Origin of the sequence: Paenibacillus sp. FSL F4-0100 (assembly GCF_037993005.1) — a bacterium.
GTDB lineage: Bacteria > Bacillota > Bacilli > Paenibacillales > Paenibacillaceae > Paenibacillus_AQ.
Map to the genome: position 1 here is coordinate 6,640,001 of NZ_CP150303.1, position 230,686 is coordinate 6,870,686.

Sequence of the window (230,686 nt, forward strand, 5' to 3'; positions counted from 1 at the left end):
TCCCCCGCTCGATCAGCTCCAGTTGCCCCCAATGATGTAGACCTTCTAATAGAGTATGGTAAGCATCCAGAACCCGCTCTTCCTTCAAGTGCATCTTGGCATCCATATACTTTTGTAGAAAGTGGGCAAAACCAATAAACAATTTTTGCTCCCGGAACGGTTCAGCAAACCTAAGGAAATCACGGCGCAGATTGGACAGGCGATCTTGATCGTCTTTTATGATATCTCCTTCTAGGAAGCATTTGATCAATACTTTGTGCGTGCCGCTCAGGAGTTCCCGATGCAATCCGTCCAATCCGATACTTATAACCTGGCAGCGTTCCCCGCCTACAATAGAATGCTGGATGGGAGGCTCATCAGGTGTTCCGTCATACACGACAACAATATTAACCTCAAAATCATAAACAAGTAATCCTTGCTGCCTTTTGTCCGAATTACGGTATGCTATCGCCCCTACAGCTTCCTCATCAACCGTATTTCCATAATAAAAAGAAAAGTTGGTTAATTCCACGTTTCCCTCCATACATTCCTTGGCGAATTTCAGCCATTTCAGTTATAATGTAATTCTACATGTCCATGTAAGTTCCTTCTTTTAGGAGATAAGATCTTATGAAGACGACAAACGAAAGTACAAGATTTCATTTCTCGGTTCACGTTATTTCATAAACAACTATTTGAATGACAGGAGTTTTCGAGCCATGATCTTTAAGAACGCAAAAATCAACGCCTTCCGCACTTGGGGATTGCTGCTGACGATGCTGGGTATGGGCCTTATGGTGCTGGGTACAGCCGGAATCGTATTCTTCGGCCAAGCAGGCAAAATATTTGCCGGAATCGGATTGGTGTTTGGCCTGATTATGATGCTGGGGAGTCTCGGCATTTACTTCTGGGCAGGTATGTTATCCACGAGTGCCGTCCAAATTCAGTGCCCGGAATGCAATAAATTGACCAAGATGTTAGGAAAAACCGACCGCTGCATGTTCTGCCATACGATTTTGACACTGGATCCAGGTCAGGCCAACATCACAGCAGAAGAGCTTGAAGCCCAGCAGACCAAATCCTAAAGGGATTTGCAGAGCCTGCATATTCAATAGGATTCGCAACTCGTAAGACGATTAAACACAAAGAACCCGGTTATCCTCGCGATAACCGGGTTCTTTATTATGATATGAAGATAAGTTCTGTTCATCCTTAATCATGTATCGTCTTCAGAACATGCCAGGTTTCCGGAATGGCAAAGCTTCGATTCCATGAAGCAACGCCGCCGAGCTTCAGCTTTTTGGCCATATTCACTCGGGACTGCAGAGAAGTGCCGTCCTCCATCCATATTTTCTTGATGGATTCTCCCTCTGTGAATTGAACATAGTTCTGCCCTGTACTGGCATCAAGTGTACCTTTCACTTTTTGTTCCTTAAGCAGGGTCTGCAGCTTCTCCATTCCAATCGCTTTCGAGGATACCTTCGTCTCTCCCGCTTCGCTTGTTTCCGTCCACACCCGTGTATATAACGGTATGCCCAACACCAGCTTGGACGACGGTACCGCGTCCTCCTCCATGATTCGCCTTACCGACTGCTCGGCCCATGGCAGCGAAGATACGGATCCCGCTTTCGGACTCGCGGCCCAGTGCTCGTCATAAGCCATCACCATCATGTAATCAACCGTCTCTCCGAGTCGCTTCCGATCGAGAAAGAGCGACCACATCTCGCTGTTCGATTTTGGCGTAACATCAATAGAAACGATCAGCCCTCTGGCTTTGGCCAGCGGCTTCATTTCCCTCACGAACTGAACGACATGATCTTTATCCTTGGTGTGGACATTTTCAAAGTCGATATTGATTCCGTCGAGTTTATATTGCTTGGCATAAGTCAGCATCTGCTTGATAATATGTGATCTTCTATCAAAAGTAGACAGCGCCTCGGTTGTCATATCAGGATCGAAGCTGTTGTCCATCAGACCCCATACCTCCATGTTCCTGTTATGGGCCCAGCTTACATACTGCTTATCAGCTTTGGATTTGACCGTGCCCTCACTATCCACAATGTTGAACCAGGTCGGACTGACCACGTTGACACCGGGCAGTTCGCCAATGCGATCCGTGCTGGGATTTTTGGTATAAACAGCTTCCCATGCCAGATTGACTGACTTATCCTTCCATTCCAGCTCTGCCCGCGAAGGAGCCTGCGCAAGCAGCGGAAGTTCCTTCACGTCCCCAAGTTTAATCTGCTCTTTAAGAGCATATCCCGTATACCCGTTATCTGCCTGGACGAATAACCATCCCTCTTCTTCACGCCATACGCGAAGCCGCTCACCGGCTGGCATGTCCAGTACTATCGGAGATCTTTTCTCCCCACTCTCGCGCAGAGCCACGGTGTCCTCAGGGTTACCGGGTGCTGCCTCGGCAAGCTGAATCGAATCCCCCGCACGCATCAGAATGATGGCGCCTGTCGCCTTGTCCTCGTGAATGGCCACACCATAATACTGTTTGAGCGGCTTAATCGGAACATAGGCAATGCCGTCAATCAGCTTAGGTGCGTAGGGAATAGTGACCGCCTTGCCGTTCAGCTCGCCCTTCGTGCTGTCCATCTTCATGCGGAATACCGATTCCGAAGTCGTTACAATGACGGATTCCGTTTTCTGCTCATAACGGATGTTGGCATCCACGCTCTCCTGAATCACCGTTATCGGCAGCAGCAGCTCTTCCCCGGAGCCCCGTGCAGGCTGTTCCTTCAGTTCCCCCTGAACAAAAATCGGCTTGTCCATTCCACGCCAGTCCGGCACGGTATAGGTCTGGTTCGGAAATAATGTAGTAACAACCCACCAGACCCCCGCCGCAATCAACAACAACCCCAGAAAGAAAGAGCCTCCTCTCGTACGCCTCTTCTTCCCCCGATATCTTCTTCTTGCCAACCTACTCCCCCATTTCACTCTTGCTCATGACTAATCCCTTGATACAGAATAACGCCCTTAAAAATAAAAACGTGTGGAATGGTTCATTCCGCACGTTCATTTATAATAACCGGCGTCTATTGGCAGGACTTGCAGAGCCCATACAGCTCCATTCGTAGTCCCTTTACTTCAAACCCGGTGCTTTTCTCAGCTTGTATTCCAACATCTTCAAGGGACGGATAGCTGAAATCTTCGATTTTACCGCAACTCTGACATATAACATGATGATGATCCGATACGTTGGCGTCAAAACGACTCGAGTTATCCCCGTACGTCAGCTCACGCACCATGCCGGCTTCAATAAACATTTTTAAATTGTTGTATACTGTGGCTACGCTCATACTAGGAAAATTAGGCTCCAGAGCCCGATAAATATCATCCGCTGTCGGATGGCCCATAGATTCTACCAGATACGTTAAAATCGCATGACGTTGCGGCGTGATACGGACACCGGTCGTTTTCAGTTGTTCCAGCGCATGCTGTACGGACGTTCCCATGGTTGCCCACCGCCTTCAAGTTTAACTGGTTTTTACAAAACCTATACCGTTCTTAGACTTCATTGTACGGCGTTTCTTGGATTGTTGTCAATCCGGCAGAGGCGTCCAGCCCCCGCTGTTCCGGCCTTCCTCCTGCTCCGGATAGCTTCGGTAGATGTTCAGATTACTGTTTCCCTCAATACGAATGGAATGTTCGCCTGTACCGGATCCACCGGAGATGGTTTTCTGTTCGATCAGGAGATTGGGCAGCGTCGTCAGAATTCTGCCGTAACTAATCGTCCCTTCTAGCTTGTAATCGCCCTCGAGCGGAATGTGAAGATTCATCTCTCCAACGGCACTGTATATATTCCAATCGCCACCAATGCGGGATGAACGTATAGCCACTCCACCATTGAGAGATTCAGCGTTTAATTGCGACTCTGCCCCGCTGATCAGAATATTGCCGTTCCTCGTCTGAGCCCGAATAAGATCGGTCGTTCGCTTTACCGTCATATTTCCCACTTGCGTGGTTAAATCCGTTTCGCCCGTAACGTCGACGGCCAGCATATTCCCGCGATTAGTGGACATTTTAATATTACCGGTAACGCCGCGCGCCGTAATTTCGCCATTTAAGGTCTTGCCCGTAACATTTCCGTATATCCGATCCATCGTAATAGGCCCATTACCGCTCTCCAGCAAAATATTCTCAATCGCTTCCACGCGGTTTAACGTAATGGCTCCGTTCATCGTTCGTATCTCAAAATTGAATCGTCGATCATCCGGAACCGCGATGTTCAAGTTCATACGGGGCTGCCGCTTACCCGATTCTCCATAGGCCTTCCCCTTGGAACGAATCGTGATCGTCTTGCCTTCCCCCACTTCGATCGTCGACTGCTCGGCGATCGCTTCAGCTAAACCGGGCTGCTCATGATCGACCCATACTTCCGTCTCCACCTTGATATCGTCGACATCCTGCCGTGTGATGGAGATATCCCCGTTTAAGTGATCAACGATGACTTTCTCGGTTTCAAGCTCCACTGGAATCTCCAATGTCGGCTTCTGGAACCGGTTATCTTCAGCTTCGCTGTAATCCACTCCCGCTGCCGTCAAGTTCAGGCTCACCCGGTTCCAGAGATGGAGAAAATGCTCCTGCTGGGAAATGACGAATACGGAGGCCGTAACAGCCACTGCCAGCAAAATCCCTCTCATGTCCGGCCGAAACCGAAATTCTTTGCTTTTGCCTAAGAGACGCGATAGCGTGTACCTGACTAAATATTCAACGCCGAGCAGGATAAATAACAGCGGCCACCAACGCTGGAGCGTAAATATATAATCCGTGCCTCTCCACTCGTCCAGCAGCAATAAAAAGCCTGTACATACAAGCAGCAAAGCGGCTGTATATCGTCCCACTCTAATTTTATGTTTCATCCGTCTCCTCCCTCATCTGTTGGGCAGCTATCACCGTACACTGTGTGCGTTATAGGAACTTGCCATTGTCTCTTCGGTGCCGGAGAGCTTCCCGGATGCCTGCCCATATCCCGATAACGATCAGCATGATGGCAGAGGCTTCCGCACCATAGTCGCGTATTCCTGTCTGCAGCCAAGGCGGCTTCTGATGAAACAAAATAAGCAGGGTCCCGGTAACAACCAACATGATGCCAAAAGCGATTCCCCGTTCACCCCGGAACGGATGGTTCCGTCCTCTTCCGTCCTCGGAAGCAGCGGCTACCTCACCACGTTTTTTCCGGGAAATAATATATTCTGCTGCCTGCAGCACGTCATACACGTTATAGAAATACCCTACCGGAATCAGAAGACCCAGGACGACAAGCAGCGGTACATTGATCTGCATACCGATGGAAGAGAAATATAAAAGCGCCGATATATCCAGCAGCAGCAACATAATAAATGTGATCCCCTTGCGGTACATACCGAGGTATAAATGACCCAGGCCCGGAATGAGAGCGGCTAATAGAAGTGCATATAACTTCCGCTTTTTTCGCTGCAGCCCCGGGTGACGCTTAACCTGGACCTGATGCCGTTTCTTCTTGCTGACTTCGGTTTGTGGTTCGGGTGTTGGATTCATAAACTTCTCGCCTCCTTCCAAACATCCTGGGACAGGCGTTGTTTTACGATGTTTTTCTTTGATAGTACCCCAACGAGGGGCCGAAGTAACTGGCAAAAAACTGGATAGACCGTCCACAGAAGGCCTGCAAGCCCGCAAAAAAACGGCACCGCCGATGGTTCAGCAGTTGCCGTTTGTTATGGTTCATTCCATATCCTATTCAGCCGTTACCATCGTTACATGACCGACTCCCCGCAACTGCCGGGTAATCTCCATCGGTTCGAATTTGCGATCGGTCAAGACGTGCAGCGAAATTTCGAGCCCTAATACCGCAGGCTGCAGCTCCCCGTATGCCACACTGCTTCGTTCGTTAACGATAAGCTTCTTAATCACGAATTCCTGTTCCTCCAGAACAGCGGATATGTCCTCCAAAATATTCGGCGTATTCGCTGCATGGACAGTGATGAGATGGAGTTTGCTGCCGCGGATGTAACGCTGCTCCAGCTTATTGAAGACAACCAGATTAAGAAGAATTAGTACGGTCGATACAATCGAGGCAAAGTAAAAGCCAGCCCCGACCGCTAACCCCACGGCTCCCACAACCCAGATGGACGCAGCAGTGGTTAATCCGGTAATGGATTTACCCGTAAACAGAATGGTACCGGCACCCAAGAAGCCAATCCCTGTAATGACGGCCGTTGCCAAGCGCGCAGGGTCAATCCGAACGTTAATCTCGTCTACAAAATCGGAAAAACCGTAAATGGATAACAGCATAATAAGAGTAGAACCCAAGCATACCAATATATGCGTGCGCAATCCTGCAGCATGGTTGGAACGTTCCCGTTCAAAACCGATCAAGCCGCCAAGCAGCATAGCCAGCAGCAATCTTAATAAAATGGATACATTATCTATCACCCAAGGATTATTCAAAAGAACGATACTCCCCTCACGTCGCCTTCAATCGCTTATGCTATATCATTCATTGTATATGAAGATGGAACTCGGTCAATTCCACGCCCGGAGCAACCTCAAAAGCGTGATTCTTTACAAACCCGAATTTCTCATACAACGTTACCGCAGGCGTATTGCGTGTCCCTGTTGAGACCACGAACATTGGTGCCTCCTTGTAGGATTCCAACACATGTCGAATTAAAGTCCCCGCGATCCCTTTGCGAAAATGACCGGGATGGACCATCATCCGTGATATGGTGACCTGCTCCTGTTCCGGCTCTACCGCAATAGCTCCAATAAGGTCGCCTTCTTCATTTATATAACCAAAAAAAGTTTCCCCGCTCGTACGGATCGTATCGAAAGTATCCTGCAGTGGGGGGATTTCGGAAAATCCGATTAATTCAGCTTCCAAAGGGTACGCCATGTGCTGCAGACTCCATATCTGCTGGACGGTATCCCTATCCTCCAAAGACAATGCTTTTATCATATATTCATCCCCTAACCAAGTTATTGTTTCTGATATCTTAAAAAGGAACTTGCCCCTAAATACGGGACAAGCTCCCATTATCTAAATACATTTCGGGGACATGACGGATGAACGTTGATTATCCGTTCAGCACCTCAACCAGTAGTTTGTTGGCCAGCGCAGGATTGGCTTTTCCCTTGCTCTCTTTCATCACTTGACCAACCAGGAAGCCGATTGCTTTCTGTTTACCTGCCTTGTAGTCCTCTACGGATTGCGGATTGTTTGCAACCACCTGCTCGACAATACGCTTGATCGCACCTTCATCGCTGATTTGGACGAGGCCCTTCTCCTCAACGATTTGTGCAGGTAGCTTGCCGCTCTCCAGCATCTCTTTGAAGACGGTTTTGGCGATTTTGCTGCTGATGGTTCCCTTCTCGATCAATCCGATCATCTCGCCCAGGCCTTGGCCCGTAATCTTCACTTCAGACAGCTCCAGATTGTTCGAGTTCAAATAACCCAGCAAATCTCCCATGATCCAGTTCGATACGGATTTGGCATCCTTCGTATAGTTCAAGCTGTCCTCGAAGAAGTCGGCGAGCAGCTTGGACGACGTGATGACCGCAGCATCATAATCCGGCAATCCATACTCCGAAGCATAACGTGTCTTACGGGCATCCGGAAGCTCCGGAATCGTCGCACGAATCGCTTCTTTCCATTCCTCGCTAATATGCACCGATACCAGATCCGGGTCCGGGAAATAACGGTAGTCGTGCGCCTGCTCCTTCCCGCGCATGGAGAAGGTTTTCGCCTGTGCTTCGTCCCAGCGGCGGGTTTCCTGTACGATCACGCCGCCCTCATCAAGAATTTCCGTTTGCCGGTACTGCTCATATTCCAAACCGCGCTGTACACCGCGGAAGGAGTTCATATTCTTCAGCTCGGCCTTGGTGCCGAATTCTTCCTGTCCCCATGGACGAAGGCTGATGTTGGCGTCGCAGCGAAGCGAACCCTCCTCCATCTTCACGTCGGAGACGTCGCAGTATTGCATAATCGCACGTATTTTCTCCAGATAAGCCTTAGCTTCCTCCGGCGTTGAGATCTCAGGTTCGGACACGATCTCAACAAGAGGCGTGCCTACGCGGTTAAAGTCAACCAGCGATGCATATCCGCCATCCACGTGCGTGAGTTTACCGGCATCCTCCTCCAGATGAAGCCGGGTAATCCCGATTCGCTTCGTCTTTCCGTCCACCTCAATATCGATCCAGCCGTTTTCACCGATCGGCTGATCGTACTGGGAAATCTGGTATGCTTTCGGAGAATCCGGGTAGAAATAGTTCTTGCGGTCAAATTTGCTGATATCGCCGATGGTGCAATTCAGCGCCATCGCAGCCTTGATAGCATATTCCACAGCCTGGCGATTTAATACGGGCAGGACGCCGGGATGGCCAAGACAGATGGGACATGTATGTGTGTTCGGCGGGGCTCCAAACGCAGTGGAGCAGCCGCAAAATATTTTGGAATTCGTATGCAGCTCTACGTGCACTTCCAATCCGATAACCGTTTCATATTTTGATGTAGACATCGATTGTTTCCCTCCTTCTCTGCCGCCGGTTTACAGTTCAGGGCGCCGTTTATGGTGTTCAGTATTTTGCTCGTAGGCATGCGCGACGCGCAACACGGTCGACTCATCAAAGGCTTTGCCGATAATTTGCATGCCAACGGGTAGTCCGTCCGCAAATCCGCAAGGAACACTCACTGCCGGCACACCTGCCAAGCTGACAGGAATCGTCAGGATATCATTCAAATACATCGTCAGCGGATCGTCCACCTGAGCTCCCAGCTTAAAAGCCGTAGTCGGAGCTGTCGGTCCGATGATGACATCATATTGCTCGAATACTTTATCGAAGTCCTGCTTGATGAGCGTACGGGCTTTTTGTGCCTTCAAATAATAGGCATCGTAATAGCCCGAGCTAAGCGCATAGGTACCCAGCATGATGCGGCGTTTCACCTCATCGCCGAAGCCTTGGCTGCGGGACTCATGATACAGGTCGATCAGGCTGCCTGCATTGTCGGAACGAACGCCATAGCGTACGCCGTCAAAGCGGGCCAGGTTCGAAGAAGCCTCCGAAGAAGCGAGCAAATAATACGTTGCTACCGCATAGTCGGTATGTGGCAGGGAAACTTCGTCCCAGGTAGCGCCCATTGCTTCGAGCACCTTCAGTGCGTTCAGGACGGTTTCCTTCACTTCAGCGTCAACACCCTCGCCCAGGTATTCCTTAGGCACGGCAATGCGAAGACCCGTAACGTCTCCGGATAACGCGCTCAGATAGTCGGGCACGTCCACTTTGGCGGATGTCGAATCCATTGGGTCATAACCGGCAATGGCTTGCAGGACATACGCGGAATCTTCCACATTTTTCGTCAAAGGTCCGATCTGATCCAGCGATGATGCAAAGGCAACAAGGCCGAACCGGGATACGAGGCCATAGGTTGGTTTCAGTCCCACGACACCGCAATAAGAGGCAGGCTGCCTGATGGAACCGCCTGTATCCGACCCCAGCGCAAAGTATGCTTCACCTGCAGCAACAGCCGCAGCCGAGCCGCCGCTGGATCCACCGGGCACCCGATCTAAATCCCATGGGTTACGCACCGGGTAGAAGCTGGAGTTCTCATTGGAGCCTCCCATTGCAAATTCATCCATGTTCAGCTTACCGATTGTCACCGTATCCGCTGCGCGCAATTTACCGACAACCGTCGCATCATAAACCGGTGTGAAATTGGACAAAAACTGACTTGCGCATGTGGTGCGAAGTCCTTCTGTCACGATATTATCCTTGATTCCGACAGGAAGCCCGAACAACAGCCCGCGCGTCCCCTCTGAAGCCAGCTTCTCATCCAAAGCCTTGGCGGATGAACGAGCACCTTCTTCGTCCAAAGTAATAAATGCCTTCACCCGATCCTCACGTTCGGAAATACGAGTAAAAGCTTGGTCAACCAGATCGGTTACGGAAAGCTCCTTATTCTGCAGCTTATTATGTATCTCCGTTAACTTATAATCAAACAGACTCAAGTGTGTATCCTCCCTTCAAGCTATTCCAAAACAGCAGGTACTTTAATTTGATCGTCTTCTTCATCCGGTGCGTTAAGCAGCACTTTCTCGATGGGCAAGCTCTCGCGTACTTCGTCTTCTCTCATGACATTGCTGAGATGAAGCACGTGTGTAGTCGGCTCAACACCTTCTGTATCCAACTCATTTAACTTCTCGGCATATTGTAAAATCGCATTCAGTTGGCCGGTAAACATCTGCTCTTCTTCAGGCGTCAAATTCAAACGGGCCAGCTTCGCTACATGCTGAACGTCCTTATCGGTAATGCTCATGGCTTTACATCCTCCTTCATGCCCCTATCCAGTTAAAGGGGTAAAGTCTGTCACGACAACTTTTCTCATTATATTGTAGAAGCATGCAAGATTCAATCCAAACAGCTTGAAGCTTGCCGCTTCGAAGTCACTTTTCCATTCCATCAAAAAAGAGTCGGCCTCAGCCGACTCTTCTAAATCCAAGCACGAAGATTCACTTGTTTGATGAAATCCGCCTGGGATATTGCTTCCTTGGTCTCTTCTTCCTCTTCAACACTTTCCAACTCGCCGTTCATCACTTGATGAAACAGCTTCTCATTATATGTCGACAGGGCGAAATCGATGAGCGCTTCCCGCTCGACCCGCTCGGCTTCCTGCTTCAACACGATTGATTCCAGCTCTACATCATCTGCCGGAACAAAAAAATTACGGTTGAGGCTCGGAATCCGAATGACGTAATCGAACGCATTGTCCGGATTTCGGTCATAAGCGATGATATAACCGTATTGACCGATTGGAAGATTCTGCTCAAAGGCGTCCGCAACGATTGTAATCTTTTCCCCTAAACGCAGCATCGTCTACCTCCTGAGTTGTCTATCCTTTTTTAAGAGATAAGAAAATATAAACTTCAGAGGCTTATCATCCTTATCTCGCAAGAAAAACTTCCGCTAAATACGGTCTCTCTTCTGATAACGTACGTCGATGACGTTTTTCTTGTCTTCATAGTCTACTAAAAAAAGATAGAGATGTCCATGTGATTCAGATAAAACCTGAATCTCCCATGGAAACTAGGATTGCGGGGACAGCGGACTCCTTCTAAGCAGCCTCGCGGCAACGATAATCGACACCGCCATAATCAGCATGGCAACGAGTATCGGTGACCACGCGCTGCTCCCTGCGCCAAGGATTCGCTCCGCGGCCATGCTGCTTAACCGGCCCGGGCTCCATTGAATGCGGGAGGGCAGCAGCCCGGATAAGAGCGAAAGTACGCCGGCAACGGCCAAGCTGATGAAGGCCGCAGCTGGCCCGCGAAGGAAGGCGCCGAGCGGCAGTACAAGCGTTACGATCCAGGCCAGCCATACCGCATATAAACCTCCGCCGCTGGTAACCGCTCCCCATTCCAAAGGACCGATGAGCTGATACGTGTAATAAGCAGCACCGCCAAGCCCAAGCGCAAAAGAAACGACCAGCAACGTCATCAAGGCGGCCCATTTGGCAGCCATCATGGGAATCGTGGATACCGAGCGGGCGAGAACAAGCTCAGCCGTGCCGGTGGCCCGCTCCCCTGCTACCGTGTTCATTCCGGCCAGCACAAGCACCAGCAGGCCGATGGTGCTGAATTGGCTCAAGGTTGATGCCATCACGCTCTCAGCGGACGGGACAGTAAATAATGCCGCTGCCTCCGGGGGCAACTCCCCGGCCATGGTAAGAATCTCCGGCAAATAATAAGTGGATACCGGCTGCATAATGCCAAGAAGCAGAAAGACCGCGGGGACCCAAATCCATTTATAGGTCCGACCTGCCTCGAGCATTTCTTTTTGATAATAAATCCAGAACGGCTTCATGAGCCCACCACCTTCATAAACATATCCTCGAGCGAAGACGTGCCCGCTTCAAAACGAAGCAGCTCGATTCCGTCATCGGCAAGCTCCTTGATTAACGCAGCACGCGCAACATCCATATCCGTCACCATCAGCTTGGCGCCTCGTTTGCCGAGCTCGATCTCATGCACATAAGGACGGCTCGCAAGACTGTCGAGCCAAGCAACCTCCCGCTCCCCCGGTTCAACCTCAATCGATAGGACCGGCTGGCGGTATTTCGTGCGAAGTTCACTAAGGGCACCTTTCTCCGCAATTTCCCCGTCTACCATCAGTACCATGTCATCGCAAATTTCCTCCGCATCGTGAAGCACATGGGTAGAGAACAGAACGGTGACTTCCCCGCGCAAGCGATCCAAAAGGTCCATCACCTCACGGCGTCCGATCGGATCAAGCGCCGATACCGGCTCGTCCAGCATAATCAGCTCGGGCTCATGCACAAGTGCCTGAGCAATGCCAAGCCGCTGCTTCATTCCGCCGGAGTAACCGGATATTCGGCGTTTAGCCGCCTGCTGCAGGCCTACCATTTCGATGACTTCCCGACTTCGCTTACTAGCCTCTCGTCCGGATAATCCCGACAGCTTGGCGCTGAAAGACAAGTATTCGATGCCCGACATCCAGCTATAAAACTTCGGGTACTGAGGCAAGTAGCCAATACGGTTACGCCAACCGCTCGTTTGCGTATTGGCTGATCCGTATCGGATCTCCCCCCGGGTTGGAGGTATTAATCCAGCCAACATCCGCAGTGTGGTTGTTTTGCCGGCACCATTAGGACCAAGCAGGGCGGTGCAGCTTCCACGCTGCAATTCAAATGAGATGCCCTTGACCGGTGTGATGCTTCCTATGCTTTTGGTCAATTCATGAATGCTTAAAAGCTTCTCTATCAAACTTCTCGCCTCCCCGCAACGAAATAAGCAACGCTGCCAATCAGGTTGCCCAGCAGTATAATGAGCACCCACATCCATCTCGGCCCACGTATGCTTGCTGGCTCTGCACGAAACAAAGATATCAGCCCCGTTACCGCGAGAATGGCTTGCAGTGCAAGAATCGGCCAGATCAATCCCCAAATCATATCCATTCTTAATCCCCCCTAATTTTCCATATATAATGTAAGAACTTAAGACTAGTGGTCGTCTTCGTCTTTACGAATGACAAAAATCCAGTAAAAAAGCAGCGGCAGCGGCATTGTCGTAGACCCCCATATCCCCCAGAACCAGGCCATCTTGCCAAGCCCCCGTTTCCTGGCATCCAGGAAAAGCCATGTCCCTTGGATCAGCACAAGCACAACGGCAAGGATGATCACTCCCAGCGGGCTCTCGTTAACTTCATTCATCAGATTCCCTTCTTTCCGGCAGATCTCAGACTCTTGGAAAATACAAGAACGGAAATCCCGGCAACCATGCCGAACCCGTGAATAAACAGTAGGATCATCGGCGCCGCCAAGGCAGCCATCAATCCGCCACCAACGATAAAGAGTGCAATCAGAAGAAAGAGTATCAACTCGTATTTCATCCGGCGCCGGCGCCGCTCCAAGGTATGAACGGCCAACTTGTGCATTCCTTCCAGAGAGGGCGACGGCACGTCCTCAAACAATTCATCTACTCTTTTCAACTCTTGAGTCAATCCTTCAATCCAAGCATCATCCTCATGCTCAGGCCCTTTGACCATCATCACCCATCTCCTTTCGCAGCTGCTTGATACCGTAGGCTGTTCGTGATTTTACCGTTCCCTCGGGAATGCCAAGCATGGTTCCGATTTCATCATAGCTGTAACCGTAATAATGCTTCAGCAGTATGGCAATCCGGTGATCTTCGGATAAGCGCGATAATCCATCCAGCATGTCTGTCCAATCTTCTCCCCGCCGCTCCATCTGCCAGCGCATCCGCCTTGCCGACTGAAGCGCCTCCTGCTCCAGCCATTTCTTCTCCCGCTTCCTTCGCCGGGTACTATCGATGAACAATCGAGTAGCAATGGTTATCATCCATGAGGAAAAAGATGACGTTCCGTTGTAACGGTTCATATTCTCCATGCATCGAACAATGGTATCCTGTGCAGTATCTTCTGCAACCATCGGGTCCATCGTCACCTTAAGCAAATATTTATAAAGAAAGGAATAATGCTGCTTGAATAATAGCGCCATAGCCGCTGCATCTCCTAATTGCGCTTGTCGTATCAAACCCTCTTCATCAGGGATCATGATGAAATCATCACCTTCTTTCGCATTCCACCGTAATACGATTACCGACAGCTAATCGTTCAAATGGATATTTATATTTATCGTATACCGAATGATATCATTTATTTAAATTCAATCATGTCGGCAAGAAATTCATCGATATCTGTAAAAAAACTCAAAAAAAAAAGCAGCCGGTAAATAACCGGCCGCCCTCCCCAACAGAAAGAACACATTCACTTCATGATGAGGGTGTCATGTTCGTATGTCGATCTATTGATTAAATCTTATAACCTGCAGCCGATGATGCCATGGCTGCTGCGCTATCCCTTCATCCTTCACCAGCCTGTCCCAGACAACCGAGGATATTTCCGTCTGGGTCTGCCGGCGGGACTCCGATTGTCGATCAATCGCTTCGCCTCTTGTAGCCCTTCCGTTCAACAGCGATAGATGATCTTTCCTCACTGGCGCTTCCCCCTAATCACGTCCATGCCAAAAAACTCCCCATAAAATAAAAGAACGCAAACCGGGATAAATTCCACAGTCTGCGTGCTTCGCAAGGGTAACATTTAATTAACCGTATTGTATCAATGTTGTCTATGTTTGTCCAGACAAAAATTCCCGATTTATGTCGGAAGCTATCTTATCGGCTGGCAGGGACGTAAGGATTCCGCTGTTTTTCATAGCCAATGGTTGTCCGGGGACCATGGCCGGAGTACACAACGACTTCATCCGGGAAGCTATACAGCGTATTTTGAATGGAATCAATCAAATCACGTTCACGACCTCCAGGAAGGTCCGTTCGCCCAACGCCTAGACGGAACAGCACATCGCCGGAAAACAGATCATTTCCACATTTGAAGCTCACACTTCCCGGTGAATGGCCCGGTGTATGAAAGACGCTGAAGGTATGTCCGATCAGTTGCAGCTCAAGTCCGTCCGCCAAATCGTACTCAGCCGGCTCGGTGGACAGCGGTTCCGTTACCTGTGGCCACATCATCGAGCCGTTAAGCTTCGGGTTGGACAGCCATTCACTCTCCAGGGTGTGCAGGTAAACAGGACAACCCTTTAGCTTACGGATTTCCTCGACACCGGCCATATGATCAAAATGCGCATGGGTCAGCAGGATCGCTTCAATTTCCAAATCGGCTATTCGCTTCAGCAGCGGCCCCGGGTTCATGCCAGGGTCGATGATGACTGCTTTGCCTTCTACTGGCCCTGTCAGTAAATACGCATTCGTCTGAAGCGGTCCTAAATTAAAAGTCTCAATATGAAGTCTCATGATTAGAACCCTGACATAAGTTCACGCAATTCCTTAATGATTGCAGCGTGAAACTCATACCCTTCCCCGTAGGCTTGAATAATGCTTTGTCGTGTGACCGCAAGGTTGTCCTGATAGTCCGGTGCTTCACGATCCGGATTGTTCTGCTTAAACTCAATCATAAACTTCTGCACATGCGCCGGGCGCGGTCCCCATGTACCGAGAACATGCCCTCCGGTATCTGAAATGATAACAACCGGAATGGAACGACCGCCCATGGTCAAGAACTGATCCATGACATCCAGATTCTCTTCCATAATCAGCACTTCGGTCTCAATCCCGGCAGTCTCCATCGCCCGGAATACGACAGGCATATTGCGTGCAACATCACCGCACCAGTCCGCTGCCAGAATGAGGACCCGCAGGTCATCCCGGAAATTCAGACTTTCGAAGAACTCTTTATCCTCTTCATTCTCCCAGACAAACTGTTCATATCCTGCCTTGAACGTCTCCTGGTTCTTCTGCATGCCGTCCATAAATTGCTGTGGAGATATGCCTGTCCCCAAATGATTCGCCATATTCATGCTCATTCGTTATTTCGACCTCGCCTTCGATGATTTTATCCATTTTATCAAAAAATAAAGAATCATGACGGCCAATGCCCCCAGCAGAATTTCCTGCACGTATGGCCCTGCTTTCTCGTCAATATGCTCCCATTGATCACCCAGAAGCAATCCGAGGTATAAGAATAATGCCGTCCATGGAATAACAGCTAGTGTGGTCAGCAGCGTAAACCTTCCCACATGCATCTTGGATATGCCTGCCGGTATGGAAATCGCATGCCGTACCACCGGTACAAACCGTGCCGTAAATATAACGCCAGTGCCGTACTTGCTAAACCACTCCTCGGCGTAATCGATATGCTTCTTCTTAATCAATATGTACTTCCCGTACTTCTCTAAGAAGGGCCTGCCTCCATAACGGCCGATCCAATAAATAAACAACTGTGCGAGCACGCCGCCAGCGGTACCGAAGAGCATGGCTCCGAGAAAATGAACCTCACCCAAAGACACCAGATAACCGCCATAGGCGAGTACGATCTCACTTGGGATGACCTCCACCATTAATCCGAGCATGATTCCGAAATAACCCAGCTGCTGGATCCATTCAAACAACCGAGCTACAACCTCGTAAAAGAATTCCACGCTTGTCCCCCGCTTTCCTCCTGCGTTGATTTCTAGTACTAGCCTATTCTAACACAGCCCGGGACATGCCTTCTACTGCGCCCAATTATAGACGGCACAGTGACTTTCGCCCGTTTCGGGACATATGGTGAAGCAAAGGAGTGAGTCACGCATGCATTCTCCCCATGCCAAACAACCGGGCAGCAAGCCCCCCTCCCCACGCGGGATACGGCGGGCCTGCAGCAAAGAATTATACCGCACGACCAAACGTCTCAAGCTGTACCTTCCTCCGGAAGCCTTGAAGCAAGGTGAAGAATTGTATTACCGGAAGGTTATCGGTAATTTGATCTGGATCCACGAAAACCACAGCAACAAGAAACTTTTGTGCGACTGGTGGGAAAAGGAAGTCTGCGGCGAACTGGCCGGGCTGTGGGAGGTTCCTGAACGTCAGTTGGCCTCGGCCTTCCGGGATGCCTTCGGCGGATAACGCTGCTCTTCCTTGTTTCGTTACCTGCTGTGAAATGGACAGTACGGCATGATTCGCGCTAGCGTCGGGCCGAGATATCTGCTTTCATGGGCTGCTTTGCCGCATGCTTTTCGTGTTCCCCATTCAGCATTTTTTCCAAACGGTTGGCCTGCCGTACCGCAAGCATAGACAGATCGAATTCCCGGTCATTTCGATGATCATCCATCTCACGAAGATCGGCCGCAAGGGCACGATAGCGCTTCAAGATTTCCAAACCGGCCCGAGCCGCTTCAACCGATCTGGTGGAATCTCCTGCCGTCCGGTGCCAATCTGCGAGGGCAGCCAGCTTCAGCACGGCTCGGGTTTGTTTGACATCATTGAACCGATCCCGATCGATCGCCGCTATATACCAGGCTGTCGCTTCTTCCGATTCACCTCTGAGCGAGTAAGCCTCTGCCAGCTTCCAGCTCAGCCCCGGGTGATTCGGTGCATACACCAAACTTTCCATCAGTAGCGGAATTCGCTGGCTTGGGGGAAGCCAATCCGCCAGGCTCAGTGCCGCCTCCGTGTTGGCAAGGTTCCACCTTAACGAGGATTGGAGGAGCGCGATCTGCCGTCCGGGCGGTTCCGATGCGGCCCATCGCTCTTTGACCTCGCTGATACCCAGCGCGGCAGCGAGAAGAACCCAGCATACGAGCAGAACGATCGCCGTAACCCTGAGCAATGGCAGCAACGGCCGATTTCCCCGGTTCCCTTCATAAACGGCTAGCAGCTTCTTCCCTATTTTGAAGGGTTTGCGTCTTTGAGCTGCGATAGGTCCATTCTGCACTTCCCGACCAGAAGAGGCCGCAGCGAAGCCCATTACTGTAAGCCAAAACAGCAGCAGCCATACCAGCCCAAAGCTCAAGTCAAAGTCCACCGCCGCGTGTCCGATCAGCACGAAAGCAGCGGGCATGAGTCGGGAGTTCACAGCAATGAGCCCCGCAACGATAAAGCTAACCAGAACAAGGACAAGCAGCAACCCGATCAGGCCCGCATTCAGCAGGATATCCATATATCCGCTGTGCACCTCGGCACCCACGTAGGGCTGGGACTGAATGGCAAGGTACGATTGCCGCCACGTCTCCCCTCCCCGTCCCAGCCACAGCGACGACCGGGCCAGCTGCCATGCGTCGCTGTACATAAGGCGGCGCGCGCTCAGCGTTGCCGCGCCGCCCAGAGTCCGATCCTGCACCTGATGCAGGATCACCGCTCCGGCTGCGGCAGCCAGCAGCGCCGCAGCCCCCAGGGCCCCTGGCGCGGCATACCGCCGCCACGGGCCCCTGCTGTGCCGCCAGCGGCACAGCAGCAGGCCGGCGAGGACGCCGCCGGCCCAAAGCCCGGCCAGCCATAGCAGGCCGGGCAGCACGGCTGGCGCCAGCTTGGCCTCAGCCAGCTGGCGGTACAGCAGCGCCGCGCTCGCCAGAGGCGCGGCGGCAGCCACCAGGAGCGGCGCGAAGGCACGCCGCTCCTGGGCGAATCCGGCCGCGCACGCGAGTGCGGCCGCGAGCCAGGCGCCGCGCGACTCTGTCAGGAGCAGCGCGGCGGTGTAGGGCAGCAGCGGCAGCAGGGCAGCCGCTGCGCGGAGCGTGCCCGTCCGTGTCCGCAGGACGGACGGCAGCGCGAACAGCCGCTCCAGCAGGAAGGCGGCCATCACGGCCCCGAACGTGTTCGGGTACTGAAGCAGGCCACCAAGCCTCGCGCCCGTCGCGCTGATGTCCGCATCCGCCGTATGATAGATCCCATACGGCAGCTCCAAAAGCCCATATACGGCAAGCAAAGCACTGCCGCACAGCACAGCACCCATCAGATGCCAACCCGCCTGCATCATACGTAAGCCATCACCTGCACGGCATATACGCCAGGCGACAGCTGCAAAGGAGCCGTAGCTTCCCCACAGGATGATCTCTTTCATCGTGCCTTCCAGAGAGAGTGGTCGCCCGATTGCATGAAGCACATACATGAGAATCATTCCGCAGATGCACCCATGCACCACTCGCAAACCTTTATCCAAATTAACCAATCCAGGCATCATGCCAATGCCATGAATCTCCTGACCTTGGATTCCACCATGCCGTTTAGTTCCCATCATAAGCAGCAGAAGCACTCCAAAACCGGCTCCGACCCCATAGATATCTCCATCAAAAAACATTCCGCTCCGGATACCTGCCACCAAGACAAGTGCAATCAGCATCATCCCGCAATTACGATGTAGGGTCTTCCTTGCCATGAACCAACGCCCCCGTTCCCATGCATAACCATTCAACCTCGGCTGCTCCTTACACGGCATCCGTCCTTCTGGCCAAACGAGCTATTAGCCATTGTGGACAAGGACTTACGACGTTATTCTTTGAAGCAGCGTCTGTGATCTCATCGGGCTATAAGGCCGCTTGATCCCCTGGATTAAGGCTTCGAATGCCATCATAAGAAAAAGCGTCTATTTTTGACGTACATTCTCAGAAGAAAAGACCACGCTTAGATGTTCCCCCGCAGAATCGGAATCACCGGCAATCGGGGTAAAGATATCTGCTCGATGCCAAGCTTTCTTGCGATATCTGAAAGTCCAAGCTTCGAAGTTTATACGTTCTGATCTCTAAAAAAAGCGATGAAAGTGCAGTTGCACTTTCATCGCTTTTCCGGGATCAACATGATGTGATTTTACGTATCCGGCAGCAAGTCCTTGCACGCCCGCTCAAGATATGGCGAGGCGCTTAAAAAATCGCGGAACGCGGTATATTCCTGCCACAGCTTATCCCGATCTCCGGCAGAACCGCTAACCGCACGGATCAATATGTTTTTCGGAGTATGTTCCATATCAATAAACTCCAGCAGCTGCGTCTTGTAGCCCATCAGATCGAGGAGCTTGGCTCGAATGGCGTCCGTGGCAAGCGCTGAGAATCGTTCCTTCAGAATACCGTGGGACAGCAGCGGCTCCATAACAGGGCTTTGGACTTGAGAGAACAGCTCATGCTGGCAGCAAGGCACCGACAGAATAACCGAAGCACCCCAACGGACCGCTTTTTCCAGCGCAGCGTCTGTTGCCGTATCACATGCATGCAGCGTGACCACCATATCCACCTGCTCCAGCTCGTCATATTCCGCAATGTCACCGACAAGAAACTGCAATTGGGTGTAGTTCAGTTTTTTCGCCAGCATACTGCAGTGTTCGATGACATCCGCCTTGAGATCCAATCCGACAATATTCAGCTTTCTGTGCGCGGTTACCGCCAAATAGTGATATAAAGCGAAGGTCAGATAGGATTTGCCGCAGCCAAAATCAACGATCGTCAGTGGACGGTCCTCCGGCAGGTGGGGAAGCACATCCTCAACCATCTCCAAAAACCGGTTGATCTGTTTGAACTTATCGTACCGACGAGCAAATACTTTGCCGTCCTCACTCATGATGCCGAGCTCCACCAGAAACGGAACGGGCTCTCCCTCTTCAAGGATGTACGTCTTTTTCCGGTTATGAGACAAATCCGTCTTGGTCTTGGAGGCGGATTTGGTCAGAATCGAAACCTTGTATTTCTTCGAGATCAGTACCTGATAATCCGCTTCCGGCGTATACATCATCGCTTGCCGGAATATATTCTCGAACATGTCAACCAGCACCGCCTCCGCCTCATCCGCTGGCACGTTCTGATGGGTGACTTTGGTTCCGGAATAATAGGCGAACTGGTAGTGCAGCTTATTCTTGAGCTCTACAGGCTTAACTGTTACTTTGCTGTAAGTCATGCCTTCCCGCTTGCGAAGCTGGCTTAGCGTAGCCGTGATCAACGAGCCTTCTTCCATGATGTTATGAATCAATTTTCTTAATGCATCCAAAAGGCACATCTCGCTTTCTTTATGTGATAGACAGGTTAATCCCGCTTAGGTAAACGACTTGTCACCGTTTACCGCTGTATGTGGAAAACGACGGTTAAGCTCATCCATTCCTTCGTGGACTTCCTCCAGCGGAAGCCCGCCCTTCGCCAAATCCTCGGGCAGCTTCAGCTGCAATCTTTGATAGAACTGTACGGCTTCACTATATTCCATCTTGCCGTTATCCAGCAGTTGGTAAAGGGTGTTCTCCGCTTCCGCGTACATCCCCTGCTGCTCCGTATATGCATAGTAATCCCGCATCGCCGTCTCAGGTAATGCGTATGACCTTAAACGTTCTCTCACCATACCGATCCGTTCCGTCAACCCGATCAGTTTGAGATCCGCTCCTTGCAGGGCTGACTTCAAATATAGCTGAAAAACCTTGGTATAGAGCATAACAGCCTCTTCTTCACGCTCCAGGTCAAGCAGCAGGGATGCTTCCTCTTCCATAAGCCTAACGGCGCTTTGCAGCTTGTCCGCTTCCAAATAACCATGACTCCGAAATAACTGTTCAATATCGGCAGCGGACAATGAGCGAAGCAGATCCGAATTCAACCGGAACTGCCGTTTGAAGAGCTCATCCAGCTCCCATAGGGCTTCTGTGTGCTTGCGCTCCTGCTTCAGCGAAAACACCTTGGCAATCATCTGTGTCATATCCTCAATTAGCCGCACGAGATAATCCCTGCGAAACATTCGCCCACCCCTCACCTGCATCCATGACAAATGCAGCGTATTCTGATCTTGCCGGGTCCAGATCCCAACCGGATCACGATTAAATTGTAGGCTATCCGGGGCCAGAATTCCAGTAGCCGGCCCTCCCCCCATTCTCGGCTCTATTTCAACGGCCGGACAAGCAAACGACGGAGAGTACGCTGGGCACAAAAATAAAACGGATATCCCGCAAGGGGGTATCCGTTCATTATAAACTATCGAAAGACTCTCATGCGTTTATTCATGCTCAAGCCGTCCCATGAAAGAAGTGATGACTTCGCCGAGCTTCTCCGGCGTCTCCATCATACTCATATGTCCTGCGCCCTCGATTATGATTGGGGTCACGTTGTCATGGTCTGTCGTAAAGGTACGCTCTGCCGGAATCAATCCGTCTTTCTCCCCGGCTACCAGCAGAATAGGCAGAATGGACGGCGAGAGCACATCGCGTCGGTCCGGACGCTCACGCATCGCCAGCGCCGCTCCGATCGCTCCCTGAGGTGGCGTTAGATAACCTATCTCCTTCGCCCGCTGAATACATTCCGGCTTGGTATCCTTCGTATCCGGAGCGAATAAGCCGGGCACCAATCCGTCAACAAAAGCCGTAATGCCCTCCCCTTGGATGGTGCTGACCGCCTTCACCCGCTTCTCCTTCGCTTCGTCCGAATCCGGGTAGCCTGTGGAATGAATCAGGCCGAAGGCGTTCAAACGAGAAGCGTAACGCTGGGCGAAGGAGAGCGTGATGTATCCTCCGAGGGAATGACCGAGTAATGCTGCCTTCGGGATGTCGAGCTCATCCATCAATAGCAGCACATCGTCTGCCATCTGTTCAATGGTATACGATCCCATCGGTGCATCAGACCGCCCGTGACCACGGAGATCCGGTACAATGACTCTGAAGCCTTGAAGAAATGGCAGGACCTGTTCCCAGTAGGCGGAGCTTCCGCAGAAACCGTGAAGCAGAATGACTGGCTCACCTTGTCCCTGATCAACATAACAAATCGTGCTGCCGTTGCATTGTACTTTTTCCATAGCGATACCCTTCTTTCTATTCAGCGGATGCCATGTGATAGACACCCATTATTTTATAAAGAATGATCTATTATTAAACAAAAACACCCCCGGCTGAAACGCCGTGTCTTACGGCCTAAGGCCAAAGGCTATAGCGGCTTGCTTCGCTATCTGCTCCGCCATCCCCATGACTTGGTATAGGGACGTCACTTGAAGAGTCCAATACGGTTTCGGTCCATGGACATTCACAACCGCTGCCACGCTGTAATCTCCCACTGCCGGAAGCCTCCCACCGACGGACTGGGCAGGCATCAGTGGACCCTCGCATGTAAAGAAATATCCGACTGACGAGGCTTGTCCCAGGCATGCATCAATGGCAATAATCGCCTTATCCTCAGGCAAACCTTGAAGCCTTAACTCAAGATTAAAAGCGTCGCACGGATCAAGCAGCGTCCCGATCACATGCGGAAAACCGTATTCCATGAGCCGGCTTCCTGTGAGCGGTCCGAGTGCATCTCCTGTGGAACGGTCGGTGCCTATACATAAAAATACAATGCTGTCCAGCGAATGCCGCTGCGAAATCGACCGAAAAAAATCCGTCAGTTCATGCCCCGACATTTTAGCTTTTACAGCCTGTACGCCTGGCGTCTTGCCGGCTTGTTCGCTCATGACGGACCTCCTCCTTGATTACATCGCTTGAAACCTTGTCCCGCAGCCTGAAAAACCTTTTTTTCCTGATTTTAACCTATCTCTGTCTCCGATGGCAAAAACATTGGTCGAGCCGCACGGTAACATGGTACAATACAGGGACGAAAATCGTAAATCCGCCTATGAGAGGATGGTGTTAATCCATGGATTTGAGTGAAAAATCCCAAGCCAATGTCGAGTATATGATTGAACAGATTAAAACCAAGCTTCGGATGGCTACAGGAGCTGCTATGCAAGCCTCCGCCTTCTCGGTTAACCAATATGATGATATTTATGATTTATACGACATGGTCATGAATAAGCAAAACCTTAGTATATCGGAAGTGGAAGCTGTTGTATCGGAGCTCGGGCAGTTGCGCGGGAACCAGTAGGTCATCATTGCCCGAAAACCTTGAAAAGTTCAAAAAGAAGAGCCCTTGTATAGCTAAAGCCCCCGGAACTTCGCTAATTTAAGCAAAGTTCCGAGGGCTTTCTGTCCTTCTCTACGGCATATCAATCATCACCACTTCTGAGTTCCCCTCACTTGAGTTCCCTCGGAATGTCAGCTCATGACGGCGCTGTATCCTGGCCGCGTCACCCGCTGTAATATCAAACATGCCGTCTTCAGATGATATTTCGACTTGACCGCTAATCACGTACAAGTGCATTCTCCGACCTTCGGCCAGGCTGTACGTCAGTTCTTGTCCTGTCTCCAGTATGGTACTGTACATTACAACATCCAGCGACTCGGGCAAGCTGCGCTCCCCGTGGCCCGGCCCCATAATCGGAAGCACCCGGTTCAATTGCTGTTCTTTTGTAAAATCGCCTTGATGATGACTGGTCTCAAGGTTCGGCTCCGCAGGTAGAAACCACATTTCCAGATAGCGTACGTCCTCGGAAGATGAGGCATTCTTCTCTGCATGGTACACGCCGGAGCCTGTATTCACGACATGAATCGAACCGGGCGTCAGCTCCATTTCTTTCCCTGTATCATCTTCATACGTTAACGTGCCTTCCAGCACCAAATGGACAATGACCAAGTCATGATGAAACCTTCGATCAAAACCTTCCATCGGTTTAAGCACATATTCATTATGTGCCAGCAAGCTTCCAAAATGCTCGTTATGTGGATCTGTATAATCACCAAAGGAAAAGCTGAATTCACTATGAATCCCGTTTTTATGGGTCGTATGTCGTTCCGCTGCCGTCATGATTTTAATCATGGCCGGTCACCTCCGCCGTTTTTACTAATCAATACCCCGGCGGTTTCCGGTCTAATCAGTCATGCTTACGTATGAGTCAGCCTAAATGCGGTTTCCACCCTGCCTACTTTAAGGCCTTCATCGTTGTATAAGTCCTTGGGATACGCGGCTTTCAGGCGATCGATGGTTGTTTTGTTGTTATACCCGATTTGCTCCAATATGGACTCCGCTACCCAGCCCCATTCTTCTTCAGAGCCATCTGCAATCTTGAACGAAATGCCTAGGTGCTCCTTCTTCAGACCCAAGCAGTACACACCTTTAAAGCCTCCCTTGGCCACAATATTATCATCTTTCAAAAGAAGGGTGTCCACCTTGTGATTTCCCGCCACCATATAGGGAGATGCATGCATGGCCTCCGTAATTCGGATGACCGCCCTTTGTGTTGGCTCATCCTCAATAAGTTCCGGGGATGCGAGCTTCATATAGGCTGTAGCCAGAGCACGAAGCGGCATGGCAAATACCGGCAGGCCGCAACCATCGGTTCCCAACCGGATATCAGAGGGAGCCAGTCCGGCCAAATCGGAAACCGTCTGAAGGATCTCCTGCTGCAGCGGATGTTCCCGCTGATCGTATCCCGTCAGCGGATATCCTGCCATCTGGCAATAGGCCAGCATGCCATAATGCTTGCCGGAGCAATTATGGTACCATTTACGCTTGTCTCTCCGCTCTCGCAGAAGAGCTTCTTTATTTTCCTCATCCAGCGGCCAGCTGGACGCGCAAACCATGTGAGCTTCGCTAATATTCACCTTGCGGGCAAAGCCTTCCAATACTTCTATGTGAGCCGGCTCCGCCCGATGCGAGGCCGTCATGATCGCGATTTCCTTATCCGTCAGTCCATAATGGTCAGCAAGCCCGCCGCGGATAGAGGGGATCGCCTGCATCGGCTTGGCCGAAGAGCGCGTAAATGCGACATATTCCGGATCTCCCGCGTAAGCCTGAACGCTTCCTTGTTCATTAACAATACATATATGTCCATTGTGGACGCACTCTAATATGTCCGCCCGATATTCATTCACTAATACAGTGTCCATGTTGAATAACTCCTTCTATAACCGTCTGTGACCGTATTCCCGCCTTAGAAACCTCTTCATGTGTGGTACCTATATTCCTCGCTTATTCGAGGATTATTGCAAATCTGTATTCAGTATAGTACAAAAATCTGCAAATAACAGCAGGCTAAATTCCGTAGGGGACGGACACTCCATTTTATCTCCCGTTTCACGCTGTCCTGTTTCACGATGTGCCCTTAGGTTTAATTACGAGATAAGCAAGCCCACTCGAAAAACATTGCTCTTTAAAAAGGAGGCGATCGTATGTGGGGAATCATCATCAGCATCGTAATGGCAATCATCATCGGGATTATCGGGGATGCACTGGTTGGTCATGAAATGCCGGGCGGAATTATCGGATCCATGATCGCTGGTTTCGTGGGCGCATGGCTTGGACCATGGCTCTTCGGAGCATGGGGACCTGTCATTGGCGGATTTGCCATTGTGCCCGCTATCATCGGTACAGCTATCTTCGTATTCTTGCTCGGTCTTGTTGCCAAGCTATTTAGACGTACAGCCTGATTCTCGTGTCTATATTCTTTTTATATTAACTAAAAGGAGTGAAAGTTATGAATCACACAGAACAAGAACATCCAGTACAAAGCGGTTCCACATTCTTCAAAGGTGCTTTCATCGGTGCCTTGGTCGGAGCGGCAGCAGCTCTGTTGTTCGCTCCAAAGCCAGGCCGCGAACTGCGCGGGGATTTGTCCGAGAAACTGAGCATGGTAACGGATAAAACCAAGGAAGTTGCTTATACCGTAGGCGATAAAGCTTCTGAACTGGCCAAAACCGTGGGCACCAAAGCCTCCGATGTGATGGCCACCGTGAATGAAGGCCGCCAAAGCATTATGTCCAGCGTCAAGGAAGCATCGGCGGACGTGTCCAGCGAGGTTTCTAATGCTTCCAAAGACGTAAAGGATCAAGCGATGGACACTTCTTCGGATGTCAGCCGTGAAATAAAATCGACAACGAATGTTTAATTCGTGAGGTCACGAATAGCCAGCTGACACAGCTGGCTATTTTTGTGCCAGATCGTGACAGTCAGCTTATAAGCATCATATGGATTGATAATTTGAAACGGCGCATTTGCCTAGAAAGCGGGGATAACTCATGAGTAAAGCGAACCCATATCATAGCGGCTCCAGCTTCTCGACCCGGAGCGGCAATCGTTCGACACGACGCGAGGAGCCACGAATGGAATCCGAAACAAGTAAAGAAAGGCGCTCCCGGGAGACGGATGATGTCCAGGAGCATCCCTTCGAACTGCGGCACGAGGTAAAGAAACTGAACACGCGTCTGGACAAAATTGCCACCACGCTGGAAAAATCCGAAATGAGGGACATGATCGATCATTACATGAATCCCAAGAAACGCATCATCGCCAACCTCACAGCCGGACTATCCCGGGGGCTAGGCTTAACGCTTGGCACGGCACTCGTGCTGGGTCTTCTGGGTTACATTCTCAGCTTCTTTGTCAACGTACCGATGATCGGGGATTTCATCTCGGATTTGCAAGGATATATTGATCAATCCAGATCCTAGTGTTAACGCATGAACACGCCCGGTGCCTTTAGGTGTCACCGGGCGTTGTGATCATTCTTGCTGCCATTCATGCATATCCTTCGTGTCTTAAAGGTTTTTATTGATGGACTTCACTTGAAGCAGGTCGCCCGTCCATCCCTTCGCACGCATCCAAAGATACATCCCCCCGGTCCACAGCAGGGTGAAGCCGCTGATTGCCGTAAATCCCCAGAACGTCTTAATGGCGGGCAAATTCTCAAAGTTCATACCCCATATGGCTCCGACCACGGTTGCCGGTGTGAGCACGACCGTAAAAATCGTCAGGGTCTTCATGATTTCATTCCCACGGAACGCAGAGATTGCATCGTCTATCGATACCAGCGTATCGATTTCGCGCTCATAATGATGAATCAGCTTTTCCATTCGTTCCACTCGATGAAGGAGCTGTTGAAACGAGCGGCTGCTATCCAGCTCGCCATGATACCCTTCCTTTGCTGCGGCGATCAGCTCCTGAAAAGGAATAAACAGATTACTCCACTCCAACAGCTCAAACCGGGACGACAGAATACTGTCCATTAAGGACCTTCGGTTGCGCGTACGCATATCGCTTTCAACAAGACGCAGGTTATGCTCGAATTGGTCCATTCCCGCATGGTAATAATGCAGAATGGCCCGAGCCAGCACAAACATGCCGTCGACAGGCTTTTGGCATTGATGAAGCATGGAAGCTCTATCGGACTTAGCCATCACGCTTCGGGTATGCTCATCCAAATTGATGGTGATCAGCACTTGGTGGTCTGTATAAAAATAGAACTGTTCCGACTTGTAATGATCGGCATCATCCGTAACCTTGTAAAGCATGGTTCCCATAATGACCGGCTCCACCCCATCCTTGAATCGGACGGATAAGTAGTTTCGTTCCTTTAACGTCGATGCCAGATCAAACCATTCGGCTGTATAAGGATAGCGCGTCCGAAGTTCACCGATCCAGGAGGATTGCCAGTCATCCGTTCGAACATCGTACCACTTCCATCCCCCTGCAATAGTATAAATATCCTGACCTTCCATCCTATCCGGCCCCAGCATGTTTCCCTGTCACTCCCTTCTATAAATACGAATCGTAGGTTCCAAAAAGGCACGCTTTCCTGTAATGGAGGAAGCGTGCCTTATGTTGCTATACGTCTGTTTCTACGAGGCTTGTCCATATCAGTAAGAAGAATTGGACATGATCTGCTTCAGTTTTTCCGTTGCCCGCTTCTGGATACGCGAGACACTCATTTGCGACACGCCTAACCTCTGAGCGATCGCTCTCTGGGACTGTCCCTCCTGAAATGCCAGCAATAGCACCTTCTGCTCTTGCTCCTTCAACTGGCTCATCGCCTGCTGAAGATCCATGCGCTTCTCAACGGAATCAAAATCATTTACATCCGAACTGATTAGCTCTCCAAGCGTCGCTCCGGTTTCTTCCTGAGATAAAGGGGAATCCAATGATACATAATGATAGCATTCACGTCCGGCTAGCACTTCAACCGTTTCCTCAACGGAAAGATCCAGGTAGGATGCGATCTCATTTACATCGGGAGATCTCTCCAGCTTCACCATCAATTCATCAATCGCTTGCTGAACCAAGGCACCCTTCTCCTTGATTCGTCTTGGTACTTGAATGTACCATGATTTATCGCGGAGGAAGTTTTTCATATGCCCGATCATGCTCTTCATGGCATAGGGCTCAAACGGAATCCCCAGGCTGATGTCATATTGCTGCAGAAGGCGAATTAATGCCATTTGGCCAACCTGATACAAATCCTCATACAGGTCGGGCCGATTTCGGGCAATCTTGCCTGCCGCCATTTTAACCATCGGCTCATATTTCTTAATCAGCACCGTCGCGATATCGTTATCCTTCGTTTGCTGATACTGTTCAATTAAATGAACGGCTTCATCTCTGGACTCTTGGGGAGTCGCCTTATCACTCATACCGGCTCCTCGCTTCTTGCGAGCCGCTTTGTCAGCGTAACCTCGGTTCCCTTTCCAGCCTGGTTTGTCACGCTTACCTCATCCATAAGCGCCTCCATCAGGTAGAAGCCTAGTCCTCCGATTTGGACCTCGCTGAGATCTTTATCATGAAGTGTACGGTTGCCAACCGCTCCCACACTGTCGAAACTCTCCCCTTCGTCTCTGACCGTAATGGATAGCGAATCGCTGGTCACTTGAAATAAAACCTCTACCATTCCGCCTTCCTGACTATAAGCATACAAGACCGAGTTATTACAGGCCTCGGACACCGCGACCTTCATATCTTCGATCTCTTCATAGGAAAAGCCCATCTTGGAAGCTATCCCGTACAGATTCAGTCTTACAATATCCACATATTCAGCACTGGCAGGCAAATTAAGCGTTACTCTTTGTACATCTGAATTCATTCTTTTCGATCCTTTCCTATTGGGAATTCTTCTTACGACTGAAAGAACTTCGCAATACCCGTCATATCGAACAGCTTTTGAATTTGTGGCGGAACTTCCTCGACTGCAAAGCGTGCTTCCATGCCATGTCTTGCTTTCAGTATCGACAGAAGAATACCAATACCCGTGCTATCAATATATGTCATGTCCTTCATGTTGACGATCAAGTCTACTTCGGAATTGCCGACAAGAGGCTCCATGACTAACCGAAAATCCGGAGCGACGGACAGATCAAGTTCACCGCTCAAAAATACCGTGCATACGCCCTCGTTCATTTGGGTCTTAGCATTGAACTTATCATTCGTTTTTGTATTCATAGACACTCTCTCCCAATCATTTGTTTTCCCTTTACATAACCCGTTATCTCGCTTGTTGAAACAGGTTAAGAGGGTTGTAGACACGCTAATATATGGAAACCGATTGCTGCGCTAACCGTTGATGATGCGAACAGGGCTTGGGCTGATATCCCATCCTTCCGGTTCTACCGGTACATACCGGGATATCAGATGCTTCACACAGCTGATTTTGACCGGCTTGCTGATATATTCATTCATGCCCGCGTCAAAGCAGCGCTTCTGAATCCCGTCCATCACATTAGCCGTCATCGCAACCAGAACGGGAGCCTCAGCCTCCGGTTTCATCTGGCGGATCAGACACGCTGCTTCCAGACCATCCATTACCGGCATCTGCAAATCCATGAAGATCATGTCGTAGACTTTAGGACCGGCAACCATATCAACCGCCTGCCTGCCGTCCTCCGCCATATCCGCTTTCATCCCCATCTTTCCCAGCATGCTTTCCATCAGTTTTCGATTAATTGGATGATCGTCCACAATCAGGATGTTTGGTTGCCTCTCCCCATGCACACGATATCTTGCCGAACGCTCCTCTTCCCGGAGTCGATGATACTCTTCCTCATGCGTATGAACGCAGATCGTAAATACGAAGGTGGCTCCCTTGCCTTCTATGGACTCAACCGCGATCTCTCCGCCCATCATCTGTACGAGCGATTTACAGATCGCAAGCCCAAGTCCTGTTCCACCATAGCGCCTTGTCATCGAGGAATCCAATTGAGAGAACGGCTTGAATAACCGATCAAGTTTCTTGGATGAGATTCCGATCCCCGTATCCTTCACTGTGAATTCAAGGGTTAACCGGTTCTCTTCAGCTTGGGCAAGCGAAACAACCAAATACACGCCGCCCTCATTCGTAAACTTCACGGCATTGGATACCAGATTCACCAACACTTGACGAAGGCGTCCCATATCCCCGAATATGATCGCAGGAATTTGATCCTCGATGTAATACGTAAGCTCCAGATTCTTCTTGGAGGCTTCTCCAGAGAACAAACCAAACACTTCCTGAACGCAGGACTTGAGATCGAACGGATATTCCTCGAGTTCCATTTTGCCTGATTCCATCTTGGAAAAATCCAGAATGTCATTAATGATGTTAACCAAGGCATCCGCGCTGTTGCGGATAATCGTTGCGTATTCCCGCTGTTCATCCTGGAGGTCGCTGTCCATCAGCAAATCAATCATCCCGATGACGCCATTCATCGGCGTGCGGATCTCGTGACTCATCATCGCCAGAAATTCCGTTTTTGCTTTGGCGGCAATCTCCGCTTCTTCCTTGGCCAGCACAAGTTCCTGATTAATCTTTTCAAGCTCCTGGGTCTTCTGGTGCAACTGCATGGACTGAATTTTCAGCCTGTTATTGGTCCGGTACATATCGACAAAACCCTCGATCTTGGACTTTAAGATTTGAGGGATAAAGGGTTTAACCATATAGTCGATCGCCCCAGCGGAGTATCCTGCAAAAAGATGCTCCGCATCCTTGCTGTTCGCGGAAATGAATATAATCGGAATATCTTTTGTCTTGTCTCTCGCCTTGATCAGCCTTGCTGTTTCGATACCGTCCATGCCGGGCATTTGTACATCAAGAACAATCACGGCAAAATCATACTTCAAGAGATATCGCAAAGCCTCTTCCCCTGAAGTAGCTTTGATGAGCGTGTATTGTTCGCTGTCCAGAACAGCTTCGAGTGCAAGTAAGTTTTCAGGGCGGTCATCTACCAACAGAATATGAATCGGTTCGTGAAACCCCATGAGATCCTCCTACAAAACTTCTATTTAATCTTCCGGTATATTTTCTCCACCCGGTCCAGCGTCTCATAAGCTTCACTATAATTCGTAAAGTGAATGGACTCTTTAGAACCCAGTACGAGAATACCAAAATGGCTTAGACTCTCGTGAAATAATCCATGTACGTGATCCCGCAGCTGATCATTAAAATAAATCATGACATTCCGGCAAAAGATCACATTAAACTCGTTAAAGGAACGGTCTGTTGCCAGATTATGCTCGGCAAATATCATGTTTTTCTTCAAAAACGGTTGGAAAATAACCGAATTGTACTTCGCTGTATAGTATTCGGAGAACGAGCGGGTACCGCCCGCCTCCATATAATTCTTGGTGTATTGCTTCATGCGTTTGATGTCGAATACGCCTTCCTTGGCCTGCTGGAGAGAACGTGAATTCATGTCTGTCGCATAAATCCGGGATTTCTCATACAGTCCCTCTTCATGAAGCAAAATAGCCATGGAATACACTTCTTCTCCAGTCGAACAGCCGGCATGCCAAATCCGTATATAAGGATACGTACGAAGCAATGGAACTACCGACTGCCTGAATGTCAGGAATAGTTTCGGATCCCTGAACATTTCCGTAACCGGAATTGATAGATTATATATGAGCCGTTCAAAACAAGAACGGTCGTGAAGTACTTTATCCTGAAGGGCTGAGATTGTGGATACGCCCTCGGCATGAACATGATGCCAGATTCTCCGCCTCAATGAGGGAATAGCGTAATTGCGAAAGTCGTAACCATAGAATCGATGAATTCCTTCCAAAAGAAGCTCAATCTCGATCTGTTCCAGCTCACGTTCGCTTTCCTCTGTTAACAACAGTTGTTCTGATTCCATATGGTCACTAGATGACATTACGCTTGCACCGCTTTCCCCGTGTTTATTTGCTACTTGTACATTACCCACAAAAGCAGCTTACGAATACAACCAAACCCTCATAAGCGAAAGAAGTTGCTCCGTTTGTATCGGCTTCTTCATATAATCGGAAGCTCCCGCTTCAATACATTTCGCGCGATCCTCTTTCATGGCTTTGGCTGTCAGGGCAATAATCGGCAGTTTCTCGAATTCCGGCATTTCGCGTAAACGTCGCATCGCTTCGTAACCGTCCATCTCCGGCATCATCATATCCATTAACACCAGATCAAAATCCGGATGTTCCTGAAGCAGCTCGATTGCTTCCCGACCGTTCTCAGCGAAGGTAACTTCCATATGGTATCCCTCCAGCACGCTGGAGAGAGCAAACACGTTGCGGATATCATCGTCCACCAGCAGAATCTTCTTACCTTCAAACAGCTCTTCCTTGTTGTGCAGCTTCTGCAGGATTTTACGCTTATCTTCCGGCAAATCAGCCTCGACCCGATGGAGGAACAGTGTTGTTTCATCCAAAAGCCGCTCTGGCGATTTTACGTCTTTAATGATGATCGACTCCGCATATTTGCGTAGCTGCATCTCTTCCTTCGAATCAAGGTCCTTGCCTGTATAAATAATAATCGGCAGATCCACCAGGTTCTCATCGTCGCGGATCTGATCTAGCAGCTCAAAACCTGTCATGTCCGTCAGCATCAGATCAAGCACCATACAATCATAGTGCTGTTTGTGCAGCTCAGTGAGCGCTTCGGCGCCTGTGGATGCCGCCGTAATCGATACATCGTCATGACCAATCAATTCAATAATGGAATTCCGCTGAATGTCATCATCCTCGACAATCAGCAGATGCTTCATCGATTTTTCCGTATAGGATTCGATATGCGTAAACGCGCCCTCCAGCGCTTCTCTGGATGACGGCTTCTTCAAGTAAGCGATCGCTCCCATCATTAATCCTTGCTTCACTTCATCCACGACCGAAATGACATGCACTGGAATGTGGCGCGTAACCGCAGAGCTCTTCAGCTCGCCCATGACAGACCAGCCATCAATAACCGGAAGCTGGATATCCAGGATGATGGCATCCGGTTTGTACGACTTGGCCATCTCCAGACCGATATCCCCCTGCAATGCAACCAACGCCTTAAAGCCGCGTCCTCTGGCCATATCCATAAGAATTCTGGCAAACTTCACGTCATCCTCAATGATAAGCAGCACTTTATCTGTCGGTCCGAGCTGGTTGCGATCGTCATCCACCTGTACGGATGGCTGAGCCTCTTTCGTAATCATCTTTGCCTTCGGCACGATCAGATTACGCTCCGGTGGTGCCTCAATTGCTGCGGCTGCTTGCTGTGTACCTTCTACCAAATCCGGAGGACTAGCTGGCAGGAAGAGTGTGAAGCAGCTTCCCTTGCCTTCTTCCGATTCAACCAGAATGCCTCCGCCCAGCAGACGGGAAAGCTCGCGGCTGATGGATAAACCAAGCCCGGTTCCCCCGTATTTACGGCTGGTTGTGCCGTCTACCTGCTGGAAGGCTTCAAAGATTAGATCCGTTTTATCAGCCGGGATACCGATACCGGTATCTCTGACAGCAAAGGCCACATAATCCGCTTCGGCATTCAAGTAAAGCGGAAGTTTCTCCTTGTCGGCCTTCTCCACATGCAGCTCAACAGAGCCGCTATTGGTAAATTTGAAGGCGTTCGACAACAGATTACGAAGAATTTGCTTCACACGATGACTGTCCGTGACAATGCTCTGCGGAATATCTGCACCAATGTGCACACCCAAGTCAATATGCTTGCGGGATGCAACGGCGGCAAAATTCTGCTCCACGAAGACTTCAATATCCGGAAGCTGAACATCCTCATAATTGATCTCCATTTTCCCTGCATCCACTTTGGACAAATCGAGAATCTCATCAATCATTTTCAGCAGATCGGAGCCCGACATATAAATAGTCTGTGCATATTCAATCTGCTTATTGCTCAGATTTCCATCCTTATTCTCCGACAACAGCTGTGATAATATCAGCAGGCTGTTAAGCGGGGTCCGTAGTTCGTGGGACATATTGGCCATGAACTCCGACTTATATTTGGTTGTAATCGAAAGCTGCTTCGCTTGCTGCTCAAGCTGCATTCTCGCCTTCTCGATTTCATCGTTCTTCTCTTCCACTTCCTGCACCTGTTCCTCAAGCGCACGCGTCTTGGCAACAAGCTCGGTATTGTAATGCTCCAACTCTTCCTGCTGGCGCTGCAGCAAGTCCTCGGAACGCTTGAGGGCATTGGTTTGCTCCTCCAGATTTTCGTTCGTACGGCGAAGCTCTTCTTGCTGGGTCTGCAGCTCTTCCGATTGAACCTGAAGTTCCTCGGTCATGGCTTGCGATTCGCGCAGCAGCTGCTCCACCCGCAGACGGCCTGTAATATTGTTCAGAATAATGCCAAGAGATTGACTCAGCTGAGATATTAGCTGCTGCTGTAATGAGGTTGTTTCCTCAAAGGCTGCCAACTCCATAACACCCATCACTTCATTTTCAAACAGAATCGGATAGATCATGACGGATACCGGCTTCGATGATCCCCATGCGGATTCCACCTTCATGTAATCTTCCGGTGCGCTTTTCAGTACGATCGGTTTCTTGTCGAATGCAACTTGACCAACAAGCCCTTCCCCGATCATGAAAGAAATCTTCGGTTCTTCGCCGCCTTCATGGGCGTAAGAGCCCTTCATCTCCAACTTATTCGGATGTTTGTCTTCTTGACGGATATAGATAGCTCCATAATGCGCACCCAAAATTGGCGTGAACTCGCTGATGAACCGCTGACCGACTTCCTCTAGGGAATTGATCCCCTCCAGCAGCTCCGTGACTCTGGCCATATTCGAGTTCAGCCAAGACTGATCACGCTGCGCCTGGAGATAGGTTTCCTCGATACGCTGCTTCTCAATAATGTCTTCCGACAGGTCTTTAAATACCCGAGCCACATCGCCAAACTCATCCTTGGACGTAACTTTAATACGACGGATCGCCTTCAATCTGCCTTCGCCAAAGCTCTTCAGCATCATGGAGACCACGTTGATGCCCCGGGTAATACTTGGGAGAATCCATAGAATGACCAGCATTCCGATTAACAATCCGCCAGCCATGATATAGATGAACATTTGGACAGAGCGGTCATATGCCGCTTTTGCTGCTGTTATTTCATCATTGATCTTCTGGTTCTCATAACTGCTAAGCTCGTTCAAACTCGTCAGCATCTCTTCCTGGGCAGCTTGTCCAGTCGAGCTGCGTAGCAGATTGGCCTCTGTTGCATTGCTCTTTGCCAATAGTTCCAATGTCTTGTTTTGATAAACGATATATTGATTCACCGCACGATCAATCCGGACTAACAATTGCTGCTCTTCGGCGGTATTTGCGCTTTCCTTGATCGCTTTAAAATACGCCTGAGTTTGTGTTGTCATCGTTTCCAGTTCCTGTTCGGACACAGCGTACGTGGACTGGTCATTACTCAGTATCATATTCGTAAGCTCACGCGCCATATCGTTGACCTCTCCACGCATTGCGCTGGAGTTTCGTACCTTTTGATAGCGCTCCTGATAGACCTGATCCATCTGGTCTTTCATATAAGTGATTCGGTCATAACCAATCAAGGTCAGAACCAGCATGAGCGCCAGCAAAGTCGTAAAACCAATGACTAACTTGCTCCTAAGCTTCATTGATTGGTTTCCTCTCCTTTTTTAAGAGATATCCAAACCAGGCATTTATCGTCCTCTCGCTCCTGCGATGGATCATCCACAAAATATTGCTCCTTCATTTCATCTTCTCGCCAATGATGAGGGCCGCCCAAATGTTCCTTCAAATAATCCAGCTTCTCGTCATGACCACCCTCTACCAGCTCAAGCAGGCCATCCGTATACATAACCAAGTGTCCTTCGCCTTCATACTGAAAGCTTCTAGGCTCCATGTCTTCGATCCGGTCGAATAACCCCACTGGGCAGCAGCCTTGATCCAAAGTCATCACATCCCCGCTTTCCTGAAAGAAAAGAGCCGGAGGATGGCCTGCGTTGACATAGTCCACCCGCTTCAAACGGGTGTCTACAACAAGATAGATCGCTGTAAAATAGTACTGTATCAGCTGTTCGCCGAGGTTTAACTGATTGAACCTACGGTTCAATTCCTGAACCACCTTCTCCGGTTCGACATAAGTTGTCACCGTGTCCTTCAAAACCGAAGCGATGAACATGCAAAATAGGGACGAAGTAATCCCGTGTCCCATCATATCCAGCAGAATCACGCCATAACGGCCTTCGCCAAGCGGGTACCATGCATACAAATCCCCCGCCAGCTCCGCTGAGGGCTGGTATAACGCATGAATCTCAAGCTGATCATCTTCAATTGGTGAGCTCAAAACGGCATTCTGAACCATGGCCGCAAGCTTCAATTCAGCTTGGACCCGCTGTTCCCTCTCAATATGCCAGTCTTTCTCATGCTTCAACCGGAGCGCCAGACGAATCCGTGCCATAAGCTCCACCTTGTTGATCGGCTTCGTCACATAATCGACGGCTCCGGCATCCAGCGCTTCCGCCAGCTTCTTGGAATCCCCGACGGCAGTGACCATAATGATCGGTATATCTTTCAAATGCTCATATTGCTGTACAATACGGCAAGCTTCAATTCCATCCATCTCGGGCATCATCATATCGAGCAGAATCAAATCGATATCCGCTCTCCGGGGATGCAGCTCACGGCTGCGATCGCCAATCCCCAGATGTTCCAGCATTTCCAGGGCTGAAGATGCAGATAAAGTATTCTGATAGTTTTCCTTTTTTAAGATTTCTCGAATAATAATGACGTTAGTCGGATTGTCATCTACGATTAATATTCTCATTGCCCTCTCCCTTAACGTTACGGATTATACGATAGAAATCCTTTTCCTACTATTATACTATAATAACCTTCTGATCAATTGCCATAGAAAAAGGCTCTGTATCTTGAATCTTCCACCTTTATAAGGTTTATGGAACATTCTTTTAAAACATAGATAAGGAATGAGACGTCCAAGGTCTCATTCCTTATCTATGTTTTAAGTCCTATAACGCATACCGTCGATGTTATGTCATTAATCTTTTTTAGCGATGACGAGTACTTTGCCTAGATCCAGCTGTTTCTCATAGAATCCAGCCTCGGCCTCCGTGAAGCCAAGCGATACGATTTTGGCGCGGAGTTCATCGCCGCGGGATCGGAATAAATTCGCAAAGGCATCAAAAATGCCTTCTTCCTTGATGCCTACGTTGTTGGCATCGGATGCATCCACGATCCGGCTTGTCTTGTCCGAATCATGAGCCAATACATAAATCCGATCCTGATCGTAACCGGACTGGCGCAGGTTCTGAACCTCCTGAACCGCTTGCGTACCATTCTCAACGACTTTGGCATATGACTTCGTATTGGTAAATTCCATTGTGAAAACCTCCCCTAATAGTGTAAAACCTCAGTAGGTTGTAGTCCATTTGTTATTAACCTGATTTCTTAAGGTTGAAACAAATTTACTGGCTATAATCGAAAAACAAATCAATTCCTGTAATTTCACCGGAGTTCCGGTCAATAAACACCTTAAGCGCATGATGGTCCTCAAGGTACACATCCCCGTCCTCCGCTTTAAAATACGGTTTCCCCAGAGATGCCCGAATTTGATTGGTAGTCATACCTATACGCTGGTCTTCAACCTGAAAGGATGCGGCAGAGGGCTTCACATGAACATATTCCGTGTAGCCGTTACGGACCCCAACCTCCAAATCTTTGTAATCCAGCTTGGTCATTCCGGTCAGCTCCTCATGCTCAATTCGAGCTGGCGCTCCCAGCTTGCGAATGACATCGCGCTTGTTATCCGTTAACGAAATCCCGTTTAAAGTTCGATAGCTCTCCGTAGAGTTGTCGCTGGTCTGTGCTTGTCCAACATCCGATGCGGCATGAATAATAGGCGGTGGCGACATCCCGGCAGAAGGCTGCGGCTCTGCCACAGCACCTCCACTTCCGGAGTAAATCAAGAGCCCTACCATCAACAGTGCGACATTCCACATGCGACCTCCTCCTTTCTTCAGCTTGCAGAGCTATACCCGGGCTTGGCTTTTTTACATTTATCTGGCTTTTTGACGACGAAAGCTGTTCCACAGACCAACCGCTGTATCCACGTAGGCTAACCAATTCCGGCCGCGTGACTTTTCTTCTTCTTCCGTATGCTGGTATACCGCATCATAGGACTGGAATGTACGATCCTGAGCCGTCAAAGGCACTTCCGTACGGGCAGGCTGCTCTTTCTTCTGTTCCATCCGGGATTGCTTAAAGCGGCTAACCATGCCGGAGGATACCTGCTTCACCGCATAGGTGACTTCGCTTAAAGCTTCTCCCAGATTCTTGACGGTATCCAGTACCGGATCGATCTGTCTCATCTTATGCTGAACATCCACCGTAATATCGTTCGTATTTCGAATGGTCTGCTTCACTTCATAAGTCAATTCGTCCACCGTCTTTTGGACATCCTGGAGTGTTTCTGTTACCTTTTCGAGCGATTGTATCGCAGCCTTTAATGTCTTGATTAAAAAGAAAACCAGAACCGCAAATGCCACGGCAATAATGGCAACACTGATTTGGGTTAGCATACGTTGTCCCTCACTTTCAAGTATGTTGGTTTCGGATACGCAATAGTTACCCTATCCCCCAACTCACGAAACAAAGGGACGATTGCCATTCCTGCCATTGTTCTGCAGCTTGTTTCATCCTCTGCCGCCCCGGTTAAAGAACACTACGAAGGGCGCTGTGGCAACAGCCGATAGCTCCCTACCGAGCTTCAAATTGGGTATATGCCGCTTCTTGAAGCCTCATGAGACTGCTTGCTATATCCAATAAAATCGATAAAGAAAGCAGGGTGAATAGGATGTTAAAATGGTCCGTAATTTTTCTAGTTGTTGCACTGATTGCAGGGATCTTTGGCTTCTTCGGCATCGTTGAGGCTGCAGCCAGTATCGCGAAGGTGCTGTTCTTCATCTTCGTTGTCCTGTTTGTGATCTCTCTCTTCACCGGACGCAGACGAAGTATGTGACGCTGTCGCATACTAAAGCCCATGCATTGAATATACACATTTGGAAATGAAAAAAAGGGTGTCCTCCGTTTGATAAACGGATTGGACACCCTTTTTATGCGTTATGCGCTGAGCAAAATCGGATCGGGTTACACGTTCGTTCCTGCAACCTCCTGATTTCCTGAAGTCTTCGGCTCTTCCGCCGGTCTCGTCTTCTTAATAAAGAAAGCCAAGATCAAGGAAGCGACGCTGATCCATGTGGCAATAACAAAGGCATAATTAATGCCGTAAATGGTTGCTTCGTTACCCAGCTTGAGCAGGTCGGCCTGATTCTTCGGATCAAATAGTCCCGACTGCATCAGGGCTTCCCCTTTGCTCTCGGCCTGGGTGGACATTACGGTAACAAGAATCGCCGTTCCGATCGAGCCGGAAACCATGCGGAGTGTATTCGACATGGCCGTACCGTGGGCGTTCAAGCTCCGCGGCAGTTGATTTAGTCCGGCCGTCTGGATCGGCATCATAAGCATCGACATCCCGAACATGCGGGCCGTATAGATGATCATGATGTGGTTGTAAGACATTGTTTCGGTCAAATTACTAAACTCCCACGTCGTAATGACCGTAATCGCCAGACCGATAACAGCCAGCCATCTTGCGCCAACCTTATCGAAGATCGCGCCCGTAATCGGTGACATGATCCCCATCAGAATAGCGCCGGGAAGCATAAGAAGTCCTGATTCCACCGGCGTGAATCCACGGATCTGCTGCAGATAAATGGGCAGCAGGATCATGCCGGCATACATTGCCATCGTGACAATGACATTGATTAGGGTCGTCAACGTAAACATGTTGTATTTGAATATCCGGAATTCCAGCATCGGATTGTCGGTCTTCATCTCCCGCCATACAAACAGGATGAGGGCGATCGCCCCGACCGCTAGGGTCGTAACAACCGGCGTGCTGGACCAACCGTCATTCCCGGCATCACTGAAGCCGTACAGCAAACCGCCAAAGCCCAAGGTGGACAAAATGATCGCGATCATATCCAGCTTCGGCCGGCTGACCTCGGTAACGTTTTTCAGGAAGAAAACTCCGATTAATGTAGCAATGATCGAGAAAGGCAGAATCATGTAGAACAGCACACGCCAATCATAGTGCTCCACAATATATCCGGAAAGCGTAGGTCCGATAGCAGGAGCAAATATCATGGCGATCCCCATCATCCCCATCGCCTTGCCGCGATTCTCAACAGGGAAAATATTCAGAAATACAACGGTCATAAGCGGCATCAAAATACCTGCACCCGCAGCCTGAACGAGGCGTCCGGTAAGCAGGAACGCAAAATTGGGGCTGGTGGCACACAGCAAGGTGCCAATCGTAAACAGCGTCATCGCACTGATGAACAGCTGCCTTGTCGAGAAACGCGCGATCAGATAAGCGGTAACGGGGATCAAGACCCCGTTCACCAGCATAAAGCCTGTGGTCAGCCACTGGGCTACTGTCGGTTTGATGCTCAAATTTTCCATGATGCTCGGCAGAGCAACATTCATCAATGTCTGGTTAAGAATGGCGACGAAAGCGCCAATCATAAGTGCAGCAATGATAGGGCCTTTCTTAACAGGCTCGCCGGGGCGAACAACGGTATGGGTACTCATGTGCAGCCTTCACTCTCTTTCTAAGTAAAATCATACATATAGCTTGTTTGTTCTATGTGGACATCTGACCTTGGATGTGCTCAACATTCGTCAAAATTTTGCGATATAGGACACTCAACTGCTTAACCTCTTCGTCCGTTAGAAAACCGTATAACAAATCGCTCAACTCGGCACGTTTATTGGCCAGCTGTTCGATCAGTTCCCGCCCAAGCGGCGTGATCTCCAGATGGATAACTCTTCGGTCGGCTGTATCCCTTATTCGGCGCGCGAACCCACCTTCGATTAATTTATCGGATATGCCTGTAACCGCTCCGCATGTCACATGAATGGAATCGGCCAAATCCGACAATCTCAAAGCTCCCTGTTCATGAAGCATCTCCAAAGCGGTATACTGGGTTCTGCCTAGTTTAGGAAATCCCTCCTTCTGCCATTCATGATGCACAGTCCGAACCATCTTCTTAAATAGCATCTCCAACTCCAGAATTTCATTCCGCATGGACATGTATTTTTACACTCCCTTAAAAGGTCCAGCACTCCTTCAACAGAGACAGCCATCTTCGCCTCTATATACTTTAGTACTAAAACATTTATTTCTAAACATTTATTGATTATAGTGGCGGATGATTATAGTGTCAATGTTTACATATGTATTTTCTTCATAGTTTTTTTCTGAAAATAATGACATCTCTTGAAAACATAAAAAAAAGACCCAGACATTCTTCCCTTGTCTGAGTCTTTAGCCGATTCCCTTGCTTTACTTAAATAGCGACGGAATGGACATCCAATCCATGGTGAAGTTCAATTCCAAGCCATCAGACAGAAACTTCACATTTTTCACAGTTACCAGATCCGGTAAATAGTCCTTGAGCGAAATTTGAATCGGATCCAGGCGGAACATATTCAAAGGGATCTCAACTCCCCGAATCGTCGTCGATTCATGTATCAGGTGAAGATGGCTTCCCTCAGCCGACATTTGAAAGCGCAGCACAGCGCCAAAGGGAAGGATCCCCCATTGCCCGTTCATACGGGCTGTCATTGTGGTGCCATTCATCATGAAATCGGCGCCTGTAATATCTACGCCCAGGTCATGGGTGCTCATATATTTGACCATGTTCTTCTTGCTGAGTTCCCCGACTTCTTCTGTGCTCAGCAGCATGCGGGTATCCCGATTTGATACCATAGTCATCAACTTGTCCTTAAAATCAACGGAACGATATCGCATATCAAGAGATTGCGTAGGATAAACAAACCAGACCAACGCACCGATAATCACAAGCAGAAGGACAAATATACCCAGCAGGAAACGTCCGGCTCTTTTTTTTCGACGTACCATTCAAAGTCCCTCCTCCCATAGGATATTCCTGCAGTAACAAGGCTTTTCCCATCTCCAAAGTATATAGGAATCCATGAAACTTGTCACGATTTGAGAAATGTACCCAACTTTCTTGGTTCAAAACATCCAAATCGTGGTTATTACGATAGTGTCAAATTAGACTTCGGTCCCAAGGAGGAATTATTCCATGAAAAAAACACTAAGCATTACTGCAGCCCTAGCACTCACCCTGTCCCTGACCGCCGTAGCAAGCGCAGACCCGATTAACGGGACGGTATCCGAAACTTCGGGGACGGTAACTGAAACTTCAGGTCCGGCTCCCATCTCGACGACAGAGCCTATTATAAAACCGGAAGAAGTCGTGTTGGTGCCTACACCTATGATCGAGATTGCGGAAAGAACCTACTTCTATAACGCTCCAAACGGCGAAAAGCTTGGTGCCTTGGCTTCGCAAAAAATCGACACAACCGGTAATCGAACGGGTGTCGTGCTTGGCGGGGAATGGGTTGAAGTTTATACATGGCTCGGTAAAGCTTGGATTTATGTAGCGTAATCGTGTATGACTGCCGGACTTCATGATCCTTCATGTATCCTAGCAGGTTAAATGGCAGGTCAAGACAATCTTGGCCTGCCATTTGTATACGTACCTCTTCGGTGCCCCTAGGACGATCCCTTAGGCTCCACATGAATGTGGACACTCATAATATTGTGAATCTTCTCCATCTGTTCTTCGATCCGGTCACTGATCTGATGACCCTCCAGAACACTGATATCCGGGTCGACCTCGATGACAACATCCACCAGCACATGATTGCCGTGAATTCGGGCCTTCATGTCCTTAATCCCCTCGACACCGGGCGTACGGGCAATCGTACTGCGCAAGTCCGACAAACGGTTTTCATCAAAACCGTCCGTTAGACTATAGGTGCAATCTCTGAATATTTCCCAAGCCGTTTTGCAAATAATGACACCAACCGCTACCGCAGCTAGGGTATCCAGCCAGGGCAGGCCGAATTGAGCGCCGATAATACCAACAGCTGCCCCCACACTGACAAGTGCATCCGATAAATTATCCTTGGCCGCTGCCATGAGTGCCTGGTTATCGATGCGCCGTGCGAGGTTCCGATTGTACCGGTATACGCCAAGCATGGCAACGGCACAGATGCCGGCCACGCCGGCAGACCATAAATTTGGTATTTCCTTAGAGCCTTCAAAAAATGAACGAACGGCTTCAACCAGCACTTGGATACCCACGACCGCCATGATAAATGAAGCAACCAGAGCCGCAATCGTCTCCGCCCTTAAATGCCCATACGCATGATCGGAATCCGGCGGTTTCTGGGAAATTCGCAGTCCGATCAATACGGCGAGTGATGCCACAATATCCGTCAGGTTGTTGAAACCGTCAGCAAGCAAAGCACTGGATGCAAATAAGTATCCACAGAATATTTTAAATGATGACAACACGAGGTAGGCGGCAATACTGATCCAAGCCCCGCGTTCCCCTTGTTTGATGTTATCATAGGCGTTATTCACTTTATACGTCTCTCCTTTGCTTGCCCTTTTGCAGGCCTCAAGCGATATCCATCATTATCCATATTTAATCCTAGCAAAGGTCATTCGTGTGGGTCTAGAGAAACATAATTGCTTTCGGTCAAAGAACCATGGGCGTAGAAAATGGTATTAATCATTGTTACCCTTGCCGGGCGATTTAAAAACGAATAAAATGAGGACAGGCGAACACAAAGAGGAGGGTGATACTATGCCCGAGAATAATAATGAGTCACGTAAAGTGAATTTGGCTGATGCAATCCGGCAAAAGCTGGAACAAAAGAAACAGCAAAACTCATCCGCGAACAAGCCCGGACAATTCCAGGCCGGTTCAGCGCAAAAAATGAAAAGCCAAAACAATAAAAAACCAAACAACCAGCGTCGTCGTACCGGCGGTTCGTAGAAGAGCCCGTCCGTGCATAACGCAAAAAATGCTGCACCTCCCATACTTGGAAGGTGCAGCATTTTTTAATGGATCGTGCGAGATGAAAGCTCGCGCCATCATCTTCGCCGTCGTATCTTATTTCTTAAACTTCAACCGGGTACATGCTTTCGCGAAGTCCCTTAATCTCTTCACTCTCAAGATACTCATCATAACTCATGCTGCGGTCGATAATGCCATTTGGCGTAATCTCGATAATTCGGTTGGCAATCGTCTGAATGAACTGATGGTCATGCGAGGTGAACAGAATCGTTCCGTCGAAATCGATCAGACCATTGTTGAGTGCCGTGATGGATTCAAGATCCAAGTGGTTCGTCGGCTCATCGAAGATGAGCACATTCGCGCCGTTCAGCATCATTTTGGCCAGCATACAGCGAACCTTCTCGCCCCCGGACAATACGCTTGCTTTCTTCAACGCTTCCTCACCCGAGAACAGCATGCGGCCAAGGAATCCGCGCAAGAATGTCTCATCTTGATCCTTGGAATATTGGCGCAGCCATTCCACAAGGTTGATATCAACACCGTCAAAATAAGCAGAGTTGTCTTTCGGGAAATACGCCTGGGTGGTTGTTACACCCCAGCTGTATTCACCGGCATCCGCTTCGGTTTCTCCTGTAATGACCTGGAACAGCGTCGTTTTCGGCATACCGTTCGGTCCAACAAATGCGATTTTGTCGCCTTTGTTTACAACAAAGCTGACATTATCCAGAACCTTTTCCCCATCCATCGATTTGGTGATGCCATCAACCGTAAGCAACTGCTTGCCCGCCTCGCGTTCAGGCTTGAAATGAAGAAACGGATATTTACGGTTCGAAGGACGAAGATCCTCCAGCGTAATTTTATCGAGCTGTTTCTTACGGGAAGTCGCCTGCTTCGATTTGGAAGCATTCGCCGAGAAGCGTTGAATAAATGCCTGCAATTCCTTGATCTTCTCTTCCTTCTTCTTGTTGGCATCCCGTTGAAGTTCAAGCGCCAGCTTACTGGATTCATACCAGAAATCATAGTTGCCGACATACAGCTGGATTTTACCGAAGTCGATATCCGCAATATGCGTACACACCTTGTTCAGGAAGTGACGGTCATGGGATACCACGATAACGGTACCTTCATAATCCATAAGGAAGTTCTCGAGCCACTGAATCGATTCCAGGTCCAAGTGGTTGGTAGGCTCATCCAGCAGCAGGTTATGCGGACGGCCAAACAATGCTTGCGCCAAGAGAACGCGTACCTTCTCATTACCGCTCAGCTCCGACATTTTCTTATCGTGCAGCTCACGTGGAATGCCGAGACCGATCAGGAGCGCTGCCGCATCCGGCTCTGCATCCCATCCGTTCAGCTCTGCGAATTCGCCTTCCAGCTCACCCGCACGCATGCCGTCTGCTTCAGAGAAATCGGCTTTCGCATACAGCGCATCTTTCTCTTTCATGATGTTATACAGCCGGGCATGACCCATAATAACCGTCTCCAGGACTGGATACTGGTCGTATTCATAGTGGTTCTGCTTCAGAACCGCCATCCGTTCATTCGGTGTCATATGAACCTCGCCTTGGTTCGGTTCAATCTCACCGGAGAGGATTTTCAGAAATGTAGACTTACCCGCCCCGTTGGCGCCGATGAGGCCGTAGCAGTTGCCCGGGGTGAATTTTATATTGACATCTTCAAATAGTGCTCGTTTGCCATAGCGGAGCGTTACGCCGCTTGTACTGATCATTAAGCATTACCATCCTTTATCACTATTGGTTTCAGCACATTATAGCATAAGTACGACGGTTATCGAAGCTTCTGGACGATATAAAACGGTTTTAAACAAATATAACCTCCTGCTTGCACCCTTTCCTCGAGCGCACAGGACAGGACGCCGTCGATCAAAAACTACTTTTTCTAGTTTAATAGAAAAAGTCCAACTGAAAATGGGCCCGAGAGGTTATAAAAAACCTTCCGGGCCTTCTTTTGCTAGTCTATGGTGTATGAATCTTTCCGTATTATGCATTTGCTTGATCAGAATCGTTTGTACGTTTCAGTTACGATGTCACGCTTCTCCGCTCAGGCTGAACCTTGAAGGTTTCTCCGTACTTTAATACGCAAATACGCTCCTTGGCGATCCCCAGCCGCTCGCGTTCCGCTTCCATCCTATCCAGCGCTTCTCTGGCCGTATCGTCTGCCAGCTTGAAAGTGCCATAATGCATCGGAATCATCGTCTCGGCCTTCACGTCCTGGAACGCCTGCAGCGCCTCTTCCGGATTAACGTGCTGTGACGTCATGAACCATTCCGGCTCATATGCCCCGATCGGCATCAGAGCAAGGTGAATGTTAAAGCGTTCTCCGATCAGCTTAAAGCCCTCGAAATAACCGCTGTCTCCGGCAAAATACAAATTCGGCGGAAGCAGGCGGGTGCCATCCTCCGCGACAGGTTCGTTATAGCATAGCGATTCATCGGAAGAACCCGAATCCCTCTTCGCATCCTGCAGCACGGGCTCCATCACGAATCCTCCCCAATGGGATGTATTCGTATCAAACGGCGTACGCCGAGTCCAATGCTGTGTCGGCACGAAGGAGAATTTAACGCCCTTCATGGTTGCAGATTCCCACCACTGCAGTTCGATCACGCGGCGAAAGCCTTTGTTGATCATTTTGCGACGCAGACCAACGGGTACGATGATCGTGGTGTCCGCACGATACAGCTTGCGGATCGAGGCAACATGCATATGGTCATAATGGGAATGCGAGATCAAAATGACATCAATCGGGGGGATCTCATGAATTGGAAGTCCAGGTTCTCCAAGGCGCTTATTAAACCCCATTCTCCGCGCCCATACGGGATCAGTCACGATATTCAAGCCTTCATATTGGATGAAGAACGTAGCGTGCCCGATCCAGGTAACGGAGGTTTCGTGCCGGTTGCTATGCAAATACTGAAGATCCGGCGTCAGGTTCGGAATACAGTAGGAATAATCCTTCTTCTTCTGACGACGTTCGTCGCGCCACTGCTTGAATTGTTTAAGTGTTTTATCCGTGCTGACGTTATCGATATTGTTATAGCGAATTTTTGGCATGCAGCCTCCTCCTTCCATTACCCTGTATTTTACCCCGTATTGACCTCTCCGCTCAACTTTGCGTATGTTGTTCTTTTTACACCGAATGATTCGTGGCGAAACAACCCGTATTTGCCTTTGTCAGAATCAATCCGATGGATCTTTATACTTGACGACGTAGATCGCCATAAAGGCTACAGCAGCCAGTACGGTGAGCAGCGGTGCTATGAAAATGCCGAAGTCCTCCACTTGCCTCACCCCTTCTTCGCGGATTTTCCACGAATGTAGTTCGCATCGAACAGAAACAATCGCATCAGCAGGATCAGGGAAGGAACCAATACGCAGAAACCCAGGATAAATGCGGTAATCAAAGCGATCGCCATCGTATCGTTGGTAATACTCTCATGAATATGGATGTAATCATAGAGAACATACGGCAGATGCGAGCGTCCATACCCATACCAGGCAAAGGCAAATTGGAGCATAACCATGATAAAAGCGATGCCGAGCCGGATTCGCTTCCATACAAGATACACCGCAATGACAAAGCAGATGAACGAGGCGATAAACATCCATGCGATATCCAGCATCTGCCCAAAATGCACCGGATTCTGATGGTTGATCTGGAAAAACGCGAAAACCGAAGCCAGGATCGTCGGTCCGCTCCACCCCAGTGCATAGCCCCGGACCACGCCGAACGCTACCTCATCCCCCGCACGCTGCGCGTAATAAGACAGGAACATCGCCGAGATGTACAGAACGCTCACAAGTGCAAGCAGGATGACCGACCACGTGTACGGGTTCGTAAAAAACGTATACCAATGAAGCTCCACCTTCCCGTTGTCCATATAGATAATGCCACCTTCCGAGATGGCCAATATCGTTGACAATGCGGCCGGGATGAGAAGCCCCGTTGCCCCGTAGAGCCCCATATACACGATATTGTTCCCAGTCTGGCTGCCATACGTGTGATAGGCGTAGTAAGCGCCGCGGATCGCCAGCAGCACAAGGGCCAAGCTGCCCGGCACAAGCAGAGCGGTGCCATAATAATACGCAGCATCCGGAAAGAATCCGACAAGCCCGACCACAAAAAAGATCAGGAATACGTTGGTCACTTCCCAGACGGGAGATAAATACCGCTGGATGATGTTATGAATCTTGTTCTCGTGTCCAGTGAGCACGCTGTAATAGCTGAAAAATCCGGCACCGAAATCAATCGAGGCCACCAGCAAATAGCCAAACAGAAATGTCCACAGCACGGTTATTGCTACCATTGCATAGCTCATTTGCGGTCTCCCCCTTCGATTTCGAGTCCCAGCAGCCGGATTTCCTCTTCGGCGCTTTTATTCCGGAACAATTGGCTCAGCACGCGGATCGCGGATACGGATAGCACCAGATACAGGATAATAAACAGCAACAGCATCCAGCCGACGCTTGATGAAGTGGTTGCCGCATCCGATACCTTCATGTATCCCCGCACAATCCACGGCTGCCTTCCGATCTCGGCAAGGAACCAGCCCAGCCATATGGCTGACATCGAAAGAGGCCCCAAAGCCAATATACTGAGCAGCAGCCATTTTGGATAAGGCCTTTTGCCAGGAAGTTTCTTGCGGAACATATACAGGAGCGGAATCAGAACGATCACGGCGCCGCTGGTCACCTTCAAATCGAAAAAATAATGCACTGACATCGGCGGTCTCTCATTCTCCGGAAATTCATTCAGGCCAACGACTTCCGTGCTGGGGCTGTTTCCCGCTAATATGCTTAACGCATAGGGAATCTTCAATGCATACTTAATCTCGTTATTCTGATCCAGAAAGCCGCCGTAAATGAGCGGGGCTTGTGTCATCGTCTCAAAATGCCACTCGGCCGCCGCCAGCTTCTCGGGCTGGTATTTAGCCAGAAATTTGCCAGAGAAATCTCCGATCATCACGGTAGCCACTGCAAAAACAAAGGTGGACACGACAGTAAGCTTCAGCGCTTTCTTAAAGTAGATGTGCCTGCTTCCCCGCAATAAACTGAAAGCGGCTATGCTGGCCAGCGCAGCCGCACTGGTCGTATACGCTGACGCCAGCACATGGCTCACCTTAGTCGGCGTTGCCGGATTGAACATAGCCACAAACGGATTCACATTCGTAAATACCCCATCTACCAGCTCGAAGCCCTGGGGCTGATTCATAAAAGCATTCATGCTCGTGATAAAGAATGCTGACGCGGAGGAGCCGATCGCCACGGGAATAAGCAGCAGCAAATGGGTCCATTTATTTTTGAATCGATCCCATGTATAGAGATAAATGCCAAGAAAAATCGCCTCCACAAAAAAAGCAAAGGTTTCCATAAACAGCGGCAGCGCAATGGCTTTACCGGCTACACGCATAAAGGTGGGCCATAACAAGCTAAGCTGCAAGCCGATGGCAGTACCTGTCACAACGCCGACGGCCACCGTAATCACGAATCCCCGCGCCCAGCGCCTGGCGAGCAACGTATAATGGTTGTCCCCTGTCCGAATCCCCCTCCATTCCGCCAGGGCCAGCATAATCGGAATCCCAACGCCGATGGTTGCCAGAACAATATGTACAAACAGGGTCAAACCGGTCAGGATCCGGCTCATCAGTACGGGGTCCAGTGAAGACATCAGGTTCACTCCTCGGTTTCTTTATCCAAAATATTTCATATAGCGCAGATACCCTTTCACGGCGCCGTATAGCATTATGGCCGCAACAATAAAGCATAGAATCGCAAGCTTTCGCTCCTGCTTCCTGTGCATCCGTCAGCCTAGCCTCCTTTAGAGGTTGTTCAAAAAGTCCGCTTTTGATCACGAAGCGAATCAGGAAGCAGCTCGGCATCGAATCTTGAATTCAGCCGGGCCTTCCGGTGCTCACGTACCCAAAACGTACGCTCCGCTCCTGACGTCCCTAGCTTCATCCAACCTTCTCGGTGCTGAAAATCGACCTTTTTGAACACGCACTTTAAGTATTCCAGCCCTTCTGCAAGGGCGCGGCCCTTCCACGCGTCATTCTCTTGAAACACACAAATGGCATATATCCAATCATTATCAGTTTTACAAACCTTCCCTCTTTTTATCCAAACTCTGCTTATTTTGTTTGAATCCTTGCCATGATGTTTTTTCCTGCATGGAAAAGAGGTACAATAAGAGGATAAGGAGGCGAGATCATACCATGAAAATTACATTTATTGAACCAACCCCGAGCCCGAACTCCATGATGCTTCACCTTGACGAAACACTGGAGTCCGGGATTCGCAGAACATATACACTGGACAACGAACGGTCGGCTCCCCCCTGGATTAGGCAGTTGCTCCACATCCCAGGCGTAAAGAGCGTCTTTCATACCCTTGATTTCATCGCGCTCGACCGTAAAGGTAATGCCGATTGGCCTTCCATTCTGGGCGCCGTTCAGGAAATATTCGGTCAGGAGGGCCTTGCGGCCGGACTCCAAGAAGGTGCGGATGATATCGCTTTTGGAGAGGCTCAAGTATTCGTGCAGTACTTCCGGAATATTCCGATGCAAATTCGTGTCAAAAGCGGGAATCAGGAAGAACGCATCGGTCTGTCGGAGCGCTTCGCCAAAGCGGTAGCCGCGGTGGGAACCACGACGCTCATCAAAGAACGCAAGCTCAAGGAGTACGGCGTTCGCTACGGCCAGCTGGAAGGCATCGCACGTGACGTAGAGCAGGAGCTTGAAGCTGCCTTCCCGCAGGAGCGCCTCGATAAGGTCGTTGCCCAGGCGATTGCCCACGGTGCCAGCGACGAGGATTTCGTCGAGCAGCGCCGGAAGCTGACTGACGAGGAAACCGAAGCCGCGCTGCAGAATGAGGACTGGCGCGTCCGTTATGCCGCGCTGGATGCACTGGAGCCATCCGAGAAGCATATTCCGCTTCTCCGCAAAGCGCTTCGGGATCCAAAGATGCAGATCCGCCGGCTGGTCGTCGTCTACTTGGGCGATCTTCGCACCCCTGAAGCGATGGAGCTCCTATATGAAGCCATGCGCGACGAAACACCGGCTGTTCGCCGTACCGCAGGCGATACGCTGTCCGATATCGGCGATGCTGCCGCTACCCCGGTCATGATCGAATCGCTCAAAGACAGCAGCAAAATCGTACGCTGGCGTGCGGCCCGTTTCCTGTATGAAGTGGGTACCGAGGAAGCCCGCTCCGCCCTGGAGGAAGCCGCCAACGATCCGGAATTCGAGGTTAGTCTGCAGGCACGAATGGCACTGGAACGCATCGAATCCGGCGAAGAAGCTGCCGGAACCGTCTGGCAGCAAATGGCCAAACGGAATCAATCGTAATCGTATCAACAGGACCACCTTCATACCGTAAAATTTAACCATTGCCTCTAACATGGAATGTGATTTATACTAGGACTCTCTTGTTAGAATTGAATATATAGATAGCCTCATCATTCCAAGATGAGGTAGAGGTTGCAGACATGATCAGTAGTTGTGCCGAGGCGAAGAGAAGCCGGTGAAGCATAGTGAAAGGCATGAATGCCGAAGTGCAGGGTATACTCTTGTATTCTGTGCTGGGGCCGTTGTCGAAAGAGACGGAACTGTCACGGGGATTTCCCCGTGTTGAGCTATCTTCATGGAGGGTATGATGCGGATACGATAAAGACCGCAGGTATAATACCTGCGGTCTTTTTGTTTCAACAGGGTATATTTTTAATATCATTTCCTAATGTATAGAAGGAGTGTTCGATCTTGAATCGCAAAAAAGCACCAGTTGCTTCGCTGAAGCAGAGCTTTAAAGCCCGTCATATGACAATGATCGCCCTTGGCGGATCGATCGGTACCGGCCTGTTTCTAGCGAGCGGAACGGCCATCGCCTCTGCCGGCCCAGGCGGAGCGCTTATCGCCTACGCCGCGGTTGGCCTCATGGTTTACTTTCTGATGACCAGCCTGGGCGAGCTCGCTACGTATCTTCCGGATTCCGGCTCGTTCAGCACCTACGCCTCCCGGTTTGTCAGCCCTGCCTTCGGATTTGCAGTCGGCTGGAACTTCTGGTACAACTGGGCTGTTACCATCGCGGCCGAGCTCGCGGCGGCCACGGTTATTATTAAATTTTGGTTCCCGGACAGCCCGTCATTTCTGTGGAGTCTTCTATTCCTGGCGATTATGTTCGGCTTAAACGTTCTATCCGCCAAAGGATACGGCGAATCGGAATATTGGTTTGCTATCATTAAGGTGGCAACCGTCATTATCTTCCTCATCATCGGTGTCATGATGATATTCGGTATTCTTGGCGGTGAAGCCGTTGGATTCAGCACCTTTAACCTAGGCGATGGGCCGGTACACGGCGGGTTCTTCGCGCTGGTCGGCGTGTTCATGGCTGCCGGCTTCTCCTTCCAGGGAACCGAGCTGATCGGGGTCGCAGCCGGCGAGAGCGAAAATCCGAGAAAACATGTCCCTAAAGCCATCCGTCAGGTGTTCTGGCGCATCCTGATTTTCTATATTTTCGCTATTTTTGTCATCGGCATGCTGATCCCTTACACCCACCCGAGCTTGCTTCAATCCGGGGTCGATAATATCGGAGTCAGCCCTTTCACGCTGGTGTTTGAGAAGGCCGGGCTTGCCTTTGCCGCATCCGTCATGAATGCCGTTATTCTAAGTTCCGTGCTGTCGGCAGGCAACTCGGGAATGTATGCTTCAACCCGTGTCCTGTATGCCATGGCGAAACAAGGAATGGCTCCAAGATGGCTGAGCCGCCTGAACAGCCGCGGCGTACCGGTTGCGGCTCTAATCGTAACCTCTGCCGTAGGTATGCTGGCCTTCCTGGCCTCCTTCTTCGGCGATGGTGTGGTATACGTGTGGCTCCTGAATGCCTCCGGGATGTGCGGATTCATTAACTGGCTGGCCATCGCCGTGAGTCATTACCGCTTCCGCAAAGCCTATGTCGCCCAAGGTAAAGACCTGAAGGAGCTGCCGTTCCGTGCACGCTGGTTCCCCTTCGGTCCCATCTTCGCCTTCCTGCTCTGTCTTGTAGCCATTATCGGTCAAGGCAATTTCAGCGGGGAGATCGATTGGTTAACGATCATTGCCACTTATGTCAGCATTCCGTTGTTCCTCTCCATCTGGTTCGGCTACCGCTTGATTAAGAAGAGCCGCGTCGTGCCATTGGACGAGTGCGATTTAAGCACGAACGTCAAATAATATAGACCAGACATACCAAAGCAGCTTCCCTCCCATACTTGGGAACGGAAGCTGCTTTTTTTGATGCGGACATATTACCAAATAATCTGCACTCTCAGATCATCGGTGTTCTCAAACGCATGGTGATAGTATTTGATGGAGCCGAGATTGCTCTTCATCTGCACTTGCTGGAGCACATTCACAAGCTCTCGCTCGCTGCCGTCAAACCGGAACACCAGCTTCTGGCTGCCTTCAGCCTTTGCAGCTTTAACCAATGGTTGGAGCTGTGTATAGGAGCTGACGATGGAACGGGCATCATAGAGCTGATATTCCAGATCCCGTTTCAATTGTTCGTATACTCCGGCTCTCGAACGATCCTTTACGGCAAGCCCTGACAGCGTGTTGCGGTAAAGGGTGCTCGCCTTCGGATAGGATTTGACCCAGGTATGGTCACGGCCCATCTGTTCATCCGTCCGGAGGTAGTACGTATAGGATACCTCGTTGTCGCGATCCGGCACGGGATCGTTCCACGTCGTGTCCAGATGGTACCATTTGCCGTCCAGAAGGACCAGATTCCAGGCATGGAGCTGGCCCTTCGGATTATCGGAGGCATAAGCCGTGCCCTCCACAATTTTGTTCTGGATTCCGGCTTCCTTGAGCAGTTTATGCGTTAACAGGGAATAGCCCTGGCATACTGTGCTTCCGGTGTAGAGCCCGTCATAGGCCGTATATTTCGTAAGCGTGGTATCGTATTTCAAGTTCCGGACAACCCAATCGTGGATGGCTTTCACCTTCTCATGATCATTCATGCCCGGCTTGATGATCTGCTTCAAAATGCTGTCGGCATTCTGGTCCACATAGTTCGTCTGCTCCGCAGTCTCGCGATAACTCAACCGAACCGTGACATTGGCGGAACTGGATGTCCCACGATAGTCGTAGCTATAACTAGCAATAGTGTAATGAATATAGGGATCACTGGCCATTGCCTGATCAAGTGCATCTTTAAGCTGCGATTTCAGCGATTGGGTCTCCCCCTGGTAAACAAATCGCACCGTCGATTGCCTGTCGCTCATCGCTGTCAGCAGTTTCTGCTGAATCCCATTGACCGACTTCACGACCGCTTTGTTGGAGGTGGCATAGACATCACTGAGATTAGCTGGTTCAGGTACTGCTGCAACGGTTACCGCCAAAGACCCTATGAACAGTAATTTAACGATTGTTCCTCGGCTTCGTTTCATCGGTACACCCGCCCTTCATCTTCCTCGTCCGTATGCACCATTATTGTAACACATAACATCAGGGCTTAAGGGTTCTAGTTTTGTCGACCGGGCACGAATATCAAATACTACCAATAAAATGAGGACAGGAAGGAATCGCTACGTCCCGCGAGCTTCGACATGCGAACCAGAACCTCTGCAGCCTCTGCACGCGTCACCTCACGCTCCGGCAAGAACTTGCCATCAACTGCAGGCAGAAGACCCAGCTTGAGAGCAATCAGGGCTGCTCCTTTGTTAGTGATGGCGTCGGCATCCGATATCCCTTGGACGTCAGTTGGAAGGATAAAGGCTTTGGACAGCTTCTCATAATTCAGGATGCGGGTCAGCGAGCTTGCCAGTTCATCCCTTGTCAGCTTGTGGTCCAGCTGCAGCGGGCTGTCCGGATCATAAGGGATCCAGTTCTGCCCGATTAGCACCTGAATGGCCTGGTAATACGGATGGTCCGGCTGTAAGCCTGCGTATGGATCCATTGTAGGTCTTCCATACAGCTGCTCATAGGACGGGCTTACCGAAGCCGCCACCAGCTGATACCATTCGCCAAGGGAAATCTGGCGATCCGGATATACCTTTCCGTCCTTGTCCGGAACCAGCACCCGATATTTCACCAGCTCCTTAAGAGCCGCTTCCGCATAATGCCCCGCCGTATCGGTAACCGCCGGAATATCCTTGCGGCTCATTTCGGGCATGATATCGCGCCATTCCCCGCTCTTGGCATCAAGCGGCACCGTTATGCCGCCGAAGGCCGCATTTTTGTGTGTCGGATAATAAATCAGCTTGATGAAAGGCTTCATAACCTCATTACCGGCCATTGAGTAGCCACCATAGTAACCGTATTTCAACTTCAGATCAATTTCTTCCAGATATTTAGCTCTTGCCTGCTCCGCACTGATGGCCGGTTTTGCATCCGTTGGCAGTTTGGACAGAACGGCGTCCGAATTCACGCTAAAGCCCTGGATCTGCCCGTTGGCCTCCATCGTGAGGCTCAGGGAATCGCCCATGACGCGAATGTCACCGACATAGCGTTGGAATGAAAATTGGTAGCTGAGGGTTTTAGTGTCTTTGCCCATTTTTTCAACCGATGTCAGCTTCCATTCCTCTGCGGCATGCGGCACCAGCTTGCTTACCGTCTCGAATGCGAGATCCTGCGCAGCCTGCTGCGAAATCGGGTTCTTCACTTCCGCAGCCTCGGCCCGGTCAAAACGATATCGATTGTACGAGTAAATCTGCCCGGTCCTGGCGTCCACCTCTGCGGATACCGTCTCCCCTCCGCCCATGGCGGAAAGCTTGTTTTCGCCCCAACTTATGTTCCACGTCTTAACCTCGCTGTTGTTCCATCTTGTACCCAGTCTCTTGGATTCGGTCTTTAAACCAGACGGGAGCTTGATCTGCGATTCCACCCATATGGCTGCTGCCTCTCCGCCAGCGAATGGAGCGGTGATTGGCTTAAAGGTTTCTTTGGATGCCGGAATCGCGCCATTCTCAACCGAGGTAAACCCGCTCTCTTCCCCTGAGAAACTAATGAACTTGCCTGTATTGGCATCCAGTGAATTGCCTGATTGATCATTAGGTATGTAACCTAAGAAATAATTGCCTTTGGCGTTGTTATATAAATTATCAGGTACATAGGCCAAGGATACCTGGAACTGATCTTCAAACACTTTACGGATGGAGGCCTCATTCCATTTCGGTGTGGATGAAGGAAACTCCTCATTGATTTGATTGCGGGAATAGTTAATGGTATCGCCCTGTCCGTCAAGCGTGATCGAGATGCTGTTCACATCCGATTCAATTCCGTTCACCGAGGTCTGGAAATAAAACTCAAACCGCGGCGGGCTGAACAATGCCGTCTGCATCCCGAGATAAGCCTCATTCTCCTTAAGCTCACTCGTCTTCACATCCGATACATGGCTGCCGATCCATTTCAGCGCCTTCTCCTTGGCTGCATCCCGGGTTAATACCGGTTTGTCGCTACCAGGGTTCATCAAAGAATGAGGGATATAAATGTTAAGAAGTTCCCCTGTGACCGCATTGACCTGGGCATTGAAGCCGGAGCTTGAGTTCCCTTTGGTCAGTACCATTTGCAGATCCCAAGCAAGCGCGCTCGATCTCATGCCATCATTCTCCAGGAACTGCACGTTCGACACTTTCACGTTCTTGAGCTCCGGGAAAGCCTTCTTAATGATGTCTTCCGCCTGCTTGGATGAAATTTTTGCGCCCTTCGGTATTTCGTTATCCGTTACGCTTTCCAAACCGGTGTTGTCGCTGCTAGTCACGGTAGTTACCGTATCGGATACAATGATTCCGCTGCCCGGAACGGAATTGTCTCCCCATACCGGCTGCGCCAAACATAGCATGGCTGTAGCCGTAACCGCGCACACGGTCTTTTTTACCCTTACCTTCTTCTTACCCGATGGATTCACTTGATTCGCTCCCTTCCATTACTTGAACCTAACCATGCCTTACTTACACATGATGATATCCTTAACAAGTGCCTGTACACGGCAGCAATGACATAACCAAGCTACCTAAATAATACCATAACTTGTCTATATATTCCTTATGTAGTAAGCTTCCGAAACATAACCTGCATCGTTAAGGATGAACAAAGTGTAACTATTTCGATCCCGCTTCTTGCGAATGGGGAATTCCCTTTCGAACACATCTTAACCAAGCCGCGCCGCTTCAACAAAAGCCGCAGTGCGACGCTTGATCTCCTCCATATTGCCGGACACGAGGGCATCCTGCGGAAGCAGCGCGCTGCCTAAACCAACCGCTGCCGCGCCTGCATGAAAATAATCCGTAAGATTATCCAACGTAACTCCACCCGTTGCAAGCAGCGGAATGTGATTCAGCGGACCCTGAAGCTCCCGGATAAATGACAAGCCCAGACTGGCCATAGGAAACAACTTCACGATCTCGGCCCCGGCTGCGTACGCCGCGACGATCTCCGTTGGCGTCATTGCCCCTGGCCATACATCAATTCCCTGCTCCAAAGCAAATTCGATGACGGAAAGATCCGTGTTCGGGGAAATCAGAAATTGAGCTCCGGCTGAGACCGCTTCCTTCGCCATCTCCACATCAAGCACGGTTCCCGCACCTATATATACAGCGCCATCATAGCGAGTACGCCAATCCTGGATCATATGTAAAGCACCTTCCGTATTCATGGTCACTTCCATGAACCGGATTCCGCCTTGGGTCAATCCTTCTCCTACGAAGTTCGCCTGTTCTCTCGTAATGCCCCGCACGATGGCAACGATTTTCTCGCGTTTGAGTTCAGCTGTCAGTTTCAATGTGTTCCCCCATTTCTATTTACACTTCCGGCACGTTCCTAAATCGCAAGGGCCGTAACTTCAGCCTGCTTCAAGTATATGCGGTTCGAAGCGTTCACGCAAAAAGAGCAGGCCCGGAAAACTGTCTTCCCGACCTGCTCTTTAACATCTATAAGGTTATCCACGGAATTCAGACAGCTCTGCGCCGAGTTCACGCGTTGCTCCGTATACGCTTTGATAGAGTCCAAACAATTTATCATAGGCCTGAACCGCCTGCGGATTCGGAGAATACGAGCGTGCCGGCCGCAAAAACGCCTTTGCGCAGTCCTGAAGGTTCGGGAACCAGCGGCAACCGTAAGCTGCCAGCATCGCCGCACCCATAGCCGGGCCCTGTTCGCTTTCCAGCTTCACGATTTCAGCATTAAACACGTCCGCCTGCATTTGCAGCCAAGTTTCGTTCTTGGCGCCGCCCCCGATGGAAATAACGCGGTCGATCCGCTTGCCGGATGCGCGGAGGATATCGATGGATTCGCGGAGAGAGAACGTAATCCCCTCGAGTACCGAACGTGCAAAGTGAGGCAGCTTATGTCCGGCGTCCATGCCAATGAAGCTGCCGCGGATGGTGGCATCCGGATGCGGCGTGCGTTCACCGACGATATACGGCGTAAACAGCAGCCCTCCGCTGCCAGTCGGGATGCTTCCGATATCGCTCAACAGCGCGTCAAAGGAGATATCCGGCGCAAAGGTATCCTTGAACCAGGTCAGGCTGTATCCCGCTGCCAGAGTCACGCCCATGATATAGTAAGCGTCTTTCTCGCTATGATTAAAGAAATGTACCTTCCCTGCAAAATCCACCTCGCGACGCTCCTCATAGGACAAGACCACGCCTGATGTACCAATACTGCACATCGTCTGCCCTTCTTCGAGAATGCCGGCGCCGATGGCGCCGCAGGCATTGTCCGCCCCGCCGGCAAATACCTTCGTCTCTGGCAATAGAGCCGATTGCTTAGCGATCTCAGGAAGCAGAGTGCCGCACTCGTCGAAGGATTCGACCAGCGGCGGGCATAAGGTGTGCGGCAGCTGGAAGGCATCCAGAATATCGCTGCTCCAAGACTTGCCCGCCACATCCAGCAGCAGCGTTCCGGCTGCATCGGAATAGTCCATCGCGTATTGCCCAGTCAGGCGGAAACGCACATAATCTTTAGGCAGCAGGAACAGGGCAGCCTGTTCGAGCAGCTCCGGTTCAAACTCCTGCACCCATAGAATCTTGGGCAGGGTGAAACCTTCCAGCGCGCGATTGCGTGCAATCCCGAGTAGCTTCTCCTGCAGGGTCTCCTCGATGCGACGGCATTGCGCCGTTGTGCGCGTGTCATTCCACAGAATGGCCGGTCGCAGCACTGCACCCTCACCGTCTACCAAGACCAGACCGTGCATCTGGCCGGAAAAGCTTAACCCCTCAACCTCGGATGGGTCAATGTTGTTTCCGTTCATTAATTGCCGTAACGACAATACCGTTTTGTCCACCCAATCCTCCGGTCGCTGCTCGCTGTATCCCGGCTTCGGCTGGCTCAGCGGATACGACTCTGAATGCTCGGCGACAACCTTGCCGCTGCGATCCACCAGCACGGTCTTCACAGCACTGGTCCCCAAATCAACTCCGATAACGTAACTCATCTAAATCCTCCTTCGTCTCCTCATGAACCGAACATGAAAACATCGTTGGCATTTCCCCCCCGGGCTCACGATGGGTGATCCGGAGCATGCTTGGATGGCTGTCGACCCTAGCTCGCTATAGTTTGCTGTTTGAAATAAGTACACCGGCTTCCCTGAAGGGAGCCGGTGAAGGTTTGGATTTCATGATACAAGCACTAAAACGTGTATCGATTAATTGGCAAGAATGTACTGGTTCAGAATCGCTTTCAGCATTTCTTGACGTCCGGATTCGTTCTTGCGCGGAGACTCGTTGTTCAGCGCGTATTCTGCAAGAGAAGCCAGTGTAGCCTTGCCGGATACGACGTCTGCGCCGATGCCTTCACTAAAGCTGCTGTAGCGCTTCGCAATGAAGTCCTCGAATACGCGGTCTTCGATCAGCTTCGCTGCCACCTTCAAGCCTTTTGCGTAAGTATCCATACCGGCGATGTGCGCATGGAACAAATCTTCCGGCTCGAAGGACGGACGGCGAACCTTCGCATCGAAGTTGACGCCGCCGCGGCCGAGACCGCCGTTCATCAGCACTTCGTACAGCGTCAATGTCGCGTCGTAGATGTTAACCGGGAATTCGTCCGTATCCCATCCGATCAGCATATCGCCTTGGTTCGCATCGAGGGAACCGAGCATGCCGTTGATGCGTGCTACGCGAAGCTCATGTTCGAAGGTATGACCAGCGAGCGTGGCGTGGTTGGCTTCGAGATTTAGTTTAAAGTGCTTGTCGAGACCGTATTTTTGCAGGAATGCAATCGTTGTGGCCGCATCAAAGTCATATTGGTGCTTCGTTGGCTCCTTCGGTTTAGGCTCGATCAGGAATTGGGCGTCAAAGCCGATTTCCTTCGCATAATCAACCGCCATATGGAACAGGCGCGCCAGATTATCCAGTTCAAGGCCCATATCTGTGTTGAGCAGGGTCTCATAACCTTCGCGGCCTCCCCAGAACACATAGTTCTCGGCGCCGAGGCGTTTGCCGACTTCAAGGCCCTTCTTCACTTGCGCAGCCGCATGAGCGTATACATCCGCATTGCACGTAGTGCCCGCACCATGCATGAAACGAGGATTCGTGAACATGTTCGCCGTGTTCCAGAGCAATTTTTTGCCGGTGGACTTCATGTGGTCTTCAATCGAATCCACGATTGTATCAATATTGCTGTAGAACTCACGCAGGCTGCTGCCTTCCGGTGCAATGTCCACATCGTGGAAGCAAAAATACGGAAGGTTCATTTTCTCCATGAACTCGAAACCTGCCTCAACACGTGCTTTGGCGAGGTCCATGCCGGAGTAATTGCCCCAAGGGCGAACCGCAGTGTCGGCGCCGAACGGATCCGAACCCCCTGCAGTCAATGTATGCCAGTAAGCCATGGCGAAACGGAGATGCTCTTCCATCGTTTTGCCGGCTACAACTTCTGTTGGATTATAAAATTTAAAAGCATAAGGGTTGGTTGATTGGCTGCCTTCGTACTCGACTTTGCTAATGTTGTTAAAATAGGCCATGAATAAATCCTCCTATACCTTGTTAAGGTGTGGTTAACGCTTACAAGGTTATCCTATCACAGGATTTCCACTTTGTCTATTGGTTAAACAAAGTTATTGCTTTACAACTTTTTCAAAACCGATGCCCCCTCCTATTAGGATTATTTTCTACTAAAGTTCAACATATCTCCGTTTGGCTTACTGATGATTCTTCTAAATCCATATTCAAATGTTACGACGATGGAAACCACCGGACTAAGGATTGTGAGTGCCCGGGCAGCGTTACGGGCTGTTGCAATTTCGGGGCTTAGCCCCTAGACTATGAGCATATCAAGTCTCCAAAACTTATAATGATTAGAAAGCAAGACTAAAAGGATGAATACACATGGCGAATATTACTGGTGACCAGGCTCTGGTCAAAAAAATAAATACCTCAATTATTCTCGATACGATACGGCAGCACGCCCCTGTTTCCCGAGCAAAAGTATCCACGCTGACCGGACTGAACAAGGCTACCGTCTCCAATCTCGTACAGGAGCTGTGCAGCAACCACCTGGTCCAGGAGATCGGACCCGGCGAATCCAGCGGCGGCAGGAAGCCGCAGCTGCTGCTGTTTAACGGACAAGCTGGTTATGCCGTCGGCGTCGAGCTGCGCGTCAAGCAAATGACCGCCGTGCTTACAGATCTGGAAGGCCGGATTCTTTCCGAAGAGGATACCGCCCTTGAAGGACATGACGTGGAATCGGTGACGCGGCTGATGGTTAGCCTGATTCATGGCCTGATGCGGCAGGCTCCTCCCTCCCCATACGGCATCATCGGGATCGGCGTAGGCGTCCCTGGGATGGTTGACGGTGACGGCACCGTCCTCTTCGCTCCCAACTTGGGATGGGACATGGTGCCGCTGCAGAAGCAGCTCGAGCAGGAGCTGGGACTTCCCGTTACCATCGACAATGAAGCGAACGCGGGCGCCCAAGGCGAGCTGCGCTTCGGAGCTGGCCGGGACGCTCGCCATCTCCTCTATATCAGTGCTGGCAGCGGTATCGGCTCTGGCATTATCATCAATGGCGAGCTTTATAAGGGCGCCCGCGGATATGCCGGCGAAAGCGGCCATATGTCCATCGAAGCCGATGGACTGGAATGCACCTGCGGCAACCGCGGCTGCTGGGAGCTGTATGCCTCGGAGAAATCCTACGACAGCCAAGGCGCCGCTCTCCCGTCCAGGCGGACATCCGAGCTGATTCACCATGCAGAGCAAGGCCATGAGGAGACCATCCGGCATTTTGAAGAGCTCGGACGTTATCTCGGCGTTGGCATTACCAATCTTGTCAACGGATTCAATCCGCAATCGGTCATTATTGGCGGTCCGCTGTCCGACGCGCGGGCTTGGATTGAGGATACGCTGCGACAGGTCGTTGCCCAGCGTACGCTTCCCTACCACCGTGAGCTAATGGAGATCCGGTTCGCCGAGCTGGGCAGCCGCTCGACCATGATCGGTGCGGCTTACTCCGCCATCTCGCAATTTCTGGGGCCGATACGGGTCTCCATGCCGATTCATTAAAATTGACGATATTTTGTCGTAATTAACACCCTGCATATTAAGGAAATTCCCGCGATTTTCCGCTATAATTAATCTCGTCCTGTAATTTAAATCACGATTCTCCTCGTGGAGAATCGTGTGATCGTTATACAAAAGGGAGAGGAAACGCTCAAATGACCTATGTAAGCACTGCGGAAATATCGGCACAAATGTTTGTGACCATATTGCTGTTTCTCCTAGTTATCGCACCTTTGTTCAGTCTCGCCATCATGCGTTTTTTTCAAGGCAAGAAAAAAGTCGGTTTCATTCTCCTCGGCTCCGGCGTGGCTGCATACGTCGTATTCCAGATCATCATGAGTCTGTTTTTTAGCAAGTGAACATGATCTGAGCGAACGTTGGCAGTATAGGCTCGGAAGCTAAAAAAGCTCCTTCCCTGATTCAGGGAAGGAGCTTTTTATTCATATCATGAAGCAAGCGATCGGCTTGCCATGACGCCTGCTTAGATTAACCCTCCGGGTTCAACGCTTTGTTGAACTGGAGCTTGTTCATGCCAAGTATGCGGTGCTCGCCGATGATCGTGAGCGGTACTGCGCGAACGCCCATATCCCATACTTGCTGCGCGAATTCGTCGTTTTGCTCGATGTTGCGCTCTTCAAATTCGATGCCTTGATCGGACAAGAAGCCTTTTACTTGTTTGCAGTGCGGGCAGTTGTTCGAAGTGTATACAATCACATTTTCCATGGTTGGTCAGTCTCCTCTACTTATGATTTGGCTCTGCTAAAAGCCCGTTCGATCTCTATCTATCAGTTTACAACACGACAGCGTTGTGTTCCAAACTCTCGATATATTTCTCCGCATCCATAGCTGCCATACAGCCGCTTCCCGCCGCAGTGATCGCTTGTCTGTAACGAGTATCCTGCACGTCGCCGCAAGCAAATACGCCTTGGATATTCGTCGCCGATGTTCCCGGGGTCGTTACGATATAACCGTTCGGATCCGTCGTAATGTTTGCGCCGAGGAAACCGGTGTTCGGATGATGACCGATCGCCACGAATACGCCGCTGACCGTGATCGTCTCTTCTTCCCCAGTCTCATTGTTAAGCACTTTGATACCTTTGACGCCTGTCTCGTCCGCAATGACTTCCTGCGGTGTGCGGTTCAATGCCCATTCGATTTTTTCGTTAGCGCGGGCGCGATCCTGCATAATTTTCGAGGCACGAAGCTCCTCCCGACGGTGAACCAGCGTTACTTTGGATGCAAAGCGGGTCAGGAAGTTCGCTTCCTCCAGCGCGGAATCGCCGCCGCCGACAACAACGATCTCTTTGCCGCGGAAGAAGAATCCGTCACATGTTGCGCAGGTACTTACACCGCGTCCTACATTATCCTGTTCTCCCGGAATGCCAAGGTATTTGGCCGTTGCGCCTGTAGAGATGATCAACGTTTCAGCAACTACCTCGCCGATACCGTCTACGTCCAGCTTAAACGGACGCTCTCCGAATTCCACGCTGTTCACCCAGCCTGTACGAAATTCCGCGCCAAAACGTTCAGCCTGCTGACGCATATTGTCCATCAGTTCAGGACCCATGATACCTTCGGGAAAACCCGGGAAATTCTCAACTTCGGTTGTGGTTGTCAGCTGCCCGCCAGGTTGCGGACCTTCAATGACGAGTGGGCTCAGGTTCGCACGAGCCAGGTAGATTGCAGCCGTAAGGCCGGCAGGGCCTGTGCCTATAATAACGGATTTGTACATATCGTTTCCCTCCTATATATGGAACGCTTAATTATAATCATTATAAATTAATATTAATTATGGTTATATCAGAGCCGTCTGTCAATATGTCACATCACACCCCATCTGAAAATATTGTTAATCCATTCTTCATAAATCGCACTGAAATCCAATATTTTTGGGAATTGGACCCCTTTCTGCAATGAAGAAGACGGTCTTGATGTTCTGGAAACGTTTACTTCGAAAATAATCGTACGCATTGAGGGAGTTAGATGAATATAAGGCTACCAAGTGCCTCCCCCACTCTTTCAACGAAAGGAAGATGAATGTTTGATGAAAAAAGGACAACGTAGGCACGAGCCCTAATGCCGAACCTAGCAGCGTAGAAGCTTGGGAGAAATCGAGATCGTCCACGGCCATTGAGAGCCAACCAAAAAGTCCCCTTCTTCCCGAAGAGGAAAAGAAGGGGACTTTATCATTAACACAAGCACAGATTAGCGATGACCGATCGATTAATGGTTGGAACGCAGCAGACGAAGCCCGTTCAGTATAACCAGAATGGTGCTCCCCTCGTGACCGATGACGCCCAGTGGCAGCGCAACGCCTTGAATGAAATTGGCTGCAATCAGCGTCAAAATCACGGTGATGGCAAATATCATATTTTGCTTCACGATGCGCTGAACCCGGCGTGCCACCTTGACGGTGCCGGCAATTTCATCGATGTTATCATTCATAAGCACCGCATCCGCTACCTCCAGCGCCGTTCCGCTTCCCGAAACGCCCATGCCGATACCGACGGTCGCGGTAGCCAGTGCCGGCGCATCGTTCACACCATCTCCAACCATAACCACATGGCCGTAACGGGACCGAAGCTCCTTAATATGTGTAACTTTATCTTCCGGCAGCAAATCGGAGAACACCATGTCTACGCCGCTTTGCTTCGCAATCACGTCCGCCGTCGCCTTGCGGTCCCCCGTCAGCATCGCTACCTTGATGCCCAGCTGCTGAAGCCGCTTAACAGCCATCGCCGCTTGAGGCCGGACTGCATCCTGCAAAGCGATCATACCCGCGATACGGTCTCCCTTCAGAATAACGGATACCGTCTTGCCTTCGGATTCCAGCGTGTTCCGGAGGGACAGCCAGTGCTGGCGATTCTCTTCAAGCGCGCTCATTTCCTTTTGCGCGGAAGCTTCACCCGAATACTGATCTACAGTCGGTTGATCCAAAATATCACTTTTTCCTATTTTCCAGGTAATGCCTTCTACATCCGCCTGCATACCCCAGCCTGTTATGGACTGGCCGTTCTCCACCTGCTGCAGCTCGGCCCCCTCTTTCTGAGCCGATTGGACAATCGCCAAGGCCAGAGGATGCTTCGACATTCTTTCGATAGAAGCACTGATACCAAGCAATTCATGCCGATCCCAGCCCTCGCCTGCGATAAAATCCGTAACCACTGGCGTACCAAGCGTCAAGGTACCGGTCTTATCAAAAGCAACAACCGCCGTACGTGCCATATTCTCGATATGGGCGCCGCCTTTGAACAGTACGCCTTTTCTGGCGCGATTGGAAATCGCCGACAGCATCGCGGGCATGATCGAAGATACCAGCGCGCAAGGGGATGCTACGACGAGAAACACCATCGCTTTATAGAAAGTGGTATCCCAATCCCATCCCAGGACAGGAGTAGCCAGAACAATCAGGGCCACGGTCGCAATGACAACGACACGGGCATAAATCGATTCGAACCGCTTGATGAACCGCTGCGATTCCGGTACTTCGTTCTCCGCTTCTTCCACCAATTTGATAATCTTGGCGAACAACGTGGATTCCGCCGACTGGGTAACCTCAATGTACAATACGCCTTCCCCGTTCAAGGTTCCGGTAAATACTTCATCGCCTACGGACTTGTCGACCGGTACGGATTCGCCGGTAATCGAAGCCTGGTTGACCGAGGAGCTGCCGCGATAAATTTTGCCGTCTGCAGGAATAAGCTCGCCCGGCTTTACCAGAATCAGGTCACCTATCTCCAGCTTGCTGATGGATATTGATACCATCTCCCCCTTCTCGATGCGCAGAGCCGTCTCCGGCTGCAGCTCCATCAAGGACGAGATATCCTTGCGGCTTCTTTCCATGGTATAACTCTCAAGCGCCCCGCTGAGGGCAAAGATGAAGATCAGCATTGCGCCTTCATTCCAGTACCCGATCGCTGCAGCTCCCATAGCAGCAGCAATCATTAGCAGATTCACATCCAGATCGCGCTCCTTCAGAAGGGTCTCCACACCTTCTTTGGCTTTTACCCATCCGCCGACGGCGTAGGATATCACATACAACACAACAGAGAGCGGCTCAGACCATTGGCTGGTCAGCCAAGCCACCAGCATCAGCAGGCCGCTGCCCAGTGCAGCCACGACCTCCGCGTTGCTCAGCAGGCTGCGTATATCCCACTTCCCAGGCTGCCGCGGCTCACGTGGATCCGCTCCATTTTCTCTTGTCGATATGCGTCCAGTCGTCGTTTGACTTTGTATCCATTGCATAACCAATCACCTTCCTAGTTGAGAATGAGATCCATTATTACTACCCTTAAAATGACACATGCTGCCCCGGCTTGGCCGGAGCAGCATGCTAAATGAGAATGAGAATCATTTTTGAACTTATACAATTTATTTTCCTTCGTACAACTTTATATGTATCATACTCACTTCATCCTCATTTGTAAACCATATTTTTCACATTTTTTAAATGCTGAAGAGTGCCTATTGGTGTTCCCTGATGATGAAGATGAACCTTCAACACGTAAAAAAGCCCTTGCGATCTCTCGCAAGGACTTCTCTCTATACAATCACTTATTTCGTAAAGCGCTCACATTCCATCAATCGACAATCGTCGAACATCTGCGGCGCATCTCCAGCCTCGCGCCGGTTATTCGAATGGCTGCAATCTCTGAGGGCTGACAGCACACTTCGTGTATACCCTGCCGGTAAACCATCCGTAAATCCGTGGCAGCCACCCCATTGATCCGGAGCCTTAATTGCGGCTTCGTTCGCCTAATTCGATGGATCATCTCTGAGAAAGCCGCAACCCTGTGTCCTGCCTCATCCGGGGATTCGGAATTCTCCGTACCCTCCGAATCGAATACAATCACATCGGCCAAACGGGCAATCTCCGCTGCCGCTGCTGGTTTCATCCCTTCTCCGAACAGCGCCCCATAGCGAATACGCACAAAACGCCTTTGATCCATAAGGGTCTGCTCTGCCACTTCTTCGATAAAATTATGAATCGATATAAAGTCATCCGCGTGCGCCGGACGTACAGCCAGGAGCTCTAATTGGCAGTCTACGCCTTCCTCGCTGCACTGCTCGACAGCTCGGAACAGGGACTCCAGCTGAGCATCCTGCGCTTCACGTAACTCCATCGTGTTGGAAAGCCGGGCATCATGCAGCAAGCTGACCGCACATCGGGCTCCACCCGCCGCCTGAAACACCGACACCCAATAGGTCTTCCATAGCATAATGAGTCTCCGCCTTAACAGGGCGCTCTTCTCTGCGCTCCGCGAATTCAACCACGCCGTGTAGACTTCCTGCAGCAGGCCATGCTGCAGAGCATCCTCCCCACGTATCAGCCCAATTCCCTGAGCACCTTGCCTGATATCTCGTGCAATGGATTCAGGGTCTGCGGATCGGCTCATGACTTTCAGTCTTCGGTTCTTGTCACTCCACCCCAGCAGTCGGGTCAAGGAAGGTCTGTCCGTGCCGTTATGCCGGATCCCGGAAACCCTGAGGGCTTCTTCAATATCGTCAGGCGATGCCAGTAACAGCAATACCTCCTCATGGGTGACTCCTCCTGCCATTGCAAAATGCTTCAGCAGATCCGTCTCGGGAGAAATCTCGTTTGCCATAATCTCCTCTGTTCTGATGAACTCTTCATCTTCAAATCGACGCTCTCCCAATTCACTGCCAGCTCCCCATTGCCTTTCCGTCATGGTTATCCTTCTACTCCCTTTCACCTTGAATTGGATAAACGCCTCCTTACAGATTATTATGAAACAATTGGAAATATACAGCGCATGGGATAAACACCGGCTGAAAAATATCGGGAGGGAACGAGCCATGCCCCTACTCTCTTTATGCAGGATGCCTGCGCAAAGGCGGGAAAGCTTGACCCTATCTATTTATCCTTCATTTCACGGACAGGATAAAACCTATACAATGGAGGAATGAATCGAAGACGCAAGAAAACGTAAGGGAGAGTCGAACATGAGAACTGATTATGATCATTGGGAACCGATCAGCGTATCGGATACCGTCAGAATTTTTGCTGATATCCCTGCTCGTTGGTATATCGCCGGAGGCTGGGCTTTGGATTTATATTTGGGAGAGCAGACCCGGGAACACGGCGATATCGATATCCTGATCCTTCGCGAAGAGCAGGCCGCCATTTACGCTGCATTAGCCAAAGAATGGACGCTGTACAAAGCGGATCAAGGAACCTTATCAATCTGGGAGGAAGGCGAATATTTGCATTCGGTTGGCGATGTATGAGTAAGCCGAAATGATGAAACCCCATTTTCATTCCAGATCATGTTGGTAGAAACCGAACAGGACCGCTGGGTTTATCGAAGAGAACCGTCGATCCGAAGACCTCTCCAAGATATATCCTTAAAAACAGACCAAGGAATTCCCTATCTGAAACCGGAGATACAGCTTCTATATAAGGGTGGCAGTAAGAACATTCGGGAAAAAGACGAGCAGGATTTAATCAAGGTGCTCCCCTTCCTTCACCCGCAAGCTAAAACATGGCTTACCCATGCGCTCCGTACGCAGTTTCCATCGGGTCACCCCTGGATCGATTACATCGCATCCTCGTTATAGCCGCCGAGCGGACACACATCTCCATAAAAAAGACTGCTCCATGGTTTAGCCAAAATAACCGGAGAGCAGCCGCTGTCATATCATTACCTTATCAGAATATGGAATTCCCATTCAGCTCGTTTCACTTTTTATACTTGTCCTCACCGAAATCGATGTTCATTATCCGAGCGACCAAATGCGGTAAGTCCGTATTATTGTGTAGTCCGCGAAATAACTCAGATCCCGGTCCAAAAGCATACAGCGGAACATCCACACCCGTATGCAGATAGGTATTCCATCCCACGATGGAACGTTTGCTGATGACATGATTTATAGCTTGCATAGCGTCAGCAGCATTGATAATTGCGATTTCTTCCTCAGGCGTCACATCAATGCCGGCATAAGCTTTGAGCACCTCTTTGACATTGCTTCTATCCGTCTTCAGCTCTTTAGTCATATAGAGTCCGGATGCTTGTACCTGCCGCAGCACCTCCAGTTTGGCGTCCGTTTGATCATATCCTCCGACCGCCATTCCTCCGGTGTCGTGATCACCGGCTATAACGACTAGCGTGTTCCCGTCCTCTTCTGCAAACTTTCTTGCCAGCTCCACTGCTTCTTCGAACGATTCCGTGTCTTTCATGGCCCATGCGGCATCATTGTAGTGACCGGCCGAATCAATCTGGCTTCCTTCCACCAGCAGGAAAAAACCGTCCTTGTCTCTACGGAGAATATCGATCGCTTTTCCCGTCATTTCTTTCAGGCTTGGTTCGTTCGTATGCTCCCGGTCCAGCTCAGGCGCCATATCTCCGTCCGCGAACAAACCGAGAATTCGGTTTCCACTTGCTAATTCCAGTTGAGTCCGGTTCTCAACTACACGATAACCTCTCTGTTTCGCTTCTTCCAACAGATTGCGGCTGCTTTGCTTCCCTCCCATAGTCTCAGGAAGAAAGAAGGCCTTACCTCCCCCTAGCAAAACATCCGCAATTTGCAGTTGCTGCTGCGCAATAAGGCTTTCATCTTTCCTTGAGAAAACATGCGATGAGAACGCAGCTGGGGTCGCATCGGTAATGCTCGAAGTAGCTACGAGACCGGTTGCCTTACCCTGTTCGCGGGCCGCCTCAAGAATCGTCTTGCGCTCAATCCCATCGGGAGTTCTCCCGATCATTCCGTTATTCGTCTTGTATCCCGTGGCCATTGCAGTCGCCGCTGCGGCTGAATCGGTGAGCGCGGAATCAGCCGAATATGTCCTTACCATGCCTACAATCATGGAATCCATCACAGAGGGCTCACCCTTGTACAAACGGTAGTTGGCTGCATAGGCAGGTGAAAATCCATCCGGAATCATAAAGATTACGTTTTTGGCCTTCGTACGAGAATTGGAGGCGGCTGCCTCCGCCGATTGGTCAGCCTGCAAACCCAACATGCAGCATACCAGCATAAGAGTCAATATGGCAGCAGCTGAAAACTTAATTTTCACAGTTCCTCACCTTCCTTAATGGGTATTCTGAAGCTGGAACCAAATATGAACGGGGCACATGCGTGCCCCGATTCGCCCACTGTTGTCTCAGATGAATTGATGCATGTCCTGTTTGCTACAGCAGCAGCTTGCTCAGCACGTTGTCGCTGATACGGACTACATTGTTGTTATAATCGTTCCAACCTAGGCTGCCGGCCCAGTTAACCGAACCGACAGAGAACACAGCGCCGCCGCCATGAATATCAAAATAAGTCATGTCCGCCCGCACGAGCGGATTTTCGGTGCCCCCCTGACCTGGTGCAGTATGAAGTTGATCTTCATGCACGAATTGGTAGTTATCGTCATGACCGGTCGACGTCGCCAGACGCAGCGTGTGCGGAGGTGTTCCGAAACTCAGATCGTAACGGTCGATCTCATCGCCAGCGGCTCCTCCGGCAGCATGTCCGAAATCACCAATGATCTCGTTCTCGTCGATACCCTCAAAAATAAACCCGGCTTCCGGTTTGAAGCTGTCGTCTAACCGCCGGTAGCCGGTAGCAGACCCGCCACCCAAAGCGCAAGTTCCTACACCGACTAGACGCTGGGGCATATAACCATGGTGACGCCATAGACCGCCGGACTCCCCCGTCGTGCTGTGGAACAGTTCACCAGGAGGAGAATCCGAAGCACGTGAACCGGCGTTACCGCGCCTTACTTCCAATAGTGACGGCCGGTCCGGATCAAGACTCGTTACCCAATAAAACCCGTTCCCGCCTAAATACATGACCCGCCCGCCATTCGCTAAATATTGCTCCAGCGCCTTCATCATCGGTCTCGTCCAGTATTCGGGATGGCTCCCGGTGATCAGCACCTTGTAAGGGCTCAATAGATGAACTCCCTCATGATGCAAATCCTCGTCCGTAGCAACGTCATAGCTCTGACCCCGTTTTTCCAGCCACCCTGTAATGTACAGATCGGCGGAAAAGTGGCGCACAGCCCGCCAGTTACGGTAGTGAGGCCGGATATTCAGAAGCGGTCGCAGACGGGATGAGAATTGCACGCCGCTGCCATCGTTATGCAGGTCGTAGATGGAGCTGCCCACCTCGGGATGTTCATCCAAATAAACGTCCTGGGAAGGAAGAACGTAGTCCTCACCCAGATAGTCTTTGGCAAATTTAAACAGCCGTTCGTTCCCGTAAGCCAAATAAGTATTAGTCGGCGCAAGAAACAGAACGGGTGCGCTTGCGGTTCCTTGAAGAGGGCGAACAAAGAAAGGAATAAAGTCTACGCTGCCTTCAGCTTCAAGTTTGAGCGCATATATTCCGCTCGGCAGATCACCCGGGATCTTCCAGGAAATATCAATCTCCCACTCGGCATCGACAAGATCATTATCATGAAAGTGAACAGCCGCATATTGTTTAGGTGCGTGCCGGTAGTCCAGGTGTTCCCCAGTCCAGTTGTGACTGGTTACCGCTCTTGTGCCCCCCTGATGCAGGGTGCCGTGATAGCCGCCTGCCGACAGGTCCTCAAGGCGTGTTGAAGCAATATCGACGCTGAAATCGTAATCCGCAAGGGGAACAACGCCAATTCCGTCTGTGCCTAGCAGTACGTCCGGTAACAACTCCTCGGGTAGAAGCTCTCCCCAGAACCGGGGATTGCCGATTTTACCATTGTAATGATGAATGGTGCGTCCCGGAGCGGCAGGGTCGGAATCCGCAGCGATCAGGACGCGCGCTAAGGCGACATTGCTGTAATCCAGATTTGCAGCAGCGGTATGAACTTGTAGGCCGTCATCCGCCTTCCACCCGTCCCGGCTGTTGACAAAAAGCTTGACTGCCTGTGTGCTTGCCGCATACTGAAGGACTACGGAATACCATATATTCTCCTTAAGCGGGATATCGGTGCGGACTGTAACGGATTGCCCGCAGCCCCCGGTTAGGGATAACGCCAGACGTCCGTCAGTTTCCAATGCCAGGGCAGCGCCGGATGTGCCATCTGCAGAGCGTGCGGACCAGACGGTCTGAATATAGTCATATACGGGAACCGTCGGGAAAATCCACAGCTGTGCCGAGAATTCGCCGCTCTGCATCCAATTTCCCGGCAGGGGCAGCTCGGCATAGGAACCTGGAGCCGTTATCTGCCGCCGCCCAGGATATTCACCTGCACAATCTGCCGACACCGGTTCTGTCGGAAAAAAAGTCGAGTTGTCCGGATCAGGCATTCCTCCGATTAAACGCACAATATCAGCCGTATATACCGAGCTTCCGGTATCAATCATAAAGTGCAGATCTTGACCGGGTTGGACGCTGAATTCATTCGTATACCCGATAATAGTTACAGGATTTGGCGCCTGCGGATCGGTCACATTCGCCTTCACATCTTCTTTGGACATTCTTACATTCCTCCCGTAGTTCAAAGTTTTTCTTTGTACAACGTGAATCGGTTCTGTTATGCCTGCCATGAATAAGATGAGAACAAACACCTGGGTTCCTTCCTCTTATACCACATACAAGTTTTCGAAATTCTTCCATAAGTTGTATGAGATATAATAGAATTATAGCATGTAAATATTATGGTAAGAAGGCAAAACTTGTTATAATAAATAAAATCTACTGAATATTGGAAGTGATATCAATTGATCCTTGCATGATTATCCACCTGTTTATTCAATAAAATGAAAAACACCATGACGAAGCAGGAATAATTCCCGCTTCGTCATGGTATTGTGAGGATCCTATCTTCTGATGCCTGCTGTAATTCAGGAGTTCTCCCGTTTGCTTTTAATCACCCATTCCGTCAGGTTCTTAACACTGCTGATGGAATCCAGAGTCAAATCATCCTCGTCCACCGTAAAGTCAAACCGCTTCTCTAACTCCGCAAGCAGTCTAATAAATGTCATAGAATCCAATACTCCGGCCGTGCCGATTAAGACGGTATCATTATCAACAAATGACAACTGAAGCATTTTCTTAATTATGTCCGTAATCTCTTGTTCGATCGCATCGCGGTTCATCGTTCATTCTCCAATCTCGAGCCAATTAAATACTTTGTGCGGAAGCGGCAGTTGCAGTATGTAAGTGGATGCCAAGTCATCCGCAGCGGATTTCTTGAAGCCCAGCATTTCCAATAACAGTCTGGCCGGTAAATTTCGTTGTTTGCGCACCAATCGGCACCGTACAGCTTTCGCCATCGGCACCTGTTGTCCCAGCCGTTCAAGAACCGTATACAAAAATGCCGAAGCGATGCCACGGCCTTCGATCCGACAGGAGATGCAAAAGAGATCCAGATTGATTTCTGCGTCGACTATATTCACAAAACAGGTCCCGATAAGCCCGTGCGCGCCGAACCGATCCTCAAGCTTGGCCACATACAAATAGCGGCCGTCCTGCTTGCAATAGGAATCGACGAACGTCATGTCAATTCTCTCCAGCAAATTGTTCATCTGATTCGTACGATGGGACAATTCAACAACCCGGGGGTAATCCCTCTCCTGCGCTAATCGGATCTGCAGCTTCATACCGCATTCCTTTAAAAATTGCTCACGGCTTCCCTTGTGCTCTTTTTGGGCTTCTTCTCTCCTAGATCGCGCCTGCATATATTGACGCCGGTTCTCCGATTCCTCGGTCGCATGACCGATCTGAAATTCGGGGTACTCAGGCAAATCCCGATATTGACGGGCGTCATATGTACGTATCTGAGGAGCATAATAGTTTATTTCAAAGCGTTCGAACGGATCATTATCGATCAAAGCCAGCGTATCCAACCCGATGTTCAGTTCCTTCGCTATCCGTTCCATACTGAGCGCTTTTGAGTCAAAATGACACTGTGGATACAGAAAATATTGACCGACGTCCAGCTCCTCCAGCTTGCTTTTCACCTGGTCCCAGTTGTTGCGGCTGGCTATGCTCTGAACAATTCCGCGTCGGTCCAACGTATCGAGGATGTTTATTATCCCCGGCAGCAGTTTAATGCCTGCTTTGTCTTCTTTAAGCGTTCCCTGCCACAACGTATCGTCTAAGTCCCATACTAGACATTTAATCTTGGGGTCCATTAGGAAATAGCTCCATCGTCAAATGTGTCGGCTTGAAGCCGTATTTCTTATAGAGAAGCCGCATCGGCAAGTTGCTCACATGCACCTTACCTACGATCTGCGTAACTTCCTCGCTTCTGCAGTAGTTCATTCCCGCCTCGAAGAGCTCATCGACATAGGCGGTTCCCCGGCAGGATTCAGCAATATAGAAACTTTTGAAATTCGCATACATCTCTTTGGTAACCGAGTTTTTACGCGGGGTTATCCACATCCAGCCTGAGATTTCCCCATCTACATCGAGAACAAGCATTCCTTCCCTTTCATATCGAAGAGCCTTTTCTAGCTTTTTCGTATGAAATAGAGGATCGGTAATCGCATCTTCTCCGAATGAAATCATGGAGATTTCTGTCTCGAATATTGTAATAACAGGGATATCCTGGGGCTCGATTTCTCTAATCGGCATCGTGCTGTAACTCCAATCTGTATTCTTATGCGTTCTTTTTTTGAATGAGCTCGAAAGTCTCATAGCGGCATCCCGGGCAGCCCTCTTTCTTCAGGTGCTCAATCGTTTGCCACTCCATTTGGAAACCTACTTCGGTCACGCGATTACAGCGTTTGCACTCGTATAAGCGAACCGTACGTTTGACTTCCCCGGTATACAGCGCTTGCCTGTATTCACGTTCGATACTTTCGTGGGTCTCTTCAGTAGATTGTAACACAATCATCTGGCTTGTGTTACCAATAATTTCCGCACCGATATATTCATTGAAGCGAGGCAAGACACTTGTCACTAACAAGCCCATATTGGCAAATTCGCGCTGCATCGCCAAGGTGAAGTCAGGCGATTTGTGGGCGAACGACAGGAAGATAGGCAGTCCTACATCCCGCTTCAGCAATTGAATTCCGCGGGAGACGAATAACGACATCCCCTGCTGTGTATAAGGCGGATCGGTGAATACGCAATCAAAGCGGTTCAGAAATTCAGACGGAAGCTGTTCGCGAAAATCCATTTCGTAGCAGACGATCGGCAAATCTTCGGTTTCCGCCAGATAGTTCACATAGCTGGTAATACGTTTGTCAATTTCGAATACGTAAATACGGGTGTTCGACTTGGAGGCATCGTTACGATAAAGCTGCTTCAGCAGAAACGCCAGCGACACACTGACGAGATCATCGTCCCCCAGACAAACGATATCCCTGCCGATTAGAGCCTCGTGACGAAGCGCCAGAACAGCCCGGTTCATGCTCGTAGCCAGAGTGCAGCTTGACTGATCAATCGTAACATCGACCTGAGGCCGTCCCTCAAAGACGCTCTCCAGCTTGGTCATCATGTCCTTCAGTTCGTCAGGCTGCCACTGCTCGTACTTCAAACGCTGATACAGGTCATGATCCAAATCGCCGAACCCCATCACTTGCTCGGCAAAACGGCTTCCTCTTGCCGTGCAGTTCACCCCCCGCTTTTGTTCAATGAGGCCAACCTTGATTAGCTCTTTCTTAATTGCGGACACCAGCGGCAGGGGCAGCAGCGTTTTTCTGGCAATCTCTTTGGTGGAAATGCCCGGTTTGAAGTAAATATCCAGAAGAATATTCTCAATTACTTTTTTTCCTTCTTTCATTGACACTTGAGAATAAACGTAATCTATCAGTTCCTCGTTCATATATTTACCACCAGCCCCTTTAATAAATATATTATCCAACACAATGCACAATTGTATATTATTGTATTCCCATGAAGTTCAATCATTATCCTATATTTACCATAAAAAAGCAAGGCATCCGTTGACAGGCGATAGCCTTGTCTCATGATGCCTTGCTGGTAAAGTTGCCTCGTATTATTCCATGACAGAGATTCGAATGAACGGACTTAATTGATGAATCGTGCGATATTTGAATAATTGCTGTCCTTCTGCCGATAAACCTTGTTTCTCCATTTCGATCTCAACCCGAACAGCATGAAGGGACGTTCCGCCAAGCCGGAAAAAATCGTCATCAATTCCGATGCCGCCGATCCCGAGCACCCTTTCCCAAATTTGTACCAAGGCTTCCTCTGTCTGATTGGACGGAGCCCGGTACGGAGCTCTCAGAGCTGCGCTCTCTTCTACTTCCTTTACCGGAATCTGGAGTATCCTTGAAGCGTCAGAATACTGCAGCGGAAGCAAATGACGGCGATGCTGCTGATTTTCACGGCCGCTGAGAACTTCTTCCCAGCCCGTTCTCTCTAAACTTTGCGCCGGCCCTGTGGCGGTACCCGCTTCTCCTTGATATTCGCTGCCGGTGAGCTGAGGCTGGGTCAGTCCTACGCCGGGCAGTGGCTCGTTAAGGACTTCAATATGCTTGATGGAATCAGGGATATCCTTTACTGCAATCCGGAAACGCACCTTGTGGCCGGACTCCTCCGTGATGCTCCACGGTCCCGATCTCAAAAATGCGAGCAACGGCTCATTTTTCCCGGTAATTGTGCACACAGCCTCCATATATTCGGCCTTACGTTCATGGCAATAAGCCTTTAAAGAACTGATTACGGCCGACTCGATCCCTCTCCCAAGAATGCGGCAGCTGAGTAGGAATACATCCAGATGAACAATATCGTTTTCGAAGCGCGTTATGACCGCCCCTGTCAGTCCGTAATGCCCGAACCGGTCTGAGGCTTCAATCGCCCAGCATTTCGTATCCGGTTCAGCCCGCGTAGCTTCCAGTTCACTCTCTGACATTATATCTGCGTTTAGCGTGAATTGATTGGTGCGCTGTGTCAGCTGGGCTATGCGGGGCAGTTGTTCAGCAGTTGCTTCGTAAATACCCAGTCTAAGCTCCAATTCGTCGAGAAAAGTCTGCAGAGAGGGAGCCGAAGAACGAATTTCTCTGCGCTTGCGCTCTGAGACATACATTTCGGTTCTCCGTTTATCCTCTTCTGTCACGCGCAGGCGATCTGTTGCCCAGATATGCTCCAGGAATGCCGGGATTAGCCGCTCTTCAGGAAGCTGAAGCGTAAGGACTTCCGGACACTGTGACTGTACCTCGGAACATTCCAGCGAACTGTCATCGATGAAGATAAAACTGTCCAGTCCTAATCCGAGTTCTTCCGCCAATGAAAGCAAGTTTTCGGATTTTAAGTTCCAATTGATCCTCGTTCCCGCAAAATGCTCTTTTTTAAGCAGCATGTCTGGGTTATTGTCCAGTACATTCCATACATCTGCTTCATTATTCTTGCTGACCAGCACCAGCAGCATGCCCTCTTGCTGCTTGCTCAGCAGATACCGCTGGAACTCGCGGTAGGGACCGGAGGCTGTTACCCCTGCCGCTCCATCCTCCCCGCATACCCCATGCCAGAGCGTGTTATCGCAATCCACCGCAATAACTTTGAAGGGATGTCCTTGCCAAGCGAGCAGCCGACGTGCAATAAGAGTACCCATTGCCGCATAAGATTCCGGTGTGAACGGCATGTGTGCAGCTTCATCGGCAGTGGAATCGTGTATGTGATCAATACCGAACATGGAACTAAGCTCTCTGAAATCGATAACCTGAACATAATCCAGCCTTTCCAATTCGCGCTTCCAACGATTCCCGAGCTCTTCCAGGTAGCTTTCCATGACCGGAGAAGCCCCTAATGTAGCGGATACGGGAAACACTCCGGCGAATATCGGGCCCGTTCTCCGGCCAGCAGATAATGTCTGCAGCATATCGGCCAGTGCTCGTTCTAGCTTTTTAATCTGCTGGGCCTCCGGAGAGCGGTCATCCCGCAACCAATCTTCAAAGCGGACGAGCAGCAGTCCCGCAGCCTCTTCGGACGAGAAGGAGCTGTCAGGGTTCAATAGCTCCTGAAACACTTGTTGATATGGTGCAAAACGGATATCGACACGTGTTCCGAACTGCTCTCCCCACCAGCTGACATAAGAACGGATCGGGTCCGCAGTAAAGGTAGAGACGGCCGTTACGGTAAAGACACGCTCCGGCAGCGAACTGCTTCTTTTTGCCGCCGCTTCAGCCTCCTGCTCTTCGGTGAACAGCCGGATTTCGCTCAATTCAATAGCCGGGTTGGCCAGAGCCAGTTCAATCAGATCCGTAAAATGCCCCATGAGTCCCGCCATGGTTGCTTCCGCGAACAAAGCGGTATTGTACTGCATGACACAGAGCAAGCCGCCATGATCGGCATAGCCGATATCGAGTTTGAAATCGAGCTTGGAAATCCCCTTCGTAATTTCAAAATTCTCGAAAGTGAGTCCTTCGGCGGTAAGCACGGTGTCACCATCAAATTCATTGTGAAAAATCATCATCGTATCAAACAGAGGATTACGTCCGCGCGGTAGTTTCGCCGAGAGCTTCTCGACCATCCGGTCGAACGGGAAGTCTTGATTCTCATAGGCGTTCATCATCGTGTCATTCAGAATAAGCAGTTGATCGAGAAGACTCAGCCGGTCTTGGAAGCGGACCCGGATCGGCAGGAAGTTCGTGAACATGCCTATTAAAGGCTCCACATCGGCATGCCGCCTGCCTGCCACCAACGAGCCGACCGTAATGTCGTCCTGACCGGTATATTCATGCAGCACAATCGTGTATAGATGAAACAAGAGCACATTAATCGTAACATTCTGGGATTTTGCCAAAGCATTCAGCCGGTCTACGGTTTCCTTGGACAGGCTGATCTTGTGCGCTCTGCCGACAAACGATTGAAATTCAGGTCTCTCGAAGTCATACGGCATGTTCAGCACAGGGATTGTCTGCCGGAACTGGTTCATCCAATAATCCTCTTGCTTCCGAATAACATCCCCGCTCAACAGGCGATGCTGCCATTCCGCGAAATCCTTATATTGAATGCGCAGAGGCGGGAGATCTTTTCCGGCATACAGATCGCTGAATTCCTTAATAAACACATTCATTGAAGCACCGTCCGAAACAATATTGTGCATATCCATAAACAGCACATGTTTCTCCGGCTCTATTCGAACGAAAGCGGCGCGAATAAGAGGGGCTTTGCCCAGATCAAAAGGCCTGATAAACTTCCGCATGATTTTCTTTAAATCTTCCTCGTCCGCTTCCATGCGTTCCACGGTAAACGTGAAACTCTCATGAATTTGCTGAACCGGTTCTCCGTCTACCATATGAAACGAGGTGCGCATGTTCTCATGACGGTGAATCAATTGAATGAAAGCCTGCTCAAAACGATCCGCTTCCGCTTTTCCGTGCACCCACAAAGCCATCGGCATGTTGTAAGTCGTTACCGAACCGATTTGCTGATGAATGAGGAACGTGCGTTTCTGTGCAGAGGACAAGCGGTAGTAAGGTTTGCTCTCTGCCAGTTCGATTGCAAAATATTTATTTTTAGCTTTCTGTCCGATATAACGGGCAAGCGCACTTATCGTCGGCATGTTGAATATATCCGACAAAGCCAGCTCTACATCAAGTTCCTTGTGAATCTTCGTGATCAGACTGGTCGCTTTCAAAGAATGCCCGCCTATTTCGAAGAAATCCTCATGAATTCCGATGTGCTCTAAGCCGAACAGATTGCGCCATATGCCGGCCAGCGTCTCTTCCAGCGGGTTGATTGGTTCGGATAACCCTTTCTCTTTCTGGGTCTCTATCCGGTCATCCCGCTCCGTATTAGCTTGTTGTCCTGCCCTCTTCGCTGGCAAATCGGAGTGGACGATCTGGATTCCTTCCTCATCAAGCCAGAAACGGCGACGGTCAAACGGATAAGTTGGCAAAGGAATACGATTTCTTTTCCCTTCCCCGTAGAAACGGGTCCAATTTATTTTTATCCCCGCATTCCATAGACGGCCCACTTGAAGGAGCAGGTAAGCGACATCAGAGGTATTCTGCTTCGGATGACGCAGGAGATTCACCATAACACGCTCTTTAGGAGCCCCGGCTGAGTTTTTGGAGAATTCATGATGACTCTTCGCAAATACGGTCAGGGCATTGCCTCCGCCAACCTCTACAAACGCAGCGTCCATTTCGTTCATCAGGGTACTGAGCCCGTCTGAGAACCTTACCGTGCCGCGCAGGTGCTGTGCCCAGTAAGCGGGACTGATTGCCTGCTCATCCTGAATCCAGGTTCCGGTGACATTGGAAATAAAGGGCAACTGCGGTGCTTTCAGCACAAGCTTGCCTACCTCGCGCTCATAGGCTTCCAGAATGGGTTCCATCATGGCGGAATGGAAGGCGTGTGACGTGTGAAGACGACGGCATTCGACTCCTTTCTCTTCCAAGGAACCAGCCAATGACTCGACCGCTTCCGAAGTGCCGGAAACAACGCACATGGAAGGAGCATTCACCGCAGCCAGCGATACGCCGCCGGACAACAATGGAAGTATCTCCTGCTCGGTCAGCGGAACGCTCAGCATGACACCGCTTGGCAGACTCTGCATCAATTGACCGCGAAGGGTAACGAGCCGCACGGCATCCTCCAACGAGAAGATGCCTGACAGACATGCAGCGACGTATTCACCGATGCTGTGCCCGATCATGGCTTGCGGCTGTACTCCCCATTTCATCAGCAGTCTGGCAAGCGCATATTCGACTGTAAACAGAACCGGCTGGGCAATGTCAGTCCGGTTAATAAGTGACGTATCCGGCTCATCGGCGGAGGGATATAGTACCCGCTTCGCCTCATGGCGGATCTCATCTTGCATCAGCTCGAAGCAGCGGTCCGCCTCCTCGCGGAACACCGGCTCCTGTTCATACAACTCCCTGCCCATTCCGGTGTACTGCGAGCCTTGGCCGGAAAACATGAATACGACCGGCGGCTCATCGACAGAGGCAAATCCGTTCTGAACTTCGGGCGAACCTGGTTGAGCCAGCAGCATGACCGCTTCATCCGCGCTTCCGCAGACCAGTGTCCTGCGGTACGAGAAAGCAGCCCTTCCCTCATGGAGCGTATAGGCCATATCTGCGAGGCTCACGTCAGGATGCTCCTGCAAATGCAGCGCTATCCGCTCCGTCAGTCTGTCGAGCGATGCTTCCGTCTTGGCCGACAGAGAGATAAGCTGCGCCGACCTGCCCCGTGAGGTAGCGGAAGCAGGCGGCGCTTCCTCCAGGACAACATGCGCATTCGTGCCGCCGATGCCAAAAGAGCTTACGCCTGCCCGGACAGGGAAGGCATCGTTGGTCCAGTCTTTTAACCGGTCGTTAACAAAGAACGGACTGTTCTCAAAATCGATTTTGGGATTCGGACGTTCATAGTGAAGGGTAGGCGGCAGTTGTTTATGGGCCAGGGCGAGCACGGTCTTAATGAATCCGGCTACCCCTGCGGCGTTGTTCAGATGCCCGATGTTGGATTTAACCGAGCCGATGCCGCAGTATCTCTTCTTGTCCGTTTGAAAAGCGGTCTTCAATGCTTCGATTTCGATTGGATCGCCAAGTGTCGTACCTGTACCGTGCGCTTCAATATAGCTGATGCTTTCCGGCTCCACTTCAGCTACATGATGAGCGGCACGGATTACGGACGCCTGACCTGATGTACTAGGAGCGGTATAGCCTACTTTTCGGCTGCCGTCGTTATTGATCGCCGAGCCTTTAATTACAGCGTATATATGGTCGCCGTCTGCAAGTGCATCCTCCAGCGGTTTCAAGGCGACAATCCCGGCGCCTTCACCAAAGACGGTACCCGCCCCTTTCTCGTCGAAGGCCCGGCAGTGGCCGTCAGGGGAATTAATCATCCCTTCCTGATAGAAATAACCGGCTCTCTTGGGCAGTTGTATCGATACACCGCCGGCCAGCGCCATGCTGCATTCCCCGCTGAGCAGACTTTGACAAGCAAGATGAATGGCAACAAGCGATGTCGAACAAGCTGTCTGCACCGTAAAGCTTGGTCCCTTCATATTGAGTTTATAAGAAACAAGTGTGGCCATATAATCGCGTAAATTCAGCATAGCCGTCTCCAGGGTGGCGGATTCTTCCGCTGTTCCCAGCCCCTTGAACGCGCGCATGAACCAGTTGGAATTAAAAGCCGCGCCTACATATAACCCGATCGAGCCTCTATATGTCTTAGGATCATATCCCGCTTGTTCGAGCGCTTCCCAGGAACATTCGTGCATAAGACGGAACTGCGGATCCATAAGCTCGGCCTCGCGAGGCGTATAATCGAAGAATTCGGGATCGAAGTACTCGAGATCATCGAGTACTCCCTTGGCCTTCACATAATTAGGGTGAGTCACCGTCTTCACATCGATGCCTTCTTCCAACAGCTCTTCATCACTGAAAAAAGAGATGCTCTCCTTGCCGCTGCAGAGGTTATCCCAATATTCCCGCAAGTTTTTGGCTCCCGGAAACCTGCCGGACATGCCGATTACGGCAATTTCCGAACCGTTATACTCCCTACCGTTCGATATGCTCATAGCAAGACCTCTCCTTTGCGTCTTTTTTCTTTTTGCTGCTGCTGCCGCTTTCTTCCCTTCGCGGCGGAGTCGATCATTTGATGTTCCATCTCCGCCTCTTCCGCCTCGTTTTCTTCGCTGTGGGTAAGGCGCTGAGCTAGGGCATGAATGCTGGGATAGGTGAACATATCAACAACGGCGATACTCTCGTCTAACGCTTCATTCAATTTGGCGGTCACCTGGATCATATCCAGCGAGCTGGCTCCCAGATCGAAGAAATTATCGTGGATACCTACCTCGTCAATACGGAAAAATTGTTTCCACACCTCGGCTATCGTCTTCTCAACCCGATTGCGGGGCGCCGCATAAGGTGTGGTTAGATCCGGCCTGCTGAATGAGGCGCCGCCTGCCGCGTGACTGTCTTCTTTCTTGCCTGCGCGCCGAATCCATTGATCGATCCGCGTCTGAAGATCACCGGTCGATACAATAATTTGGTTGCTGCCGCACGGACTGTAGACGTACCGGAACAGATCAGGCGCTTCGGCTGGCGTTATCGCCAGTTCGACAAGCGACTCTCCGATCGTCGAGCGGTGTTCTTCCCAGAATTCCCACGCATCCCAATTGACGCACAGCCACTTCGTCCCGCCAGCTCGGTTCTGTTTGCGGGCAAAAGCATCCATGTACAAATTCGCGGCCGAATAAGCGCTGAAGCCGAGTCCCCCGAGAATGCTGGCGATGGAGGAGAACAGGATGCATATCTCGGCCTCCCTGTCGGCAATTAGCCTGCCCAGCGTCTGCAAACCCTGGACTTTGGCCCGGAACTGCTCGTCGGACTGGTCTCCGCTAATATTCTCGATCGCGCGGAAAGATTCGCCGCCAGGAAGTCCCGCCGCCTGCACGACGCCATGAAGGCGGCCGTACTCACGATCAATAAACTTGAAGACATGGCGCATCTGTTCTTCATTAGACAAGTCGGCCTGCATATAGGTAACCTCAGCGCCGAGTTCTTCCAATTGCAACACACGTCTGATTTTTCGAGAAAGCGGATGCTCCTCTCCATGTTCAGCCAGACAACGCGTATATTCCTTCTTGTCGGGAAAGCTTGAACGTCCGGTAAGAATGAGCCGTGCACCATAATTGCGCGCCAGGAACTCTGCCGTCAGCATCCCGATTCCTCCTAGCCCTCCCGTAATGAGATATACACCCTGCTGCCGAAATGGAGCTGCCGATTTCTCCGCCTGGCGCAGTCCTACCGACTTGAAATTCTGAACCCATCGGTAATTCCCCCGATAAGCGATAAGCCGGTCCGAGGGCGGAGACGATAATTCCCCGATAAGATTATCAGCGATTCGCCGCTTTTGCTTGGTCTCTTCCTGTACATCAATATCAATGCTCACACATGTAATTCCGCTGTATTCCTGCTGAATGACCATACAGGGTCCGAGCAGCGTCATTTTACCCGGAGACAGCGGCTCCATCCCCGTTACCTCCTGCATTCCTGAGGACACGACTGCTATACGGATATCCTCTACCTTATGCTTGCGCAGCGCCTGAGCCAAATAGATCAAGCTGTAGTAACCTTCTTGTTGCTGGCGGCGTTCAACCGCTTCCGCATCGGAAGGTTCCATTTCCTCTTCTTCCTTCCCGGAGGAGGAAACATTCCACAGATGAGCGACTTTGTCGGGAACGAAATCCCGCTTTTGCAGTTCCTCCAGCAGCCGGACGTAATGCTCTGCAGAGCCCGGGACAAGCGTGAACGTTCCGTTCTCATGCGCGATGAAGGCGCTGCCCGCCTTAACCATTACAGTCCGCTCACCCATATTTTGAACACTTGCGGCAAGTTCGTCCGCGATCCCGCAATCATCCTTGAATACAAGCCAGTTATGACCGTTCTGACGGCTTTCTTCCGGATGCTCCTCCAGCAGGGCGCGTTCCCAGGAAGGATAATAGAACCAGTCCGCCATGTCAGCGTTTTTACCGCCTCTTGGGGGTGAGGATGGCCGCGCTCCCGGTAATGGCTGCTGCTCATCATCGAGCCAAAAGCGCTGACGCTCCATCGGATAGGTTGGCAGCTCGATGCGTCTGCGCCGCTCATGGACGTAATAGCCCGTCCAATCGATGTCGATACCCGCCAGCCAGAGGCGTCCGATTTTGTTCAACAAGTGCGCGGTATCAGAAACCGCTTCCTGGGGATGTCTCAGCATATTGACAACGATCCGGTCACGCGAACCAGCTTCATGCTTGCGCACGAATGTGCTGAGCGAATTGCCCGGTCCGGCTTCTATGAATACAGAGCGCGGATTATTCAACAGTTCGTAAAGCCCGTCCGCAAACCGCACGGTTGATCGCAAATGCCTAACCCAGTACTCCGCATCCGTAGCCTCTTCAGGTGTGATCCAAGTGCCGGACACGTTGGAAATAAAGGGCAGCTCAGGCTCATGCAGCTGGATCAAGCGTACTTTATCCGCGAACTCCGCAAGTATCGGATCCATCATATGAGAATGGAAGGCATGTATTGTGTGGAGAAGACGGCAGGCACAGCCTTTGTCTTCCAGCAGCCGTGAGAATGCATCAATCTCAGCCGATGTGCCGGATACGACGCACAAGGAGGAGCTGTTGACTGCCGCCAGCGCAATATGATCAGGCAGCAATGGGCGCAGTTCCGCTACTGACATCGCCACGCTGAGCATAGATCCCGCCGTCACCCCCTGCATGAGCCGGCCGCGAAGCGCTACGAGCTGCAGCGCATCTTCCAGCGTGAATACACCAGCCAGGCATGCTGCCACATATTCACCGATACTGTGACCCAGCATCGCTTCGGGCCGGATGCCCCAGCGTATCAGCAGTCTGGCAAACGCATATTCGATCATAAAAAGCACGGGCTGGGCGATATCCGTCCGCATCAAGATTTCCTCTCGATGATCTTGGTCCGATTCGCCAGCGGCATAAAGGACAGCCTTTAAGTCAAGCTCTACATACGGTTGAACGAGCTCGAAGCAGCGATCAAGTTCTTCCTTGAATTCAGGTTCGTTGAGATAGAGCTCCCGTCCCATGCCGACATATTGTGACCCCTGGCCCGGAAACATGAATACTACAGAGCGTGTTTGCGTCCCCGTTTGGCTTTCGGCAATTTTATCGGACCCTATCGATGTCAAGATGGCGGTCGCTTCTTCCGCATCCTTGCACACAAATGCGGCTCTCCACTCAAAAGCCTTCCTGCCTGCTTGCAGCGTATACGCCGTATCTGCCAGATTCACTTGCGGATGCTCTGTCAAAAATGCGGCCAGACGTGCTTTCGCCTCCGTCAATGCTGTTGGCGTTCTTGCTGACAAGATCAGCAGCTTCTCTGCACGACCTTCGTCGGATGGTTCCCTAGGGGGAGCTTCTTCCAGAATGACGTGCGCATTCGTGCCACCGATGCCAAATGAGCTGACTCCGGAGCGCAGGGGATGCTGGCTGCCTTCCCAAGGCACCAGTTCCGTATTGACGACAAAGGGACTGTTAGCGAAGTCAATGTTGGGGTTGCCCCGTTCATAATGCAGGCTCGGCGGAATTTGCTTCGCTTTGAGTGCCAGTACCGTTTTAATGAACCCGGCCGCTCCGGCTGCGCTGTTGAGATGGCCGACGTTCGTCTTGACGGATCCGATACGGCAAAATCCCTTTTTATCGGTGCCGAAGGCTTCCTTCAAAGCTTCAATCTCAATCGGATCCCCCATGCTTGTGCCCGTCCCGTGCGCCTCTACATAAGTGATGCTTTCCGGGTCCACACCCGACATCCGATGAGCAGCACGAATGACTTCGGCCTGCCCCTTTGTGCTCGGAGCGGTAAAGCCTACCTTGCGGGTGCCGTCATTGTTCAAGCCAAAACCTTTGATAACGGCGTGGATAATATCTCCGTCCGCAATGGCATCACTCAGACGTTTCAGGACAACGACACCGACCCCGTCTCCGAAAACAGTTCCTGCCGCCTGCTCGTCGAAGGCTCGGCAATGCCCGTCCGGTGACTGAATCATACCGTCTTCGTACAAATAACCGGATTTGTCGGGCACGCTGACAGTGGAGCCGCCGGCCAGTGCGATGTCGCACGCCCCCGCCAATAATCCTTGCGAGGCCAGAACAATATTAACCAGGGATGTGGAGCAAGCGGTCTGCATCGAGATGCTGGGGCCCCGGAGATTGAGTTTATACGACAGCTGGGTGCTGAAAAACTCCCTGTCGTTAAGAAGCATGGCGCTGAATCGTTCCGTTCCGCCCAAAGCAGGCGCAAAGCGGGAAACCCACTCCAGATTCGGGGTCGCGCCAGCATAGACGCCGATAAGTCCCGGATAAGTGTCGGGATTGTAGGCGGCGGATTCGATCGCTTCCCAAGCGCATTCGTGAAACAGCCGTAACTGCGGGTCCATTAGCTGTGCTTCCCGAGGTGAATAGCCGAAGAACGCGGCATCAAACTGATCAATCCCGTTCAATGCCCCTTTGGCTTTTACATAGGAAGGATGGGATACAAGCTGCGGGTCAACGCCTGCCTGTACCAGCTCTTCGTCCGTGAAGAACGTTATCGACTCGACGCCGTCGCGCAAATTGTTCCAGAACTGGTCGATGCTGTCCGCACCCGGGAATCTGGCTGCCATACCTATGACCGCTATCTCAAGCCCGTTCTCCCCCACGGCTTCACGTTCCGTTTGTTCCTGCCTTCCCGTCAGATCTCTATCTTGGACCGATATGGTCCTCATCCGCTCGGAACGCGCCATTCCCTTGTTAATGGCATTCTGGCGCTCTGCTTCTTCTTCAACCGCTGCCTCATCGGACGCTGAGCTTCCCTGTCCGTTTCCACGTAAGAATGCCGCTAAGGTACAAACGGAGGGATAAGAATACAAGGTAACCACGGGCACTTCCATCCCCAGCACTTCCGCAAGCTTATCAGCCAGCTGGGAAATATCGAGCGAGCTTGCTCCGATTTCAAAAAAGTTGTCATTGATCCCAAGATGCGCGAATCCGAAGTGATTCTGGACAAGTTCTGCAACCGTCTGTTCTATAGAGGATGCAGACCGCATACGCGCGGCTACTTGGGATTGTTTAACAGCTTCGTTCCCGGTCTCCGTTTCCGTAGCTCCCATTCTCCGGTGAGCTGTTTTCTCCTGCATGTTTCGCAATGACCATTGTGCGCCCTCTACGGAGTACCACTGGCGTTCGAACGGATAAGTCGGCAGCGTAACCCGCCGTCGGCGTTCCGAGTTGTAGTACCCCTTCCAATCGATCTGCGTGCCTGCAATCCACAGTTTGCCGATCTTCTCTAGTAAGAAAGCATCATCTGCGGCCTGCTCGTGCGGATGACGGACGAGATGGAACACTTCATGCTTACGCTCTGTTTCCTTCCCCTGTTGTTTACGGATGAAGCTGCTGAGAACATTGCCAGGTCCGATTTCTATAAATACGGCCTGCTTCTCCTTAAGCAGCTCGGCCGCCCCGCTTGCGAACCGCACCGTTTCCCGCAAATGCCTAGTCCAATATTCGGGATCGGCGACATCTTCCGGCGTTATCCATGTTCCCGTTACATTGGACACATACGGAATTGACGGGGCGGATAGGACCACCTGCTTGACTTTTGCCTCATATTTCTCCAATATCGGCTCCATCATGGCCGAATGAAACGCATGTGACGTATGAAGCTTTCGATGCACCACCTGCAGCCCGGTAAGTTTGGTTTCAAAGGAAGCGATGTCCGCATGCGGGCCGGAAACAACACAGAGCTCCGGTCCATTAACGGCTGCAAGCGCCAGTCCTTCCGGAAGAAGCTCTAATAAACTTGCCTCGTCAAGGGAGACGCTCAGCATCTCTCCGGCAGGCAGGCTCTGCATAAGCTTGCCGCGCAGTGTGACGAGCTTCAGCGCGTCCCGAAGTGATAGAACACCCGACAGGCACGCAGCCGTGTACTCTCCGATACTGTGCCCGATCATGGCATTCGGCTTAACGCCCCATGACATCAGGAGCTGCGCGAGCGAATATTCAAACGCGAACAAAGCCGGCTGCGCCGCTTCCGTCTGGTTAATCCTATCAGCAGCTGCCGCACTGTCCGAAGCCCCGTACAGCACATGCCTTGGATCGGTGCCACCCTCTGCTGTAATGATCTCGCAGCAGCGGTCCATTTCCGCCCGGAACAAAGGCTCCTTGCGGTATAAATCAGCTCCCATGTTCACATACTGCGAGCCCTGCCCCGGGAAGAGGAAAACAACCCGGGTCTGATCCCTCTCCGACTCGCCCGTTTGCAATTTGCCTTCATCGATAGCATCCAGACGCTCCAAAGCTTCACGGACATCAGCGCAGACCAGTGTTCGGCGGTAACGGAACCGTTTGCGGCCTGTCTGCAGCGTATAAGCCGCATCAGCCAAGTCGGCTTCGGGACAAGTCCGCAGAAACTCGCCGAGATTGCGAGTCGCCCGTTCTAACCCTTCCTCCGTCCGGGCAGAGAGTACGAGCAGTTTCAGATCGCGTCCCGCCGAACTTGCCGCGCCAATCGGGGCCTCCTCCAGAATGACGTGGGCATTCGTCCCCCCGATACCGAAGGAGCTGACTCCTGCTCTCCGAGGTCCTTCTGTTTTTCTCCAATCGCTAAGCTCCGAATTGACTTTGAAAGGAGAGTTTTCAAAATCGATTTTGGGATTCGGTTGATGAAAATGAAGGCTTGGCGGGATTTGCTGATGCTTAAGCGCCAATACGGCCTTGATGAAACCCGCGACTCCTGCCGCGGCGTCCAGATGACCGATATTGGATTTGAGCGAACCGATTTTGCAAAAGCCCCTTTTATCCGTGGCGAAAGCAGCTTGCAGCGCCTCCACTTCGATCGGGTCCCCCAGTGTAGTCCCTGTTCCGTGGGCCTCGATGTACCCGATACTTTCCGGATCAACTTCTGCCATTTGGTGGGCTGCGCGAATAACTTCCACCTGGCCGTTCGTGCTTGGCGCCGTGTACCCTACTTTCCGGCTGCCGTCATTGTTAACCGCCGAGCCTTTGATAACCGCATGAATAACGTCTCCATCCCTAGCGGCGTCTGCGAGCCGCTTGAGCACGACGATTCCGATTCCGTCGCCGAACAAAGTGCCGCTTGCGCCTTCGTCAAAAGGCCGGCAGTGTCCGTCGGGAGATTGGATCATTCCTTCCTGGTAGAGATAGCCGGTTGTGCGCGGCAAATTGACCGAAACCCCTCCTGCTAAGGCAAGATCGCATTCGCCGGCCAGCAATCCCTGGCAAGCCAGATGAATGGATACAAGAGAGGTGGAGCAAGCCGTTTGCACGCTTACGCTTGGGCCTTTCAGATTCAGTTTGTATGAAATTCGCGTCGTAAACGAAGGATTATTTAATTGCAAAATTTGAAATTGATCACTGGCATGTGCAGCATTCATGACTTGGCTTGCGACCCAATAGGTGTTAGGAGAAGCCCCTGCATACACCCCGACGAGTTGATCCTCGGTTTCGGGAAGGTGTCCCGCATGCTCAAGCGCTTCCCATGCACATTCGTGGAACAGACGGAACTGTGGATCGATTAGCTCGGCTTCTCGCGGCGTGTATTCAAAAAACGGCGCATCAAACGACTCCACGTCCTCTAGCTGAGACTTTGCTTTGACATACTGGGGATGCCTGAGCATTTCCGGGGCAATCCCTGCTTTCTCCAGCTCTTCATCCGTAAAAAAAGTGACCGACTCCTTGCCGGCACGCAAGTTTTCCCAAAACTCCGTTAGGTTCTTCGCACCCGGAAATCTTCCTGCCATTCCAATAACGGCAATTTCCAAACCGGTTTCTCCGTACTTCTCGTTCTCGGCACTCATCTTGCCACCTCCTTCACGTTCTATTCCTTTTTTGCAGCCGCTTCTGCAGCCTGTGCTTTCCGTCCTGTATCAGTTCTGTGCGGTCCGCTGTCTCTTCCTGCTTACCGGTTCCCGCTTGTAATCTTCTCAGCAACCCAGCGAGTGCATAAATGGTCGGATGGCTGAACATGTCAACCACGGACACTTCCTGCTGAAGTGAACGTTGGAGCTTGGAGTTCATTTGAATAATATCGAGCGAACTAGCCCCCAGCTCGAAGAAGTTATCATGCAGGCCGACTTGATCAATACCCAGATAGTCCTGCCAAAGCTGGGCTAAAGTCTGCTCCAGTTCGTCCTCCGGAGGCGCAAACGACGTGCTGACCTCGGAACGTGCCGTTGTGCGGGATATGCCGCTCATCTCCCCGTCCACTAGGGATTGCAGGGATGAAGTGCGGGCGGCATGCAGCCGCAAGCTCAAATCCGTCGTCGATACCGTTACCTGAGGCAGACCGCAAGCCAGTGCATACCGGAAAACAGCGATTCCTTCCTCAGGGAACAAACGGGTCTGCTTGTCCGGGCCTTGTGTGGACACTCCCGCTTGCGCTGCAGCAATGGCGACTTCTTGCTCAGCCGCAGCGGCCATTCCGACAGTCTGCCACCCGTCCCAATCAATCGCGACGACATGCGTATTGTCCAGCGAGCGTTTACGGTAGGCGTAAGCATCGAGAAACGCATTGGCTGCGCAGTACCCCGCTTGGCCCAAGGCGCCCAGCACACTGGTCAGAGAAGAACACAATACGAGGAAGTCCAGCTTCCTTCCCGCCAGCACTCGCTCGAGGACACGCGTACCGTTCACCTTGGCCGTCAATGCACGTTCTTCAATCTCCCAAGTCCGCCGCTGGATGAGCGCACCATCGGCCGTGCCGGCCGCGTGGATAACGCCATGAATCGTTCCGAAGCGGTCGACCGCCCGGGCTACGGCCTGCTCCATTTGCTGCTCATTGCTTACATCCGCTTTGCAGACCAGTACCTCGGCCCCGTACAGCTCCAGCTCCTCGAGCTTTTTCAGCTGAATCGCCTGAGTTTCGTCTGCCGTATGTTCGACGCATTGACGCCAGTCCGCTTCTTCCCCTATTCCCGATCGGCTGACAAGTATGAGCTTAGCCCTCACACTCTTCGCCAGATGCTCCGCCAAGGTCATTCCTATACCGCCCAAGCCTCCGGTAATTAGGTATACCCCCTCTTCTCTGAGGCCGAAATTCTCTTCGACAGCGGCAGGAACCGGAATTGGAATGTATGTCTGCACCCAGCGGTTCCAACCGCGATACGCGACGAAAATATCCGCTGGAAAAGCGGTTAATTCGGCTTGTAATCGGCCCAATAGCGCTTGCTGCCGATGTTCAGAAACCTCCTGCCCGAGCGAATCCGCAATATCGATGCTGCGACAGCGCACATTGCCGTATTCCTGCGGAATAACCAGACATGCCCCAAGCACCGCCGCTTGTTCCGGCAGCAACCGCTCATCTCCTGTCACCTCTTGCATACCGGACGTTATGACCGTAAGCTGCAGCTCTTCCTGCAGTCCGCAAGTCCCAATCGCCTGAGCCAGTGCAATAAGGCTGAAATAACCATTAGCCAGTACCCTTGCGCTGCGGGAAGCGGTCCACCCTTCGGTATGTACGCTCTCCTCCGTCAGCCAGGCATGAACAATGCGCTCCGGCATGGTGCCGGCTTCCTTCAAATTCTGCAGCAGCCGGGTATAATGCTCTTGCTGCCCCGGATCGATCCCGTACGCTTGATCATCCAGCTTAGCAAACGAATCGGATGGATAAACCGAAACGATGCCATGACCGGCTTGCTGTAACCCCGCTGCCAGCCGGGAACAAATGCCATGCTCTGGCGCAAAAAATAGCCAAGTGGTCTTGGGTTTCATGCCCGCAGCCGCAACTGCCTCTTCGTTCAACAGGGAACGTTCCCAGATTGGCGTGTACAGCCACTCCCGTACAGCATTCTTTTTAATTCCGGCAACGCTTTGGGGTCTTGATTCCTTCGCTTCCTTGCGGACAAGACCTTGCTTTAGAACATCCGTATCAAACGGCGGATCAACCCAATAACGCTTGCGCTCAAACGGATACGTCGGCAGAGCTATCCGCCGGCGCTGTTCATGCGCATGGAATGCCTTCCAATCAGGCCGAGCTCCTTCCAGCCACATGCGTCCCACCTGCTGCTGCAAATAATAGTCGTCACGCACCTGCTCCTTCACATGCCGAACAAGATTAATGACGGCGTGCCGCTCCTTCTTGTCGGGATGCCGGCGCACGAACGCGCTTAATGTGTTGCCGGGACCGACTTCCACAAATACGGCCTTATCGTCATGCAGCAGCTCGCGAAGACCGTCGGCAAAGCGTACGGTCCCGCGCAAATGCCGGACCCAGTAATCGGGATCGACTGTTTCTTCCTTCGTAATCCAGCCTCCGCTTACATTTGAAATATACGGTATGCCCGGGGCCTGCAGCTCCATCCCTCTTAACTTCTGGCGAAACGGCTCCATTGCCGGTTCCATCATGGCGGAGTGAAAGGCATGTGACGTATGCAGTCTTGTGCAGGCCTGCCCTTTCCGGGTCAGCTTTTCTTCCAAAAGCTCTATCGCCTCATGAGATCCCGATACGACGCACATCGCCGGACCGTTAACTGCCGCAATCGATAAGCCTTCGTTCATGAACGGTATGAGTTCCTGCTCAGGTAAGGGTACGCTTAACATCGCTCCCCCCGGCAGACTGTGCATAAGTTTACCCCGCAGCACGACCAGCTCCAGCGCATCTTCTACCGTCAATACTCCTGCCAGACAAGCGGCCACATATTCTCCGACGCTGTGTCCGATCATGGAGGCAGGCTTCAGCCCCCATCCGATCAGCAGATTTGCCAACGCATAGGAGAATATAAACATGACCGGCTGTGTCACGTCCGTCTGCTTCAAGCGATCACTGTGATCACCGGCCGCTTCGCTACCGGCGGGATACATCAAATCTTTTAAATCAACGTCCATCAACGGACGGATAATGGCAAAGCACCGGTCGGCTGCTTCGCGGAATTCCGGCTCATGGTTGTACAGATCCAGTCCCATGTTGACATACTGCGCGCCTTGTCCAGGGAACATAAATACGAGCCTGGGCCGTTCATTATCGCCAACACGGCTGTAAACCCGTTCCGGAGGCAGGCTGCCCAACAGCTCCAGCGCTTCCTCCGCAGAAGAACTTACGAGCATGCGCCTATGCTTATATGCCCTGCGGCCGATCTGCAGTGTATAGGCCGCATCGGGTAGAGAAAGGCCTGGATTAGCCCCTAAATACTCGCGTAAGCGGGCTGTAGCTTGTTCAAGTCCTGATTCCGTTTTTGCGGACAATAGGAGCAGCTGTGAATCTCTCCCTTTCGTTTCTTCCGCCCGGGGAGGTGCTTCTTCGAGCACCACATGCACATTGGTTCCACCGATACCGAACGAGCTCACGCCGGCTCTCAGCGGGTGCTGCTCGCTCGTCCAGCTCGTGAGCTCTGTATTGACGATAAACGGACTGCTGGCAAAATCGATTTTGGGATTAGGCTTATCGAAATGTAAGCTCGGCGGAAGCTGCTTGTGCATAATCGCCAGCACCGTTTTGATGAACGCCGCAACCCCGGCGGCACTATTTAAGTGTCCGATGTTCGTCTTGACTGAGCCGATCCGGCAGAACCCTGTTTTGTCCGTCTGGAAAGCCAGCTTAAGCGCTTCGATCTCGACCGGATCGCCCAGCGCTGTACCGGTACCGTGCGCTTCGATATAGCTGATACTCTCCGGAGTGACCCGACTCATCCGCTGCGCCGCGCGGATTACTTCAGCCTGTCCCTCTACACTGGGAGCGGAGTAACCCATTTTACGCGTACCGTCATTGTTCGCCGCCGAGCCCTTAATAACCGCATAAATAGCGTCTCCGTCGGCTAATGCCTGCTTAAGCGGCTTCAGCACAACGACACCCGCCCCTTCGCCGCCGACGGTTCCCTTGGCAGTTGAAGCGAAAGCACGGCAATGGCCATCCGGCGAGCTGACCATACCTTCCTCGTATAAATAACCTTCCGTCCGGGGTACCGTTACGGTAACTCCGCCGGCTAACGCTATCCTGCATTCGCCCGTAAGCAGTGCTCGGCAGGCCAGGTGAATGGCCAGCAGGGAGGTGGAGCAAGCAGAATCGACGTTCACACTCGTGCCTTTTAAATTCAGCTTGTGGGCAATACGCGTGCTCAAGAAATCTTTGTCCGACAAAGCCAGTGCGGCGAACTGCTCGGCTGTGCCCTCGCTGCGCGAAATCATGGCCACTAGTTGCCAGTAAATACTCGATGATGCCCCTGCGTACAGACCGATAGCGCCGTTTGTCTGCTCCGTGTCGTAGCCCGCATGCTCCAACGCTTCATAGGCGCACTCATGGAAGATCCGCAGCTGCGGATCAATGACTTCAGCCTCGCGCGGCGAATAATCAAAAAAATCAGAATCAAACCATTCCGCATCCGGTACGAGCCCTTTCGCTCTTACATATCTGGGATTTCGAATCAGTTCAGGATCGACGCCTGCCGCCTCAAGTTCGCTATCGGAGAAGAAATGGATCGATTCCTTGCCGTTTCTCAGATTATCCCAGTACTCCTCGATATTTCGCGCTTCGGGAAACCGGCCCGCCATGCCAATCACAGCGATTTCCAGCCCGGTAGCCGTTTGTGAATGTCTGCTTTTAGTCATCATGCGCTCCCTCCAGAATCAGCATCGTCTGTTCCATGGTTTCGAATCCCGCATCCATCTCTTCGTTGTCGGCCATATCTTGGGGCATTGGAGCCTCCCCATTGTCCATCCTCTGTAAATAGCCGCCGAGCGCCGAAACCGTAGTGTACTGGAACATAACGGGTACTGGAATGTCATGCCCGAAGGTTTCCTTCAGCATATTGACTACCTGGACCAGCTGAAATGAGTTGCCTCCCAGGTCGAAAAACGTATCCTGTACCCCGACTTTGTCTTCGCTAACCGCCAAAACCTCGGCCCAGATCCGGACCAGTGTGTTCTCTGTTTCACCTTGTGGTGCCACGTATTTCTTGCCAGTATGAACATGAGCTTTCGGATCGGGCAAAGCTTTCATATCGAGTTTGCCGTTTGCCGTTACAGGAAGCTCATTCAGGTAGACAAAATAGGCCGGAATCATATAAGCGGGCAGCTGCCCGGAGAGATGCTCCCGAAGTTTAGCAGCGGAGAGATCATCCGGCCCGGTATAGTACGCGCATAAGAAGTTCTGCCCGCTCTCATCTTCCATGATGCGGATTACAGCTTCGCGAACTTCCTCGTGACGCCGCAGCAGAGCTTCGATCTCACCGGGCTCTATGCGATATCCCCGTACCTTGACCTGGTCGTCCTGTCGGCCCAAGTACTCCAGCGTTCCGTCTTGAAGCCAGCGTCCCAGATCACCCGTCAAATACAGGCGCTCTCCGGGAGCGAACGGGTGAGGGACGAATTTCTCTGCTGTCAGCTCCGGTCGACCGAGATAACCGCGAGCCAGACCCGCACCCGAAACGCAGATTTGGCCAGGCAATCCTGGTGGAAGCAGCTGAAAATTAGCGTCTAATATATAAACCTTGGCATTATCGACCGGCCGCCCGATCGGAAGGCCTCCGTTGTCCGGCTTAATTTCGGTGAACGTAGTCACGACCGCATTCTCAGTAGGACCGTAATTGTTGAACAGCCTGTAGTTGCCCGGCTTATACCGCTTCAAGCGATCGCCGCCTGTTAACAAGATCCGCAGTGGGGTCTGTTCCCGGTCCGGCAAATCCATGAACTGCTCGCACATCAGAGTCGGCAGGAAGGCGATGGTAATGCCGTTCTCTGTGAAAAAATCATCCAGTTTGTTTGCATCCAGTCTGATCTCGGATGGCACGATGTGAATGCATGCCCCTGCAAGCAGATAGGGAAACACTTCCCACACCGAAGCGTCAAATCCGAAACCGGCATACTTAATGCTGCGATCCACCGTAGTTACACCAAAAGTGCGATTGTGCCAGAAGGCCAGATTGACAAGCGAACGGTGCTCAATCATGACACCTTTCGGCTGTCCTGTTGACCCGGATGTATAGATAACATAGGCCAGATCATCCGCTGTGCTCTCTAATGCCAAATTACCTGCTTCGTCGGCAAACAACTCTTCATCATCCAGACACAGCGTCTTGCGGCCTCTCATTCTGCCGATAAAAGCCTGTTGTGTCAGCACCACTTGTGCGCGGCTGTCTTCCAGCATGTACGTTATGCGCTCGTCGGGATAATCCGGGTCTATCGGCAGGAAAGCACCGCCGGCTTTAAGGACGGCCATCATACCAAGCATCATGTCAGCGGAAGGCGCAAACAGCATGCCTACGATGTCACCCGCCCCGATTCCTTCAGTCCTCAGTACCCGGGCGAGCTGGTTGGCCTTCTCATTCAGCTCACCATACGTCATGTACTGCCCCTGGTTAACGATGGCAGGCGCATGCGGGGTCCGTGCAGCCTGCTCTTCAAACCATTGCTGAACGGTCTTATGTTCAAGAAACTCGGCTGGACTGCCGGCCAGAGGGCCGAGAAGATCCTCTCTCTCCCCCGGCAGCAGTATGTCGATGCTGTTCAGCGGAAGATCCGGATTCGCCAGCGTCTCCCGCAGCAGAAGTGTGTAACGCGAGACAAGTTTATCTATCGTGTCGCTGCGGTAGAGCTGTGCGTTATATTGAACCGTACCGCCGATGCGGTCTTGCTTCCTGCAAAAAGAAAACAACGTAGTCCATTTCACATTCCGGAAATAACGCTCTTCATGAATGTTGTCGAGCAGCAATGCCGCCTCGAATAACGGATGTGCGATGGGATCATCCGTTTGAAGCGCCAACTGTTCCGCCACCATCTCCATCGGATAGCTCTGATGATCCACTGCTGCCACAACCGTATCTTGCGTGTGAAGAAGACATTGTCTGAACGAGAGTGAGTGATCGATCTTAATCCGCAAAGGCAGTACGAAATTGATAAATTCGGCCTCTTCCTTCTGCTTATAGATCGGAGTCCCTAGCGTAACGACACTGCGATTGGACATTTTGGCCAGCAAAACGGCGAGTGCAGCAGATAGTACGACATGAAGCTTTGAATCCGATCCGTTGCTGACTTGCAGCAGGCGGTCCGCCAGCTCCTGCGGGAAGGAAAACGAAGCATATTCAACCGTCACCCCTGTTCCGCGCGTATAATCGCCAGGAAATCCGCTCTTGTCATATTCTCCGGACAATGCGGACAGCCAGTATTCCCGTTCCTTGCTCTTTTGAGAAGCTGCCACTGCCAGACGGTCCAAACGATTTTCAAGCCCCATCCCTATTCCTCCCTTTCTTCCTCCTCATAGTCCGAATTCCCCCCGGGCTCCGGCAAGATAGACAGGTTCAGGCTCAGCTAAATGATGAGCAATCGTGATGTCCTTCAGCTTCTTGTCCGGATTTGCCAGAACACCGGATATAATATCCTGCATATAACCTGCAAAACGCACAATCGTGTCCCTCAGGAATAAGCGGGTGCTGTATTCAAACTTGAAGGACAGTCTTTCTCCGTCCTCCTCCGCGATCAGAGACAAATCAAAATGAGAGGCGTCGTGAACGAACGGGAAAGGTTCCATCTTCAGGCCGGGAATGCTCATCTCAGGGTTCTGCATATTCTGGAGCGCGAATACAACATCAAATACCGGATTACGGGCCAAATCACGATCCTGACCCAACTGCTGAACCATTTCCTCAAACTGGTAGTCCTGATTGGCAAATGCATCCAGAGTTGTGGCTCGTACTGTCTGTAGAAGGGCGCTGAAGCTCATTTCTTCATCCAATTGATTACGCAGCGGAAGCATGTTGACGAATTTGCCGATAATAAGCTGCAAAGACTGCTGTTTGCGGCCAATAATCGGAGTCCCTACAACGATGTCTTGCTGAGCACAAACTTTGGATAGAAGCAGATTGAAAACGGCGAGCAACGCCATGAACAACGTCACATCTTCCTTCAGGCAGAGCGACTTCAGCGCTTGTGTCTGCTCCATACTCAGATCAAAGGGAACTCGGCTGCCGGAGAAATTTCTTGTCTCCGGGCGCGGATAATCCGTGCGCAGGGCTAACCGGGGAACTTCCTGCAACTGATTTAACCAGAATTCTCCCTGCCGTTGCTGCTCCTCCGTTTCCTTCATCCGGTTCTGCCAATCTGAAAAATCCTTATATTGCAGCTCAAGCTCGGGCAATTCACGACCGGCATACAGAGCCATAAAATCGTTAACGAATATGTCCTGTGATAAACCGTCCGACACGATATGATGAAGATCCACCATCAACACATGCCGCTCATCCTCAAGCTTGATGAGTCCGGCGCGCATCAAAGGCGCCCGGGTCAAGTCAAAGGGCCGCACGAACTTCGCCACTGCTTCGCGGATTTTCACAGCCGTTTCCCCTTCCTCATCAAGGAGTCCAGCGTCCGAAGCCCCCAGCTCAATTTCGCCGCTGAAGTCCGCATATTCAACCTCGAACTCGACGGTTTCGTTGATTTTCTGCATGGGCAAGCCGTTAACCAATTCAAATGAAGTACGCAAGCTTTCATGACGCTTTATCAGCTGCCGGAGTACCGCTTCCATTTGGGCCCTGTCCAGTTTGCCTATCAGAATGCCTGCCACAATTTCGTTATATCCCGTATGTCCCTTCTCCATCTGCTGAATCAAATACAGACGCTTCTGCGCGGAGGACAGCTCGTAATATTCGCGTGGCGGAGCCTTTTCAATATCTTGGTAGGCACTCTGTTCCGCCTCATCGATATAGGCGGCCAACTGCTGGATCGTCGGCATATTGAAAAAGACAGGCAAGCTGATTTCCACCTTCATTTCCTTATGAATCCCGGTAACAACCGTAATTGCTTTGAGTGAATCTCCACCCAGTTCGAAGAAATCATCCTGCACCCCGATCCGGTCTATCCGGAAAAACTGCTCCCACATCCCGCAGAGCCTGCGTTCGGACTCTGTTACGGGAGCGATATATTCACCGGACAGCGCGGGACGGGTGTAGAAGCCGCCGTCTCCCTTCGGGAGAGGTGCCTCTTCCTGAGCCGTCCGTTTCACCCACTTGTCGATCCGATCCTGCAAGCTGCCGGTCGACAGGACGATCTGGCCTGCTTCCCGGACCGACAACACGCGCCTCAGCAGCTCGATCCCCTCTTCTGGCGCAATGAGCAGCTCGGATATCGAAGCGCCCGCCTGCCCATGAATCGTCTGCTCTTTCTCCAGCTGCCAACCGTCCCAGTTGACACTGGTCCAAGCCGTGCTCAGACGACGGTTGCGATCGTGTACATAGGCATCCATAAAATGGTTCGCTGCTGAATAGGCGGTAAAGCCTAATCCGCCCAGCATCGGAGACAGCGACGAGGCCAGCAGGCAGAAATCAAGCTCCTTATCAGCCAACACTCGATCCAGAACATAGAGTCCATACAGCTTTGCTTGGAAATGCTGTTCGCTTAATTCCTCGTCTGTCTCCTCCAGCATCCTAAATGCCGCTTCCCCAGTCATACCCGCTGTATGGATAACTCCGTTTAAGGAACCGAACACTGACTCGATTTGCCGGACAGCCTCCTTCATTTGCTCTAAGTCCGACGAGTTCGCCGTTAACACAAGTACCTCGGCTCCCTGGGATTCGAGCTCCTTCAGCTTGCCAATCTGGACACTGACGGTATTCTCAGGGCCGTGTTCGGCAAGCCACTGTTCCCATTTGTCATTGGTTGGGAATGATGAGCGGGTGGTGAAGACAAGCTTCGCCTGTACGCTTCGGGCCAAATGACCTGCGAGAACCTGGCCGATATATCCTAATCCGCCAGTGATCAAATAAACGCCGCCTTGACGGAGTCTCGATGCTTCCGCTTCAGGTTCCGCTATTTTAACGGGCTCATAACCGAGAACCCAGCGTTCGTTATCGCGATAAGCAGCCGCCAATTCAAACCGGGCAGCGCCGAACTCGTCCAGCAGGCGGCGGATCAGCCTGTCTCTCTGCCAGCTTCCCGCTTCCGGCAGGTTAATATCGATACTGTGACAATGAATGTTAGGTAATTCTTGCGGAATAACCCGGCATGGTCCAAGTACCGTCGCTTTCTCAGGATACAGGACAGATTCGCCGGCAATAGCGTGCATATGATCCGTCAGCACCCACATGTGTATTTCATGACCTGAAGCTTGTTTTTTCAGTGCCTTGCCCGTGTATAACAAGCTGTAGTATCCACGTTCCTGTGTGGCAGTCAGCCAAGATGCACCGCTGTCACAAGAGGATGGAGCGGAAATTCCCCAAGCGTGAAGCAGCAGGTCAGGCGAGGTTCCCCCGGCTTCCAGATCCGCAAAAAGTTTCATATAATGATGTTCATTTTGCGGATTCACGATATATTGATGAGCTGTGACCCGCTCGTAGTGCTCGCCCGCACGAACTACAATGATTTGCCCTCCACACTCGGCAAGGGATTTGATAATATCGGCAGCCAAGCCGTTTTCATCGGCGAATACAAGCCAATTTCCGGCAATGTTTGCGTTCATGCTGGCGGAGCCAGGAAGCAGCTGCTCTTTTTTCCATGTCGGTACATAGAACCAGTCGGACATATCCGGCAGCTTGGCCACCTTGCCGCCCGCGCCCTGAATCTTGTTCTTAGCGCTGCCCACCGGTAGTGAAGTACCGGCAGCAGACTCGATCCAATAGCGCTGCCCGGCAAACGGATAAAGAGGTAGAGAGATACGCCGTCGCGGTTCTTCTCCATGAAATGCCCTCCAATCGATGGACTGGCCGTAGAGCCACAATCTCCCGATCCGGTTAACGAGCAGGGAGGTGTCCGGTATACTGCTATGCTCAGGCGGCATAAGGTTTAGTGCCTGCTGTCCGCGCTCTGTATCGATGTAGCGACGTGCCAAGAGTGTCAAATCCTGTCCCGGACCGATTTCCACGAACAGCCTGCCCTGCTGCTCTGCAAGCCTCACAATCCCATCAGCAAAACGAACGGTATCCGTCATGTGCCGAGTCCAATAACCCGGGTCTGTCGCTTCTTCATCCGTTATCCAATTGCCCGTCGTTGTAGAGACATACGGTATTTGGGGCGGATTCAAACGGACCTGTCGGACGGCTTCGGCGAACGGCTCCGCCACTTCGTGAAGAAGCGAAGAATGAGCAGCCGTTGACACCGGCAATCTCATACAAACGAATTTGCCCGCCTTCATCTGCTGTTCGAATGCGGCGATTTCTTCTTCTGGGCCGGATACAATGCAGGAAGGCCCGTTGACGACCGCCAGTGATATGGAGCCGCTAAGAAGGGGTTTGATATCTTGCTCAGGAAGAGGCACGCTGAGCATCCCGCCTGGCGGCACCTGATGCATAAGCTCTCCGCGCAGTATGATGAGACGCATCGCCTCTTCCAGTGACATGACGCCGGCGAGGCAAGCGGCAGCATACTCGCCGAAGCTGTAACCTATCATCGCATCCGGCTTCACTCCCCATGACAGGAGAAGACGCGCGAGCGCAAATTCGAGCATAAGCATGGCAGGCTGGATATGTTTAGTCTGATTTAATTGAAGGGACGCTTCCGCAGTCTCTGCGTCTGCATCCGGGTACAGCATTACCTTCATATCAGAGCCGGTAATGTCGAGATACAGACGGAAGCAGTGGTTCATCTCTTCTCGGAACACGGGCTCGGTCTCATACAAGCCTTTCCCCATGTTGATATATTGCGATCCTTGCCCGGAGAACATGAACACGATTGAACCGCGCTCCTCCCCGGTCGTGCCGGAGATTACTTTCCGTGCATCGAAGCTTGCCCTGTCAGCAGCAGGCGTCAGTGCTGCTATCGCTTCCTCAACCGTGCTGCAGGAGAGCAGGCGCCGGTATCTGAAGGGACGCCGGCCGGTCTGCAAGGTATACGCAATATCGGCCAGATTCTCTGAAGGATGCTCCTTGAGATAGACGCCTAGATTGTCTGTCATCGAATCGAGTGCATCCGGTGTCTGTGCGGACAATACCAGCACCTGATGGGTCCGGCCCTTCCCGGTGGCTTCCTGTATAGGCGCCTCTTCCATGACGACGTGGGCATTCGTTCCACCTATTCCGAAGGAACTGACTCCCGCGCGCAGCGGATAATCATCGTTGCGCCAATCGGCCAGGCCGGTATTGACTACGAAAGGACTGTTCGCGAAATCAATATTCGGATTCGGGGTCTCATAATGCAGGCTGGGCGGAAGCTGTTTATGATGAAGCGCCAGCGCCGTCTTGATCAAACCCGCCACCCCTGCTGCGGCATCCAGATGTCCTATGTTCGTTTTTACGGAGCCTATGCGGCAGAAGCCGGTCTTGTCCGTCCGGAATGCCTTCGTCAACGCCTCGATCTCGATCGGATCGCCAAGCGTAGTTCCCGATCCGTGCGCCTCAACGTAAGTGATACTTTCGGCTGGAACTCCTGCGGCTTCTTGAGCTCTGGCGATAACATCAGCTTGGCCCTGTACGCTTGGCGCCGTATAACCGACCTTGCGACTGCCATCATTGTTGATAGCCGAGCCTTTGATTACCGCATAAATCCGGTCACCATCTGTGATAGCTGCCTCGAGCGATTTGAGCGCCACGAATCCGACACCATCTCCGCCTATCGTCCCCTTGGCTTTGGCATCGAAGGTGCGGCAATGACCGTCTGGCGACTTTACCATTCCTTCCTGATACAGATAACCCGATTTATGAGGGAGCACGATCGACGCGCCTCCGGCCAGAGCCAGATCGCAGTCCCCGTTAAGAATAGACTGGCAAGCCAAATGTACAGCTACCAGTGAGGTAGAACAGGCCGTTTGCAAACTAATCGCAGGACCTTTTAAATTTAGCTTGTGAGATATGCGGGTGCTGACTGTGTATGAGTCGTTTAGCGAATCAACCTCAAACATATCCGATAAACTCCCGTGCAGGCGGTCAGACAGCTGCGACAGCCAGTGGAAATTGTTCGTAACCCCGGCAAACAGCCCGATAGACCCAACATGTCGCTGCGGGTCGCAGCCGGCATCTTCCAGCGTATGCCATGCGCATTCATGCAGCAGTCGAACTTGAGGATCCATCAACGCCGCCTGATCGGGTGTATATCCGAAGAAGGCCGGATCGAAGTGGTCCATCTCATCCAGCACGCCCTTTGCTTTGACAAACTCCGGCCGTTTCAAAAGCTGACGGTCAAAGCCATACTCAGCCAGTTCGTCATCTGAAAAAAAGGAGATCGACTCTCTGCCCTGCTGCAAATTGCTCCAAAACTCACTGATATTTCGTGCGCCAGGGAATCTGCCGGCCAAGCCGATAACTGCAATGTCCCGGCTGCCTTGATTCCCGTGCTCTGCACGGTCCGATTGCGCCAGAGAAGGCTGCTCGTTCTTCCTGCTGGCTGCTGCACTCTCGCTCTTCCGATCTGCCGATCGTTCAGTTTCGCCTGCCAAATGCGCAGCCAGATCATGCACGGTGGGGTATTGAAATAGCGTGACGATTGGAATCTCACGCTTAAGCTGTCTTTGCAGCTTGCTCTGCAGTTGGATTAGATTAATCGAATTGCCGCCTACTTCAAAATACTTATCGTGGATACCGATGCGCTCCAGCTCTAGCACGGCTTTCCAGGCATCTGCGATCAGATTCTCCAGCTCTGTCCTCGGCATCGCTGCTTCCTGGATCTCACGGGGAGCCTCCACAAACGCAGGCAGTGCCTTGCGGTCCAGCTTTCCGTTAGGTGTCAGTGGTATCTGGTCCAGCTGGACAATGTGAGAAGGTATCATGTAATCGGGCAATTTTGCGGCAAGATATACCCGCAGGTCAGATGCGGACACCTTCTCGGAAGCAGCCACATAGGCGCATAACTCAGTCTGAGCGCCCCGTTGTTGCACCGTTACCGCTGCTTCTTGAACTGATTTGTGCTGCAGGAGCATCGTCTCGATTTCACCGATTTCGATGCGGTGGCCGCGGATTTTCACTTGCTGGTCCATTCGTCCCATATATTCAATGGTTCCGTCTTCCAGCCAGCGCGCCATATCGCCTGTCTTGTAGATATTCCCGCTTAAGCGGAAGGGATCCGATACAAATTTCTCTGCCGTCAGATCCGGCCGATTCAAGTAACCGAGCGCAACACCGTCACCTCCGACGATCAGCTCGCCGGGAATGCCGATCGGCAGCAGGTTATCATAGCGGTCGACGATATAAGCCGTAGAATTGCTGATAGGCGGCCCGATCGGAATATGCTCGTTAAATTCACTGTCGATACGGAAGCAGGTGGAAATAACCGTGTTTTCGGTAGGACCGTAGGCGTTCCAAATCGTCAGTCCAGGACATGCTTGCCGAACAGCCTCAATGTGCTTCGGAGAGAGTACATCGCCGCCTACGACCAGGTTCCGCATCCCGGCGAACATGTCTGGACGCTGCTGGGCCAGCTGATTGAATAATGCCGGAGTCAGCAGTCCGCCCGATATTGCGCGCGTACGCAAAAAGGCATCCAGTTTGGCATTGTCAAGCAGCGTATGCTTGTCCGCAATATGCAGGCTAGCCCCGTTCAAGAGCGCCCCGAACACCTCGAATGTTAGAGCATCAAAGCCGATTGCTCCTGCCTGAAGGACGCAGTCATGCGCTTCGAACTGGACGTGGTTCGTGTTCCGAACCAGCCTCACAATTCCTCGGTGCCCGACAATGACACCTTTGGGCTTACCGGTCGAACCGGATGTATACATGACGTAAGCCGGATGTTCCGAACTGCCTGCCTGAGGCAACTCGGACGCTTCGCCGAGATGAAGCAGCGCTTCGTCCAGCTTCAGCACCTGGGCATGTTCCGGTATCAGATCCTCAAGGCCCGGTGAAGCCAGCACTGTGCGCACATTGCCATCAGACAGCATATAGGCGATCCTTTCGGCAGGATGCGCGGAATCAATCGGCAGATAGACCCCTCCCGCTTTCAGAATGCCGAAGATTCCGGCAACCAATTCTGTGGATCTGTTCGCCATCAAGCCCACAATCTGGCCGCTTTCCATGCCTTTCGCCTGCAGCGAACGAGCAATCCGGTTAGCCTGCTCATTCAGCTCGCGATAGGTATAGGATATATGCTCATCTGTTACAGCCGTACTCTCAGGGGACAACAGCACCTGTTCCTCGAACAGCTCATGAACCATTTTCTCACTGGGATAATTTGAAGTTGTCAGGTTGAATAACAGAATTTGCTCCCGCTCTTCATGGGTAAGAATCCCGATATCCTTAAGCCTGGTCTCCCGGTATGTAGTAACCTGGGCTTGGGCTTGTGTGATTTGTTCAAGAATATAGAGATAATGATGAGCAAGCTTCTTGACCATATCCTCGTGATACGCCTGTTTATTATATGAGAAGGTTAGTTCCAGCTCTTCGGCCACGGTAATGCGGAGTGTCAAATCGAACTCGGTCTCTTCCTCAATGTGATGGGGTTCAATAATAAGCGGTCCGTCGGTGCTTGTAACCACTTCATCCAGCGGATAATTCTCCACTACGACTAGGGTATCGAACGGACTACCTTCAGCTCGGAGCCCTCCGTATGTTTTAATATCCGTCAAGGAAGTGTTCGCATGCTCTTCGCTTGCTTGAATCGATGCATTCACCTCGGCCAGGAGCTCGGGGATCATTTTATCCGGACCCGCCGTCATGCGAAACGGCAGCGTGTTAATGAATAAGCCGACCATGTGCTCCATTCCGGGAATAATCGTATTGCGTCCTGACACCGTAGTACCGAACAATACGTCGTCACTATTAGTATAGTGCTGAAGCAGAATGCCCCACGCCGTATAGAACAGAGCGGCCTGCGTCACTTCCTCGGAACGGACCCACTGATGCAGTCCGGCAGTGAAGGTGCTGCTCCGTTTTTCCGTGTACACAGCCATGTCCGGCATCCCCGAAACTTTTGTGCTCCTTGTAACGATGGGCCGGTTCTGCATGTCATGCAAGTACTGGCTCCAGTAGTTCTCTTGTGTTTGCTTGTCCTGCTGCTGCAGCAAAGAGATAAACTGCTTGAGGTGCGGCTTGTATTGCCGCTCCGGCTCTTGCCCCTGTGCCAGCATCAGGTAGGCGCTCCGCCATTCCTTCAACAGAATACCGGTGCTCCAGCCATCGAACAAGATATGGTGAAAGCTCATCAGCATGGTGTGTTTACGCTCGGTCTGCTTGCACAGCGTCAAGCGGAAGGGCACTTGATCCAGCTGGAATTTTTCCTTTTTATCGGCGGCAATCCGGTCTGCAATCAGCCCAGCCTGCGCATTCTCGTCATAATCGGAATAGTCCTCATAACGAATAATGGGACGGTGCTCCCGCAGCATGATTTGAACAGGCTGGTTCACCTCTTCCCAGCGGAACAAAGACCGCAGCGCCTCGTTGCTCCGCACAACGTAGGCCCACGCCTGTTCAAACAACGAGGGCTTCAGCTCCCCGCTGACGGCAAGTGCAATCAACTCTACATACTGCGTAGTTTCGGGATCTCTCAAGTATTGAAGCAGCATCCCGGACTGCATAGGAGACAATGCCAAAATATCTTCAACATTGCTTTTGTCCAGCTTCTGAGGTTTCTTCACACTCTCACCCATCCTTTTCTATTCGAACTTCTCCTGCTTCTTTACCGCATATTTGCGAAGTCCGTATTGAGAAATGACCTGCTGCTGAATTTGGCTGGTGCCTTCAATGATTTCCAGCACCTTGGCTTCCCGAAATAACCGCTCGGCAGGGTAGCCGCTGCGGCAGCCGTTGCCGCCGTGAACTTGCACCGTATCGTTCGTGACCTCAACAGCAACTTTCGATGTAAAATATTTGGCGATCGCTGTCTCGTCAACCGCTTTCGCCGCCCCACCTTTTCGCATTTCACCTGCGGCTATACAAAGCGTACGCGCGGCATGAACCTTGGTGACCGCGTCCCCAATCATTCCTTTGACCAACTGGAACTGGTGCAGCTTGTCTCCGAATTGGGACCGCGACATCGAGTAGGCTACCATCGCTTCCAGCGCCTCGCCTGCAATTGCCGCTCCTGCCCAAGCAATGCTGTATCTGCCATGATCAAGCGCGGTGGATACGATATAAGTAAAGCCTCCGCCTACGATGCCGAGCACGTTCTCCGCCGGAATTCTCACTTCATTGAGCTGAATCTCGGCAATGTGAGCCCCCCGGTTGCCGAGCATGCCTTGCATAGGGATTGTATGCACTCCTTCACGTTCGCGCTCTACGATGAATGAGGTGATTTGCCCGCCCGAATCAGCTGCGATCACAACGAAAAAATCAGCGATTGCGGCGAATGAAATCCACTTTTTGCTGCCATTCAGAATATAATGGCTTCCTTCTTTACGGTAGGTGGTCTGTACGCTTTTAGCATCCGAGCCCACATTTGGTTCTGATAAGGCGAACGCGCCCAGCTTCTCCGCCCGCGCCATCTGTGGCAGCCAGTATTTTTTCTGTTCCTCTGTGCCGAATCGCAGCATGGTCTCTCCGAGCAGTGAGGTTTGAACGGTTATCAGAGCCCTCGTGTTGCAGCAAGCTTTGCCGATTTGCTCTGTAAACAGTCCGTATGCCACAGGATCCAGCCCCAGACCGCCATATTCCTCCGGCCAGCTGGCCGCCAGATATCCCAATTGCCCCATTTTGTTAATCAAGGTGCGGGGCAGCTCGCCTTTGACATCGATTTCTCCTGCGAGCTGCCGGATTTCCCGATCGGCAAAAATTTTAGCCTCCTCTACGACTTGGGCAGCAGACGCGCATGTCTGTCCAATCATCGCTTAGGCCTCCTGCTTATGCTTTTCGATTAGCTTTACGATATTGTTAAGCGTGCTGAAATTAGCGATATCCAAATCCTCATTGCTGACCGTGAATCCGAATTCTTGTTCGATGTAGCTGAGGAGTTTCATCGCGAACAACGAATTGACGAAGCCCTTTTGAAAAATATGATCATCGTCAGTGAACACGGCCTCGTCTTCAAATACAACCAGATTGCTTTCAATAAAACTGCGGATTTTTTGTTTGATTTCCATCTAGTTACCCCTCTTCCCAGCAACCGTTACCAACACATCAATGTAAGGCGGAAACGGTTGAATATGATTTAAATCGTTCTCGAACAGAATGTTTCCTTCTCCGTCATTGGAGATTTCCGTGAAACTAGCGAAACGGTACGTGACGTACATCATCTTGTTGCGGTCCGTCTGTTTAAAGTCGGCCCTAAGTACTTTCCCTTCATTCTTCGCCTGCTGCATGATATACGTGAGCATGACGGTACCGACTCCGCGAGACATCACTCTGCAGGACATGAGCAGCATTTTCAGATGCCAGCAGCTTTCCTTCAATTCGATCAGAGCGAGCCCGATCTTGCCGTAAGAGCCGTATTTATCCGTCAATTCGCACACGAGCAGGATATGATTATCCGACCGTCTGATCTTGTCCAATTCCTCATAACTGTACGTATAACCCGTCGCATTCAGCTGATTCGTGCGAATGGTCAGTTCCTCCGCCCGTTTCAAGTCCTCCTCTCTAGCCTCGCTAATGACAAAGCGCATGCCGAGCGAGCTGAGAAACGCCTCTTGGGGGCCCTCAAACGATTCTTCCTCGTTTTTGCGCAGTATGTCTTCCAGATACATGACCCGCCTACGTCTTGAATCTTCCGTAATGAACCGGGGATTGAGACGCGGGTGACCGAGCAATGTCTCGTATGGCGTCACATCCAAACACTCTACCTCTGGATGGACGCTTAGGACCTCATCCCGTTCGAAGGGCTGATCGTCGATGAATAGGATCGTGTCCATCCCGATGTTCAAGTTCAAGCGTATTTTATCGATCGACGTTGATTTGGCATTCCAGTTGATTTCGGGGTACAGGAAATAGGTATCGATGCCGAACTCCTTCAGCTTGTCCAGCGCATGCTCCGTATCATTGCGGCTTGCGATGGATTGCAGAATGCCGCGAGAATCCAGTTCCGCGAGAAGCTCGCGCATGCGCGGCTTTAGCTTAACCTCATCGGACTCCAGCAAAATACCGTCCCACATCGTATTGTCCAGATCCCAGATCACGCATTTGACTTCCTTTAGCTTGTCCGTTGCTTTGTTCATCGTTATCCCTCCCTACTTGCTGTAATCGAAAAATCCTTTTCCTGATTTTTTGCCCAGGTAACCGGCATCCACCATCTTGACGAGCAGCGGGCAGGGCCGAAACTTCGGATCCTTGTAGCTGTCCTGCAGAACTAGCAGCGAATTAAGAATGGTGTCCAGACCGATCAGATCACATGTAGCAAGCGGCCCCATTTTGTGGCCGAAGCCCAGGCGGAAAATCTTATCAACATCCTTCGGCTCTGCGACTCCATCCTGCACGGTCCAAACGCATTCGTTAATCGTCAGCATGAGGACTCGATTCGTTACGAAACCGGGAAAATCATTAACCACTACCGGGACTTTATCGAACGATTTTAAAAACTCCTCCCCGCAGGCAACGGTCTCGTCCGATGTATGCTCGCCCCGGATGACTTCGACCAGTTCCTTCATCGGGACGGGGTTCATGAAATGCATGCCGATGACATTCTCCGGTCTTGGCATTAACGAGCCAATCTTCGTAATGGAAATGCAGCTTGTGTTAACGGCATAAGTGGTTTGTAAGGCGCACACCTCGGACAGTTCCGTAAACACCGCCTTTTTCAGTTCCCATTCTTCTGTCACGTTCTCAATAACAAACTGGACGCGTGCGAAGTCATCATAAGCCGTGGTAAAGGTAATCCGGGACAGAAGGTCCTCCACGGTAAGCTGTTTCGCCTGAGGCTTGACCAGCTTTAATAGCCGGAAATCTGTCTTAATTTTCTCCTTAGCTTGATGCAAGACATCTTCGTTAATATCTTTGAGCACCACTTCGTATCCATAGCAAGCCAGATCCAAAGCAACGTCACTGCCCATTACACCCGCACCGACTACTCCGACGGTTCGTATCATGAATTCACGACTCCTTTTTGGTGGACATTAGCTCAACAGAGCTGCTTAGCACATCGTTGATGAGCGACACTACTTGCTCGGTATGTTCGTTTATGAAGAAGTGACCTCCTTCGAATTCATAAAGTTGACAGTCTCGGCTGCCATATGCGGACCACTCCATCAGATTGATGCCTTCTGTCGCTTTATCCTCTTTTCCGTTAAGCACGGATATATCACAGGGAATAAGCTCCTCTCTGCTCTTAAAGCAATGCGTTTCCACCAGTTCCAGATCTCTCCGCAGACCTGGCAAAAACAGTCTCAGCAGCTCCTCACGTTCAAACACTTCATCCTCGGTTCCGCCAAGCAGCTTAATTTCTTGCTGCAGCCTTGCATCAGATAGCAGATGCAGTGTAAGATTCCGGCGGGCGTGAGGGGGATAGGTCCCCGAGACGAATAAATGGATGGGTTCGCGCCCCTTCTTCTTCCTTACGGCGTGCGCCAGTTCGTAAGCGACGAGGGCTCCCATGCTATGGCCGAAGAAAGCAAAATCAGCTTCGTCCAGTTGCGGTTCCAAATATCCGTATAAATCCTCAATCATTTCGTCCATGCTGCCGTAATGAGGTTCGAGTAATCTTCTTCCCCTGCCAGCCAGTTCAACGGGATGCAGTTCAATATGGCCGTGCAAATGGCGTTTCCATCTCATATAGTTGGTAGCGGAACCTCCGGCGTAGGGCAGGCAGAACAGCTTGCATTTCATTTAGATCACCTCCTCTGCAGGAGCTGGAAGAATCAGCCCGGAACGTCGTTTCACGGATGGAAACAACCAGACTGCAAGAAAGAACAGGAACGCGATTCCGACGAATAGATAGAGTGCATAGACGAGCCAGATGATCGTGGAAGGCGACCATACTGCGACTACAGCAAGCGGAAGACCTGCAAATGCAGCCTCGAGCAGCAGACCGATCCCCCACAAGCAGACTCCGGTCAGCACAAGCGCAGCTCCAAGGCCGATGAGCCTTCTTCCTTGGGGCGGAACGAAAATGCGCCGCTGACGACGTAATTGTCCGGGAATACCGATGGCCTTACCTGCCAGTACAATCATGAAAATGCTGATGAGACTAAGCGAGATCATCGCAATCCGATCAAGCTGCGGATAGAAATCCGCTTCAGGGGGTGGAAGCTCTTGCTCCCGCAGCAGGCTCATCAGACCTTGGCCGATATGAAACGTATAGGCTGAGTTGATGTTGGCGAGTACTCCTACGCCGAGCTGCTCTTGCGGACGAATGATGAAATAGGACGAGAAATTGGGATTAGAGCCTTGGTGCGAGAGTTCTTTGCCGTCCGGCGTTACAAACCACCCCGAGGCATAGTAGGTTCCGTTGGCGTCCGGCCCTACGCTCGTATCGGGTATATGGGAACGTTCGATGATGATCCGGTCCGGCTCGGAGATACTCTTCGTCCCGAGCTGGAGCAGCAGCCACTGTCCAATATCGTCAGCACTGGAGATTAAGTAACCGGCGGGCGTGTTTCCCCTGTAATCGGGCGCTTCATATAGACGAGGCGAACCGAATCCAATCTTATATCCCCTGGCGAGCCGCTGTGGGTCCTTCAGCTGGGCCGCAGGCACCGTGTTATTCATACCAAGCCGCTGCAGCAACCCCGACATGTAATCCTCATACGACATACCGGATACTTCCTGGATGACCAGCCCCAGAACATCATAATTAATGGTGGCATATTGATACTTATCTCCGGGAGGGGCGTCCAGCGCCGTACCCGATAATGCCCGTACAGTCAGTTCCAATGCCTGCTCTTCGGAACTGATCGGGATGGAAGCTAGCGAAGCGAAAGGCACGCCACTCGTATGGTGCAGCAGTTGGGCCAGCGTCACCTTGGCCGGCTGCCCTTGATAGATAAGCGAGAGCCACGGAATATAGTGGGTGACCGGATCGTCAAGGCTAAGCGCATCTTCACGCTCCAGTTCTAACAAGGCCAGGCCTGTGAATGCTTTGGAAGTCGATCCCAATTCAAATAATGTAGTGTTTGTTGCCGGAATCCCCAATGCACTATCGGCTAGCCCGAATCCCTTCGTATAAACCACCTGATCCCCGCTTACAACTACAACTGCGGCTCCCGGGCTTTGCGCCTTCACCAGTTGTGCCTGCACGAATTGGTCGATGGCAATCTCATCTATATTCGGCTGTTTTTGCGTAGAAGGGGCTCCGCCTTCGGCGGCTGCAGCTGGTGGACTGACTAGCAGCAGTATCATCAGTACGTAGAAAACAAGTTTCTTTACCACGATTGTCCGCCCCTTTATGAATTGAAGAGTACGTCAAGTTCTTCTTGTGCGAGCTTGACAGTCTCAAAATCAGAGGGCGTAAAATCAGTCTGTCCCCTGTCTGAGCCTAACTGAATAACTTCAGCCAGCCGCTGCATAAAAACTTGGATAAACGCGTCCATTGTATCCCGGCTGAACATAGCCTTACTGTATGTCATGCGGACCTGGAGCCTCCTATCTGTAATCATAGCTACCACATCGACCAGACAGGACAACCTGTTGCTCGGGCATGTATCTCTTCCGGTATCGTCCCCGGCAATGGCGAGCACAGGGCTGTGTAAATGATTATCGATTTCGCCCATATAATTGAAACGGAGCAGGTTGCATCCCGTCTTCGGAATGCTGCCGGAACCGTATGCCAAGATACCATAGTCGACTCCTTTGTTTGGAATGGAGCGAAGCTGGCCCTTTATGCTCTTGATGATTTCCGCTGTTCTGGTTTCAGTCATCTGGAGATTAACGGGATACAGCGAAGTGAACCACCCGATGGTTCTGGATACATCCATGTTCTCGAACAGCTCTTCGCGTCCATGTCCCTCTAATTCGATCGTGATTTTCTTCTTGCCGGTAATTTCGCTCACGGCCATGGCCAGCGAGGCGATCAGCAAATCGCTCGTTTGAGTTCGGAAAGCGGTATTCGCCTCCCCCAGCAGCCTGCTCGTCTCCTGCTCTGAGAGCTCCCGGACCAGCGTGCCGCATACGGCAATCCGGTCGTCATTCGAAGGGTAATCAGCATCCAGGCTGTCTTCTACGTTCTCTAAGACCGAATACCAGTAGTCAAGGTGTTCCAGCGCCTTCTCGGAGCCGTAAGCATCAATAGCATCTGACCAAGTTTGAATGGAGTGCGTCTTATTCGGCAGGGTCCAAACCGAGCCGGTCAAAACCGCTTGCAGCAGCCGATCCAAGTCTTCCAGCATAATTCGCCAGGAGACTCCATCTACAATCAAATGATGTGCTGTCAGCAAGAGACGCTGTCCCTGATCTCCTTCATCAAATGTAAGAGCTTTGAATAGAAGGCCCTGTCCGAGCCGTACACTTGCTTTGAAAGATTCGGCTTGTTTCTTCAGAGCCGCAGCCCGCTCTTCCTCCGGAAAGCTGGTCAGATCGAAGCGGGCAAGCTCTACGTCCCCGCGTCCGACCGTCCGGTACACCATGCGCCCTTGAGTTTCAACAGCCTGCAGTCTCAAGGCGTCATGGTGGCCGATTAATGCAAATAACGCATCGTGAAGCTGATCTGTTGTTATTGCCGGAGTTAGGCGAAGCAATACAGACTGCGCGTAGTAATGAGGATTGTTCCATTGTTGTGAAAAAAACCATGATGTAATCGGCAGTGGCTTAACTTCCCCGTAACTCGGCCCCTGCTCGATCGGAGCAGCCGTGTTTAGCTCAATAAACGCAGCCAGTTCTCGGATAACGGGATAACTCATAATTTGCTGCACCTTTAGCTGATAACCGGCCGCCTTGATTTTAGATACAATTTGTATTGCCTTGATAGAGTCACCGCCGAGCCGGTAAAAATTATCCTGAACCGTTATTTCATCCCTGCGGAGTACATCCTTGAATATATTCATTAACAGCGCTTCAACTTGACTGGTCCTTCCGGTCTCACTTGTTTCGAGGTACTGTTCCGGAGCCGGCAGAAGGCGCCGGTCCACTTTACCGTTCGGAGTAAGCGGCAATTGATCAAGACGGACAAAGTAAGCCGGTATCATATACGACGGCAGTATCTCTGCTAGCTTCATCCTCAGCTCCAGAGCCGTAAGATGTCCCGTTGCGACGTAATAAGCAGCAAGCTGCTGCTGTCCGTCTTCTCCGATGCGGTCAATGACGACGGCTTCTTCAATGCCGTTCATTTCAAGCAGCTGATGCTCGATTTCTCCCATTTCAATGCGGTACCCTTTAATTTTGACCTGATGATCGATCCGGCCTAAATATACGATGCTGCCACTATCGTGGCGTACGGCCAAGTCGCCCGTCCGATACATCCTATTGCCCGTAAGGAATGGGTTGGGCAGAAACCGGTCTTGAGTCAGCTCCTCCCTGTGCAAGTAACCCCGGGCCACTCCGGCCCCGGATATATATATTTCGCCGATCGATCCGTCTGGGACCGGCTCCAGCTGCCGATCCAGCAAATAAATCTGCACATTGTCAATGGGCTGTCCGATCGGAACGGATACCCCTTCGTCGCTCGCCGGATCATACCGGTAAATCATGCAGCCGACTACGGTCTCGGTCGGTCCGTACTCATTGAGGATTTCAATCCCGCCCCGACTGTGTTCATGGATGTCACGAGCCAGCGAGCATTTCAAATCTTCACCGCCCACAATGAATGTCCGAACCGTATATTGGCTGAAATCCATGTCTCTGATGAGTGCCAGATGAGCCGGCGTCAGCTTGATAACTGTGGCCTTGTTGTCTTCCACAATACGTTTAACTATAAAGTCGCTCCCGTCATCTTCGTAGATTTCGATACGGCTGCCGCTAATTAACGGCGTAAAGATAGAGGTCACGGTCAGATCGAAAGCAATGGAAGAGTACAGCGCAAATACATCATTTTGCGAGCGGATATACGTCTTGCCGGCCCACCAGATGTAGTTCACCAGTCCCCTGTGTTCGATCATCGCACCTTTGGGATTGCCTGTTGATCCTGAGGTATAGATGATATAGACCAAATCATCTGGCGTAATCATAGCAGGCAAATTATGCCCGTCCTTGTTGTACAGACGTTCATCATCGAGTGCAAGAACCTCACCGTTGTAAGAAAGCTGCTCCCATTCCTTGCCATGAGTCAGCAGCAGGGAAGCTCCGCTATCCCTCAGAATATACTCGATCCGTTCTTTGGGATATTCGGGATCAATCGGCAGATATGCCATTCCAGCCTTGATTACCGCCCAGATCCCGACAACGATGGACAGAGAGTGGCGGCCCATGATAGCTGCCGGGGTGTGAGGGCTTATCCCTCTCTCCAGCAGTGTTCGTGCGAGCCGATTGGCGCGTTCATTCAGTTCGCCGTAAGTAAGCGATTGTCCCATGCATGAAACAGCAATGCGTTCAGAATTCCGCTCGACTTGTTCTTCGAACAGCTGCAAGATCGTTTGATGCGAGGGATATTCGCAATCTGTTGTGTTGTACGTATATAGAAGCTTCGTACGCTCTTCCGGCAGAAGCAGCTGCAAATCATGAAGTGCGGCATCGGGACGGCTCAGGACTTGATCGGTTAAATATAGAAGACGACTATGTAGTTCATCGATTTGCTTCTCCGTGTAGTCGCCTTCTTTATAATCGAAGTACAGCTCCAGTTCTTCATTCGATGACCATTCGGTTACGATGAGCTGCAAGGAATACAGCTGGTTGCCGTTATTCACTTCAATTTGCTGCATTTTCCAACCAGGACCGAAGTTCCGGTCGAATGCCGTATTATAATAGTTCACGCACACTTGAAATAATTGGTCCAATCCCCGCTGCTGAAGCTGAAGATCCTGTACGAGCAAGTTGTAAGGATATTTCTGATGGAAATAGCATTGAATGAGTTCTTGGTTGACGTTATGTATGAACGATGAGAAGGACATCTCATGCTTGATGTCAATGAGAAAGGGCATCGTGCTGGTAAACATACCAAATGTATTTTTTTCTTTGGCCCCCGTACGATTCAATACAGGAGTGCCTATCAGGAGACGGTTTTGTTGATTCGCTTTGTGGAGATAAAGGAGCATCGTTGCTACAAAAAAGGTATTCAACGAAATACGATGGGTTTGTGCAAAGTCGCGGATGGCATCGGAAGCAGACTGGCTTACTAAGAACTTTTTGCGGTTGCCTGCGATGCCGATTGATGTAGTATGCAAATCAATGTCATGGATGTGATCAAATTTCTGATTCCAATAGCTTTGATTTTTCATAAAACGAGGGGATGATAAATACTTTTGCTCTTGTTCAATGTAATCCAGGTAGGTAGGTCGGGGTTCCTGAGGAACTTCCTCCCCCTGCATCAATTGCGTATAAATCTGATTGATGTGCGTTGTCATCAATTGAAAAGACCAGCCGTCCGAAATAATATGGTGGAATTTCGTAAGATACGCGCTTTCTGTGTCGCTGATTCTAACAAGTACAAAATCATACAATTGTTCTCCATCCAGTGGGAGCGGTTTGGAAAACTCGGCACTCACCCAGGCATCCACACCCGACTCTTGGGCCATAAAATCGATAAACGGGAACGTTTTCCTGCGGTATTCCATCACCGTCTGCTGCACCGAACCGTCCTGTTCGACTAACCGCATACGGACGGCATCATTGAGCCGAATGAAATGATTAATGGCTTCCTCCAGCAAGGAAAAATCGACGGGGCCGTAAATTTTGATGAGTCCTCCGATGTTATGTATGCTCGTACCCGAGTATATATTTTCTACATACCAAATTCGTTTTTGCGGATGTGTCAGTGGATAGAGTTGGCATGCCTCCATAGAAATAACCTCCAATCGGAATAAGTTACGGATACTAGGAAACCACCCGAGGGTCCAGTGCATTCAAAACGGTTCCCAGTATTCGTTTTTCACTTTCCATGATGTGAGTCATCTCGCTCAATCCTTGCTTCAACATGCATTCGTCTCCGGTTAAGGCGTATTTCATCAACAAATGACGCAAAGCATATGCCTGCTCTTCTATTGGCCGGAAGCATTCTGTAAAATCCGGTGAAAGAAGTCCCTGATTACATAAATACTGGATCCGCAGCCCCATCATTTTCTTGTGTTCCCACAGAATGTGGATGGGCCGGATATCACGTTTACGAACAAGTACGGGCATATTGCGAATTAGTGCAGCATAAACATCGACACCGAATGCCGCCTCCAGTGGATTCGCCGTTCCCCGGTTGCGCAAGGAAATATTGCTGCCCGCCAAATATTGTTCCAGGGATTCTTTGATAAACGCTGCATCTAGCCAGTAGCTTCCCGATTTATTGAACTTGTAAAGGTAGATTTGTTCTTCATAGTTGTCCGTCCATTCGAGGTTTTGGAACCCTTGCTCCATTTCATGGTACGGCACCACGGTCTTCTGAAACTGCATTTCTTCATCGTAGCCGAGAACAAGAAACGTCCTTCTCGCATCATCGTAACCGTAAACCAGAATATCGTGAGCATAATGAGTATGTTGATAAACTCGTCTACGAGGGATATAGAACTCATCCACATGAAGAGAGATCGTATAGTTTGAACGGATACTGTTTATCAGAAATTCGATGATTCCAGGCGGTGAATCGAGCACGTAATCGCGCTCCAGCTTTTGCGTGATCAGCCATGGACAGCGGATAAAATCTTCACCGTAAAAGGTCATAGGCACTGAGCGTGAAGCGGTCTCTCCGTCAAAATCCTGATGACAATAGAGGTGAATGAAATTGCTGTAAAACCAAGGCAGCGCTTCATTTCGTGTAAGTACCGTACATAAGGGATATGCCAGATACTGATATCCGACAATAGGCGGGATACTCAATTCCAGTTCCTTGCTACCCAAATCAATACTCACTTCTTTCTTTTTTGTTAATTTTTTGTAAAATGATGAAGCATTATATTAGTTTGCCTTAAAATAATAAAATGACTAATATATGTAATTCATACTCCCATAGATGTATTTTATTGTCAATATCTATTAAGATTTTTCATTTATACTTTTTTGTCGCCAAGTTATTCAACTCGAAAACAGCCGATCAGCTACAGGATCCGACAGGATCCGACCTGTTTCTGAACTATGAAAATAGTCCTACTTAATGAAGATATTCGGAAAACGTCCATCCAACCTTCTTCCCACGTACCCTAACAAATAGAGTAGAAACAGGAGCCTTGCTTCTAGGCTGAAACAGATTATTACAAGCTGTAAGGAGAGATTAACCCCATCTGGCAAGTCGCTCAGAGTAAAACAACAAAAGGCACCTTCCTCCAAAAAGGAAAGTGCCCTATATCTAAGTCATTAAAACTATATATAACAGCTTTACTTCTGACTTGCCGCAATAGCTTGTTCCAGATCGTATAGGATATCATCGATAGACTCGGTCCCGATCGACAGACGCAGCAATTCCGGATTTACGCCCGCCGTAAGCTGCTCGTCTTCCGTCATCTGCTGATGCGTCGTGCTGGCCGGATGAATGATAAGCGACTTGGAATCCCCAACGTTAGCCAAGTGGGAGAACAGCTTCACATTCTCGATCACCTTCTGACCTGCCGCTGCCCCGCCTTTGATGCCGAAGGTCAGGATAGCGCCTTGGCCCTTCGGCAGGTACTTCTTCGCCAGCTCATGCGAAGGGTGACTCGGCAGCCCTGCATAGCTCACCCATTCCACAGCCTCGTGACTCTCCAAATACTTGGCAACCTTCAGCGCATTCTCGCTATGGCGCTCAACGCGAAGATGCAGCGTTTCCAGCCCTTGCAGCAGCAGCCAGGAATTAAACGGAGACAGCGATGCGCCAATATCCCGCAGCAGCTGTACGCGCGCTTTGATAATATAAGCAATCGGGCCTACTGCCTCCGTATACACAACGCCATGATAGCTTGGATCCGGCTCCGTCAATCCAGGGAACTTATTGTTTGCCGTCCAATCGAATTTACCGCTATCAACAATAACCCCGCCGATGGAGGTCCCGTGACCGCCGATGAATTTGGTCGCAGAATGAACGACGATATCTGCTCCATATTCTATCGGTCGCAGCAAATACGGGCTTGGAAAGGTGTTGTCTACGATAAGCGGAATGCCGTTCTCATGCGCGATGGCCGCAACAGCTTCCACATCCAGCACATTGCCCTGCGGATTGCCGATCGTTTCGGCAAACACGGCCTTTGTCTTGTCATTGATCGCTTTTCGGAAATTTTCCGGGTCCGTGGAATCCACGAAATGCACCTTGATGCCCAGCTTCGCAAGCGTATTGGAAAATAAATTATAAGTACCGCCATACAAGCTCGAGGAAGAAACAATTTCATCACCTGCGCCCGCAATGTTGAGAATGGAGAAGGTGATGGCTGCCTGCCCGGAAGATGTCGCCAGTGCACCGGCACCGCCTTCAAGCGCTGCAATCCGCTTCTCAAACACATCCGTGGTTGGGTTCATGATACGCGTGTAAATGTTGCCGAATTCTTTAAGCGCAAACAGATTCGCTGCGTGCTCACTGTCTTTAAACCCGTAGGAAGTCGTCTGATATAGAGGGACTGCGCGGGATAATGTGGTCGGATCAAGCTCCTGACCGGCGTGAACCGCTAAGGTTTCAATGGAAAATTGGCGTTCTTCTGACATGGGTGTTTCCTCCCTTTTCTTCATATGGAAAGTATTATGGCTTCATAATTTCTCCCATTCTCTCATACTTTCCCGCATTTGAAAAGAGTTATAACCAACTAATTTCATCGGAATATTATAAATTATTCTGCATGCAGCTGGAAACCATCTTATTCCTCATCCGCTACATACACCCTGCCCCATCCATATCCGGCTTCCGGGGACGTATCCTCCGGCATGCCCGGCAAGATTAAACCGCCGTCTATACGGAGATTGATCCCGGTAATGTAGGATGCCGCATCTGAGCAGAGCCAAGCAATCGCTTCCCCGATGTCCGACGGCGTGCCCAACCTTCCCAGCGGGATTTTTCTGCCGAGCGGTTCGTCCTCTGCCGATTGGTCCGGCTTGTGAACAGTCGCTCCCGGTGCCACGCAGTTTACGCGGATGCCATGCGGAGCCCACTCGAGCGCTAGCGATTGTGCAGCACGTATAAGCGCTGCCTTCATGCCGCCGTAAATGCTATCCTTGGGATAGGCTCTCTCTCCCCGGGAGGACGTGATGAAGATGATATTTCCCGGAATTCCCTGGGCGATCATCTCCCGGACAGCATATTTGCTAAGCAGCATTGGTGCTCGAAAATCGAGATGAACCGTCATGTCCAGCGCGTCCTCTTCAAGCTCCGTGAGCTCGTCATATAGGCCGATCCCCGCATTGTTCACCAACAGATCGATCCGGCCAAATTCCTCTATCGTCTTTCGTATCGTATTCTCCGCTTCACTGCGAACGGTCAAATCGCTTTGAATAATAAGAGGCGTCTTGCCATAGATATGACGAATATCCTCTGCTATGTCCACTATTCCATCTTTACTCGAATGGTAGGTCATCGCCAGCCGATATCCTTTTTCAGCCAAAACCTTGGCAATCCCCCGTCCAATTCCAGCTCCAGCGCCTGTCACCAACGCTACTTTCTCTATCCCTTGAATCCCTATGCTCCCCATTCCTCTCGCTCCCTTCGAAATCCTGCATGCAGGCCACGATTACGCCGCTGTTCAACCTATACGCATACCGTGCCTACCCTTCCTTACCCTGTTCCGAAAGGGATGATTGGCTTTCGATAAATAAAGTGAGCATCGTTAATATAAAAAGTTGAATCCTTACCGAGGTTAAATACGTATTAAATATTAATATGATTTTCCATAAACGATAATCTTTAGGAGGGTGTACTTATGAATTCTGAGTGGTGGATTGTTGGAAGTGTTCTAGTCGCCGGATTCCTGTTTATGATTCCCGTGCAGTACCGCTATATTGCAGCGTTAAAGAATGATCCCCGGAAGCGAGGGGTCGATCAGGAAACGTATTACAACAAGATGTCGTTTCAAGAAGAACAGCTACACTACAACACGCAAATTATGTTTTTGCCTTCCACCATGGTTGCCTCGTGGATCTATAATTGGAGGCATAGGAAAGGAAACACGACCAAGTAGGCGCTTTCTTTCCAACGGACGAAACGCAAAAATCATCGCCCATAATAAGGGCGATGATTTCCCAAGATCCAAACTATTTTCAGCCGCGTCTAGCTAAAGCGTTCATATGTAGGAAAAAGGTATCCTCCAGCGTAGGCGCCTTCTCCACAAATTCGGGACCCGGCTGCTTTTTCCCCATCAGCCTTACTCTCATATGATGTTCCGTCATTTGAAAATGAATCAGCAGCTCCTGCGGTATCCGCTCGAAGGCTTCCAGATCGATTTCGCCTTCCCAGACGCTGGAGCTGGAGGCCACATTCAGTTTCCACTGGGTCGGTGAACCGATATACCGGATGCGACCGCGGTGTATCCATATCACGGTATCTACCGCCTCTTCCCACTCGTTCAGCTCATGGGCGGCCACGATCACCATTCGGCCTCTGGCGTATTTAGTCAAATACGTGATAAGGAATTTGCGTTCCTCAGCGTCCATGCCGTTTAAAGGCTCATCGAGGAATAGAAAAGAAGGTGAAGCCAGCAGCGCCTGCACGACGGCAATGCGCCGCTGCACCCCTTGTGACAAATTCTTGACCTTGCTCTTGCGGAAGGGCTCCAATCGAAAGTCCGTCATCAGCCTGTCAATGGCCTCAGGGTTATAGATGCCCTTTAATTCTGCCATATAGGTCAGCAGCTTGCCGACCTTCATATCCCCATACAGCTCGATATCCGCCGGAACATATCCGATTTGACTGCGGATCAACGGCAAATGATCTCCTGCCCTGCGCCCGCTGTACAGAATTTCGCCTGCATCGGGTGCCTGGAGCGTGGTCAACAGCTCAATCAGGGTGGTTTTCCCAGCCCCGTTCGCCCCGACGATAAGGTTCAGGCCGGAGTGAATCTCCGCTTTGTCGATTTCAAGCCGGTACGTACCCGCTTGGCGTTCCAGTCCTTCAAGCCTAATCATTCGCCATTCTCCAAGCTCCGTTCAGCTTCAAGCTGCGTCCGTAGGAAGAGACGAGCAGAATCACTCCGATAACAAGCAAGGCCACGTCCGTCATCATTTTACCGCTCATCGAAACGCCGTGATCCACGATTTGTCCCTGAATTACGATCCACATTCCGTAGACCAGGACGGCCGAGATCAGTGAGACAACCATGCCTTTGCGAAACAGCATATACATCGCAGCCCCTCCCGTCACCAGCAGAATTCCCATCCACTCCAGAATAAAGGGTCCGAATAAAAAGCGAGAGCTTTCCGCCTGGATGGATCGCAGCCCGAGCGCGAGGGTACTCAGCAAGGCCATTCCGATGACGATGCCAGTCACAAGCAGCAGACGGGTATACAACACAAGCGCCGGTGGATATGGAGTTAGGGTCTCCACAGCCCGCATTCCTTTATCCCAGGTTCGGCTGCTGAACAGCATCGATACAATCAGCAGCAAAGGGGTGATCAACGGGAAAATGCCGCCGGGCAATCCGGCAAACTGATCCAGTGGATACTCCGGATCGATCAGTAGAACCAACATGCAGAATACCGCGCCTGCTGTGAGCAGAATGGATCTTTGGTTCAATCGGATCTGACTCCGAAGAATCTGTTTTAATGAGGGCGGGTCGACCTGCGGATTAAAATCCAGCTTGGGGGACTCGGGCTCAATCCTGAGCTGATTGAACTCTCCCTGAAGAGACGCAATGAGCTGCGCCGTCTCATCCGGTGACGGCGATGGAAGAGCAGCGCGTCTGAGCGGGCCACGAAGCTCGTCTTCAAGTCTTCTCAATTCATTATCGAATGGATGATCCATGGAGGTACACCTCACTTTCTTTTACTTTGCTCTGCGAATCCGATTCTTCCGACTTGGAGCGGTTCCGAACCTGTTCCTGAGGGCTTTTCTCCCGTGTCCTTCGGGACGAACGGACGGGAACCAAATCGGAATGCTCCATCGATAATGTTTTCTTCAGCTTTCTCAAGCCGTTATATAAATGCGTTTTCACCGTACTTAGGGGGAGGTCGACCAGGTCGGCGATTTCCTGCAGCTTCAGATCATGAAAGAATCGAAGAGATATGACTTCCTGTTGTATATCGGGCAGGCTCTCCAGAGATGCTGCAATCTCCAGTGAGGTTTCCTGTCTTTCCACAAGTTCCTCCGCGCCGGGTGCAGGGTCGTATGCATCCGGCATCTCCTCACCCGCAAGACCTTCAGACCTATAAGATGCGCTTTTCCAATAATCCTTGCACATATTCAGAGCCACGCGGTAAAGCCAGGAGCGAACATGTTCCAGCGTGCCGTGCTGCTTCAGATGCCGAATGAGCCGGATAAACGTTTCCTGAACGATATCCTGGGCTTTTTGCCTATCGGCCAGCCTCTGGGTCGTATAACTGAGCAGCGGACCATGGTACCTCGTCACCAACATTTCAAACGCTTCCTGGTCGCCGGCAGCCATGCGTTCGGACAGCTGCTGATCGGAAATCATGCCTTCCCCCCCTTTCTATGTGCATTCTAATCTTCCCACTATATCTATTTCTCAATTATAACCGACCGTGTGCAGGTGCATAGTCGTCATTATTTGACATTCATCATGGCATCCCATTTTTGCTGCCACTCTTTATACGTAATCGGGCTCTCCGGGCTTAAGTACGAATTTCGTTCGGTATCGGGAAGCATCAGCCCTTGTTGGTAAAAATGAACCAGCAGCTCTTTGACCTGATTCCCTCTGCCTTCTTCCAACGCCCTTCTGACTTGCTTAGCCATACCCATGCCTAATTTATTTTGAGGATCATCCCCGTCCCCATTCTTGAACAACAGTTGCTGTACCGACCGAAGGTTTCCGTATGCGGATCTCAGTTGTTTATCACTAAGCCCTTTCTCCTCCACGTAATACACATACCAGAAAAGACTGCTGATCTTGCCGCGCACATCCTGCTCTGGATGCTCAAAATAATAATTGAACCCCTCCTGGTTGCCGAACAGAACGGAGTTCATCCATTCGCCAGGCAGATTCATGAAGTTATATGTGTACTGGTTCGAGGACAGAATCAGACGATGGTGCACCCGGGGATTATTAAAACCGTGACCCAAATATAAAATCTTGTCGACGTTGCTTTTGAACTCGGGTACCCACTTGGAAAAATAGTCATACTTCTTTTTCATATCCTGCAGCATCGATACGGATGTTTTCTCCAGATATGGCGTTGTCACGATTGTGATCGGGAGATCAACCTGGTGGATTTCCTTCCAAAACTGACCTCCGTACAGGGAGATATTCTGCTCGATCTCCCTACCCTCGAACCGCTGGTAGCCGGGCCTTCGTTCCAGCTCCTGCATCCCCGTATACAAGGGTCCCGGATAACCTTCGACCTCCAGCTTCATCTCGCCGAAAGAATAACGCATCCGGCCAAATTCCCAGCCTAAATAAACGTATTCCGGAGGACCGTCTCCGTTATCACTCTTTAAATATACATGCTGATGACCGGGAAGCGGATACCAAGCGATATATCCATCCAGCTTAACTTCGGGCCCCACACTGTAAACCGAAAATTCCTCACGGGAGTACCCAGCCATAAAGTCCATGACCTTGCCTCTATATTCCAGCTCGGCTTGAATGTCCCTTCCCTTGGCATCGCCAACCATCCTTACCGATATCCGCTCTCCCTGTCTGCGATAGGGAGCGTCAATGCCCTGGAGTTGGACACGCTCAAGCTCGAACATCCGGTTCAGGGTTAAGGGAAGCTGCCTCATGCCTGATAATTCGGAGGCGGGTATCGTTAGCTTCGCCGTCACGCGAAGCTCATCGTTTGACAGTCGTTTCAGCTTGATATCATAAGAAGAAACATGAAAGAAGGATATATTGTCAGGGTCATCGACATAAGAAACCGTGGGGTCTCCCAGCTTCGCATCAAATTGGGCATATCGATCCGCCCATAGTGTGCCGTAGGGTACGGCTGCGGCTACCGTCAATACGGCAGCCCCCAGCACGGCGAGCCATCCCGCTTTCCGCAGCATCGTAGGCCGCTTACGGTTTAACAAGAACAAACACACCGTTAGCAGCAGGAAAGTAAAGGCAAGCACGAACCACCGGGAACTCATTAAATCTTCCCTAAACAGACCGTACCCCCAATTCTCATATTCAAAGCGATTGGATTGAAGGAAGAATTGGTTGAGGTGAAACACTTGAGCCGGCATCCATCTTAATTCGGTGATGATATAAATTTCCATGAAAAATGTTCCAAACATCCATGCACAGAAACCGATCAAATAAACAATCCGGTTCGGAATGCTTGCCCCAAGGAGCATGGCGAGCGCGAGTGTCACCATATAGGAAACCTCGTACTGCACCGCAAATTGCATGGTATGCATCATCGCAATATCACCGGCTATCCCCTGGCTAACCGACAGGATATAGAATATAACCGACGTCGACAACGTGAACAGGGAAAAGTACAACAAACTGACCACATATTTCGACGACAACAAGGTAAAGAAAGACACAGGCAAGCTGTGATTCCATTCAAAGGACCTACGGCGAACATCCCGTCGAATAGACAAGATGCCAATTAGCATAGCCGGACCCAGGGTCATCGTATGACCCAGCATGTGGAATGAATAGGCCGCCGTGTACAGATTATGGTTCGGTCCATTGCCGCTTGCCGCCTGCAGCATCATAATGATGAATAGAATCGCATAGATGATCGGAAGGGAGGCAAACAAGGGATTACCGAACAAAAGCCTAAGCTCAAGGAGACTATGCCTCCACCATTTATGCATGACGATCCCTCCGCAGCAGGCTCAGATATCCATCCTCCAGCGTCGGATCCGCGGGAAACGCCCCTGCAACCGGGGCCGTTTGGCCGATAAACCGGCACAGGACGCCTTCCGGAACGGTTCGGGTAGACACGACGGACATGGGATCAATCAAGGCAAATTCATCCGGACTCATCACCGCTTCCCACACTTGTCCCTTCCCGCATGCCTGCAGTTCAGCCAGACTGCCGTTCATGGACAGTCTCCCCTTGTTCATGACTGCGATACGACGGCAGTTGCTCTCAATATCGGCGACAATATGGGTGGATAGCAGGACCGTCCGGTCGATGCTAAAGCGGGTTAACACATTGCGGAACCGGACACGCTCCTGAGGATCCAGCCCGGATGTCGGTTCGTCAACGATCAAGATATCTGGTGTTCCCAATAACGCTTGGGCAATACCCAGCCGCTGCTTCATTCCCCCGGAGTAAGTACGTACTTTTTTATCAGCCTTCCCCTGGAGATTAACCATCTCGAGCAGCCTGGAGATTTCCTTCTGTCTGGCACTCCGTTCCTTGATCCCTTTCATGGCCGCCACATAATCCAGATAATCTCGTCCGGTAAGCTGCGGGTAAATGTGAAAATGCTGCGGCAAATACCCGATCATCTGCCGAATCTCCTCCGGCCGTCCAATCGATATCCCGTTCACTCTCACCTGGCCGGAGGTCGGCGACAATAATGTCGCCAGAATGCGCATCAGCGTTGTTTTGCCGGCGCCATTGGGGCCCAGCAGACCGGTCATGCCTGTATCCAATTGTAGAGAAACATCCAAGAGCGCCCATGCACCCTTGCGATAGGTTTTTGATAAATGCTCAATGGTAATCATTCTAGAATCCTTTCACCATTAACGATTATGGCATAAGCCGCGCGGTTTACGTTACTTGGAACGAACCATCGTCTTAAAAAGTTTGGCATTTCCAACGTTTTGACATCAATTCATTTTATAAGGTACAAAAAAGCCCGTGATCCTTTAAGCGGATTGCGGGCATGATCTATATTCACCTGATGTCAGGCTCTTATTCAGTTATTATAACATGCGAAGATGCGGTTCATCCGTAAACCTTCAGGACATAAATATTTCATGCCGCAAAAGATTAACGGGATGGATCATTCACGTGCTTATCGCATCGATCCTTACCGATGAGCCTCATATTGGTTGGCGCGACTGATCGCCTGGATCGATTGGATGTCCTGCGGCGATAACTCTTCCTTATTTCCCGCCGCCAAGTTATGCAGCAGCTGTTCAAGCGAGCTAGCTCCAGGGAAGGTGCAGGCAACAGCGGCATGGGCCACAGCATATCGAATAGCCAAATGGGACAGATCCTTGCCAGGGCCAACCTCTTCAAGCCTCTTGAGTATATCAAGCAGCTCATTTTTGTTGTAATCCAGATAGCCCTTCTCGGCTTTGGCTTGTCCGCGGTCCGACAATATGCCGCGGGCAACGGGTCCCCGTGCAATGGCGGATATTCCGTTCTCAGCAAGGAGATCGAGCACCTCTTCCTCCGGTCTCCGGTCCAAGATGCTGTACTGACTCATGACGCTGACGATATTGGATTTTGCGACATACTCGCGGATGACGTTCGGCCGGATGGACGAGATGCCGTAGTATCGAATCCACCCTTCCCGCTTCAGCTCTTCAAAAGCTTCAATCGTCTCGTCAATCGGATCATCAAGCGTCCCCCCATGAAGCTGATACAGATCGATATAATCCGTGCCGAGTCTGCGAAGACTATCCTTGACAGCGGATTTGATGTAGTCCTTGGAAGGATCCCATACCAAGCCATCCTTACCCGGTACACGACGGTTGCCGACTTTGGTGGCGATGATCACATCCTCGCGCCGACCTTGAACCGCTATGCCTACCAGTTCCTCGTTACGGCCTTTGTCGTACAGGTCCGCCGTATCCAGAAAATTCACGCCCCGGTCCAGCGCTTCGTGGATAAGCTTTACGGCTTGTCCCTCATCTGTACCCAGTGACATACAGCCCAGCCCGATTTCGCTTACATACAATTCCGAAGATCCTAGCTGATTGATTCTCATGCTTGATCTCCTCCTCTTCCCTATGATGAATAAGGTTCTACTTCTTTACTTACCCTAAAATATCGATCCAGATCTTCACGGCCGTAACTGCAATGAGAATCGCCAAGGCATACCTCAGCAGTCGGACGTTCATCTTGCGACTGATGATGGCGCCGATGGGAGCACCCATCAAGCTTCCGGCAACCGCGAACAGGGACGGCCAGATCGGAATGTCGCCCGAGGCGATTTTGCCAATGACACCCCCGACCGCAGACAGAAAAACGATCGCGAGCGAGGATGCGATGGTTATCCGTGTCGGTATCTTAAGAATCGTCAGCATGATGGGTATCAGGATAAAGGCACCTCCAGCGCCGACAATCCCCGCAATGCCGCCGACGATAAAGGCGGCTCCCATCGCAATCCCTGAATGATAGGTCACCTCGTTAACCGACCTATTTTCCATGGTTGCCCGGGTCGGCACAATCATCAATAACACCGCGATAACCGCCAGAAAACCGTAGATCACGTTAATCATACCACTTGTCATCAGCATCGAGGACAGACTCCCGATCAGACTGCCAACCAGGGTGCTTACCCCCATCTGAATGACCAATGGCTTGTGAAAATACGACTCACCGCCTCGCGAACTCATCCGGTTGGTGATCATGCCTGACAATGAGGCGAAAAATACCTGCAGCATGCTGATGGACGCCACCTCCTTGGAGGTAAAGGCCTCCAGTCCAAACCAGGAAGGAACATAGAGCAGCAAAGGAAAGTTAATAATCGCCCCGCCAATTCCCAGCAATCCTGAGAAAAAAGAACCGATGATACCTATAAAGATCATAACTACAAGTTGCACTATCAAGGTGATCGATCTCCGTTCAATTTAATATCGTGACCGCGCACATTGCTATTGAATGTACCCCATTGTTGATTTATAATAAAACCAAGTATTTATATCGGAAATTAAGGAGGTATGTGGTGATCATGTTGAATAAGCTGAAATTCCTCTTCCAGGACCGTTGCCCTGACTGCGAGCAGAAGCTGATCTCCAGACAGGAAGACATGGCTACGATCAAGCATTGTCCGGATCACCACTACACCGAAGAAACATATAACCAGCTGGGAGTTACGATTGTTTATCATCCCAGCAAAGATAACAGTTAAACTTTGTTTAAACTCCGTTAGCTATTTCGGACTGAGATCTTTGGATTTATTCTGTTCCCTCTGCCCATTCCCGTCCGGCAAGCCTGACCAGAAGCATAACCGCGATCTCGGCAACCATCACTACGAGCGAGCACATAAAAATCACAGGGATCATATCGCCCGAATCCAGATTTAAAATGAACGGGTAGGCGATAAGCCATAGCAGCTGCGCGGCCATAAACAAGTGCCCCCGAAAGCGAGCCTTATGATCCAGTCCGGATTCGGCACCTGCGGAATTGGCTTGAATGCCTCTACAGATTCCGAAAATCAATACCATATGCAAGCAGATGGCAGGCAGTTGAATCAGCAGCTCCTCTACCGATTGCATAGGCACGCCGCCTGTCTTCACCTCAGGAAACCAGAATAATGAAAGAACCGACCAGATCAGCAGCAGCCAAGCGGATAGATGCCCTGCCTTAAAATATCCGTTCAACGCCTGAAGCCTCCATAATCCCGAAGCAATCAACAGGTATCCCAGCATATCCGGCAACATATCCACCGTTTCCAGCTTAAAGTCGACAAGTACAAGCAGCAGCCCCCACACGATGCGATAACAAGCGCTTCTCATGGTTTCCTCCTGCTTTCCCGAACAAATTCCGTCATTTCTCGATCCGTCGGACTTGGATGATAAGGAATCATCGTATCTCCATACCAAAAGCGACGGCCGTCCTCCAAAAAGGTGGTTCTTAATATCAACTGATATACCTGCATGCTCTTCTCAAGCGACATATCAAATTGGTGGCTGATTCTAATGGAATCTCCTTTATTAATCTGGAATGGAAGCTGAATCTCATTGATAGGTTCACCTCTTAACTCGATGTGCGCTTCCGAAGGTTGAGACCGGTAACTAGTACCCGGTATTTGTCTGGAAATGTCGACAAAGATTCGGAGATCTCCATCCTCTGCGATATCGAGCAATTTGGAGGAGAACGCCGTTAACTGAAGCGGCCGACTCACGACGGCAGATTCGTAGCCCGAGTTATCGGAAGAGGATCCGCCGGACGTCCCTGATATCGGATCTTGATCTTCCTGATCATATACGCCAGGCCATACGTAAATCTCTCCGATATCCACTTGTTCCGAGGTTCCATCAGAGTAAAGGGCGGTAATCTCTCGAACGAGAACCGGCTCCTTCCTCTGCTCTCCTGCCCCTTCTTTCCCCGGGGCGGGTTTATTTAAATTCACCATCATTTTTCCCAGGCACTGTCTCTGATACTCAGCATATTGAGGGTATGGCGTTACGATCTGTTCGGGATAACCTTCGATCCGGATGGAGCTTAGCGTCTTGTCTGCTCTTTTGTCCTCTACATAATACAAGTCAAATACACTGCCTCCCCCTTCCCTTGTTTCCACATGATGCTCAAGGAATACGGTTCTTCCCAGTTGGTTGGCTTCATAATACCAGACATTCCCGACCCAGCTGCAGGCTACGAACAGGATGGCGAGAACATAATACCATTTCTTGCTCATAGCGCCTCCTTATGTATCATGCGATTGTTCCATATTATTAAACTATCTTAACACGTAAATAGATGAAGAGGGTTTGATCAGCGTTAATTTTTCATATGATTCTGACGAAGGAACTCCATGAATTTGAAATAAGGTTATGGCTTCATGGACAGACTATTTGAAGCCACCCTAAAATCAAGGAAGGTGTTCATGATGAATCCATCGATCGAAGAGGTCACCCATTGGCTTCAATCCAAAAGCAATCACACCCTGCACATATCCAAGCAAGAAGAGAAGGATCAGGACCAGATTGAAATACAGCTGGAACGATTTGAACACCAGCTGCATCAAGAGCAGTCCATCGACGGTTATGGAGACCGCCATGCGCTCCTGCTCCACGGCCCCGGCGTGGTCATCACCGCCGGCCATGAAGCCCCGCTGCCAAGCAATTCCTTTGTCATCGGACTGGACGGGTTAACGGCTGCGGACATCCAAGACCGTCAAGTGGTGCTCACAACGGACCGGGGCACTTATTCGATCACGGCAACCTGAGGGCAGCCGGCATGAAACAGCAAGAACCGCCAGAGTTGTTGCATATCTGGCGGTTCTTTTGGTTTTATTCAGCTCACACTCGTTTGAACCTCCAGATAAAGCTCTGGAAATCCCCATGCATCGCGGGAATAGCCAATCCGGCATTCATCAGTCGGTCCCCACCGTAGATGTTTCCATCCTCCACGCACTGATAATCCCCTTCCGGATCCAGCCCCGCCGTACGCAGCCACACAATCGGCTCATTCGCCTCGCTTAAGATGCGGAAGTAATAAAGCACCGCTTCCGAGCGGTCCTCGGAGACGATGGTCCAGGCAGCTTCGTTCCCTTCGAACGGATTCCGAAGGCGGTAGAAATCCCCGAACTGTACCAGATGCCGAATCTCTTTATACAGCTTCACCTGCTCGCGGACCTCTTCCTTCTCCTGCTCACTGAAGGCTGTCAGGTCCAGCTCATATCCGAAATTGCCCGACATCGCCGCATGACCTCTCGTACGCAGCAAAGTATGCCGGTGCACCTGATGATTCGGAACGGCGGACACATGGGCTCCCATGGAGCTAAGCGGATACGCAAGGCTCGTTCCGTATTGAATCTTCAATCGACTGACGGCATCGGAGTTATCGCTTGTCCACGTCTGGGGCATGTAATACAGCATCCCCGGATCATAGCGTCCGCCACCGCCGGAGCAGCTCTCAAACAAAATATGCGGGAACTCCGTCGTCAGCTGCTCCATCACCCGATACAATCCCAGCATATAACGGTGGGCCGTTTCCCGCTGGCGCTCAGGCGGCAGCGCAGCCGACCCGATCTCCGTCATATTCCGGTTCATGTCCCATTTCACATAGGTGATCGGCGCACTTTGCAGAATGCTCCGAACCATATCGGCCACCGCATCGCCTACTTCCTCACGGGAGAAGTCCAGGATCAGCTGCTGTCTGCCTTCCGTTCGCCGGCGTCCTTCCACATGCAGGCACCAGTCCGGATGCTGACGGTACAGATCGCTATCCGGCGAAATCATCTCCGGCTCAAACCACAAACCGAACTGCATATCCAGATCGCGAACCCGCTTCACGAGATCCTCAAGGCCTTCCGGCAGCTTGTTCTTGTCAACGACCCAATCTCCGAGGGAAGTCGTATCGTCATTTCGCTTGCCGAACCATCCGTCATCCAGCACAAACAACTCGATGCCGAGATCCCGTCCGACGCTGGCGATTTGTTCGATTTTATCCGCATTAAAGTTAAAGTAGGTCGCTTCCCAGTTGTTAACCAACACTGGGCGCGTAGCATCCCGGAATTGCCCCCGGCTCAGCCTTGAACGGTACATCTTATGATAGCGTCTGGACATGCCGCCCAAGCCTTCCGCCGAAAAAACCATCACTGCTTCCGGCGTCTGGAACGATTGTCCCGGCTCCAGCAGCCAGGAAAAATCAAACGGATTCAATCCCATCGTAACCCGGGCGGTTTCGTAATGATCCACCTCAACCTGTGCTGAGAAGCTGCCGCTGTATACAAGGCTGAAGCCATACACCTCACCGTGCTCTTCGCCGGCGCCTTCGGACAGCAGCGCAAGAAACGGATTGTGGTTGTGGCTGCTTGAACCCCTCCGGCTCTCAATCCCCTGCATGCCGGGGGATAATCTTCTGCGCTGCACATGGCGCTCTCTCGCCCATGCTCCATGGAGATGCAGAAGGTCATAACGGCTATGATTCATATCCACGCTGGCGCTCATAGCCCGCAGCAGGGTGATGTTCTCCTTGCTGTTATTACGGAAGGACACGGAACGCGTAATGGCATCGAACGCATTCATGACCGTATAAGACAAATAAATCGTCAATCCGCTTACCCGATCCAGCAGTTCCAGCTCCAGCGTATCCGCCTCAGCATCCTGTTCCGCGTATACGGCAGGCAAGCCTTCCAGCTTCGGTTTGCCGCTGTAGATCCGGTGACGGACATATTCCGCTTCGGTGACCGTGGTCCCGTTAGCCAGCTGTACCTGGTACGCAGGCTGCCGGAAATCGCCGCTGCCGTAGCCCGGGTATTCCTGTGGCAAACTGTCCAGAGAAAAGGATGCATCCTCGCGAAACGGCGACGGTGAAAAGGATGCTCTTCCCCTCCGTTCCAGCAATCCGCCGATGCGGTGATCGCGAATCCGCCGCCCCCAATAGGCATGCGCTGGATAGACGCCCCGCACAAGCTCAATCACATAACTTGACCGCTCGCTCTGGAGATGGAATATCCCCAGATCTTCATGAAAATGTATACTCACTGCTTTTTGCCCCCTAACCCAAGGTCCGAGTTAAATCTCCATGGTCCGTTTTAAGACCCTACGGCGGTCGTCCGTTCCAGAATCATGACGTCCCTTCCCGGAATCGTGACATGGCCTGAAATCTGCCGGCTGCCCAGAAGATCGAATTGATTGGCAGAACCTGCATCAAACGTCATCTCTTCGGCATTGTGGTTCATGATGAACAAGTAGGAGTTCCCATCCTTCACCCGTTCCACCACCTCTACCCCGGCAGGTGTATTCAGCAGCGGCTTCACACCCTGTTCTTCGCACAGATTAGCAAGAAATGCCTGCAGGAACTGCGAATCCGGACTGCTCGCTACATAATAGGCCTGCCCTTCGCCAAACGCATTCTTCGTTAGAACAGGAGTGCCTTTATAGAAGTCGGATCCGTACTCAGCCAGAATCTCTGCCGTCTCCACATGGATGACGTCGCACAAAATTCCACATGGATAACTTCCACGCAGTGATCCCCAATCCTGCTTCATATGGATCTGATTTTGCTGCCCGGGAAGCAGGGCATCGATCTCCTCGGCCCAGATGCCAGTCACCTTGCGCAGTTCGCCGGGATGACCTCCCAGGGTCACCAGATCATGCTCATTGACGATGCCGCTGAAGAAGGTCGTCACAAAGGTTCCGCCCCGGGATACAAACTGCTCCACGCGCTGGGCAACGCCCGGCTTCACCATATACATCACGGGGGCAATCACCACATCGTACTTGCTCAGGTCCTCCTCGAAGCTGATGATATCGGTCTGGATATTCAGCTGATACAGCGCATCATAATACTTATGAACCTCATCCACGTAGTTCAGGGCTTTGGAAGGTCCGCTTGACAGCTCCAGCGCCCAACGATTTTCCCAATCATACATAATCGCTACTTTGGCGTCCGATCGGGAGTCTAGCAGCTTATCTCCGAGCTGCTGCAGCTCGTGCCCCAGCTCCGCGCATTCCCGGAAGACCCGGGTATGCTCATGTCCCACATGCTCAATCAATGCGCCGTGGAACTTCTCGCATGCCCCCACGGAACGGCGGAGCTGGAAGAACATGATTGTATCTGCCCCATGGGCTATGGCCTGATAACTCCACAATCTCATCACGCCGGGCCGTTTGGCGGAATTGTATGGCGACCAGTTTTGAACGCTCGGCGTCTGCTCCATCAGCATGAACGACTGTCCACTTTTCAGTCCGCGCATCAGATTATGCGCCATCGCCGTAAAGCTTACCGGCGTATCAATCGCAGGATAGTTGTCCCAGGATACCACATCCATGTGCTTCGCCCACTCGAAGTAATCCAGCTCCGGATAAAATCCCATCAGATTGGTGGTGACCGGAATATGCGGCGTAACCTTCTTCAGTTCTTCCTTCTCCAACCGATAACATGCCAGCAGGCTGTCAGATTGGAAACGTCGATAGTCCAGTGATATCCCTTGGAAGAAGGTCCGGTTTCCGCCGAATTCTTCACTGAGCGCGTTCGGTACCACAATCTCGTCCCACTCGTAAAAGGTATGACCCCAGAAGCCGGTATTCCATGCGGCATTCAACTTATCGAGCGTCCCGTAACGCTCTTTCAGCCAGACGCGGAACTGCTGCTCGCAGTTGTCGCAATAACAATACCCGCCGTACTCATTCGAGACGTGCCAGATGACCAGTGCTGGATGATCCTTGTAACGCTCAGCCAGCTTACGCGCCATCAGCACCGAATATTTGCGATACGTCGGACTGTTCGGACATGAATTATGACGACCGCCGAATTTGCGTTTGCGTCCATCGTAGTCAACACGCAGGATGTCCGGGTATTTCTTGGCCATCCAAGCCGGATGCGCCCCCGTGCTGGTTGCCAAGCAGACATGAACCTGCTCCTCAGCCAGCCGATCCATCATTTCATCAAGCCACGTGAAATCATAGCTGTTCTCATCACGCTGCGTTCTGGCCCAGGAGAATACATTGAGGGTAGCCACATCAACACCGGCCAATTCAAACATCCGCAGGTCCTCTTCCATCGTTGCCTTATCCCATTGCTCGGGATTATAGTCCCCGCCATACCATATCTTAGGGAAATGTTGATTAATCATCGAATTGCCTCCTTCATCGTTCTTTAGCTAAGAAAATCGTATCTATCGACGTACTTTGAATCTTAAAGAAAAGAGGCACCATCCCATGTCATGCCGGACAGGGATCATACCTCTTATGAACGATTAGCTAACTTGGATTAGAGCGTTGCTCCTTACTTTTTCAGACTATCCCAGGATGTCTGCATATCCTCAAGCATCTTGTTCGCATCGGATTTGCCTGCGAAGAAGGCCTGCATCGCGCCGGAGAATTCCTGGGCTACACCGTCAGGGAACTTTGCGGATTGTCTTGGCAGTACTTTGCCAGCTTGTACGTACTCCCACACGGCTGAACCCAGATCGCCCATATCCTCAGGTGTTGCTTCGATTGTCTTCAAGGCCGGGATGAATTTGAATTTTTTGACGATGTACTCTTTACCGATATCGGATGTGACAAACCAGTTAAGGAAGATCTTCGCTTCTTCCTTCGATGCGGAATCCTTGTTGATGACCAGGTTCGCAGGTACCCCTACGTTCAGCTTGTCATTTAGCTCCGCATTGTCGCCAAGCGGCATCGGCAGGTAGCCAAGATTCAGGTCCGGATTGATGGCATCAATCTCGGTTTGGGCCCAGTTGCCGTTCTGCATCATGGCTGTTTTGCCCGTAGCCAGCAGGGAAATGGCCGTATTGTAATCGGTGGTCAGCGGATTTTTGTTCCCGTGATCCAATGTCAGCTGCATCAGCTTGGCCCACTCTTCGAACTTCGCATTGCCCGCAAATTTTTGCGTGCCGTCGTTCAAGCCCTGGATAAAAGCATTTGGGTCATCCTGCTGGGCAAACGCCGGGTTAATGCCTTGGTTACCGATCAACCACCATTCCTGGTAAGCGTTCGCAAAAGGAGTTATGCCTGCCGCTTCCAGCTTCTTCGCAGCATCTTCCAGTTGGGCATAGGTTTTAGGAAGCTCGGTAATGCCTGCTTGCTCAAACAAATCTTTATTGTAGATGTAACCCCAGCCTTCAAGGTTCATCGGCATACCGTATACTTTACCGTCTTTGGTCATCGGCTCTTTTGCCATGTCCACCAGATCGTTCACCCAAGGCTGATCGGACAGATCCTCCAGGCGGTCGATCCACATCTCCATCTCGGCGTCGCCGCCATTGGAGAAAATATCAGGCGCATCGTTGGATGCGAATTTCGTTTTCAGTGCTGCACCGTAGTCAGCGCCGCCGCCTACTGTTTGAATATCAAGCTTGATGTTCGGATATTCCTTCTCGAATTCAACCTTGAGTTCATTCAGGCCGTCCACGATCTCGGTTTTGAATTGGAAAATCTTAACCGTCTTAACTTCGCCGGAAGCTCCATCCGAGCTTCCGCCCTGACCTTCCTCCGACTTGCCGCCGCAAGCCGCAAGCAGCAGCGAAAAAGCCAGCAGCATCACGAGAGATAATTTCATTTTGTTCATCTTTACTACCCCCTAGTATTGTTTATATATAAAGATGGGAAAACCGATTTGGGAGAAGCCAGGCTGCCATTACCCCTTAACGGAGCCGGCAGCGACGCCTTCAACAATGTACTTCTGTAATGACAGGAAGAAGATGATAATCGGCGTGATGCCCAGCACGAGCGCTGGCAGCGCCATATCCCACTGCTTCGAATACTGCCCGAAGAAGGCAAAGGTCGCAAGCGGAATGGTCCGCAGTTCCGGACTTTGCAGGATCAAGGATGGCAGCAGGTAGTCGTTCCAGACCCACAGACAGTTCAGGATAATGACCGTCACCATCATAGGTTTCAGCATAGGCAAAACGATACGGCCAAATACTCTGAACGGAGAAGCTCCGTCGACCGTGGCGGCCTCCTCGATTTCAAGCGGAATACCTTTCACGAAACCGTGGAATAGGAAGACCGACAACGGGATGCCGAGTCCCAGATAACTGAGAATCAAACCCACGATACTGTTGTTAACACCCAGGAAGTTAATGACCTGCAGCAAGGGAATCATTATGGATTGGAACGGAATGACCATGGCCGATACGAACAGCATGAACACGATTTGATTGAATCTCGTATTGGACCGAACCATTCGGTAAGCCGCCATCGCACTCAACAGGGCGATGATCAGGTTGCTGATGACCGTAATGATGACGGAATTCACGAACGCTTCCGGGAAGCGGGTCATTTCCCAAGCCTTGCTGTAGTTGTCAAAGTGAAAGGCGGTTGGCCAGTTGGCCGCGTCGACCATAATATCGCCCAGCGATTTGACCGAGTTCACCAGCAGGAAGTAAAAGGGCGCCAGGAAAATCAGCGCAATAATGACCATCACAATCTGAAGTACAATCGTGGAAGCCGACATAGGAGGTTTCTTCGATCTCATTTAAGCTTCAACCTCCTTCTGCTTCGTTAATCGAACTTGAATGAGCGTGATGACGGCAACAACCAGAAAGAAGATCAGGGACTTGGCTGTTCCGAGTCCATACCGGTTGTTCAGGAATGCCTCATTGTACACGTTCATAGCCAGCGACTCCGTGGAGCGGTATGGTCCGCCCTTCGTGAGCGACAGGTTCAGGTCGAACATTTTGAAGGACCAGGATATCGCCAAGAATAAACATACGGTGACCGCCGGCATGATGAGCGGAACGATGATGCTCTTGAGCACTTGAAACCGGTTCGCTCCATCAATCTCGGCAGCTTCCATGACTTCCTTGGACACATTCGTAATGGACGCGATGTAGATGACCATCAGATAGCCTGACGATTGCCATACAAAGACCATGACGATGCCCCAGAAGCCAGTTACTTCGTCTCCCAGCCATGGAAGATTAAAGAACGGAATCCCCGTTGCCTCGCCAACGGTGGCAAAGCCCTTTATGAAGATAAACTGCCAGATGAAGCCGAGCAGCAATCCGCCGATCACGTTCGGCATGAAGAAGATCGTCCGCAGCCAGTTGCGCGCCCTAATATTTTTCGTTAAGAAGTAGGCCAGGAAAAAACCGACCAGGTTCGTTAGAACCACGCCAACGATCGTAAACTTGGTGGTAAACCAGAAGGACTGTGCGAATGCGCTGTCATTTGTGAAAATCTGTTTGAAATTGTCCAGCCCGACCCATTCGACATTCCCCGATACACCATTCCAGTTGGTAAACGAGTAATACATCCCCATTACAAATGGGATAATGATCGTCATACCGAAAAACAGCAGCGCGGGTCCGATATAAACCAACTGCTGCGTCAAGGCAGCCGTTCTCTTGCTGTTCATGTAAATCCCCCTCCGCTTGTCCTCTCGTTTCTCTATCCATTTCTCTATGATTTAATTATGCTAAGATGAAGACCTTGGGACTACCACAGGATGTGAACTAAATGGTATAGAAAATTGATCGGCGGTGAATTTATGAACTGGAATTGGAACAGCATTCGCACGAAATTGATTACCTTTATGATCATGGCTACCATCATTCCAACCACCATCTCCATGATCATCAGCTATGTCATGACGACCAACTCGCTCAAGGAACGGGCCGTTGTTGAGAATATGAACCTTCTCTATCAGGGACGGTTGAATTTGGAGAGCTATTTGGAAGACATGAACCGGAATTCCCTTACGGTTTATTCGGATCCGGATTTTTTCCGCAGCCTTTATTATAGTCATGAGAACATCAATGCCAGCGGTAGGCAGTCCGCCACGCTGCAGTCCATTCATAAAGCCATCGGCGGCGCAAGACAGGTCTATCTCTATGTCGACGGCAAAAGAGAGGCCACGTTGTTCGCCCAGGATATCGCCAGAAAAACGAGTGATGTCAATCTCTATTCCGAAATTCCCAATCTCGGTAACGATACGGTGGTTTTACAGCCGCCCCATCCCCTTCACACGTATGGCTTTCAGTTAGCTTATCCCTATGAAGCCAATAAACAAGTATTCACGATGTACCGGGTCATTGAACGCGTCCCATCTACCGAGCGATTAGGCATTCTCGCCATCGATATGGATATGAATTTCCTGAGCCGGATCAGCGATCAGCTGTTCCAGCCCGAACATGAGCAGCTATATATTACGAATGAAGCCGGGTATATCATGTATGCCGGCCATGGCGAGATGCTGGGACAGCAAATTCAAACGGAATGGTACGACAGCATCAAGCAATCCGGCAAGAAGGAAGGCCATTTCGAATATAACAACAAAATCTATTTATATAACAATATCAAGACGTCGGTCAGCGACTGGACAATGATCAAGGAGATTCCTTCCTCCTATATTCTAAGCAGCGCCGACAAAGCAGCCTTCGTCAATATTTTGCTGATCGGCGTGTCCCTGATTCTCATCATCGCCGCCACGATCTGGATTTCGGTCTACATCACGGCGCCGATCCGGGAATTGGTAGGCCTCATGAGCCAGGTCAAAAGCGGACGAATGACCGTGGATATCTCCTCCAGCCGCAAAGACGAAATCGGAACTCTCCACCGCAGGTTCGGGAGCATGATGGATACGATCAACAATCTCATCTTGCAGGAATACAAGCTGAAGCTGGCGAACCGGACCAACCAGCTCCGCGCGCTGCAAGCGCAGGTAAACCCGCATTTTATGAACAATGCGCTGCAAACCATCGGCACCCTTGCGCTTGAGCATGGCATGAAGAGGATCTACTCCCTGATCTCCGCTCTTGCCCGGATGATGAGATACAGCATGTACAATACGGACAAGCCGGTCACGCTAGCCACAGAGCTCGATCATATCAAGGATTACGTGGAGCTGCAGAAAGAACGATTTGAGAATCAGTTCGACTTCCGTTACGATGTGGATGAGTCGACTTTGCAGGTGTTGATCCCGAAAATGCTGGTTCAGCCGCTGATCGAGAACTTTTTCAAGCATGGCATGAACCCCTTGGCGGAAAACAATTACATCGCGCTGAAAAGTAAGCGCCTGTCGGCCTCCATTGTGCAGATCACGGTCGAGGATAACGGAAACGGAATGCAGGATGAGCCGTTTCAAACCCTTCAGAAGCACTTGCTTCGGATGGAAGAGTTGGATCTGGAACAGCTTCAGGTGCTGTCCGAAATGGAAACGGAAGACAGCAGCGGGATCGGACTCATCAACATCATGACAAGGCTGAGACTGTATTATCGCGGAAAATCCAAGTTCAGCATCGAAAACAACCAGCCGCATGGCTTTCGTGTTGTACTGACTATAAATGTGGAAGGTGAAACGGATGAAGGCATTGATCGTGGATGACGAGTCTCGCGTGCGTAAAGCCATCCGACTGCTCGTCCAGTGGGAGACGCACGAGATTACCGATATTGAGGAAGCCGCCAATGGTCTTGAGGCGATGAAGTTGATTCCGGAATTCCGGCCCAACCTCGTGCTGATGGACATGCTGATGCCGCTCAAAAACGGCGTAGATCTCATGGAATGGATTCACAAAAATTACCCGGATATCAAATTCATTGTCATTAGCGGGCATGACGACTTCGAATTCGTACGCAACACCATCTGGTACAGCGGCACGGATTATATCCTCAAGCCCATCGAGGAAGCCGTCATCAACCAAGCGGTCGCCAAGGCGACTGCCGCCTGGAAAGCCGAGGAACGGGAACGCCTTGCGGCGCGGCAGCAGCATGTTCAGGTGAACGAATACCGGCCGGTTTATTCCGAGAAGCTGTTATCTAGCCTGATTGATGACAAAAGCGCCCATTCCCAGGTGGTCAATCGCCTCAAGGATGAAGGCATCGTACCGGAGCAAACGCAGACGATACGCCTGGCCGTCATGCAGATGGACAAGTCAGATCATGCGCTTTATAGCCGCTTTGGCCATCATCAGGATTTGCTCATGTTTGCCCTGCTGAATATTTGCAATGAATTTCTGCAAAAGGACCGGATCGGGATCGCCTTCCGTCACTTCGGTTCACCTCACCAACTGGTTATTTTGTTGTGGGATCAGCTTGCCACGCTGCCCACACTGCTTCAAGAGATCAATAACGGGATGCACCGCACCTTGTCGCGCCACATGCACTTTGGCGTTAGTCCTGACGGTCAATACCCGGCAGACATTCCGGAATTGTATGCCCGAAGCTCGTCCACCCTGCATCAGAGGGATTTAACGGTCCTAAATCACTTTATCCATCATACAGAGGAGCAGCCCCGATCAGGCGTTGACCATCATAAAGGCGCGCAGTTCAGCGGGTTTGAGGATACCTGGAAGCTCGCCATACTTAGCGGCCAACCTGCTCCCATAACCGAAGCTGTAGAGTCATTCATCGCGGCTATTCGAAAAAGCAGCGTTCTTACACCGGAGCTTCTGGAGCGTTGGGACCGCGATATCGAGAGATTTGCCAATCACGTGATTCATGAAACCGCTAACCCGTCGTCTGAAGCTTTGTTGAAATTGTACAAAGAGGAAAGCGCCACCATCGAGCGGCCAAGCCCGGACAAGTATGTGTGCTCCCTGGCAGAGTGGCAGCAGTATTGGATTGAATTAATGAGCCTGCTGGCCTCGGCCGTGCAGTCCCAGAAGCAAACGGGACAGGACCTGATCCATGATATTACGACGTTTATCGAGCAAAATTATCAGAACGACGTGTCGCTGTATGATATTGCAAACCGATTTCATGTAAGTCGTGAGTACATTTCCCGCAAATTTAAGCAAAAGCATGGCATTAACATTCCGGAACATCTGAACCGCATCCGCATCTCCAAGGCCAAGGTTCTGCTGCAAAATCGAGGCCTAAAAATGGCGGCGATTTCCGAGATGGTCGGCTTCAAGAACGAGAAATATTTCAGTCTTGTTTTTAAAAAGCAAGAGGGCATCTCGCCGAAGGAATTCCGCAAGCTGCATGAGCAGGAAGCGTAGGCTGGACAGCGGTTTACCGCCGAAGGACTGAGAGCCTAGGCTGTTTAAGCATATGCCGATCGACGCATTTTCTCAGAAGCTAGACCGCATGCAGCCTAAGTTTTTCTTGCGGGATATCAGGAGGGTAACCTCAGGCGTATATTAAAAAATATAGCAGAGAAGGCTGGGGATTCCCCGCCTTCTCTGCTTTTTTTGAGAGCGCTCCAAGCTATTTATTTTTCGTGTAAGCCCTCACGCTATCTCTACCCCAGCCGTTTCTCTAATATCATCACTCCGCGTGCCGGCACCTCACAGGAATCTCGATGTTCCTCTCCTGTCAGCAGGTCAACATAGGTATCCCCTTCCAATGGCACGGGTTTGCTCTCCGGCATGTGATTAAGTACAAAGGTGAACTCCACGTCCTCCTTCACACGCTTTGTCACCTCAACGCCTTCCGGGGCTTTCAAGATGGGCTCAATACCATGGTCGTTGCATATGGTTTGCATCAGGTCCTTCAGAAATTTAGGCTCTGGACTCGTGGCCACATACCATGCCTTCCCTTGCCCGAAGGAATTCACGGTTAACGATGGCGTCCCCTGATAGTAATCGGAGCCATATTCGGCAACGACTTCCGCTCCTTCAGCATGGATCACGTCACACAGAATTCCGCAGTCGTAGGTGCCCTTCAGTTGTCCCTTCGGCCCTCGCATCACCATCTGATTCTGCTGGCCCGGAAGCAGCGCATCAATCTCCTCGGCCCATATTCCCATTACCTTGCGCAGCTCGCCCGGATAACCGCCAAGCGTCACCAGATCATGCTCATTGACGATGCCGCTGAAGAAGGTCGTCACAAAGGTTCCGCCTTGCGATACAAAGGCCTCCACGCGCTCTGCAAATCCCTGCTTTGCCATATACATCACCGGTGCGATGACAACGTCATATTTCCGGAAGTCCTCTTCCACGCTGATCATGTCAGTCTGGATATGCAGCTGATGCAGGGCATCGTAATATTTATGGACCTCATTCACGTAATTGAGGGCAACAGTCGGGCCGCTCGACAGATCGATGCCCCACCGGTTCTCCCAGTCGTAGATGATCGCGACTTTGGCGTCGGAACGGGCATCCAGAATACGGTCCCCAAGCTGCTGCAGTTCCTTGCCCAGCTCCGCGCACTCGCGGAATACGCGGGTAAACTCATGCCCTACATGTTCAATGACCGCGCCGTGATATTTCTCGCAGGCTCCGATCGAACGACGCAGCTGGAAGAACATCACCGTATCCGCGCCATGGGCGACCGCTTGGTAGCTCCACAACCGCATCACACCCGGACGTTTGGCCGAGTTATACGGCTGCCAGTTCTGGACGCTCGGCGTCTGCTCCATGAGCATAAAGGGCTGTCCTCCCTTAAGTCCCCGCATCAGAGCATGCGCCATGGCCGTATAGCTGTACGGTGTATCCAGGGACGGATAGTTGTCCCAGGATACAACATCCATCTCTTTGGCCCATTTGAAGTAATCCAGCTCCGGATAGAAGCCCATGAGATTCGTGGTCACCGGAATATCCGGCGTGATCCGCTTCAATTCATCCCGCTCCAGCTTATAGCAGTCCAGCAGGCTGTCCGATTGGAAACGGCGGTAATCCAGAGATATGCCTTGAAAATTGGTCCGGTTGCCGGACCACTCCTCGCTTAAAGCGTTAGGTACAACAATGTCCTCCCAGTCATAGAAGGTATGGCCCCAGAAGCGGGTATTCCATGCCTTGTTCACGGCATCCAGCGTGCCATAGCGCTGCTCAAGCCAAGCCCGGAATGCCGAGGCACAATTGTCGCAGTAACAGTACCCTCCATATTCGTTCGATACGTGCCAGATCAGGACAGCCGGATGATCCTTATAGCGTTCCGCCAGCTTGCCGGCCATGATTTTGGCGTATTTACGGTAAGTGGGGCTGTTCGGGCAGGAATTATGGCGGCCGCCGAATTTGCGTTTACGGCCCTCGTAGTCGACGCGCAGCACATCCGGGTATTTACGCGCCATCCACGCCGGATGGGCCCCTGTGCTGGTTGCTAGACAGATATATACCCCGTTCCGGTACAACCGATCGATCGTCTCATCCAGCCAGGCAAAATTGTACGTGCCCTCATCCGGCTGGCTCAAAGCCCAAGAGAATACATTAATGGTGGCTACATCGATACCCGCCAGCTTAAACATGCGGTCATCTTCCTTCCACGCTTCCGCATCCCATTGCTCGGGATTATAATCGCCGCCATACCACATTTTGGGCAATTTTTCGTTAATCATCTAGGGTTCAGCTCCTTTAGCTCCTTAAATTCCGTATCCAGTTCCCTATTCAAAAAGGCCTTGTTCGATCAATCCATGTTCACGCTGCCTTCGTCGGTGGCTGGCGTGATCCGGTAAGTCGCTCCGCTCACCGTTTCAAACGAGCCTTGCTCATCCGTCGTCACCACACTTCCGTCTTCCCTTCTAACAGCAAGCGGCACGGAACAGCTAATTCTACAGACTCGGCCATGTGTAGAGGTTACGCTCGCAGACGTAAGGATGCCTTCGCTCCATTCCATGTCCACAATAAACCCGCCACGAGCCTTTAACCCTCTTACGGAGCCTTCTGCCCAAGACTTCGGCAGCGCCGGCAGAAGCTGAATGGCGTCCAAATGACTCTGGAGCAGCATTTCTACAACTCCGGCGGTGCCTCCAAAATTCGCATCGATCTGGAACGGAGGATGGTCTCCGAGCAGATTAGGATGCATGGAACGGGAAATCAGCGTCCGGACATAATCATACGCCTTGTCCGGTTGCTGTAATCGGGCAAACAGGTTGATCAGCCATACGCAGCTCCACCCCGTGTGCCCTCCTCCATGGTCGATGCGCGACATCAGCGTACGATAAGCGGCTTCCGCAAGTTGCGGCGTATCCTGAATGGTTATGTCAGAGCCGGGGTACAGCCCATACAGATGGGATACGTGCCGATGTCCGGGCTCCGCTTCCGGATAAGGCTCGCTCCATTCCATGAGTTTACCCTCGGCATCGATGGCGTAAGGCAGCAGGCGTGCAACCGCTGCCTTCCATTCCTCCCACAGCTCATCATCCTGCTCCAGCAGCTGTGATGCCTCAATACAGTTATGAAATATATCCCGAATGATGGCCATATCCATGGTGGAGCCTGCCGACACGCTGCAAGGCTGGCCGTCCGCAGTAAGAAACTGATTCTCCGGCGATGTCGACGGGCTGGTCACCAGATGCCCTTTCCCGTCTTCAGTAAGCCAATCCAGGCAAAACAATGCCGCATTCCTCATCAGCGGATAAGCCGTTTCCCGCAAATATTGGAGGTCCGGGTGAAATTGGTAACGCTCCCAAAGATGCCGGCACAGCCATGCACCGCCCATTGGCCAGAAAGCCCACATGGCTCTGCCATCGCTCGGGCTGGACATTCGCCATAGATCCACGTTATGATGGGCGACCCATCCGCGAGCGCCGTAATGAATCTTCGCCGTCCGGGCACCGCTTACGCTAAGCTCCCGGATCATCTGGATCAGAGGCTCATGGCACTCGCTCAGATGGGTCGTTTCTGCAGGCCAGTAGTTCATCTCGGTATTGATATTCGTTGTATAATCACTATTCCATGGTGGCTGTACATGCGGATTCCATATGCCCTGCAGATGGGCGGGCTGTGTACCTGACCGAGAGCTGGCGATGAGCAAATATCTTCCGAATTGAAACATCAGCGCCTCGAGTGCAGCATCCTCTCGTCCCTCCCGGTACGCTTTCATCCGCTCGTCGGTGCCTAAAGCTTGTGCGGAACGCACAAGCTCTGGACGGCCAAGCTGAAGCTCCACGCGTCTGAACAAGGCTTGATGGTCCTCGATATGCCGTGAGCGCAATTCTGTAAATCCATGCCGCATCGCGTCCTGAAGTCTCCCCCTGCATATACTGGACGGATCGGTTCCTTCAGAACCCGGAGATCGATCGGAGCCTTCAAAATTCGTGGCAGCCGCAATCAGCAGCGTGACCGAGCCTGCGCCGTTAATACGTATGCCGCTGTTATCCACCGTAACCTGCCCGGTGTCCGTCAAGGCCAGCAGCCTCATTTCATACCGTATGCCAAGCCCGTCTTCATAGAGCACCGACCCGGGGTGATCACCTCTGTAATTCTCAGCAATATGGGTGGGGGCTTGTCCATACAACACCAAAGCTCCGTCTTCTGCACTGCGGGTACCATGCTGCAGCGGTGAACGAAGCCCGATCTCTAATTGGATGGTTCCGCCGTTCGTGCTTGTATAACGGATAACCGCGACCTGATCAGGCGCACTGATGAACATTTCCCTGCTGAAGCGAACATCGGGACCGCCGGTTCGAAAGTGAGTGGATGCAATCCCTGTATCCAGATCCAGTGCTCGCCTGTAGTCCGTCCAGTGATCCCCTATTCCCGACTGTCGGATGACCAGGTCTCCTAAGGGCAAGAAGGACTCCGTGCTTCTGCCAACCATCTTGCCCTCAATCAACTGCTCGGCTTCGGCAAACTTCCCGGACGCAATCAGCTCTTTTGCCGCTGCCAAATGCCGGAGAGCCTCGTAATTATTCGTGTCCCGGGGAAATCCGGACCAAAGTGTATCTTCATTCCATTGAATGCGTTCTTCCTGAACGCCTCCGAATACCATAGCCCCAAGTCGGCCGTTTCCGAGCGGAAGCGCTTCTTCCCACCTGTCCGCAGGCTTCCGATACCACAAGGTTGTGTTCTTATTCTCAGCTGAATTCAGTGTAATCCCCCCTTATTCCAATTGATAAAGGTCTTCTCGATGAACCTCTCATATCCTTCATCCGCTGCTGTATTTCTTCTGTTGAATAACGGCACAATCGCTATAACAGTGACCCTTTCATGTAGCGGCAAAAGGGGCCGCATATTGCCGGCCCCTTCTATTCACCTATACCTTAATCATTCCAGAGTTCGACGCGGTCGCGTACCAATTGGGTGTATTCCTGCTCCATCTTCTCGGCGCCGGCATCATTCAGTTCTCTGATGAACTGTTCATACAGCGCATCAAATTTCGCCGGATCGGCAAGAATGATTTCCGGAATCCGTTTACGGGTAATCTCTTCCACCTTTTTGTACGTGATATTGATATTAGAGTCGCTCGGTACTGGAATGTTGTAAGCAACGCCCCATGGCTTCACTCCAAATTCCTCTTGTTTCGGCCACAGATCTTTCCACATTTCCGCGCCGTATGCTTTCAGTGTTTCCTTCGCGGATGGCGTATAGTTCTCTATGATCGTCTCTGGGAAATTCGTCGTATAGTAGTTGTCCGTCGAATCCTTCACGCCGTCTCCGTAACGCGGGAACATGGCGTTGTACAAGCCGATTCCTGTTTCCTTAGTGAAGTTGGCGTTGTCATAGGTTTTGCGCTCTTGGACATCTTCCGGAATGACGCGCTTGCCGTCCACAACGTTGTAATGCTCGCCCTCTATTCCCCAATTCATCAAAACTTGCCCTTCTTCGGAAGCCAGATAATCCAGGAACTTGATGATTCGAACTGGATCCTTCGCGGACGTCGTAATGCCCACACCCCATCCGGCGACGTAACCCGCGTCTTGGAACGTTGCATCCTTAGTCGACTCATCCAGCTGGATCGGGAATCTCGCATAGGTGCGGTTTTCCTTGCCGGAAGATCTCAGTGCGTTTGTTGCATTGCCGAAGCCCCATTCCTGATCGATGACGCCAAGAACACGGCCAGAGGAGATTTTAGCTTCGTATTGGTCCGTTTTCTGTACGAACGTTTCCTTATCCAGAAGACCCGCATCGTTCATATGGTTCAACCAGCGGAAATATTCTTTCTCTTCCGGGCGCTTGTAGTGCAGCTTAGCCTCGACCGTCCCCTGGTCGATATAATACTCGCCGTCATCCGATGCGCCTGTCGCGATAAACGCCGGGTTCGTTACCGAGATCATGATTCTCCATCCGTCCGCATTCAGCGTCAGCGGAATCGTCGGCTGGCCGTCAATGGTCGGGTGTTTCTCGGCATAGTCTTTCAGCGCTTTCTCGTAATCCCTCACCGTCTTCAGTTCAGGGTATCCGAGTTCTTTCAGCACTTCATGCTGGATCTGAAACGTGCCGCCGGCATCGAGCGCCTGATGGTCCACCGCTGCAAGCGTCGGGAGGACATAGATGGCCTCATCATCGTTGCTCCATTTCAGACGGCTCATGTATTCTCCATACACCTTCTTGATGTTCGGTGCATGCTCTTCGATCAGATCCGTCAGATCAATAAACGCTCCGGAATCCACAAACAGATTGGCGTCACCCTTCGCAAATACCAAATCCGGATATTCCCCGCTCGCTACCATCAGCGGGAGCTTCTGATTGGAGCCGTCTACCGCGTATTCGGCCTGGATTGTAATGCCGGTTTTCTCGGTCAGCTTCTTGCCGACCGCATCCTGCATGTTGGCCCAGTTCGCATTGGAATCCGCGCTGTAATACGTCATGGTCATCGGCCCCAGCTTCTCTTCCTGCTGTGTATCGTTGCCGCCATTGCCCTCTTCGCCGCCGTTTGCGCTATTGTTACTGTCGCCGGTGCCGCACGCTGCAAGAACGAATGTGGCCATCATCATGATCGCGAGCAGCAGCGGCAATCTCTTCTTATGATTCATTGCTATACCCCCTAAATCGATTTTTAATCATCTATCGTATAACAGGTCATAATGCCTGCTGATACCGTACATGCGCTTAGCTTTTTACTGCTCCAAGCGTCATCCCCTTCACAAAATACCGCTGCAGGAACGGATAGACGAGCAATATGGGAACCGTAACCACAATCGTAATCGCCATTTTGATCGATTCCGGCGACACCTGCTTCACGATTTCGGCCATATTCTGCCCGGACATCATGCCGCTGGTTTGTCCCTGTGTGCTCTGCAGCACCTTCATCAGCTCGAATTGGAGCGTCGTGAGATGGGGTGCATTGCCGTTATAGAGATACGTATCGAACCATGAGTTCCACTGACCGACTGCCAGGAACAAGGCGATGGTAGCCAGTACGGGCTTACAGAGCGGGAGAATGATTTTGTAATAGATCGTGAAATCATTAGCTCCGTCAAGCTTGGCTGATTCCTGAAGCGAATATGGCAAGCTGTCGATGAAAGACCGGATAACGAATACGTTAAATGCGCTCACCATCCCCGGAATGATGTAAACAAGAAACGAATTCATCATGTTCAAGTCGCGGATCAGAATGAAGACCGGAATCATCCCGCCGGAGAAGTACATGGTCATGGCGAGGAATACAGACATGAACTTTCTTCCCTGAAAATCTACCCTGCTGAGGACATAACCCAGCATCGTTCCGCTGACCAAGCCCAGGAATGTTCCTGCCAGCGTACGGAGAATCGTAATTTTGGCGCCGGTGATCAAACCGTCGTATTTAAAGATCTGAACGTAATTCTCCAGCGTAAACTCGCGCGGCCAGAGATAGATCCCCCCGCGTACCGTATCCACGGAATCGTTCAGCGATATCGCAAGAACATTCAGGAACGGATACAGAGTGACAATCATGACCAGTGCCATAAATATAAAGTTACCCATATCAAACACGCGGTCGGAGAGCGTGGGCTTGAATGCTGTTTTGGTTCGTGCCATGCTGCTTCCCTCCCCTACATAATGGATTGCTTCGTGAATTTTTTGAATACGCCGTTAGCGAGCAGCAATAAGAGGATACTTACAATGGAGTTGAACATCCCAATTGCCGTACCGAAGGAGAAACGTCCCATGCCAAGGCCATAATTCAGCGCATACAGATCCAGCACTTCGGAATAATCCACCACCAGCGGGTTACCCAGCAAGAACTGCTTCTCGAAGCCGATGCTGATCAGATGTCCGATGGACATGATCATCAGAATTGCAATCGTAGGGGCGATGCTTGGCAGCGTAATATGCCATATTTGGCGAAGACGGCTTGCGCCGTCAACCTTGGCTGCTTCGAATTGCTCCTGATCAATTCCTGAAATCGCTGCCAAATAAATGATCGCGCTCCAGCCCATTTCCTTCCATATATCAGAGCCTGTTACGATATACCAAAACAGGTTCCCCTGAGCCATAAACTGTATCGGTTCATCAATGAACCCCAGCCACATCAGCAGCTGATTGACAGCGCCTCCATCTGTGGACAGCATTTTGGTCACGATACCTGCTACCACGACCCAGGACACAAAATGCGGCAGATAAGATATCGTCTGTACGGTCCTCTTGAATACGCTTCCACGAAGCTCATTCAACAAGACTGCGAATAGGATCGGAATCGTAAATCCAACGATCAATCCCATAAAACTCATGGCGAGTGTATTTCGCAACACCAGATAAAACTTATCATCCGAGAAGAGTGTCACGAAATGGTCCAGGCCCACCCATTTTTGCTCGAAGATCCCTTTGCCCGGCTTGTAATTCTGGAATGCCATCAACCAGCCCCAGACCGGCATGTAGCTGAAGATGAACACAATGACGATAAATGGAAGCGACATTCCATACAGTACTTTCTGCTCTTTGAAAGTGGCCCAAAAGCCTTTCTTTTTCTTTGCGGTAGGTTGGATGCTACCTTCTGTCTTTGTTACCGCTTTCAAACCAACCCCTCCTCTCTTGTATATCCTGATGATAAACCAAGCTGCGGCGGGGAAGTACCCGAAGGATTGGTTTAAAAATCATATAAAAATTAGACATTAACTGAGGAGAAAATGCAGAAGAGCTTTATGCCGCTCCGTGTCCGGATCGTATCTCCGATACGATTCCGGCCCCTCCGCTCTATGCTTCGCAGCATTTTGGCTCCCCCAGTCATGTCTTGGGGAGGTAGGAGGAAATAAAAAAGACGCGTACCTTAGTCGCGTCTTAAAGGGCAGCGATATGAAAGTACTTATGTTTAGTCTGGTTGTAGGGTAAGTGAACGCTATCCGATATTTGGCTTACCTATGTTCGATCTCCCGTCAACCCCATGCTCAGCAGCTTGATGTCAGCACGCTACACTGCGCTTCCGCATCGCCTTCCCGTTTGGCAGTTGGTTCCATGGCGAAGAGTGCAGACGATGAGGAACTTGGCCCTGTTTACAGGTCCAGTTCCTTGCGGAAATTAGACGGAGAGGTACCGACGTATTTTTTAAACTTGCTATGAAAATAATCTACGTTCGTATACCCGACCTTCTCCGCAACCTGATATACCTTCATACCCTGTTTCAGATAATCCTTGGCCTTGTTGATCCGGACCTTATCGAGGTACGTATTGAAGTATTCTCCAGTTGTATTCTTGAACATCTTCCCCAGGTAGGCGCTGTTGTAATTAAATACGGAGGCCAGTGTTTCCAGTTTAAGATTCTCATTGTAATTGCGCTGAATCAGGTCCATGATCCGCTTCATCTCCTGATCTCGTCCGCCACCCCCCGCCTGCCAGATCAGCTCCTCCAGGAATTGGGACGAATGGCGGCACAAATCATAGGCCGTGCGCTGGCGAAATATCGCGGCAATCCGATCCGAATATTCCTTCGTGCGGGACTGCAGCTCTGGCTGATGCTGCATCAGCTTATTGTGCACGCCGGTGAGGAGCTCCACGAACGCCCCCTTCATCCTTTCCTCCGTATACTCCTCATTGACCATGGCATATGCAGCAGCATGCAGCAGCTTCCGCTGCACCTCGACATTGCCTACATCTACAGCGTAATAGAGCTGCTCCATCAGCTGCTCCGGATCATAAGGTTGCCGCTCTTCATCCGTAATGTCGCCAGCAAACCGCTTGGATTCAGGGAATAACAACTCGCCGGAAGGATAGAAGAAGCGTTCGCGAATCCGTTCCTTTGCACAGCGGTACGACTCCGCTACATCCTCCAGACGATGAACCTGGCGCCCCAATGAAGCCGTAATTGACCTACCTGCCAGTGCGGCAGCATCCTCCAACGTTTGAAGCAATTCCTTCCGCCCTCCTGCGGTCAATACTGGCGTGGGCATTAGAACGCCAAGTTGTCCATGCATGGAAAAGACCGTGCCGCGGCCGTTCTCTTCAAAAGCTTCAAGCAGCTGGTTTTTCAACCGGTCGTTGGCTCCCTCACCAGATTCATCGTAGCCATTATGATGAATAATCAGCACTTGGTAATGGTTCCATAACAGTCCTGACCGCTCGGCGATATGCCGTAAAGCCGCATGATCGGGCTTACTCTCCGGATTGAACCATGTCTGAATGAACTGCTCGCGGCTCATATCGGAGGCTGCCCTATTCAGTGCCTTCCTCTCCTGTTCCTGCTCGATGGCTTCTTTAATCTGAAGCAAATACTTGCTCAGCTCGTCCTCATCCACCGGTTTCAATAGGTATCCGTCCACGCGATGGGAAATCGCCCGTTTGGCATAATCAAAATCAGCATATCCGCTTAGGATGAGCAGGTGAATCTCGGAATCCAGGGTTCGGATGGCTTCGATCAGCTGCAATCCGTCCATTCCCGGCATTCGGATATCAATCAGCATCAAGTCCGGGTCAAACATCCCGTGCTTCTCCAGCGCTTCGCTCCCGTTCGCTGCGGTACCAACAACCTGATACCCATGCTCGTTCCATGGCACAATGCTCTTCAGTCCTTCGCGCAGCTTGGGTTCGTCATCCACGATTAACACTTTCATCATCGCTCTCTCCTCCTGTCGGAATACTGAATTTAATGCGCGTTCCAATCCCCGGTTCGCTATAAATGATCAGACCCGCTTCAGGGCCGTAGGTAAGCTGCAGACGGACATGAACATTCCGGAGCCCGATCCGTCCTCCGTCCTTCTCATCGGTATCGTTCAAATAACCATAGATCATCTGCAATCGCTCCAAGGTTATGCCCGCTCCATTATCCTCGGTCATGACATGCAGTTTCCCTTCGCTGGCCGTGACCCTCACCCTGATGAAAGTTCCTTCTTCCTTGTGATCCATCCCATGTATGACCGCATTCTCCACAAGCGGTTGTATGATCAGCGGCGGGATTCTAACCCGACTGGCTTCGGGATCTACCAGAAGTTCATATTTCAGACGATCCTCATAGCGGAATTTTTGAATATCCAGATAACACTGCACCATCTCGATCTCGTCTTTTATCGTTGTTTTTCCGCTGCCTATCTCGAGATTGCTTCGCATCATTTTACCGAGCAGACGCACAATCCGGGCGATTTCGTCCTCACCCTTGAGATGGGCCTCCATGCGAATAGACTCTAAGGCATTAAACAAAAAGTGCGGATTAATCTGACTGGCCATCATTTTGAATTTAATTTCGTTCTGCTTCTGTTCCATTAACCGTTTCTGTTCATTGGACTCCTGCACTTCGTTCATCAGGTCGTTAATGTTACCGACCATGGAGTTGAATTGGCGGGATAACTGGCCGATCTCATCCTTGCCGTCAATTTCCATCGCCACGCCGAGGTTGCCGGTACCTACCTTCGTAATATGCTTGCTGAGTCGCAGCAGCCGATTAGAGATCAGTGAGGAGAAACTGTAGATCAAAAGAACAGCCAGCAGTAGACTAATGATGATGACCGTCATCGCCAGCTTGCTAATCCGGTTGGCGTCCGCCACGATGCTATCAATCGAAAATATGGAAATAATGCGCAGGCCATTAACCCCGGATTCCGTATTCAACGGTTCAATCAACACCTTGGAGGCTTCATCATGGATGACCGATTCATAGCTTCCGCTCGCATGGTATACAACCCCGCTGGTATCTTGAATCTCGGCTAGCGTCTTCCTGTACAGCTCCGGGCGGTTAGCGGCGACAATATTGTTATTGCTGTCCACAATAATGGTGTCAAACGTTTCTTGGCTGAGGATCGTGTTCAGCATACCCGTATTAACATTGATAACCAGTACACCACGATTGTCCTTGCTTCCAAGATCAACCCCCTTGATTAAGCTGAGGTAAACCTTCTGATCTCGTTCATCCGTAATATAGTCCCAGTAGATGACTCCAATATCATCCTCGGCTCGCTGATACCATTCCGTTCTCTTGATTTCATCCTCGGGATAAAGGAACTCCCAATTGTTCAGCATGGTGGGGTTCTCACTGTAGAAACGGATATTCGATATTTCCTTGTACATCCGAATTGCCTGCTGTAAATCGGGATACTCCCTGTAAGCCACAAATACGTCGTATACGCTTTCATATTGCTGGCTAGCAAGATTTCTCAGACGCTCGTCGTAGGATAGCCGATAGGATAAATCGTCTGCCACGTTGATGACTTCGGTGGACCGTTTCTTAACCCGGTCCACGTTCTGGTAAGCTTGCTCCAACGCATTGTTGAAAGCAAACTTGCGGAGCTCGCCCGTAAGGAATATCCCCACGATGGCAACCGGCACAAAGACCACGACAACAAAAGACAATATCAATTTGTTGCGGATTTTCATGTCATTCACAAGTTGAATGAAATAAGATAACATCGGACCGTCTTCGCTCCTGTCCTTTAATCTTCGGCAAGCCTCTAAAAGAAAACGGTTACAATTATTCGTGAATAAACCTGCCGCAGGCCTATTATATCAGCATTGCCGTTTGTTCAAGTCCATCTAAAATATGGAAGAAGCCCGACTCCAGCATAAGGCTGGTCCGGGCTCATCTTCGCTATGCTTTTTTCCCTTTTATCAAACAGGCGTTCATCGAGCTTACCCTTCCAGAGCTGCCGTGAAGGTCAGCGCATGTTGTCCGGCTTCCACTTGAATGCTGTCTTCTTGCAGGCTCACTCCCGAGCCCTCCACAGATGAAACGGCTCCCATGTCATGCAGCTTCACGGAGAATGGCTTGCCGCTGCCTTCCACCGTAAAATCAATCCGGCTGCCTGCACGTACCGCCCGCACAACAAGTTCGGTCTCCCCATTCATGTTGCGAACGATAACAGAAGCCTCGCTGCCGTCTTCCAATGCATACAAGCCAAGTTCAACTCTGTCTGCATAGTCATATTCCGGACGGTTGTCGGTTGCTCCCAAGGCGAGGAACGAGTTGCTGCGTACAAACAACGGCAGCTCGAGGAAACCGTACGTTTCCTTGCGCCAAGCTCCGCCATCCACCGTTTCTCCGGTTAACAGATGCGTCCAGCGGCCCTTTGGCAGATAGTACTTCACATCGCCGTTCTCGCTGAATACCGGTGCCACAAGCAGGGAATCTCCCAGCATATATTGACGATCCAGCATTTCAACGGCCGGGTCTTCCGGGAATTCCAGGAACATGGCGCGCATGCTTGGCACCCCTTGCTCCGATGCCTGTACGGCAGTATGGAACAGATAAGGCATCAGACGGCTCTTCAGCTTCGTGAAGAAGCGCGTAACATCCACTGCCTCCTCGTCATAAGACCACGGCACCCGGTAAGAGCTGCTGCCGTGCAGACGGCTGTGACTGGACAGCAAGCCAAATGCCAGCCAGCGTTTGAATACATGCGCCGGAGCCGTATTTTCGAAGCCGCCGATGTCATGGCTCCAGAAGCCGAAACCTCCGAGACCGAGGGACAAGCCGCCGCGCAGGCTCTCCGCCATCGATTCATAATCGGCATAGCAATCGCCGCCCCAGTGAACAGGGAACTGCTGCCCGCCTACGGTTGCAGAGCGTGCAAATACTGCCGCCTGATTCTTGCCGAATTTCTCCACCAGCACATCAAAGACCACTTTGTTATAGAGTTGGGTGTAGTAGTTGTGCATTTTATGCGGATCGGAGCCGTCAAAATAAACAACATCCGTCGGAATGCGTTCGCCGAAATCCGTCTTGAAGCTGTCGACGCCCATATCTGCCAGCTCGCGCAGGTACCCTGCATACCATTCGCACGCGTCCGGATTCGTGAAGTCCACCAGCGCCATACCCGGCTGCCACAGATTCCACTGCCACACATCGCCATTCTCTTTCTTCACGAGATAGCCCTTCTCACGGCCTTCCTCAAAGAGACGCGAGCGCTGAGCGATATACGGATTGATCCACACGCAGATTTTCAAGCCTTTTTCTTTCAAACGCTTCAGCATGCCTTCAGGATCCGGGAAAACCTCTTCATCCCATTGAAAGTCCGTCCAGTTGAGCCCCTTCATCCAGAAGCAGTCAAAATGGAACACTTCCAGCGGGATATCGCGCTCCAGCATACCGTCAACAAAGGAATTTACGGTTGCTTCGTCATATTGGGTTGTAAAAGAGGTCGAAAGCCACAATCCGAAGGTCCAAGCCGGCGGCAGTGCCGGTTTGCCTGTCAGGTTCGTGTATTTGTCCAGCACGCCTTTCGGATCCGGTCCATCAATAACAAAGTACTCCAGTGACTCGCCTGGCACGCTGAACTGCACCTTCTTCACTTTCTCCGATGCCACTTCAAAGGACACGAGGTCCGGTTGGTTGACAAACACGCCATAGCCCTTATTCGTCAGATAGAACGGAATATTTTTATAGGCCTGCTCGGAGCTTGTACCGCCATCCTGGTTCCAAACATCCACGACCTGGCCATTCTTCACAAACGAAGTGAATCGCTCGCCAAGGCCGTAAACCCACTCGCCTACGCCAAGATCCAGCTCTTCGCGCATGTAGGTCTGTCCGCCATCTTCCACGATATGTGCCATCGATTTGGCTCTGCTGCCGGTAATGCGTTCTTCTCCTCTATAGAAGTGAACCGACCATTCCGGGCCTTTCTTGATCACAACGCTCAAATTGCCGCTGCGAAGAACCGCTTCCTGATCATTCTCTTCAATGACCGTATGGTCACCTTCCTCTTTGTACAATTCGAATGCAGGTCCGCGATCTCTTACGCCTGCATAGTGAACCAGCTTTACACCAATGACGCCGGGCGCCGGAGATTGAAATTGCACGGTGATCAGCTGCGCATTAATGGTTGCTCCTCTACCCGGAATCGGGGCCGTGGAGGCATAGGCTGTCATCGAGTCTCCTTTTACTGCAAAATCATAAGCCTGAACCGCTCCCGAAACGGAATATCCTTCTCGGATAAGCCAATTGCCGTCTGTAAATTTCATTTTTTAATCCGCCTTTCTATATGATGAAAATTGAACTTTAAGATGTAAGCGTTATAATATCATTATACTGATCTATTTCAGGCCATTCTAACAGTATTACGTTATTTTATAGCACAATCTTGATATAAGATGACATCAATCAAGCGGCTATTCATTCAAAGGAGGAATATGATGGATCAATCCTTTCGCCAATCGTTAAAAGAAAGCACCGTCCACGGAAATGAACGCTTCCCGTTTGGTGCCTACTGGCATCAATTTGCCCCCGGTAACCATGTAGTAGACTCCCATTGGCATAAGGAAGCGGAAATTTTCTACGTGATCGAAGGCGAAGTTCTGTTTCAGATCGACTCGGAATATATCCCTGTCCGGGCGGGTGAAGCGATATTTATCGATGGAGGAGACCTTCACACCGGTCATGCCCGGGGCGATCAAGGGTGCAGTTTCTGTGCGATGGTGTTCGATTTCGGCATGCTTGCAAGCAGCAGCTACGATCTTGTACAGGAAGGAATGATTGTTCCCTTTCAGGAGCGAAGAGCCACCTTTCCAAGATGGATGACATCCGAGACCGATGAGCAGCTGCTTCAGCATATAAAGGAAATGACGCTGCTGTCGAAGCACAAACCTGCTGGTTATGAGGTCGCTATTAAGGGACATCTGTTTCTCATGTTATTTCAGGCCGCATCCTCTGGCCGACTGGTCAACCGGAGCCGGAGCGAAACAGCGGATATGGTGAGAACGGAACGCTTGAAGAAAGTCATTCTCTACATCCAGAATCATTATAACCGTCCCATCCGGCTGAGTGAGCTGGCTGATCTGATCCCGATGAGCGAAGGCCAGTTCTGCCGCTTCTTCAAATCCATGACCGGGCAAACGCCCGTGGATTATATGAATTCCTATCGCGTTCGCCAGGCAGCGGAACTCCTTCGTCAGCCGGACAATAAAATATCCGACATCGCACTCGATGTCGGATTTGGGCACATCAGTTATTTTGTTCGGGTCTTCCGTAAGATTATGGACTGCACGCCTTCGGAGTATCGGAAAAAACTATAATTTCGGCAGGCTCGGTATGGTCTGATTGCAATCCCCCGGAAGCGGCAGATTTCGGCATACGTACTGGCCCGCGCTGTTCTCATTTGCAGCACCTGACGGCGCTGGCTGATGAACCCGCTGTTTCCAGAGCTGCCACAGCATGAATCCATCATTTGCTCTTCCCTTATTCTTAATATAATTCACCATCGTTTCTACATTATAATAGGGCGTTGCAATATTATTCTGACCGTTCATCATGTCGGCATCGTATACCGTGCCCGGTGCGGCATTCAGTTGCAGGACGGCCCCGCCGGATCCCTCCGGTGCAATCTGCATGCCCATATTGATAGGTCCGTTGTATATCGCCTTGTACGATTCATATCCTTCACGCGGATCGTAATAAATACCGCCATCGTAGGACATCAAATTGATGAAGTTGATCTTACTGCCATGATCCTTGACTACGCGGTACATGGTACCGCCAAAAGGAGATCCCCATTGGACCTTGCCTTCTTCAAACGGCGTTCCTTTCACGTAATAAGCGCCCGTGGACCAACCGGCGATGGAAATCTGCAGATTCGCATTTCTTGCATGATTTCATTATAGAGACTCGTAATAATGCCCGCGATTTCTCCATCCTTAGTGCAGCTGAACTGAGTGGCTGTTCCTTTGTTGCAGCTGCTGCCGCTGGATTCCCAGTCAATGTCGACGCCGGCAGCGCCAAGATCGAGAGCCAAATCCACTATGTTCTTGGCATTGAATCCGGACCACTGTGAACCTTGGCTGTATGACCAGCCTCCTACCGATAAGAATGCTTTTGTTCCGCGGGCTCTAAGAGATGCGATATTGTTACGCAGATCCTGGGACTGCTGGGCTGTAAATTTACGTTGGCCGTTCGGGGTGGTCGCCCCTTCCACAAATTCCAATCCCGCAACGGCTTGATCAAACGCGTAGGACCCTTGGGTATACGTGGTATCCGGCCTTACGAATGCAAGATTGAGATGGGTAATGTAATTGGGAATGTTGGCAGTCGTCAGATCGTAAATACTGGTGTTCCAAGAGCTCGCGTAAGCGACATACATACGGTCACCAGGCAGCGGAGGGTCTACTGGAGGATCTACTGGAGGATCCACCGGAGGATCGACGGGCGGTGTCCCGGGAGTGCAATCTCCAAGGTCCTCCCATACCCCCCATTGTCCTGTCGTTCCAGGTACCTCGCCCTGTGTCCACCATTTCGCTTTCCAGGCATGACCGTTGTAGGATACGATATTACCCCCGCCATATACGGCAGAACTGCTCCAAGCAGGCTCCGTACAAACCTCAGCGGCTTGAACCTTGTATACAGGGAACAAACTAAGTACCAGCACGGCGATGAATCCGAGAATCCATCCTCTCATCGTTCTGGACAACCTTGTCATTCATCAAACAACTCCTTCGCCAATTGATTTTGTTTATTAAAGCGGTTTCAAAGCTGGTGAAAGCTTCGTACCATACACACCTCCTAACGCATACAGATAAAATGATATGACGCACTTCAAGTGTAACTTGGTCATTTTTTGTACAACAAGGATAAGATTTACTTATTCAGGGACAAAATCCTATACCCTGGCCTATCAGCTCTTCTACGCAAAAAAGGCTGTCACACTGCGGATTACCGCGAATGAGGCAGCTCTTCAATAGAAAGCATGGTTAACCCTGACTCGGATTTAGGGTATGATGATAGCAACGTGTTATTTCTTATTGTTGACTGATCTCTTTGTGCCTCCTTGCAAACGGACATTTCGATAGTGACTCCGTGTTATCCCGCAAAAAATATTGCTTCCATTCATAGTTATCCTCCGCCCCGTAGAACTTCAAGTCAGGGTGCGGTGGTACGGGATCATATTTGGCTAACCGCTGACGAATCAATCCCTTGGTGTGTTCTGCTTGCCTTGTTCGGGCATTGAACTGCTTCAGAACCCAACGAGGCGTAAAAGCAAGCATCATGTAGGGAAAGTATCTGCTCTGGCGAAGCTCATGTGCCGGTGTGCCGCAATAAACAAAATAAGGTTCGCCTGCAAAACAAAACTCCCACAGATGATCCGTAGGATCCTCCGGCAGATCCGCCGGCCAAGGCTCCGTATCGTATTCGGTTGTCTGGCTTAACAGCTGCCAGAACAAGCGCTCATAATATTGGGCGCCTTCCAGGCTATCGCGCCCATGCTCCGTACAGATCATGACGACAAGTGAAGTATATGGCCCGAAGTCCTTGGAGCCGAGCCCGTACTCGCGCAGCAGAGCAGCAAGTTGTTCCGCCGCGGCCTGTGATTCATCTTGATGAATAAAGCCATATCTAAAATGATTCAGTGCATGTCCTTGCACTGCGGGAATACAAGGGAATTTGGCGTAACGATCCTCCATTTTCTCGGTCAGCTTGGTTATCGCTTTCCGCTGCCATTCCTCCTGTAATCCATGGACAGCATCCATATCGTCCAACCTCAATAAACCGCTCATCACGAGCCCCCCTCTTCTACAGCATATAAGAGTGGGTAAAAATAGGTGACTGTCTCGTGCGAAATGCACATGAATTTTGAAAAGCGTTTCCCAAAAGCTTGAACTTTCTGATATCTTTAGTAGAGAAGAAATTAAAATGACCAGGCTTATGCCTTAATTACCATAGAGAGGATTCTTTCACATTATGTCTAAACCCCTGTTAACAGATCAGATTCAAACTGCCAAACCCGCCAAAAAACCGAGGCCTTCCGCCCCACCTGTGCGCATCTTTGCGCTGGGAGGGCTTGGCGAAATCGGCAAGAACATGTACGGTGTGGAATTCAAAAATGAGATTATTATCATCGATGCCGGGCTGAAATTCCCGGATGCCGAAATGAGTGGCGTCGATTATATTATTCCGGACATTCGTTATTTACTGGATAACAAACATAAAGTAAAGGGTATGTTCCTGACCCATGGACATGAAGATCATATTGGGGCTATTCCCTATGTGCTTCGTCAAATCCAAATGCCGATCTATGGCGGGGCACTGACCATCGGCCTGGTTCGTGCGAAGCTGGAGGAGCATCGGCTGCTGGATCAGAGTGATCTGCGCATATTCCATGAAGACGAAACGATTTCATTCCGTCATCTTTCCGTTCATTTCTTTAGAACCACCCACAGCATTCCGGATGCCTTCGGGATCGTTGTGGAAACCCCGTACGGGCCGATCGTACATACCGGAGACTTTAAATTTGACTTTACGCCGGAGGACAAGCCTGCCAATCTGCATAAAATTCTGCATATCGGCGCGCGTGGCGTCCTGGCCCTGATGGCTGACAGTACCAATAGCGAGCGGGACGGGTTTACCCCTTCTGAACGCACCGTCGGCGATTCCATTCTGCGTCTGTTCCGGGAATGTCCCGGACGGATCCTGTTTGCCACCTTTGCTTCGAACGTTCATCGTCTGCAACAGGTTGTTGAAGCTGCCATCCGAACAGGCCGCAAAATCGCCATCGTCGGCCGCAGCATGGAGAAGGTATTTGTGATTGGTCAGGAGCTTGGATATATTCGGGTGCCGGACGGCATGATGATTGATGTGAAAGCCGTTAATCGTTATCGCGATGACCAGGTGCTGATTATTTGTACAGGCAGTCAGGGCGAGCCAAACGCGGCACTGACACGCATCGCTTCAGGTGCCCATCGTTCGATCCAGATTCATCCGGAGGATACTGTTATTTTCTCGTCTTCGCCGATTCCTGGGAATACCCAGAACGTCAATCGCAGCATCGATCTCTTGATGCGGGCAGGAGCAGAAGTTAAATACGGCTCCATTCTCGATATCCACACTTCGGGTCACGGCTGCCGCGAGGATTTGAAGCTTATGATCAGCAGCTTGCGTCCCAAGTATTTTGTGCCGATCCACGGGGAATACCGGATGATGCTCAATCATCGTCACCTCGCCGTGCAGGTTGGGGTTGCCGACAGCAATGTTTATTTGATGAACATTGGGAATACGCTGTCCCTATTCCGCAACTATGCGCGTAAAGGCCGGAACATCCCCTCCGGAGACGTCTACATCAACAATGGAGAGCTGCGTACCCATGAGAAGGAATTGCTTGAGGAACGAGTACAGCTCGCTCACGATGGCGTTGTCATCGTCGCCATCACCATCAATCGCGAGACGCGCAAGCTGCTCTCCGGGCCGGAGCTGATTACCCGTGGGTTTGTATATATGCAGGACTCCAAGCCTCTTCTACGCAGAGCTGAAGCGATGCTGCGCAAGCAGCTGAACAAAGCCGGTGAACAGCGCGAATACAACCGGGCTGCCTGGGAACAGATGACAAACAACACACTCAACCGCTATTTTAAAAGGGAACTGGGCCGCAGCCCGTACATTATGCCTTCCATTATGGAAATATAAGGCTCTGGTCACTCTGAGCCTTAACCGTATCTCAACATAAAAAGGGTGGATCCAAGGTCATTTGAACCTTCGGATCCACCCTTTCTTCTGACATCAGAAAGTATACACTTCTAAGCATGTGCTTCCTGATATCGCAAGAATAAAATCATCTAAACGCGGTCTTCAGCCTTAGTCCGCAAGCTCCAGCCCTTTCGTTTCCTTGCCAAGTACGAGTACGCCGAGCGCACCGATCAGGATGGTCACGAAAAACATCACGAAAATGAATTCGATCCGGGTGCCATTTTGCTTCAACACCCCGACGAGCAGCGGTGCAATAACGCCGCCGATCCGTCCAAACGACGTTGCTAGCCCAACCCCCGTTGAACGAACCTTCGTCGGATAGAGTTCCGGACTGTAGGCATATAAACCTCCCCATGCTCCCAGATTGAAGAATGACAAGGAAATGCCTGCTGCCAGCAGCGAACCTTCCGTGTTGGCATAACCAAACCAGATGGCGCTAAAGGCCGTAAGCACCAAATAGGTAACGAGAACGAATTTCCGCCCGAACTTTTCTATAAAGTACGCGGCAGTAAAATAACCCGGCAGCTGGGCAAGCGTCATGATCAACACATACTGAAAGCTTCGGACCAGACTGAACCCTTTATCGACCATGACGGTCGGAAGCCACAGGAACATGCCGTAATACGAGAATACGACCGTAAACCACAGTACCCACAGCATAATGCTCGTACGCCGATGTTCAACCGACCAGACCGAAGCCACTCGCTGCCCAAAGGTCAGCTTAGGGGCAGCCTTAGCTTTCTGCTCAAGATATCTTGGCGAATCTTCGATGGCACGCCGCAAATAAAGCGCATAAAAAGCAGGCAGAGCTCCAATAACAAAAGCAGCCCGCCATCCGTAATCCGGGATGACAAAGTAAGCGATGAGTGCGGATAGTATCCAGCCTGCCGCCCAAAAGCTTTCCAACAGCACAACCGCTCTTCCCCGTTCATGAACCGGCATGCTTTCCGATACCAGCGTGGATGCAACGGGAAGCTCTCCGCCTAGTCCGAAGCCGGCAATAAAGCGCATCAAACACAGCATGATAAAGCCGGTAGCCAGTGCGGAAAGACCGCTCGCGATCGAGAATATGAGCAGCGTCCATAGCAGAATATTTTTCCGTCCATATTTATCAGCCAAGAATCCAGCCATGGCCGCGCCGAATACCATTCCGATCGATGTGGTACTTGTCAGAATCCCTACCTGCTGCGAGCTCAGCGACCATTCAGCTGCCAATGCCGCGACAACAAACGAAATCATTCCAACATCCATCGCATCAAACATCCAGCTGGCACCCGCACTCATCAGCAGCTTGCGCCGCTTCGGCTCTTTTAACAATTGCATATTGCCCATGTTGGCCGCCCCCTCTCCTATATCTTTCTATAATGTAGAGCGAACCATACGCCTGGTCAAGCTAGATTATGCTGAGCGGCAGAATTACCTTGATGGTCGTTCCCTCCTGAAGCTTGCTGGACACGTGAACCTTCCCCTTGTGGTCCTCGATCATTTTTTTGCTGATCATGAACCCCAGGCCGTTCCCTTTCTCCTTCGTGGTGAAGAACGGTTCCCCGAGACGAGAGAGGATCGCTTCCGGAATCCCGCAGCCATTATCCGTGAAATAGATAGCCACGGTGTGGTCATCTCCTCTCTCCAGCCGAATGATCAACTCCCCGCCACCCGGCATGGATTCCACGGCATTTTTAATAAAGTTGATGAACACCTGTTTCAGATGATTCACATCACCCTCCACATTGGCTTCTCGCGCTCCGAAATCCGTTATAATCTCAACGTTATGTATGATGGCCTGCGTATTTAATAGAGTAATCACTTGGTCCAGGAGTTGCCGGATATCGGCACGCTCGAATTTCACGCTTTGCGGCTTCGCCAAATACAGAAGCTCACTGACGATCAGCTCGATCCTTTCGATCTCCGAGGAGATAATATCGAAATATTCATCCTTCCGGCCAGCGCCGGAGCGAATGAGCTGCACGAACCCTTTGATGGAAGTCATAGGGTTACGGATTTCATGGGCAATTCCTGCCGCAAGTTGACCGGCCATGGACAGCTTGTCGGACTGAATCAGTCGCTCCTCCTCCTGATGGGCCGCCTTTTTCATATCGGTAATATCCGTAAAATGCGCCACATACCCCAGTGTTGTTCCTTCCCTGTTGCGAGCTGTGCTTAGCATACAAGATACCCATCTGATATCACCTTGTTTATGTATCAGTCTCTTCTCCAATTGCAAAGAAGCGGTCTTCCCCGACTTTAACTTCTCCATTCTATCTTTGTCCTTATTCACATCCTCCGGATAAATCCAATTGTAGTAGGGATGATGCAGGCACTCTTCCGCCTCATACCCCAGCATGACGCAAGCAGCGGGATTAATTTTGATAATGCTCCCCTCTGAATCGATGAATACCGTTCCAATCGGCGCTACTTCAATCGCTTGGACCATAAAATCATAGCTGAGACTTTCACTATTCATCATCGTTTGGAGATCCTCCTGTCTTTCATTGTTCAATCGTTTTACATATTTCGAGATATCGGATTGCTTCTCCTTTCCTCTCGCCTGTTGAAAATATAAATAAAGCAAACCAAAGGATAATCTGGACATGGGGCGAATATATTGTAATGAGGTTTCTAATTTTTGGTGACAATCCCAGCTCTATTCTAGTGAAACTGAGAGAAAATGGTTTTTTTTGACTTGAACGCTATGGCTTTTTCGTTTATTGTGAAAGAAAGCAAGTCATTTACAAATGCTAGTCGTTAGGATCGTTAACAAAGGAGTTTGCGAGTATGTACACGGAACAAGATATTTGGATTGTGCTTACAGGCACGGGCACCTGGTTCAGCAGAATGATCCAATATTTCACGAAGGCCCCACTCAACCATGCATCCATCGCGTTTGATTCCGAATTACGCGAAGTGTACAGCTTTGGGCGAAAGAAGGCGAACAATCCGTTTGACGGCGGTTTAGTTCGCGAGAATCTGCGCGACCCCTTCTTCTACACTTCGGAATGCGCGGTTTATCACTTCCGCGTTAGTAAGGAAGACTATCAACGCATGCACAACCTTGTCAAAGAGATGATGCGTGATCAGGACCGCTACAAATATAATCTGCTAGGGCTGCTAGGTATATTGTTTCGGATTCATATTGATCGTGACGATGCTTTCTTCTGCTCCCACTTTGTTGCTACAGTGCTGGAGCAAGCAGGCCTGCGGCCTGTGAACAAGCCTTGTCATCTCGTAACGCCGGAGGATTTCTCCCATTCAGCACAGTTGAATGAAGTCTACCGTGGACCTCTCCACGGGTATCTTGCTCAAGACATGACATCCCCGCTATCCCCATCACCGACGTTTACTCCTGTGACAACGAAAGGCCGAGGCAAGTTCTTCAGATTCGGAAAAACGGGTTAATACTGAAATATGTAGCTATCATATAAATATGTTTCTCTGATACCTTGAAAAAAAGCAGCCGGGCTCTCACCCGGCTGCTTTTTTGTATGTTCCTCGCGGGGGTAACCCCCCGCGTCATGTTTAGCATTAAGCGGATGGAGTCTGGTCCGACGTCTGCTCCAGCACCGTCTTTTCGACCACAGCGGGGCTAGATTCGATAGTAGATTCAGCCAGCTTTTCCTGCTCCATTTTCTTACGCTTGCGTTTGCGGTTAAAGTACACACCTATCAACAGAAGCGGAACGGCAATAAGCGCAATATATAACGATACATCCTTAACCATACCTTCTGCCGCGTTACCGTACAGGTAAAACAAGGTACCTACCACATAAAACTTGGTAGCTCTGCCTATAGCGGCATAAGCAAGAAGTCTCCATAACGGGAAGTTCAAGCACCCCGATAGAATCGTGAACACCTTAAAGGGTACCGGCGTGAAGGAACCAATCAATATGGCGGCCTCGCCGTTTTTCTGAAACATGTTCGTAGCAGAGTCAATCCACTCTTTTTTCAAAATCTTGTATAGTACCGACTTCCCAAGCAGCTTTCCGATTAAATAACCCAGCGGCGTCCCCAGCAAGCACCCGATAAAGCCATACGTTGCAAGCCACAGCGCATTCTGCGGATGCATGATGCTTAGCGAAACCTGCAGAAAAAAGGCGGGAACCGGAAAAATTACAGCATCAGCAAACGAATGAATAAACAATCCCCATGGACCAAACTTGATCAAAAAATCCAAAATGTCCTGAAACATGTCTCAACCCCTAAACATTTTCTTCCTGTTTCTATCAGACCCTGTATAAAGTATAGCACATAATTATACTGGAAAGGACCTAAGCCGCCCTATCCCTCCCGAAAAAACGCGTAAAACGAAGCATGCCTTTGCTCCTATACACTATATGCAGCGAGTTCAACTAACAACAAAAAAACCTTTCTTCTTGGAAGAAAGGTTTGGCGTCACTCTCTGCAAGCCGAATTTCATGCATGAATAAGCTTGCAAAAAAATGTATTTTGTTTAATTTGCAGATAAACTGCGATGCGCGGAATGTCTTGTCGGACCTACGAATTCATTCAGCGGGAAGCCATTGGAGATGGCTTGGGTAATGAATGCCTTCGCTTGCTGTACCGACTCGCGAACGGTCAAGCCTTTGGCAAGATTAGCTGTAATGGAAGCGGATGACGTGCAGCCTGCGCCATGGGTGTACTTCGTTACGATGGTATCAGCCTCGAACCATTCAAAGCTGTTTCCGTCATAGAGCAGGTCCATCGCTTTGCCTTCGCGGATCTTGCCTCTATCTTTAATCAGCACATTCTTCGCGCCGCGCTCATGAATAATGGCCGCAGCCTCCTGCATTTGATCCAGTGTTGTAATCGGGCCGGACTTAGCCAGTTGGGACGCCTCGAACAGATTTGGCGTTACCAGATCGGCGCGCGGGAGAAGGAACTCCAGCATCGCTTCCGTATTTTCCGGCTGCAGCACTTCATCCGTGCCTTTGCAGACCATCACCGGATCGATGACAATTCGTTCCAGATTATAGCGGTCGATATACTGGGACACAAGCTCGATGATCTCTACGGATCCGAGCATGCCGGTCTTCATGGCGTCGATGCCAATGCCCTCGAGGACGGTTTTCAGCTGCGTTTCTACAATATCTAGCGCCACCGGGAAAACCTGATGGTCCCATGTCTTTGGTTCCATGCAGACAATCGTGGTCAGTGCGGTCATACCGTATACGTCAAATTCCTGAAACGTCTTCAGGTCAGCCTGGATGCCAGCGCCGCCACTCGTATCGGAGCCCGCTACTGTTAGTGCTTTTCGTATCGTCATGTTCCATGTTCCCTTCGCTTGTAAAATGATTACTCTATTATAAGAAAAACTGGGATTGGCGTCTATTCATTGATCGCGTATTCGCAGATGTCGAATCGTAGTCTATTCAAAGACGAATTCTGAGAGCTGATGCAACACTCCGCATGCGGATTGTCCTTCCGGTCGCTGTTGCCCCCAGATTCCTTTGAATCACGATTTATATCGTTGAAATCCGGGGGCAAAGGCGAACGCTGCACTTCTACAGAACAATTCCGCCTGCTCCGTTGGAGCATTTCTTTTAAGCCATGAATAGAGCTTTATAGCTTATACCGTCCGACGGCTCCATAGGGAGCGTTAGCCCCTACGGAGTCGCATCTTATTGTTCCGTCAGAATCACTGGGCCATCCTTTGTGATGGCGAGCGTATGCTCATACTGCGCGGACCATTTGCCATCTACCGTTCTCGCGGTCCATCCGTCTGAATCGATCTTGCATTGATATGTGCCAAGATTCAGCATCGGTTCAATGGTGATGACCATGCCCTCTTTAAGCCGTGTCCCGCGATTAGGCGGGCCGTAATGGGGTACTTGCGGCTCCTCATGCATATTTTCGCCGATGGCATGCCCCACGAAGTGGCGGACGACCGATAAATTTTGGGATTCCGCATAGGTTTGAATCGCATGGGAGATGTCTCCGATTCGATTGCCGATCACCGCTTGCTCAATGCCGAGATACAGGGATTTCTTCGTTACATCCAGCAGATGCTGCGCTTCCTCGGACACGTTTCCGACCGGATAGGACCAAGCAGAATCGGCGAGCCAGCCATCATACTTCACCACCATATCAATAGTAACGATATCCCCGTCCTTCAATGGCTCATGGCTCGGAAAACCATGGCAAATTACGTCATTAACCGATGCGCAGGTGGCAAAGGGATATCCGTGATACCCCTTCTGCTCCGGTGTCGCGCCGCGCTCTGCCAGAAACCGCTCGACAAATTGATCAATCTCCAGTGTTGTCACGCCCGGTTTGATCATCTTGGCAATCTGCCGGTGGCATTCGGCGAGAATGTCCCCCGCTTTATTCATCTTGGCGATTTGTTCTTGTGTTTTGAGGATTATCAATCCTGCTCACTCCTTCTCATATGGCTGTTATCTCCTATTCAAATCAAAAAGCCTTAGCTGACCGAAGTTCTTGAAGACAGGCACCTGCCTCTCCTCACTCCCCGGCCAATAAGGCTGATTCACAATCACAAGGTGTATCTGCTTTTTCTTCTTGTCTTGTATCCAAAAAAAGAAAAGCGAAAAGCGCCTTACCTCATCTTATTCTACTCCTAAGCCAAGGGAACCTCAATCATTTCCGTTAGGAATGTCTTCCTTCTGTTTATACGCGGGCGGGCACGGGAACGGTAGCGTATGCTTGCTGTATCCTCGGAGGCAGCTTCAGCTCGGCTGTAACCCAGAAAGTCATATGACTCTCCATAACCATAAACAGAATCAGGGCAGGCAGCATTTTATCTAACTTCGAACTTCATTTATTCAATGACAATCGTTTCTCCTCGTATCATAAATTATTATGTAAGGTTGCGCAGAAACGATAATTTTACACGCGAGATCACAATTCCTCTCTTTTTTCCTATGTTCATTATTCGCCGTCCATGCCCCCGATATTCGTGAGGCCGGGTTCCGGCAGCGTCAGAGCAAGGGCAACGGCAGCCAAAATCACCTCAACCGCAACCGCAATATCGCAAGCTCTACCATACATACGTATCAAAAGACCAAAGGAAACAAAAAAACTTTACCCCGACAATCGGCGATAAAGTTTCAACTCGGAAATAGGTTACAGGAGTATACATTTTACATTCCCTTTATATTTCTCTTTTCTTCCTCCAAAAATAAAGCCATACCCCCGCTGCCAGCAGCGCTACTGCAACTCCCCCCAAGACGGGCTTCAGTAAGAATGGAGATTGCCCTGAATTCTGACCTTCACCTGAAGGCACGCCCTCGGCAAACGTATCGGGCGCTGATCCCCGAGCAGATGCATCTTCCGGAGGGTATCCATCTCCAAGCTCGGTTAACTCTTTGCCTGCGGTGGAGAGGAGCTTCGTACCATCACACATCCCTGTTCTCAGCTGACCCGATTCTACAGATGCGAACACCAGGAATTCGCTCCCTACGGCAAATTGATCATAACCGCAGCTGGCTGATGACATAGCTGTTGTAAGCTCCGTCATTCCGGCCAATTCGCCCTTCCATACTTCCGTTACCTCTAACATAACATGAACCGGATCTGCGGATGACATCACCAGCTTGGGCTTCGGGCCAACCAGCTTGGTCACTTTACCTGCAAATATCGCTGCACTCCGTTCCAAGCTCTCCTCAACCGTAGGCGGTCCTGCACAAGAACAGGCAAATACGTTGGCTGGTTTGACCGTGTACAGACTCACGAGCAGCAGCAAGCAGCTAAGCAGGATCATAACCATGGATTTTCTCATCAATGAATCACCTCAAACCTTAGACGGCCCCCTCCCCCAAAATGTTCCAGATGTATCAATAAATGCACCGATCTGAGATCCGACCTCCACAAATGGTGGTGAGGCAGCGTTAGACGGCGGTCGATTTAAAGGGAGGGTTCATCCAGCAAGAGACTTCATCGACATTCGCTATTTACTGGCGATGATCAGATAATGACGCTCTGTAGGATACTCGATGCCTTCCACATACAGCCCAGCTTGCTCCAACAAAACCTTCATCACATGCGGATCAACCCGGTTCGGACGGGGAACCCGCTTCTCGGCTGGGTCCTCCTGCCACTCCAGACACAAGCATCGTCCTCCTGGTCGCAGCACTCTTGCCATCTGGCGGATGGACTCCTCCAGTTGATCGGTGATATGAAGGATCAGGGAAGCGATGACTCGATCCACAGCTCCATCCTGGAGGGGAAGCTGTTCCAACATGCCTTCCATCACTTTAATATTCGTGAGTCCCTGTTCCTGTGCACGCCCCCGCATCATGTCCAGCATGGCCGGCTCGGTATCCAGCGCGTAAACCGTGCCTGTCGTTAACTCGGCTGCCGGTATGGAAAAATAGCCGGTACCTGCCCCGATGTCAAGGACATCCACTTCGCCGCTCACTTGGAGCTTCTCTAGCAGCGAAGATGCCGGTAACTCCTTCTTCCTTTCGGGACTTTCCAATCGGTCTATGAGTGACGGATCAAAGCTCTCTTTCATGGTATCGCTCTCCTCCTCGCATGATTGCATTTTTGCTTATACGTACTAATGTGAACCCAGTGAGGGAGAACTCCCCTCATCGGTCTACCATACCTTTGATAGGAAACGATGTAAACCGTTTCGTTGCCTTATATCACTATATCGATCCTTATATCATAGTACTGATAAGATTAATGCAGGTTCGGAACCATTATATATAATAAATGGCCGCAACAGACACCCTGAATTATGATAATCAGGCTAAAAAGGGCATCCCCACGATCATAATGACCATGAAGTTGCCCCAATTTGTACAATTAGTCACGCTTATCCTCAATCAGCACCTGCTCAGCCAGAAAATCCACAAGATGAACGGCCTCTACGCCATTTTGTTTACCGGCACGCTCGATCCCCCACTTCATCTGCAGCAGGCATCCCGGGTTCGAAGTCACGATGACCTTGGCTCCGGTAGCCTCCACATGTTCCATCTTGTGATCCAGAAGCGTGGTCGACATTTCCGTCTGGGTCAAATTGTAAATGCCGGCGGAACCGCAGCATACCTCGGCCCCCTGAAGCTCGCACATCTGTACAGCCGGAAGCAGCTCCATCAGCTGGCGCGGCTCGCCTTGTACTCTCATCACATTGCGCAAGTGGCAAGAGTCCTGATAGGTGACGGTTATGGCCCCGTTCTGCGGGTTTTCCGCCTGAATCGGCGTAAGCGGCCGACCGAGGCTGTGCAGCAGCTCGGAGATGTCCTTCACCTGATCTGCAAAACGAATCGCCGCTTGCTGAAGCCGCTCATCCGGTTCTGCATGCATCAGATGATCGTATTCCTTCAGTAGTGCGCCACAGCCTCCTGCATTGCTTGCAATGTAATCCACGTCCGCTTCCCCGAAAGCCCATATGTTCTGACCGGCCAACTGCTTGGCATCGCCCATCTCACCAGCATGCGCATGCAGCGCTCCGCAGCATACCTGCTCCTCCGGAATGACAATCTCGAACCCGGCCTGCCGAAGCAGCCGTACGGTGTTCATGTTCGTGGATGCAAACATGACATCCATAATGCAGCCACGGAACATCCCGACCCGGCCAACCTTAGCCCCAGCCGCAGGGATAACCATTAACCTTGAACCGCTGTCTGTCGTCTCGCGGCGGTAGGGCAAGCCAGCCTTGCTCCACAGCTCTTCCAGGCCGTCGCCCGTTACGGGAGGCAGCGCCTTCTCCAGCTGTTGGAGATGGTCGGGAAACAGCTTCATGGCTCCGGAACTGCGCGCAAACTTTTGAAGGCCGGATTTCTGGTAGAACGAAAGCGTCTTGCCGATCAGCTTCAGTCTTCCGCGATGAGGGAATATCCCTTGCAGGAACGTCTTACGGACGACTCGTACCGGCAGCGAATAAGGCTTCTCGGCCGCAATCGCCGCCCGGGTCTGCTCGATCAGCTGGCCATATTTCACATCGGAAGGACAAGCAGGCTCACAGGCTCTGCAGCCCAGACATAGATCCATCTGGCTCCGAAAGCTCTCATCCGGCTCCATCAAACCATCCACAACCGCTTTCATAAGCGCAATCCGCCCGCGGGGGGAGGCAGCTTCGAGCCCTGTCTCGAGGAAGGTCGGACAGGCGGTCTGGCAAAACCCGCAGCGCATACAATTCGTCAATTGATCCTCATCCAGCGTCAGCTTTAGCGATTGTGCAAGCTTCTCATGGGTTGAACTCATGCGCGTTCGCCTCCTCTCACGATGTTTCGATCTTCTGATCCTGATCCGAAGCTGAGTCCCGCTCTGCCTGCTCTGTCCGCTCCTGGAAGACAATTCGCTTCCGGGTTTCCGCAAACAACTTGCCGGGATTCATGATCTGGTGCGGATCAATCGCATCCTTAATGGATTTCATCATCTTGATGCCGGCTTCGCCCACCTTCCATTCCAGGTAAGGAGCCTTCACGATACCGACGCCATGCTCACCGGTGATGGTGCCCCCCATGGCAATCGCCACCTCAAAGATTTCGGCGAATGCCTGCTCCACGCGGTGAATCTCTTCCGGGTCACGGGCATCCGTCATCGCGGTCGGATGCAGATTGCCATCCCCGGCATGGCCGAATGTGCAAATCTGCACGTCGTATTTCTGGGCGATACGCTGAACTTCAAGCACCATGTCCGCAATTTTCGAACGCGGAACCGTCGCGTCCTCCAAGATCGTGGTCGGCCGCAATCGGGATAGCGCGGCAAGCGCGCTCCGTCTCGCCTCCATTACCTTCGCACCTTCCTCTGGTGTCTTGGCGGTGTTGAGCTGAACCGCGCCAGAAGCAAGACATATCTCCTCCAGCTTCTTTAGATCCCGCTCCACATCATCGACATTGCCGTCCTGCTCGATCGCCAGCATCGCTTTGGCGTGAACCGGCAGTCCGATTTTGGCAAATTCCTCAACCACCTGGAGGGTCGGCTGATCCATGAATTCCAAGGTACACGGGAAAATATGATTCGCTATTATATTCGAAACCGTTCGGGCCGCCGCGTTAAGATCGTCGTAGACGGCAACCATCGCCTTCCTGTATGAAGGCTTAGGAATCAACTTAACCGTGGCCTCGGTCAGAATGGCTAGCGTACCGCCTGATCCTACCAACAGTCGGGTCAAATCATACCCTGCCGCGTCCTTCACCAGCTTGCCGCCCGTGCGCAGGATGCTGCCATCCGGCAATACGGCTTCCAGGCCAAGGACATAATCCTTGGTCGTTCCATACTTCAAGCCGCGCAGCCCGCCAGCTCCCAGAGCGATATTACCGCCCATCGTGCAGATGATCATGCTGCTTGGATCCGGAGGATAGAACAGCCCTGTCTGTTCAACCGCCAGATGAAACTGCTTTGTATTCAAACCGGTCTGGAAGGTCGCGGTCAGGTTATCGGCATCGATCTCCAGCAGCTTATTCATTCGGGTCATGACCACAATCAGACCGCCCTGAAGCGGAATGGTCCCTCCGCACAGATTGCTGCCAGCCCCCCGCGTAATAACGGGTATGCGGTGTTTTGAGCAAATTTTAACGATGTCGGATACTTCCTGCGTGCTTCCAGGAAAGATAACCCCGTCCGGCATCGCTTGATATAGCGGCGTAGCATCATAACTGTAAGAGACGAGACTTTCCGGATCGTCCTTGAACCACTTCCCGCCAACCACGGCGGCCAGCTGCTCGCGAATAACAGATTCCAGCACGTTGTTTCCCCCTCCCCTATACGGGTTTGACTACAACAAAAAATAATCACTTTACTTATCTAATCGCTGTTTAACATTATCTATCCACCATCGCTTGGCATTACCGTCCCGCGGTCTTTAATGAACGGTTATGCTCGGGTTTATGTTCGGACTAAGCACAGGTTTATGAACGGTTTATGCTTCCTCCGCTATGGCAGGGCCAGCTTCCCCATAACGGTTGGGCGATCGGCTCCCGTCGCCGCAGGCAAATTGTTAGGAACACCGAGCATGAAGTCATTGCCTAAGAGTGCAAAAATGACGGCTTCTTTGGCATCGTCATCAAAGCCCAGCGCCTTGGAGGTCATGACTTTCTGTTCCGGCAGCAGCTCGCTTAACATGGAGAGCAGCGTCTTGTTGTGGGCTCCTCCGCCGGTCACGATCACTTCATCGATCTTGTAACGAGGAAACACGTATCTCACATAGCTGTCCGCAATAGTATGGGCGGTAAACGCCGTAGCCGTTGCCATCACGTCCTCATCCGAAAGCTTCCTGAGCCTGGCTTGTTCCAGAAATGAAACCGCATAATTATGACCAAACCATTCTCTTCCCGTTGATTTGGGCGGCTCGGCGTGAAAATAAGGATGCTCCATCATCTCGCTTAACAAGGCCTGATCCGGGTTGCCTCGGGCAGCCCATGTTCCGCTGTCGTCATACGAAAGCTGCCCTCCGGACAGCATATGGACTACAGCATCCATGATCATATTGCCGGGCCCGGTATCAAAGGCCAGCACATCCGCAGGATCCGCCCCTGCGGGCAGCGCCGAGCAATTGCCGATCCCGCCGATGTTCTGCAGCAGCCTTCCCCGCTGCGGGTGCCGAAACAGGATCAAATCTCCGTAAGGAGCAAACGGAGCCCCTTGCCCCCCAACCGCCATATCTGCGGGACGGAAGTCTCCTACCGTAAGTTTGCCGGTGTGCTTGGCGATAACGGATATATCACCGATCTGTAGAGTCGAAGCGACAGCATAGGGATCACCTTGTTCAGGTACAGGCTGATGCCAGATCGTCTGTCCATGTGAGCTTACCAAATCCACCTCATCGATTCGCATGCCGGCATCGGCAACCGCTTCCAGGACAGCCATCCCGAACTGATACCCCAGGTATGCATTCATACTGCATACAGCAGCGCTATTGGAATTCTCTTCACTGCACAAATTGCGCAGCCGCTGACGGAGCTCCGGTTCGTATGGCTTGCTATAGTAATGCAGCAGTTCAACCGATGCCTCGAGGCCGCTTCCGTGTATGCGGACGATGGCCGCATCGATGCCGTCAAGCGAAGTGCCCGACATCAGGCCGACCACAACGGTCGGCCCTCCATCCTTCCATGGTGAGAACATCATACTTTACGCCTCCCCATACAGCAGGTAAGGAGCCCGCATCATTCTCCACCGCTCCGCATCCTTGCCCCATTCGGCAACAATGCGCTGGAGTCCGGCTTCTTCGTGGATATGCCGTCGGACATCCCCGCTGCCCGTCAGTAAATCAATAAAATACCGATTGCGTCCCTCCGGTGGGGTAAGCCACTGGAACTGATCCGGGTACATTCGGCTAACCAGGTTCAGCAGCACAAGCCCTGTACGCACAGCTTCCACTTCTCCCGGATTCGTTACAAATAACATCACCCCGCCGCAGCCTTCGCCCTGATGCTTCGAGAAGGTGGGCGTCATGTACATGGAATGGGCAAACACACCTGGCAGTCCGTACGAGTTGAATGCCTTCGCCAACTCTTCTCCATTGACCCATGGAGCACCGATCCATTCAAATGGCCGGGTCGTCCCCCTGCCTTCCGAAAGATTGGTCCCTTCGAAGAAGCAGGTCCCGCTGTACAGCCGCACCGTATCCATCGTAGGAATGTTCGGGGAAGGCGGTACCCACGGAAGACCCGTGTCGGTATAAACCATGTCGCGCGTCCATCCTTCGAGCTGAATCACATCCAGATCACATCCGGTCCCCCGCAAGTCATTGGCCATGCGCGCAAATTCGCCAATGGTCATTCCGGTGCTAATCGGAATCTGCCATCCTCCCACCATGGATTCATATCCCGGCTGCAGCAAGCCGCCTTCACAGCGCTCACCGCCAAGCGGATTCGGCCGGTCCAGGACAAGCAAGCTCTTGCCTTGCTCAGCGCATGCCTCCATGACATAGAGCAGCGTGGTCAAATACGTGTAGAAACGGACACCGAGGTCTTGAATATCGAAGATGACCGTGTCCACGTTCTTCAGCATGTCGGCATCCGGTTTACGCCGCGAACCATACAGGCTGTACACCGGCACGCCGAATACCGGGTCCACTTCATCATCGACGTGCTTGCCTGCCTGCAGCTGACCGCGCAGCCCATGCTCGCAAGCAAACAAAGCCGTCAATTCGGACTCGGGTAAGCCTGCAATCACCTCGATAGATGAACGAAAATCCGACGTAAGCCCCGTCGGATTCGTGATGACGCCAAGGCGACGATCCGTGATTTTCTCATGTTTGATGTTCGGCAGCATATCAATTCCGCTCCGCACGTTGCTTCTCATCATATGCTTACACCTCTCGCTTCCGAGGCTACCACACCGTCTTCCACCGGTTTGGCCTCTTCCGGATTCAGTACATTATACGTAACCTTGTGCTGGTATATAGCCCACATACCGTTAAACAAAAATCCAAAGCCAACGACCGTAACCATCAGCGGAATCGCAACGCAGAAGGCTTGAAAGCATGCGCCCAGTGTATAGGCCGGAAACTTCAGGAACAGCTTGACACTGTGGGCCATGGCCTTGAAGATGCCCATCCCTTCCTGAATGACAAGCTGAAAGGTGTAGAATTGGGAGATGAGCGCCATGACAACAAAATAAGTTTGGAACACGCCAATCGCAAGATAGCCGATCCCCTCTTTGCCTCCGTAATACCACCAGGTGGACCATAAAATCAATGTCATCACCACGAAGAAGAAGCCCATGACGACGGCGGGTCCAAGCCCTTTAAGCGCACCTTGAAACACGTCTTTCAGCCTGGACTTGCCCCGCTCCATTTTGCGGTGATAGGCATAACAAACACCATAGAACAGCGGCATATACAGAACCGGCAGCAGCATCAGGGCTACCCACAGCGGCACAAACATAACCACCGTTACGAGCACCAGCGAGGTAATCATGCTGTATAAGGCCACCGCCGTAATCTCACGGTAAATCTCAACCCCGGTCTTCTTCAACACATCATTCAGCTTGCGCATAGCTTTCCTCTCCTCTTCGTCGTTGTTTACCAATCGATACGCTGTTCCGTCTCAGGATCGAAGAAATGCACCTTATCGAAATTGAAAATGAAGGTTTTGTCCATGCCCGGATAACCCGTCGTTTCCGGGTGAACCTTAGCGGTAACGGTCCGGTTTCCTATGCGGAAGTACACCAGGTTCTCAGAACCGAGATGTTCAACGACCTGAACCTTGGTGGAATATTTGTAATCCAGATTGGTTGTGCCTGGCATATCCTCGCCGGTAATATGCTCGGGGCGAACCCCCAGAATAAGATGCTCATTGTCGTATTTACTCAGCGCACCCGCCATCGCGTCCGGAATGGTGAATACCCCGCCTTCCATCCGGAGGACATTTCCTTCCTTCTGCACATCGATAAAGTTCATCGGCGGGGAGCCGATAAAGCCGGCTACGAACATGTTCTGCGGTTTCGCATACAGCTCAGTTGGTGATGCGATCTGCTGGATAATGCCGTTGTTCATCACGACGATCCGCTCACCGAGCGTCATCGCTTCAACCTGATCATGCGTTACATATACAATGGTGGCTTCCAGTCGCTTGTGCAGCTCGGACAGCTCTACCCGCATCTGCACGCGAAGCTTCGCATCCAGGTTCGACAGCGGCTCGTCAAAGAGGAACACCTGCGGGTCGCGCACGATGGCCCGCCCAACCGCCACACGTTGACGCTGTCCACCGGACAGCTCGCGCGGCTTCCTGTCAATCATCGACTCCAGGCCGAGAATGGATGCTGCCTGCGCTACCTTTTGCTCAATATAAGCCTTGGGCTTCTTCAAGTTCTTCAAGCCGAAGGAAAGATTCTCGCGAATCGTCATATGCGGATACAGCGCATAATCCTGAAACACCATGGCGATATCCCGGTCTTTCGGATGAAGATTGTTCACCACCCGGTCGCCGATGACGATATCGCCGGACGTCTGACGCTCAAGGCCTGCAATCATGCGCAGCGAGGTGGTTTTGCCGCAGCCGGAAGGACCGACAAATACCACGAACTCTTTATCATTGATCACAAAGTCCGACCCCGCTACAGCGGTAAAGGTCCCTTTGTTGTCGTCTACAAATTCTTTTCGTATATTACGGAATTCTACGCGTGCCATAACTTTGCCTCCTTCTAGCCTTTAACGGCTCCAATGGTGATGCCTTGCAGGAAATAGCGCTGAAGCGAGAAGAACAGGATCATCATCGGCAGTGCCGCGACGGTTGCTCCAGCCATAAGTGCGCCGAAATCGGTCGTGTCCGCATAAACGAAGGAAGCCAGACCGACTTGAATGGTCCTCATTTCCGTCGAATTTGTCACGAGGAAGGGCCAGAAGAAATCGTTCCAGGATGCAACGAACGTGAAAATCGCCAGCACGGCAAGACCCGGTTTAGCCATCGGAAGAATGACTTTCCAGAAGATGCCGAATTCCCCGCAAGCGTCGATACGCGCTGCATGAATCAGAGAGGTAGGCAGCGATGACATGTACTGCTTCATCAAGAAAATATTGCCCACGCTTACAATGCCGGGAAGAAGTATAGCTGTGTATGTATTCCCGAGATCAAATACGTCAATCATCAAAATATAGAGCGGAATCAGCGTCACTTGCGCCGGGATCATCATCGTGCTGAGCAAAACCCAAAATACCGCTTTGTTCCCTGGGAACTTCAGCTTCGCAAAGGCATACCCTGCGAGTGAGGCCAGGAATACGTTGGTCACCGTCAGGATGGACGAGATCAATAAGGAGTTAAAGAGCCATCTCATGACGTTGGTTTTGCCAAAAAAACGCTCGTACGGGGCCACGGAAAATACGTCCGGAATCATTTTCGGGATAAACGAAGCCGCTGATTTGGTGTCCTGCACAGAGCCAATCAACATCCAGTACATCGGAATGATCGTCAGAACGCTCCATACCACCAAGATGACCGAAGCCACAATCAGCATGATCAATTTTGATCTTGATTTCATAGGTGCACCCCCTTTTAGCTTCAGAAATATGCATTAATACTCCACGTCGGACGAGAAGTATTTGAACTGAATGATGGAAATGACAATAATCAATGCGGCTAATACAAAAGATTGCGCTGCTGCGAGTCCAAATTCATAGAAGTTGAAGGCGGTGCTGTAAATCAGGTAGGCGATGGTTGTCGTCGCGAAGTTCGGACCGCCCTGCGTCATCAGATACACCGAGATAAATACCTGGAAGGACGTAATGACACCCGTCACCAGCAGATACAACGTGGTTGGTTTCATCAGCGGCCACGTAATGCGCCAGAATTTGGACCAACCGCTGGCATGGTCAATATCCGCAGCTTCATAGAGCGATTTGGGAATTCCGCCCATGGCAGCCAAATACAGAATAATGCCCGCACCATGAGAACCGAGCCAGTTCATCAAGATGAGCGAAAAGAGTGCGGTGTTCGATTTGCCGAGCCATATGACCGGGTCTAATCCGAACAATCCAATGAAGCGATTCAACAGCCCCGCATGGGTCGGATCGTAAATCGCGAGCCATACGACCGAGATGGTGACGCCGGAAGCAACGGCCGGCAAATACATCGTAGCCTTGAAGAACGTCTGCCATTTATTCTTCATCTGAAAAATAAAAAAGGATAACGCATACGTGATGACAATGTTAACCGGAACGGTACCGATCGTGAATAAAACCGTATTCCTCATGGATTTCCAGAACACTTCATCCTGTACCATCCGTGTGTAATTGTCCGTTCCAATCCATTCGGAGCCCATCACGCTATATTCCTGAAAGCTCATCAGAAAGGCGGAGGCGACCGGGTAAAGCGTAAATATCAAGAACAACAGTACGGGAGCCAGAATGAATAAATACGCCCATCCATATTCGCGTAGATAACCCTTCATTGGGGGACGCGAGGGCCGGGTTTGCGCCGGGGCAGTCTGCATTTGATTTCCTCCTTTGCGCACAGGTGAAGTATTTTCATGAAGCCTTTTGAAGCCTGGAGTGGTTGGTTTAAAAAGGGAGTGACCCGTTTTGTTCCTGCTAAGGACAACGGGACACCCCCTTATAACTTCAATTACTGTCCTAAAATTTGTTTGCCTTTATCCTTGAAGTCCTGCGCGATCTGCTCCGGTGTCTTCTCTCCCGAGAACAGCGCCTGAATGTTCGGCTTCACCACTTGCTCCTTGAACTTCTTCTGGTTGCCTGAGGCATCTGCATCGAGGTTCAGGGTCACCGGAATTTCTTTGAAGTTTGCGAAAATTTCCGCTGCTTTAATTGTGGATTCCGTACCGAGTCCTTTGCCTTCATAAAACTCCGCTTGGGATTTACGAACGAAAGGCAACACCAGTTCATTCGCGGAATTACCGGCTTTCGCACCGCTCAGTCCTTCCATAATCAGGAACGTGTTCTTCGCATGCTCTTCGCCTTTATCCTTCTTCTGTTTGAAAGCGACATAGCCTTCACCAAACATGGATGTCTTGCGCTCCGCCCCGTCATTATGCGGAACCGGCAGCAGGACGAACTCGATTTTCGCGCCTTGGACCGTACCGCTGTCAATATCCTTCGCGCGGTTCTGAAGCATCACATCGTAGTAAGGAATCGCTTTGGACACAACCGCGGCTTCCTCTGCATAGAACAGATCCATCCGTTTCGCCGGCGTAATCGCGGCAGTCTCGGCAGGCAAATGTCCGGCTTTCATCAGATCGGACACGAATGTCATCGTGTCCAGAATCCGCTCGTCGTTCCATTGGAACTCGCCTTTATCGTTCAGAACGTCCGGCATGCCGTTGCTGCGTGTCAGCATTTCCATGAAGTCCAGGGAAGTACCGTCCGTCACCAGCGCATACTGCGTATTTCCGTTCGGGAGCTTCTTGGTCAGCTTCTCGGCAGCTGCCTTAAATTCGGTCCAAGTCCAGCCGTTCTCTTGAATAGCCTTCCAGTCGATGCCTGCTTCTTCAAGAATCTTCTTGTTGCCGCCCCAAGCCCAGAGGGATTGGTACAGCGGAAGTCCATATTGTTTGCCCTGGATTTGGCCCAGCTCAAGCGTTCCCGGCAGGTAGTCGTTTTTGATCTCGTCTGTAATATAAGGGGAAAGCTCCAGTGCAAGGCCCGTATCCACATAAGCTCCATCCACTGCGTGGAAATAGAGGTCAGGCGGGTTACCCGCATTCAAGGCCACGTCGAACTTCTTCGGACCTTCAGCCCAGGAGAGCACTTCGGTTTGGACCGTAATGTGCGGATATTTTTCTTTCAGATCCGCCACATGCTCTTTCAACTCATCTTCGTATTTACCATGAACCGGATAAGTCCAGACGACAACCGTATCCTGCTTCGGTGCGGCCTCACCGTTTCCTTCCGATGTGGTCCCGGATCCGCCTTCCGGAGTCTTTGCCCCACCGGATCCGCCGCAAGCTGCGGTAAACACGAGCATCAAAGAAGCCAACAATGTAAGCCAACCTTTTTTCTTCATGTACTACTCCCCTTATCATTTATATATTTGTGGTTTTCGCTATCAACTACAACCGCTTGATCGCTTGCCGACTCTCATCCAGGTATTTCACTGAATTCTCGTAATTCCGGCTGGCGACGCCAAGATATAAAATATCGATAAGATTAAGCTGCGTAATACGAGAGGACATCGCGCCACTGCGAATCTCGTTCTCCGTGGAAGAGGTGTACAAGGGAATGTCTACCGATCGGCTCAAGGTAGAATCACCGTATTTGGTAATGCCAATCGTCTTGCACCCCTTCTCCCTCGCAATGGCTGCTGCGCGGATCACTTCATCCGTTTCACCGGAGTAGGAAATGCATACGGCCGTATCATCTGGCGTCAGCAGTACCGCCGAGGTGAGCTGAACATGTGGATCCGGAAAAGATATGCATACCTTATTAATCCGCAAAAATTTCTGTTGAGCATCCATCCCGATCAGATTGGAAGCCCCTACCCCGAACATGAAAATGCGCTTCGATTGATCGAGGGCCAGAACGGCCTCTTCTACCTTCCCTTCCTCCATAATCTTCATCGTATCCCGAATCGACTGAATGTTGTTGTTCGAGACGTTCTGTATAATTGCAGAAATGCTGTCATTGGGCCGGATATCCTGATACCCGGTGGCTAATGGCTCCTGCAAGTCTCCAGCTACCTTCAGCTTCAGATCCTGATAGCCTTTGAAACCCATCGTTTTGCACAGGCGTACTATGGCAGCCTGACTGGAACCGCTTCGGACTGCAAGATCCGCGACCGACATCTGTATCATCTCTGCCGGTTCCTGCAAAATGAAGGCTGCAACTTTGCGCTCGGACGGATTTAATGAATCATACACCTCACGCAATCGAACCAATCCGCCGTTCATTTCTTGCCCCCCTTTACAAATAATCCTCTGATGATCACCCATATGTAATATTACTTTACACAACTTGAACGAAAGCATGACTGGTATCGCTTTCAATATCAGTGGATTGAGTTTATTATAAATTGTATGAAATTATATTTCAATACATAATTCATGATTTAAAATTTTATTTTACAACACTTCTGTTTTCTCCTATACTGGTTATAGAAAGCGAAGTGGTTCAATATGGAAATTTTTATCGGTGTGGATGGTGGCGGTACCAAGACCGAAGCAACCGCTATCAACAGCGCTGGAGAAGTGTTGTCCCGGTTTACCGGAGGTTCCACCAATCCCTACATTGTAACCTTTGATAAAGCGATGGAGGAACTCCGAACGGTGTTGGATGGGCTTCTGGCACCTCTTTTTAATAAGTCATTAATATTTACATCAATATGTCTTGGAATGTCAGGCATAAGCTCTGCAGAAGAACGACGTCGTGTTCAGTCCTTCCTTCATTCCTATTTCCAGCAGCGGCAGCTCTCGATGCGTATTTACATGCGCTCGGAAGCCGAAATTTCATTAATGGCCGTACTGGAACGTCAGTATGGAATACTTGCGATCTCGGGAACCGGATCCAATACCTATGCTATAACCAAATCGGGAGACATCCACCGCGTCGGTGGCTGGGGACATCTTCTCGGAGACGAAGGCAGCGGCTATCAGATCGGACTTCAGGCTCTAAAATCTGTCATTAAGAGCCACGAGGGCATTTTGCCACCCACCATCATGAGCAGCCTGATTGTTGCAGCCTATCCTCTCCAGCATATTACCGATCTCAAATCTTACATTTACCAGCCCGCTATAACGAAACAGGATATCGCTTCCTTCGCCCGCTGCTGCATAGAAGCAGCCGAAGCCGGTGATGAAGCGGCAAACCGTATCATCCGGCAGCAGGCAGAAGAACTGGCCGATACAACAAGCGCTCTCATCAGGCGGCAAGCTGAATTCGCAGAGAGTGAACTCGTGCGGATCGGCTCGATCTTCAAACATTCGCAATCGTTTCGGGAAACGTACACCAGCATTCTGCTAACGCGTTATCCCCGCCTCCGGTTCCCCGAAGGAAATCGTGAACGTACACCCGCCCATGGCGCGGCCCTGTTAGCCTGCAAGCTATTTACAGACGGCGTCTCTGACTTGCTGTAGCTTTACATCAGTGCCCGTCCATATTCCAAGGCAAAAAAGGAGACCTGTCTCATGACGAATATTCTAAGTCAATTGACAACCGAACAGCCTCATGAAAATACGCAGAACATTGATCAGTTGAGCTCAGAACAAATTATGATCCTCATCAATAGCGAGGATAGCCTGATCACCGATGCGATCCGCGAGCTTATTCCTCTTATAGCCAGAGCGGCAGATCTCGTAGTAGAAGCTTTCCAGAAGGGCGGCAGATTGTTCTATATAGGTGCCGGAACCAGCGGTCGAATCGGGATTCTGGATGCATCCGAGTGTCCGCCTACCTACGGGACAGACCCTTCTATGGTGCAGGGATTGATCGCCGGTGGTTTCAGAGCCGTTAAGGAAGCTATCGAAGGTGCCGAGGATAGCGAGGAGTTAGGTGAACAGGATATCCATGAAAACGGGATCAACGAGAAGGATGTTGTCATCGGCATCGCTGCAAGCGGCCGCACGCCCTATGTTCTTGGTGCAATGAGACGCGCCAAGGAGTGTGGAGCCGTTGTCATCGGACTCTGTAATAACTACGAATCGCCGATGCATCAGTACGCGGATTTTGTGATCGAAGCTGTTGTCGGACCGGAAGTGATCATGGGCTCCACGCGGATGAAGGCCGGTACTTCGCAAAAGCTGATTCTGAACATGCTGACAACGACCGCCATGATTCGAATCGGCAAAGTGTACAAAAACCTAATGGTCGACCTCAACCCGTCCAATAACAAGCTTGTGCATCGCGCCAAACGCATCATCACCCTGGCAACGGGAGCATCTGAGGATGCTGTTGAGAAGGCATACCATGAATCCGGCGCCCATGTCAAAACCGCCATCGTGATGCTTCTGGCTAATGTCAATGCCGCAGAAGCGTCCAAACTCCTTGACGGTACCAGCGGATTTGTTCGCAGCGCGATCGATATGAAAACAACGAAGTAGCATATTTCGTGCTTCTATGGCCTATCATGAACATCGATCGTAAAATGAAACGGGATATCCCAAGATCATGTTGATCTGGAGATATCCCGTTTAGTTGTTCGCCAGCATGGACCTTCATTTACTGTTAGTCGTCACCATACTAATGGGCCGATTGGTCTCGTCGTTCCTTGTAGTCCGATCATGCCCTTATCGGATCAATCAGATTTAGCCTCACTCATAGAACCGAGCCTTCTTGAAATGTATAAGTTCATCGACCCTTGCCCGACTTCCAACCTACCTGTTGTTCACTCCATGCCCACAGGCGAGCGGCAAGTTTCGGATCCCTTGCCTTCTCGGTGGTCTTGGCTGGTTTGCATTTAACGTAATATTCCCCTGTCACATGCTCTACTTCAGGGCTTGAAGCCAAGTAAATCGCTGTCCGCGCACCTTCCTGCGCGGTTAGAAAGAACGGACCAAGCAGCTTATGGACCGCTTTGCCAAAGCCTGTATCCCGGTTCACGCCAATGCTGGTACTCACTGCACCGGGATGGAGCGCATTGACCGTTACCTTTGTCGGCTGCAGCCGACGAGCCAGCTCTTTCGTAAATAAAATATTCGCCAATTTGGACTGCGCATAACCTTTGACCACATTGAATCCTTTACCGAGATTAGGGTCATCCAAGTGGATGCTGCCCACTTTGTGTGCGCCAGAGGATACGTTCACAACCCTCCCCTGGCGGGCACGCTGAAGAGGCTCCAGGAGCTCGTTCGTCAGTAAAAAATGCCCCAGATGATTGACCCCCATCATGGCTTCATATCCGTCCTGCGTCAATTCCCGCTTGAGGGTGACCACACCCGCGTTGTTTACCAATACATCGAGCCTGTCGTATTTGGCCATAAAGTCGGAAGCAAAAACTCTGATGCTATCAAAAGAGCCCAAATCCAATGTCATCAGCTCAATTTTCGAGCTGCCGCTCTCTTGTAACGCTTGCCGAAGAGCCGCTTCTCCTCTGGCTTTGCTCCGACAAGCCATGACGACGTGCCCTCCCCCTTTGGCCAGCTCCACGGTTGTCGCCAGGCCCATTCCGGAGTTCGCTCCTGTCACGATGATGATTTTCCCTGTCATGTCATTCATCCACAGACCTCCTGCTTCGTATACCTTCTACCATTGTAATAAAAAAAACGTCTATCGACGTACTTTCTCAGAAGACAGACCGCATTTAGCGGAAGTTTTTCTTGCGAGATAAGGATGGTAAGCCTCTGAAGTTTATACTTTCTTATCTCTAAAAAAAAGTCCCGCCACCAACATCCATTTGGAGACGAGACTTTAATAACGTACTGGATAAAGCTTATGGCAGGCTTAAACGCCTCAAGCACCGCCATTCATCGCAAGTATGATGGCAGCCAGACCGAAACAGAGATTCAGCAAGCACAGAAATACTAGTGTCTGCTTCTGATTGAGTCCCGTTGCCAGTAAACGATAATGCGCCTGGGATGCATCGGCCTGATAGATCGGCTTCGACTGAAGCATTCTGCGGATGACTACGATGATATTATCGAAGATCGGCACGCCCAGTGCGAAGATTGGAACGAATAAGGACGCCAGGGTTGCCCCTTTAAACGCACCATCCAGAGCAATAATCCCTAGTATGAACCCAAGGAAAGTGGCTCCGGCATCCCCCATAAACACTCTGGCCGGCGGCTTGTTGTACTTTAGATATCCTAGCGCGGCACCTACAAGAATGACAGCGAGGAGCGCGGACTCGCCTCTGCCCAGTGTAATCGCCACAACAAACAGCGTACCTCCGGATATGGCGGAGAGTCCTCCGGCAAGACCGTCGATGCCATCCGAGAAATTAATGACTGTCGTTACACCGAAAATCCACAGAATCGTTAAGATGAGCTGCAGCCATTCCGGCAGGTTAATATACTGACCCGTAAACGGATTGTTGAATCCTTCAAACGCGATGCCATAGCTGTATACAACGACGGCTGCGCTGACCTGTACAATGAGCTTCGGCAGCGATGCCAGCTCCTTGCCCTGGGACTTATACCAATCGTCCACGAGGCCAATCCCGAGAATCAAGGCGCTACCGATAAAGATACCTACCGCTTCCCTTGAAATGACGCCGGTAAGTGCAAAATAAGTGATGAAAAATCCGATAAATATGGCGATTCCCGCCGTCAGCGGTATCGGCTCGCGGTGTATTTTCCGCTCGCTGTCCGGCCTTGGCTTGTCCACAAAATCAAGCTTGATCGCAAGCTTGCGAAATGGCGGAATCAGGACCAATACCAGCACCATAGATATGACAAACGCTGCAAAATATAGCATAGTTTCCTCCCAATAAATGATGAATAATGGAGAACATTGCAATCTAAGTATATGACTTATATCGAACTCTATCAACCTATTAGAAAGAAAAAGACTGCTGCATCAGTAGAATTTCTACTTAGCAGCAGCCCTCCCGGACTTTACAGGTTAAGACTCCTTCTTCACCGCAAGTCCGATGATCATAACGATAAGTGCCAGCAAAGCAATCAACTGATCGATGGTCATGGCCAAAAGCCTCCTTCAAGCAGGATGACTCTTGCCCGGGCTACACATCTCCCTCTCCCGTTAAATGCCTTACGTTTTCCCCACTACCATCTTATGAGGGCTTCCACCCGTTTTATGACGGGGCCCGCCAAAAAAACCTGCCCCCGTTTATAAAAAACGGGAGGCAGGTTTCCAGCTTAGCTTTGAAAATGAGGCACTGATATAGGGATGAGCGATTCGCACGAGCAGTGGGTGCTCACCCTGTTGTCCTCAGTGTTCCGTTTATGACATCGCTTCGGATTAAGGCTTCACCTTACTCCGTCACAATGTCATAAATCAATACTGGCGCATCCGCATGATCTGCAATCCGAATGCTCTCATACAGCTTCTGCTTCACGTCATCTACGTTCTCGCGGTTAGCATGAATGGTTACAAGGGAATCGCCCTTCTTCACGGCATCGCCGACCTTCTTGTTCAGCATCAGGCCTACAGCCAAGTCAATCTCGGATTCCTTCGTTGCACGACCGGCTCCAAGCAGCATCGCTGCGGTACCGATCTCATCCGCTACTAGCTCCGCGACAACACCATCCTGCTGTGCAGGAAGCTCAATCAGATACTGCGCCTTCGGCAGTCGGTCGGGGTGATCCACCACGGACGGATCTCCGCCCTGGTTCTGGATGAATTCCTTGAATTTCTCCAATGCCTTGCCGTTGCGGATAACCTCTCTTAACATCTCTTCGGCATCTTCAAGCGAATCTGCCTTTTGAGCAAGGAAAACCATCTGCCGGCCTAGAGCCAGGCACAGCTCCTCCAGATCCTTCGGACCCTCGCCGCGAAGCGCATCGATTGCTTCCTGTACTTCCAGCGAATTGCCGATCGCAACCCCAAGCGGCTGACTCATATCGGAAATGACGGCCATCGTTTTGCGGCCGACATTGTTGCCAATGCTAACCATGGCGTGTGCCAATTCCCTGGCATCCTCCACGGTTTTCATGAACGCGCCTGCTCCGGTTTTAACATCCAGTACAATCGCATCCGAGCCTGCAGCAATCTTCTTGCTCATAATGGAGCTAGCAATCAGCGGAATGGAATTAACGGTAGCCGTCACATCCCGAAGCGCATACAGTTTTTTGTCCGCCGGGGTGAGGTTCCCGGTTTGGCCGATGACGGCGATTTTATGTTGATTCACAAGGTTCACAAATTCATCTTTGCTGATCTCCACATGAAATCCTTCAATAGACTCCAGCTTGTCAATCGTTCCTCCGGTATGGCCGAGGCCGCGTCCGGACATCTTCGCTACGGGAATATCCAGTGCCGCTACAAGCGGAGCCAGAACGAGTGTCGTGGTGTCGCCTACGCCCCCGGTGGAGTGTTTATCAACCTTGATTCCCTCAATTGCGGACAGATCAATCGTTTCTCCGGAGTTTACCATTGCCATCGTCAGGTCCGCCCGCTCCCGATCGGTCATGTCCTGGAAATAAATCGCCATGTTCATGGCGCTCACCTGATAGTCAGGAATATCTCCCTTGGTATATCCGTCGATGAAGAAATTGATCTCTTCTGTTGTCAGTTCCTTGCCGTCTCGTTTCTTCGCAATTAAATCAACCATTCTCATCGTACATTCTCCTCACTGTTTGCGATGATTGTGTTCCTTCCACGGGCATCACTACAAATGCGGATTGTTCTTCCAATCGCTGTTGCCCCGCTTCACTTCTCCAAAACAATTCCGCCTGCTTCGTTGGGACAGTTTCCTTACAACGAAATCGCCGTATCCAACGCGACTTCCATCATCTCGTTAAACGTCGTTTGGCGCTCCTCGGACGAAGTCTCTTCCCCTGTCAGCAAGTGGTCACTTACAGTCAGGATCGTCAGAGCATTTACGCCGAAGCGTGCGGCAATCGTGTAGAGGGCCGTTGTTTCCATCTCTACGCCCAGCACGCCGTGCTGCATCAGCTTCTCAACCACTGATTTGTCCTCACGGTAGAACACATCGGACGTGAACACATTACCGACATGCATCTTAAGGCCTTTCTCCTTGCCGCGCTCATACGCGCCGAGCAACAGCGGGAAGCTGGCGATCGGGGAGAAATCATAACCGTTAAAGTGGTGACGGTTCATGCCGGAATCCGAGCAAGCCGCCTGGGCCAGGATAACGTCGCGCACACGAACGTGCTCTTGCATCGCACCGCATGTTCCGACACGGAACAAATTTTTGACGCCATAATCCCGGATGAGTTCATTGACATAAATCCCGATGGAAGGCACGCCCATGCCCGAACCTTGAACGGAGATGCGTTTTCCTTTGTAGGTTCCCGTAAATCCGAGCATGCCCCGCACTTCGTTGTAGCAGGTCACATCCTCCAGATACGTCTCGGCAATAAATTTAGCTCGCAACGGGTCGCCTGGCAGCAGAATCGACTCCGCAATATCTCCTGGTTTCGCTCCAATATGTGTACTCATGTCCCATTCCTCCACATTTTCGATTATTTCAAATCATTCAAAAAGCTTGTTCCTTGCTCTGGCAGCTTCACGCCAAAGTTGTCGGCAACCGTGGCGCCAAGGTCAGCAAAGGTCTTGCGAAGCGGAAGTTCCTTACCCTCCGCAAAACGTGGAGAATAAACAAGCAGCGGTACGTATTCACGCGTATGGTCCGTTCCTTTGTAAGTCGGATCATTCCCGTGGTCGGCCGTGATGATCAGTAGATCCTTTTCCGTCATTTTCTCAAATACCTCGGGCAGGCGCTGATCGTAATCCTCCAACGCTTGGCCATATCCTTTTGGATCGCGTCGGTGTCCGTATACCGCATCGAAATCCACGAGGTTCAGGAAGCTCAGTCCCTTGAAGGATTCACCCAGGGTTTGCACCATTTTGTCCATGCCGTCCATATTCGATACGGTTCTGACTGCCTTCGTAATGCCTTCGCCATCAAAAATATCGGAGATTTTACCAAGAGCAATGACTTCTAGACCAGCATCTTTCATTTCGTTCATCGTGGTACGTCCGAAAGGCTTCAAGGCATAGTCATGCCGATTCGCCGTACGCTTGAAGCTCCCCACCTCGCCAATGAACGGACGCGCGATGATCCGGCCGAGCATATAAGGATCTTCCAGCGTGATTTCGCGGCAGAATTCGCAGATTTCGTACAGCTCTTTCAGTGGAACGATATCCTCATGCGCAGCGATTTGAAGCACGGAGTCCGCCGAGGTATAGATGATCAAAGCCCCCGTTTTTACGTGCTCTTCGCCAAGCTCTTCGATAATCTCCGTTCCGCTGGCCGGCTTGTTGCCGATGACCTTGCGTCCGGTCTTCTCTTCAATGCGCTGGATCAGCTCATCCGGGAATCCGTCCGGGAACACGCGGAATGGCGTATCGATATACAAGCCCATGATCTCCCAGTGACCCGTCATGGTATCTTTGCCATTCGAAGCTTCCTGCATCTTCGTATAGTAAGCCCGAGGTTTGTCCGCGACAGGGACTCCCTCGATCTCCCGAATGTTGGACAGCCCGAGCGCTGCCATATTCGGCATGTTGAGCCCGCCGCATTCGCGGGCGATATGACCCAGCGTGTCGGATCCGACATCGTCAAAATCAGCCGCATCCGGTGCTTCACCGATACCTACAGAGTCCAATACGATCAAGTGAATTCGGTCAAAACGTTCCATATCCATTGCTCCCCCTCATATATGAGTTTTTAATCAAACTATCCATAAGGCTCGCTTGTAGTAGTCCTTCAAACCTGGCTTACAGGAACAGTCCGGTAATCGTGGCCGACAGCACGCTCACCAGCGTTGCGCCGTACAACAGCTTGAGACCAAAACGCGCAACCACGTTCCCCTGCTTCTCGTTCAGGCCTTTGACCGCGCCGGCAATGATGCCGATCGAGGAGAAGTTCGCAAAGGACACCAGGAATACCGATACGATACCCACGGTGCGTTCGGACATATTCGTGAAGTTGGCCAGATCGAGCATCGCAACGAACTCATTCGATACCAGCTTCGTAGCCATGATGCTGCCTGCATCCACTGCTTCTTTCCAAGGCACGCCCATAACAAAAGCAAATGGAGCAAAAATATATCCTAACAGCTCCTGGAAGGTGATTCCGAATATAATATCAAAAATGCCGTTGATCATCGCGATTAAAGCAACGAAACCAAGGAGCATCGCTGCAACGGTAATCGCTACCTTGAAACCGTCCATGATGTACTCGCCCAGCATCTCGAAGAAGGATTGCTTCTCCTCTTCTTGCACCTCCAGGATATCCTCTTCCTTATCCACCTTGTAAGGATTGACGATGGAAGCAATGATAAATCCGCCAAACAGGTTCAGTACAAGCGCGGTCACCACGTACCGTGGCTCGATCATGCTCATGTAAGCACCGACGATCGACATCGATACCGTGGACATCGCGGAAGCACAGAGCGTATACATACGGTGCTTCGGAATTAAGGCGATCTGTTTTTTTACCGAAATAAAAACTTCGGATTGCCCCAGAATCGCTGAAGCTACCGCGTTGTAAGACTCCAGCTTACCCATGCCGTTGACTTTACTCAAGACGAGACCGATATATCTTACGATAAACGGCAGCACCTTAATATATTGAAGTATACCAATCAACGCGGAAATAAACACGATTGGCAGCAGGACATTCAAGAAGAACGGACCATTACCTTCAATGGCAAAGCCGCCAAATACAAACCCGATTCCGGCTCCGGCGTAGTCAAGCAGCGCTTTAAACGTATTCGCTATCCCTTTAACAAGATACTCGCCGACATTGGTGTTCAGCAGTATAAATCCAAGGATCAGTTGCAGCCCAATCATGACAGCCAGCGGACGGTAACGGATGTGGCGCTTATCATTGCTGACAAGGAACGCAAGACCGAATACGACCAGCAAACCTAGTATGGCGATTAAATATTTCATCGTCGTTGTTCCCCCAAAGGTGAATTTTTTGATATTACTCGGCTACCGAATCATCGACAATCGAAAATGGCCAAGACATTAGTAGGATGAGCTGGATTGGCCGCCCTCCATGATTTTCACGCCGCAGCTCGCACCGATACGCGTTGCACCCGCTTCGATCATGCGGTCCATGTCTTCCTTGCTGCGTACGCCGCCGGAAGCCTTCACACCGGTGTTCTCGCCAACGGTCTTGCGCATCAGGGCAACGTCTTCCGGCGTCGCTCCGCCCGTGGAGAACCCTGTTGACGTCTTCACGAAATCGGCTCCCGCTTGCACAGACAGCTTGCTTGCACGCACCTTTTCTTCCTCCGTCAGAAGGCTTGTCTCAATGATGACTTTAACCAGAGCTTTGCCTTTCGCCGCGTCCACTACAGCCTGAATATCGTTCAGTACAAACTCATCGTTACGATCTTTAAGCGCTCCAATGTTGATTACCATATCAACCTCTTTGGCCCCGTTAGCGATAGCGTCCTTCGCTTCAAAAGCTTTTACCGCGGATGTCGCAGCTCCCAGTGGGAAACCGATGACCGTGCATACTTTGACGTTGGTGTCCGCTAGCTGCTCAGCACAGTAGGATACCCAAGTCGGGTTCACACAAACCGAAGCAAATCCGTACTTTTTGGCCTCATCCGTAATTTTCGTAATCTCGGCTTGGGTTGCATCCGCCTTCAAGAGCGTGTGGTCGATCATTCCTGCTATATTCATCTGGTTAAAACACTCCTTAATCTGTTTTTTTTTTGCAATCTTGTAAAAGCGCTATCATAACGCTTAATCCTTTAGACGGGACCATCATATCACAGACCTGAACATATGTAAAATACATATTGAAAATATGTTCATTCCCATTTATTTCAATGATATATATCATTGTTCGCTGATCGACAATTCATCATTCAGGAACAATCTAACAATTCATTCCTTTTACTATGCTCTATACCCGATCAAGGTAAACATAAACAGAAAAGAAGCCCCTCTTCCTGTATAGAGAGCTAATTTCAACGCATTAAAAAACACCTCATCCAGGCGAGCGCGAAGCTGTACCGGCTTCAAATCTCCCTAAAACGAGGTGTCTATTTCATTATCCACATCAATTTGAGCATTTCATGATAACAAGGCTTGCGCCGTGAACTGGTCCGTCACCAGGATGTTTGCATATTTACCGACCAGCGCCGCTCGAATGGCATCTACCTTTCGCTGCCCGCCTGCGACGAGAATGGATTTTTCCTTGTGCCGAAGATCATCCAAATCGATGCCCACCGTACGATTGTTAATATTCTCGCTGCACACCCTGCCCTCCGCATCAAAAAACCGAGAGCAAATATCGCCCGCACCGATCTTCTGCAGCAGCTTCTGTTCTTCCTTGCTAAGATAGCCGAGCCTAAACAGAAGTGCGTCCTCATGAACAGTACCGACCGTGAACATGGCGATGTTGGCTTGTTTGCCTAATTGGATAATCCGCTGGATATGCCGGTCTCGCTCCACCATTTCTTTCAGCTCAGTGGTATCAAAGATGACGGGCAGCGGCAAATATCTCGCCATCGTGTGGTACGCCTCAGCAAACAGATTGACAATCTCGGCGGCGTACGTGTTCACATGCGAGTGGCTGACACCGCCCTTCAACTGCACGACCTCTACGCCCCGAACGGGCTTCTGCTGCAGCTGAAGTGCCACGGCATGCATGGTCGTTCCCCAGGTCACGCCGATAATATCAGCATCCTGAACCGTTTCATGAAGGTAATCGGCTGCCCTTTTGCTGATATGCTTCTGAATTTCGCGGTATTCATTGATGGGGGAATAACTCACCAGCACCTGTTCCAGTTCGTACTTCTTCTTCACTCCTTCGCCCAAAGCGTCCAGGTCCTCGAGAGGGTCCACAATGCTGATCTGCACATAGCCCTGCTCCTTGGCGTGCTGAAGCAGCCTGGAGACCGTAGGACGTGAAACGCCGAGTCTTGTCGCGATATCCTGCTGGCTGTAATCCGACATATAGTACAATCTTGCCGCCTCAATGCTAAGGCGCTGTTTATCCTGATCCATGATCCAACCCACTTTTATTTATGTCGTAACCGAATTGGGTACATTATAACGTGATCTGACACAAAATTCGATAGCGAGTTGGAGCTGGCATATATCTTGAACTAAGGTTACCCCAGTCTGATCAAAACCGCAGATTTATCGTCAGACAATTTAAATCGTGGATAGGTAATACATTCCGGATCGCTATGTTCCAACGCCACCAGCCAATCGGCATACTCTTTCAGTCCCCGCGACTTAATATTGCGGAACAAAATTTCCTCTGAGGTCCGTCTGCCCCCATTCACCAATTTTTCAGGATAATAGAGTCCGTCGGTATGCAGCAGCAGCTCCTCAAGCTGAATCCGGTTAATCTTGCCGTACTCAATAAAATCCTCCGCGTCCAAGCGTCCATTCAGAACGGAGTAGCCTCTGGCCGTATTCATTTTTTCTTTATTCTTGAGAATGCGGGGCTTCACCAACTCCCATAACTGATCCTTCGACTGGACTCCGGCCAGGACGGCCTGTTCCCAGATTAGCTTGGATTCATAATCAATATGCGCCACATGGTCCCGTGTCACCATGCGCACAGACCCGTCAGCATAGGCACCCATAATCATGCAGTCGCCTGATTGAGCATATTCGATATAATGGTCAGTAATCCGGATCACTGCAATTCCCGCCGTCCATAACTGATCCTTGGAATCGGTCGGTATGTCGTGCGCCTGCATTTCCACTCCCAATATGCGATTGGCCTCACGGGTCAACTGCTCCAGATTACGCTTTTCTTCCGGTGAAATCTGCTCAAAGTATCGCTTTAACAACTGCGAGGCAATCCGTCCGCCAGTCTCCCCCTCTGAGCCTCGAAACGGCACCAACGAAGTGGCACCGTCTATAACGCCGTATATCTGCAGCTGATCGTTGATAATAAGCGCATCCTCGTTCCAGATACCGCTCCCCTGTATCGACAAATTTTGCACTTTCATCATGTTTTCATATCCCTCCCACGGAGCTCCCCCGCATATGATCTCGTTCTCCAATCTCTGTATGACAGATCAAGGAAGAAGGGGCAGCAGATCGGCCGCCTTCTGCTCCAGATCCGGTCTACGCTCTATCTCCAAGGCTTTCAGTGTTTCATCGATTCGGTTCCAACGTCTGTAATCGTCAGACATTGGTGCAATCCCGTCATCATTCCCGACCAGCCGTAACAACATGTTATAACGGGTCCCCTCCGCTGTTTGCCGCGCCAGCGAGTCCAGGCTGTCTTGACGGACCGGCATATAGCCTGTCGCATCCAGCAAAGTGTCCTGTATATACGGGGAAGTGATGTGGTTAACAAGCTCCTGCGCCAGTTCTCTGTTGCCTCCCCCGGCAAGCACGGCGAAAGCGCTAAAGCCCGGCGAGACCCCTTGGTCCACTGCTCCCGGCAGAGGAACTACGCCATAATTGAACTTGCCTGCAATATACTTATCCATCCACTGCATATGTTGCGAGCTTGATACCAGAAGCAGAATCTGTCCGTCCATGAATTCACTCAGAGCCAGTCGGTGCTCCAGAGGAAACATCACACCGGAATCAAACACCAGCCTGTTCCATGCCCCGAGAAGTTCAAGCAGCCGCTCTCCCCTCTCCTCTTCTGCCGGATGGCCCCACATATTCAAAAAAACAAAGGCCAAATTCTCATCCACCGCCATTACCTGCTTCCACTTGATGGACGCATTGCGATGGTTCAGACCTCTCACCCAGCCTGAAATCTCTTCATTTAATTGCTCAAGATCCGCAAATTCCAGTTCTCTCTGAAAACTTGCGTTCCGAAGCTTGTCTTGATTATAGTAAAGTACCGGAATCGATGCACCGGCAGGCATCGCCCACAGCTTACCTTGAAACGTGAACGCATTGCGGGCTGAAGCCGTTAGGTCCGTTGTCTCACCTGGCAGTTTGATGGGCTCCAACGCCCCGTCTTCTGCCCATTCCGCCAGACCGTAGGCATTGTTCAATTCCGCAATTTGCGGAGCACGTCCTGCAGAGATGGCAGCTGACAATTCCGAATGCAGCGCCTCATACGATTGGAAGGTGCGCACATTCATCTCCACTTCATGATAACGAGCCTGCAAGGACTTAAGTATCGGTTCCCATTCACTGCTGTAAATCCAGCATTCCATTCGCTCGATTTCCTTGATTCTCTGCTCCGGCGGATGCCCGAGCCGCCGGAAATAAGTCGAGTAAACGACCAGACTTCCGGCAATAATCAGTACAAAGACAATCCAGATCAGCCCATTCTTGCTCCAAATCCGATTTTTCCGCTCCAGCATGCACCCCTCCTTTTTTTACATTATAAAAGGAAGCAATATTGAAGGAGAACTACCAAATCGAGCATCGCAAGCATAAGTTACAAGGACAACCCCTTGCTGCCCGACAACTTGTTCGCAATCAGCAGCGATATAAGCGTAGTCACCGTAAGAATAGAGGCAAGTGCGGCGCCGGTGCCGTAATTGGAGGTAAAAACCTCACTGTAGATCGTGACGGATATGGTCGCCGTTGCTCCATAATACAGAACAAGCGTGGAGCTTAATTCATTAATCGTTGTAATCCAGCTGAGGATGGCTCCGGATATAACGCCTGGCGCCATCAGCCGGCCCGTCGTTTTGAAGAAAGTTTTCATCGGCGGCACGCCAAGGCTGATCGAAGCCTCTTCCACGCTTCGGTCCAGCTGGTGAAGAACCGCCGTACTCGACCTGATCGTGTACGGGATTTTTCGTATCACGTAGGCAATGACAAGGATAATCCATGTTCCGGTCAGCACTATCGGCGGCTTGTTAAAGGCAATGATCAGACTTATACCAAGCACGGTGCCCGGCATGATATAGGGAATCATAATGATGCCGTCGATAAAAGCCGTGAATTTGGACCTTCGCCGCACGAGAATATAAGCGATGAGCATGCCCGCAATAACCATGACGATGATGGACAACACAGAGTAAGAGTACGTATTCATGATCGCTTTGGGCACTCGGAAGAACACTTCTTTATAGCTGTCTAGACTGAATCCGCTATGGAACACCGGTCCCTTTTTCGCAAGGAAGGAGGTCACAAGCACGGTCAGCTGGGGCATAATGGATATACAGGCTGGAATAAATGCCAGCACGGTCAACAGAACCTTCGGCATCCGCTTCAGCTTCTTCACCGTCGGCGTTCGCATGCCGGTCATGGAATAATTTTTGCGGGATACAAAATACCGCTGACCAAACAAAACGGCCGTTGAGAAAAAGATCATGACCACACTCAGCGTGCTGGCCATTGCGGGATTGCCGCCCATCTCACTGATAAATTGCTCGTAGGCCAGAATCGGCAGCACTTTATAGCCCTGCCCAAGCAGCATTGGCGTGCCGAAATCGGCAAATGAAGCCATAAATACCATCAGTGCCCCTGCCGACAGCGTAGGAAATATGAGCGGCAGCGTCACGGTTCGCAAACGATTCCATGCTGTCATTCCCAGACTCTCGGATGCTTCTTCCAACGAAGTATCGATCGTCTTGAGTGCACCGGATACATACAGGAAAATATGAGGGTAGAATTGCAGGGCAAATACGATGACAATCCCGTGCCAGCCGTAGATGGAAGAAATATCAATCCCCAACTCCCGGATGAACCTCGTAACAAAGCCGTTATTGCCCATCAATAAAATCCATGAATACGCTCCGATAAATGGCGGAGATAGCAGAGACATAATAACCATCATCTGCATCAAGCCTTTGCATTTGATGTCGTATCTTGTTGCGATGTAGGCTAGCGGGGTGCCGATCAGAATCGCCAGCACGGTTGCCAACGCGGATACAAGAAAGCTGTTCAGCAGAGCCTGATGGTAATACTTGAGCTGAAAGAAATCCAGGTAGTTCTGCAGGGTTATGCTCCCGTCCTTGCCGATAAAGCTGTTTAACAGCAGGGACACCAGCGGGTAAATAATGAACACCAGCATGAAGATATACACACATACGGTTACAAACGTCCAGAAATCCCATCTTCTGAGCAGCAGACGCTGGCCAACGGTCGGAGACCCGACGGGCTTAAGCTTCGCCTGCACGATAGATCACCTCCAGGCCAACGCTGTCATACATAACGGACCGTTGAAGCTGAAAATCCAGAAACAACCGTTGCTTCTCCTGAAACAGAATTAGGGTTTTGCCCGGATAATCATGTACATCGATAAAGGTCCCGTCCTCAAGCTTCATTAAGTAACTCACCTTATCGCCCAAGAAGCTGACAGCTTGAACGATTCCTTCAAAGGCAAAAGTGGGACTTGGTTCCGCGCTGATCTGCACCCGCTCGGGACGAATTGAAAAAATCACTTTGCCTGAATAAGATTGTTTGATTGGCAGCTGCGTCTCTTTGCCGAGCAATCGTATTGTTCCGATCCCGTCGTCACCGCCCGATTCAGACGTGCAGGTTCCTTCCAGAAAGTTGGAAGTACCGATAAAATTGGCCACGAACTGATTCCGGGGGTATTGATAGATGTCCCTCGGGGAAGCGATCTGCTGGATGACTCCCTCGCTCAGTACTGCGATCCGGTCCGAAACGGCGAGCGCCTCTTCCTGGTCATGCGTCACATAAATAGTGGTGATATTAAGCTCCTTTTGCAATTGACGGATATCGGTCCGCATTTTCACCCGGAGCTTGGCATCCAAATTGGACAGCGGCTCGTCCATTAGCAGCAGTGCGGGACGGATGACAATTGCTCTTGCCAGAGCAATCCGCTGCTGCTGTCCCCCGCTCATGTTACCGGGTATCCTGTCTCGGAGATCGGCCAGCTCCACCATCTCCAGCGCTTCCATCACCCGGCTCTCGATGTCCCGTTTCGAAATTTTCCGGGCGCGAAGCCCGTAGGCCACATTATCAAACACACTCAAATGGGGGAAGATCGCGTAATTCTGAAACACCATCCCGATATTGCGCTCATGGGTAGGCACGTCATTAATGACTCGGCTGCCAAAGTAGATATCCCCTTCCTCTTGTTTATAGAAGCCGGCAATCGTTCGGAGAAGAGTGGTTTTCCCACAGCCGCTCGGTCCCAGCAGGGTAAAAAACTCCCCTTCGTTTATTGAAAAATGCGCATCATTAACCGCCTTGTTCTCTCCAAAGTATTTTGTAACATGATCGAATACCACTTGACTCATGAATGCCTCCATATCCGAGAGGACGACTGCCCACGGATCAGCCAGCCATCCCCCCACCTTTGTGCTCTATTCTTTGCCCATCATAATATCGTTGAATCTACTGATAACGGCTTCTTTGTTATCTGAAGCCCAGCTAAAGTCGTAATCAACCAGTTCGATGTCCGCAGTCTGAGGCAAGCCTTCCACCGGTTCTACATCATCTCGAACCGAGCGGCGCTTAAATTCCTTTTGCACCAGTTCCTGCACATCCTTGCTGACAATAAAATCAATAAACTGCTTCGCTTCATCTGGATTTTTGGTTCCTTTGATGATTGCAGCCCCATCAGGTACAGCCGAAGTGCCTTCGCTCGGATAAATAATGCCGATCTGCGAGCCGCCTTCCATGTACCGCAGCGCAGCATCTTCCAGTGTGATGCCGAGAGCAAACTCACCGTCAGGTACGGCGCGTTGGACCAGACTGGAACCCGACAAAATTTTGCCGTCCATATTGGCCACAAGTTTCTTGACATACTCCCACCCCTGCTCGTCGTCCTTACCAAAAGCCGTCAGCATGGTCACCAATTGCGTATAGGAGGAGCCCGACTTGCCTGGATCGGCAAATGCAATCTGCCCCTTCCACTTGGGATCCAGCAGATCCTCCCAAGATGCAGGCAGCTCATCCTCGGATACCAGCTCTTTGTTGTAAGTGATTACCATCGGGAGAGCGTTAAACGGTGTCCAATAGTTGGACGGATCCAGATAGCCCGGGAAAATATCCCCCTTCTCGTTTGTTTGATACGGCTCGAAATATTCGCTAAATGATGCCAAGGAATCGGCTCCTCCTGCCCAAAAAATATCCCCGAGCGGATTGCTTGCCTCAGCCTGCACACGCTTCAGCAATTCCCCTGTACCGCCGGAGATCAGATCGACGGATATACCTGTCCGATCCTGAAACTCTTTGATAATCGGGTTGTTGATTTCGGCTGCATTCGGCGAATAAATGGTCAGCTTTCCCGTACCCGCGCTGGAATTCGAATTGGAATTCGAGGAATCGGACTCCCCCTTGCCTTCGGTCGCAGGAGCACCACAAGCTGTAATAACACCTAACAAAATGATCACACTAGCGATTGCGGTAAGCCATCTTTTCACCATTTTTTTGTATCCCCCTTATTTTTGTGTTATTTTCCCTTCCACGAATTTACTATACCTGTCAGGCTTCCACCTCTCAACGAGACAAAATTGCATAAATGTTTAATTTTTTGCTTAATTGCGTGAATGTAAGCGTTTAAAAAAGAAGGCCTTTAGCTTTCAAAGGCCTTCTTCATCCAATTTTCTTACACAAATATTACATTCCATGTGATTCCAGCATTCTTTTACGATATTCCGTCGGCGTTTCTCCAGTATATTTACGAAAAATTTGACTGAAATAACGGGAATCCTGATACCCCACGGCAAGCGAAACCTCATAAATCCTCACATTCTCGTCCCCCAGCAATCTCTTTGCCTGCTCCATTCTTAACCGGGTTAAATATTCTATAAAGCTTACACCAAGCCGTTTGCGGAACAGACGGCTGAAATGCGCCTCGCTCAAGTGAAACCGGGCAGCCAGCTGTTGCAGGCTGATATCTTCGTTAAAATTATGCTGGACATACGCCTCTACTTGCCGGAACCCTTCGGCAAAATGCACGGCAGCATTATCCAGATGTTCGATGTCACCGTATACGGACACCCCGCTCTGTTTACTTGCTGCTCTATGCCTGACAACCTCTAACGCTTCCTGATATGCTCGGTCCAGCTGCTCAAGCCCCCCATATGAGAGACTTACCCCGACATAGACCAGCGCTTTGCCAAATCCGGTGACGGTTTCCTTCAACATGCCCACTGCCCCTTCTTCATCGGGAATAATGCACGCTCTATGCAGTTCATCTATCATAATCAAGGGACCGTAAATGCGGGCATACAACCGTTCCTTTATATGCAGCCACCGCTCATGCCGCCGCTCCTCGCCTTCTTCCTCCATCTGTACCACGGCAACCCGTATCTTCTGTAAGCAGGCAGTCTCCTCCAGCCATTCCTTCAGCATCTCCAAGGAGGCCGTATCCGTGATTCCGAGCATGCTGTCATGAATCAGCTTCTGAACAACGAGTGATTCCCTGTCCCTTTTCCAACTCTGCAGCTGCTCCATCACGCTGGCATGCTGCCTCGTCCGGACAAGCTCCTTACATACCTTGTCAATTGCCTTTACCAACGTATCGGGATCTGTCGGCTTTAACACAAAATCGGAGGCTTTGAGTTTGATCGCCTGCTGGGCATAAACAAAGTCATCAAATCCGGTAAGAAAAATCACCTTCAGCTCTGGACAGAACTCCTGGGCGGACCATGCCAACTCAAGACCGTCCATGCCGGGCATTCGAATGTCAGAGATGAGAATATCCGGTTGAAACGCCTGAATTTGCTGCACAGCCTGTTCTCCGTCCGCCGCTTCACCGACCAGAACACAATTCAGTGCCTCCCAATTGATCGTCTGCTTCAATCCTTCGCGGATCATCCATTCATCATCGGCAATCAGAATTTTAAACATCGCTTACCGCCTCCCGTATAATCGGTATACTTAGACTGACCTTCGTCCCTTGACCCGGCAAGCTATCAATATGCAGAACGTAGGCATGTCCAAAATGCAGTTCCAGCCTCCGCAAGAGATTATGAAGTCCGATTCCGGTCGTGCTGGTCTCCTCACCGGAAACGTACTCTCCCCGCAGGATGCGCTGCAGTTTATCCGGAGCTATCCCGAGTCCGTTATCCTCCACCACGAACTGCACCCGCTCTCCCGCCAATCGGCCGGAGATAAGCAGACTACCCTGACCGGCTTTCATCTCGAGTCCATGGTTGATCGCATTCTCCACCAGCGGCTGAATTAGCAATTTGGGGATGCATAAATCCAGAATGCCTTCATCGATCTCCACCGAAATCGTAATTTTATCCCGATAACGAATTTCTTGGATTGTCAGATAATTGCGAATTTGCTGCATATCCTCACGAATGGGGATAACGGTATTTCCTCGCCGGATGCTGAAGCGCAGCAGGCTGCCCAGCGAAACCGCGATGCTGCTGATCACCTCGATCCTGTGAATCCGCGCCATCCAATTAATGGAATCCAGCGCATTGTACAAAAAATGGGGGGTGAACTGGGCATGAATCGCTTTGATCTCCGCCTCCTGCACCTTTAGCTGCTTCTCGTACACCTGGTTAATCAATTCCTTGATCCTCTGAAGCATCCGGTTAAAGCTTCCGCCCAGATGACCAACCTCATCCCGGTACTTCGAATCGAAGGTGACCTCAAGGTCTCCCTTCTCAACCTGCCTCATTAGTCGACGCAGCTTGTGGAGCGGTCGGGTAATGTAATCGGACAGCAAGAAGGCCGTGCAGTAAGAGATCAACACTCCGAATATGACAATGAATATCGTGAAATTGCGAATGCTGGCGCTCTCACCGGTTAAAGCGCTTACAGGAACCACATTGATCAATTTAAAACCATGGGTATCGGATGTATCATAAATGACCATATGTTCAATATCCTGTTCCATTATTCGGAAGAATCCCTTTCTTTCTTGCAGAATGGTAGAAAGGTAAGGTTTCTCGAGGCGCGTGCCGACCTCCAGTTTGGAGAGATGGCTGGAAATGATATATCCTTTGTCATCCAAAAGATACACTTCTCCCCCGTCATACCGGTAAGCCCTTTCATATTTATCCGCGAGGGCAGGCTCCATAATGTCCACGATGAAATACCCCAGCGGTTTGCCGGTATCAATCTGCTTAAGCAATCGGCCAGAGCTGAGGACCGTCCCGTAATCCTCGAATTTTTTCAAGGAATAATGGCTATCCCAGACCACATCGCCACCTGCCAGCCTTGCTTTACGAAAAAGCCCCCAATCCGCGTTATAACGTAGATAGGAGCTTGGTATAAATTTTCCCGTAAAGTAACGGTCTCCGTTCTCTCCGAGCACATACAGCTGGATATCCCATGATTTAAAACCGAGGAAGCTGTTCAAAATGGCAGCGACCGTCTGCTGGTCGCGGTCTTTCTCTTCCACGCTTCGAGCAGCCGGCTTGGACAGAATCTCCTGAATGTCTTTGTTGCTGTACAGATACATGGACAGCTGTTCAATATCTTCGACGAAGTAATTAAGGCTGTAGTTGATTTGAGATAGGTTTTCCAGAATGATTTCATTGGCTTTGGTCTGGATTTCACTAGAGGCTTTACGAATGGAGAAAATACCTAACACTGCGAGAGGGATGACCGCAATCAGAAGAAACAGCAGCATCAGCTTAGTCTTTAGTTCCATGGCATGCAAACGATCCATCCAATAGTTCATGACTGGCTCACCCATTTTCACTCGAATTTCAGATTAATATAGCATAAAATGTCGGATGCACCAATCCTCTGGCACCTATATACTGATTTCTCTCAGAGATGATCCCTGATTCTGCAGCTTTACCGTTTACGAATGACATGCCCGTTAAATCGGATAAGCTCTATGCCTTCAGCCAATAAAAATACACCCCTAAGAATTTCATCGGTTAAACCCAAGGTTTAATCCAATCTCCATTCCAAGGGGTGTACTTCAACCCTCATACGGATGTCGTCTAGCGAGGCAAAACTTTAGATCAATGCTTTGTACTCCAGCGGAGATACCCGGCCATAAGAAGCTTTTGCCCCTTGGATCGGTGCCGCCCAGGCAACGGCATTGGTAATTACCTGCTGAATTTCAGGTTGGTGGTAGGTCGGGAATGCTTCATGACCCGGTCTAAAATAGAACAGCTTGCCGCGTCCGCGCTTGTAACAGCAGCCACTGCGGAATACCTCGCCACCTTCGAACCAAGAGACAAACACCAGGTCATCCGGTGCCGGAATCTCAAAGCGCTCACCGTACATTTCTTCCTGCGGAACCTCGATATATTCTCCAAGTCCGCTAACGATCGGATGGCTGGGATCGATGACCCATAACCGCTCCTTCTCACCGTCATCGCGCCATTTCAGTGCGCCTGTATTCGTGCCGAGAAGGCGCTGGAAGATCTTCGAACCGTGACCGGAATGCAGCACGATGATCCCCATGCCGTCCAGTACGCGCTGGCGCACTTTTTCCACGATATCATCCCGCACTTCGCCGTGAGCCACATGCCCCCACCAGATCAGAACATCCGTTGAAGCGAGCACCTCATCCGTCAAGCCGTGTTCCGGATCATCCAGTACGGCGGTGCGTACAACGAACTGTGCATCCTTTCCCAGAAAATCAGCAATCGTACGGTGGATGCCTTCAGGGTAAATCTTAGCGATCTGTTCATTATGTCTCTCGTGCCGGTATTCATTCCATACCGTTACATTGATATTAGCCAAGGGTAGTGGCCTCCTTTAATATTGAAATAAAGCGACCTCTTATACATTCATCCCAAGTATAGGCTGTGTTACAATGAACGGGAATGTGTGAAAGTTACTCTTTTTGTACAAAAACGACTTCGCGTTTTTTTGGGAGAGAGGGTGGAATTCGTGCTATCGATGAACGCTGACTATGTGCCAAGGATCAAACTGATGGGGTTTGTCTCCTACAAGAACCCCTGGATTCATTTCAAGCGGAACACACACGAGTATATTCTGTATTTCGTGAAGAGCGGCGAGCTTCATATGCGGGAGAACGGCGTTTCGCATGTGCTCAAGAAAGGCGACTTGCTGGTCCTTGAACCGCATCTGGACCACGAGGGAACACAGAAATATCCCTGTGACTACTACTATATTCATTTTGAACACCCCGATATTCATCAAGCCCCCGAGCGGCCCTTGTCCTTGCTAGCCAAGCAATGGATCATGGGGGAGGACCAAACGGCAGGCAAAGATGACAGCAGGCAGCTATATTTCCCCAAGACCTGCACGCTAACCCAGAAAAAAAGCCTTCATCACATGTACCATGCCCTCGGCGAAATGCTGCAGCTGTACAGACGGAAGCACTTTAACCGCAGTTTGACCGCGCTCAAATTCATGGAAATGCTGATCGAGCTGTCCCGTGAGAGCCTGTTCGATGAGCTGGAGAAGAACAGCCCGCACACCAAGTCCTATATGAAGGTGCATGCGCTGCTCGACTACATCCATGAACATTACGCTGAGAAAATCATTAGCTCGGAGATCGAGCAGCGATTCGAATGCAACTATGATTACATCAATCGAGTGTTCGTCAAGCTTACCGGCCATACGATCATGCGCTATGTGAATCAGGTTCGAATCAATCATGCCAAGGAGTTAATCGAGGCCACCCACCTCAGCTTTGGGGAGATTGGTTATCTGACCGGCCTGGAGGATCCGTTCTATTTCAGCAAGGTGTTCAAAAAATATGTCGGTATGTCCCCCAATCAATACTATAAGCAGGTCCGCGAGAAGGAATAAGGTGAAGTGTACTCGCGGCTAAGCTCACGGTATAATAAAAGTCGCCCTATTGTGGATAGATCCACTGCAAGCGTAACGGCTACCCTCCGGTTTTGGGGATAACCGGTCTCTTCCCACCAGTTAATGGGGAGTTATGCTTGCACTTCTCCACATTTGTTCACAAACGCTGGATAACTACCATGAAATATATGATCGAAATTCGATTTGTGCAGAACGAACGGGGATAATGTTTATAACTCTGTGTATAACGAAGCCATTCATAATGTTATACACAGTCCTTCCGGTGTGAAGTAAGCGTCCTTAGTTTGAATTATCCACATGCGTTGATTTGGATTTTTTTGCACTTGAATCCTAGGGTCAATGGCATATCAAAAAAGCGAAGACAAGGAAGCCTCCTCCCTGTCTTCGCTTATTGTAAGGTGCCGCCCAGACGCGATAAATACGCTGCTATAAAACTACGGCTTTATATAAAACTTCGGACGTTTCCCTTCTGTAATCCCTCTTTATTTGCGCCCGTAATCGGCCTTAATCTCTCCCCAGCTCTTCGTTTGCCATTTCAGCACCTTGTTCTCATATGTATTGGTTCGAAGCCAGTGCTCGGCCCGGTCCACCAGATCCCAGATCTCTTGGGTTGACGCGTCGCGCGGAAGCGTGGTGGCCACCTTCTTCTGCTTCAGCCATTTGAGTGCATTCATGGAATCACTGTACACCGTTTTGGTGCTGCCCATTTTCTTCAGGTAAGCCAGCGCGTGGACGATGGCCAGAAACTCGCCGAGATTGTTCGTTCCCTTCGAAATCGGTCCGCACGAGAACAGAATATCTCCCGTCTGCGTATCCACGCCTTTATACTCGACAGGTCCAGGGTTTCCTCGCGTCCCCACATCTACGGAGATGCTGTCATAATCGATCTCGCCCGGTTCTTCAGCGGCTGATGCGCTGCTGCGCTTGTAGCTCTTGGAGCCTGAGCTGCCGGGCTTGCTTCCGGACTGCTGCCCCCAGTAATTTTTATAACCTGCCGCATAAGCCTGTTCCGCTTCGCTTCGGGATTCGAACGCCTTGAACTTCGCACCTGTAAACTGATTGACCTGCTGTTGGCATTCGCCCCAGCTTGTATAAATTCCGGGCACTTTACCTACCCAGACTACATAATATTTTTGCTTCGCCATCATAAACCTCCATTCCGAACTAACCTCTCTAGCGTACTATATCACATCCTCCGAAACCAACAAAAAAAGCGCCATCGTCTCCGATCCGCTTTCTGTGCTTAATCTTATTCAATTGTTCCTGTTTCGTCGGCTTCACTCTCACATGCTGTGACAGCGAACTGTAATCTTCGTTGGTCTTTCTCATCGAGACGGCTGACCATGTTCCGGCACGTTCCGCTTTGCGGAGCGATTTTTGCGTTTTGGTACGGGCCATGAGGCTCACACTCCTTGTATTATGGGATTTCCTATATTGTACGGCAAAATGAGTGGGAATGGAACAACAGCCGGTCAGGTTCCGGCCAATCCGCATGAACGAACTATCGCCTGCAGTATATTCATAAAACCTATGATATAATACGGAATCATTGGAGAATAGATCCCAAACAGACAGGAGGAGTTGAACCGATATGAAACTCGAGCGGCTCATATCCATGATTTATATGCTGCTGAACAACGAGATCCTGTCCGCGTCTGCCCTGGCAGAGAAATATAACGTGTCCCAAAGAACCATATACCGCGACATCGATGCGATCTGCGCAGCCGGCATTCCGGTTGTATCGTATCAAGGGGTGAACGGCGGGTATGGCATTATGGAGCAATACAAGATGGACAAAAGCTTGCTCGGCTCCTACGATGTCAGCGCCCTGATCACCATCCTGCACAGCATGTCAACGGTGTTTGAGGATGAACGGGCCATGGATACCATTCAGCGTCTGCAGACCATAGACCGTTCCGGCAACTCCGCATCGCAGGGATTGTCCATGGATATCGGGAGCTGGCGCTCTTACAACGAAAGCCTCCGTCTCCTTCGCCGCGCCATTACCGACAAGCATGTGATCTCATTTCAATATATAAGCGCCAAGAATGAACGCATTCGCCGTAAAGTCGAACCTCTGCGACTCATGTATAAATTCGGATCCTGGTATTTGTACGGCTTCTGCAGAACCAGAGCCGATTACCGCGAATTCCGGATTTCGAGAATGTCGGAGCTGTCCCCATCCGCCGAGCCCTTTCAACACCAGCATTCAGAGGAGCACACGCACGGGCCCCATCTTCAAGAGCAGAATCCGTTCCACCGAGGGGAGCAGCACAGCTGGGAACCTTCATCCGATGCGATAGAAGTTATCCTTCACGTATCCCCCCGGGCCTTGGCCAAAGCAATGGATCAATTCTATGATGTGCAGCGGGAATTTCATGATGACGGCTCGCTCCGTCTCACGTTCAAGGTCGAACATCCGGATTCCTGGTGGTTCTGGTCTACCCTGCTGAGCTTTGGCGAGGATATCGAGATCATTGAGCCCGCTGACTTAAGGACGCGCATGCAATCCAAATTAGAAAAAATGCTGAAGGTTTACGCATAAGTATGACAGTCCGCTGTCATACTTTTTTATTTACAATGTTCCCAAGAAAGCAAAAACGAAGAAGCCAAAGGGGACGATCACGATGAACTATCCTGTCAAAATGTATGAGTACCATGTATGGGCCAACCAAGCGATATTCAACCGCCTGCTGGAGCTGCCGGGCGAATTGTACAATCGGAAAATAACGAGCATTTTCCCAACCGTATCCGAAGCGTTGATTCACATCTACACGGCGGATCTCGGATGGATGAACATTTTATCCGGAATGGACATGAACCATGCTTTAACGGAGGCCTTCCAGCTCCGAGACGAGCTTGAGTCCATTTCACTGGAGGACCTAAACCTCCGGTTTATCGAGCTGTCAGAGCGATTCACGGCTTTTCTCAGCCAAAACCCTGACCTGGAACGGATCATCCGATTGGATAATCCTTATGCCGGGATCCGGGATACCCGCCTGTCCGAGATTATGCTTCATGTCGTGAACCACGGCACGTACCATCGTGGAAATATTGCCGCCATGATGCGCCAGCTCGGAAGCTCCTCCGCGATGACCGACTACGCTTTTTTTTGGTACCAGAATGAGCAGGAGTTGGTTCTTACCTGAATGACTCGAAGCATAGCGGCAATCGCGCCTTGCCCCTGATCCGGAAATCCCATATCGGGTATCATGCCGGCAAATACCGCACCCCAAAAAGCCTGCTCCAGAACCGGGTTCCAAAGCAGGCCTTCCTATTACATGTGTTCTACAATTTCAATTTGCGTCCTTCCGTCAATCGTACCCAGAAGCCACCTTTGAAACTTTTCGGTTCATGGGAGATAATGAACGCCTGCGGCGACATTTTGGATAGTGACTCCATCAACCGCCGCTCGTTCTTCCGTTTCACGAGCACTTGAAGCACGAGCCGTTTGCCATCCTTGCCGTCCGCTTCCCAGGCGGTCACGCCATATCCCTTCTCCCGCAGGTTCATCGCCAGATTCGTCTCAACGGAATTAACGATAACCTGTACCACGATGTATCCGAGTGCCAAATATTCCTCGATCCGACTGCCGGCATATACGCCAAGGCCGAAGCCCAGGCAATAGGCCGCCATATTAAAAGGATTGTCCAGATTTTGCAGGACGAGATTGAGGCCGAGCAGGTAGACGAATACCTCCAGCATGGCCAGAAGGGAGGCGATCCCCCTTCTGCCTTTGATCATCAGAATCAGCCGCAGCGAAAAGATCGAGACATAGACTACGTTGATGCCGATGATGGAACCGATAAGTGTCAGCGAGATCATTGAGAATCACGAGTGGCGATATACTCCGGTCTTGGCTTCTGGCCCGAATACGGCTGCTTGACCTTGTTCTCCACGCTGTTATAAACCATGAAAATATTGCTGCGCGGCATCGGCGTAATGTTACTGTTCGAACCGTGCATAATGTTGCAGTCAAAAATCACGATTGAGCCCGCTTTGCCAACCGGCGTGTCGATACCGCCTTTCTTCACCATGCGTGTCAGGCTGTCATGATCCGGAACACCGTACTCCTGCTTGCGCAGGGAATCCTTGAAGTGATCCTCCGGCGTTTGGCCGATGCAGGCCACGAATTCCTTATGCGACCCCGGCACAACCATAAGCGGTCCGTTATAAGGGTAGTTATCCTCCAGGGCAATGGAGCAGCTCAACGCTCTCATGCGTGGCATGCCATCCTCGACATGCCACGTTTCGAAATCGGAGTGCCAATAGAACTCCTTCCCCGTAAAGCCCGGCTTGTAATTAATTCGGGATTGATGGATATACGTCTCGCCTCCCAAGAGGTATTCCATAATCGCCAGGAGTCTCGGATGCTGGGATAGTTTCTTGAACACTTCATGGCTCTCATGCACCGCGAATACCGACCGCACTTCGTTCCCCCCCGGCTCCCGGATCACTTCATCCTTGTCCGCTTCACTTGCCGTTACCTGCAAACTCCGGGCTTCCGCCTGATATTTCGACAGCTCCTCTCGACCAAAGAAATCTTCCAGGAATAAATATCCGTTGCGCTCATAGAAGTCGGATTGCTCCTGCGTTAACGCTGCATCCGGACTCCATTCGGAATGAACGACAGGATCCTGTCTCTTTAGGATTCGGGGCTCCGCATGCACTCTTGAAGGATAAACGTCCAGTTCTTTTTCCTGAAGGGCCGACACATGATTATTACTCATCGCATATCATCTCCTTAGTCTGAAATTGGGGCGAGCAGCGGGTAGGTTCCTTCCTCATCGTGAACTTCAGCACCAGTAAGCGGCGGATTGAATACGCAGACCATCCGCATCTGCGAACGGGCTCTCAAATAATGCTTCTCATGACCGTCCAGCGCGTACATCATCCCAGGAGATATCGGGTAGGTTTCACCCCCGATAACCTCGATTTCTCCCTCCCCTTCGATGCAGTACACGGCTTCGACGTGGTTTTTGTACCAGATCAGCGTCTCCGTTCCGGCCTTGATGAGGGTATCATTGAGAGAGAAACCCATGCCGTCCTTGGTGAGCAGCAGCCTTCTCGAATTCCATGTCTTGGTATCGATATCGTCCTTGGTATCCACGATCTCTTCCAAATGTTTAACAATCATGACAACCTCTCCTCTGCAGCTAATTGTTTCATACTGTTCTCAAATATCCCCAATCCCTGTGCCAATGTGTTCATTTCAATCGTCAGCGGCGGCATCAGCTTTGCCACTTCGCTGTGCGGACCCGACGTTTCCATAATCAATCCTTGCTCGAAAGCGATCTCGGACAGTCTGCCTGCGAGCTCCGGCTTAGCAAAAGCAACCCCCTGAATCATGCCTCTGCCGCGAATTTCGCCGACGAACTGGGGGTGATCCTTCACAACGCCTTCCAATGATTGGCGAATCCGATTCTCCCTAATGCCGATATCGAGCTGAAAATCTTTCGTTTTCCAATAATTCAGCGCTTCGGCCGCGGCCACGAATCCGAGATTATTGCCCCGGAAGGTACCGTTGTGCTCCCCCGGCTCCCATATATCGATCTCCGGCTTGATCAGCGTAATTGCCATCGGCAAGCCAAAGCCGCCAATCGATTTCGAGAGACATACGATATCCGGCTCAATGTCGGCATCATCAAAACTAAAGAACGGCCCGGTTCTGCCGCAGCCCATCTGGATATCATCCAAAATAAGCAGCATCCCCTTATCCTTGCAGATGCGCGTAAGCTTCTGCAGCCATTCCCGGCTGGCGGCGTTTAATCCGCCTTCCCCCTGCACCGCCTCGACGATCACCGCAGCCGGAAGCGGAATGCCGCTTCCCGGATCATCCAGAAGCTTCTCCATATATGCCATCGTATCCACGTCATCGCCAAAGTAACCGTCATACGGCATAAATACCGAATGGCTCAGATCCACGCCGGCGCCTTGGCGCTTGAAGGAATTACCGGTAACCGCCAGCGATCCCAGCGACATGCCATGAAAGGCATTCGTGAAGCATAGAACGGTGCTGCGCCCCGTCACTTTGCGGGCGATTTTGAGCGCTGCCTCTACGGCATTCGTTCCGGTCGGACCGGGAAACATCACTTTGTGATCCCACCCGCGCGGCTTCAGGATGACTTCTTGAAATCGGGTCAGAAACGTTTCCTTTGCATCTGTAGCCATATCCAGACTATGCGTGACGCCGTCCCTCAGCATGTAGTCGACCAGTTTCTCGCGAATCTTCTCATTGTTATGTCCGTAATTTAAAGCACCTGCTCCCGCAAAAAAATCAATGTATTCATTGCCCTGCGTATCCCACAGCTTTGCATTCCGTGCCTTGTCGAAAACGGTCTGAAAGCTCCGGCAATAACTTCTTACTTCCGATTCCAGCTTGTTAAACACAGTAAGCTTCGGTTTCTCCATGACTTGGTTGTCCATAGTTCCCTCCATTTGTTTAAATGTCATTGAAAAAGGGGCCAATCACGAATAACGGCTCATCTTCATGAGATGTCCCATCGGGGAACATCTCTGCTCCATAACCTACGGTTACGGTGCTGGGAATGGATTTCTCCTCGGCATAACCGAGAAACAAACGACGGGACGCCATATTGCTCGGCGATACCGTAGCTTCAATATAACGGACGCCATGGCATGCCTTCTGATTCATGAGACCTGTCAGCATCGCTTTGGCAATGCCTTGCCTCCGATGCGAATTAGCAACGGCCACTTGCCATACGAACAGCGTCTCCGGATTACGAGGAGAACGGAAGGCGGAAATAAAACCGATGATATCTCCTTCATGCTCAGCGATCATGCAGGTATCATGGAAGTAATCTCCAAGCAGCATGTAACAATAAGGGGAGTTCAGATCAAGCGATCCGGTGTCGCGTATGAGCTCCCACACCCGGCTGCCATCCCGTGCTTCCGGTCTTCGGTAAACAATTTCGGTTTCGGTATCCACAGCCATTCTATACAATCACCTCTTTCCAGAACTAATTTCCGTTGGAACGGAATCGCTGCAGGAAGCTCTGCAGCCGCTCGCTCTGGGGATTATCGAATATCTCCTCCGGCGTGCCCTGCTCAACGATTCTTCCATCGGCTCCGAATATGACCCGATCCGCGATTTCCTTCGCAAAATCCATCTCATGCGTAATCAGCATCATAGCCATTTCGCCTTCATCCGCGATTTCCCGAATGACCTCCAGCACCTCGCCGACCAGCTCCGGATCAAGAGCCGAGGTGACCTCATCAAACACCATTACCTTCGGCCGCATGACCAGCGCTCTGGCGATGGCAACCCGCTGCTTCTGCCCCCCGGACAGATTGGACGGATACATCTTCAGCTTGTCGGCCAAACCGACCTTGCTTAGCATGGAGACGGCCCGCTCCTCCGCCTCCTCCTTGGATAAACCCAGCACCTTACGCGGGGCCTCCGTCACATTACGAAGCACATTCATGTGCGGAAACAGATTAAAATGCTGGAAGACCATACCAACGTTGCAGCGCATACGGTGCAAATGCTTTTCGCTGGCCCGAACCAGCCTCCCTTTCTCTTCCATATGCCAGAGCAGCTCGCCATCAACCTCGATGGTTCCTTCGGTGGGTTCTTCCAGCGTCATCAGCATCCGGCCCATCGTCGTTTTGCCCGATCCGCTTGGACCGATCACAGCCACCTTTTCTCCCGGCTGCATCTCCAGATTGATACCCTTAAGCACCTGGAGATCACCAAACGACTTGGTCACGCCCGTATATTTCACAATCGGCTTGGTACCCGCAGCGGTAGCGGGATTGTTCTCCTGCTGCGGCACCTTCGACGCTTCCGCTTGCTCATCGATCACAACGGCATTCAATAGACTCCCTCCTTTATTTTCCACGCTGCAGATTCATGCGTTTTTCCAGCCTTTGCACAAGCAAAGATGCGATATAACTGATGATCAGGAACAGAATCCCGACCAGCGTATACGGCTCAAATGCACGGAACGACTGCGACACGATATTTTTGGCCGTCAGCATCATCTCCACCAGCGTGATGGCGCATAGAATCGGCGTTTCTTTAAACATGACAATTAAATAATTGCCCAGTACCGGAATGATTGGCGGCACCGCTTGCGGCAGTATAATACTTCGCCAGGTTTGGGCTTTCGTGTAATTCAGTGCTGTGGCAGCCTCCCATTGCCCCTTCGGCACTCCCTCGATTCCGGAACGGTACACCTCGGACAGATAGGTGCTGTAATGCAGCCCGAGACCGATGACCCCGGCATAGAAGGCCGGAATGGAAATTCCCGTTAGGAGCGGCAGACTGTAATACAGGAAGAAGACCTGAACCAGCAGCGGTGTATTGCGAATAAATTCAATGATTCCTTTGGTTATAAGCGACAACAGCTTAAATCGGCTCCGCGTCGCAAAGGCAAGCAGCAATCCGATGATTAATGCCACCACGAAAGCGCAGATCGTCACCCATACCGTCATCTTTAACGCACTCAAGAGCTGCGGCAGGATATCCCACACATAGTTCCAGTCCCACATGACTATAACCTCCCCGCTGTCCATTTACGCTCCAGCAGTCGAACTGCCAGCGATACGAGCGTAGCAATGACAAAATACATGAGGAGCAGCAGTACCAGAATCTCGGTCGTCCAGGAGATGTAATTGTTGCGAAGCACCATCGCCTGATACGTCAAATCCGCCATGGTGATGAAATAAACCAATGAGGTGGATTTGATGAGTTCCACAAGCTGATTCCCGAAAGGGGGAAGCATTCGCAAGGAAGCTTGAGGCAATATCACATTCCACAGCCTTTGCCAAGGCTTCAGATTAAGCGCTAAAGCGGCTTCCCACTGTCCTTTCGGAACGGCCAGCACAGCGCTTCGGACGATCTCCGAGCCGTATGCGCCGAAGTTTAGCCCGATCGCGAGGATGGCCGCCAACATTTTTGGAAGCTCGATGCCGATGAACGGAAGAGCGAAATACAACCAAAACAGCTGCACCAGCAAGGAGGTTCCCCGAAAGACTTCCACGTACACGGCTGTCAATGTGCGAATGATCCACAGCTTCGACAGTCGGCATAACCCGGCTGCAAAGGACATCACGACCGCAAGGATGGCTGAAAAGAAAGCTACCACAATCGTGATCTCCGCCCCTTTTAGCAGCGTAGGGAGAAAATCAATCCACGAATTCGGCATGCTATTCCCCGCAAAGCGCAGCAGCCGTCATTTCACCCGGAAGCTCTTCTTCCGTGAATCCGAACTTCTGCAGAATGTCCAGCAGCTCGCCTGATTCCTTCATTTTTTGCAGCTCTGCATTATAAGCCTCCTGGAACTCGGTATCCGCTTGGCGGAACGCCGTAGCTCCATAACCCCGAACGCTTTCTCCATCGATGACCGGCTGCTCGAAATCAGTTACACGTTCGATGTTGTCATCACTAGCCGAATCCAGCATCGCCTGCAGAGAGGGTCCCGTCATGGTAATCGCCTGTACCCGGTCTGCCTGAAGGGCGCTAATAGCCGAGGCCTGGTCGGGGACCTGTATGATCCGGTCTGAAGGAATACCGGACTTCTCCATATAGCCGATTTCAACCGCGCCTGTCATGACGGCGACCTTAGCCTGGTCATGATTAGCAATATCCTCATAACTTCCGAGTTCCATCGGGTTCCCTTGCTTCACCGCAATGGCTTCCCCGATGCTGTACTCCGGATTGGCAAACAATACGGCGGAGCAGCGGTCCGGATTAATGAACATGCCTGCGGTGATTAGATCGAACCGCTCGGCCTGCAGTCCGGCAACCAGTGAACCGAATTCCGTCAGCTCTCCCCTCATTTCCTTGATGCCAAGCCGCTCCAGAATAACCCGAGCAATCTCAACGGCTTCTCCCGTCAGCTCCCCGTTGGCCTCTTTATAGGCATAAGGCTTCTCATTCGCAAAACCTACGGTGATATACCCTTGCTCAATGGCGCGATCCAGTGTACTCCCTTTGTCACCGCAAGCCGCAAGCAATACCACCATAGTCACTGACAACATCAGCACAAGCACTCTCTTCAAAACCTTCCACAACCTTTCGTTATGACTTTGCAATCCTTACAAAATGGCACGTTGAAATTACCCTTGTTAACACATATGTTAACTTGGATATAAGGACATTCAGACACCTTGCACGGGTCGGGGCTTCAGGGAAGATGATTCATCCATCTCCTTGCACGCTTAAACCCAATGCCATCCGACTGATTCAATTGGTTAAACATTTGCAGGCCTTGCCCCTCCTCTTTAGCAGAATACAAAAAGACCACCAAACAGGGGATTTAGACATAGCTCCGCCAGCAGGGGGTCAAAAAATAGAGAAAAGGCCCCTAAGAGAATCAAGGGCCTTTGTTATGAACATCCATTATGTATGCAAGACCCATCCACTGCTGACGAGGTTAGCTGACGGACTCGGGTAAGATGGTACCCTACACTCATGATTCTAAGTGACTCGCCCCTGGTGAAACTGGTTCCCCCGCTTTCCGGAAAATGTATGCCGGAAACTAAGCGTGTGTCCATGATAAAGGGAAGTTTAGGAAAAGTCAAACCCCTTTAACCGCTTTTTCTGGAAATTCAGACGCAGAAATGCCATTCTTCCGGGGTGTATGACAAGCTAGAAAAATGCCTCATTCAAGCCTGTCCACCTACAACATAGGGATTTTATCCCATACCTATTTTTCGCTATATAGCAGGCGTTTGCCATGCCTCCCTTACTCGTTCATGTGATGGATAGTTTATGCCATGAATTAGACCAAAACAGTGGAAAGCTTCTACACTCCATCTGAACCAAAAAAAATTTTTGATTATCCATTAAAAACCCATTATGACTCATTTACTTCTAGTTACGGGAGCGCTGGTGCCAGCATCATATATTAACCGCTTTATGAAGCAATGAATGCACACCAAAAACCCCGATAAGTGTCGGGATTTTTGGTCCATGGATTATACGGCTGTATATCCGCCATCCACCAGTAAGCTTGTGCCTGTAATGAAGGATGCATCTTCACTGGCAAGGAACAACACGGCTTTGGCTACTTCTTCCGGCTGTCCCAAGCGGCCCATCGGATGAAGGCCGACCAGGTGCTCGGTGATCGCTTCCGTTCTTCCCTTAATAAGCGGAGTATCGATGTATCCCGGGCATACGGCATTGACCCGGATCCCTTTTGGAGCATAATCCGCGCCCATGGACTGGGTTAACAGCTTAACGCCTCCCTTAGCGGAAGCATAAGCGGTAACACCCGCTTTTCCGACATGGCTATGGATCGAGCCGCAGTTTACGATCGCCCCTCCGGTTCCTTGGGATAACATCTGTTGGATTACATATTTATCACACAGGAACACCCCTGTAAGATTAATATCAATCGTCTTTTGCCAGTTGTCCATCGACAACTGATCAGCAGGGGCATCATGAGCAATGCCTGCATTGGCGAACAATACATCGACACGGCCAAAATGCTCAACCGTCTGCTTCACCATATTTGCAACTTCCTGTTCTTGGGTCACATCCGTCTTAACGAACAGCGTTTCAAAGCCTGCGCCTCTTAATTCATCCGAAACAGCCTGTCCCCGGTCCGAATAATCTGCAATAACAACCTTGGCTCCCTCTTCTACAAAAAGCCTTACTGCTGCTTCGCCGATCCCGCTGGCGCCTCCCGTCACAATGACAACCTTGGATTCAAATTTCATTTGTCGACCACTCCTATATTGTGAATTCATCATATCGGTTCCATATTCATGTAGAGTTAACATATTCCAGGCATGATATTCCACAAGCCCCCGTTTCTTTCATGAACAACATCCTATCGAATAACGGCATATGGACGCTCACAACTTAATATTCGCCTCATCCTAACCTTATCCAGCCTGTCCATTGTTATACAGGCCGCTCGATTGTAAACATCTCTCCCAGTGAAGCATAGATATTACCAGCCATACGGCTCACAGGCTTCAACTTGGCAGCGTCAATCCGGCCTTGCTCGTAAAGTTCCTCCGCAACATGGAAGCGAACTACGCGGGCAATCAGCAGATCGGCACCAGGCAGCTGATCCGCTCCATTCAAAGTGACGACCTGCTCCAGCACGCATTCCATGCGAATCTTGCTCTCCAGAACGCCGGGAACTTTAACGACCTCGCTAACGACCGGGGTTAAATGCGCTCGGTCAAGTTCACTCTCATGCGGGGGCAGGTTCGCCGCCGTTTCGTTCACGGCTTCAACGTTGTCTTCGTCCACGATGTGGATGACAAGCTCGCCGCTTTGCATGGCATTTCTCGCTGTATCCTTAGCCGTACCGTTCTTCCGCTGAACGGAAACGGACAGCAGGGGCGGATTGCTGGACAGAATGGAGAAATAACTGAATGGTGCCGCATTCAGCACACCGTCCTCCGATAATGTCGTAACAAAAGCGATCGGTCGCGGAACAACGCTCCCGATGAGCAGCTTGTAGGTGTCCCGTTCGCTTTGGGTATTCGGGTCAATGGATATCACTTCAGTTACCCCTCTCTTGTATTTTGACTTGAATAGGCTCCAGACCTTCCTCAATACGGGCTCGCTCCGGTTCAAACCAGGCAGGAAGCTTCAATTGTTCCCCCAGTGAGTCCAGATCTTCATCCACCGTAAATCCGGGCGGATCGGTTGCGATCTCAAACAAGATCCCCCCTCGTTCCCTGAAATATAACGATTTGAAATAGTTGCGGTTCTTAATATCCGTTGGCAAAAAGCCATGCTGTTTCACCCACTCTTGCCATGTAACATGCTCAACTTCATCTTGAGCCCGCCATGCGATATGATGGGTCGTTCCGGCACCTCCGGCGCCCCACGGGATATCCCGCATCGGTAAATCAATCACGTTGCCGAAGGGCCCTAATGATTGAAACCGCGCATAGTTAACGTCCTCTCCCATGAAGGTCAGTCCCATTACCTGCTCCAGCGCTATCTTCGTTTCCTTCCACTTGCTGCTGAACAGGACCGCACCGCCAAACCCCTTAATCGCTGTGTCCGGCGTCACATCGTCTACAGACCAACTGCTCTTCGGTCCGTCTTCCCGCTCGACCAGCTCCAGAGAAAGTCCATCGCGATCGGAGAATTGAAGATAATGTTCGTTAAAACGGAATGCTTTCATGACAGGGACGCCGAAGCTCCGTAAACGCTGTTCCCAATAAGGCAGGGCACCCGCAGGGACAACAAAGGTTGTATACCCAACCTGCCCTCCTCCACGTCTCCCTCTTCGCGAAGCAGGAGACGGAAAGAAGGTAATAATAGTCCCCGGGTGCCCCTCCTCACCCCCGAAATACAAATGGTACACCTCAGGCGCATCGAAATTCACCGTCTTCTTCACCAATCTGAGTCCAAGCACGCCCGTATAAAAATCAACATTCTTCTGCGGGTCCTGTGCATAAGCGGTAATATGATGAATGCCTGCCGTTTGTAATGCCATATTCATCGCCTCCTCATTGTTTCGTGTCGAAACCTTGTTCCGTTTCATGGTCCTGTATTGCATGATTTATGAGTCGGTAAACAATCTTTAATGTTAATATCTTTAATTTAAGATTATATATTTTTCCTCTCATTGTCAAGCGCGCCTTCAAACCTCGGGCATACAAAAAGCCGCCAAGAACGCTTCCACGCTCTTAGGCGGCTTCAGTATGCAGCTGCGACCGCATGCCTATCACCCGTCTATGCTTTTTGCCATTTTTCCTTAAAGAATAGCTGATAAACTCTCGTTACGATAATCTTAATGATCATGTAAATCGGTACCACCAGCAGAACCCCTATAATTCCGCCGAGATCCTGTCCCACCAAAACCAGGATAATGATCGTAATCGGATGGATAGCCAGCTGTTTGCCAAAGATATATGGTCCAATCAGGTTATCCTGAATCTGCTGAGCTGCCAGAATGACAACAAGCGACCAGATCGCCGTTCCAGGGGATTGAATGAAGCCGATGATCACGATCGGGATCGAGGATAGAATAGCTCCGATAAATGGTATGAAATTCGCGATAACCGCCACGGTCGTCAGCAGTAATGCATAAGGAAGACCAATAATCAGGAAGCCGATGTACATCAAGACACCCAGCGCCAGATTGACGAGCACTCGTCCAACGATGAACCCTTTGAGGGCATTGTTGATTTCATCCAGTACCGAAGCTCCCACTTCCTTGAAGCGGTTAGGCAAAAAGCTGACAATCATCTCTCCGAACTTCCCGCCTTCCTTCAGCATGTAATACAGCAGGATCGGGAACGTAAATAAAACGATAGCAAAGTTCGACACGAACGAGAAGAGGTTCATAATATAATTCGTCAGGAACGTGAAGCCTTGATTCAAATAATCGGTTAATTGGGTAAGTGGATTAGAATCCTCCGGAAATATCTCCTTAAAGAGCCCGTTATTTTCCCACTCCTGCAACTGTTCACCTAAGGCAGCAAATAATGCGGGCGCATTCTCCACAAGAGCAATGATCTGATCCCGCAGGGATGGCCATACCCCAATAATAAAACCTGTAAGTATGCCTGCAAACACGACATATAGGAGCAGGATGGCCAGCGAGCGATTTAGCTTGCGCTTTTCGAGAAGATCAACCAGCGGCCTGAGCAGGTAATAGAAGAATCCTGACAGCATCAGCGGCACGAGGATGATCGAGAAGAACGAAAGTACCGGTCTGAATATAAAATCCACCAGCGATCCCAAATAAATAATAATGAGGACCAGAATCACGGCGAGACATAATTTGAAAAACTTGTTCATTTTCAGCAAAAAGCATGCCCCTTCTCCTATTTTTTCACCATCGTATCATGACAATGTGTGCATATACAAATCGCTTGCGTCTGCACTGGTATAGGATGTCGGATTGTAGCGCCATCGCTTATATAACCATTCAGTTCACTTCATCCTGCCGATATATACTTCTCCTAACGCCTCACGTATAATATGAAGGATTGCAAGGGCAAGGATATAGTTTAGGAGGATATTATGAACATGCATGTTACATCCATCACTCTTGGTCTGATCATCGTACTGAATATCGTGTTCTCCATGTTCGTGGTTTTTAGGGAACGGCGGGATGCCGGCTCCACCTGGGCATGGCTGCTGGTGCTGTCTTTTATCCCGATTTTGGGCTTTGCGCTCTACCTGTTGTTCGCCCAAAATTTAAGAAGAATCCGTCTCTTTCATTGGGATGATCTGCAGAAAACAGGCATCGAGAAGGTATTGCTGTCTCAAATGGAAGGGATGACTAACGGGGAATACCCGTTCAGCAATCAAGCCGCGGCGGATAGCAGCGATTTAATCCATATGCATATCAATGAGAATCAGGCGATCCTTACGGACGACAACAACGTTGAAATTTTCACGGATGGACGCAAGAAATTTGAACGGTTGTTTCAGGATATTGAGGAAGCCAAAGTCTATATACATATTCAATACTACATCATCCGTCGGGACGAGCTGGGCAAGAAGCTGATGTCCCTGTTGACCAAAAAAGCAAAAGAAGGCGTGAAAGTCCGGGTTCTGTACGACGAGCTGGGCTCGCGTCAATTAACCAAGGGCTTCTTCAAAGCATTTCGCGAAGCCGGCGGAGAAGCCGAGGCCTTCTTCCCGTCCAAGCTGCGCTTCATTAATCTGCGCTTGAATTACCGGAATCACCGAAAGCTCGCTATCATTGATGGCGACATCGGGTATGTAGGCGGTTTTAACGTTGGGGATGAGTACCTGGGTCTCAACTCCAGGTTCGGATATTGGCGGGACACCCATCTGCGCATTCAAGGTGAAGCTGTTTATGCGATGCAGGTTCGCTTTATTCTCGACTGGAATCAGGCTTCGCACCATCACGATATTTCTTATGAATCGAATCTGTTTCCCAAGATCGATTCGCCTGGCAATGTCGGGATTCAGATTGTGACCAGCGGTCCGGATTCCAGATATGAACACATCAAGAACGGTTATATCAAAATGATTTCGTCCGCCAAGAAATCGATTCATATTCAGACGCCGTATTTTATCCCCGATGCCAGCCTCCTGGATGCGCTCCGCATTGCGGCGCTGTCCGGCGTTGAGGTTAACCTGATGATTCCCGATAAACCGGACCATCCCTTTGTCTATTGGGCGACCTTATCCTATATCGGGGAAATGCTGAGAACCGGGGCTAACGTGTATCTCTACAATAATGGCTTCATTCATGCCAAGACCATCATCATTGACGAGAAGATTTCTTCCGTCGGCACGGCGAATATCGATGTTCGAAGCTTCAAGCTGAATTTTGAAGTGAACGCGTTCCTGTACGATGAGGATTTATCAAAACAATTGACTCACATCTTTCATCAGGATCTGCAGGTATCCAGCCAGCTTACGATGAAGCAGTATCTGGAGCGATCAAGGTGGATCAAGTTTAAGGAATCCATCTCACGCTTGCTGTCGCCTATTCTGTAAAACAAGCCTTTAGCGCTGCCGCAACATTTAGCAATCCAGAAGAAATGCGGGAGACTCAGACCGTTTATACTAAAGCCAAGGAAAACGAATCCATCATTTTAAAACCTAGGAAGGATGTTGTACGTGGCTAAACTGACACCGTATATTTTCTCTGAGGATGCAAAAGCGCAGGCTGAGTTTTATACCCAAGCATTAGGCGGGGAGATCTTGTCCGTGCAAACCCATGGCGAGATTCCTGGAACCAAGGAAGAGCTTAAAGACAAGGTCATGCATCTTAGTCTGGTAGCAGGAGGAATTCCAATCTTTATGTCGGACTCCATATTCCAAACCCTGGAGCGAGGGAACGGAATTCATCTGAGCCTGTCGTTTGAAAGCGATGCTGAAGCACATGAAGCTTTTGACCGCTTGGCAGAAGGCGGTAAGGTGCTTGATCCGCTGAAGACTCAATTCTGGGGAGCGCTGTTCGGGTTGCTGGAAGACAAGTTCGGCGTATTGTGGCAGGTAACGACCGAAGTCCAAGTCAATTAATAGTAGAAGGCCCTTCAAGTTTCACTTGGAGGGCTTTTTTTTGCGTGATTTATTTGGAGCTCCAACGTTCCACGACTTCCACTGCGGCCAATCGGCTTGTGTCCAAAAAGACCTCAGTCCTTATTCTCCAATTGATCACTCACCTCGTATAGATGCAGCGATAATTCATCACCTTCGGCATTACCTAAAATAGCGCCGTAACGACTGCGCAAATTCATCCAGCACTCGTGAATCACTTTCTCCAAAGCCTTCCCTTTATCGGTTGTATAGATCAATGACATCCTTCCTTCCACCCGATTATAAACCAGCCCTTTAACGGCCAGCTTCTCAACCAGTCGGGTTACGGTAGAAGGCTGAAGATGAAGAATTTCGCCTAATTCCTTCTGCGAGATCCCTTCCTTCTCATATACAGCCATAAGCAAATAAGCATAGGTGGGCGACAATCCGCTTGCGGCAAACTCATCTTCGGCCATCTTGGTGATAACCCGGCTAAGACGATTGGTAGTGAAGTAAAGACATTCCTTGATATACGTATTTAACATAACGGCTACCTCTTTCGCTGAGTTCATCCTGTTGAATCACCATTCATTGTTTGCACATACAAATATAATGGATTTCCAAATAAAAGTAAAGCGGCAGATTCCCCCCATAACCCTGGGAGACCTCTGCCGTCATTTTATTAGGTGTTTGCTTCTTCATGTTGTGATCCGGCAACTGCTTGCTTCAATGCTTCTATTCGACCTGGCTCTGATCCATGTACATGACTTCCCACAGGTGGCCATCCGGATCCTGGAAGCTCCAACCGTACATAAAGCCATGATCCACCGGATCATTGGAAGGCGACCCTCCTGCAGAAAGCGCGGCATTAACGATTTCGTCCACCTGCTCCCGGCTCTCGGCGGATAGTGCCAAAATCACTTCCGTAGTTTTGGCAGCATTCGATAGATCTTTCTTAGTGAACGTCTTGAAATAATCCTCGGTGAGCAGCATGGCAAAGATGTTATCGCCGATGACCAGGCAAGCCGCGTTTTTGTCCGTAAATTCTGCGTTAAATTCAAAACCGATTTTTGAGAAAAAGTCCTTCGTTTTCTCCAAGTTCTTAACAGGTAGGTTCACAAAAATATTGTCGCTTTTCAAAGCCATTCCGAATCACCTCTTCGATTTGATAGATTCATCTTAGCATGAGCTGCAGCACGACATTTCTCTTCATTTGCTATGTTCAATCCAAGCTACGGGAATCCAGCTGGCGAAGCATATTCAGAATCCTCTCGATCCTGTCTTTTTGGGATCCAAATGCTAAACAAAACGCAGCTGCGATTCAGTCGGCTGTAGCTTATAACTCTTACCCGAAAAAAGGATGCCTCCAGGCCGTGTTAAAACTCGCCTGAGAGACATCCCACTTTATTACGAATCCATGTTAGTTAGATAAACCCACTGCCCGCAGCAATCTCATGACGGTTACAACCGTCTGAGCTTTAGTTACATGAGATTGTGGATCCAGCTTGGAGGCGGATACGCCTTGCATAATCTTCTGCTCCACCACGAAAGCGACAGACGACTTCGCATAAGATGAAACCTTGGAGTGGTCTTTAAATTTGTTTAACAATCCTTGGTTGGCTTCATTCTTCTTGCCGGCATAATTCAGCACATTACTCAGCATGACGGCCAATTCCTCACGCGTAATCAAGCTGTTTGGATCAAAGATATCGCCTGAGCGTCCCTTCACTAACCCTGCCGCTTTCGCAGCTGCAATCTCTCTGGCATACCGGGATTTCGGATCTACATCCTTGAAGTTGGCAAAACTGTCGTCAGGCAGAATACCCAGCGCCTTCACCACAATGGATATAATCTCGGCACGGGTAATCTGTTTATTACCGCCGAAAGATCCGTTACTTTCACCAGATACGATCAGCTTGGCAGCAGCCTGCGCCACGTCTTCTCGTGCCCAAGAAGGGATCGCGTCACTAAACCGGATATCTTGCTGAACCAGAGCATAAATACCGCTGCCAGTTTTCTTGATTTCAACAGTTACCGTGCCATCCGCGTTAACTTTAAACAAGGTTGGAACGGATCGAAGCTCCTGGGTACCTGGTGTATAAACCACTCCGGTAGCACGTTTTACATTTATCTTTTTCGCATCGACGGTCATAAATTCGCTGACATGGGTTTTGCCGAAATGCTTCAGTTCGGTCGTTGTCTTATCCTCGTTTATTTGCTCAAGCTTGAACGATAGCGGATTGGCTAGTACCTCTCTTCCCTTAAGCAGTGTCTCCATGCTTGCTGCATCGGCAGCCCCCGGAGAAACAATCGAGACTTTTACAGGACCGGAAACCGTAATCAGCGAAGCCGGAATCCGGTATTCTGTCCCGTTCACGATAATGGAAAGACTTGCCTTGGCTCCTTTTTTCGCAACGGCTGCGATGATTTCTTGCGGAATCTCAACCTCAGCCTGCTTCGCACCTGCACCCGCATGGATCTGGAAGTTGGAGGAATCCGAAAGGTTAATGCTGTTAACAGCTGCAGCCGTAGGTATGGTCACCACAGCTTTATCCCCATGAAGCGTGACGTTTGCCTCTAGCTGATCTTTGGCTTTAGGCGGTTGTGGCGTCGAAGGCGTTGGTGAACCAGAGCCTCCCGATCCTCCTGATCCGCCGGAACCGTCAGATCCACCGGAACCGCTGCTTGAAGTTGTTACGCTAAGCAGATTCGAAGCGCTGGAGACGCGGTTAATCTCATCTCCCGTTCGATCTACCGCAAGCACATGAATCTTGTAGTTCGTCAGAGAGCTAAGGCCATTCACGGTATAACTATTATCTGTAACCGAGCCTGACAAAGCATTATTTACATATACTTCATATCCCGTTGCGCCTGCCACAGCATCCCATTTCACTTGAATGGAGCCTGCGCTGGCACTTACCCTTGAGAGATTCGCCGGAGCTTGGAGTGCTGAAGCATTGACTTTGCCGTCGATCGGCAAGTCGTGAATGAGTTGAGTCGTCAGCGTTTTGTTGCGGTCGCCGCTGATATCCCAGCTCATGACGCCTGCAATATCCAGCGATTTCACGATAGAAGCGGTGTACTTCATGGTGTTCTTATCGTTGTAGGTGATGAACGCTTTATTTTGATCGTTGTACAGGTAAGGCACCTTGGCGGATTCGTTCCAATATCTCTTATAGCCGTTTTTGTTGATGTAGTTATTCTCGAGATCGCTAAAATCGAAAATGGCAGGCTCCCATGTTCCAAAACTAGATCCATCCTTATTGCATGCCTGATATTGACCAAGTGAACCACAACCATCCCAGCCCTTGCCGTAGTAAGGAACGCCCACGATCAACTTATGTGTCGGCACTCCGCCATTCAAATGGCCTAACAAACCGCCAAGCACATGATTTCTTGGAGCGGATGAAGTTGGAAGAGCTTTATCATAAAATAATGGTGCATTATGATGACCAAATGAATCAGATTTACCGCTGTAATCATAGGTCATAATATTGACAAAATCGAGATACTGCACAGAGTTAGTAAAGTCTGCGTTTACGGTAAAATTGTCTCCCTGCCCTGAAGCAATCGTCAGCAAATAATATTTCCCGTCCTCTGAACCGGCTGCATCCAACGCCTCGCGAACGGTTTTCATTAACAATGTGAAGTTTTCTTTATCCTCCGGTGCTCTGGAATTCGACTCTTCCCCGTCTTCGACCGGGTACTCCCAATCGATATCCAAACCATCAAACTTGTAGTCTCGGAGGAATTTTACAGCAGAGTTAGCAAAAGTACGGCGTGTTTCTTCCGTCATGGCTACATTAGAAAAATTATCAGACCAGGACCAGCCGCCTACTGAAACCATAAGCTTCAATTGAGGGTTCGATGCCTTGACGGATTCGAAAGCTGCGAAATTCTGAAAATCAAATGTCGGATCTCCAATCACAATTTCTCCGTCATGGACGTATCGATCCTGTGCAGGAATATTAGGATCTTCGCAGGCTCTCGGCCCGCTCCCGTATTTTTTCCAACATATATCGGCGAAGGCATAGTTAATGTGAGTGATCTGTGATACATCCAAGTCACCAGGATGAAAATTACGTCCTTCGGTACTAGCTGACCAAGATGTGTAGTACGTAATATTGTTATAATTGCTGCCAGCCACTACCGACACTGCTTCGCTTTCAGGCGAAGTCCATAGGCCGTTATGGCCCACTACCTTATACGAATAGGTCTTTCCTTCTTCCAGTCCAGCAGCTACATACCGACTCCCGCTACTCGAACCAACCTTTACTCCATCCTGATAAATATCATAGCTTGTGGCCCCAGGCACCGGTGCCCAGCCCAGTGAAACCGTAGATCGTGTAGCCGTCACTACCTGTAACCCTTGAGGTTGAGCCAGTTTCCCCCACTTAAGGGTAACGGCATTACTATTGGCGGATGCTTCCAAAGCTCCATTTACGCTTCTCTGCGCGCCTACTTTAAAAGTATAAGTCTCTCCTGCTTCCAAAGGTCCATAAGTAGCCGTGGTAACGGAGTTTTCCCAAGTGCCGCCTTTCCATGCTCCATTAATATAAATGTCATAAGCTTCGGCTCCAGGACTCGAACCCCAACTCAGCGTAACCGTATCTTCCGTTACATCGTCAATTTTAAGATGGCTTGGAGGAGTCAACGGTGCATCTTTATATTCAGCTTCGTCTTTGGTTGTGGTGAATTCCAATACATTGCTTTTGTGTTCTTTTTTCACGTCGCCGTCCCACGTAATATAGATTCTGTAGGTTGTTTCAGGTGTCAATCCGGTCACGGCACGCGTCCAATAATTGCCCCATGCCAGCCACTTGCCTGAATCCGCGTCCCACACCTGTATATTGTTTTCACCTTCGACGGGTTTGAAATCCCATTGAAATATCGCCATATTATGAGAGACACTTTCAATACGAAGATTCTGCGGTGCCAGCGGATCCTGGGCTTCATTGGTCTGGGCTTTATACGTTGAGTTCGTTACTGTCGCGGGCTCTAGGACGGAGTTAACTGTGGAAATGTCAGTAGAAATGTCTGTAGGAGGAGCACTTTCTGCTGCATAGGATGCAGGCGCATTAAAGAGTGGCGTAAAAATAAGAATAAGGGCCAAAAAGCATATCACCCGTTTCGGGTGCTTTTTCGTTATAAATGATGTCACCGTTTTCACCTCTGTTGATTAAATTTCGATTGCAAATGATACAGCATTTCAATGAATGTCTGTCCCTCGGTGTCATCGAGTGTTTCTTTGATGACTTGCCTATTTTCGCATATCGCTCAAATCCAACTTGTATTGAAAGCGGTTACTAATTTTCCCAGCTCAATTATGTAGAGTTCAGTCCCCCCCTCTCTCTACTCATGATTGAATCACTGTCCGTACACTCTACTACAGCCTCCTTTCTTGAATTCAAAGGTGTTCAATAAATATTCATATATTTGTATCATGGAACCTACACCATCGATTGAGAAGGGATACATTTCCATAAACATGGGGTAAATTCTTGTAATTTTATTTTCTGTTAATAAATTCAACATGGATCGAATCTACCGGTGAAAGCAACACGCATAATGCCTTCAAATAAATATCTCTATTACGTTGGAATTAATAAATTCTGATATACTATTGTTAATTGAGGTACTGTGTTGTACGATGTATATGCGGAAGGCAGGTGTGAAAGACGGAACAAATATGACGTATATATGGAAAACAACCAGTTAACAAGGGTATTTCGAGAAAAACAATTCATTTAGGGGGTTAACATACATGTGAAAAAAGAGGAATTTACTGCTTGTTAGGACAGAATCGCGTTGGTAAACCATACAATATTAATAGAGAAGAGGAATGCCTTATGAAAATACTTAATCAAATTACATCTGCAAGTCTGGCCCTTTTAATAACTGGAAGTGCCCTGCTATACACATCGCCAACCTCAATTGTAAAAGCAAAGCCCACTCAAAATGTATCTAGTTCGTTACAAACAAGCACTCAACGAGATCATAATTCCGTCAAGCAAGCCATGCGGGATACATTGCAACTTGGATTCCCGGGGATACTTGCTAAAACTTTTGAGGGTGGAAAAACGTGGGGTTATGCGGCTGGGGTAGCGAATCTGAGCACCAAGAAACCAATGGACACAGATTTTCGCTTTCGCATTGGCAGCGTGACGAAGACGTTCACTGCAACGGTTGTACTTCAATTAGCTGGAGAGAACCGCTTGAATTTAGACGACTCCATTGAAAAATGGCTGCCTGGTGTCATTCAAGGAAACGGATATAATGGTAAACAGATTACCATCCGGCAGATATTGAACCATACAAGTGGTATCGCTGAATACTCAAGGTCAAAAGACGTTGATTTTATGGA

General features: G+C 50.7%; 183 protein-coding genes and 2 riboswitches (2 of these 185 cut by a window edge). Of the genes, 30 read left to right on the forward strand and 153 right to left on the reverse strand.

The window, feature by feature from the left end; translation table 11 throughout:
- Positions 1–511 carry the 5' portion of a nucleotidyltransferase-like protein gene (locus tag MHH48_RS30310; RefSeq protein WP_076325457.1) on the reverse strand. 368 nt of this gene lie to the left of the window's left edge, so 511 of the gene's 879 nt are visible here — the first part of the coding sequence; its start codon is at positions 509–511; its stop codon lies beyond the left edge, outside the window.
- Positions 512–698: 187 nt separating this feature from the next.
- Here MHH48_RS30310 and MHH48_RS30315 point away from each other — a divergent pair, with 187 nt between their 5' ends.
- The gene (locus MHH48_RS30315; RefSeq protein WP_076325456.1) at positions 699–1,064 is read left to right on the forward strand and encodes a YgzB family protein; all 366 of its coding nucleotides are present in this window, start codon (positions 699–701) and stop codon (positions 1,062–1,064) included.
- A gap of 127 nt (positions 1,065–1,191) precedes the next feature.
- Here MHH48_RS30315 and MHH48_RS30320 read toward each other — a convergent pair whose 3' ends face one another.
- The 20 genes from MHH48_RS30320 to MHH48_RS30415 all read right to left on the reverse strand — a co-directional run bounded on the left by MHH48_RS30320 (position 1,192) and on the right by MHH48_RS30415 (position 16,495).
- Positions 1,192–2,907, reverse strand: coding sequence for a glycosyl hydrolase family 18 protein (locus tag MHH48_RS30320; RefSeq protein WP_076325455.1), 1,716 nt, complete (start codon positions 2,905–2,907; stop codon positions 1,192–1,194).
- A 116-nt stretch (positions 2,908–3,023) separates the two neighbouring features.
- On the reverse strand, positions 3,024–3,443 hold the full coding sequence (perR, locus tag MHH48_RS30325) for a peroxide-responsive transcriptional repressor PerR (RefSeq protein ID WP_071219580.1): 420 nt from the start codon (positions 3,441–3,443) through the stop codon (positions 3,024–3,026).
- 87 nt (positions 3,444–3,530) lie between these two features.
- Positions 3,531–4,850, reverse strand: a complete 1,320-nt coding sequence (locus tag MHH48_RS30330) for a DUF4097 family beta strand repeat-containing protein (RefSeq protein ID WP_076325454.1) — start codon at positions 4,848–4,850, stop codon at positions 3,531–3,533.
- Positions 4,851–4,899: 49 nt separating this feature from the next.
- Positions 4,900–5,508 (reverse strand): hypothetical protein, encoded by a 609-nt coding sequence (locus MHH48_RS30335; RefSeq protein ID WP_076325453.1) that lies wholly within the window; start codon positions 5,506–5,508, stop codon positions 4,900–4,902.
- Positions 5,509–5,703: 195 nt separating this feature from the next.
- On the reverse strand, positions 5,704–6,417 hold the full coding sequence (locus MHH48_RS30340) for an MgtC/SapB family protein (protein ID WP_076325452.1): 714 nt from the start codon (positions 6,415–6,417) through the stop codon (positions 5,704–5,706).
- A 49-nt stretch (positions 6,418–6,466) separates the two neighbouring features.
- Positions 6,467–6,925, reverse strand: coding sequence for a GNAT family N-acetyltransferase (locus MHH48_RS30345; protein ID WP_076325451.1), 459 nt, complete (start codon positions 6,923–6,925; stop codon positions 6,467–6,469).
- A gap of 118 nt (positions 6,926–7,043) precedes the next feature.
- Positions 7,044–8,483, reverse strand: coding sequence for an Asp-tRNA(Asn)/Glu-tRNA(Gln) amidotransferase subunit GatB (gene gatB, locus MHH48_RS30350; RefSeq protein WP_076325450.1), 1,440 nt, complete (start codon positions 8,481–8,483; stop codon positions 7,044–7,046).
- Positions 8,484–8,513: 30 nt separating this feature from the next.
- Positions 8,514–9,971: an Asp-tRNA(Asn)/Glu-tRNA(Gln) amidotransferase subunit GatA gene (gene gatA, locus MHH48_RS30355; protein WP_076325449.1), complete on the reverse strand. Its 1,458-nt coding sequence runs from the start codon at positions 9,969–9,971 to the stop codon at positions 8,514–8,516.
- A gap of 20 nt (positions 9,972–9,991) precedes the next feature.
- Entirely contained in the window at positions 9,992–10,279 is a 288-nt protein-coding gene (gene gatC / locus MHH48_RS30360) for an Asp-tRNA(Asn)/Glu-tRNA(Gln) amidotransferase subunit GatC (RefSeq protein ID WP_071219587.1), read from the reverse strand.
- Between the two features lie 173 nt (positions 10,280–10,452).
- Positions 10,453–10,833 (reverse strand): ATPase, encoded by a 381-nt coding sequence (locus MHH48_RS30365; protein WP_071219588.1) that lies wholly within the window; start codon positions 10,831–10,833, stop codon positions 10,453–10,455.
- A gap of 213 nt (positions 10,834–11,046) precedes the next feature.
- Positions 11,047–11,823 (reverse strand): hypothetical protein, encoded by a 777-nt coding sequence (locus tag MHH48_RS30370; protein WP_076325448.1) that lies wholly within the window; start codon positions 11,821–11,823, stop codon positions 11,047–11,049.
- On the reverse strand, positions 11,820–12,743 hold the full coding sequence (locus MHH48_RS30375; RefSeq protein ID WP_076325447.1) for an ABC transporter ATP-binding protein: 924 nt from the start codon (positions 12,741–12,743) through the stop codon (positions 11,820–11,822). Before MHH48_RS30375 ends, MHH48_RS30370 begins: the two co-directional genes overlap by 4 nt.
- Positions 12,740–12,934 (reverse strand): PLDc N-terminal domain-containing protein, encoded by a 195-nt coding sequence (locus MHH48_RS30380; protein ID WP_076325446.1) that lies wholly within the window; start codon positions 12,932–12,934, stop codon positions 12,740–12,742. Before MHH48_RS30380 ends, MHH48_RS30375 begins: the two co-directional genes overlap by 4 nt.
- A 45-nt stretch (positions 12,935–12,979) precedes the next feature.
- Positions 12,980–13,189 (reverse strand): hypothetical protein, encoded by a 210-nt coding sequence (locus MHH48_RS30385; protein WP_076325445.1) that lies wholly within the window; start codon positions 13,187–13,189, stop codon positions 12,980–12,982.
- Entirely contained in the window at positions 13,189–13,527 is a 339-nt protein-coding gene (locus tag MHH48_RS30390; protein ID WP_256720772.1) for a YxlC family protein, read from the reverse strand. Before MHH48_RS30390 ends, MHH48_RS30385 begins: the two co-directional genes overlap by 1 nt.
- The gene (gene sigY, locus MHH48_RS30395) at positions 13,508–14,053 is read right to left on the reverse strand and encodes an RNA polymerase sigma factor SigY (RefSeq protein WP_076325443.1); all 546 of its coding nucleotides are present in this window, start codon (positions 14,051–14,053) and stop codon (positions 13,508–13,510) included. Before sigY ends, MHH48_RS30390 begins: the two co-directional genes overlap by 20 nt.
- 249 nt (positions 14,054–14,302) lie before the next feature.
- Positions 14,303–14,494: a hypothetical protein gene (locus tag MHH48_RS30400; protein WP_076325442.1), complete on the reverse strand. Its 192-nt coding sequence runs from the start codon at positions 14,492–14,494 to the stop codon at positions 14,303–14,305.
- 178 nt (positions 14,495–14,672) lie between these two features.
- Positions 14,673–15,311, reverse strand: coding sequence for an MBL fold metallo-hydrolase (locus MHH48_RS30405; RefSeq protein ID WP_076325441.1), 639 nt, complete (start codon positions 15,309–15,311; stop codon positions 14,673–14,675).
- Between the two features lie 2 nt (positions 15,312–15,313).
- The gene (locus tag MHH48_RS30410) at positions 15,314–15,880 is read right to left on the reverse strand and encodes a thioredoxin family protein (RefSeq protein ID WP_076325440.1); all 567 of its coding nucleotides are present in this window, start codon (positions 15,878–15,880) and stop codon (positions 15,314–15,316) included.
- A 3-nt stretch (positions 15,881–15,883) separates the two neighbouring features.
- Positions 15,884–16,495, reverse strand: coding sequence for a DedA family protein (locus MHH48_RS30415; protein ID WP_076325439.1), 612 nt, complete (start codon positions 16,493–16,495; stop codon positions 15,884–15,886).
- A gap of 151 nt (positions 16,496–16,646) precedes the next feature.
- Here MHH48_RS30415 and MHH48_RS30420 point away from each other — a divergent pair, with 151 nt between their 5' ends.
- Entirely contained in the window at positions 16,647–16,961 is a 315-nt protein-coding gene (locus MHH48_RS30420) for a hypothetical protein (protein WP_076325438.1), read from the forward strand.
- Positions 16,962–17,019: 58 nt separating this feature from the next.
- On the opposite strand, the gene MHH48_RS30425 is transcribed toward MHH48_RS30420, so the two are convergent.
- The 5 genes from MHH48_RS30425 to yyaC all read right to left on the reverse strand — a co-directional run bounded on the left by MHH48_RS30425 (position 17,020) and on the right by yyaC (position 23,228).
- Positions 17,020–19,209 (reverse strand): O-antigen ligase family protein, encoded by a 2,190-nt coding sequence (locus MHH48_RS30425; RefSeq protein WP_076325469.1) that lies wholly within the window; start codon positions 19,207–19,209, stop codon positions 17,020–17,022.
- A 428-nt stretch (positions 19,210–19,637) separates the two neighbouring features.
- A complete protein-coding gene (locus tag MHH48_RS30430; RefSeq protein WP_076325437.1) occupies positions 19,638–20,813 on the reverse strand; it encodes an SAM-dependent methyltransferase in 1,176 nt (391 codons plus the stop codon).
- Positions 20,814–20,849: 36 nt separating this feature from the next.
- Complete coding sequence (locus tag MHH48_RS30435; RefSeq protein WP_076325436.1) at positions 20,850–21,533, reverse strand: DUF6483 family protein; 684 nt, start codon at positions 21,531–21,533, stop codon at positions 20,850–20,852.
- 255 nt (positions 21,534–21,788) lie between these two features.
- The gene (locus MHH48_RS30440) at positions 21,789–22,580 is read right to left on the reverse strand and encodes an alpha/beta hydrolase (RefSeq protein WP_076325435.1); all 792 of its coding nucleotides are present in this window, start codon (positions 22,578–22,580) and stop codon (positions 21,789–21,791) included.
- A 108-nt stretch (positions 22,581–22,688) separates the two neighbouring features.
- The gene (gene yyaC / locus MHH48_RS30445) at positions 22,689–23,228 is read right to left on the reverse strand and encodes a spore protease YyaC (RefSeq protein WP_076325434.1); all 540 of its coding nucleotides are present in this window, start codon (positions 23,226–23,228) and stop codon (positions 22,689–22,691) included.
- Positions 23,229–23,410: 182 nt separating this feature from the next.
- Between yyaC and MHH48_RS30450 the strand changes: the two genes are divergently transcribed.
- On the forward strand, positions 23,411–23,638 hold the full coding sequence (locus MHH48_RS30450) for a DUF1128 domain-containing protein (protein WP_015737472.1): 228 nt from the start codon (positions 23,411–23,413) through the stop codon (positions 23,636–23,638).
- 111 nt (positions 23,639–23,749) lie between these two features.
- On the opposite strand, the gene MHH48_RS30455 is transcribed toward MHH48_RS30450, so the two are convergent.
- Positions 23,750–24,469 carry a pirin family protein gene (locus tag MHH48_RS30455; protein WP_076325433.1) on the reverse strand — a complete coding sequence of 240 codons (720 nt, stop codon included), beginning with the start codon at positions 24,467–24,469 and terminating at the stop codon, positions 23,750–23,752.
- A 65-nt stretch (positions 24,470–24,534) separates the two neighbouring features.
- A complete protein-coding gene (locus tag MHH48_RS30460) occupies positions 24,535–25,539 on the reverse strand; it encodes an asparaginase (protein WP_076325432.1) in 1,005 nt (334 codons plus the stop codon).
- Positions 25,540–25,821: 282 nt separating this feature from the next.
- Here MHH48_RS30460 and MHH48_RS30465 point away from each other — a divergent pair, with 282 nt between their 5' ends.
- From MHH48_RS30465 to MHH48_RS30475, 3 genes are all read left to right on the forward strand, one after another.
- Entirely contained in the window at positions 25,822–26,079 is a 258-nt protein-coding gene (locus tag MHH48_RS30465; protein ID WP_006212694.1) for a GlsB/YeaQ/YmgE family stress response membrane protein, read from the forward strand.
- Between the two features lie 47 nt (positions 26,080–26,126).
- Positions 26,127–26,537, forward strand: coding sequence for a YtxH domain-containing protein (locus MHH48_RS30470; RefSeq protein ID WP_076325431.1), 411 nt, complete (start codon positions 26,127–26,129; stop codon positions 26,535–26,537).
- Between the two features lie 130 nt (positions 26,538–26,667).
- Positions 26,668–27,099, forward strand: coding sequence for a DUF5665 domain-containing protein (locus MHH48_RS30475; protein WP_076325430.1), 432 nt, complete (start codon positions 26,668–26,670; stop codon positions 27,097–27,099).
- An 87-nt stretch (positions 27,100–27,186) separates the two neighbouring features.
- Here MHH48_RS30475 and MHH48_RS30480 read toward each other — a convergent pair whose 3' ends face one another.
- The 11 genes from MHH48_RS30480 to MHH48_RS30530 form a co-directional block, all read right to left on the reverse strand.
- On the reverse strand, positions 27,187–28,164 hold the full coding sequence (locus MHH48_RS30480) for a magnesium transporter CorA family protein (protein WP_076325429.1): 978 nt from the start codon (positions 28,162–28,164) through the stop codon (positions 27,187–27,189).
- Positions 28,165–28,284: 120 nt separating this feature from the next.
- On the reverse strand, positions 28,285–29,055 hold the full coding sequence (locus MHH48_RS30485) for a sigma-70 family RNA polymerase sigma factor (protein ID WP_009594120.1): 771 nt from the start codon (positions 29,053–29,055) through the stop codon (positions 28,285–28,287).
- Positions 29,052–29,501 (reverse strand): anti-sigma B factor RsbW, encoded by a 450-nt coding sequence (rsbW, locus tag MHH48_RS30490; RefSeq protein WP_076325428.1) that lies wholly within the window; start codon positions 29,499–29,501, stop codon positions 29,052–29,054. The genes MHH48_RS30485 and rsbW overlap by 4 nt, the downstream gene beginning before the upstream one ends.
- Positions 29,502–29,533: 32 nt before the next feature.
- Positions 29,534–29,857, reverse strand: coding sequence for an STAS domain-containing protein (locus tag MHH48_RS30495; RefSeq protein ID WP_009594079.1), 324 nt, complete (start codon positions 29,855–29,857; stop codon positions 29,534–29,536).
- A gap of 111 nt (positions 29,858–29,968) precedes the next feature.
- Positions 29,969–31,648 carry a response regulator gene (locus MHH48_RS30500; RefSeq protein WP_076325427.1) on the reverse strand — a complete coding sequence of 560 codons (1,680 nt, stop codon included), beginning with the start codon at positions 31,646–31,648 and terminating at the stop codon, positions 29,969–29,971.
- A 20-nt stretch (positions 31,649–31,668) separates the two neighbouring features.
- A complete protein-coding gene (locus MHH48_RS30505) occupies positions 31,669–32,541 on the reverse strand; it encodes a protein-glutamate O-methyltransferase CheR (RefSeq protein ID WP_076325426.1) in 873 nt (290 codons plus the stop codon).
- Between the two features lie 60 nt (positions 32,542–32,601).
- The gene (locus tag MHH48_RS30510; RefSeq protein WP_076325425.1) at positions 32,602–36,261 is read right to left on the reverse strand and encodes a response regulator; all 3,660 of its coding nucleotides are present in this window, start codon (positions 36,259–36,261) and stop codon (positions 32,602–32,604) included.
- A complete protein-coding gene (locus MHH48_RS30515; RefSeq protein ID WP_076325424.1) occupies positions 36,258–37,433 on the reverse strand; it encodes a SpoIIE family protein phosphatase in 1,176 nt (391 codons plus the stop codon). The genes MHH48_RS30510 and MHH48_RS30515 overlap by 4 nt, the downstream gene beginning before the upstream one ends.
- Positions 37,434–37,664: 231 nt before the next feature.
- Positions 37,665–38,006 carry a general stress protein gene (locus MHH48_RS30520; RefSeq protein ID WP_076325423.1) on the reverse strand — a complete coding sequence of 114 codons (342 nt, stop codon included), beginning with the start codon at positions 38,004–38,006 and terminating at the stop codon, positions 37,665–37,667.
- Positions 38,007–38,091: 85 nt separating this feature from the next.
- Positions 38,092–38,625 carry a hypothetical protein gene (locus MHH48_RS30525; protein WP_076325422.1) on the reverse strand — a complete coding sequence of 178 codons (534 nt, stop codon included), beginning with the start codon at positions 38,623–38,625 and terminating at the stop codon, positions 38,092–38,094.
- A 57-nt stretch (positions 38,626–38,682) separates the two neighbouring features.
- Positions 38,683–39,204 carry a DUF948 domain-containing protein gene (locus MHH48_RS30530; protein ID WP_076325421.1) on the reverse strand — a complete coding sequence of 174 codons (522 nt, stop codon included), beginning with the start codon at positions 39,202–39,204 and terminating at the stop codon, positions 38,683–38,685.
- A 275-nt stretch (positions 39,205–39,479) separates the two neighbouring features.
- Here MHH48_RS30530 and MHH48_RS30535 point away from each other — a divergent pair, with 275 nt between their 5' ends.
- Complete coding sequence (locus tag MHH48_RS30535; protein ID WP_006212708.1) at positions 39,480–39,644, forward strand: DUF1328 domain-containing protein; 165 nt, start codon at positions 39,480–39,482, stop codon at positions 39,642–39,644.
- Positions 39,645–39,772: 128 nt separating this feature from the next.
- On the opposite strand, the gene MHH48_RS30540 is transcribed toward MHH48_RS30535, so the two are convergent.
- The 3 genes from MHH48_RS30540 to MHH48_RS30550 form a co-directional block, all read right to left on the reverse strand.
- Complete coding sequence (locus MHH48_RS30540; RefSeq protein WP_076325420.1) at positions 39,773–41,278, reverse strand: DHA2 family efflux MFS transporter permease subunit; 1,506 nt, start codon at positions 41,276–41,278, stop codon at positions 39,773–39,775.
- A 52-nt stretch (positions 41,279–41,330) separates the two neighbouring features.
- Entirely contained in the window at positions 41,331–41,780 is a 450-nt protein-coding gene (locus tag MHH48_RS30545) for a MarR family transcriptional regulator (RefSeq protein ID WP_076325419.1), read from the reverse strand.
- Between the two features lie 252 nt (positions 41,781–42,032).
- The gene (locus MHH48_RS30550; RefSeq protein WP_076325418.1) at positions 42,033–42,611 is read right to left on the reverse strand and encodes a hypothetical protein; all 579 of its coding nucleotides are present in this window, start codon (positions 42,609–42,611) and stop codon (positions 42,033–42,035) included.
- Positions 42,612–42,798: 187 nt separating this feature from the next.
- On the opposite strand from MHH48_RS30550, the gene MHH48_RS30555 reads away from it, so the two are divergent.
- Positions 42,799–43,164: a hypothetical protein gene (locus MHH48_RS30555; protein WP_076325417.1), complete on the forward strand. Its 366-nt coding sequence runs from the start codon at positions 42,799–42,801 to the stop codon at positions 43,162–43,164.
- A 107-nt stretch (positions 43,165–43,271) separates the two neighbouring features.
- Here the strand turns inward: MHH48_RS30555 and MHH48_RS30560 are convergent, their stop codons facing one another.
- The gene (locus MHH48_RS30560; protein WP_076325416.1) at positions 43,272–44,147 is read right to left on the reverse strand and encodes a cation diffusion facilitator family transporter; all 876 of its coding nucleotides are present in this window, start codon (positions 44,145–44,147) and stop codon (positions 43,272–43,274) included.
- 226 nt (positions 44,148–44,373) lie between these two features.
- Here MHH48_RS30560 and MHH48_RS30565 point away from each other — a divergent pair, with 226 nt between their 5' ends.
- On the forward strand, positions 44,374–44,565 hold the full coding sequence (locus tag MHH48_RS30565) for a hypothetical protein (RefSeq protein WP_076325415.1): 192 nt from the start codon (positions 44,374–44,376) through the stop codon (positions 44,563–44,565).
- A gap of 124 nt (positions 44,566–44,689) precedes the next feature.
- On the opposite strand, the gene MHH48_RS30570 is transcribed toward MHH48_RS30565, so the two are convergent.
- From MHH48_RS30570 to MHH48_RS30585, 4 genes are all read right to left on the reverse strand, one after another.
- Complete coding sequence (locus MHH48_RS30570) at positions 44,690–46,315, reverse strand: ATP-binding cassette domain-containing protein (RefSeq protein WP_076325414.1); 1,626 nt, start codon at positions 46,313–46,315, stop codon at positions 44,690–44,692.
- 310 nt (positions 46,316–46,625) lie between these two features.
- Positions 46,626–47,657 (reverse strand): MBL fold metallo-hydrolase, encoded by a 1,032-nt coding sequence (locus tag MHH48_RS30575; protein ID WP_076325413.1) that lies wholly within the window; start codon positions 47,655–47,657, stop codon positions 46,626–46,628.
- Positions 47,658–47,890: 233 nt separating this feature from the next.
- On the reverse strand, positions 47,891–48,922 hold the full coding sequence (locus MHH48_RS30580; RefSeq protein WP_076325412.1) for a cytochrome d ubiquinol oxidase subunit II: 1,032 nt from the start codon (positions 48,920–48,922) through the stop codon (positions 47,891–47,893).
- Positions 48,919–50,271 (reverse strand): cytochrome ubiquinol oxidase subunit I, encoded by a 1,353-nt coding sequence (locus MHH48_RS30585; protein WP_076325411.1) that lies wholly within the window; start codon positions 50,269–50,271, stop codon positions 48,919–48,921. The genes MHH48_RS30580 and MHH48_RS30585 overlap by 4 nt, the downstream gene beginning before the upstream one ends.
- Before the next feature lie 544 nt (positions 50,272–50,815).
- Between MHH48_RS30585 and MHH48_RS30590 the strand changes: the two genes are divergently transcribed.
- Together MHH48_RS30590 and MHH48_RS30595 are read left to right on the forward strand one after the other, a co-directional pair.
- On the forward strand, positions 50,816–51,946 hold the full coding sequence (locus tag MHH48_RS30590; protein ID WP_076325410.1) for a virulence factor: 1,131 nt from the start codon (positions 50,816–50,818) through the stop codon (positions 51,944–51,946).
- Positions 51,947–52,064: 118 nt separating this feature from the next.
- Positions 52,065–52,244: riboswitch (Lysine riboswitch) on the forward strand.
- Positions 52,245–52,414: 170 nt separating this feature from the next.
- The gene (locus tag MHH48_RS30595) at positions 52,415–53,806 is read left to right on the forward strand and encodes an amino acid permease (RefSeq protein ID WP_256720774.1); all 1,392 of its coding nucleotides are present in this window, start codon (positions 52,415–52,417) and stop codon (positions 53,804–53,806) included.
- 74 nt (positions 53,807–53,880) lie between these two features.
- Here the strand turns inward: MHH48_RS30595 and MHH48_RS30600 are convergent, their stop codons facing one another.
- From MHH48_RS30600 to xylA, 5 genes are all read right to left on the reverse strand, one after another.
- Positions 53,881–55,023 carry a transglutaminase domain-containing protein gene (locus MHH48_RS30600; protein ID WP_076325408.1) on the reverse strand — a complete coding sequence of 381 codons (1,143 nt, stop codon included), beginning with the start codon at positions 55,021–55,023 and terminating at the stop codon, positions 53,881–53,883.
- 107 nt (positions 55,024–55,130) lie between these two features.
- Positions 55,131–57,482, reverse strand: coding sequence for a YcdB/YcdC domain-containing protein (locus MHH48_RS30605; protein WP_076325407.1), 2,352 nt, complete (start codon positions 57,480–57,482; stop codon positions 55,131–55,133).
- A gap of 243 nt (positions 57,483–57,725) precedes the next feature.
- Positions 57,726–58,355, reverse strand: a complete 630-nt coding sequence (locus MHH48_RS30610) for a bifunctional 4-hydroxy-2-oxoglutarate aldolase/2-dehydro-3-deoxy-phosphogluconate aldolase (protein WP_076325406.1) — start codon at positions 58,353–58,355, stop codon at positions 57,726–57,728.
- A 156-nt stretch (positions 58,356–58,511) separates the two neighbouring features.
- Positions 58,512–60,008, reverse strand: a complete 1,497-nt coding sequence (gene xylB, locus MHH48_RS30615) for a xylulokinase (protein WP_076325405.1) — start codon at positions 60,006–60,008, stop codon at positions 58,512–58,514.
- A gap of 210 nt (positions 60,009–60,218) precedes the next feature.
- On the reverse strand, positions 60,219–61,535 hold the full coding sequence (gene xylA, locus MHH48_RS30620) for a xylose isomerase (RefSeq protein WP_076325404.1): 1,317 nt from the start codon (positions 61,533–61,535) through the stop codon (positions 60,219–60,221).
- Positions 61,536–61,899: 364 nt separating this feature from the next.
- On the opposite strand from xylA, the gene MHH48_RS30625 reads away from it, so the two are divergent.
- Together MHH48_RS30625 and MHH48_RS30630 are read left to right on the forward strand one after the other, a co-directional pair.
- Positions 61,900–63,072 carry an ROK family protein gene (locus MHH48_RS30625; protein WP_076325403.1) on the forward strand — a complete coding sequence of 391 codons (1,173 nt, stop codon included), beginning with the start codon at positions 61,900–61,902 and terminating at the stop codon, positions 63,070–63,072.
- Positions 63,073–63,224: 152 nt separating this feature from the next.
- A complete protein-coding gene (locus MHH48_RS30630) occupies positions 63,225–63,428 on the forward strand; it encodes a hypothetical protein (RefSeq protein WP_076325402.1) in 204 nt (67 codons plus the stop codon).
- Between the two features lie 127 nt (positions 63,429–63,555).
- Here MHH48_RS30630 and MHH48_RS30635 read toward each other — a convergent pair whose 3' ends face one another.
- From MHH48_RS30635 to MHH48_RS30650, 4 genes are all read right to left on the reverse strand, one after another.
- Positions 63,556–63,792, reverse strand: a complete 237-nt coding sequence (locus MHH48_RS30635; protein WP_076325401.1) for a glutaredoxin family protein — start codon at positions 63,790–63,792, stop codon at positions 63,556–63,558.
- Positions 63,793–63,859: 67 nt separating this feature from the next.
- Positions 63,860–64,801: a thioredoxin-disulfide reductase gene (gene trxB / locus MHH48_RS30640; RefSeq protein ID WP_076325400.1), complete on the reverse strand. Its 942-nt coding sequence runs from the start codon at positions 64,799–64,801 to the stop codon at positions 63,860–63,862.
- Positions 64,802–65,292: 491 nt separating this feature from the next.
- Entirely contained in the window at positions 65,293–67,314 is a 2,022-nt protein-coding gene (locus MHH48_RS30645; protein WP_076325398.1) for a heavy metal translocating P-type ATPase, read from the reverse strand.
- A gap of 335 nt (positions 67,315–67,649) precedes the next feature.
- A complete protein-coding gene (locus MHH48_RS30650; RefSeq protein WP_076325397.1) occupies positions 67,650–68,759 on the reverse strand; it encodes a PEP-utilizing enzyme, TIM barrel domain protein in 1,110 nt (369 codons plus the stop codon).
- 274 nt (positions 68,760–69,033) lie between these two features.
- Between MHH48_RS30650 and MHH48_RS30655 the strand changes: the two genes are divergently transcribed.
- Complete coding sequence (locus MHH48_RS30655; RefSeq protein WP_306024479.1) at positions 69,034–69,318, forward strand: hypothetical protein; 285 nt, start codon at positions 69,034–69,036, stop codon at positions 69,316–69,318.
- 451 nt (positions 69,319–69,769) lie between these two features.
- On the opposite strand, the gene MHH48_RS30660 is transcribed toward MHH48_RS30655, so the two are convergent.
- From MHH48_RS30660 to MHH48_RS30760, 21 genes are all read right to left on the reverse strand, one after another.
- Entirely contained in the window at positions 69,770–71,104 is a 1,335-nt protein-coding gene (locus MHH48_RS30660; protein ID WP_256720770.1) for an alkaline phosphatase, read from the reverse strand.
- 115 nt (positions 71,105–71,219) lie between these two features.
- Entirely contained in the window at positions 71,220–73,475 is a 2,256-nt protein-coding gene (locus MHH48_RS30665; RefSeq protein WP_076325396.1) for a N,N-dimethylformamidase beta subunit family domain-containing protein, read from the reverse strand.
- 366 nt (positions 73,476–73,841) lie between these two features.
- Positions 73,842–74,096, reverse strand: coding sequence for an acyl carrier protein (locus MHH48_RS30670; RefSeq protein WP_076325395.1), 255 nt, complete (start codon positions 74,094–74,096; stop codon positions 73,842–73,844).
- 3 nt (positions 74,097–74,099) lie between these two features.
- A complete protein-coding gene (locus MHH48_RS30675; protein ID WP_076325394.1) occupies positions 74,100–75,134 on the reverse strand; it encodes an HAD-IIIC family phosphatase in 1,035 nt (344 codons plus the stop codon).
- The gene (locus MHH48_RS30680) at positions 75,118–75,576 is read right to left on the reverse strand and encodes a GNAT family N-acetyltransferase (protein ID WP_076325393.1); all 459 of its coding nucleotides are present in this window, start codon (positions 75,574–75,576) and stop codon (positions 75,118–75,120) included. Before MHH48_RS30680 ends, MHH48_RS30675 begins: the two co-directional genes overlap by 17 nt.
- Positions 75,577–75,601: 25 nt before the next feature.
- Entirely contained in the window at positions 75,602–76,771 is a 1,170-nt protein-coding gene (locus tag MHH48_RS30685; RefSeq protein ID WP_076325392.1) for a bis-aminopropyl spermidine synthase family protein, read from the reverse strand.
- A gap of 174 nt (positions 76,772–76,945) precedes the next feature.
- Entirely contained in the window at positions 76,946–83,443 is a 6,498-nt protein-coding gene (locus MHH48_RS30690) for a type I polyketide synthase (RefSeq protein WP_076325391.1), read from the reverse strand.
- The gene (locus MHH48_RS30695; RefSeq protein WP_076325390.1) at positions 83,440–91,242 is read right to left on the reverse strand and encodes a type I polyketide synthase; all 7,803 of its coding nucleotides are present in this window, start codon (positions 91,240–91,242) and stop codon (positions 83,440–83,442) included. The genes MHH48_RS30690 and MHH48_RS30695 overlap by 4 nt, the downstream gene beginning before the upstream one ends.
- A 13-nt stretch (positions 91,243–91,255) precedes the next feature.
- On the reverse strand, positions 91,256–95,986 hold the full coding sequence (locus MHH48_RS30700) for a type I polyketide synthase (protein WP_256720769.1): 4,731 nt from the start codon (positions 95,984–95,986) through the stop codon (positions 91,256–91,258).
- Positions 95,976–98,603, reverse strand: a complete 2,628-nt coding sequence (locus tag MHH48_RS30705) for a non-ribosomal peptide synthetase (RefSeq protein ID WP_076325388.1) — start codon at positions 98,601–98,603, stop codon at positions 95,976–95,978. The genes MHH48_RS30700 and MHH48_RS30705 overlap by 11 nt, the downstream gene beginning before the upstream one ends.
- A gap of 24 nt (positions 98,604–98,627) precedes the next feature.
- On the reverse strand, positions 98,628–107,855 hold the full coding sequence (locus MHH48_RS30710) for a non-ribosomal peptide synthetase/type I polyketide synthase (RefSeq protein ID WP_256720768.1): 9,228 nt from the start codon (positions 107,853–107,855) through the stop codon (positions 98,628–98,630).
- Positions 107,856–107,873: 18 nt separating this feature from the next.
- Positions 107,874–109,040: an acyl-CoA dehydrogenase family protein gene (locus MHH48_RS30715; protein ID WP_076325386.1), complete on the reverse strand. Its 1,167-nt coding sequence runs from the start codon at positions 109,038–109,040 to the stop codon at positions 107,874–107,876.
- Between the two features lie 3 nt (positions 109,041–109,043).
- A complete protein-coding gene (locus MHH48_RS30720) occupies positions 109,044–109,295 on the reverse strand; it encodes an acyl carrier protein (RefSeq protein WP_053491437.1) in 252 nt (83 codons plus the stop codon).
- Entirely contained in the window at positions 109,296–110,363 is a 1,068-nt protein-coding gene (locus MHH48_RS30725; RefSeq protein WP_076325385.1) for an HAD-IIIC family phosphatase, read from the reverse strand.
- 12 nt (positions 110,364–110,375) lie between these two features.
- Positions 110,376–111,230, reverse strand: a complete 855-nt coding sequence (locus MHH48_RS30730; protein WP_076325384.1) for a 3-hydroxyacyl-CoA dehydrogenase family protein — start codon at positions 111,228–111,230, stop codon at positions 110,376–110,378.
- 4 nt (positions 111,231–111,234) lie between these two features.
- Complete coding sequence (locus tag MHH48_RS30735) at positions 111,235–111,966, reverse strand: alpha/beta fold hydrolase (RefSeq protein ID WP_076325383.1); 732 nt, start codon at positions 111,964–111,966, stop codon at positions 111,235–111,237.
- The gene (locus tag MHH48_RS30740; protein ID WP_076325382.1) at positions 111,967–113,508 is read right to left on the reverse strand and encodes a serine hydrolase domain-containing protein; all 1,542 of its coding nucleotides are present in this window, start codon (positions 113,506–113,508) and stop codon (positions 111,967–111,969) included.
- A gap of 14 nt (positions 113,509–113,522) precedes the next feature.
- Positions 113,523–118,004, reverse strand: a complete 4,482-nt coding sequence (locus MHH48_RS30745; protein WP_076325381.1) for a non-ribosomal peptide synthetase — start codon at positions 118,002–118,004, stop codon at positions 113,523–113,525.
- A gap of 34 nt (positions 118,005–118,038) precedes the next feature.
- Positions 118,039–119,049, reverse strand: a complete 1,011-nt coding sequence (locus MHH48_RS30750) for a hypothetical protein (protein ID WP_076325380.1) — start codon at positions 119,047–119,049, stop codon at positions 118,039–118,041.
- Positions 119,050–119,523: 474 nt separating this feature from the next.
- Positions 119,524–120,816 (reverse strand): homocysteine synthase, encoded by a 1,293-nt coding sequence (locus MHH48_RS30755; RefSeq protein WP_076325379.1) that lies wholly within the window; start codon positions 120,814–120,816, stop codon positions 119,524–119,526.
- Positions 120,817–120,965: 149 nt separating this feature from the next.
- Positions 120,966–121,793, reverse strand: a complete 828-nt coding sequence (locus tag MHH48_RS30760) for an SDR family oxidoreductase (RefSeq protein WP_076325378.1) — start codon at positions 121,791–121,793, stop codon at positions 120,966–120,968.
- A 228-nt stretch (positions 121,794–122,021) separates the two neighbouring features.
- On the opposite strand from MHH48_RS30760, the gene MHH48_RS30765 reads away from it, so the two are divergent.
- Entirely contained in the window at positions 122,022–122,279 is a 258-nt protein-coding gene (locus MHH48_RS30765) for a DUF3949 domain-containing protein (RefSeq protein WP_076325377.1), read from the forward strand.
- Between the two features lie 79 nt (positions 122,280–122,358).
- On the opposite strand, the gene MHH48_RS30770 is transcribed toward MHH48_RS30765, so the two are convergent.
- The 7 genes from MHH48_RS30770 to MHH48_RS30800 all read right to left on the reverse strand — a co-directional run bounded on the left by MHH48_RS30770 (position 122,359) and on the right by MHH48_RS30800 (position 129,938).
- The gene (locus MHH48_RS30770; protein WP_076325376.1) at positions 122,359–123,222 is read right to left on the reverse strand and encodes an ABC transporter ATP-binding protein; all 864 of its coding nucleotides are present in this window, start codon (positions 123,220–123,222) and stop codon (positions 122,359–122,361) included.
- Positions 123,215–124,057 carry a hypothetical protein gene (locus MHH48_RS30775; protein ID WP_076325375.1) on the reverse strand — a complete coding sequence of 281 codons (843 nt, stop codon included), beginning with the start codon at positions 124,055–124,057 and terminating at the stop codon, positions 123,215–123,217. Before MHH48_RS30775 ends, MHH48_RS30770 begins: the two co-directional genes overlap by 8 nt.
- Positions 124,038–124,727: an RNA polymerase sigma factor gene (locus tag MHH48_RS30780; RefSeq protein ID WP_076325374.1), complete on the reverse strand. Its 690-nt coding sequence runs from the start codon at positions 124,725–124,727 to the stop codon at positions 124,038–124,040. The genes MHH48_RS30775 and MHH48_RS30780 overlap by 20 nt, the downstream gene beginning before the upstream one ends.
- A gap of 89 nt (positions 124,728–124,816) precedes the next feature.
- Positions 124,817–127,018: a hypothetical protein gene (locus MHH48_RS30785; RefSeq protein ID WP_076325373.1), complete on the reverse strand. Its 2,202-nt coding sequence runs from the start codon at positions 127,016–127,018 to the stop codon at positions 124,817–124,819.
- Entirely contained in the window at positions 127,011–127,880 is an 870-nt protein-coding gene (locus MHH48_RS30790) for an ABC transporter ATP-binding protein (protein ID WP_076325372.1), read from the reverse strand. Before MHH48_RS30790 ends, MHH48_RS30785 begins: the two co-directional genes overlap by 8 nt.
- 308 nt (positions 127,881–128,188) lie before the next feature.
- Positions 128,189–129,094, reverse strand: coding sequence for an aldo/keto reductase (locus MHH48_RS30795; RefSeq protein ID WP_076325371.1), 906 nt, complete (start codon positions 129,092–129,094; stop codon positions 128,189–128,191).
- A gap of 49 nt (positions 129,095–129,143) precedes the next feature.
- The gene (locus tag MHH48_RS30800; protein WP_083659800.1) at positions 129,144–129,938 is read right to left on the reverse strand and encodes a sulfite exporter TauE/SafE family protein; all 795 of its coding nucleotides are present in this window, start codon (positions 129,936–129,938) and stop codon (positions 129,144–129,146) included.
- Positions 129,939–130,060: 122 nt separating this feature from the next.
- On the opposite strand from MHH48_RS30800, the gene MHH48_RS30805 reads away from it, so the two are divergent.
- On the forward strand, positions 130,061–130,240 hold the full coding sequence (locus tag MHH48_RS30805; protein WP_076325467.1) for a hypothetical protein: 180 nt from the start codon (positions 130,061–130,063) through the stop codon (positions 130,238–130,240).
- 46 nt (positions 130,241–130,286) lie between these two features.
- Here the strand turns inward: MHH48_RS30805 and MHH48_RS30810 are convergent, their stop codons facing one another.
- Both MHH48_RS30810 and MHH48_RS30815 read right to left on the reverse strand, forming a co-directional pair.
- Positions 130,287–130,847, reverse strand: a complete 561-nt coding sequence (locus MHH48_RS30810; protein WP_076325369.1) for a hypothetical protein — start codon at positions 130,845–130,847, stop codon at positions 130,287–130,289.
- Complete coding sequence (locus tag MHH48_RS30815) at positions 130,844–131,749, reverse strand: hypothetical protein (protein ID WP_076325368.1); 906 nt, start codon at positions 131,747–131,749, stop codon at positions 130,844–130,846. Before MHH48_RS30815 ends, MHH48_RS30810 begins: the two co-directional genes overlap by 4 nt.
- Before the next feature lie 189 nt (positions 131,750–131,938).
- On the opposite strand from MHH48_RS30815, the gene MHH48_RS30820 reads away from it, so the two are divergent.
- Entirely contained in the window at positions 131,939–132,280 is a 342-nt protein-coding gene (locus MHH48_RS30820; protein ID WP_076325367.1) for a hypothetical protein, read from the forward strand.
- Between the two features lie 73 nt (positions 132,281–132,353).
- Here MHH48_RS30820 and MHH48_RS30825 read toward each other — a convergent pair whose 3' ends face one another.
- From MHH48_RS30825 to MHH48_RS30845, 5 genes are all read right to left on the reverse strand, one after another.
- Entirely contained in the window at positions 132,354–134,543 is a 2,190-nt protein-coding gene (locus tag MHH48_RS30825; RefSeq protein WP_076325366.1) for an alpha-galactosidase, read from the reverse strand.
- A 50-nt stretch (positions 134,544–134,593) separates the two neighbouring features.
- A complete protein-coding gene (locus MHH48_RS30830) occupies positions 134,594–136,636 on the reverse strand; it encodes a beta-galactosidase (protein WP_076325365.1) in 2,043 nt (680 codons plus the stop codon).
- A 152-nt stretch (positions 136,637–136,788) separates the two neighbouring features.
- Positions 136,789–138,075, reverse strand: coding sequence for an ABC transporter substrate-binding protein (locus MHH48_RS30835; RefSeq protein WP_076325364.1), 1,287 nt, complete (start codon positions 138,073–138,075; stop codon positions 136,789–136,791).
- 69 nt (positions 138,076–138,144) lie between these two features.
- On the reverse strand, positions 138,145–138,984 hold the full coding sequence (locus tag MHH48_RS30840; RefSeq protein WP_076325363.1) for a carbohydrate ABC transporter permease: 840 nt from the start codon (positions 138,982–138,984) through the stop codon (positions 138,145–138,147).
- Positions 138,985–139,866 (reverse strand): sugar ABC transporter permease, encoded by an 882-nt coding sequence (locus tag MHH48_RS30845; RefSeq protein WP_076325362.1) that lies wholly within the window; start codon positions 139,864–139,866, stop codon positions 138,985–138,987.
- A 132-nt stretch (positions 139,867–139,998) separates the two neighbouring features.
- Here MHH48_RS30845 and MHH48_RS30850 point away from each other — a divergent pair, with 132 nt between their 5' ends.
- Together MHH48_RS30850 and MHH48_RS30855 are read left to right on the forward strand one after the other, a co-directional pair.
- The gene (locus MHH48_RS30850) at positions 139,999–141,834 is read left to right on the forward strand and encodes a sensor histidine kinase (RefSeq protein WP_076325466.1); all 1,836 of its coding nucleotides are present in this window, start codon (positions 139,999–140,001) and stop codon (positions 141,832–141,834) included.
- The gene (locus tag MHH48_RS30855; RefSeq protein WP_076325361.1) at positions 141,812–143,449 is read left to right on the forward strand and encodes a response regulator; all 1,638 of its coding nucleotides are present in this window, start codon (positions 141,812–141,814) and stop codon (positions 143,447–143,449) included. Before MHH48_RS30850 ends, MHH48_RS30855 begins: the two co-directional genes overlap by 23 nt.
- A 242-nt stretch (positions 143,450–143,691) precedes the next feature.
- Here the strand turns inward: MHH48_RS30855 and MHH48_RS30860 are convergent, their stop codons facing one another.
- The 8 genes from MHH48_RS30860 to yicI form a co-directional block, all read right to left on the reverse strand.
- Complete coding sequence (locus tag MHH48_RS30860; RefSeq protein WP_076325360.1) at positions 143,692–145,725, reverse strand: beta-galactosidase; 2,034 nt, start codon at positions 145,723–145,725, stop codon at positions 143,692–143,694.
- Between the two features lie 68 nt (positions 145,726–145,793).
- Positions 145,794–148,169, reverse strand: coding sequence for a glycoside hydrolase family 95 protein (locus MHH48_RS30865; protein ID WP_256720767.1), 2,376 nt, complete (start codon positions 148,167–148,169; stop codon positions 145,794–145,796).
- Positions 148,170–148,371: 202 nt separating this feature from the next.
- Positions 148,372–150,084 (reverse strand): ABC transporter substrate-binding protein, encoded by a 1,713-nt coding sequence (locus MHH48_RS30870; protein ID WP_076325358.1) that lies wholly within the window; start codon positions 150,082–150,084, stop codon positions 148,372–148,374.
- A gap of 76 nt (positions 150,085–150,160) precedes the next feature.
- A complete protein-coding gene (locus MHH48_RS30875) occupies positions 150,161–151,069 on the reverse strand; it encodes a carbohydrate ABC transporter permease (RefSeq protein WP_076325357.1) in 909 nt (302 codons plus the stop codon).
- Positions 151,070–151,083: 14 nt separating this feature from the next.
- Positions 151,084–152,046, reverse strand: coding sequence for an ABC transporter permease subunit (locus tag MHH48_RS30880; RefSeq protein WP_076325356.1), 963 nt, complete (start codon positions 152,044–152,046; stop codon positions 151,084–151,086).
- 474 nt (positions 152,047–152,520) lie between these two features.
- A complete protein-coding gene (locus tag MHH48_RS30885; protein WP_076325355.1) occupies positions 152,521–154,077 on the reverse strand; it encodes a response regulator transcription factor in 1,557 nt (518 codons plus the stop codon).
- Positions 154,052–155,860: a sensor histidine kinase gene (locus MHH48_RS30890; protein WP_076325354.1), complete on the reverse strand. Its 1,809-nt coding sequence runs from the start codon at positions 155,858–155,860 to the stop codon at positions 154,052–154,054. The genes MHH48_RS30885 and MHH48_RS30890 overlap by 26 nt, the downstream gene beginning before the upstream one ends.
- 219 nt (positions 155,861–156,079) lie before the next feature.
- The gene (yicI, locus tag MHH48_RS30895) at positions 156,080–158,407 is read right to left on the reverse strand and encodes an alpha-xylosidase (RefSeq protein ID WP_076325353.1); all 2,328 of its coding nucleotides are present in this window, start codon (positions 158,405–158,407) and stop codon (positions 156,080–156,082) included.
- Positions 158,408–158,578: 171 nt separating this feature from the next.
- Here yicI and MHH48_RS30900 point away from each other — a divergent pair, with 171 nt between their 5' ends.
- Complete coding sequence (locus MHH48_RS30900; protein ID WP_076325352.1) at positions 158,579–159,457, forward strand: AraC family transcriptional regulator; 879 nt, start codon at positions 158,579–158,581, stop codon at positions 159,455–159,457.
- On the opposite strand, the gene MHH48_RS30905 is transcribed toward MHH48_RS30900, so the two are convergent.
- From MHH48_RS30905 to MHH48_RS30915, 3 genes are all read right to left on the reverse strand, one after another.
- Positions 159,452–159,970, reverse strand: a complete 519-nt coding sequence (locus MHH48_RS30905) for a hypothetical protein (protein ID WP_256720766.1) — start codon at positions 159,968–159,970, stop codon at positions 159,452–159,454. The genes MHH48_RS30900 and MHH48_RS30905 overlap by 6 nt on opposite strands.
- Positions 159,967–160,854 carry a glycosyl hydrolase family 18 protein gene (locus MHH48_RS30910; RefSeq protein ID WP_306024478.1) on the reverse strand — a complete coding sequence of 296 codons (888 nt, stop codon included), beginning with the start codon at positions 160,852–160,854 and terminating at the stop codon, positions 159,967–159,969. The genes MHH48_RS30905 and MHH48_RS30910 overlap by 4 nt, the downstream gene beginning before the upstream one ends.
- Positions 160,855–161,173: 319 nt before the next feature.
- On the reverse strand, positions 161,174–161,929 hold the full coding sequence (locus MHH48_RS30915; RefSeq protein ID WP_076325351.1) for a YqcI/YcgG family protein: 756 nt from the start codon (positions 161,927–161,929) through the stop codon (positions 161,174–161,176).
- Positions 161,930–162,113: 184 nt separating this feature from the next.
- On the opposite strand from MHH48_RS30915, the gene MHH48_RS30920 reads away from it, so the two are divergent.
- A complete protein-coding gene (locus MHH48_RS30920; RefSeq protein WP_076325350.1) occupies positions 162,114–163,832 on the forward strand; it encodes a ribonuclease J in 1,719 nt (572 codons plus the stop codon).
- Between the two features lie 168 nt (positions 163,833–164,000).
- Here MHH48_RS30920 and MHH48_RS30925 read toward each other — a convergent pair whose 3' ends face one another.
- A complete protein-coding gene (locus MHH48_RS30925; RefSeq protein WP_076325349.1) occupies positions 164,001–165,224 on the reverse strand; it encodes an MFS transporter in 1,224 nt (407 codons plus the stop codon).
- A 61-nt stretch (positions 165,225–165,285) separates the two neighbouring features.
- Positions 165,286–166,359 carry an ATP-binding protein gene (locus tag MHH48_RS30930; RefSeq protein WP_076325348.1) on the reverse strand — a complete coding sequence of 358 codons (1,074 nt, stop codon included), beginning with the start codon at positions 166,357–166,359 and terminating at the stop codon, positions 165,286–165,288.
- Between the two features lie 308 nt (positions 166,360–166,667).
- Between MHH48_RS30930 and MHH48_RS30935 the strand changes: the two genes are divergently transcribed.
- The gene (locus MHH48_RS30935; RefSeq protein ID WP_076325347.1) at positions 166,668–167,288 is read left to right on the forward strand and encodes a hypothetical protein; all 621 of its coding nucleotides are present in this window, start codon (positions 166,668–166,670) and stop codon (positions 167,286–167,288) included.
- Positions 167,289–167,414: 126 nt separating this feature from the next.
- Here the strand turns inward: MHH48_RS30935 and MHH48_RS30940 are convergent, their stop codons facing one another.
- The 15 genes from MHH48_RS30940 to MHH48_RS31010 form a co-directional block, all read right to left on the reverse strand.
- Positions 167,415–168,077 (reverse strand): VTT domain-containing protein, encoded by a 663-nt coding sequence (locus MHH48_RS30940; RefSeq protein WP_076325346.1) that lies wholly within the window; start codon positions 168,075–168,077, stop codon positions 167,415–167,417.
- A gap of 261 nt (positions 168,078–168,338) precedes the next feature.
- Positions 168,339–169,151, reverse strand: a complete 813-nt coding sequence (gene pdxK, locus MHH48_RS30945) for a pyridoxine/pyridoxal/pyridoxamine kinase (protein WP_076325345.1) — start codon at positions 169,149–169,151, stop codon at positions 168,339–168,341.
- A 355-nt stretch (positions 169,152–169,506) separates the two neighbouring features.
- Positions 169,507–170,253, reverse strand: coding sequence for a type I methionyl aminopeptidase (gene map / locus MHH48_RS30950; protein ID WP_076325344.1), 747 nt, complete (start codon positions 170,251–170,253; stop codon positions 169,507–169,509).
- Between the two features lie 743 nt (positions 170,254–170,996).
- A complete protein-coding gene (locus MHH48_RS30955) occupies positions 170,997–171,623 on the reverse strand; it encodes a hypothetical protein (protein ID WP_256720765.1) in 627 nt (208 codons plus the stop codon).
- A 168-nt stretch (positions 171,624–171,791) separates the two neighbouring features.
- Positions 171,792–172,358, reverse strand: coding sequence for a class I SAM-dependent methyltransferase (locus MHH48_RS30960; protein WP_076325342.1), 567 nt, complete (start codon positions 172,356–172,358; stop codon positions 171,792–171,794).
- A gap of 296 nt (positions 172,359–172,654) precedes the next feature.
- The gene (locus MHH48_RS30965; RefSeq protein WP_076325341.1) at positions 172,655–174,055 is read right to left on the reverse strand and encodes a (Fe-S)-binding protein; all 1,401 of its coding nucleotides are present in this window, start codon (positions 174,053–174,055) and stop codon (positions 172,655–172,657) included.
- Between the two features lie 16 nt (positions 174,056–174,071).
- Complete coding sequence (locus MHH48_RS30970) at positions 174,072–175,541, reverse strand: FAD-linked oxidase C-terminal domain-containing protein (protein WP_076325340.1); 1,470 nt, start codon at positions 175,539–175,541, stop codon at positions 174,072–174,074.
- 188 nt (positions 175,542–175,729) lie between these two features.
- Positions 175,730–176,920 (reverse strand): anhydro-N-acetylmuramic acid kinase, encoded by a 1,191-nt coding sequence (locus tag MHH48_RS30975; protein WP_076325339.1) that lies wholly within the window; start codon positions 176,918–176,920, stop codon positions 175,730–175,732.
- 3 nt (positions 176,921–176,923) lie between these two features.
- On the reverse strand, positions 176,924–178,102 hold the full coding sequence (locus MHH48_RS30980; RefSeq protein WP_076325338.1) for a DUF1343 domain-containing protein: 1,179 nt from the start codon (positions 178,100–178,102) through the stop codon (positions 176,924–176,926).
- Positions 178,099–178,794, reverse strand: a complete 696-nt coding sequence (locus MHH48_RS30985; protein WP_076325337.1) for a hypothetical protein — start codon at positions 178,792–178,794, stop codon at positions 178,099–178,101. Before MHH48_RS30985 ends, MHH48_RS30980 begins: the two co-directional genes overlap by 4 nt.
- Positions 178,795–178,820: 26 nt before the next feature.
- The gene (gene ugpC / locus MHH48_RS30990; RefSeq protein ID WP_076325336.1) at positions 178,821–179,927 is read right to left on the reverse strand and encodes a sn-glycerol-3-phosphate ABC transporter ATP-binding protein UgpC; all 1,107 of its coding nucleotides are present in this window, start codon (positions 179,925–179,927) and stop codon (positions 178,821–178,823) included.
- Between the two features lie 14 nt (positions 179,928–179,941).
- Positions 179,942–180,775, reverse strand: a complete 834-nt coding sequence (locus MHH48_RS30995; RefSeq protein ID WP_076325335.1) for a carbohydrate ABC transporter permease — start codon at positions 180,773–180,775, stop codon at positions 179,942–179,944.
- A gap of 33 nt (positions 180,776–180,808) precedes the next feature.
- On the reverse strand, positions 180,809–181,726 hold the full coding sequence (locus tag MHH48_RS31000) for a sugar ABC transporter permease (RefSeq protein WP_076325334.1): 918 nt from the start codon (positions 181,724–181,726) through the stop codon (positions 180,809–180,811).
- Positions 181,727–181,857: 131 nt separating this feature from the next.
- Entirely contained in the window at positions 181,858–183,252 is a 1,395-nt protein-coding gene (locus MHH48_RS31005) for an extracellular solute-binding protein (RefSeq protein ID WP_076325333.1), read from the reverse strand.
- A 46-nt stretch (positions 183,253–183,298) separates the two neighbouring features.
- Positions 183,299–184,135 carry a MurR/RpiR family transcriptional regulator gene (locus MHH48_RS31010; protein ID WP_076325332.1) on the reverse strand — a complete coding sequence of 279 codons (837 nt, stop codon included), beginning with the start codon at positions 184,133–184,135 and terminating at the stop codon, positions 183,299–183,301.
- A gap of 225 nt (positions 184,136–184,360) precedes the next feature.
- Between MHH48_RS31010 and MHH48_RS31015 the strand changes: the two genes are divergently transcribed.
- On the forward strand, positions 184,361–185,317 hold the full coding sequence (locus MHH48_RS31015) for a BadF/BadG/BcrA/BcrD ATPase family protein (RefSeq protein ID WP_076325331.1): 957 nt from the start codon (positions 184,361–184,363) through the stop codon (positions 185,315–185,317).
- 51 nt (positions 185,318–185,368) lie between these two features.
- A complete protein-coding gene (gene murQ, locus MHH48_RS31020; RefSeq protein WP_076325330.1) occupies positions 185,369–186,280 on the forward strand; it encodes an N-acetylmuramic acid 6-phosphate etherase in 912 nt (303 codons plus the stop codon).
- 247 nt (positions 186,281–186,527) lie between these two features.
- Here the strand turns inward: murQ and MHH48_RS31025 are convergent, their stop codons facing one another.
- From MHH48_RS31025 to MHH48_RS31100, 16 genes are all read right to left on the reverse strand, one after another.
- Positions 186,528–187,394, reverse strand: a complete 867-nt coding sequence (locus tag MHH48_RS31025; RefSeq protein ID WP_179090715.1) for an SDR family oxidoreductase — start codon at positions 187,392–187,394, stop codon at positions 186,528–186,530.
- A gap of 234 nt (positions 187,395–187,628) precedes the next feature.
- A complete protein-coding gene (locus MHH48_RS31030) occupies positions 187,629–188,591 on the reverse strand; it encodes an MraY family glycosyltransferase (protein WP_076325329.1) in 963 nt (320 codons plus the stop codon).
- 517 nt (positions 188,592–189,108) lie between these two features.
- Positions 189,109–190,410 (reverse strand): pyrimidine-nucleoside phosphorylase, encoded by a 1,302-nt coding sequence (locus MHH48_RS31035; protein ID WP_076325328.1) that lies wholly within the window; start codon positions 190,408–190,410, stop codon positions 189,109–189,111.
- A 137-nt stretch (positions 190,411–190,547) separates the two neighbouring features.
- Entirely contained in the window at positions 190,548–191,255 is a 708-nt protein-coding gene (gene deoD / locus MHH48_RS31040; RefSeq protein ID WP_076325327.1) for a purine-nucleoside phosphorylase, read from the reverse strand.
- A 23-nt stretch (positions 191,256–191,278) separates the two neighbouring features.
- Positions 191,279–192,457: a phosphopentomutase gene (deoB, locus tag MHH48_RS31045; protein WP_076325326.1), complete on the reverse strand. Its 1,179-nt coding sequence runs from the start codon at positions 192,455–192,457 to the stop codon at positions 191,279–191,281.
- Positions 192,458–192,536: 79 nt separating this feature from the next.
- Entirely contained in the window at positions 192,537–193,715 is a 1,179-nt protein-coding gene (locus MHH48_RS31050) for a NupC/NupG family nucleoside CNT transporter (protein WP_076325325.1), read from the reverse strand.
- A gap of 78 nt (positions 193,716–193,793) precedes the next feature.
- On the reverse strand, positions 193,794–194,459 hold the full coding sequence (gene deoC / locus MHH48_RS31055) for a deoxyribose-phosphate aldolase (protein ID WP_076325324.1): 666 nt from the start codon (positions 194,457–194,459) through the stop codon (positions 193,794–193,796).
- A gap of 396 nt (positions 194,460–194,855) precedes the next feature.
- Positions 194,856–195,791, reverse strand: a complete 936-nt coding sequence (locus MHH48_RS31060) for a sugar-binding transcriptional regulator (protein WP_076325323.1) — start codon at positions 195,789–195,791, stop codon at positions 194,856–194,858.
- 107 nt (positions 195,792–195,898) lie between these two features.
- A complete protein-coding gene (locus MHH48_RS31065; protein WP_083659799.1) occupies positions 195,899–196,756 on the reverse strand; it encodes a protein phosphatase 2C domain-containing protein in 858 nt (285 codons plus the stop codon).
- A gap of 66 nt (positions 196,757–196,822) precedes the next feature.
- On the reverse strand, positions 196,823–198,079 hold the full coding sequence (locus MHH48_RS31070) for an extracellular solute-binding protein (protein ID WP_076325322.1): 1,257 nt from the start codon (positions 198,077–198,079) through the stop codon (positions 196,823–196,825).
- A gap of 77 nt (positions 198,080–198,156) precedes the next feature.
- A complete protein-coding gene (locus tag MHH48_RS31075) occupies positions 198,157–199,848 on the reverse strand; it encodes an iron ABC transporter permease (RefSeq protein ID WP_256720764.1) in 1,692 nt (563 codons plus the stop codon).
- The gene (locus MHH48_RS31080; protein ID WP_076325321.1) at positions 199,832–200,938 is read right to left on the reverse strand and encodes an ABC transporter ATP-binding protein; all 1,107 of its coding nucleotides are present in this window, start codon (positions 200,936–200,938) and stop codon (positions 199,832–199,834) included. Before MHH48_RS31080 ends, MHH48_RS31075 begins: the two co-directional genes overlap by 17 nt.
- A gap of 66 nt (positions 200,939–201,004) precedes the next feature.
- Complete coding sequence (locus MHH48_RS31085; RefSeq protein WP_076325320.1) at positions 201,005–202,069, reverse strand: ABC transporter substrate-binding protein; 1,065 nt, start codon at positions 202,067–202,069, stop codon at positions 201,005–201,007.
- A 193-nt stretch (positions 202,070–202,262) separates the two neighbouring features.
- Positions 202,263–203,498, reverse strand: a complete 1,236-nt coding sequence (locus tag MHH48_RS31090) for a response regulator (RefSeq protein ID WP_076325319.1) — start codon at positions 203,496–203,498, stop codon at positions 202,263–202,265.
- The gene (locus tag MHH48_RS31095; protein WP_076325318.1) at positions 203,491–205,290 is read right to left on the reverse strand and encodes a sensor histidine kinase; all 1,800 of its coding nucleotides are present in this window, start codon (positions 205,288–205,290) and stop codon (positions 203,491–203,493) included. Before MHH48_RS31095 ends, MHH48_RS31090 begins: the two co-directional genes overlap by 8 nt.
- 287 nt (positions 205,291–205,577) lie before the next feature.
- Positions 205,578–206,312: a ThuA domain-containing protein gene (locus MHH48_RS31100; RefSeq protein WP_076325317.1), complete on the reverse strand. Its 735-nt coding sequence runs from the start codon at positions 206,310–206,312 to the stop codon at positions 205,578–205,580.
- Positions 206,313–206,471: 159 nt separating this feature from the next.
- Between MHH48_RS31100 and MHH48_RS31105 the strand changes: the two genes are divergently transcribed.
- Positions 206,472–207,350, forward strand: coding sequence for an AraC family transcriptional regulator (locus MHH48_RS31105; RefSeq protein WP_083659802.1), 879 nt, complete (start codon positions 206,472–206,474; stop codon positions 207,348–207,350).
- 503 nt (positions 207,351–207,853) lie between these two features.
- Here the strand turns inward: MHH48_RS31105 and MHH48_RS31110 are convergent.
- Both MHH48_RS31110 and MHH48_RS31115 read right to left on the reverse strand, forming a co-directional pair.
- Complete coding sequence (locus MHH48_RS31110; protein WP_076325316.1) at positions 207,854–208,516, reverse strand: ribonuclease H family protein; 663 nt, start codon at positions 208,514–208,516, stop codon at positions 207,854–207,856.
- A gap of 28 nt (positions 208,517–208,544) precedes the next feature.
- Positions 208,545–208,769: a hypothetical protein gene (locus MHH48_RS31115; RefSeq protein ID WP_076325315.1), complete on the reverse strand. Its 225-nt coding sequence runs from the start codon at positions 208,767–208,769 to the stop codon at positions 208,545–208,547.
- Between the two features lie 193 nt (positions 208,770–208,962).
- Between MHH48_RS31115 and MHH48_RS31120 the strand changes: the two genes are divergently transcribed.
- Both MHH48_RS31120 and MHH48_RS31125 read left to right on the forward strand, forming a co-directional pair.
- Entirely contained in the window at positions 208,963–209,916 is a 954-nt protein-coding gene (locus MHH48_RS31120; protein WP_076325314.1) for a YafY family protein, read from the forward strand.
- 82 nt (positions 209,917–209,998) lie between these two features.
- Entirely contained in the window at positions 209,999–210,520 is a 522-nt protein-coding gene (locus MHH48_RS31125; RefSeq protein WP_076325313.1) for a DinB family protein, read from the forward strand.
- A 139-nt stretch (positions 210,521–210,659) separates the two neighbouring features.
- On the opposite strand, the gene MHH48_RS31130 is transcribed toward MHH48_RS31125, so the two are convergent.
- The 13 genes from MHH48_RS31130 to MHH48_RS31190 all read right to left on the reverse strand — a co-directional run bounded on the left by MHH48_RS31130 (position 210,660) and on the right by MHH48_RS31190 (position 222,126).
- Positions 210,660–211,196, reverse strand: coding sequence for a DUF2179 domain-containing protein (locus MHH48_RS31130; protein ID WP_076325312.1), 537 nt, complete (start codon positions 211,194–211,196; stop codon positions 210,660–210,662).
- The gene (gene thpD, locus MHH48_RS31135; protein WP_076325311.1) at positions 211,193–212,101 is read right to left on the reverse strand and encodes an ectoine hydroxylase; all 909 of its coding nucleotides are present in this window, start codon (positions 212,099–212,101) and stop codon (positions 211,193–211,195) included. Before thpD ends, MHH48_RS31130 begins: the two co-directional genes overlap by 4 nt.
- A gap of 14 nt (positions 212,102–212,115) precedes the next feature.
- A complete protein-coding gene (locus tag MHH48_RS31140) occupies positions 212,116–212,508 on the reverse strand; it encodes an ectoine synthase (RefSeq protein ID WP_076325310.1) in 393 nt (130 codons plus the stop codon).
- Positions 212,505–213,797, reverse strand: coding sequence for a diaminobutyrate--2-oxoglutarate transaminase (ectB, locus tag MHH48_RS31145; RefSeq protein ID WP_076325309.1), 1,293 nt, complete (start codon positions 213,795–213,797; stop codon positions 212,505–212,507). Before ectB ends, MHH48_RS31140 begins: the two co-directional genes overlap by 4 nt.
- Positions 213,798–213,813: 16 nt before the next feature.
- A complete protein-coding gene (ectA, locus tag MHH48_RS31150; RefSeq protein ID WP_076325308.1) occupies positions 213,814–214,326 on the reverse strand; it encodes a diaminobutyrate acetyltransferase in 513 nt (170 codons plus the stop codon).
- Positions 214,327–214,351: 25 nt separating this feature from the next.
- Positions 214,352–215,209: an ectoine/hydroxyectoine ABC transporter ATP-binding protein EhuA gene (ehuA, locus tag MHH48_RS31155; protein ID WP_083659798.1), complete on the reverse strand. Its 858-nt coding sequence runs from the start codon at positions 215,207–215,209 to the stop codon at positions 214,352–214,354.
- A gap of 13 nt (positions 215,210–215,222) precedes the next feature.
- The gene (ehuD, locus tag MHH48_RS31160) at positions 215,223–215,885 is read right to left on the reverse strand and encodes an ectoine/hydroxyectoine ABC transporter permease subunit EhuD (protein WP_076325307.1); all 663 of its coding nucleotides are present in this window, start codon (positions 215,883–215,885) and stop codon (positions 215,223–215,225) included.
- A gap of 2 nt (positions 215,886–215,887) precedes the next feature.
- A complete protein-coding gene (ehuC, locus tag MHH48_RS31165) occupies positions 215,888–216,541 on the reverse strand; it encodes an ectoine/hydroxyectoine ABC transporter permease subunit EhuC (protein ID WP_076325306.1) in 654 nt (217 codons plus the stop codon).
- A 1-nt stretch (position 216,542) separates the two neighbouring features.
- Positions 216,543–217,397, reverse strand: coding sequence for an ectoine/hydroxyectoine ABC transporter substrate-binding protein EhuB (ehuB, locus tag MHH48_RS31170; protein WP_256720763.1), 855 nt, complete (start codon positions 217,395–217,397; stop codon positions 216,543–216,545).
- Between the two features lie 350 nt (positions 217,398–217,747).
- A riboswitch (cyclic di-AMP (ydaO/yuaA leader) is annotated at positions 217,748–217,893 on the reverse strand.
- Between the two features lie 422 nt (positions 217,894–218,315).
- Positions 218,316–219,059, reverse strand: coding sequence for an SDR family NAD(P)-dependent oxidoreductase (locus MHH48_RS31175; RefSeq protein ID WP_076325305.1), 744 nt, complete (start codon positions 219,057–219,059; stop codon positions 218,316–218,318).
- 187 nt (positions 219,060–219,246) lie between these two features.
- On the reverse strand, positions 219,247–219,858 hold the full coding sequence (locus MHH48_RS31180; RefSeq protein WP_076325304.1) for a flavin reductase family protein: 612 nt from the start codon (positions 219,856–219,858) through the stop codon (positions 219,247–219,249).
- A 1-nt stretch (position 219,859) separates the two neighbouring features.
- The gene (locus MHH48_RS31185; RefSeq protein WP_076325303.1) at positions 219,860–220,807 is read right to left on the reverse strand and encodes a ring-cleaving dioxygenase; all 948 of its coding nucleotides are present in this window, start codon (positions 220,805–220,807) and stop codon (positions 219,860–219,862) included.
- A 239-nt stretch (positions 220,808–221,046) separates the two neighbouring features.
- A complete protein-coding gene (locus MHH48_RS31190) occupies positions 221,047–222,126 on the reverse strand; it encodes an AI-2E family transporter (RefSeq protein WP_076325302.1) in 1,080 nt (359 codons plus the stop codon).
- 222 nt (positions 222,127–222,348) lie between these two features.
- Between MHH48_RS31190 and cls the strand changes: the two genes are divergently transcribed.
- Positions 222,349–223,797: a cardiolipin synthase gene (gene cls / locus MHH48_RS31195; protein WP_076325459.1), complete on the forward strand. Its 1,449-nt coding sequence runs from the start codon at positions 222,349–222,351 to the stop codon at positions 223,795–223,797.
- Positions 223,798–223,920: 123 nt separating this feature from the next.
- Complete coding sequence (locus MHH48_RS31200) at positions 223,921–224,325, forward strand: VOC family protein (protein WP_076325301.1); 405 nt, start codon at positions 223,921–223,923, stop codon at positions 224,323–224,325.
- A 113-nt stretch (positions 224,326–224,438) separates the two neighbouring features.
- Here MHH48_RS31200 and MHH48_RS31205 read toward each other — a convergent pair whose 3' ends face one another.
- The 3 genes from MHH48_RS31205 to MHH48_RS31215 form a co-directional block, all read right to left on the reverse strand.
- Complete coding sequence (locus tag MHH48_RS31205) at positions 224,439–224,867, reverse strand: MarR family transcriptional regulator (protein WP_076325300.1); 429 nt, start codon at positions 224,865–224,867, stop codon at positions 224,439–224,441.
- A gap of 190 nt (positions 224,868–225,057) precedes the next feature.
- Positions 225,058–225,468: a VOC family protein gene (locus MHH48_RS31210; protein ID WP_076325299.1), complete on the reverse strand. Its 411-nt coding sequence runs from the start codon at positions 225,466–225,468 to the stop codon at positions 225,058–225,060.
- A gap of 274 nt (positions 225,469–225,742) precedes the next feature.
- Positions 225,743–229,435 (reverse strand): glycosyl hydrolase family 18 protein, encoded by a 3,693-nt coding sequence (locus tag MHH48_RS31215; RefSeq protein WP_256720760.1) that lies wholly within the window; start codon positions 229,433–229,435, stop codon positions 225,743–225,745.
- Positions 229,436–230,171: 736 nt separating this feature from the next.
- Between MHH48_RS31215 and MHH48_RS31220 the strand changes: the two genes are divergently transcribed.
- Positions 230,172–230,686, forward strand: partial view of a serine hydrolase domain-containing protein gene (locus MHH48_RS31220; protein ID WP_076325298.1) — the 5' portion only. It continues 655 nt past the right edge of the window; the window shows 515 of its 1,170 coding nt (coding positions 1–515); its start codon is at positions 230,172–230,174; its stop codon lies beyond the right edge, outside the window.

Coding starts and splice junctions, on each gene's coding strand:
- MHH48_RS31185 (WP_076325303.1), bottom strand. CDS start 220,807: ATGGCATTACAAACGGCAGGCATTCATCATATTACCGCTTATGCACAG.
- MHH48_RS30435 (WP_076325436.1), bottom strand. CDS start 21,533: ATGTTTCGCAGGGATTATCTCGTGCGGCTAATTGAGGATATGACACAG.
- MHH48_RS30410 (WP_076325440.1), bottom strand. CDS start 15,880: ATGAGCATGAATATGGCGAATCATTTGGGGACAGGCATATCTCCACAG.
- murQ (WP_076325330.1), top strand. CDS start 185,369: ATGACGAATATTCTAAGTCAATTGACAACCGAACAGCCTCATGAAAAT.
- MHH48_RS30585 (WP_076325411.1), bottom strand. CDS start 50,271: ATGTCTTCACTGGACCCCGTACTGATGAGCCGGATCCTGACCGGTTTG.
- MHH48_RS31140 (WP_076325310.1), bottom strand. CDS start 212,508: ATGATTGTTAAACATTTGGAAGAGATCGTGGATACCAAGGACGATATC.
- MHH48_RS30680 (WP_076325393.1), bottom strand. CDS start 75,576: ATGCCGATTAGAGAAATCGAGCCCCAGGATATCCCTGTTATTACAATA.
- MHH48_RS30525 (WP_076325422.1), bottom strand. CDS start 38,625: ATGTGGAATGTCGCACTGTTGATGGTAGGGCTCTTGATTTACTCCGGA.
- deoC (WP_076325324.1), bottom strand. CDS start 194,459: ATGAATATAGCAGGAATGATCGACCACACGCTCTTGAAGGCGGATGCA.
- MHH48_RS31080 (WP_076325321.1), bottom strand. CDS start 200,938: ATGAGTCAAGTGGTATTCGATCATGTTACAAAATACTTTGGAGAGAAC.
- MHH48_RS30755 (WP_076325379.1), bottom strand. CDS start 120,816: ATGTCAGAAGAACGCCAATTTTCCATTGAAACCTTAGCGGTTCACGCC.
- MHH48_RS30955 (WP_256720765.1), bottom strand. CDS start 171,623: ATGAGAAAATCCATGGTTATGATCCTGCTTAGCTGCTTGCTGCTGCTC.
- MHH48_RS30595 (WP_256720774.1), top strand. CDS start 52,415: ATGACAATGATCGCCCTTGGCGGATCGATCGGTACCGGCCTGTTTCTA.
- MHH48_RS30920 (WP_076325350.1), top strand. CDS start 162,114: ATGTCTAAACCCCTGTTAACAGATCAGATTCAAACTGCCAAACCCGCC.
- MHH48_RS31210 (WP_076325299.1), bottom strand. CDS start 225,468: ATGGCTTTGAAAAGCGACAATATTTTTGTGAACCTACCTGTTAAGAAC.
- MHH48_RS30555 (WP_076325417.1), top strand. CDS start 42,799: ATGAAAAAAACACTAAGCATTACTGCAGCCCTAGCACTCACCCTGTCC.
- MHH48_RS30685 (WP_076325392.1), bottom strand. CDS start 76,771: ATGAACGAGGAACTGATAGATTACGTTTATTCTCAAGTGTCAATGAAA.
- MHH48_RS31120 (WP_076325314.1), top strand. CDS start 208,963: ATGAAACTCGAGCGGCTCATATCCATGATTTATATGCTGCTGAACAAC.
- MHH48_RS31110 (WP_076325316.1), bottom strand. CDS start 208,516: ATGGCGAAGCAAAAATATTATGTAGTCTGGGTAGGTAAAGTGCCCGGA.
- yicI (WP_076325353.1), bottom strand. CDS start 158,407: ATGAAATTTACAGACGGCAATTGGCTTATCCGAGAAGGATATTCCGTT.
- ugpC (WP_076325336.1), bottom strand. CDS start 179,927: ATGGCACGCGTAGAATTCCGTAATATACGAAAAGAATTTGTAGACGAC.
- MHH48_RS30885 (WP_076325355.1), bottom strand. CDS start 154,077: ATGATGAAAGTGTTAATCGTGGATGACGAACCCAAGCTGCGCGAAGGA.
- MHH48_RS31085 (WP_076325320.1), bottom strand. CDS start 202,069: ATGGTGAAAAGATGGCTTACCGCAATCGCTAGTGTGATCATTTTGTTA.
- MHH48_RS30495 (WP_009594079.1), bottom strand. CDS start 29,857: ATGAATACAAAAACGAATGATAAGTTCAATGCTAAGACCCAAATGAAC.
- MHH48_RS30370 (WP_076325448.1), bottom strand. CDS start 11,823: ATGAAGCCGTTCTGGATTTATTATCAAAAAGAAATGCTCGAGGCAGGT.
- MHH48_RS30420 (WP_076325438.1), top strand. CDS start 16,647: ATGCATTCTCCCCATGCCAAACAACCGGGCAGCAAGCCCCCCTCCCCA.
- MHH48_RS30805 (WP_076325467.1), top strand. CDS start 130,061: ATGTTGAATAAGCTGAAATTCCTCTTCCAGGACCGTTGCCCTGACTGC.
- MHH48_RS31090 (WP_076325319.1), bottom strand. CDS start 203,498: ATGTTTAAAATTCTGATTGCCGATGATGAATGGATGATCCGCGAAGGA.
- MHH48_RS31060 (WP_076325323.1), bottom strand. CDS start 195,791: ATGGATCAGGATAAACAGCGCCTTAGCATTGAGGCGGCAAGATTGTAC.
- ectB (WP_076325309.1), bottom strand. CDS start 213,797: ATGGACAACCAAGTCATGGAGAAACCGAAGCTTACTGTGTTTAACAAG.
- ectA (WP_076325308.1), bottom strand. CDS start 214,326: ATGGCTGTGGATACCGAAACCGAAATTGTTTACCGAAGACCGGAAGCA.
- MHH48_RS31015 (WP_076325331.1), top strand. CDS start 184,361: ATGGAAATTTTTATCGGTGTGGATGGTGGCGGTACCAAGACCGAAGCA.
- MHH48_RS30645 (WP_076325398.1), bottom strand. CDS start 67,314: ATGCAATGGATACAAAGTCAAACGACGACTGGACGCATATCGACAAGA.
- MHH48_RS31175 (WP_076325305.1), bottom strand. CDS start 219,059: ATGAAATTTGAATCCAAGGTTGTCATTGTGACGGGAGGCGCCAGCGGG.
- MHH48_RS30630 (WP_076325402.1), top strand. CDS start 63,225: ATGACCTATGTAAGCACTGCGGAAATATCGGCACAAATGTTTGTGACC.
- MHH48_RS30390 (WP_256720772.1), bottom strand. CDS start 13,527: ATGATGGTCAAAGGGCCTGAGCATGAGGATGATGCTTGGATTGAAGGA.
- MHH48_RS30515 (WP_076325424.1), bottom strand. CDS start 37,433: ATGAGAATATTAATCGTAGATGACAATCCGACTAACGTCATTATTATT.
- MHH48_RS30455 (WP_076325433.1), bottom strand. CDS start 24,469: ATGATTAAAATCATGACGGCAGCGGAACGACATACGACCCATAAAAAC.
- MHH48_RS30830 (WP_076325365.1), bottom strand. CDS start 136,636: ATGATTAATCAACATTTCCCTAAGATATGGTATGGCGGGGACTATAAT.
- MHH48_RS30570 (WP_076325414.1), bottom strand. CDS start 46,315: ATGATCAGTACAAGCGGCGTAACGCTCCGCTATGGCAAACGAGCACTA.
- MHH48_RS31005 (WP_076325333.1), bottom strand. CDS start 183,252: ATGAAGAAAAAAGGTTGGCTTACATTGTTGGCTTCTTTGATGCTCGTG.
- pdxK (WP_076325345.1), bottom strand. CDS start 169,151: ATGACGATACGAAAAGCACTAACAGTAGCGGGCTCCGATACGAGTGGC.
- MHH48_RS30430 (WP_076325437.1), bottom strand. CDS start 20,813: ATGTGCCTTTTGGATGCATTAAGAAAATTGATTCATAACATCATGGAA.
- MHH48_RS31065 (WP_083659799.1), bottom strand. CDS start 196,756: ATGATGAAAGTGCAAAATTTGTCGATACAGGGGAGCGGTATCTGGAAC.
- MHH48_RS30975 (WP_076325339.1), bottom strand. CDS start 176,920: ATGATGTTCTCACCATGGAAGGATGGAGGGCCGACCGTTGTGGTCGGC.
- MHH48_RS30725 (WP_076325385.1), bottom strand. CDS start 110,363: ATGAACAAAGCAACGGACAAGCTAAAGGAAGTCAAATGCGTGATCTGG.
- MHH48_RS30925 (WP_076325349.1), bottom strand. CDS start 165,224: ATGGGCAATATGCAATTGTTAAAAGAGCCGAAGCGGCGCAAGCTGCTG.
- MHH48_RS31010 (WP_076325332.1), bottom strand. CDS start 184,135: ATGAACGGCGGATTGGTTCGATTGCGTGAGGTGTATGATTCATTAAAT.
- MHH48_RS30315 (WP_076325456.1), top strand. CDS start 699: ATGATCTTTAAGAACGCAAAAATCAACGCCTTCCGCACTTGGGGATTG.
- MHH48_RS30535 (WP_006212708.1), top strand. CDS start 39,480: ATGTTAAAATGGTCCGTAATTTTTCTAGTTGTTGCACTGATTGCAGGG.
- MHH48_RS30345 (WP_076325451.1), bottom strand. CDS start 6,925: ATGATAAAAGCATTGTCTTTGGAGGATAGGGATACCGTCCAGCAGATA.
- xylA (WP_076325404.1), bottom strand. CDS start 61,535: ATGGCCTATTTTAACAACATTAGCAAAGTCGAGTACGAAGGCAGCCAA.
- MHH48_RS30735 (WP_076325383.1), bottom strand. CDS start 111,966: ATGAAATGCAAGCTGTTCTGCCTGCCCTACGCCGGAGGTTCCGCTACC.
- MHH48_RS30635 (WP_076325401.1), bottom strand. CDS start 63,792: ATGGAAAATGTGATTGTATACACTTCGAACAACTGCCCGCACTGCAAA.
- MHH48_RS31070 (WP_076325322.1), bottom strand. CDS start 198,079: ATGCTGGAGCGGAAAAATCGGATTTGGAGCAAGAATGGGCTGATCTGG.
- MHH48_RS30500 (WP_076325427.1), bottom strand. CDS start 31,648: ATGGGGTTTCACGAACCGATTCATATTCTGTTGGTAGATGACCGCCCT.
- MHH48_RS30915 (WP_076325351.1), bottom strand. CDS start 161,929: ATGAGCGGTTTATTGAGGTTGGACGATATGGATGCTGTCCATGGATTA.
- MHH48_RS30385 (WP_076325445.1), bottom strand. CDS start 13,189: ATGAATGAAGTTAACGAGAGCCCGCTGGGAGTGATCATCCTTGCCGTT.
- thpD (WP_076325311.1), bottom strand. CDS start 212,101: ATGAGTAATAATCATGTGTCGGCCCTTCAGGAAAAAGAACTGGACGTT.
- MHH48_RS30770 (WP_076325376.1), bottom strand. CDS start 123,222: ATGATTAGGCTTGAAGGACTGGAACGCCAAGCGGGTACGTACCGGCTT.
- MHH48_RS30760 (WP_076325378.1), bottom strand. CDS start 121,793: ATGGGGAGCATAGGGATTCAAGGGATAGAGAAAGTAGCGTTGGTGACA.
- MHH48_RS30875 (WP_076325357.1), bottom strand. CDS start 151,069: ATGGCACGAACCAAAACAGCATTCAAGCCCACGCTCTCCGACCGCGTG.
- MHH48_RS31035 (WP_076325328.1), bottom strand. CDS start 190,410: ATGAGAATGGTTGATTTAATTGCGAAGAAACGAGACGGCAAGGAACTG.
- MHH48_RS31025 (WP_179090715.1), bottom strand. CDS start 187,394: ATGAATGACATGACAGGGAAAATCATCATCGTGACAGGAGCGAACTCC.
- MHH48_RS30700 (WP_256720769.1), bottom strand. CDS start 95,986: ATGATGACTAAAAGCAGACATTCACAAACGGCTACCGGGCTGGAAATC.
- MHH48_RS30510 (WP_076325425.1), bottom strand. CDS start 36,261: ATGAAGCTTAGGAGCAAGTTAGTCATTGGTTTTACGACTTTGCTGGCG.
- MHH48_RS30960 (WP_076325342.1), bottom strand. CDS start 172,358: ATGAAAGAGAGCTTTGATCCGTCACTCATAGACCGATTGGAAAGTCCC.
- MHH48_RS30965 (WP_076325341.1), bottom strand. CDS start 174,055: ATGAGTTCAACCCATGAGAAGCTTGCACAATCGCTAAAGCTGACGCTG.
- MHH48_RS30505 (WP_076325426.1), bottom strand. CDS start 32,541: ATGTCATCTAGTGACCATATGGAATCAGAACAACTGTTGTTAACAGAG.
- MHH48_RS30820 (WP_076325367.1), top strand. CDS start 131,939: ATGATGAATCCATCGATCGAAGAGGTCACCCATTGGCTTCAATCCAAA.
- xylB (WP_076325405.1), bottom strand. CDS start 60,008: ATGAGTTACGTTATCGGAGTTGATTTGGGGACCAGTGCTGTGAAGACC.
- MHH48_RS30890 (WP_076325354.1), bottom strand. CDS start 155,860: ATGTTATCTTATTTCATTCAACTTGTGAATGACATGAAAATCCGCAAC.
- gatC (WP_071219587.1), bottom strand. CDS start 10,279: ATGAGCATTACCGATAAGGACGTTCAGCATGTAGCGAAGCTGGCCCGT.
- MHH48_RS30520 (WP_076325423.1), bottom strand. CDS start 38,006: ATGGAATTTACCAATACGAAGTCATATGCCAAAGTCGTTGAGAATGGT.
- MHH48_RS30550 (WP_076325418.1), bottom strand. CDS start 42,611: ATGGTACGTCGAAAAAAAAGAGCCGGACGTTTCCTGCTGGGTATATTT.
- MHH48_RS30690 (WP_076325391.1), bottom strand. CDS start 83,443: ATGAGCATATCGAACGGTAGGGAGTATAACGGTTCGGAAATTGCCGTA.
- MHH48_RS30785 (WP_076325373.1), bottom strand. CDS start 127,018: ATGCATAAATGGTGGAGGCATAGTCTCCTTGAGCTTAGGCTTTTGTTC.
- MHH48_RS30590 (WP_076325410.1), top strand. CDS start 50,816: ATGAAAATTACATTTATTGAACCAACCCCGAGCCCGAACTCCATGATG.
- MHH48_RS30935 (WP_076325347.1), top strand. CDS start 166,668: ATGTACACGGAACAAGATATTTGGATTGTGCTTACAGGCACGGGCACC.
- MHH48_RS30625 (WP_076325403.1), top strand. CDS start 61,900: ATGGCGAATATTACTGGTGACCAGGCTCTGGTCAAAAAAATAAATACC.
- MHH48_RS30655 (WP_306024479.1), top strand. CDS start 69,034: ATGAGAACTGATTATGATCATTGGGAACCGATCAGCGTATCGGATACC.
- MHH48_RS30815 (WP_076325368.1), bottom strand. CDS start 131,749: ATGAGCAAGAAATGGTATTATGTTCTCGCCATCCTGTTCGTAGCCTGC.
- MHH48_RS30665 (WP_076325396.1), bottom strand. CDS start 73,475: ATGTCCAAAGAAGATGTGAAGGCGAATGTGACCGATCCGCAGGCGCCA.
- MHH48_RS30870 (WP_076325358.1), bottom strand. CDS start 150,084: ATGAATCATAAGAAGAGATTGCCGCTGCTGCTCGCGATCATGATGATG.
- perR (WP_071219580.1), bottom strand. CDS start 3,443: ATGGGAACGTCCGTACAGCATGCGCTGGAACAACTGAAAACGACCGGT.
- MHH48_RS30580 (WP_076325412.1), bottom strand. CDS start 48,922: ATGAGCTATGCAATGGTAGCAATAACCGTGCTGTGGACATTTCTGTTT.
- sigY (WP_076325443.1), bottom strand. CDS start 14,053: ATGATCCCTGATGAAGAGGGTTTGATACGACAAGCGCAATTAGGAGAT.
- MHH48_RS30985 (WP_076325337.1), bottom strand. CDS start 178,794: ATGCGCAAGCTGAATGATGTGTTGAAGAAGACCGGGGTTGAGATTTAC.
- MHH48_RS30900 (WP_076325352.1), top strand. CDS start 158,579: ATGGATCAATCCTTTCGCCAATCGTTAAAAGAAAGCACCGTCCACGGA.
- MHH48_RS30470 (WP_076325431.1), top strand. CDS start 26,127: ATGAATCACACAGAACAAGAACATCCAGTACAAAGCGGTTCCACATTC.
- MHH48_RS30705 (WP_076325388.1), bottom strand. CDS start 98,603: ATGGGGCTTGAAAATCGTTTGGACCGTCTGGCAGTGGCAGCTTCTCAA.
- MHH48_RS30670 (WP_076325395.1), bottom strand. CDS start 74,096: ATGAACCGCGATGCGATCGAACAAGAGATTACGGACATAATTAAGAAA.
- MHH48_RS30480 (WP_076325429.1), bottom strand. CDS start 28,164: ATGCTGGGGCCGGATAGGATGGAAGGTCAGGATATTTATACTATTGCA.
- MHH48_RS30380 (WP_076325446.1), bottom strand. CDS start 12,934: ATGGATATGATTTGGGGATTGATCTGGCCGATTCTTGCACTGCAAGCC.
- yyaC (WP_076325434.1), bottom strand. CDS start 23,228: ATGAGCGAACAAGCCGGCAAGACGCCAGGCGTACAGGCTGTAAAAGCT.
- MHH48_RS30840 (WP_076325363.1), bottom strand. CDS start 138,984: ATGAGATCGAAGAAACCTCCTATGTCGGCTTCCACGATTGTACTTCAG.
- MHH48_RS30850 (WP_076325466.1), top strand. CDS start 139,999: ATGAACTGGAATTGGAACAGCATTCGCACGAAATTGATTACCTTTATG.
- MHH48_RS31050 (WP_076325325.1), bottom strand. CDS start 193,715: ATGAAATATTTAATCGCCATACTAGGTTTGCTGGTCGTATTCGGTCTT.
- MHH48_RS30675 (WP_076325394.1), bottom strand. CDS start 75,134: ATGGACCCCAAGATTAAATGTCTAGTATGGGACTTAGACGATACGTTG.
- MHH48_RS30530 (WP_076325421.1), bottom strand. CDS start 39,204: ATGCTAACCCAAATCAGTGTTGCCATTATTGCCGTGGCATTTGCGGTT.
- MHH48_RS30330 (WP_076325454.1), bottom strand. CDS start 4,850: ATGAAACATAAAATTAGAGTGGGACGATATACAGCCGCTTTGCTGCTT.
- MHH48_RS31030 (WP_076325329.1), bottom strand. CDS start 188,591: ATGCTATATTTTGCAGCGTTTGTCATATCTATGGTGCTGGTATTGGTC.
- MHH48_RS31205 (WP_076325300.1), bottom strand. CDS start 224,867: ATGTTAAATACGTATATCAAGGAATGTCTTTACTTCACTACCAATCGT.
- MHH48_RS30940 (WP_076325346.1), bottom strand. CDS start 168,077: ATGTTTCAGGACATTTTGGATTTTTTGATCAAGTTTGGTCCATGGGGA.
- MHH48_RS30720 (WP_053491437.1), bottom strand. CDS start 109,295: ATGGAAATCAAACAAAAAATCCGCAGTTTTATTGAAAGCAATCTGGTT.
- MHH48_RS30460 (WP_076325432.1), bottom strand. CDS start 25,539: ATGGACACTGTATTAGTGAATGAATATCGGGCGGACATATTAGAGTGC.
- cls (WP_076325459.1), top strand. CDS start 222,349: ATGCATGTTACATCCATCACTCTTGGTCTGATCATCGTACTGAATATC.
- MHH48_RS30425 (WP_076325469.1), bottom strand. CDS start 19,209: ATGGCAAGGAAGACCCTACATCGTAATTGCGGGATGATGCTGATTGCA.
- MHH48_RS30835 (WP_076325364.1), bottom strand. CDS start 138,075: ATGAACAAAATGAAATTATCTCTCGTGATGCTGCTGGCTTTTTCGCTG.
- MHH48_RS30765 (WP_076325377.1), top strand. CDS start 122,022: ATGAATTCTGAGTGGTGGATTGTTGGAAGTGTTCTAGTCGCCGGATTC.
- MHH48_RS30545 (WP_076325419.1), bottom strand. CDS start 41,780: ATGTCCATGCGGAATGAAATTCTGGAGTTGGAGATGCTATTTAAGAAG.
- MHH48_RS30565 (WP_076325415.1), top strand. CDS start 44,374: ATGCCCGAGAATAATAATGAGTCACGTAAAGTGAATTTGGCTGATGCA.
- MHH48_RS30995 (WP_076325335.1), bottom strand. CDS start 180,775: ATGAAATCAAGATCAAAATTGATCATGCTGATTGTGGCTTCGGTCATC.
- gatB (WP_076325450.1), bottom strand. CDS start 8,483: ATGTCTACATCAAAATATGAAACGGTTATCGGATTGGAAGTGCACGTA.
- MHH48_RS30910 (WP_306024478.1), bottom strand. CDS start 160,854: ATGACAAGGTTGTCCAGAACGATGAGAGGATGGATTCTCGGATTCATC.
- ehuC (WP_076325306.1), bottom strand. CDS start 216,541: ATGCCGAATTCGTGGATTGATTTTCTCCCTACGCTGCTAAAAGGGGCG.
- rsbW (WP_076325428.1), bottom strand. CDS start 29,501: ATGAATTCAGATGTACAAAGAGTAACGCTTAATTTGCCTGCCAGTGCT.
- MHH48_RS30335 (WP_076325453.1), bottom strand. CDS start 5,508: ATGAATCCAACACCCGAACCACAAACCGAAGTCAGCAAGAAGAAACGG.
- deoB (WP_076325326.1), bottom strand. CDS start 192,457: ATGGAACGTTTTGACCGAATTCACTTGATCGTATTGGACTCTGTAGGT.
- MHH48_RS30450 (WP_015737472.1), top strand. CDS start 23,411: ATGGATTTGAGTGAAAAATCCCAAGCCAATGTCGAGTATATGATTGAA.
- MHH48_RS30575 (WP_076325413.1), bottom strand. CDS start 47,657: ATGCCAAAAATTCGCTATAACAATATCGATAACGTCAGCACGGATAAA.
- MHH48_RS30600 (WP_076325408.1), bottom strand. CDS start 55,023: ATGAAACGAAGCCGAGGAACAATCGTTAAATTACTGTTCATAGGGTCT.
- MHH48_RS30365 (WP_071219588.1), bottom strand. CDS start 10,833: ATGCTGCGTTTAGGGGAAAAGATTACAATCGTTGCGGACGCCTTTGAG.
- MHH48_RS30845 (WP_076325362.1), bottom strand. CDS start 139,866: ATGAACAGCAAGAGAACGGCTGCCTTGACGCAGCAGTTGGTTTATATC.
- MHH48_RS30855 (WP_076325361.1), top strand. CDS start 141,812: ATGAAGGCATTGATCGTGGATGACGAGTCTCGCGTGCGTAAAGCCATC.
- MHH48_RS31105 (WP_083659802.1), top strand. CDS start 206,472: ATGAACGCTGACTATGTGCCAAGGATCAAACTGATGGGGTTTGTCTCC.
- MHH48_RS31125 (WP_076325313.1), top strand. CDS start 209,999: ATGAACTATCCTGTCAAAATGTATGAGTACCATGTATGGGCCAACCAA.
- MHH48_RS30930 (WP_076325348.1), bottom strand. CDS start 166,359: ATGATGAATAGTGAAAGTCTCAGCTATGATTTTATGGTCCAAGCGATT.
- MHH48_RS30795 (WP_076325371.1), bottom strand. CDS start 129,094: ATGAGAATCAATCAGCTAGGATCTTCGGAATTGTATGTAAGCGAAATC.
- MHH48_RS30465 (WP_006212694.1), top strand. CDS start 25,822: ATGTGGGGAATCATCATCAGCATCGTAATGGCAATCATCATCGGGATT.
- MHH48_RS30540 (WP_076325420.1), bottom strand. CDS start 41,278: ATGAGTACCCATACCGTTGTTCGCCCCGGCGAGCCTGTTAAGAAAGGC.
- MHH48_RS30405 (WP_076325441.1), bottom strand. CDS start 15,311: ATGAGACTTCATATTGAGACTTTTAATTTAGGACCGCTTCAGACGAAT.
- MHH48_RS30775 (WP_076325375.1), bottom strand. CDS start 124,057: ATGGATCATCCATTCGATAATGAATTGAGAAGACTTGAAGACGAGCTT.
- MHH48_RS31130 (WP_076325312.1), bottom strand. CDS start 211,196: ATGATCTCGCTGACACTTATCGGTTCCATCATCGGCATCAACGTAGTC.
- MHH48_RS30980 (WP_076325338.1), bottom strand. CDS start 178,102: ATGATGAGAAGCAACGTGCGGAGCGGAATTGATATGCTGCCGAACATC.
- MHH48_RS30650 (WP_076325397.1), bottom strand. CDS start 68,759: ATGACGGAAAGGCAATGGGGAGCTGGCAGTGAATTGGGAGAGCGTCGA.
- MHH48_RS30730 (WP_076325384.1), bottom strand. CDS start 111,230: ATGATACGAACCGTCGGAGTAGTCGGTGCGGGTGTAATGGGCAGTGAC.
- MHH48_RS30695 (WP_076325390.1), bottom strand. CDS start 91,242: ATGAGTGCCGAGAACGAGAAGTACGGAGAAACCGGTTTGGAAATTGCC.
- deoD (WP_076325327.1), bottom strand. CDS start 191,255: ATGAGTACACATATTGGAGCGAAACCAGGAGATATTGCGGAGTCGATT.
- MHH48_RS30790 (WP_076325372.1), bottom strand. CDS start 127,880: ATGATTACCATTGAGCATTTATCAAAAACCTATCGCAAGGGTGCATGG.
- MHH48_RS31000 (WP_076325334.1), bottom strand. CDS start 181,726: ATGCAGACTGCCCCGGCGCAAACCCGGCCCTCGCGTCCCCCAATGAAG.
- ehuD (WP_076325307.1), bottom strand. CDS start 215,885: ATGTGGGACTGGAACTATGTGTGGGATATCCTGCCGCAGCTCTTGAGT.
- MHH48_RS30440 (WP_076325435.1), bottom strand. CDS start 22,580: ATGGAAAAAGTACAATGCAACGGCAGCACGATTTGTTATGTTGATCAG.
- MHH48_RS30745 (WP_076325381.1), bottom strand. CDS start 118,004: ATGGAGGCATGCCAACTCTATCCACTGACACATCCGCAAAAACGAATT.
- MHH48_RS30780 (WP_076325374.1), bottom strand. CDS start 124,727: ATGATTTCCGATCAGCAGCTGTCCGAACGCATGGCTGCCGGCGACCAG.
- MHH48_RS30860 (WP_076325360.1), bottom strand. CDS start 145,725: ATGATTAACGAAAAATTGCCCAAAATGTGGTATGGCGGCGATTATAAT.
- MHH48_RS31095 (WP_076325318.1), bottom strand. CDS start 205,290: ATGAACTATTGGATGGATCGTTTGCATGCCATGGAACTAAAGACTAAG.
- MHH48_RS30485 (WP_009594120.1), bottom strand. CDS start 29,055: ATGAGTGATAAGGCGACTCCCCAAGAGTCCAGAGATGAAGCCGTTCAT.
- MHH48_RS31115 (WP_076325315.1), bottom strand. CDS start 208,769: ATGGCCCGTACCAAAACGCAAAAATCGCTCCGCAAAGCGGAACGTGCC.
- MHH48_RS30475 (WP_076325430.1), top strand. CDS start 26,668: ATGAGTAAAGCGAACCCATATCATAGCGGCTCCAGCTTCTCGACCCGG.
- trxB (WP_076325400.1), bottom strand. CDS start 64,801: ATGTACAAATCCGTTATTATAGGCACAGGCCCTGCCGGCCTTACGGCT.
- MHH48_RS30810 (WP_076325369.1), bottom strand. CDS start 130,847: ATGAGAAGCGCTTGTTATCGCATCGTGTGGGGGCTGCTGCTTGTACTT.
- MHH48_RS30715 (WP_076325386.1), bottom strand. CDS start 109,040: ATGATTGGACAGACATGCGCGTCTGCTGCCCAAGTCGTAGAGGAGGCT.